Source organism: Paraburkholderia sp. BR14312, from assembly GCF_040948675.1.
Classification (GTDB): Bacteria; Pseudomonadota; Gammaproteobacteria; order Burkholderiales; family Burkholderiaceae; genus Paraburkholderia; species Paraburkholderia nodosa_A.
The window spans coordinates 1-229,466 of sequence record NZ_JBFPKI010000005.1; the positions used below are offsets into that span (position 1 = coordinate 1).

The window sequence follows — 229,466 nt, forward strand, 5'->3', positions numbered from 1 at the left end:
CAACCGCTATGACCTGTTTTTCCTGCATCATCATTTCGGAACCATCAACCTGGACCATCCCGAATGAGCGGATCATGTGTTACCCATGTCCCCGCACACCTGTTACCCATGTCTCCGGTCCATACACAGCCGCAAAGAAAAGTAGGCAAAAGAAAGCGGCTCAAACCGCTAATGCCTGCCACAGTTCACATCGCGCCGCTAACGGTGAATGGCTCCGGAGCGTCTGTCACCTCGCACCACCAAAGTGAGTGACAAGGCAGTCATTCATCCCGCTGCTCGCTACGCGCGCTGCGGTTGGGGCTGCATGGGAAACCAGGGGCGCTGTCAGCCTCGGCGAGGATGCACGCGCACCAATGGTTTCGGTTATGCCCTTCGGCGCGCGGAGCGCCGCCGGAAGGATGACTGCCTTGTCACCAACTTTGAAGGTGCGGAGTGACAGACGCTCCGGAGCCATTCACCGTTAGCGGCGCGATGTGAACCGTGGCAGGCATTAGCGGTTTGAGCGGCTTTCTTTGCCTACTTTCTTTGCCGCTGCAAAGAAAGTAGGTGCCGCCCCGCACAGGGGCAACGCATGCACACCGACGCGAAAACAAGGAAAGGCCAACCCGGCCAGGAACAACCACAAAAAATCAACCCTCACCGCGGCGTCAGCTGCGCATAAACATCATGCGCAAGCTGCAGCAACGCCTTACGATCGATCCCCCCGGAAAGCGCATACCCAAAGTCGCCATCCACCCAATAAAACACATTCACAGGCCCATCCTGATAAAGCTTGAACGCGGTGGTATTGGCGCTCGCCTTGCGGTGCGAGATACACAGCGTCACCCGCTCGCCACGCGCATTGTGATACATGAACTGCGCGACTTCACCGCCGTCGTCGGCCGGCAACAACCGCCCACCCGAAAGCTCGAACCCGCTCTTCGAGAGCATCGGCGCGCGCACGTTGGTGCCGAGCCGGTTCGCGAGCCACTTCACGAAGTCCTGCTCCTGACTGTCGTCCATCGTGTCGGGACGCGCCACCGTCGGCATGTAGACCACGTGCGCAAGCGCCGCTTGCTGCGCAAAGCGCATGGTGCCATCCGCGCTCACCGCGCGCAGTTCGCCGCCGCCAGCCGCGCCTGCGGGTCCGCCCGTGCCGCTCATGCCGTAATGCATGCCCCACCCGATGCCCACGCCCAGCACGAGCGCCGCCGCGAGGCCCGCGAAGCGCGGCCAGTTTGCCGCCGGGCGCGCATTTCGCACCGCTTGCTGCGCGGGCTCAGGGGCGGCCACGCGCAGGCGCGCAGGCAGCGGCTCGTTGAGCACGCGGTCGTAACGCTCGTGCAGCAGATTGTTCAGCGCGAAGAAGTCGCTCGCGCGCGCGGCAAGCTCGGGGTTGCGCTCGAGCTCGCGCTCCACGTCGGCGCGACGCGCCTCGGAAAGCGTGCCGTCCACGTAGGCGTGGATCTCGTCTTGCGTGACTGGATTTTGTTGCTCGCTCATCGCACCACCTTCAGATTCGCACGCGGGACGGAACCGGCCATGAGCGCCCGCAAGCGCTCACGTCCCCTCGACAGACGCGACATGACCGTGCCGATCGGTATGTCGAGCGCCAATGCGACATCGGCGTAACTCATCTCCTCCAGTCCTACCAGAAGCACCACCTCGCGCTGCTCCACGGGCAGACGCTGCAGCGCAAAGTCCAGATCCCGTACTTCGAGCGCACCCGTCTGCGCGGCGGGCACGGCGTAGTCGGTTTCGGGGACGCTGTCGTCGTCGACGGAAACGTGGGCCCCGCGTGCCGCCGACTTGCGCACCTGGTTCACGAACAGGTTGTGCATGATCGTGAAGAGCCAGGCGCGCAGATCGGTGCCCGAACGGAACAACTCCGTGCGGGCGATGGCGCGCTCGAGCGTGTCCTGCACGAGGTCGTCGGCAAGCTCGCGGTTGTTGATCAGCGCGCGCGCGTAGCGTCGCAGGCGCGGCACGTGTTCTATCAGCTCGTCACGGATGTCCATGTTTCATCCTGGATTGCCGCAAGGGTCATTGCGCGGTTTGCATCCTCGGGCGGGTTCACGATCCTTCGCCTTCGCGCGCCGGCTGCGCGGCGAGCGTCGCGAGGTCCGCCGCGCGCATCAAGCCGCGCGTTTGGGCGTTGCCCGCGAGCACCCAGCGCGTGCCGTGCTCGCGCCACATCAGGAGCCGCAGCGGCCCCGCGCGGTGTGCGCTCCACTGCGGGGCCGCGCCGGCCAGCCACGCCCGGCTCGCGAGCAGCACCACGCGCTCGCCCTGGTTGTTCTCGTACACATAGCGCTGCGCACTCGCAAACGGGCCAACCCGCACTTCGCCACCGCCGAGAAAATGCAGGCCCGCCGCGCCGAAATCGAACGGCGCACGCGCCGCGCCCGCTTCCAGCGCCTCCGGCTGCCCGTTTTCGGCTTCCATCAGCGCCATCACCGCAGCGTTGTTCAGCACTTGTTGCGACGGCTCCGTCACGCCGATCCACGCCACTGCGGCACCCGCCAACGCCAGCGCAGCCGCGAGAGCGATAGCGTAGCGCAACGCCCGCCTGCTCCGGGCTGGCGCGGCGCGCGAGTGCGGCGTCTGCGCGGGCCGGGCCGGGTAAGCATCGCGGATCTGGGCGTTCAGACGCCGGTAGAACAGGATGCGATGCCATTCGCCGGGCTTGCCGGCGAGGTAACGCCGCACGTGCGCCGCCTGCGCGCCGGCAAGCGTGCCGTCGCTATAGGCCTGGATATCGGCTTCGGAAACCGGCGGCTCATCGAGCGGCCCGCGAAACTTCATGATCGTGAATCGACGTTGATTAGGTGGCGATGCGGGGGCTAACGCGCGGCGAGACCGGATTATTCCAGCAGGCGGCGAAATTCCCCTTTTGCGTGGCGCTCGAGCGACTTTGCGCCCCGCGGGCGGGCCATTCATCGCATCCGCATAAAAAAACGCCACATTACCCGCATTGAATAATATTTGAATTATTTCCTTAAAAGCGCATGCGAGCATCACGCCCAACTGCCGCGCATCCTGCGGCATGTTCGTAATTGACGGGAATTCAAGTGAAAAATGCTGCTCGCCTCATTGCCTTGTCGGTAGCGCTGCAAGGTCTCGCCATTCAACCCAGCGTCGCGCAAAGCACGCTCAACTACACCACGTCCTGGATCGGCAACAGCTTCGGTTTCGGCGACGGCAAGTGGATGCAGCAGGACGTACAGGCCATCGCCGTCGCGCCCGACGGCACCGTCTACGCGAACGCGCCCTGGGACGAAAGCGGCAGCGAGATCGGCGTCTACCGCGGCGGCGACAAGCTCGCCGTGGCCGGCAACACGCATGGCTGGGGCAATGCGGGCGGCGACGCCATCGCGGCGAACAGCACCTATGTCTATGCCGCGATGTCGATCGGCAACCAGAGCAATGCTCTCGTGGGCGCGGACTATCCGCCCGCCAACCAGACCTGGTTCGGCGTGACGCGCCGGCTGCGCTCGAACGTGGCGCAGGGCGCGCCGTTCGCGAGCGGCATCGGCAACAGCGCGAACGCGACGAAAAACAGCTTCCTGCGCGTGCTCGCCGCCCCGAGCAGCAGCGACGGCGCCGTGCGCGGCCTCGCCGCCACCGACGCCGAACTGTACGTTGCCGATACCGCGGACAACCGCATCGTGGTCTACGACGCGCAAACCATGCGTCAGCTGCGTGCTTTCACCGTGCCGACGCCGGGCCGCATTGCGCTGGCCACGGACGGCACGCTCTGGGTGATCCAGGGCATGCAGGACGCGAACGGCCCGAGCATCGGTCACTACCGCAAGGACGGCACCGCGCTCAACGATGCACCCGTGCTGCCTGCGGGCACCGTGCCGACCGATCTCGCCTTCGCGCCTTCCGGCCAGCTCTCGATTGCCGACAACGGCCCTTCGCAGCAGATTCTGCTTTACGCCCGCTCGTCGAGCGGCCAGTTGGCGGCCGCGGGCACGCTGGGCACGCGCCAGGGCATCTTCCACGTCGTGGAGGGCGCGCCCGGCGACTGGCGCTTCAACGGCATCACCAGCATCGGTTACGACCAGGCGGGCAACCTGTACGTCGCGCAGAACGGCCAGGGGCCGCGACCGTACGGCACCGCGCTGGTCGGCCAGGGAGCGGTGCTCGAGAGCTACGCGATGGGCACGCGCACGCTGGGCTGGCGCCTCGACGGCCTGACCTTCGTCGATGCCGCCGCCTTCGACCCCGCCAACACCGCCAACGTCTTCACCGGCTCGAAGCGCTTCACGCTCGACTACAGCCAGGTGTCCGGCAAGCAATGGACCTATGCGGGCTTCACGCTCAACCGCTTCGCGTATCCCGACGATCCCGCGCTGCACTCCACGCGCGGCGTGCGCGGCTCGCCGATGGTGCGGCGCTTCAACGGCCAGCCATTCCTCTATACGCTCGACCAGTACGCGCACTACCTGAACATCTACCGCTTCTCGAGCGCGACCGATGGCGAAGTCGCGATTCCCTCGGGCCTGCTCGCCCAGAATCCGATGCCGGGCAACTGGCCCGCCGGCCAGCCGACCTACGGCGAGTGGATGTGGCGCGACGCGAACGGCGACGGCCACGTGGACGCGAGCGAGATCACCTCGAACCCCTCGACGGGCGCGACCGTCGGCAACGGCTACTGGTGGGTGGACACGCCCGGCAACGTGTGGCTCGCCACGCCGCTTTCGGGAATTCGCGAGATGCCGATGCAAGGGCTCGACGCACAGGGGAATCCGCAGTACAGCTATGCATCGTCGAAGATGTTCCCGATGCCGGCGCCGTTCAACCGCATCGCACGGATCGTCTACGTGGCCGAAACCGACACGATGTACATCACCGGCTTCACCGCGAACATTCCGTGGGATGCGTCGCACTGGAAGGAAGCCGGGCCCGTGCTCGCGCGTTACGACAACTGGTCGAGCGGTTCGCCCACGCTCACGTGGCAGGCGTCGTTGCCCTGGAACACGGGCAGCAGCCCGCAAGTGACAACGGTCGGAATCGCCGTGGCCGGCAACTATGTGTTCATCGCGGAGCTCTACACGCAGAAGGTCGACGTATACGACGCGCGCAGCGGCCAGATCGTCGGCTCGATGACGCCCGGTGCGAACGTGGGCAACACGAGCGGGTGGGTGGACATCTATATGGGCATGAGCGCCGCGCAGCGCGATAACGGCGATTACGTGGTGCTCGTGGAGGACGACGCGCGCGCCAAGATCCTGATGTACGACTGGACGCCGGGTTGAGGCGCTGCGCCTTTACGGCCGCCCCGACACGTGCGTGGAAAACGCCACGCGATTGCGGCCATCGCGCTTTGCGCGGTAAAGCGCGGCGTCGGCTTCCTCGATCAGCGCCGTCTCCGCGAGCCCCGGCGCGGGCGTGAGCGTCGCCACGCCAATGCTGATCGTGAGGTGCTCGCTCACGGCTGAACCCACGTGCGGCAACGCGAGTCCCACCACGTCGCGGCGCATTTTCTCGGCGAGCAGCCGCGCGCCCGCGCTGCCCGTGCCCGGCAGCACCACGGCGAACTCTTCGCCGCCGAAGCGCGCCACGAGGTCGCGCGGCTGACGTATCTCGCGGCGGATCGTCGTCGCCACCGAGCGCAGCACGTTGTCGCCCGCCACGTGGCCGTAGGTGTCGTTATAGGGTTTGAAGTAGTCCACGTCGATCATCAGCAGCGACACTTCGGTGCGCTCGCGCTCCGCCCGCTTCCACTCGGCGCTCAGGAATTCGTCCAGGTAGCGCCGGTTCGAGAGGCCGGTCAGGCCATCCGAATGCGTCAGGCGGCGCAGTTCGAGGTTCGCGCGGAGCAGTTCCTGCTGCGAGCGGCGCAGCGCGCGATAGGCCTCGTCGCGCTGGAGCATGTTTACGTAGGATCGCGAATGATATTTCACGCGTGCGATCAGCTCGACGCTGTCCGGCAGCTTGACGAGGTAATCGTTGGCCCCCGATGCGAACGCCGCGCTCTTGATGGCGGGTTCTTCCTTGGTGGAGAGCACGATGATCGGCACGTCGCGTGTCGCTTCGTTCGCGCGGTAGGCGCGCACGAGCGTGAGGCCGTCGGTGCCCGGCATCACGAGGTCCTGCAGGATCACGGTCGGGCGCACTTCCTCGGCCGTGCGCACGGCCTGGTCGGGATGCGCGCAATAGTGGAAGTCGATCTCGCGTTCGCTGGCGAGCGCCCGGCGCACCGCCTCCGCCACGATCGCCTGGTCGTCCACCAGCAGCACCATCATCGGCATGTCGGCGGTGGGCATCGTTTGCTCCAGCGCGCTGCGCACGGCCTCCAGCGCGACGGCGAGCGAAGCGTCGTCGGCGCTGCCGGGGTCGAGATCCGCGTCGATGCCGACGTCCGGCCCGATGCTGTCTGCAACGTTTGCGCTGGTTGGAAGATTGGACTTCTCGGTCATGATATCGGTCGCGTCTCGTGATGGCTGGCATCTAGCCGGCAGGTTGATGCGGGAGTTTCACCCGGCTCGCAAGCTCGGCGGCAATGGCGTCGAGCGGCAGGATCGCGCGCGCGGCGAAGAGCGCCGCCGCCGCTTTGGGCATGCCGTATACGGCGCTCGTCGCCTCGTCCTGGGCGATGGTGTGCCAGCCCTTGGCGCGCATCGCCTTCAGGCCGATCGCCCCGTCGCGTCCCATGCCCGTGAGCAGCACGCCAATCGCCTCGCCCGTCCAGCGCTCGACGAGGCTGTGAAAGAACGTGTCGACGGAGGGACGGTAGGGTGTGTCGGCCGGCTCGCGAGTGTAAGCCAGCTTGCCGCCCGCTGTCATGCGCAGATGATCGTTGGTCGCGGCGAGCAGTACGCAGCCGGGCTCAGGCTGCTCGCCCTCAAGCGCGATGCGCACCGTGAGCGGCGTCTGGCCGTCGAGCCAGGCGGCCATGCCCGCGGCGAACGACTGGTCCACGTGCTGCACGATCACGACGCTCGCGCCGAAACCGGCGGGCAGCGCAGCGAGCACGGTGGCGAGCGCGCTGGGGCCGCCCGCCGAGGCGCCGATCGCAATGAGCGGCGCTTTCGGCATGCCCGAAGCGGTGAACGCCGGCGCGCGTGCGGCGAGATCGAGCGCGCCCGACACGCGCCCGATCTGCTCGATTTTCGCGAGCAGCAGGTCCATGGTGCGGCGCGTGTCGGGCCCGGCGAGCGTGGGAGTATCGACAGCATCGAGCGCGCCCGCGCCCATTGCCTCGTACACGCGCCAGGCGTTCGCGCCCACGCTGCTCGTCACGATCAGGATTGGGCACGGCGAGCGCGCCATGATTTGCCGCGTGGCCTCTACGCCATCGACCTTCGGCATCACGAGATCCATGAGGATCACGTCGGGCACCTGTGCCGCGCAGAACTGCACCGCGTCCTCGCCGTTCGCGGCGACCCACACCACGCGATGGCCTGGCCGCGTCGCGATGGCCTGGCGCAGCGCCTCGACTGCTAGCGGCATGTCGTTGGCGATACCGATTTTCATCCCGTCGCCTCTCCGATCAGGTCGTTCACCGCGTCGAGCAGCGCTTCGTCGTGGAAGCTGCCCTTGGTCAGATAGTAGTCGGCGCCCGCGTCGAGGCCGCGCCGCCGGTCGTCTTCACGATCCTTGTACGAGACGATCATCACCGGCACGTTGCGATGCATCGCGTCGCCCTTGATCATCGTGACGAGTTCGATGCCGTCCATGCGCGGCATGTCGACGTCGGTGATGACGAGGTCGAAGTGCGCGTTGCGCAGGGTGCTCCAGCCGTCCATGCCGTCCACCGCCACCGTGACGTCGTAGCCGCGTTTTTCGAGCAGCTTGCGCTCCAGCTCCCGCACCGTCAAGGAGTCCTCGACAACGAGAATGCGCTTGCGTGCGCGCGCCCCGTCGTGTGCGCCGCCGCGCGCCACGCCCGCGAGCTGGCCATCGCGCACGAGACGCGCGACCGACGTCACGATGTCCTCCACGTCGACGATCAGCGCGACCTCGCCGTCGTCGAGCAGCGCCGCTGCCGAGACATTGCGCACCTTGCCCAGACGCACGTCGAGCGGCTGCACGGCGAGCGTGCGCTCGCCCGCGAAACGGTCCACGGCCACGCCATAGAGGCCCGCCTCGCTGCCCACCAGCACGACGTTGAGGTCTTCCGTGGTCGTGGCTTCGGCACCCGCGCCGAGCAGCTGGCGCGCGGTCACGAGCCCCACGGGCCGCCCTTCGAAGGCAATGTGCTGCTGGCCTTCGAGCATCTCGATCGTGCTGCGCGGCACGCTGAGCGCGCGGCGCACGTGCGCGAGCGGGAACGCATAGGCTTCGCCCGCGACCTCGACGATCAGGCTGCGCACCACCGAAAGCGTGAGCGGCAACTGCAGCACGAAGCGCGTGCCCTGCCCCGCCGCGCTCTCGATGCGCACCGTGCCGCGCACGGCCTTCGCGAAGTTCTGCACGGCGTCGAGGCCGACGCCGCGGCCCGACACGTCAGTGACGGTGTCGCGCAGCGAAAAGCCCGGCAGCAGCAGGAAGTCGAACAACTCGGCGTCGGACATCGCGGCCACGGCCTGGGGCTGCGCGAGCGAGCGCGCGGCGATGCTCGCGCGCAGTGCGTCGAGATCGATGCCCGCGCCGTCGTCGGCCACGGCGATCAGCAGCTTGCCGGCGCTATGGTGCGCTTCGAGCGTGAGGCTCGCCTCTTCCGGCTTGCCCGCGCGCTGTCTCGTTTCGGGGTCCTCGATACCGTGGTCGAGCGCGTTGCGCAGCAGGTGGCCGAGCGGCGCGTCGAGCATTTCGAGGATGTCGCGGTCTACTTGCGTCGACTCGCCGGCAATCGTGAAGCGCACGCGCTTGCCAAGCGAGCGCGCAAGATCGCGCACCACGCGCGGATAGGTGTGCGCCGTGTCGCCGAACGGCCGCATGCGACACTGCAGGGCCTCGTCGTAGAGGCGCTGCGCGAGTTGCGTGCCGCGCCGGTCGATGCGATCGACGTCGTCGAATCGTTCGGATAGCTGACGATCGAGCGACGCAACCGCATGGCGTATTTCCGCGAGTGCGTCGCGCGCGTCGACGTCGAGCGCATCCCCGTGGCGCTCCTGGAACTGGCCCAGCGCCGCGAGCACGTCGCCCTGCGCGCGGCGCGTGCGCAAGAGCCCTTCCGCGAACGGCCGCATGCGGCGCGACTCCACCAGCGATTCGCCCGCGAAGCCGAGCAAGCGGTCGAGCGTGCCGGCGCGCACGCGCAGCATGCGCTCGGCGTCGGCTGAGCGGGGTGGCAGGGGTTGCGCGAGTGGCGCGGGTTCGACGTCGGTGGACGCCACCGCCTCACGCTCCGGCTCGGGCAGACGCAGTGACGCCGCCAGCGCGGCAAGGTCGTCGGTTTCGGGCGCACTTTCGGCGGTGGTGTTGGACACGCTGGCCTGCGCCCCACCCTGAAGGCGCGCCGCGAACGCCACGACCGCCTCGTGCGAAAGCGGCGGCGCGTCGGCATCGCCTGCCGCGCTCAGCAAATCGATGCCGACGAGCAGTGCATCGATGCGCGCGGCGTCGATGCGCAACTCGCCGCGCTGCGCGGCCACGAAGCAATCCTCCATCGCGCTCGCCACCTCGACCGCCTCGGGCAGCCCGACGATGCGCGCGGCGCCCTTGAGCGAGTGCGTCGCGCGCATGCAGGCTTCCAGCGTGGCGGCATCTTCGGGTGCGGACTCCAGCGCGAGCAGGCCCGCGGAAAGCGTGCGCGTCTGCGCAGCGGCCTCCTCATGGAAGAGGTCGAGCAGCGAGCGGCGGCTCAGTTCGTCGTCGCTCATCGCAAACTCCTTGCAAGCGCATCGAATAGCACCTCGGCATCGAGCACGCCCACCGAACGCCCGCGCCAGTGCGTCACGCCGCGCACGTGCCGCCCGGCCGACTGCGCGAGCGTGGCGGGCGCGGGCAGGAGCGCGTCGGCGCCGAAGTTCACGACGCCCTCCACGGCATCGACGGGAAACGCCGTCGTTGCGCCCGCCCATTCGGTCACGAGCAGGCGCGGCGTGGCGGCGCGCGACGGTGCGCCATCGATACGCAGCAGCGCGGCCAGCGATACCGCGAGCGTGAGCACGCCGCGCACGTTCACGACGCCCAGCACGGCGGCGCTGCGCCGGTGCGGCAGCGTGTGGATGGCGCGCGCCTCGTGCACCTGGCGCAGCGCGGTAGCGGGCAGCGCGAGCCACTCGCCGCCCACGCGAAACACGAGCGAGCCCGCCTCGCGCGTGCGCGTGTCCACAGACTCGGGCGCGCGTTCGAGCACAAGCGCGGTTGGCGCAAGCGGCGCGGGACGGTCGAGCATGCGCGCCGCCGCTTCTTCGAATACCGGGCAATTCAGGCAGCGCACGCACGTTTCGAGGCGCGGGCACGAGTTGTCGCCCAGCGTGCCGATGACTTTCCAGCACTGCTCGGGCAGTTGCGACGTCGGCACGAGGTCCTGCGCGCGGTCTTGCTCCAGTTCGCGCTCAGGCATGGGAGCCTCCTGCGTCCGGTTCGGCACGCTGTGCGACTTCCTGTGCGGCGCGCTGTGCACGGCGCATCAGCCGGCGCGCGCCTTCGGCATCGCCCTGCACTTCGAGCAGCGCCGCCAGATGCGTGAGCGCTTCATAGTGCGAAGGCTCCAGATAGATGGCCTTGCGATAGTGCGCGAGCGCCGCGGCTGCGCGGCCCTGCGCATCGGCGATCAGGCCTAGCAGGTACCAGGTGCCCGCGTTCTGCGTCAACGCCTGCGCCGCTTGCGTGGCGAGACGTTCGGCCTCGTCGAGCGCGCCGGCATCCGCGAGACGACGCGCGTCGGCAAGCGCGGCTTCGGGCGCCCCAATGGACGGCCCGTCCGCCGCGTGGGCGTTCATCACGGCCGCCGCGCGCGGAGCCGGCGCGACGTGCAAGGGCCGCAGCGAGAGCCGCGACGGCGCGGACCCGCGCGCTGCCGCGGCCAGCGGCGCGTCCAATGGTGCAAACACCGGCGCGCTGCCGAATGCGGGCGCCGCTGCCGTGGCGGCAATTACCGGCAGCGGCGTGAGCGCAGGCGGCACGGCGGCCGCCGGGCTCGCCGGATGTTGATGATCCGCCGTCGCGCCGGGTTCCGGCGCGCGAAAACCGAACGCGAGCGGAATATAGGCGGACACCATCTCATGGCGCATCATCAGCCCCGTTTCCGCCGGTCCGACGAAGATCATGCCGCCCGCCGAGAGGCGCGCACGCAGCAGGTCGATGGCGCGGTCCTGCGAGGCGCGGTCGAAATAGATGAGCACGTTGCGGCAAAAAATGAAGTCGTAGCGCACCGGGTGCGGCGCGAGCCATTCGAACAGGTTCGCGCGCTCGAAGGTCACGGCGCGGCGCACCGTCGCGGCGATACGCCATCCGTCCGGCGCCGCCTCGAAATAGCGGTCGCGAAACGCGAGGCCGTCGCCCCGAAACGCGTTGCGGCCATACACGCCGCGCGCGGCCGCCGCAATCGACTGGCCGCTGATGTCGATCGCGTCGATGGCGAACTGCTCGTGCGCGAGGCCCGCGTCGAGCAGCGCCATGGCCGCCGAGTACGGCTCCTCGCCGCTCGAGCACGGCGCACTCAGCACGCGCAGCACGTCGCCGGGCTGCGCGGCCAGCCGCTTCGTGCCGAGGCGCGCGAGCGCGGCGAAGGCCTCGCGCTCGCGAAAGAACCAGGTCTCGGGCACCACGAGCGAATCGATCAGCGCCTGGCGCTCGGCAGGCGTGGTCGTGAGACGCTGCCAGTAGGCTTCGCGCGCCCAGTCGGGCAGCGCGGCGCCGCTCATCCACTCCTTGCGCGTGTCGGCCGGATGCAGGTCCGCGTGAACCTCGAGCGTCACTGCCGCCCGAGAGCCCACCGCGCGGGCGAGCGCGTTGGCGCCCAGCGATTCGGCGTCGATGCCGGTTTCCTCGAGCAGCCAGCCGGCAAAGCGCGGGTCGGCCTGTCTCATGGGGCGCCTTGCCGCGAAGGCGGATCGGGAAAGAGCAGCGCGCGCACGCGCGCATCGAGCAGCTGGGCGACTTTCACCCACTGCACGAAGCCGCGCTCGTCGCGCGCGACGGGCCCGAGCCAGCGCGCCTCGGGCGTGGCAATGCCGCCTTCGGCAAAGCGCTCGGGCGCAATCGACTGTGTGCGCGTCGCGCTTTCGAGCAGCAGCGCGAGGCGGCGCGGCGGCGCATGAGCGGCAGCGGCGCCGGTCGCGGCGCCACCGTCATACACGAGCACGAGCCGCGTGGACATGAGCGTGCGCGCAGGCCGCCCGAGCGCGAGCATCGGCAGATCGACCACGGGCACGGGCGCGCCCTCGTAGTCGATCACGCCGGCGATATACGCGGGCGTGCCCGGAAACGCGCGCACGGGCGCGAGCGGCAGCACGTGCGCAATCTCGCGGGCATCGAGCGCGTAACGCTCGCCGTCCAGTTCGAACACCAGGAAGAGCATCGCCGCTCCCGCGTCACGCCTCGATCCTGAACCGCGACACGCCGGTGCGCAGTTCGTTGGCGACGAGCGTGAGATTGTCGATGGCCTGCGAGGACTGGCGCAGCGACTCCGCCGTTTGCTGGGCGGCTTCGGAAAGCTGCGTGAGCGCCTGGGTGATCTGCTCGGCGCTCGTGGCCTGCGCCTGCATGCCGTCGTTCACCACCTGGAAGCGCGGCGCGAGCGTCTGCACCGCGCCGATAATCTGCGAAAGCTGCGCGCCCACGGCCTGCACGTCGTGCATGCCGCGCCGTACTTCCTCCGCGAACTTGTCCATGCCCATCACGCCCGCCGAAACCGCTGACTGGATCTCTTTCACGGTCTGCTCGATGTCGTAAGTCGCGACGGCAGTCTGGTCGGCGAGGCGGCGGATTTCAGTCGCGACCACGGAGAAGCCGCGCCCGTACTCGCCCGCCTTCTCCGCTTCGATCGCCGCGTTCAGCGAAAGCAGATTGGTCTGGTCGGCCACCTTCGTGATCGTCGCCACGACCTGATTGATGCTCACGGCCTTCTCGTTGAGGATGGCGAGCTTGGCGTTCACCGAGCCCGCCGCTTCCATCACGCTGCGCATGGTGTCTTCCATGTGGGTGAGGCCGCTCTGGCTCGTGCTGGCGAGCCCGGCCGACTGCTCGGCCACTGTCGCCACCTCGCTCATGGTGCGCACGAGGTCGCGCGCCGTGGCGAAAATCTCGCGCGAGGTCGCGCCGATCTCGGTCGTGGTGGCGGCCGTCTCGCTCGCGGTGGCCTGCTGCTCTTTCGACGTCGCGGCCACTTCGGCCACCGAGGTCGAGACCTGCAGCGACGACTTTTGCGCCTGGGCGACGAGGCTGGCCAGTTCGTCGCTCATTCGGTTGAAGCCGTCTTCGAGCACGCCGAATTCGTCGGTGCGGTTTAGCGCGAGGCGCTGCGAGAGGTTGCCGGTGCGCATGGAGTCGTGCACATCCACGAGGCGCGCCATCGGCACCGTAATCGCGCGATACAGCGCATAGCCCGTGGCGAGCGCCGCGAGCAGCACGACGCCCAGCGCCGCGGCAAGCGTGAACTCCGTGCCCGTGACCGAGTTGCGGATGGTCTGGGCGGACTCGTCGGCCTGCTGACGGTTTTCGTCGACGAGCGTGTTGGCCGTGGCGAGCACCTCCTGCCACGCCGGGCCGATCTGCGCAAACGCGGCCTGCGCGGCGGGGCGCGAGGCGGGCAGCTGGCTCGCTACCGCCTTCGCTAGCGGCAAATAGCGCGCGTAAGCGTCGCGAAAGCGCTGGAAGCGCTCGCGGTCGTCGCTGCGAAAAAGCGTGTGTTCATACTGCCGTGCGGTCTCCTCGACCCGCGCCAAGGCAGCGGGCAGGCCCGACAGGTCGCGGGCCACGCTTTCCGGGTCGGCATCGACGAAGGCCGCGCGTTCGACGAGGCTATAGGTCTGGTTGGCCGCCGCGCGCAGCGAGGTCGCGTAGAACAGGCCCGGCACCGAATCGCTCGTGAGGCTCATCGCCTCGCTGTCGATGGCGCGCAGGCGGTCCCACGAGATCGCGGCCATCGCGAGCATGAGCACGAACAGCAAGCCGAAGCTGAGGACGATGCGTGTGCCGAGGGTGAAGCGAGCCTGAGTCTGTCGAGGCAGGCCGGCTCGGCCGGAACGGGGCATGGCGGTGCTCATTGCGCTAAAGACTCTCCGGTGGCGTGGACCGGCGCGACCGCCCTGCCGGCGAGGCGGGGCGCGGCTGCGCAGGGCGAGGCCGCGCGCGGCGGCCTTGACCGCCGTAGTGTAATGGGTTTGCGCACTTTTATGGAACAAGCGATGCTAGCGGTCAGCCACGCAGGACGGGGCTTGCCGGGCTTTCGGAGATAAATCTGCAGAGTTCGCCGGGCCTTTTGGCGGCCCGGCGCAGCGCCGCGCGGGGACGCGGGCGCGCCGTGGGCGATGCGTCCCGCATCGGCGGGCGGGCGAGAAACAGCCAAAGCGGCCGGGGCGGCCGCCGCGCAGGGAGCGCTTTACTTCTTGACGAAGCGCAGCGTAGCGTCGACGACCATCTCGCGATGGCGCGCACGCAAGCGCGGATGCGAGGGGTCGCGCCCGAACGCCGCGCCGAACGTGTGGCGGTTACCTACGCGATGAAAGCACATCGAGCTGATGAGCAGGTGCAGGTCGATGGGATCGATGTCTTCGCGAAATGCGCCGCTCGCCACGCCGCGCGCGAGCAGGTCTTCGATCGTGCGGATCGCGCTGGCGTTGCGGCTGCGGAAGGTCTTCAGGCGCTCGATGTACTTCGCGCCGTGAATGTTCTCGATGGTCACGAGGCGCACGAAGTCGCGGTGGCGGTCGTGATAGTCGAAGGTGAATTCGACGAGCCGCCGCAGGCCTTCCATAGGGTCCAGTTCGTCGATGTGCAGGTCCAGTTCGAGCGCGCGGATGTCGCCGTAGACCTTGTCGAGCACCGCTTCGTACAGCCCTTCCTTGCTGCCGAAGTAGTAATACAGCATGCGCTTGGTGGTGTTGGTGCGTTCGGCGATCGCGTCTACACGCGCGCCTGCGAGACCCATGGCCGAGAATTCGGCCGTCGCCACTTCGAGGATATTGCGCCTGGTCTGCTCGGGATCGTACTTGCGCCGGCTTTCGGATTGAGCATCGTTGCGTTCGGCCGAAGCCGCCGGTCTTGCCATGTTTTTTTGGCCCGCAGCAGGGAAGGAATGCGGGCGATTTTAGCACGCGGGGCGCGGCCCTATAGAAGGTGCCGCGCCCCGCTGTCCCGCCGAAAGCCCGCGCGCAGGCGGCCTGCGAGCCTTACAGCTCGATGCGCTTGATATCGCCCACGATGAAGATATACGAGGCCGCGCCGATCAGCGCGATCACGCCGATGAATACGAGCGCCCAGACGAACGAGCCCGTCGCACCCACGATCAGCCCCACCACCAGCGGCGTGATGATGCCCGCGAGATTGGCCGCCAGGTTGAAGATGCCGCCGGTGAGACCGAGCATGCCGGCCGGCGCGATATCCGACACGAGCGTCCAGCCGAGCGCGGCCATCCCTTGGGCGAAGAACGCCACCGAGAGGATCGCGATCACGGCCACGTTGCTGTCCACGAAGTTCGCGAGAATGATCGTCGAGGCGAGCAGCAGACCGGCGATGATCGGCAGCTTGCGCGCCACGTTGGCCGAGATGCCGCGGCGCAGCATCCAGTCGGAGAAGGTGCCGCCGAACATCACGCCGATCGACGCGGCAATGAACGGCATGATCGCGAAGAAGCCGATCTTGAGCCAGCCCATATGGCGCTCGGTGGCGAGATAGGTGGGGAACCACGTGAGGAAGAACACGAGCGTGGAGTTGCCCGCGAACTGCCCGAGGCAGATGCCCGCGAGCTGACGGCGGCGCACCAGTTTGCCGGCCATGCGCCAGTCGAAACCCTGCTTTTTCGGTTCGCCGGCAGCGGCTTGCGCGTCGGCCTTGCGTTCGTGGCGAGCGAGACCGCCGCCCGCCTCGATGTAGTCGAGTTCGGCGCGGTTGGCCGCGGGGTGCTCGTGCGGCTCGCGATACAGGAACCACCACACGAGGCCGAACGCGATGCCCACGCCGCCCACCACGTAGAACAGCGAGCGCCAGCCATACGCCCCCATCAGCGCGAACAGGAACGGACTGAAGAACGCGAGACCGATGTATTCGCCGACCGTATAGGTGCCCGTGGCGAATGCGCGCTCGCTTTGCGGGAACCATGTGGCGACCACGCGGCTATTGGTCGGGAAGCACGGCGACTCCGCGGCGCCGAGACCCAGACGGCACGCGAACAGCGCGCCCACGCCGCTGATGAAGCCCTGAGCGAGCGTGCACATCGACCAGAGCGTCATCGAGAGCCAGTAGGTGAACTTGCTGCCGAAGCGGTCGAGGAACACGCCGCCCGGAATCTGCGCGACGACGTAGCTCCACGAGAACGCCGAGAACACGAGGCCCATGAGCGCCGCGTTGATGCCCAGTTCCCTGGTGAGCTGCGGCGCTGCGATGCCGAGCACGGTGCGATCGAGGTAATTGATCATCGTGCCGACGGCCAGCAAGCCCAGGATGCGATAGCGCGCTTTCGAGCGGCGCATCGCGCCCTCGACGGGGGCGGCTGCGGAAAGGTTCGGCGCGTCGCCGCGCCCCGTGGATACGGGTGGTGCCATGTCTTCGTCTCCGATATGTCGACGGGAGTTGGCGCTTCAGCGCTTACTCCCGTCCCATGCCCATGTGGCGGTCGACAGGAGTTGGCGCTTCAGCGTTTACTCCTGTCCCATGCCTATGTGGCGGTCGACGGGAGTTGGCGCTTTTGCGCTGACTCCCGCCGCGCGCTGTCGTTGTTATTCGCTGGCGCTTGCAGCATTCGCCGCCAGCATGGACTGCAGATGCGCATACATGCGTTCCGCGTCGGGCTCGACACCCGTGAACAGCCGGAACGCATCCACTGCCTGGTACACCGCCATGCCGCCGCCGCTCAGCGTGCGGCAGCCGCGCGCCTCGGCCGCTTCGAGCAGCGCGGTGCGGATCGGGAAATAGACGATGTCCGCCACCCACAACCGCTCGTGCAGATACTCCGCAGGCAACGGCATACCGGGCAGCTTCGCCATGCCGGTAGGCGTGGCGTGGATGAGGCCGGTGGCGTGCTTGAGCACTTCGCGCAGATCGCCGCCCGCGCTCACGCGAGCCGCCGGGAAGCTCGCCTGCAATTCGCTGGCGAGCGATTCGGCACGCGAAGCGTCCACGTCGAACAGCGTGAGCGCCTGGGCGCCCATCTGCAGCGCCGCGTGTGCGACCGCCGCGCCCGCGCCGCCCGCGCCCAGTTGCACCACCGCTTCGAGCGAGACATCGGGCAGGCCACGCTGGAACGCGCGCGCGAAACCCGACCAGTCGGTGTTGTGGCCGATGCGCTTGCCGTCGCGGAACAACACCGTGTTCACGGCGCCGAGCGCGCGGGCGTCATCGGAGAGTTCGTCGAGCAGTTCGATCACGGCCTGCTTGCACGGATAGGTGATGTTCAAACCGTCGAAACCCATGCGCTCGGCGGCCAGCAGCAACTCGGGCAGCGCGGCGGGCGTGAGCTTCAGCGCTTCGAGGTCGATGCGCCGATATACATAGTGGAAGCCGAGTTCGCGGCCTTCCTGCTCCTGCATCGCGGGCGTGAGCGAACCGCCGATGCCCGAGCCGATCAAACCGCAGAGAAACGAGTTGGCGGTTGCGCGCGCGCCCAGCGCATTCGTTTTCGCGTGGTTCTGGGCGCTCATTTCGTCACCTTTTTGGCGAGCAGCGTGGCCATGCGCTCCAGCGCGAGCACATACCCTTGCGTGCCGCAGCCGACGATGATGGCCTCTGCAATGGGCGAAACGAACGAATGGTGCCGGAACGCCTCGCGCTTGTGCACGTTCGAGATATGGACCTCGATCACGGGCTTCGCGATGGCGGAAAGCGCATCGGCGATCGCCACCGACGTATGCGTATAGGCCGCCGGATTGATGACGATGCCGTCCACGCGCGTGCGCGCTTCGTGCAGCCAGTCGATCAGCTGATGCTCGGCGTTCGACTGGCGAAAATCGATCTCGAGCCCAAGACGCGCCGCCGCCTCGCGGCACAGGTTGGCAACGTCATCTAACGTTTCAGCGCCGTAGATCGCAGGCTCCCGCGTTCCCAGCAGATTCAGGTTCGGTCCGTTCAGGACCAGCACCGAAGGCATTCCCATTACACACACTCCAGAACAGCTTGACGACCGGCACGGCGCATGCTCGAGAACCGTTGCATGTTTCACCGCATGGTCGCCAGTGTGCCGCGAAGCGGTACACCGGTCACCTGGGGTTTGCCAGAATTTGTACTAACTAGTTAGTTTGGCGTATCCTTCGGACACTCCAGCGGCAAGTGTTTCTGCGGTGCGCCAGTTAGTTAAATGCCCGCCCTACACCGCCGCGCCGGACCCTTGTTCAACACCGAAGTCGCCGTCAGCAAGCTCGCCATGCCCATGTCCAAGCCGCTCCACGCCCCCTCTCGCGCGCTGCGTCGCTCGATCGCCACGGTGTCGATCAGCGGCACGCTCGCCGACAAGCTCGCCGCGATCCGCGCCGCCGGCTTCGACGCCGTCGAGATCTTCGAGAACGATCTGCTCTATTTCGAAGGCTCGCCCGCCGACGTGCGCCACATGGCCGGCGATCTCGGCCTCGATATCGTGCTGTACCAGCCGTTCCGCGATTTCGAAGGCGTTGCGCCCGAACGCCTCGCGCGCAACATCGAACGCGTGAAGCGCAAGTTCGACGTCATGCATCAGTTGGGTACGGACCGTTTACTGGTGTGCAGCAATGTCTCGCCCGACACGATCTGCGACGACGGGCTCGCTGCGGAACAGCTTGGCGCGCTCGCGCAGGCCGCCGGGGAAGCGGGCGTGACGATCTGTTATGAGGCGCTTGCGTGGGGACGCCACGTGCGCACCTATGGCCACGCGTGGCGGCTCGTCAACACCGTCGATCACGCGAACCTGACGCTCGCGCTGGACAGTTTCCACACGCTCTCGCTCGATGACGCGCCCGACGGCATCGCTACGATCCCGGGCGCGCGCATCGGCTTCGTGCAGATCGCCGATGCACCGAGAATGCAAATGGACGTGCTCGAATGGAGCCGGCACTATCGCTGCTTCCCGGGCCAGGGCGACTTCGCGCTCGCGGATTTCACGGCCCAGGTGGTGAAAAGCGGCTACACGGGCCCGCTTTCGCTCGAAATCTTCAACGACGGCTTTCGCGGCGCGCCGCCCGCCGCCACGGCCGCCGACGGCCATCGTTCGCTCTTGCTGCTCGAATCGCTCACGCGCGAAACCCTGCAGGCGGAGCATGTCGAAGCGAGTGCGCTCTACCACCCGAGCGCCGCACCCGCGAACGCGCAGTGGCAATTCCTCGAGTTCGCCGTGGACGACACCGCCCGCGCGCATGTGGCGAACTGGCTTGAAAAGCTGCATTTCCGCCGCGCGGGCCAGCATCGTTCGAAGGACGTGACGCTCTATCAGCACGGCTCGGCCGCCATCGTCCTCAACGCCGAGCCCGACTCGTTCGCCGACGCGTTTTTCCAGCGCCACGGGCTCTCGCTTTGCGCCTCGGCGTTTCGCGTGGACGATGCGCGCCTCGCGCTCGAACGCGCGGCGGGATTTGGCTACCAGCCGTTCTCGGGCCGCGTGGGTCCGAACGAGCGCGTGGTGCCCGCCGTCCAGGGGCCGGACGGCAGTCTTAACTATTTCGTTAACGAGGAGCCGGGCCAGCCCACCCTCTTCGAGGCCGATTTCGCGCTCACGGATATCGACGGCCCGGTCGAAGTAGGACCGATCGCGGGCATCGATCACGTGAGCCTTTCGCTGCCTGCCGGCTCGTTCGATTCATGGGTGTTGTTCCTGAAGTCGGCGTTCGGGCTCGAAGCGACGCCCGCCGTGCTGCTGCCCGATCCGTACGGCCTCGTGCGCAGCCGGGCGCTCATGAGCCGCGACCGCGGGCTGCGCGTGGTGCTCAACGCCTCGGTGGACCAGCACACGGCCGCGGCAGAAACCGTGCGCGCCTACCACGGCACAGGCCTGAATCACGTGGCGTTCAGCACCGGCGACATCTTCCGCGCCGTGACCGAATTCGAGGCGGCCGGCGTGCCGCTCCTGCGCATACCCGCGAACTACTACGACGATCTCGACGCGCGCCACGCCCTCGACCCCGAGTTTCTCGACGCGCTGCGCAACCACAACCTGCTCTACGACCGCGACGAGCGCGGTGGCGAGTTCCTGCACGCCTATACGGAGACGCTCGACCAGCGCTTCTTCCTGGAGATCGTGGAGCGGCGCGGCGGCTACGACGGCTACGGCGCGCCCAACGCAGCCGTGCGCCTCGCGGCGCAGGCGCGCCAGCGCGCACTTGCCGCACAGAGCGCAGGCAAACCGCTGGATTGATTCAAACGCAGTCACCGTAGTCACTTCGCGCAGCAGTACGCACGCCGCATCGACCTGAAAGTCATGCGGCGTAGCAAAGAAAAATATAAGCAGTCCAAATCTCACCCGGAGACACACAACGATGAAGAAAGCAGGCCTTGGTATCGGCACGTTCCTCGCGACTAGCGCAGCCCTCGTGGCCAGCCCCGCGTTTGCGCAAAGCAGCGTTACGCTTTACGGCGCAGTAGACGACGCCATCACCTACGTCAACAACCAGAACGGTCACTCGAATGTCTATCTGCGCCAGGGCAACCTGTATGCGTCGAAGTTCGGCTTGCAAGGCAAGGAAGATCTCGGTGGCGGCACGTTCGCGATCTTCGACCTGCAGAATGGCTTCGACCTCAACTCGGGCGCGCTGTCGTCGAGCGGACTGATCTTCAATCGCCAGGCCTACGTGGGCCTGCAGAACCAGAACCTGGGCACGTTCACGGCCGGCCGTCAGTACACGCCGTATTACCTGTTCGTCGGTCCGCTCACGGGAAGCTCGTGGCTCACCGGCGCAACCGGCGCGCACCCTGGCGATATCGACGGTCTCGACACGACCGTGCGCATCAACAATTCGGCGACTTACACCTCGCCGATCTTTTACGGCGTGCAGGCGAGCGCCATGTACGCGCTCGGCGGCATTGCGGGGAGCACCGGCAAGGGTCAGACGTGGAGCGCCGCGCTGCGCTACTCCGCCGGCCCGGTGAGCCTCGCGGCGGCCATCCTGCGCATGGACAACGCGCAGTTGACGAGCGGATTCGACAGTTCGTCAACGGGCAGCTTCGGCAAGTCGTCGCTTAATACGGGCTATGTCTCGGCTAACGCGGTCCAGCACATCGCGGCGGGCGGCAACTACACGCTCGGCAACCTGGTCCTCGGCGCGTCGTATTCGAACGTTCAGTACATCGCGGGCGGCAAGTCGATCTTCCACGACACGGCCATCTTCAACACCTGGGCGGCGCTCGCCGTGTATCGCTTCACGCCGGCCTTCGACGTGGGCGGCGGCTTCGCCTATACGCTGGCTTCGAAGGCCAATGGCATCACGAGCGCGGCGCGCTACCAGCAGTACTCGCTCAAGGAGTCGTACCACCTCTCGAAGCGCACCACGCTCTATGCGCTGCAGGCCTACCAGCACGCCGGCGGCCAGACGCTCGGGGCGAACGGCGCGGGCAACATCGTCAACGCAAGCCCCGCCGTGGGCGACTCGCAAAACTCCACGCCTTCGTCCACGCGCTCGCAGTTCGTCGGCATGGCCGGTATCGCGCTGCTGTTCTGATCCGGTGTTCCGATGCACCGGCGGGGGCCGCCTGCACGGCCCCCCCTCGACGCAGCGGCACGGCGCTGAGTACACTCGCGGATATCGCCTAAACGAATCCACGCGAATCCGCGAACTCACCGTGCCGCCCCCCGTTCCCGCCATCAGCCCACGCCTGCGCAGCAGGCTTCGCACGCTCGCCAAAACCCAGCCCAGGGCTGTTCAGCGCACCTATGACACGCTGCTCTCGCTCGAAGGCTATAGCGCGCTCTCGGCGGCGGCGCGCAAGGACATCTTCACATCGATCGCGTTTTCCGCGAACCAGTGGTTCCAGTGCCTGCTCGACGGCACGCCGCCCACCGCCGAAGTCATGGATCAGACTGCGGCGTTCGCGCGCCGACGTGTCCACCAGAACGTGCCGCTGCGTTCGCTGCTGCGGGCCTTTCGCCTGGGCGCGCGTGAGTTGTGGCGCACCTGCACGGAGCTCGCCGAGGCCGACCCGGCGCTCGCGCATGAACTGCTATTCGATATTTCGCCTTATCTGCTCGATTACTTCGACGCGATGGCCGAGCACATCGCCGAAGCCTATCTCGACGAGCAGCACCAGCAAGCACGCTGGCGCGGCTCGCTGCTGCAGCAGCTCTACGACCTCGTGTTCCATGCTCCCGATGACGCCGCGCGCTTTCGCGAGACCGTCGAGGCGCTCGGCCTCGACGCCACGCTGCCGCGCATTGCGCTCGCTGTCGATCTGGATTTGCGCGACCACGCGCCTTCGGTGCGCGAGGATGCGCTCGACCGTTTCGCGCTCAGCGCCGCGCGGCACTTCGAGCTGAAGCCCGACGCGCTGGTGCGTGCGTGGCATCGCGAGCGGCTGGTGTTCTGGCTGCCGTGCGTGCGCGGCGATTCGATGACACGCAACGACCAGCGCGTGACCGAGCATGCGGCCGCGCTCGCGCGCGCCGAGCCGCGCGTGCGCAGCATCGGCATCGGGCTCATGAACGAAGGGGCGCGCGGCTGGGCGGCCTCGGTGGAAGAGGCGCTCAAGGCGGTGGACTTTGCGCCGCGGGGCAGCCACGTGGACGACAGCGAGGAGAATGGCGACTTCCTGCGCGTGCACCGCTTTTCCTCGATCGCAATCGAGGAGAGTGTGCGCAGCAGCGCCAACGTGCTGCGTTATCTCGTCTCGCTCGCCGAGCAGCTGGCGACGGAGGCCGACCTGCTCGCCACGCTCGAAGCGTGGTTTGCAAGCGGCCAGCGCCGGCGCCAGACGGCCGAAACGTTAGGTGTACATCCAAACACGCTCGACTACCGGCTCGAGCGCATCGAGACGCTGCTGGGCGCGAAGCTCGCTGATGCGCACTGGATTGCGCGGCTGGATATCGCGCTGAAGCTGCGCGGAGCGACGCAGGGTGCCCAGCGCGATGGCAAGAAGAAGGAGAGGAAGGGGCGCCTCGGGGTGAAGAAGGCGAAGAGCGCGGCGCGCTGAATGACGCGGCGCGCCCCTGTCGCGCGTCACCCCGCGTCGCGCAATTCCCGCCGCAAGATCTTGCCCACCGTCGACTTCGGCAGCGCTTGAACGAAGCTCACCACGCGCGGCACCTTGTACGCCGCGAGTTGCGCCCGGCAATGCGCGATCACGGCTTCCTCGCTCAGCGCCGCCTCACGCGCGGGCACCACGAACACACGCACGGCCTCGCCGCTGCGTTCGTCGGCCACACCCACGCACGCGCATTCGGCCACGCCTGGCAGCGCGGTCACGACCGCCTCGATTTCATTCGGATACACGTTGAAGCCCGAAACGAGGATCATGTCCTTCGAGCGATCGACGATGCGCAGGAAGCCGCGCTCGTCGAACACGCCCACGTCGCCGGTGCGAAAGTAGCCATCGTCCGTAAAGGCGGCGCGCGTGGCCTCGGGCTGGTTCCAGTAGCCCTGCATCACTTGCGGGCCCTTCGCGCAGATCTCGCCGGGCTCGCCTGGCGCTGCCTCGACGCCGTCGTTCATCAGCTTGACGTCGGTGGAGGGCACCGGCAGGCCCGTCGTGCCGGTGAAGCGATCGACGCTCCCCGGATTGAACGAAAGCACCGGGCTCGTCTCCGAAAGCCCGTAGCCTTCGCGGATGAACCCGCCCGTAATGGCCTGCCAGCGCTCGGACACCGTGGCAATGATCGCCGCGCCGCCGCCGCCCGCGAGCCGCAGCCGCGAAAAATCGACTTCGCCGATGCGCGGATGCGCGACGAGCCCCGCATAGAGCGTATTGACGCCCATGAAGCTCGTGGGCCGCGCGGCCTTGAATACGTCGATTACGCCGCCCAGATCGCGCGCATTCGCAACGAGCCAGTTCTCGGCGCCAATTGAGAAGTAGGTGATCAGATTCACCGTCAGCGCGAAGATGTGATAGAGCGGCAGCGCGGTGACGACGACTTCCTCGCCCGGGTTCATGAAGCCCGGCATGAAGGTCTTGAACTGCTCGACGTTGGCGACGAGATTGCGATGCGTGAGCAGCGCGCCCTTGGATAGGCCGGTCGTGCCGCCCGTGTATTGGAGGAATAGCGGATCGTCGCCGCACAACGCGGGGGCTTCGAACGGCAAGCCGGCGCCTTGCGCGAGCGCCGCCGCAAACGAGCCCGGCTGCGCATCGCGCTCGCCGCCCGTGCTTGCGCAATCGCTTGCGGCAACGCTCAGCACGGTCTTGACGGCCGTATTCGCCTTGATTGCTTCGAAAGTCGGCAGCGCGCCGTCGAACGCCACGAGCGTTTGCGCGCCCGAATCCATCAGCTGGTGCTGAAGCTCACGCGGCGTATAGAGCGGATTCACGTTTACCTGCACCGCCCCTGCCCGCACGACGCCGATCAGCGCGATGGGAAACGCGAGCAGGTTCGGCAACATCACGGCGACGCGGTCGCCCTTCTTCACGCCCACGTGCTGGAGATACGCCGCGAAGTCGCGCGAGAGACGATCGACGTCGGCGTAGCTGAGGGTGGTGCCGCCCGGCGTGGTGCCGCCCGGCGTGGTGCCGCCCGCGCGCAAAGCCGGCCGGTGCGCATGATCGCGCATCGCCTCAATGAGCATATGCGCGAGCGACGGATGCCGGTCGGGATCGATGGCAGCGGGAATCTCGCCGTAGCTGGCGAGCCAGGGGGCTTTTGACACGTTCGTCTCCATGAAATCATGCGCGGCTTGTCCGCGAGGTGCCGCGTTTCACGCCCATGCTACGGGCTCGCCCGGGTCGCGAGAACTGGGAAAGCGGATAAGGTGATTGTGAAAAGTCACAAAGAAGGAGCCCGCGCGCGGCCCCCATGCGGTGTCACGTCCGTGTCTGATTTCTGTCAATTGTGCGACACTGCGTCGTCTCGCCCGCATCGCTCTTTCAGCATGCCGACGCGGCACCGCGCCACGCACGTTTGCGAACTCGCAGACGCTGCGCCGAGGCGCTTCTCCAAGCGGAATGACCAGAGCCACTACGCTTTCATGCCGGACATACCCTTGTCCCCCTACCGCGCGCCGAGCGCACGCCGCCGCGGTATTGGCATCGCCCTATTTCTCGCCGTCATTACGGCCGGGGCGATTTATGTAATCGATCATCTCGTCGTTGATTTGCGCGCCGTGCGCGAAAGCTCTGCGCTGCCTTTCATCCTGCTCGGACTGGCGCTCCTTATCGCGCTCGGCTTCGAGTTCGTGAACGGCTTTCATGACACCGCCAACGCCGTCGCCACCGTCATCTACACGAACTCGCTCGATCCGCATCTCGCGGTGGCATGGTCGGGCGCGTGGAATTTCATCGGCGTGCTCGTCTCCAGCGGCGCGGTCGCGTTCGGCATCCTGCAACTGCTGCCGGTGGAACTCATTCTCCAGGTGGGCAGCGGCGCGGGCTTCGCCATGGTGTTCGCACTCCTGATCGCCGCGATCGTCTGGAATCTCGGCACCTGGTATTTCGGCTTGCCTTCATCCAGTTCGCATACGCTCGTGGGCTCGATCATCGGCGTGGGCATCATGAACCAGTTCATCAGCGGGCCTTCGGGCACGAGCGGCGTGGACTGGGACCAGGCGGCGGGCGTGGGCAAGGCGCTGCTGTTCTCGCCCGTGGTCGGCTTCGTCATGGCCGCCCTGCTGCTCCTCGTGCTCAAGCTGCTCGTGCGCGTGCCAGCGCTTTATGCCGAGCCCAAAGCCAACCAGGCGCCGCCGCTCTGGATCCGCATCCTGCTCATCCTCACCTGCACCGGCGTTTCGTTCGCCCACGGCTCGAACGACGGCCAGAAAGGCATGGGCCTCATCATGCTGATCCTGATCGGCGTCGTGCCGACCGCCTATGCGCTCAACAAGGCGGTCACGCCCGAGCAAACCACGGCGTTCGTGGTCGTGGCGCGCGAGGCGTCCGCAACGCTGGGCCGCTACGCGCACGGGGCGCCGCCCGAGAACGCGCGCGCCGAGGTCGAGGCGTTCGTGCGCACACGCCGGCTCACGCCCGCCACGCTGCCCGCGCTGCGCCAGCTCACCGACACCATCGCCGACCAGGTCGCGCTTTCCGGCTCGATGGCGACGGTGCCCGACGCGATCGTCGACAACGTGCGCAACAACATGTACGTGGCGAGCGAAGCGATCCGCCTGATGCAAAAAGCCAAAGCACCCGCTATGTCACCCGCGGACGCCAAAGTGCTCGACACCTTCCGCAAGCAGATGGACCACTCGACCAAGTTCATTCCCACCTGGGTGAAGGTGGCCGTGGCGCTCGCGCTCGGTCTCGGCACGATGGTGGGCTGGAAGCGCATTGTCGTGACGGTGGGCGAAAAGATCGGCAAGCAGCATCTCACCTATGGTCAGGGCGCTTCGGCCGAAACGGTGGCCATGATCACGATCGGCATGGCCGATGTCTACGGCCTGCCGGTGTCGACCACGCACGTGCTGGCTTCCGGCGTGGCCGGCACGATGGCCGCGAACGGCTCGGGCCTGCAGTGGGCAACCGTGCGCAACCTCGTGCTCGCGTGGGTGCTCACGTTGCCGGCTTCGATTGCGCTTGCTGCGGGTCTCTACTGGATGTTCCGGCAAGTTTTCTGACATCGGCTTCGCGCAGCATGTCGCGCAACCGGAACTTCTGCACCTTGCCTGCGGGCGTGGTCGGCATGGCGTCGAGCAGCCATAGCCGTTCGGGCAGGTACTGCACGGCAACCTTGTGCGACTTGAGAAAGCCAACGAGCGAAGGCAAATCGACCGCCTCGCCGGGCCTCGCCACCACCACGGCGCACGCGCGCTCGCCCAGCCGCTCGTCCGCATACGCGACGATCGCCACCTGCGCAACGGCGGGATGACGATAGAGCAGCGACTCGATCTCCACCACGGGAATGTTCTCGCCGCCGCGGATGATCACGTCCTTGCTGCGGCCGCTGATGCGGATGTAGCCGCGCTCGTCGACGATCGCGAGGTCGCCCGTGTCGAACCAGCCTTGCGCGTCCGTCGCATTGAGGTGCGCGCGCTTGAGATAGCCGCCGAATCCCGAGCACGCCCGCACGAATAGCCGCCCCGCCACGTTCGGCGGCAGCGCCTGGTCGTTCTCGCTCACCACCTTCACTTCCACACCCGGCAGCGGCGCGCCATCGGTCGTGGACGCGCGTTCGTCTTCGTCGTCCAGATGCGTGAGCGTCACGGCGCCCAGCTCCGTCATGCCCCACGCGGAGACGATCTTCGCCCCCAGCGCCGTGCGTGCGCGTTCTACCAGTGCGCCGGGAATCGGCGCGCCCGCGCACAGGAACGTACGCAGCGTCGGCACGCACGTGCCCGTCTCTATGGCCGCGTTGGCGAGATCGCCGAGAAACGCGGTGGATGCCATCGTGAACGTCGCACGCTCCTGCGCGATGAGCGCAAGCGCTGCCTCGGGCTGCCAAACGTCCTGCAAGACAGCGCTCGCTCGCAATGCGATCGGCATCATGAGGCCATACATGAAGCCGGTTTGATGCGCCATGGGCGAGGCCATCAGCACGACGTCGTCGCGCCGGAGACGCATGGCCTGCGCGTAAGGAAGAATGTTCGAAAACAGCGTGTTCGCCGTATGCATCACACCCTTGGGCTCGCCCGTCGTGCCGGAGGTGTAGAGCAGTTGCGTCACGTCGTCGGGGCCTGGGCGATCGTGGGCGAGGATGGCCTCGGCGTCACTCGCCTCTTCCCAGCGCGGGCCGCTCAGCAGCGCTTCGAAACTGTTGCGCGCCGGCTCGCCTGCGTCAATCGCGCCCACGACCACCACGTGCTGCAAGGCAGGTAGCTCAGTCCGCAACGCGCGCAGCATGGCCTCGTAGTCGAAGCCTCGATAGCGCTGCGGCACGATCATCACCTTGCTGCCGCCGTGGTTGAGCATGAACGACAACTCGCGCTCGCGAAAGATCGGCATGAGGGGATTGAGCACCGCACCGATGCGCGAGCACGCGAGATAAAGCAGCGTGAACTGCCAGCAGTTCGGCAGCTGCATCGAGACCACGTCGCCCCTCGCGACACCGAGCCTGGACAGGCCAACGGCGATGCGGTCCGCCATGCGCGCCATCTGCGCGTAAGTGAAGCGCGTGGTCTCTCCGTCTTCGATTCGTACCGCCGTGAGCGCGATCTTCGCCGGACATTCGGCCACGCAGGCGTCCAGTTCGTCGTTGATGGTGCGCCCGGGCCACCAGCGCCGTGCCTCCTCCCGCGCGCGGCGCGGGCCGATCAGTACCGCGTCGAACTCCATGTGCTGCCTCCCGTGGCGTTGCAGGAAAGGTCGCAGGCGGCGCGCATCATGCCGGCACCGCGTCGCGGCCCGCGTTCGAGCGCGCGATGATGGTCTTCATGATCTGCGCCGTGCCGTCGCCGATCTGGAAGCCGAGCACGTCGCGCAGGCGCTGTTCGAGCGGCCCGCGGTCGTAGCCGCCGTGCCCGAACGAAAGCAGGCATTGATGCACCACGTCGTAGGCGAGCTTCGGCCCCCACCATTTGCACATGGCGGCTTCGGCCGTATGCGGCAGCCCACGGTCCTTGAGCCACAGCGTTTGCAGACACAACAGCCGTGCGGCCTCCACCTGGGTTGCGTATTCGGCGAGCGGATGCGAAACGCCCTGGAATGCAGAGAGCGGCTTGCCGAAGGCCTCGCGCTGCGCGACGTACTCCCACGTTTCTTCGAGGCTCACGCTCGCCACGGCAAGCACCTGCAGGCCGATCAACGCGCGCGAAAAGTCGAAGCCCTGCATCACCTGAACGAAGCCCTTGCCCTCGTCGCCCAGCAGGTGGTCCACCGGCACGCGCACGTTCTCGAAGAAGATCGACCCGCGTCCGATGGCGCGCTGACCGTGGCAGTCGAAGCGGTTGCGCGTCACGCCCGGCAGATCCATCGGCACGAGAATGGCCGAGACGCCGCGCGCGCCGTCTGCCACGCTGCCGGTGCGCGCGAACACCACCGCGGCGTCGGCCTGATCGGCGGCGGAAATCGAGGTCTTCTCGCCGTTCAGGACGTAGTGATCGCCAACGCGCTCCATTTTCAACCGCAGGTTCGCGGCATCCGAGCCGCCGCGCGGCTCCGTGAGCGCGATTGCGAGCAGCGCGCGGCCCTGCGTGAGGCGTTCGAGCCACGGCCGTGCAATCTCGGGGGCGGCATGCTTGGCGAGAATCTGCCCGTTGAGAGAGGCGAGCAGGTTGATGTACGAGAGGCTCAGGTCCGCGCGCGCAATCTCCTCGTGGATCACCCCCGCCGCGAGGCAGCCCAGGCCCTGGCCGCCATACTGCTCGGGCAATTCCGGCGCGATGAATCCCATCTCGCCCATTTCGCGCATGAGGCCGCGATCGAGCACGCGTGTAGTGTCGCGCTCGATAAAGCCAGGCGCGACGCGCCCTTGTGCGAAGCGCCGCGCGTGCTCGCCGAGCGCGACGAGGTCTTCGTCGATATACGGATTCATGGTGTCTCCTTGAAGCGGCCTGCTCTATTCATTCGTCATCCTGATCGTCACGGAGACACCGTTATTTGGCGTACTTGCGGAACTCGGGTTTGCGCTTTTCCTGGAACGCGCGCACGCCCTCGCGGGACTCTTCCGTGTCGTAGTAGAGCTTGAGCGCGTACATGCCCATGCCCGCAATGCCGGCCTGATGCGCGGTGTCCATATTGAACGAGCGCTTGGCGATCGCAATGGCCGTGGGGCTCTTTTCCATGATCTCATCGCACCACTTCTGAACTTCCGCATCGAGCTGATCGTGCGGCACGACGGCGTTCACGAGGCCCATGGCCAGCGCTTCGGCAGCCGGATAGCGGCGGCACAGATACCAGATTTCACGCGCCTTCTTTTCGCCCACCACGCGCGCGAGAAACGCCGTGCCGTAACCCGGATCGACCGAGCCGACCTTCGGGCCCGCCTGCGCGAACACGGCCTTTTCCGAAGCTATGGTGAAATCGCAGATCGTGCACAGCACGTTGCCGCCGCCCACGGCGTAGCCCTGCACGCGTGCGATCACGGGTTTGGGCACGTCGCGAATCGCCGTGTGCAGCTCTTCCATCGGCAGGCCGATCGTGCCGCGCCCGTCGTACTGTCCCGCGTGTGCGGACTGGTCGCCGCCCGTGCAGAACGCCTTGTCGCCTGCACCGGCAAGGACGATTGCGCCGATCTCGCGGTCGTAGCCCGCCTTGTTGAGCGCGTGAATCAGTTCGTCACAGGTGCGGCCGCGAAACGCGTTCATCTTGTCGGGCCGGTTGATGGTGATCCATGCCGCGCCGTTGCGCACTTCATAGAGGATGTCTTCGTAGTTCATGATCGATGCCTTTAATGATTCGTAGTCGATAGAGCGCGCGTTCGCCGGCGTTAGCCCGCCATGGTCAGGCCGCCCGATACGCTCAGCACCTGGCCCGTGATGTAGTTCGCGTCGTCGCTCGCGAAGAACACGATCGCGCCGGGCAGATCGTCAGGCTGCCCGATGCGGCCGAGCGGAATGGAGCGCTGGAACGCTTCCAGCAGCTTTTCTGGGTTGCCAGCGCCTTCCTTGTACTCGGCGAAGAGCGCGGTGTCGGTCGGGCCCGGACACACCACGTTCACGGTGATGCCGTGGCGCGCATGCTCACGCGCAATGGTTTTCGAAAACGCCACGAGGCCGCCCTTGCACGCCGCATAGACCGCCTCGCCCGACGAGCCCACACGCGCGGCGTCCGAGGCGATGTTGATGATGCGTCCGCGCTTGCGCTCGACCATGCCGGGCAGCACCGCGTGATGCATGTGCAGCGCGCCCGTGAGATTGATGGCGATGAGCTTGTCCCACTGTGCCGGTTCGGTTTTCGTGAACGGGCGGAAAACGTCCCAGCCCGCATTGTTCACGAGCACATCCACGGGACCGAGCTGCGCTTGCACTTGCTCGAGCGCCGTTTCCACCTCGGCGCGGTTCGTGATATCGCAACGCAGCGCCAGCGCCTGGCCGCCCTTTTCGTGAATTTCGTCAGCCACCTTCAGCGCCGCTTCGAGCGACAGATCCAGCACCGCCACGCGCGCGCCCTCGGCCGCGAAGCGCCGGCAGGTCGCCCCGCCGATGCCGCCGCCACCACCCGTCACCACGACCGTCTTGCCTTCGAGTTTTCGCACCGCGATTCTCCATTCGGTTGAGCAGTACCATAGACGCCTTCGATGCTGCCCCACCTTTGGATCTCGCCTCGAATTACGTCAATATGTTGACGTATACTAGGTAACACTCGGATCGAAGACAAGCGTAGAAGCATCAGGAGAAACCCTTGCCTAAAGCATCAAAAATTCAGGATTCAAGCCGCTTCGATCTTGCCAACCGGCTGTTCTTCCGGCTCTACCAATGCGCAAACATGTTGCATAAAACCGGCACGCGCGCCGTGGAAGCCGAGGGTTTGACCACGCAGCAATGGGCCGTGCTCGGCGCGCTCTCGCGCCCGGAAGCCCAGCCGGGCATGAGCGTTGGCGATCTCGCGCGGTATCTGATGGTGAGCCGCCAGAACCTCTCGGGCTTGATCAGCCGGATGGAACGCGACGGCCACGTGAGCACCCAGGCGGATGCGCGCGATCGCCGCTCCCGCCTCGTCTGCATGACCGGGCCGGGCCGCAAGCTATGGGTAGCGCAGGCCACGCCGAAAATCGAGGCGTACTACGAAGCCGTGCTAGAGAATTTTTCGTCAGACGACATGACGCACACGCTGCACTATCTGCTGAAGCTGCTCGACAACATGAAGCGAGTGGACGACCGGGAACGCGTGGCGGACGATGACGAGGCGTGAGCGCGCTCCGCTACACTCTGACGTCACGCACAAGGAGAAAACCGCATGAAGATGGACGCATTTCGCTTCGGCACCACCGACTGGTCCAGCGTCGAACCCACCCAACACAACGGGGAAACGGGCGTGGCCACCTGGCGCACGCGTTTCTTCGGCGACGAAGCCAACCCGATCCGCGTGCGCATGGTCGAGTATTCGCCCGACTACCTCGCGGATCACTGGTGCAAGAAGGGGCACATTCTGTTCTGCCTCGAAGGCGAACTCGAAACTACGCTCGACGACGGGCGCAAGTTCGTCCTCACGCCCGGCATGAGCTATCAGGTGGGCGACAACGCCGAGGCGCACCAGTCGTACACGCGCACGGGTGCGAAGCTTTTCGTCGTCGATTGAAAGCGATGCCGCTTCAGCGCGGCGCGCCGAGATCGGCGTCGAGCCGCTTGCGCAGATCGCGCACCACGCGCGCGGCGGGAACCAGCCACCATGTGGGCGCCGCCACGGAGAAGTCGTATGCGAGCGCCGTCTGCGCGGCGCCGGTCGTGTGCGCCCGGCAGCGGAACGCCACCATGTGGCGCCGCGTGGCGGTTTGCGAACCAGGCGAGAAGCGCATGACCGCACGCAGCGCGAATTGCGTATCGTCGGGTGCGGCCTCGTACGATTCGATGCTCCACTCCGCGCCGTAGTGCGCCTCGTGACGCAGCGCCGCGCTCACGCGCAGGCGCGTTTCATCAGCGGGCAAGGCCACGGCGTGCTCGCGCCCCGCACGCCCGGCGCGATACAGCGTGCGCTGCGACCAGCCCCAGCCGAACGTGAGCACCACGCCGCCCGCCACGAGCGCCCACTGCAGAATATGCGTGAGCCAGCGGCCCACCTCGAAGCGCGCAATGGGCGCGAGCAGCAAGCCCGCGATCCAGTGCGCAGCAACGAAGATCACGATGCACGCGAACACGCTCGCGGAAAGCGTCAGCAGCCAGCCCCGCGACGGGTCGTCGAATTTCGCAAACAGGAAATCGCGCACGCCGCCTGAACGCGCGTGCACGTCATCGGTTTCGGGCGCGGTTACGCCCTGCGGCTCGCCTGGCTGCGCGGCATCCGCTTCGTCGCGCAGCCCCGTGAGTTCGCCGTGCAGCGAGTCGCGCTCGGTTCGCATGCGCTGGATCTCGTCGAGGGTGCGCGTGCGCTCGGCGCGCAGCCCGTCCAGCTCGGCGCGCACGCGTTCACGCTGCGCCAGCAGCGCCTGCATCTGCGCGTGCAGTTCGTCGGCCTGCGCGACGCTCAGCGCGGAGCGGCTCACCGGCGGCGCATGATGCACGGACCAGTACGCCTCGAGCAACTCGCGCGCCTCCTTGACGCGTTTGAACTGGTCGTCGGCCCAGCGCATCGAGGCGGCCGTGGGGTGCCGCCATTTGTCGGGATGCAGGATCTGCGCGAGATGGCGATAGTGATGCTTGATGTCCGCCTCGCTCGCCCCCGGCTCCAGATCGAGCCGGTAGTAGAGGCGGTCGTAATCCACGGGTCGGTAATCGCGGCCTGGCATGACCTGTATCTGTTCGTCAGTGGATGGGTTGGCAGGCGGCGCAACGCCTGCCCTGCTCAAGTTAGCGCAATGCGCCCAGTCCGGCAAGGAAAGCGCCACTGCGATTGCCCTCCCGGTTTCAGTACGGCCGCCCCGCGAGCAGGCGGCTCAACGTCGCGAACGCGGTGGCCGGCAGCTCGTGCAGCTTGCGCACGACCACGGCATGCGGATAGAACGCCTCGACTGCGTCGTCCAGGATGCCGATGCCGACTAGCTCGATGCCCTGCTCCTCGACCGCCTGCACGCGTGCGAGCAGGTCGCTGCGCAACACAGTCGGGTCGCCGTCGCTCGTCGAAGGATAGCCGTCCGAGAGGACGCACAGCAGCCGCCGGCGCGCCTTGCGCTGCGCGAGCCGGGACGCCGCCCAGGCGAGCGCTTCGCCATCGGGGTTCTCGTGGCCGCACTCGATGGCCGCGAGTCCGCTCAGGTCGCGCGAGTCGAAGCGCTTGAACACGCGCAGATCCAGCCGCTCGACGAAGCGGTTATAGGCCCGCAGATCGGCGCCGGCGGCGCGTTCGCGCTCGTAGCGCGCGCGCATTTCCGGCGCTTCGATCGAGCTGTAGCCGAGCACTTCCGAATCGAAGGCGAGTTGCGTGAGCGCGTCGGCGAGCGCCGCCGCGCACAGGCGCGCCAGCTCGATCTTGCGGCCCGCCATCGAGCCGCTCAGGTCGAGCAGCAGCGTGACGACCGTGTCGCGCCCGCTCGCATGACGCGCCACGCGAAACGGCGTGCGGTAGCCGCGCGAGGCGGCGAGACGCGCGAGCGCCGCGCGGTCGATCTCGCCGCGCTCCTGCTCGCGCTTCCAGTGCGTGAGTTCGTCGGCCTTGAGCACGCGCTCGAGCTGTGCCTTGAGCGCACCGGTCTCCGCGCGCGCCAGGGCGCGCAGCTTGCGCCACGCGGCGGGATCGCCACGGCCCGTGAGATCGGTGACGACGTCGTAGGCCGTGGTCAGCGGGATCGACAATCGTGGCCGCGTTGGCGCGGGGCTGCGATTCGTGGCGGCGGCGTGCGGCGCGTCCGCTTCGGAAAGCGTTGAGCCGGAGGCGGAATCGGACTCGGCGCTCGCACGTGCCGAAGCGCCGTCGTCGCCTTCGCGGGCGTTGTCGGGCTGGGCGGCGCCGCCCGGCGGTTCGACCTCGTCCGCCTCGCCGAATTCGTCCATTGCCTGAGCGAGCCGCGCCAATTCGTCGTCGAGCCCTTCGGACGGGGCCGCCGTCTGCATCATATTGTTCGCGCCGCGCGACGCGAGCGAGCGCACGCCCGCCACGATCGCCGCGGCAGCACTCAGGCTGGCGCGCGTCGACTGGCTCGCGCGGGCCGCGCCGAGCGGAGCGTCGATCGCGCGCAGCGCGGCGGCCAGCGCCGCGGCATCGCGCTCGAGCACACCGGGCGCTTCGTCCCACAGCGTACGCTCGATCGCCCACGCAAGGCGCTCGCGCCACGCCAGTTTCGACCAGCGCCGCGCGACCGCGTCGCCGCGCTGCGTACGCCAGCTTTGCGCGTAGCGTGGCGCACCAGGAAACGCCAGCGCGAGTTGTGCGAGCACGCGATGGTCCTCGATCGCCTGCGCAATGCGCCCCGTCACGCCGGCTTGCGGCGTATCCAGACGCGCCGCTTCGCTGTAGCGACGGCGCGCCGCCAGCAAATCGAGCGCGCCGAGCAGTGCGGCTTCATCCACGCCATCAGTCGCGAGACGCGCGGGCAGCACGAAACGTTCGCCTTCAATGCGCGGCTCGCCCGCACCGAACGTCACGCTCACGCGCGAGTCGCCGGTCAGCACCCGCGCGAGACGGCCGAGCGCGCCCGCGGGATCGGCGCTCGCCGTCAAACTATGTGTTGCGTCCTGCAAGCTGGCCACGGGCGCCTCCGCACTCACGCGTCGAAGATCACGTGATGCCGGATGACGCTGCGGATGAGCGCCGCATCGTCCGCGCTCACCTTCGCGTAGATCGCCGGCCCCGCCGCGCGCTCGACATCGCCGGTGCGCAGCATGAGTTCGGTCCAGTCGATCAGGCGACGCGTGGAGAACGCGCTCGCGAGATCCTCGCGGGCGAACGCGGCGCGGCAATCGGCGGCGATGGCGGCGAGTGTGTGCGCGAGCGGCCGCGTGAGCGCAGGCAGCGTGCGCAGCAATACTTCGGTTTCCTCTTCAAGTGAAAGATAGTCGAACAGGTAGACGCGCCAGCGGTCGAGAAACGCCTCGTTGAGCAGATTCGCGCCCTGGTACAGATGTCGGTACGCGCTCATCGCGCCCGCGGCGTTCGCGGTGGCGAAGAGACGGAACGACGGATGCGGCTCGACGATTTCGTTGCCGCGCTCCTTGAGCAGCAGGCGGCCGTTCGGTTCCAGCACGGCGGTGAGCACCGCCAGAATCGAAGGCTCGGCAAAGTCGAGTTCGTCGATGATGAGCCAGTAGCCCTCGCGCATCGCCACGGGCAGCACGCCGTCCACCCAGATCGTCTCGCCGCCCTTCACGGTCCAGAAGCCGACGAAGTCGCCTATGGTGGTCTGGCCGTTCATGTTCGCGCGCAGCACGCCATAGTCCGCGCGCGCCGCCACCTGCTCGATGAAGCTCGTCTTGCCCGAACCCGTATGGCCGATCAGCATGACGCGGCGATTTTCTACGATGTCCTGAACGATGTCGTCGCCGCGTTCGGTGAAGAGGTAGGCTGCGTTCACGCGCGGCACTAGCGCGTTCGGTTCCCCGCGCGGCAGGTCGACACTGCCGATGCGTACGGTGGGCGTGTGGATTTGCGGGCTGGCTTGGGTCGCTTTGGCCTCGCGCGCCACTTCGACGGCCCGCTGCAAGGCGGCGGCAAATGTGCTGCCCGCTTGTGTGGCTCGCACTTCATTGGCGCGCTGAGCTTCGGAAACGAAGCCCTCGCGACGCCACTTGAGCAGCTTCGCTTCGAGATTGTCGAGATCGATTTCGGTGTCGATGTCGATGTCGACTTCACCGTCCTCGCCCTGGCCGTGCTCGATGCGGTACATGTGTGCGCGTTCCGAAGGCGTGACGCGCCACCATTCGCGCGCTCGGCCGGCGCCGCGTGTGTAGAGCCCGAGCGGGGCTTCGTCTTGTACTGCAGGATCGGTTGCGTTCATGGGCGGATAATGCAGGGCGCGGTCGGTCAATCGTCACATATTACCGATGCGCATCGCAGGGCGGCAATGCCACCGCCGTGCTTCCGGCCCGCGCCCAACCATGCTAGCGTGGCGATCGCCATACGAGGCACGCACGCCACGCCCCACCTGTCACCCGGAGGCCCCCAATGCCCCAAGCCGCGCCGCCCGAACTCGACAACGAGCCCGGGCGCGGCCGTTCGCTAGCACGCCACTACCCGCGCGGCCTCCAGATCGAGCCGCACTCGCATACATGGGCGCAGGTGCTCTACGCCGTCTCCGGCGTGATGTGGGTCGAGGTGGAGCGCGAGGCGCTCGTCGTGCCGCCGCAGCGCGCCGTGTGGCTGCCTCCCGGCACGCAGCACGCCATCCACATGCTGAGCGCCGTCGAGATGCGCAATCTGTATCTGCACGAGCGCGACAGCCGGCACCTGAGCGAGCGGTGCGAAGTGTTCGAGGTCAACGGCCTGCTGCGCGAACTCATCACGAGCCTCGCGGAACGCGCGCGCGAAGACGACACCTGGCTCGACGCGGCCTATCGCCTAGCGTCGATCGAACTTGCCCACGCACCGCGCTCCACGCTGCGCATTCCGCTGCCCGACGCGTCCGACCGCCGCCTCGCCACGCTGTGCCGCGCGGTGATCGACAACCCATCGGCCGATATCGGCTTCGAACAACACTCGGCATGGGTGGGCGCGAGCGTACGCACGCTCTCGCGGCTCTTCACGCGCGAGCTTGGCATGGGGTTTGCGGAGTGGCGCCGCCAGGTGCAGCTCGCAGTCGCGGTATCGCGCCTGGCGCAAGGCGAGCCCGTGAGTGCCGTGGCGCGGACGCTGGGCTATCGACCCAGCAGCTTCAGCGACATGTTCCGCCGCGAACTGGGCGTGCCGCCCAGCGAGTTCCGGCCCGCCGGCACCCTTGGCGACACGGCGGGTTTCGCAGAGGAAAGCGCCGCGCAGTAATACGCGCACAGACGCGTGGCGCGGCTCAATGCGGCGGCAGATCGCCCACTAGCGGAAACATGTCGGGCGTATAGCCCATATTGAAGTAACCGGCCCGTGCATAAGTGGCGATTCGCTCGAGATGCTCGGTTTCGCGCGATGCGTCGCGCAGTTCTGGCTCATCGGCTTGCGGCGTGGGCGGCGCCCGGTTCGCACGGCCGCGCCGCGCGAACCACGCGGGCACGGACAGTATCGACAGCTTCGACATTGCGGACTCCTTGCGAGGCGTTGATCCCTTCCAATCTAGACAGTCGGAGACGCGCGCGCAAACAAGCATTTCTGCGATGCATTGCACACCGCGGCCCATGCACACCCCTCAACCGGTCCGCGCGCTGTAAACGACCGAAAACCTTACAAACAACTAACGTTTCGAAATTGGCGCACGAGTTGGTTAGACTGCGAGTCTCGGCCTTCGCTGCATGGCGGGGCGCGGCTTCGACGGCATAACAATCATGAGAATGCGTATGCAGCAACTCGACAGTCACCGGCAGCAATTCACGGCGGCCAAGCCGTTGAGCGCGCCGACTTCGTTTCTCCGCACCGGCTCGTGCGGTGGTCCGACCTCCTGGAGGCAGGCATGAGCGACGTCCCCCAGACGCAACCCGCGCCCCCGCCACCGCCGCCACCGCCGCCACCGCCCGCACCGCCCCCGCAGGCGCCGAAGCGCCGCCGGCCCGGCCCGCTCATTCTCGCCATTTTCGTGATCGTGCTGATCGTCCTCGTGCTCGTGATCGTGCACATCATGCGCAACAAGAAGACGGAGCACGGCGCCGCGCCGCAGGTCGTCACCGTGGCCGCCGCCACGCTCGGGCCCATGCCCGTGACGCTCAACGCGCTCGGCACCGTCACGCCGATCGCAACTGTCACGGTTCTGCCGCAAATCAGCGGCTACCTCACCGAGGTGGGCTACAAGGAAGGCCAGGACGTCGTGAAGGGGCAGTTCCTCGCCCAGATCGACCCGCGCCAGTACGAGATCAGCAAGGAGCAGGCGCTCGCGCAGCTCGCCAAGGACCAGGCCTTGCTGGCGCAGGCGCGCGCCGACCTCGCGCGTTATACGCAGTTGAACGCGAAACAGTCGATCGCCGCGCAGACCTACAGCGACCAGCAGTTCCTCGTCAAGCAGTATGAAGCCGCGGTGCAGGCCGACAAGGCCAACGTCAGGCTGTTCGAGCTCGATCTGATCTATTGCCGCATCACGGCGCCGGTGTCGGGACGCGTGGGTCTGCGGCTCGTCGATCCGGGCAACTATGTGACTTCGTCCAGCTCCACGGGCATTGCCGTCATCACGACCATCAAGCCCACCACTGTGCAGTTCGCCATCCCGCAAACCTCCCTGGGCAGCGTGCTCGAGCGCGTCAACGCCGGCGCGAAACTGCCGATTACCGTCTTCAGCAGCGACAACACCCGCCAGATCGCCACCGGCACGCTCTTCGCGCTCAGCAACCAGATGGCCACGGCCACCGGTACGGTCACGCTGCGCGCGAGCGTGCCCAATGACAACGAGGCGCTCTTTCCCAACGAGTTCGTCAACGTGAGGCTGCTCGTCGACACGCTGCAGAACGCTGTACTCGTGCCGACGCCCGCCGTGCAGACCGGCGCGCCCGGCGACTACGTCTATCTCGTGAACGCCGACAACACCGTGTCGGTCCATAAGGTCACGCTCGGCCCGAGCGACGGCCGCTACACGGTGATCTCCGCGGGCCTGCAGCAGGGTCAGCATGTCGTGACCGACGGACTCGACCGCCTCAACGACGGCGCGAAGATCCAGCCCGCTGGGCCGAGGGTCGCTACCCACGCGGGCGCGGCGAGCGCACCGCACCATGGCAGCGCCCCGGGCGCGGCCAGCGAACCCGGCGCCACGGCGCCGAACGCCTCCGACGCGAGCGCCGCGGCCTCGCAAGCGGGTTAAGCCCCGGACCCAGCGCCGATGAATATTTCGCGTCTCTTCATCCTGCGGCCGGTCGCGACTTCGCTCCTGATGATCGCGATGGTGCTGATCGGCCTCGTCGCAATGAAGTTCCTGCCGGTTTCCTCGCTGCCCGCGGTGGACTATCCCACCATCCAGGTGCAGACCTTCTATCCGGGCGCGAGCCCGAACGTGATGGCGACCACGGTCACGGCGCCGCTCGAAGTGCAGCTCGGCGAAATCCCGGGCCTGCAGCAGATGATCTCGTACAGCTCCGAGGGCGCCTCGGTCATCACGCTGCAGTTCGACCTCTCGCTGAGCCTCGACGTGGCCGAGCAGAACGTCCAGCAGGCCATCAACGCGGCCAACAGCTTCCTGCCGAGCGGCCTGCCCGCGCCGCCGACCTACGCCAAGGTGAACCCGGCCGACCAGCCGATCCTCACGCTCGCGATCACGTCGAAGTCGATGTCGCTCACGCAGTTGCAGGACGCGGCCAACAACCGTCTCGCCACGAAGATTTCCGAAGTGCCGGGCGTGGGCCTCGTCGCCACGGCGGGCGGCAACGTGCCGGCCGTGCGCGTCGAAGCCGACCCGCAGAAGCTCGCCGCCTATGGCCTGAATCTCGACGACCTGCGCACCCTGCTCGCCAACGTCAACGTGAGCAACCCGAAGGGCAACTTCGACGGCCCGGAACTGAACTACACGATCAATTCGAACGACCAGATCTCGGACCCGAAGGACTACGAAGACACGGTCATCGCCTATGAGAACGGCTCGCCCGTGTTCATGCGCGACGTGGCGCGCGTGTCCACGGCCGCGCAGGACGTAGAGCGCGGCGCCTGGTACAACAAGGCGCCCGCCATCGTGCTGAACGTGCAGCGCCAGCCTGGCGCGAACGTCATCGCCACCGTCAACCAGATCATGCGGCAGCTGCCGCAACTCGAAGCGGCGCTGCCCGCGGGCATGCAGGTCACGGTGGTGTCGAACAGCGTGGGCGTGATCCGCGCTTCGGTGAGCGACGCGGCCTTCGAACTCGTGCTCGCCGTGGCGCTCGTGGTGGCCGTGATCTTCGTGTTCCTGCGCAATCTGCCCGCGACCATCATTCCGAGCATCTCAGTGCCGGTCTCGCTGATCGGCACGCTCGCGATCATGTACGAGCTGGGCTATTCGATCGACAACCTCTCGCTCATGGCGCTCATCATCGCCACGGGCTTCGTGGTGGACGACTCGATCGTGATGATCGAAAACATCGTGCGCTACCTCGAGGAAGGCGACAAACCCTTGCAGGCGGCGTTAAAAGGCGCTGGCCAGATCGGTTTCACGATTCTTTCGCTGACGATCTCGCTCATCGCCGTGCTGATTCCACTGCTCTTCATGGGCGGCGTGATCGGACGCCTCTTCAGCGAATTCGCCGTCACGCTCGCGGTGACCATCGTGCTGTCGGCCGTCGTCTCGCTCACCGTCGTGCCGATGATGTGCGCGCGCATCTTGCGCGCCCAGGCCGAGCGCCACCCGAGCCGCTTCGAGCGCATCAGCGAAGGGCTTTTCAACAAGACGCTCAACGCCTACGAGCGCGGCCTGCGCTGGGTGCTCGACCATCAGACGCTCACGCTCGTCGTGTTCGTGGTGACGGTGGTGCTCACCGGGCTGCTTTACGTCGTGATTCCGAAGGGCCTGTTCCCGGTGCAGGACGTGGGCGTGCTGCAAGGCATCAGCGTGGCCGACAACTCCATCTCCTACCAGGCGATGGTGCGGCGCCAGTCCGCCCTGGCCGAGGAAATCCTCAAGGACCCCGATGTCGTTTCGCTCACCTCGTACGTGGGCATCGACGGCATCAACAACACGCTCAACAACGGGCGCTTCCTCATCAACCTGAAACCGCACGACGACCGCTCCGAAACCGCCGACGAAATCGGTCGGCGCATTCAGCAGTCGGTCGCGAAGGTCGCGGGCGTGCGCCTTTACATCCAGCCCGAGCAGGACCTCACGCTCGACACCACGGTCTCGCGCAACCAGTACAACTTCGTGCTGCGCGGGCCGAGCCAGGACGCGTTCGAGCAGTACGTGCCCGCGCTCATCGCACGCATGAAGCAGATCACGTCGATCCGCGACGTCACGAGCGACCTCAACACGGATGGCCTTTCCGTGAATGTCGAAGTGAACCGCCAGCTCGCGGCGCGCTACGGCATCACGGCGGCCACCATCGACAACGCGCTCTATGACGCGCTGGGCCAGCGCATCGTTTCGACCATCTTCCAGCAGTCGGACCAGTACCGCGTGATTCTCGTGGCGAAGCCCGAGGCGCTGCCCACGGTCGAATCGCTCGGCGACCTTTACCTGCCGAGCCAGACGAGCAGCGAAGGCCAGGTGCCGCTCAAGGGCATTGCGAAGATCAGCATCACGCGCTCGCCGCTCATGATCAGCCACCTCGCGCAGTTCCCTTCGGTCACGATCTCGTTCAATCTCGCCGATGGCGCGTCGCTCTCCGCCGCCGTGCGCGACGTGCGCAAAGCCGAGGCCGCCGTGAACCTGCCGCCCTCGATCACCTCGTCGTTCCAGGGCGCGGCGCAGGCGTTCGAGGATTCGCTTGCCAGCGAGGTGTATCTGCTGATCGCGGCGCTCGTGGCCGTGTATATCGTGCTGGGCGTGCTGTACGAGAGCTATGTGCACCCGGTCACGATTCTTTCTACGCTGCCTTCGGCCGGCATTGGCGCGCTGCTCGCGCTGATGATCGCAGGCAAGGACCTCGACGTGATCGGCATTATCGGCATCGTGCTGCTGATCGGCATCGTCAAGAAGAACGCCATCATGATGGTGGACTTCGCGCTCGAAGCCGAGCGCGTGCACGGCAAGCCGCCGCGCGAGGCGATTTTCGAAGCGTCGCTGCTGCGTTTCCGGCCGATTCTCATGACCACGCTCGCTGCCATGCTCGGCGCACTGCCCATGCTGCTCGGCAGCGGCACGGGCTCGGAACTGCGCCGCCCGCTGGGTCTTGCGATCATCGGCGGGCTCACGCTTTCGCAGATGCTCACGCTGTTCACGACGCCCGTGATCTATCTGCTCTTCGACCGGCTGGCCGAACGCTTCGGCCGCAAGCGCAGGCCTGAAAGCCACGCGGACGGCGACGCGGGCGGCAGTCCCGGCAACGGCGCGCCACCCGCGCCCGAGGGCACGCCGTGAACCTCTCGGCGCTCTTCATCCAGCGGCCGGTCGCGACATCTCTCCTCGCGATCGCCATCCTCATTTCGGGGATGCTCGCCTTTTTCCGGCTGCCGGTCGCGCCGCTGCCCAACATCGCCTACCCGGTGATCGTGGTGCAGGCCAACATGGCAGGCGCGAGCCCGGACATCATGGCGTCCACCGTGGCCGAGCCGCTGGAGCGCCGGCTCGGCACCATCGCGGATGTCAGCCAGCTCACGTCGATCAGCAACACGGGCACGGCGATCATCGTGGTGGTGTTCGGCCTGAACCGCGACATCAACGGTGCCGCGCGCGACGTCGAAGCCGCCATCCAGGCCGCGCGCGCCGACTTGCCTACCACGCTGCGCAGCAACCCCACGTATCGCCAGTACAACCCCGCGAGCGCGCCGATCATGGTGCTCGCGCTCACCTCGGACACGCTCACCAAGGCTCAGCTGTACGACTCCGCCGATTCGGTCATCCAGCAGCAGCTCTCGCAGGTGGACGGCGTGGGCCAGATCACACTGGGCGGCGGCGCGCTGCCCTCGGTGCGCGTGGAGCTGGAGCCGGGCAAGCTCAACAGCTACGGCATCGGCCTCGAAGACGTGCGCGCGTCGATCGGCGCGGCCAACGCGAACAGCGCGAAAGGCCATATCGACCAGGGCAACCAGCGCTACACGGTGACGTCGAACGACCAGATCAGCAAGGCCGCGCCGTTTCGCGACGTGGTGATCGCCTATCGCAACGGCTCGCCCGTGTTCCTGCGCGACGTGGCTTCCGTCGTCGACTCCAACGAAAACATCCGCAACGCGGGCCTCTACAACGGCAAGTCGGCCGTGCTCGTGATCGTCTACCCGATGCCGGGCAGCAACGTCGTGAAGACAGTGCAGCAGATCCGCGATCGCCTGCCCTCCATCGAGGCCGCGCTGCCCGCCACGATCAAGGTGGATGTGGCGATCGACCGCTCCGAGTCCGTGCGCGCCTCCGTGGCCGACACCGAACGCACGCTCTTCATCGCCGTGCTGCTCGTAATCGGCGTGGTGTTCGTGTTCCTGCTCTCGCCGCGAGCCACGCTCATCCCCGCCGTGGCGTTGCCGCTTTCCATCGTGGGCACGTTCGGGCCCATGTACCTGCTCGGCTACAGCATCGACAATCTGTCGCTTATGGCGCTCACCATCGGCACAGGCTTCGTGGTGGACGACGCCGTGGTCGTGCTGGAGAACATCGTGCGCCACATCGAGGCCGGCATGGACCCGAAGGAAGCCGCGCTCAAAGGCGCGGGCGAAGTGGGCTTCACGGTGCTTTCCATGAGCCTTTCGCTCATCGCCGTGTTCCTGCCCATTCTGCTCATGCCCGGCATCGTGGGGCTGCTCTTTCATGAGTTCGCGATGACGCTTTCGATCGCGATCCTCATCTCGCTCGTGATCTCGCTCACGGTCACGCCCACCATGTGCGCCTACGTGCTCAAGCGCGAGGCGCTGCACAAGAAGCCCTCGCGCGCGGCCGTGTGGATCGACGCGCAGTTCGAGCGCTTCAAGCAGTTCTACTCGCGCACGCTCGACGTCGCGCTCGATCACGCGCGGCTCACGATCTTCATCCTGTTCGCGCTGCTGGTCGGCAATGTGTTTCTCGCGCGGCTGCTTTCCGGCACGTTCTTCCCCGAGCAGGACACCGGCATCCTGATCGGGCAGATCATCGCGGACCAGAGCATTTCGTTTACGGCGATGGAAAGAAAGCTCGCGCAGCTGCAGGCCATCGTGAAGGCCGATCCGGCGGTGCAATCGGTGGCGGGCTTCACGGGCGGGCGCGCGCTCAATTCGGCCACCGTGTTCGTCGAGCTGAAACCGCTCAACGAACGTCGCCTGACGGCCACCGAGGTCGTGAACCGCCTGCGTCCCAAGCTCAATGGCGTTTCGGGCGCACGGCTTTTCATGCAGGCCCAGCAGGACCTGCAGATCGGCGGGCGGCAGTCGGCGGCCGAGTATCAGTACACGCTCACGAGCGACGACGCCGACGCGCTCTTCACCTGGGTGCCGCGCCTCGTGGACGAGCTGAACAAGCACCGCAGCCAGATGTCGGATGTGAACTCGGACCTGCAGCAAAATGGTCTGGAGGCCTACATGACGGTGCAGCGCACGACCGCCAAGCGCTACGGGTTCGACCCGAACCAGGTGGACAACGTGCTCTACGACGCCTTCGGCCAGCGCACCGTTTCGACCATCTACAACGCGATCAACCAGTACTTCGTCGTGATGGAAGTAGCGCCGCAGTACTGGCAGTTTCCACAGTCGTTCCAGGACATCTGGCTGAGCACGGCGGCGGGCAACGCGAGCGGCGCCGCGCAAACGCAGATGCCGTCGAGCGTCATCTCGGGCGTCACGCCCTTCACGGCCGTGACCACGGCCACCACGGCAAACGGCAACACCAACGAGCGCAACGCCAACGCGGTGGCCAATCAGCAGAACAATGCGATCGCCAACAGCAAGGGCGGCAGCTCCAGCGGCAGCGCGGACAGCACGGCCGCCGAAACCATGGTGCCGCTCATGGCGCTCATGGACTGGAAGACGCGCCATACGGCCACCCAGGTCAATCACCAGGGCACCGAAGTGGCGGGCACGATTTCGTTCAATCTGCCCAAGGGCGGCTCGCTTTCGGAGGCCGGCACGATCATCGAGCAGGCCGAGCGCAACATCGGCATGCCGGCCTCCATCCACGGCGCGTTCGCGGGTGCGGCGCAGGCCTACGCACAGTCCATGGGCGTCGTGCCGCTGCTCATTCTCGCCGCGCTCGCCGTGGTGTATATCGTGCTGGGCGTGCTGTACGAAAACACCATCCACCCGCTCACGATCCTCTCCACGCTGCCTTCGGCCGGCATTGGCGCGATTCTCGCCATGCTGATCTTCGGCACGCCGTTCTCGGTGATCGCGATGATCGGCATCATCCTGCTCATCGGCATCGTGAAGAAAAACGGCATCATGATGGTCGACGTCGCCATCCAGTTGCAGCGCAACGAGGGCATGGAGGCGCGGCGCGCGATTCACGAAGCCGCCGTGGTGCGCCTGCGACCGATCATGATGACGACCTTCGCGGCCGTGCTCGGCGCGCTGCCGCTCGCCATCGGCATTGGCCAGGGCGCTTCGCTGCGCCAGCCGCTCGGCGTGACGGTGATGGGCGGCCTGCTCCTGAGCCAGGTCTTTACCCTGTACACCACGCCGGTGATCTACCTGTTCCTCGACCGCGTGCGCGCACGCCTCGCGCGCTGGGCCGCGCGCCTGCCGTGGAATCGTCAGGCCGATGAGAGCGCATCATGATGAAAACCCGCCTTAATCCATCGCTCATGCGAATGCTGATCCCCGCCGCCGCAAGCGCTGCCACGCGCGCGCAGGCGCTCGCGCCCCTCACCGTAGCGCTGCTGCTCGCAGGCTGCATGGTCGGGCCGGATTACCACCGCCCGCAGGTCACCGTGCCCGCCACGTGGAAAGAACTGCCTGGCTGGACCCAGGCCGAGCCCGAAGCCGCCCAGGGACCCAAGGGCGAATGGTGGACCGCCTTCCAGGACCCGCTGCTCGACGAACTGGAACCGCTCGTCCAGGTCTCGAACCAGACCGTGCGGCAGAGCTACGCGAACTACCAGCAAGCGCTCGCCGAAGTGCGTGTCGCGCGTGCGAGCCTCTTCCCGACCATCGGCGTTACCGGCTCGCTCGCGCGCGAGCGCTCCTCCACCGGCACGCTCAGCAGCGTGAGCAGCATCACGTCCACGCCGAGCGGCGCGCGTATCGTCAACGGCGGCACGCTCGAAGCGAACGCGAGCTGGGACATCGACCTCTGGGGCCAGGTGCGCCGCCAGATCGAGGAACAGTCGGCCACGGCGCAGGCGAGCGAGGCGACGCTGGCGAACGCTACGCTCTCCGAACAAATTGCGCTGGCGAACGCCGTGATCGATCTGCGCATCACCGATGCCGATATCGACCTGCTCACGCATACCGTGCAGGCGTACTCGGACTTCCTGCGCGTGGTGACCAACCAGGACCAGGCGGGCACCGTGCCGCCGTCCGACCTGATCTCCGCGCGCACGCAGCTCGAATCCGCGCGTGCGAGCCTGATCGCCCTGGGCGTGGCGCGCGCGCAAAACGAGCACGCCATCGCGGTGCTCGTGGGCCGCAACCCCGAAGAGGTCGATATCCCGCACAGCACTCAGCTTCCCGCGCTGCCCGCCATTCCCGCCGGCGTGCCCTCCACGCTGCTGCAGCGGCGGCCCGACATTGCGACCGCCGAACGCCAGATGGCGTCGGCCAACGCGGCGATCGGCGTGGCGGTGGCTGCGTACTATCCGACGATCTCGCTCACTGCGCTCGACGGCTTCACGCAGTCGCCGCTTTCGGGCCTGCTGCACATGAGCAACTATGTGTGGTCGCTCGGCGCGAGCGCGACCCAGACGATCTTCGACGGCGGCCAGCGCAGCGGCCAGGTGGCGGCCGCGCGCGCGAGCTACGACGCGGCGGTGGCGAACTATCGCGGCACGGTGCTGACGGCGTTCCAGGGGGTGGAGAACGATCTCTCGGGGCTGCGCATCCTCGCGCAGCAGGCCGACGTGCTCGATACCGCCGTGCGCGACGCCATCCGCGGCGCGCAGATCGCGCAAAACGAATACGAGGCGGGCACCGTGGACTACACGACAGTGGCCACGGCCCTGGCTACACAGGTGACCAATCAGCAGAGCGCGCTCAACGTGCATCAGCAGCGGCTGCTCGATACGGCTTCGCTGATCGGCGACCTGGGCGGCGGCTGGTCCGGGCAGCTGCACGATGCGCAGCATCCGGCGCGTGCGGTGGCGCCGGCTTCCGACGCCGCGGCGGCGGGCGCGAGCGCAAGCGGTCCGGCAAACGTGGAAGCGAGCAGGACGCAGGGCGCCGCTGCGAGCCCCTGACCGGGCGACCCTGCGCTACGCGCGCGGCTCGCGTTCCGAAGCCGTCGTCACCGGCATGGCGGAGGCCGGCAGGCCGAACACGGCATCGAAAATCAGGTTATAGACGTAGTTGTAGACGAGAAAGAACATCGAGAGGCCGATATCCATCGCGAACGCCTCGATCAACGTCACGTGCAGCGTGAGCGCGATCATCGGCACGAGGAATACCACGAGGCCGCCCTCGAAGCCGACCGCATGCGCAATACGGCGCGCGACACTGCGGCCGCGTTTCGTCTGGCGCGCTTCCCAGCGCTCGAACAGCAGGTTGAAGACGAAGTTCCAGCCCACCGCGATCAGCGATGAAAACACCGCCGCCGCGCCCGCGCGGTCCATGCCGCTGCCCGAGAGCGAGGCGAAGCTCGTGCTGGTAATCAGGATCGCGATGCCTTCGAACAGCGTGACGTACACGATCCGGCGTTTGATACCCTGCATGGACCCATGCTCCTGATGCGGCTCCCGCGTGGCTTCGGGCCGCGTCATTCGCCGCACCTGCTGCGAGCGCGGCGAAACCCTGCGCGAATCAACCGAGATCGGTGAATACCGAAGCTGCGGACAAACGCGACTTCGGCAGCTTCGCGTTGAAGTCGTCGGCGCTGCGGTAGCCGAGGCCGACCACCACCAAAGCGGTGAGGCCCTGCTCGCGCAGGCCCAGTTCCTCGTCGAGCGCTTTCGCGTCGAAGCCTTCCATCGGGCAGGCGTCGATTTCGAGCGTCGACGCGCCGATCAGCAGCGTGCCGAGCGCGAGATACGCCTGCTTTTCCATCCAGGCCGGCAGGTCGTTGCGCTCGCGATGCAGGTTCACATAGAACGCGCGCGTCTTTTCCTGACCCGCCTTCGCCTCGGCATTGGCGAAGCGGCCGTCCGCTTCTTCCTGCGCGAGCACTTCGGCGAGGTGCGCTTCGTCCATGTCGGTGCGCACGCACAGCACTACCACGTGCGAGGCGCGCGTGACCTTCGGCTCGTTGTACGCGAAACCTTCCATGCCCTTGGCGATACGCGCACGCGCCGCGTCGCTTTCGGCCACCACGAAATGCCACGGCTGCGAATTGACCGACGAGGGACTGAAGCGGATCAGCTCCTTGAGTTCGTCGATGACGGCCGCGGGAATCTTGCGGACTGGGTCGAACGCCTTGGTGGCGTGGCGGGCTTTCGCGAAGCGGGTGAGATTCAAGCGGTTTTCTCCTTCGTATGCGGTCGGCCGGGGCAGTACCCGGCAAGGGCGACATCGTACCAGCATCGTGTGCCGGCCGCGGGGGCGGTCTGCGCGCCCGGCGCGCCTGCGCTATGCTTGAAGGCTGAAATCGCCGCGGCGGCGGCTCAGCAGCCATGCGCCGCCAGCAAGGAGAATACCGATCATGCGCCAGGCCATCCATCATCTGCCGGTGAGCACGCGCACGCGCGGGCTCGTCGAGATCAGCCAGGAGGTGCGCGCGTTCGTGCGCGAACAGCGCATCGCCACCGGCTTGCTCACCCTCTTTTGCCGCCACACTTCAGCGTCGCTCGTCATCCAGGAAAACGCCGATCCTTCGGTGCGCCGCGATATCGAACGCTACTTCGAGCAGCTCGCGCCCGAAGATCCCCAGCGCTACGAGCACGACACCGAAGGCCCCGACGACATGCCCGCGCATTTGCGCACGGCGCTCACGCACACGCAGCTCTGCATCCCGGTCGAGCACGGCAATCCCGTGCTGGGCACGTGGCAGGGCATCTATGTGTTCGAGCATCGGCGCGCGGCGCACACGCGCGATATCGTGCTGCATCTGATCGGCGAATGAGCAGATCAGGCGCAGACACGCAAATCCCGTACGCAAGCGCTATGCTTGCGTCTTTCGTTCAACCGATTCACCGAGGGTTGCCCCAAATGAAACAGTCCGCCGGATCCATGATTTCCTTCACCCGCCCTGACGGCCAGTCGCTCCAGGGTTATCTCGCCAAACCGGAGAAGACCGAAGGCGCGCCCGCCATCGTCGTGATCCAGGAATGGTGGGGCTTGAACGACCAGATCCGCGGCGTGGCCGACCGGCTCGCGCAGGCTGGCTACTTCGCGCTCGTGCCCGACCTCTATCGCGGCAAGAGCACGGTCGAACAGGAAGAGGCCCACCATCTGATGACGGGCCTCGACTTCGCGGATGCCGCCTCGCAGGACGTGTATGGCGCGGTCAACTATCTGAAGACGCTCACGGACCGTGTGAGCGTGACGGGCTACTGCATGGGCGGCGCGCTCACGCTGCTCGCGGCCACCATGGTGCCGGGCCTTGCGAGCGCGGTGGTGTGGTATGGCTTCCCGCCGCTCGAATACATCGACGTGAGCAAGATCACGGCGCCCATCCTCGGCCACTTTGCAACCCAGGACCAGGCGTTCAGCATCGAAACCGTCGCGGAACTCGAAACGAAGCTCAAGGGCGCCAACGTCGACGTCGAGTTCCATCGCTATCTCGCCCACCACGCGTTTGCGAACGAGACCGCCGTGGGCCCGAACCGCATCCCCATCACGCAGTACGATCCGGTCTGGGCGCAGCTCGCGTGGGACCGCTCGCTGACGTTCTGGGGCCGCACGATGTGGCCGCAGCGCACGGCGCGCTAAAGCACCGGCAGCGGCCCGCGCCGCCGCGCGGAACTGTCGTAGAATCGGCGTCGCCCCGCCTCGCGCGGGCGACGCCGATTTGCATTGCAGCGCCTTCGTCCCTCTCACGCTTTTCGCGGAGACTCCATGACGCCGCTCATCCTCCAGCGCCCCGCGCTGCTGTTCATCGTGCTGATCCTGGTGCTGCCGCTTGCCGCCGCACTCGGCGCAAACGTGCTGCACCGCTACTTCCCGCTCGCCGAGGAGGCGCGCGAGAACTACAAGATCGTGCAGGGCGCGACGCTCACGCTGCTCGCGCTCCTGATCGGCTTCACGCTCTCGATGGCCGTGAGCCGCTACGACCAGCGCAAGAACCTGGAGGAAGAGGAAGCCAACGCGATCGGCACGGAGTATCTGCGCGCCGAGCTGCTTGGCGGCGAGGCGACTGCCCAGACCAAGGCGCTGCTTGCGCGCTATCTTCAGGCGCGCATCCACTTCTACGTCGTGCACGAGCCCGGCGCACTCGATCAGATCAACCGCGACACCGGCGAGCTTCAGACGCAACTCTGGGCGAGCGTGCGCGATCCCGCGAAGTCGCAGCCGAATCCGGTGATGGCGCTGGTGGTCTCCGGCATGAACGACGTCATCAACACCCAGGGCTACACGCAGGCCGCGTGGATCAACCGCATTCCCGTCGCCGCGTGGGTGCTGATGATCAGCATCGCCATCTTCAGCAACCTGATGCAGGGCTACGGCGCGCACGGCCAGGTCGGCCGGCGGGTGCTGCTGCTCATCCTGCCCGTCACCGTGACGCTGTCGCTCACGCTCATCGCCGATATCGACAGCCCGCGCGGCGGCCTCATTCGCGTCGCGCCGCTCAATCTGATGAGTCTTGCGCAGTCCATGCCCGCCAATCCCTGAACTCCGCTCCAGGACGCCTCGCGATCACGTCCAGGCCCGTACAGCCATGAAAGTCATCCGCTCGAAAACCTTCACCGCCACCCGCCCGTGGGGCGCGCTCGACATCGCCAACATGAACGGCACCACCGTGCGCCTGCACTGGACCGACCAGCCGTACAAATGGCACGTCAACGACGGCGAGGAAGTGTTCGCCGTGCTCGACGGCGTGGTCGACATGCATTACCGCGAAGACGGCGCGGAGCGGGTCGCGGTGCTCGAAGCCGGCGACGTGTTCTTCGCGGGCGTGGGCTGCGAGCACGTCGCGCATCCGCGCGGCGAGGCGCGCATTCTCGTGGTCGAGCGCGAAGGCAGCGTGTAAGCCGCGTCTTGCGGCGAAAAGACGGTATGCGCCATTTCCACTAAACTTGGCGGCCTGACTCCACTCCCGCCTGTCGATCAGGCCGCGGCGCGCCTTGCACGGCAAGCGCCGCGCCGTTGAAGGCCTTCAAGGACGCCGCATGAACGACCTTTCCGCATTTCCCATCACCCGCAAGTGGCCAGCGCTTCACCCCGATCGCATCCAGCTCTATTCGCTGCCCACGCCCAATGGCGTCAAGGTCTCGATCATGCTGGAGGAAAGCGGCCTGCCTTATGAGCCGCATCTCGTGCGCTTCGACGCGAATGACCAGATGTCGCCGGAATTCCTCTCGCTGAACCCCAACAACAAGATTCCCGCGATCCTCGATCCCAACGGCCCGGGCGGCGAGCCGCTCGCGCTGTTCGAATCGGGCGCGATCCTCATCTATCTCGCCGACAAGAGCGGCCGCTTTCTCGCCCGTGAAGGCGCGGCGCGCTACGAAACGATCCAGTGGGTCATGTTCCAGATGGGCGGCATCGGGCCGATGTTCGGTCAGGTGGGCTTCTTCCACAAGTTCGCGGGCAAGGAGTACGAGGACAAGCGTCCGCGCGACCGCTACGTCGCCGAGTCGCGGCGTCTGCTCGCCGTGCTCGACCAGCGCCTCGAGGGGCGCAAGTGGATCATGGGCGACGAGTACACCATCGCCGACATCGCCACGTTTGGTTGGGTGCGCAACCTCGTTGGCTTCTACGAGGCCGGCGACCTCGTCGGTTACGCCGATTTCAGGAACGTCGCGCGCGCGCTCGGAGCATTCGTCGCGCGTCCGGCGGTCGAGCGCGGGCTCAACATTCCCCCGCGCGGCTAAGGCGCGCCCACGGCGTCATTGCGGCGCCGCTTTCACGCGCGCCGCAACCGAGTCGGCCACTTCGGCCGCCGCACGGTCCACGTTCTTGCGGTCATCGGCGCGCGCGAGCACGAATTTGGCCGCCGCCACGTACGGATTGAGCGCGATGGCCGCGCCGGCGCCCGGCTTCGCATGGCTCGACTGGCTGTCGATCACCTGATAAAGCGGCTGCGGCGCCTGGGTAGCCAGGTTGTCCACGGCCACCGCCAGCTCGATCTGGCTCGCGCCCGAGCCGAACCCCACCACCGCGCGCCGCATGCTGTTGCCTTCGTCCACGCTCAGGAAGACGCCGCGCACGAGCCAGCCCTGCGCGGGTAGCGGCGTGCCACTGGGCAGGCGGCGTGCGTCGAGGCCCTTCTCGCGCAGGTCGTTCACCAGCGCATCGGCCATTTTCGTGACGACCTGATCGGCCTGCTGCTGCGGGTCGCGGTGGCGCAACAGCGGTCGTGGCAGCAAGCCGCCCATGTGCTCGCGCGCATTCTCCACAGGATTCGAATCCTGCTTGACGTTGGCCGCGTCGAGTTCGAAGTCCGTCACGTAGACGAGCGGCGCGCCCGGTTGTTGAGCCGCGGCGAGCGGCGCGAATGCGCACAGGCAGACTGTCGCGAACAGCTTCCAGTTCCATTGCATCTTCATCGCAAGCTCCCGTACGTTCGCCAGCCATCCATTCATTCATTCACGCCGTGGGCGCCCGTGCGGCACGGCCATCAAGCGTCGATCAGCCCGAGCCGCGCCAGGTCGCTCGCGAGCGATTCGGTTTCGACGAAGTGGCACGCCTGCAACCCCGCGTCGAGCGCGCCCGTGACGTTCGCTTCGCTGTCGTCGATGAAGAGCGTTTCCTGGGGCTGCGCGCCGAGCTTTGCAACGCAGCCCAGGTAGGTCTGCGCGGCCGGCTTGACCGCGCCGAACGTCGCCGACGAATAGACCTGTGAACCGAAAAGCCGCGCAACGGGCGGATTCAGATAGTCGAGGTGATGCGTGACGAGCGAGCAGTTGTTGGTCAACACGGCGATGCGGCAACGCGCGGCTACACGCTGCGCCAGCGCGAGCGCCGCCTCGTTCGGCGTGATCGACGCGCGCCTCGCCGCGAGCCACACGTCGCGGCCCACCTCACAGCCGAGCATTGCGCCCAGTGCGCGCAGATAAGCGTCGGGGTCGATCTCGCCCGCGTCGGCGCGCGCTTCGAGACCCGAGCCCCAGATCGCGTGACGCACCGCTGCAGGCGGCGCGCCGGTCGCGGCCGCGAGGCTCGCCACGCGCGCGTCGCGATCGTAGTGGGACAGCACGCCTTCCATGTCGAACAGGACTACGCCGATCGCCGCCATCTGCCGCTCCCGCCACGATATTTCGCACTGCGGTCCCGCCACATCCGCAGCCGATCATACCGCCGGCCGGCGCCAGGCGGCGCACGAATGACACTCATGAGGCGCGCTGATCGCGCCCCTAAAACCACCCATCGATTTTGGGTAAACTGGGACGCATGGACACCTGCCGTTACTGCGGAAAACTGCGCGACGAATGGGATTGCCACGGGCCAGCGTGCCGCCAGGCGATCGCGCAGGCGCTGCACCGCCAGCGCAAGGGACTGCCGATGGTCGCGAACGTGATCCGCAACGAAATCCCCGCCGACGCCACCACCGGCCAGATCATCACCGTGCTTTCGCGCCAGCGCCAGCGTGCGAGGCGCGGCAACGAGGAACGACGCGAGCGCAAGGCGCTCGATCTCCCCGAGAGCGAGTAAGGCTCCCGCCGAACCCGGTCAGCGCCCGCTCTCGTCCTCGTTTGCCGGCGCCGCAATGCCGATGCGCGCGAACGTTTCCTCCAGATGATTGACGCACACGCGGACCTTCGCGGACTGCGCGAGGCGCGCCGGGTACACGGCCCAGACATTGGCCGGCTGCGTGACGCCGGGCAGCACGCGCTGCAGGCGCCCGCTCTCCAGCAGTGGCGCAACATCCCACATCGAGCGCAGCACGATGCCGCGGCCCGCCAGCGCCCACTGCACGGCCACCTCGCCGTGATTGGTCGAGAGCGGCCCAGCCACTTTCCTGAAACCGTCTCGCCATGCCTGGTCAGGCGCCAAACGCCGAACGGATGATCGCGCTCCTTGATCGCGAGACACGCGTGTTCGGCGAGATCGGCGACCTCCTGTGGCGCGCCGCGCCGCGCAAGATACGCGGGCGCTGCGCAAAGCACGCGATAGTTCGTGGCGAGACGGCGCGCGATCAGATGGCCGGCGATCTCGTCGCCGATACGCACGTCGAGATCGAAACCCTCGCCCGCCACGTCGACGAGCCGGTCGAACAGTTCGAGGCGCACGCTCAGTTGCGGATACCGCTCGGAAAGCCCGGCGAGCGCGGGCGCGACGAAGTTGCGGCCAAAGCCGAAGCTGCTCGACACGCGCAGCGTGCCGCGCGGAATGCGCCGCGTGGTGGAGACGTCGTCCACGAGGCGCTCGACGTCGTCGAGGATCTTGCCCGCCGACGCATAGACGCGCTCGCCCGCCTCGGTCATCGCGACGCGCCGCGTCGAGCGGTGCAACAGGCGCGTGCCGAGACGCGCCTCGAGCACGCCCACACGCTTGCTCACATAGGCCGGCGACGCCGCAAGCGCTTCGGCCGCCGCGGTGAAGCTCGCTTTGCGCGCGACCATGCAGAACACGCGCAGGTCGTCGAGCTCCGGCGACGCGACAGATTTCGGCGCTTTCGGTGCGTCCGGCATAGGCGTCACCGCGGCGTCATAGCGCGGCGGCTACCGCTTCGCCCAGCGCAGTCGTGTTCGCCGTGCCGCCCATGTCGGGCGTGCGCGGGCCTTCCACCAGCACCTTCTCGATGGCCTGCATGATCGCGTCGTGCGCGGCCTTGTATTGCGCGTCGCCGTTGCCGAGGAAGTCGAGCATCATCGCGCCCGACCAGATCATCGCGATCGGGTTGGCGATCTGCTTGCCGAAGATGTCGGGCGCCGAGCCGTGCACCGGCTCGAACAGCGAGGGGAACTTGCGCTCGGGATTCAGATTGGCCGAAGCCGCCAGACCGATCGTGCCCGTGCATGCGGGGCCGAGGTCCGAAAGGATGTCGCCGAAGAGGTTCGAGGCGACGACCACGTCGAAGCGGTCCGGCTGCAGCACGAAACGCGCGCACAGAATGTCGATGTGCTGCTTGTCCCACTTCACGTCGGGATACGCCTCGCCCATCGCCGCCACGCGCTCGTCCCAGTACGGCATGCTGATCGAGATGCCGTTCGATTTGGTGGCTGCCGTGAGTTTCTTGCGGCCGCGCTGGTTTGCGAGGTCGAACGCGTACTTGAGAATGCGGTCCACGCCGTGGCGCGTGAACACCGACTCCTGCAGCACGAACTCGCGCTCGGTGCCTTCGAACATCTTGCCGCCCACCGAGCTGTACTCGCCCTCGGTGTTCTCGCGCACCACGAGAAAGTCGATGTCGCCGGGCTTGCGGTTGGCGAGCGGGCACGGCACGCCGGGCAGCAGACGCACCGGGCGCAGGTTGACGTACTGGTCGAACTCGCGGCGGAACTTCAGCAGCGAGCCCCACAGCGAAATATGATCGGGCACCTTGTCGGGCCAGCCGACCGCGCCGAAATAGATCGCGTCGAAGCCCTCGAGCGTGGCGAACCAGTCGTCGGGCATCATCTTGCCGTGCTGCAGGTAGTAGTCGCAGCTTGCCCAGTCGAAATGCGTGATTTCGAGCTTCAGGCCGAACTTCGCGGCCGCCGCCTCGACGACGCGCACGCCCTCGGGCATTACTTCCTGGCCGATACCGTCGCCGGCGATGGCGGCGATTTTGAATGTCTTGCTCATGTCGCGTTCTCCGTTTCTGTGTTGATTCTGTGCTGATGCGCCAGCATGCCCGAAAAACCGCCGGCAACCAGCCCCGCAGGCGTGGATAGATTCAACACGAAACGTGAATAATCGCACGAGGGCGCGCCACAGTCCATGGATGCGCCATATTCAGCGCCCGCCGATTTCCTGCCGATAGCCGATCTCGCCTAAAATCTCGTTTGGCTCCACCGCGCCTTTCGCTGGAACGGCGCATATCCAGATCGACCGACTTATGTTCTCGCTTTCCGACACCCTTCCCTCCGACAAACCCGCCCTCTACGAATCGCTGGCTGCGCAGGCGCGCTCGCTGATCGAAGGCGAAACCGACGTCATCGCGAACGCCGCGAACTTCGCTTCGCTCGTGTTTCATTCGCTCGAGGGCCTGAACTGGGCGGGCTTTTACTCGTTCGACGGCACCGAGCTCGTGGTCGGTCCGTTCCAGGGCAAACCGGCGTGCGTGCGCATTCCCCTGGGCAAGGGCGTATGCGGCACGGCGGCGGCCACGCGGCAAACGCAAGTGGTGCCCGATGTGCACGCGTTCGCGGGCCACATTGCGTGCGATTCGGCTTCGCAGTCGGAAATCGTCGTGCCCCTCGTCACGCCGGACGGCGAGCTGATCGGCGTATGGGACGTGGACAGTCCGCATCTCGCGCGCTTCGACGAAGAGGACGCGAAAGGCATGGAGTTGCTGTGCCGCACGTTCATCGAATACGGCATGAAGCGTCGCTGAGCGCTGTTGTTACGCGCCCTTATACTGGGCGCTCGACGCGTGCTCAGGATGCCGAATCGTCTGACGCATTCTCCTTGACGAAGTCGACGAATGCGCGCAGCGGCGCCGGCAGGTGCCGCCGCCCAGGGTAGTAGAGAAACGGCCCCGGAAACGACACATCCCAGTCGTCGAGCAGGCGCACGAGCGCGCCGCTGCGGATATGCGGCAGCAACATCTCTTCGAACAGATACACGATGCCGACGCCGTCGAGCGCCATGTTGATCAGCAGGTCGAGCGCGGCGCCAGGACGCACGACGAGCACCGTGGGCGGGTCGAGGCGCAGCACTTCGCCGTCCCGCTCGAAATGCCAGAGCGGCATCGCGCCGCCCGCAAACTGCACGCGCAGGCAAGCGTGGTCGAGCAGTTCACGTGGATGTTCAGGCCGCCCCCGCGCCGCGAGATACGCGGGAGATGCGACCGCCGCGAAGCGCTCTACGCGCGGACCGATGGGAATCGCGATCATGTCCTGCTCCAGCCGCTCGTCGTAGCGAATACCGGCGTCGCAGCCGATCTGCAGCACGTCGACGAAGCCGTCCTCCACCACCACCTCGACGCGGATCTCGGGATAGGCGCGTTGGAACGGCGCGAGCACGCCCGGCAGGATGGTGCGCGCCGCACTCGCGGGCACGTTGAGCTTGAGCGTGCCCGCCGGCTTTTCGCGGTAGCCGTTGAGCACGTCGAGCGCCGCTTCCATCTCGCTGAAAAGCGGCGTGATCGATTCGAGCAGACGCTTCCCCGCCTCGGTCGGCGCGACGCTGCGCGTGGTGCGGTTCAACAGGCGCAGCCCGAGCTTCGCCTCCAGCCTGCGCACCGCGGCACTCAGGCTCGACGCCGAAACGCCGCCCACGCGCGCCGCGTCGCGAAAGCCGCCCGCACGCGCCACCGAAACGAAAGCGGCCAGATCGTTCATTTCCATCGGCATGGTTCACCCCGCACTGTTCGATTTCCCGCACAGCCTATTCTAATCAGATGGGATTATCGGACAATTCGAACGCGCCCATACATACAACGTTCCCGGCTACAGGCCACGCCGTAGACATTCTCCTGTGCGCCTGCGGCGATCGATTCATGCGATTGTCTTCTGCCCTTTACCAATCGCGTCCAGTTGCGCCAGTACCTCACCGGAGAGCTCAAGCGTCTGCGCTGTCATGTTCTCGCGTAGATGCGCCAGCGACGATGTCCCCGGAATCAAAAGAATATTTGGCGACCGGTGCAGAAGCCACGCTAGCGCAACGGCCATCGGCGTGGCCTCGAGCATTCTTGCTATGTCTGACAGCGCTGAGGACTGAATCGGCGTGAAACCGCCCAGCGGGAAGAACGGCACATAGGCGACACCGCGTGCCGCCAGCGCATCGATCAACCCATCGTCGTCGCGGTGCACCAGGTTGTAGTGGTTCTGGACACAGACTATCGGTGCGATCTTTTCTGCATCGTCGATCTGCTTCGCTGTCGCGTTGGAGATGCCGATGTGGCGCACGAGCCCACGCTCGCGCAGTGCGGCGAGCGCTTCCATTTCCCGTTCGACGGAGCCTTCGGCGGGCTTGTGGACGTCGCCCATGATGCGCAGATTGACCACGTCGAGCGTGTCGAGTCCCAGATTGCGCAGATTGTCGTGCACGGCGCGCTCGATGTCGGAGGGCTCCAGCGCGGGCAGCCAGGCGCCCGTGCCGTCGCGCACCGCGCCCACCTTGGTGACGATCGTGAGATCGTCGGCATAGGGATGGAGCGCCTCGCGGATGATCTGGTTCGTCACGTGCGGGCCATAGAAGTCGCTCGTGTCGAGATGGTTTACGCCGAGTGCGAGCGCCTCGCGCAGCACAGCCACGGCAGCCGCGCGGTCCTTCGGCGGGCCGAATACGCCGGGGCCGGCAAGTTGCATGGCCCCGTAGCCCACACGGTTGACGGTGCGGCCGGCGAATGGGAACGTGCGCGCGGGTTGTGCGCGTTGTTTGGTCTGGGCGGGGGAATGGTTGGACGGCTGCGGCATGTCGTGCTCCTCGTAAACGGATGGCGCCAGTATGGGCGCTGCCGCGCCGTTCGATAATTCCCTCAGGTTCGCACGGGGTGTTCGAAATTTTGCACAATAAGATGACGGGCTATGGGAATTGAACGACACCCGAGCCGGGTACTTCCGCGTTTCCACACCATCGCTTGGGCACATATCAGCCAGTCAAAGCCTGTCTCGCGCGCCCGGAGCGGCGCGCAATGTAATCGACGGCTGCGCCGCCAAGGTATGCGTCGTGCAGCACGTCGAGGCGCGCGAGCTCGGCTGCCGCGCCGTGTGCAACCACGCGACCGCCTTCGAGTACATAGCCATGCTTTGCATAACGCAGTGCCATCGTCGCGTTCTGCTCCGCGAGCAGAAAACTGACCCCCTCGTCGCGGTTGAGCGCCGCGACAATCTCGAAAATTTCCTCGACGACCATCGGCGCAAGCCCCATTGAAGGCTCGTCGAGCAGCACGAGCGAAGGACGCGCCATCAGCGCACGGCCGATCGCCACCATCTGCTGCTCGCCACCCGACGTCAATCCCGCCAGCGACTGGCGCTTGACCTTCAGACGCGGAAAGATCCCGTAGATCCGCTCGAGATGGGCCTCGATCTCAGCCCGTCGCGGCCGCCTGGCGAACGATCCGATCCGCAGGTTTTCCTCGACGGACAGATGCGCAAAGCAGCGCCGCCCTTCAAGCACCTGGACAAGTCCGCGCTCGACCAGTGTCCACGGCTCGACGCGCGCGACATCGTCGCCGCGATAGACGATGCGACCGCCCGTCAGTTCGCCGCGCTCCGCGCGTACGAGGTTCGAGATCGCCCTGAGCGTGGTCGTCTTGCCCGCGCCGTTGCCGCCGAGCAGCGCGACGATCTCGCCCTCGGGCACCGCCAGCGACACCCCGCGCAAGGCGGGGACGATCTGGCTATAGGTCACGGCGATCTCGTCGACCTGCAGGATCGGAGTGCTCGTCATGTTAGAGGTCCTTGCCGCAATCGCGTGGCGTAATGCCCTTTTCCTTCGCGTACGACAGCGCAGACTTCTCGATGATCGGACGTAGCAGCTCGCGGTCCGCCTGCACCCAGTTGCTGATCACGTTCCATTTCCGGCCGTCCCATTGCTGGAAGCGCACGGCACCGCCGCCTTCGTGGTCCGCGCAGGTCAATTTGAGCGGCTGCACGAGGCCGAGTGCGCCGAGTTGCTTGAGGCGCGCATCGTCCAGATCCAGATGCTCGAAGCCCCAGCGCACCTGCTCGCCCGTGAGAGGCTTGTTGCCGAACTTGCGCTGCGCAACGCGCACCGCCTCGACGTTGAGAATACCGTTCACCACGCCCAGGTTGTAGTAGACGGTGCCAAAGCGTGCCGGGTCCTTGAGGTTGCCGTTGCCGGGCTTCACCACGTACTGGTTGATCGCCTGCAGCACCGGGTAGTCCGTGCCCGAGGGGTGCGTCGTGATCGAGATGAAGCCCTTTGCCGCATCACCTGCGGGCCGGACGTCTTCCTCGGAATTGCTCCAGATGTTGCCGATGATGTGATCGACCGGATAGCCGACCTTCTGCGCGGTCTTGATCGCTACTGGATTCATCACACCCCAGCCGCGCAAGATCACCCAGTCGGGATTGATCTGGTGAATCTTCAGCCACTGCGAACCCTGTTCGTTGCCAGGATGCGGCACTTCGATCTGGGTCACGTCGAAGCCATATTTCTTCGCGAGCAGATCGACCACAGGAATCGTTTCGCGGCCGTACGGCGAACCGTGATATAGCACGACAATCTTCTTGCCCTTGAGCGCGGCGAGACCGCCCGAGCGCTGGCCGATATAGTTGACGATCGCGGAGACCTCGCTGTACGGATTCAGCTGCAGCGGGAACACATAAGGGAACACTGCACCGTCGGTCGAATCGGTGCGGCCGTGGTTGATCGTGATGAGCGGGATCTTGTCGGCCGTCGAACGGTCGAGCGTCGCGTAAGCGATACCGACCGACAACGGGTTCGTAGCCGCGGTCGGCGCACCGTCGGGGCCGCCGCTCTTCAGGCGCTCATAGCATTCGACGCCCTTCTCCACCACGTACTCGGTCTCGCACTCCTTCCATACGAGCTTGACGCCGTTCACGCCGCCGTCACGCGCGTTGATCAACTGCAGATAGTCGATGAAGCCGCCGAAGAAGCCGCTGCCACCGGCTGCGTAGGGGCCGACCCGGTAGCTTTGCAGCGGAAAATACTCCTCACCCGCCGCATACACCTGAGGCAACGCGCCAACGGTGAGCGCAAGCGCGGCCACGAAAGCCGAGGACCACTGTCGCCACTTGGCGCGTGAGGGACGAATATCATTATTTCGCATAACAAAATATTCCTTGAACGATAAAAGAAACAATAAGGCGGGGAGATTAACGGCTCAGGATTGCTTCGGCCGACGTTGACGGACGATCTGCACGAGTCTCGCGAGGCCTTCCGGTTCCTTGATCAGAAAGACGATGATCAGCGTGCCGAAGACGATCTTCTGCAGGTTCTGCACCTGGTCTGCGCCGATGCCCGCGTGGGCCAGCGCGCCAGCCGCGTTCGAAAGCAGGATCGGCAGTAAAACGATGAAGGCGGCGCCAAGAAAGTTGCCCGAGATGCTGCCCATGCCGCCGATGATGATGATGAACAGCACCTGGAACGAAAGATTCAGGTTGAAGCCGTCCGGCTCGATCGTGCCGAGATACGCGAAGGCCCACAGCGCGCCGGCGATGCCGAGCACGAAGGAACTCAGCGCGAAGGCCAGCAGCTTGCTGCGCCCCACCGGGATGCCGATCACGCGCGCGGCGGCTTCCATGTCGCGTACAGCCATCCAGCGCCGGCCAAGTTCGCTGCGCACGAGGCTCGCGCCGAATGCGAACAGCAAGGTCGCGACGCCGAGCACGAACAGGTAGCGCGACACCGGCGTGTCGATGCGCCAGCGACCGATCGCGAGCTGCGGCGCGCTCAACACGCCGGACGTGTCGTAGTTCGAGAACCACCCCACGCGCGTGAACAGCCAGACCACGAAGAACTGGGCGGCCAGCGTCGAGACGATCAGGTAGAAGCCCTTGATACGCAGGCTCGGCAGTCCGAACAGCACGCCGGCCGCGGCGCTGACCAGGCCGCCGAGCAGCAGGGCGACCGGCAGCGGCAGCGCAGGCACACGTACGAGCAGGTTGTAGGTCGCATAGGCGCCGATCGACATGAACGCGGCCGAACCGAGCGACAACTGCCCCGCATAGCCGGTCAGGAAGTTCAGTCCGAGTCCGGCCACGGACAGGATCAGAAACGGCACGAAGATCGCGTTCAGCCAGTAGTCGTTCGCCGCGAGCGGCACGCCGGCAAACGCGACGAGCGCGCCCGCAAGCGGCACCGCCAGCCGGCGCAGGTTCAGCCGGCGCGGTTCGGCGAGGGGACGGGTCAATTCCATCAAGGTTTCCTCAAATGCGCTCGACGGCCGCCTCGCCGAACAGGCCGGACGGGCGCGCGAGCAGGAACAGCATTGCAAGCAGATAGGGGAACCAGTTCTCGATGCCGTCGCCGATCACGCTCCCGACATAAACCTCGGCCAGCTTCTCCGTTGCGCCGACCAGCAGCCCGCCGACGATCGCGCCGCCGATCGACGAGAAGCCGCCGATGATCAGCACCGGCAGAGCCTTGAGCACGACGAGCGAGAGCGAGAACTGCACGCCGAGCCGCGCGCCCCAGAGCAGACCCGCAACGAGGCTGACGAAGCCAGCCAGTGCCCAGACGATGGCCCAGACGCGCGGCAGCCGCACGCCGACCGCGAAGGCGGCGAGCGGATCGTCGGCCACGGCCCGCAGCGACAGGCCAAAACGCGAGCGCTTCGCGAGCTGCGACAGCGCAAGCACCAGCACGCCCGCCGTGGCGGCCGCGAACAGGTCGAAGCGGCTCACCATTACGCCGGCCAGATGCAGCGGCCTGTCGTCGATGCCGAGATCGAGCCCGTGCACCTGCGCGCCCCAGAACAGCTGCGCCGCGCCTTCGAGAATCAGGCTCAGACCGAGGGTGGCCATGAACAGCACGATCGGCGCGCGGTTGACGAGCGGGCGCAGCACGAAGCGGCCGGTTGCGATCGCGATCAGTACGAGCGCGGCGAGCGTCGCCCCGAACGACAGCCACGGGTTCCAGCCGCGCTCGACGAGGCTCACGTAAGTCAGCGCACCGAACAGCACGAGCGAGCCCTGCGCGAAGTTGAAGATGCCCGACGCCTTGTAGATCAGCACGAAGCCGATCGCGACCAGCGAATACATCACGCCGGCGAGCAGTCCGCCTGCCAGCACCTCGAAAAAGAATTGCATTGCGCACCCTCTCAATGACGTGTGCCGAGATAGGCCGCCAGCACATCCGGGTTCGTGCGGACTTCGTTGGGCCTGCCGTCGGCAATCTTTTTTCCGTAGTCGAGCACGACCACGTGATCGGACAAGCCCATCACCACGCCGATGTCGTGCTCGATCAGCACGACCGTGACGCCCAGATGCTCGTTGGCATCGAGCACGTACCCGGCCATCGCGTGCTTCTCCTCGGTATTCATGCCGGCCATGGGCTCGTCGAGCAGCAGCAGGCGTGGTTCGGCAGCGAGCGCACGCGCCAGCTCGACCCGCTTCTGTAACCCGTAGGACAGGGTGCCCACCACGCTGTCGCGCCACGGCTGCAGATCCAGTGCTTCGATCACGCGCTCAGCGCGCTCGCGCTGCAAGGCTTCATCCCGTGCGGCACGGCCAACGTGCAGTGTCTGCTCGAGCCATGTACTACGGCGATGCAGGTTGCGCCCGGCCAGCACGTTGTCGAACACGCTCATGCGCCGGAACAGCGCGAGGTTCTGGAACGTGCGCGCAATGCCGCGATGCGCGGCGTCGTGCGCGTCCATGCGCCGGTAAGCATGGCCGTCGAAGCGCAGCGTGCCATGCAGCGGACGATAGACGCCGTTGATCACGTTCAGCAGCGAACTCTTGCCCGCGCCGTTCGGGCCGATCAACGCACAGATCTCGCCTGCCGCCACTTCGAAACTGATATCGGTAATGGCCTTGACGCCCCCGAACGACACGGAAATGCCGTCGAGCGCGAGCAGGGCCGTCGAGGCTTGCGTCATGCTGATTCACCCCTTGGGGTGCCGTTTCCCAGTTGTGTTCTTCTGTTTCGTGCGGGCGGGTCTGCTCGCGCGCCCGGCCCCGCCCCGCCCCCGCTTGCGTCAGGCGGCCTGCTTTTCGCGCTGCGCCTCGAGCTCGCGCACGAGCGGCAGCACCTTCTGGCCGAAATACTCGACTTCCTCGATGAAATGCAGGAAGCCGGTCAGCACCAGGTCGACCCCGATCGACTTCAGTTCGACGATACGTTCGGCGATCTGCTGCGGCGTGCCGATCAGGTTCGTGCGGAAGCCGTCGTTGTACTGAACGAGATCCTCGAAGGTCGACTTGGCCCAGTTGCCCTCGCCTTCCGGCGACGCCTTGCCCGCCTCCTTGACCGCATCGCCGAACGCGTGCACCGCCTCGACGTGCGCATGCCTGATGATGTCGTCGAGCACGGCCTTCGCTTCCTCTTCGGTATCGCGCGCGATCACGAAGGCATTGACGCCGATACGCACCTGGTGATTGTTCTGCGCCGCCTTCGCACGGATATCGTCGATCTGGGCCTTGAGATTCTCGGGCGTGTTGCCGTTCGTGAAATACCAGTCCGATACGCTCGCCGCGTTGTCGCGCGCCGCGCGCGAGCTGCCGCCCTGGAAAATCTCGGGATGGGGCTTCTGCACCGGCTTCGGACTCAACGTGTAGTTGTTGAAGCGGTAGAAGTCGCCCTTGAACGTGAAGTTGTCCTCGGTCCAGATGCCCTTGAGCGCGCGGATGAACTCGTTCGAGCGGCGGTAACGCTCGTCGTGCTCGAGCCACGGTTCACCGATCGCGGTGAACTCGCCCTTGAACCAGCCGCTCACGACGTTGATCGCGATGCGGCCGTTCGAGATGTGGTCGATGGTGGCGATCTGCTTGGCGACCACTGCCGGATGCCACGGACCAGGCAGGATCGCTGCGAGCACCTTGAGCTTGGTGGTCGACTGCAGCAGCGCCTGGCTAAACGAGACCGACTCGTGCTGATACTCCGCGCCGTAGCCGGCCGTGAAGCGAATCTGGCTCAGAGCATATTCAAAGCCCGCACGCTCGGCGGTCTGCGCAAGACGCTGGTTGTACTCGAGGCTCCAGTCGGTGCGCTGCTCGATCGTGCTGACGACAAGGCCGCCGCTCACGTTGGGCACCCAGTAGGCGAACTTGACGGCATCTCTGGTTTGGGAAGTCTGGCTCATTGAAGATTCCTTGAATGACTTTGGATTCAAACGGCGAGCGCCGCAGTAACGTTTTCCGCACGCGCACCGACGTACGGTGCCGCACGCTCTACAGCGAGTGCGATACGAGCGCGCAACGCGTCGCTTGCGACCTCGTAGCGATCGAAATCGCTTTCGGAGGCGTAGACGCCGATCGGCAGCGTGTGCGCCTGGAAGAAGCTGAAGAGCGGCCGCAACTGGTGATCGATCACGAGCGCATGACGCTCGCTGCCGCCCGTGGCGGCCAGCAGCACCGGAACATCGATCAGCGCCTCGTGGTGCACGAGATCGAACAGATGCTTGAAGAGGCCGGTATAGGAGGCGCGATACACCGGACTTGCCGCAATCACGAGGTCGGCTGTCTCGATCGCCCGGATGTGTTCTTCGATATCCGCCGGCACCTGCGCACGCGTGAGCGCACCGGAGAGCCGTCCGGCGATCTCGCCGAGATCGATCACGCGGATTTCGACAGGCAGCGCGGCTTCCAGCGCGGACAGCAGCGACTGCACCAGCGCCAGCGTGCGCGACGGCCGCTGCAAGCTGCCCGACACGGCCACGATCTTGTGTTTCTTGCTCATGAGGATTCCTTCGTGAATCGGGACGTGCCTGATCGGTCCCGTCATGAGCTAAAGGCAAGGACTGTGCCAAATCGCGCGAACTAGCTACTTACAACTGAACGGCTGACATAGCAGCAGTTTTCGTCATCGAGCGGCTTACCAGAAGGGCAAATGCACCTGATAAGCACATCCCGGCAGCACTCGGATCGATATGCCGACATGTGATGACGCACCGGCAACAGCGCTGCTTCTTCGTTGCTTCCCACGCAGCAGCGCTGGTTCGTCACATGAATGGAAGTACTTAAGACGCATGGATTCGCGTCTCGATGCTGCTAGCGCAGCAGCCTGATTAGGTTATGAGAAATCCTTGCTTCTCTCGAGTGCCAAAACCTTGAACACTGTGCTGATCCTGCAGCACGCATGCGCGTGCAGTGCTGCTTCACCCGATCACACTGCAATGGCATCCACTTCCCTATCGTTGCCGCTGGCCGACGCGCCGGAGGACATCCGGCCCATCCCGCAGGTCGAATCGCCATTGAGCGTCGCCCGGCGTCTTGCTGAACGCTTTGCGCGGACCGCAGCTGAGCGCGACGCGCGCGGCGGCACACCGAAGGCGGAACGCGACGCGCTGCGTGCGAGCGGCCTGCTCGCACTGAGCATCCCTGCGGTACATGGCGGCCTCGGTGCGGACTGGCGCACGACTCTCGACGTCGTGCGCGTGCTCGCGTGCGCCGACAGTTCACTCGCGCACGTGTTCGGATTCCATCACCTGATGCTGGCCACGGCCCGCCTGTTCGGCTCGCGGGAGCAATGGCAGGCGCTGTTCGAACAGACCTCGCGGCACCGGTGGTTCTGGGGCAATGCGCTCAATCCGCTCGACGAACGCACACTTGCGCATCCGCGCGGAGCGTGGCTCGAATTCAGCGGGCAAAAGAGCTTCTGCTCGGGCGCGCTCGACTCGGAAATGCTGATCGTCTCCGCGCGCCACGCCGAAACGCGTGCGTTTCTCGTAGCCGCCGTGCCAACCCAGCGAAGCGGCATCGCGATCGCAGACGACTGGAATAATTTCGGCCAACGCCAGACCGACAGCGGTTCGGTGACGTTCGAACGGGTCCGTGTCGAGCATCACGAGATCCTTTCGGACCCAGGACCGTTCTCGTCGCCGTTTGCATGTCTGAGGCCACTCATTGCGCAACTGATCCTGACGAACATCTATCTCGGCATTGGCGAGGCCGCGTTCGAGGACGCCCGTCACTACACCCTGAACGAAGCACGGCCCTGGCCCGCCGCGAAGGTCGCGAGCACCGGCGAGGACCCGTACATCCTGAGCCATTACGGCGAGTTCTGGCTCGGACTGGAATCCGCCCGCGCGCTCGCGGACCGGGCCGCTGCAGGACTGGACAAGGCATGGTCGCGCGACACCGGCCTCACGGCGACCGAACGCGGCGAGGTGGCGCTGGCCATTGCCAGCGCGAAGGTCGCCGCCGCACAAACAGGCCTCGACATCTGTACGCGCATGTTCGATGTCGCCGGCGCCCGCGCGACCCATGGAGAGCTTCGGCTCGACCGCCACTGGCGCAACCTGCGCACCCATACGCTACACGATCCGCTCGCCTACAAGATCCGCGAGATCGGCGAATGGGCGCTCAACCGAACCTATCCTACGCCGAGCTTCTACTCATGAACCAACCGCTCTCCCACGCATGGCCCGATGATGCCGAAGCCAACGGCGATGTTTCTGTCCTCACGCTGCCGCACAGGCATTCGCTGACCACCTCGATCCGTGCACGCGCGCAGGTCTTCGTCGATCCCCGCTCGATCGAACTGCTTGAGCGGATCCAGCTGGTCGCGCCCAGCGACGCAAATATCCTGATCATCGGCGAGACCGGCACGGGCAAGGAACTGATCGCGCGCCACGTCCACAGCCTGAGCGGGCGGCGCGACAAGCCGTTTGTCGCGGTCAACTGCGGCGCGTTTTCTGAAACGCTGGTCGAAAGCGAGCTGTTCGGGCACGAGAAAGGCGCCTTCACCGGCGCGTTCAACGCCAAGCCGGGCTGGTTCGAGGCGGCCAACGGCGGCACGCTCTTCCTCGACGAGATCGGCGACCTGCCGCTGTCGATGCAGGTCAAGCTGCTGCGTGTGCTGCAGGAGCGCGAGGTCGTGCGGCTTGGTTCCCGGCGCGGTATTCCGATCGACGTGCGCGTGGTGGCGGCGACGAATGTTCACCTGCAGCACGCGGTGGCGGCCGGGCATTTCCGCAGCGACCTGTTCTACCGACTCAACGTCGTACAGCTCGCCATTCCGACGCTGCGCGAGCGCACCGGCGACATCCTTCCGCTCGCCCGCTACTTCATCGAGGACTACCGCGGCCGGCTCGGTTACGGGCCACGCACGATCTCGCCGCGCGCCGAACAGAAGCTGCTCGCGTACAGCTGGCCGGGCAACATTCGCGAGCTTGAGAACGTGATTCATCACGCCCTGCTCGTGAGCCGCCACGACACCCTTCAGGACGGTGACCTGCACCTGTTCTCGTCCGGCATCACGGCCCCGGCTGGTGCGAGCGTGAGTGCGCCGAGCGGCCCGCACTACGCACTCGAATCGGCGTTGCTCGAACTGTTCAACGGCGAGCACGAGAATCTTTTCGAGCAGATCGAGGATATGGTCATGCGCACGGCGTTCGAGTACAGCCACCGCAACCAGATTCAGGCGGCGAAACTTCTCGGCATCAGCCGCAACGTGCTGCGCGCGCGGCTGATCAGGACGAAGGAAATCGCGGCCATCAAATAGCGGCGCCGTCCGCGAGACGGCACCGCACGTTCGTACTCAGGCCGCCTTCTGCCCCTTCGCGGGACCGGCTCCGATCGCCCAAACGTACGGCGGCTCGGTGCCGTTGATTTCGCGATCTCCCACGATGCGCTCCTTGAAGACGATCGGATTGTGCGAGGCCGCCGTGCGGGCGTTGCGCCAGTGGCGGTCGAGCCGCTTCTGCTCGCTCGTGCCCGATGCGCCAAGCGCGTTGAACAGCAGCGTGGTCGCGCGCAGCACGAGATCGGCAATCGCGCTCTGGCCGCGTGCGGAATCTAGTTCGGCGTCGACGTTCGCCTCGTGCTCGGCGTGCGCATCGCCCCCGAAACGCGCCTCATACGCGCGTTGCGAAGCCTGTGCCGCGCGCACGGCTGTGGCCTCGGCCGCGAACACGAGCGACGAGACCTGGCCCACGACCTGCTGGACCTGCGGATCTTGCGCGAACGAAGGCGCATTGCCATGACTAAAGATGCGCCGGCGCGAACGCACCTCCTGCGAGATGTCGCGCAGCGCGGCGCGGCCCGTGCCCGCGAGCACGGCGAGCAGCACCAGCTGGTAGAACGCGGTCTGGTATTTGAAGCGCGTCGAAAAATCGATGATGTCGATCTCGTCCACCTCCGCGGCGACAAACGTGGTCGTGCCGCTGCCCGTCGTGCGCTGGCCAAAGCCATCCCAGTCGTCGTGATGTGTCACGCCGGGCTGCCTCGCGCGCACGGCCGCGATCACGTCTTCGCCCGTGTCGTCGCGGCGCGCAAACACGTCGATCCAGTCAGCGAAGATGCTGCCCGTGCTGTAGTACTTCTCTCCGTTCACCACCCAGCGTGCGCCATCACGTGACACGCGCGTGATCACGTCGCCGATCGCCACGCTGCCGACTTCGGTCCAGGCGTTTCCCACCAGTTCGCCGTCGACAAATCGCCTGAACCAGACGTCGCGCGCCGGGCCTGGCTCCGCGTTGAGCCGGTCCTCGACGAACGCGAAGTGGCCGCGCAGTGCCTGCGGCAAATTCGAATCCGCCTCGGCCAGTTCGATCAGCAACTGAATCAATTGAGGCAGCGAAGCCCCCGCACCGCCGTGCTCGACCGGCACGCGAACGGCGCCGAATCCGGCGGCCTTGAGCCATTCGATCTGCTCATAGGGCAGGCTGCGATCGCGCTCACGCTCGAGCACGCCCTCTGCGATGCGGGCGAAAACGGGTCGAAAACATGAAGCGAGACGCTCGTAATCCGTACCGGGAGAAAGAACGGGAGCAAGTGCCACCGTGCTGGCGAGATTCAATGCGGTCATAGGGGCTCCAGGTACCGGCTTGATGGGTGGCCCATGTTCGGGCCTCGTTCCCTACCGATAAAGCAGAAGCCATGCCAATCGTTGGCCGGGGATCAGGTGTGCGCAGGTCGGGAAAACCGCATGCTGTTGCTGGTTCAGCAACAGCATGCTGCTGATTCACTGCTGGATTTGCAGCGATGCCTGAGCGATCTCGTGATGCCCGGACTGGTCACTGGCGTCATCGCTGCCCGCCTGTTTCGCGACAGTGCGCTGCCGTGCGATCGGCCATCACACATTTCTCCAGTCGAGAGTGGCGTGGCGTTCAGGTCAGCCGTATCTTCGGCTGCACGAGGCCGTTGATCTGCTCGGCGGTCCACAGCATCATGGCCTTGCCAAAACCGTGCAAAGCCTGCTGATGTTGCCGGTAGAGCATGGCATGACTGAGCTGCGCGAATCGGCCCTTGATGAACCCGCCACGGAAGAACCCGAACTGCCCGAGCGTCCCAAAGGCGTTGTAGTCGCTCAGCGATACCAGCGCGCCGAAGTCGTGAAATGCAAAGTCGGGCAACGAGCCGCCGCCGAGCCAGCCCGGCAAGTGCCTGGCGAGATGTTGTGCCTGCTGCGTGGCGACTTGCGCCGTGGGTGCGAGAGGACGTTCATTGCCGGCGAGCGTCAACGTCGAGCAATCGCCGAGCGCGAATAGTGTGTCGTCGTCCTGCGCCTGCAGGGTTGGCCTGACGGCGATCTGATTGGAACGATTGATCTCGATCCCATCCAGTTTGCCTGGAAAATCAGGGGCCTTCACGCCCGCCGCCCACACCATCAAATCCGCCGGTTGGTGGCTGCCATCGCCCAACCGGAGTCCATCGGGTTCGGCGGCGGTCACTCGCGTGCCCGTTCGCACCTTGAAACCAATATGCCGTAACTGTGCCTCACTGGACTCCGACACCGCCGGCGGAAACGCCGCCAGTACCCGCGGTGCGCTTTCATAAAGGGTGAGGTTCAGACGTGAGCGGATGCCGGGGTCGCCGTAACTCGACGCCACTTCGAGCAAGCGGCTCAATTCTGCTGCCAGTTCGACGCCAGTCGCTCCAGCGCCGACGATCGACACGCGCAACGCGCTATTCGTCACAACACTCTGGAATATGCGGATTCGCAATGCTTCGTTGAAGATTTCAGCCTGAGCCTGGCTGTCAATGAAATGACAATGATCGAGGACGCCTGGGGTGCCGAAGTCGTTGGCGCGACTGCCCAGCGCAAGAATCAGTACGTCGTATTCGACGGTGCGCGGGCCGATCACTATTTCACCCGACTTCGAACGCAGCGCAGCCAGCTTTATGATGCGCGCATTGCGGTCCAGGCCTTCCATCTCGCCTGGCTGATAGTTGAAGCCGTGGTCGCGAGCGTGGGCGAGATAGATGACCTGCTGTTGCTGGACATCGCGCGTGCCCGCCGCGATCGTGTGCAGCATGGGCTTCCAGATGTGGGTTGCGCTTTTGTCGATCAACGTGACCTGAGCGCGGCCGCTGCGGCCAAGCGTGTTGCCCAGCCTGGTCGCAAGCAGAAGTCCAGCGATACCGCCGCCGACGATGACGATCCGGGTGGTCTGGCGCATGATTAAATATTCTACGAGTGATGAATTAATGCGATACTAAGATTTCGAAGGGTTCATGTCAAACCGGTGCCGCTGCTATTCGCGGTGCGGCACCCGCTAAAATTCTGTGCTTTCCTTGAACACGACCTGTCGTCGCCGATGAAACACGCTCACGATCAAACCCCGTCCGCCACGACGACTTCCACGCCCCGTCGGTCGCGCGGCCGTCCAGCGTGCAGCGACGCGGGCGGCGCCGACGCATTGCTTCGCAGCGCCCGAGGGGCATTCGCGAGGAGCGGCTATGAGGCGACTAGCGTGCGGGAAATCGCCAGGGCATCGGGTGTCGACCCCGCGCTGGTCGCGCATCACTACGGCTCGAAGGAAGCGCTTTGGATTGCCGTGGTGGACCAGATTGCCGACGAAGTGGCTCCCATGGTCGCGAAGACCGCCGCATTGCGGGAGATAACAGGTCCAGGACCGCGAGCGCGCGTCGAGGGTGCCGTGTCGATCCTGATCGATCAGGTGTTTCTGACGCCAGACGTTGGCATGTTTTTTTCGACTGCCGCAACTGAAACTGGAGAGCGCCTTAACCTGCTGATCGAACGGGTGGTGCGGCCGTTTCATGACGTGTTCGTGCCGTTGCTCATCGATGCGATCGACGCAGGTGAGATTTCGCGGCAAGATCCCGACATCCTGTTTACGATGCTCGCCAATGGCATCAGCAAGACTGTCGCCTATAGCCATGTACTGAGTCCGTTCTCTTCCTTACCGCGGCGTCCTAAGGCATTCAAACGCGCCGTTCTGACGACGGCTTTAGCCATGCTCGGCTGAACCGCTGCGCCCGTGACGCTCCGCTCGCAAATCTGCCGCAAAGCGATCCTTCAGATATTGTGGGTGAGCGCCCGGGTTGGGACGGCGAATTTGCGAAAAGCCAACGGGGTCGAGATTTGCCCTAAGTGCGATTATGCGTATGTCGTTCTAATATTACAATATCGCAAATCCGCTCAAACCAGGTGCAGAATGGCCGGGTCGCTTAACCGGTTACATCATTGCGGGTGGAATATGAGTACCGTCTTTGGAATTCATTCAGATCGACTTGTCGGAGGTTGTTGCCCACGGCCAATTGCCAACGGAGCAAGCCGATTTACTTCCCGCTCCTTTTACAAGACTGATAACTTGTGGCAATGACCAAGAGTCGAGGGCGTTCCGGAACAGCGACTGGCTATGTATGCGGCAATGAAACGCGATCCCGAATCATTGCCGCAGCACTCACGCTTTTCGGTTTGCGCGGATTTGAAGGAGCCTCGACGCGAGACATAGCGGAGCTAGCAGGTGTCAATCCACCCGCATTGCGCTACTACTTTTCGAACAAGGAAGGCGTGTATCTGGCGTGTGTCGATCACATCGCCACAACGATTTCTGATCACCTCGCCAGCCCCGTCGACGCGGCGCGGGCCGTACTTGATAAAGACGGGGACGACGATCAATTAATCCACGCGTTCCGTGAAATCCAGAAACATCTTGCTCAATACCTGTTCACCTCGGCTGAGCCCGATAGCTGGAGGCTCTTCATGGCGCGGGAACAGGCGGGCCTGGGACCCCAGTTTCCCGAGGCTCAATTGCGCGATCGTCTTCAGACGCGCCTGATACCTGTGTGCAGCGAAATAGTTGCCCGCCTGATGGGCACAGATGCCGGCGACGAGGAGGCTTTATTGCGCGCCCTAACCATTACCGGCCAACTCATAGCAATTCACCTCACACGGCGATCGATGATGCTTTCTCTAGGGTGGGAATCCATCGATACACATCGGCTCGGCTGGATCACATCGATCGTTGACCGGCAAACGGCTCTGCTGCTCGAAGAAGTAGTGAGAGAACGGCCCGCCAGGATTGTCAGAGCAGGGGCGAAAGCGCCCTTCCCACAACAGCCGACGCAAGGGCTTGCTCCGCGCCCTGATGCGATGACATAAGCAAACTCAGGTGAAAGCAACCCGTCAATAGTGAGTGAATGTATATCGCTTCCACAGCGTAGTCGACATGATCAGTCGCCACACGATTTGCCGCTGCGAGCCTTAGCGCAGACTCGATAGATGACTGCGCGATTCGCGCAGCTTCCCCCAGCGTCGATGTGGAAACAACGGTATCTCCTTCGGATTTTGCTGTGGAGAATGCGATGGAGTACAGGCGCCGTTGTGTGCCGGAGTGAAGGACGTCGGCCAATCTCCTCTCAAGTTTTGAACGCAAGGCGCCAAGCGTTGCCCCATTAGACTTCTCGGGCGGAATTGTGAACGGGTCCAGAGGCAAAGCTGATCGCTCGAACAAAGCCGTCACGAGGGCCCATTTGTTTGAGAAGTGACCATAGATTGCGCCTCTGGTCATACCAGCCGCGTGAGCGATGTCTTCAAGAGACGTAGCACTGACGCCACGTTCAAAAAATAAAATCTCCGCGCTGTCGAGGATCTTTTCCCGCGTTACGAGTCCCTGTACTTTTCGCTTCATCATGTCCCCTCGGCCTTCCACGCGTTCTCTTGTCGCGCTGCACCTGATCCGCCCTGTTCGCCGCGAGATGTGAGGTCTTGTCCCGCGCGCCTACCCAATATTCGCGAACATCACGTCGCGCTGGCTGGATACAAGATGTTGACCTCCGTCGACGACCAAGGTCGTCCCGGTCACTCCACGTGCCTCGGCAAGATAGACGGCTGCATCGACGATGTCTTCAAGCCGCGACCCGCGCCGAAGCGGGGTCATTCGGTGAGCCGCCTCAAACTGCTCTTGCGTTTGATCGCCGGAGACAAGCGTAAGCCCGGGAGCCAGGCCGACCACTCTGACCTTTGGCGCTAGCGCCTGCGCAAGCGCTATCGTTGCATTCGCCAACGCTGCTTTCGTTAAGGTATAGGAGATGTAGTCTGGATTCATGTTGTAAAGCTTCTGGTCCAGAACGTTGACGACAACGCCTCGCTGCGCCTCGTCGGCAACTGCACAGTCCGGTATCGCGTCGTAGAGTCCGCGCGCCAACGCCAGCGGCGCAGCGACGTTGATCTTCATGAGCGCCAGCAGAAGATCGTAGGTAAAAGTCTGTGCCGTATCTTCCTCGAACCGCGACGCGCAATTCAGGACGCAATCGAGACGTCCGAATGCTTGCACACACGCGGGTACAAGCTGCCTCACCTGTTCCTCTTTCGAAAGATCCGCGCAAAGGGAAATTGCCCTTCCGCCTCGCACCGCGATCTCATCGACAACCTCTTGCGCTTCGCGCTTCGACTCGTGATAGTGCAAGGCAACGTCCCATCCTCGCGCGGCAAAGCCAAGGGCGAGCGCGCGACCGATTCGCCGGCCCGCTCCGGTCACAAGCACCGATTGCCTACGAGAGCCGCCGTCGTGAATTGCTGGTTCAGTCATAACGAAACGCCAATGTCAGGCAGGCGCAGTGTGCGCCTTTGAGTTGCGCTCTCGCCCTACTCTCCAGTCACCGTGGCAAGGCATAGCATCAAGGGTTCAAATCTCAAGATTGTCAATCAAGCGTGTACTGCCGAGGCGCGCTGCCGCCAGCACGACGAGCTTTCGACCGACGACATCCTGCTCCATTGGAGAGCGCAAGTCCGCCTGCTTTCGAACCGAGATGTAGTCGGGTTTCCAGCCGCGATCGACCAGCGTTGAGAACACGCGCCGTTCGATTCGCTGGATATCCTGTCGACCGCTCAAAATGTCCTCGCGCACGCCGTTGAGGAGCCGATATAGCGTGGGGGCCTCCACGCGTTGCTCCGGCGTCAGGAAGCGATTGCGAGAGGACAGCGCAAGTCCGTCGATGTCGCGGATGGTGTCGCCGGCCACGACCTCCGTGGGCATTGCGAACTGTTTGCACATTTCCCGAACTATCATCAATTGTTGATAGTCCTTTTTTCCAAACACTGTTATGCGCGGCTGCGCGCATAACAGCAACTTCATTACGACCGTGCAAACGCCTTGAAAGAAGCCCGGCCGGAACTCCCCCTCTAGCATGTCGCCAAGCCCACCTGGAGGCTGCACGCGATACTCTTGCGGCTGCGGATAGAGGTCCCGTTCCGTAGGGGCGAAGACGACGTAGACACTCTCCTTCTGAAGCTTCTCCAGGTCCGCCTCAAGCGTTCTCGGATAACGCTCGAAATCCTCACCCGGTCCAAACTGCAGCGGATTCACGAAAATGCTGGTAATGACGGGATCTCCATGCTGTCGTGCGAGACGAATCAGCGACAGATGTCCTTCGTGCAGATTGCCCATTGTCGGCACGAATGCCGTGCGGTTTTGCCCGCGCAATTGAGCTCGCAGTTCCTCGACAGACCGAATCAGTTTCATGCTGGATCTTGCCTCTGAGACTTAACCACGTACTGCTTACATGTTCGGATAGTTCGGGCCGCCGCCGCCTTCGGGCGTGACCCACACGATGTTCTGCGTCGGGTCCTTGATGTCGCAGGTCTTGCAGTGCACGCAATTCTGCGCGTTGATCTGCAGACGATCTTCTTCCTGATCGTCTTTTACGAACTCGTACACGCCTGCGGGACAGAAGCGCGCCTCTGGGCCTGCATACGTCGCGAGGTTGATGCCGACCGGCACCGTCATGTCCTTGAGCGTGAGGTGCGCGGGCTGGTTCTCTTCGTGATTCGTGTTCGAGATGAACACTGAAGACAGACGATCGAACGTGAGCTTGCCGTCGGGCTTCGGATACTCGATCGGCTTGCACTGCGAAGCGGGCTTGAGCATCTCGTGGTCGCGATGCTGGTGATGCAGCGTCCACGGCACGTTGCCGCCCAGCAGCTTCTGCTCGATGCCCACCATCAGCGTGCCCAGGTACAGGCCCTTGCTCATCCACTGCTTGAAGTTGCGCGCCCTGTACAGCTCCGTGTGGAGCCACGACTGCTTGAACGCTTCCGGATAGGCCGCGAGTTCATCGCTCTGGCGGCCTGCCTGCACGGCTTCGAACGCCGCATCGGCGGCCAGCATGCCGGTCTTGATCGCCGCGTGGCTGCCCTTGATGCGCGAGGCGTTCAGGAAGCCCGCGTCGTCGCCCACGAGCGCGCCGCCCGGGAACACGAGCGTGGGCAGCGACATCAGGCCGCCCGCCGTGATCGCGCGTGCGCCATACGACACGCGCTTGCCGCCTTCGAGGTACTTGCGGATTTCCGGATGCGTCTTGTAGCGCTGGAACTCCTCGAACGGCGAGAGATACGGGTTCTGGTACGCAAGACCCACGACAAAGCCCACCATCACCTGGTTGTTGTCGATGTGGTACAGGAACGAGCCGCCGTAGGTGTCCGACTCGAGCGGCCAGCCGGCGGTGTGGATCACGAGGCCGGGCTGGTGCTTCGAAGGATCGATCTCCCACAGTTCCTTGATGCCGATGCCGTAGACCTGCGGGTCCGAATCCTTGCCCAGCTTGAACTTCTCGTTCAGTTGACGGCCCAGATGCCCGCGGCAGCCTTCGCAGAACAGCGTGTACTTGGCGTGCAGCTCCATGCCGAGCTGGAAGTTTTCGGTGGGCTCGCCGTCCTTGCCCACACCCACGTTGCCGGTGGCGACGCCCTTGACCGAGCCGTCGTCGTTGTAGAGCACCTCGGCAGCCGGAAAGCCGGGGAAGATTTCGACGCCCAGGGCTTCGGCCTGCTGGCCCAGCCAGCGCGTGACGTTGGCGAGGCTGATGACGTAGTTGCCGTGGTTCTTGAAGTTGTCGGGCAGCGCCCAGTTCGGCACAGCCGTAGCCCCCGTTTCGGAAAGAAAAAGGAACTTGTCCTCGGTCACGGGCACGTTCAGCGGTGCGCCTTGCTCTTTCCAGTCCGGCATCAGCTCGTTCAGGGCGCGCGGGTCCATGACCGCGCCCGAGAGGATATGCGCCCCGATTTCCGAGCCTTTCTCCAGCACGCAGACGCCGATCTCAGCGCCTTTCTCCGCGGCCAGCTGCTTCAGGCGGATCGCGGCAGACAGCCCGGCGGGACCGCCACCGACGATCACCACGTCGTATTCCATCGACTCGCGTGGGCCATGCACTTGCTGATTCCCTTCCGCCATCCCCGCTCTCTCCCTGGCCTCGTAACGTCGCCATGCTCGTTGGACTCTCGCCCGTCGAGGGCGCCATCAACACGGGAATCGCTTCCAGCATCCTCCGTAGGTGACAGCGAGGAGTATATATAAATGAATGTCGTATAACAATATGAACGATGGACGGTGGTGAAGGCGCCACATGAACAAGCGCCTCCACGCGCACACACCGCCGCCGGCTCAGAGTGGGGCACCTCGAAATACGTCGAGGAAGCCCACCGTCTGGAGTTTGTCGAAGATCGCTTCCACGGCCGCTTCAGGAGACGATTTCGTGGTGTCTATGCGCATTTCCGGATTCTGGGGACGCTCGTAGGGCGAATCGATGCCGGTAAAGTTCTTCAGTTCGCCGCGGCGGGCCTTCTGGTAGAGGCCCTTCGGGTCGCGCTGTTCAGCCACCTCGAGGGGAGTATCGATGAAAACTTCAATAAATTCGCCATCTTCCATGAGATCGCGCGCCAAGCCTCGTTCGGAACGGAACGGCGAAATGAAGGCAGTGATCACGATTACGCCCGCATCGGCCATCAATTTCGCCACCTCTGCGACGCGCCTGATATTCTCCACGCGATCCTCGGCCGTGAATCCCAGATCCTTGTTCAACCCATGCCTGACGTTGTCGCCATCGAGTAGATAGGTGCGCTTTCCCATTGCATGCAGGCGCTTCTCCAGCAGATTGGCAATGGTCGATTTGCCCGCCCCCGATAGTCCGGTAAGCCAGACAACGCCACTCTGATGCCCGTTCAGCACCCGCCGCGCGCGCTTGTCGACCTCAAGCGCCTGCCAATGGATGTTGCTTGCGCGGCGCAACGCGAACCGCAACATGCCCGCGCCAACCGTATTGTTGGTCATGCGATCGATCACGATGAAACCGCCCGTTTCGCGGTTATTCTCGTACGGATCGAAGGCAATCGTGCGGTCAAGCTCAATTTCCGCGACACCAATTTCGTTCAAGGTAAGCGTCTCGCCAGCCACGTGTTCGAGCGTATTGACATTCACTTTGTACTTGAGCGGCATTACGGTTGCCGTAACGGTCCGCGTGGCGAGTTTGAGCAAATAGCTGCGCCCGCGCAGCATAGGCTCGTCGCTCATCCACACGAGTGTCGCTTCAAACTGGTCGGCGACCTGTGCGGGTGAATCGACTGTCGAAATCAGGTCGCCGCGAGAAACGTCCACTTCGTCAGCAAGCACGAGCGTGACGGACTGTTCAGCGTAGGCCACGTCGAGCTCGCCATCTGCCGTCACGATTCGGGCGACGGTGCTCTCCCGTCCCGAGGGCTGTATCTGCACGCGATCCCCCTTACGCACCGCGCCGGATGCGATCGTTCCAGCGAAACCACGAAAATCGAGGTTGGGACGGTTGACCCACTGGACTGGCAACCGGAAGGGCTGAGCTTGCAAGCGCGCCTCGTCGATCTCGACAGTCTCGAGGTGATGCATCAATGAAGGCCCGTCGTACCACGCAGTCTTTCCGCTTTTCCCGATGATGTTGTCGCCGTTCACGCCGGAGATTGGGATGGCCGTTACCCCTCGAATACCGATCTTCTCCGCAAAGTCACAGTATTCGCACGATATTTCATCGAATCGTTTGCGCGAGTAGTCGACGAGGTCCATCTTGTTGACCGCAAGCACCACGTTGCGGATACCGATCTGCGACACAAGATAGCTGTGTCTGCGAGTTTGCTGCAGCATGCCCTTGCGGGCATCGACCAGGATAATGGCCAGGTCGGCCGTCGACGCACCCGTGATCATGTTGCGGGTGTACTGCTCGTGGCCTGGCGTATCGGCAACGATGAATTTGCGGCGATCCGTCGAGAAGAACCGGTAGGCGACATCGATGGTAATGCCCTGCTCGCGTTCGGCCGCCAGGCCATCCAGCAGCAACGCGTAGTCTATCGCGCCGCCACGCGTACCTACTTTCCTGGAATCGGCTTCGAGTGCCGCGAGCTGGTCCTCAAACAGCATCTTCGACTCGTACAGTAAACGGCCTATCAGTGTGCTCTTGCCGTCATCCACGCTCCCGCATGTGATGAATCGAAGCAGGCTCTTCGTTTCGTGCTGTTTCAAGTACCGCTCGATGTCGGTTCCAATGAGCTCGGAGACGTGTGCCATCAGAAGTACCCCTCTTGCTTCTTTCGTTCCATCGAAGCCGCCCCATCATGATCGATGACGCGGCCCTGCCGTTCCGAGGTTGTCGTCAAGAGCATCTCTTGAATGATTTGCGGCAAAGTCGTGGCGCACGACTCCACCGCACCGGTTAGCGGATAACAGCCGAGCGTGCGAAAGCGCACCATCTTCTCCTCAGGCCTTTCACCCGGCTTGAGTGGCATACGGTCGTCGTCGACCATTACGAGCACACGGTCCCGCTGCACTACCGGACGTTTCGCCGCGAAATACAATGGCACGATCGGGATGTTCTCAAGGTAGATGTACTGCCAGATGTCAAGCTCAGTCCAGTTCGAGATCGGAAACACACGAATCGACTCGCCCTTGTTCTTGCGCACGCTATACAGGCGCCATAGCTCGGGCCGCTGGTTCTTCGGGTCCCATTGATGTGTTGCAGTGCGAAACGAAAAGACGCGTTCCTTCGCGCGCGACTTTTCTTCGTCTCTGCGTGCTCCGCCAAAGGCCACATCGAAACCGTGATAGTCGAGGGCCTGCTTGAGACCCTGGGTCTTCCACATATCCGTGTGGACTTGCGATCCGTGATCGAACGGATTGATTCCTAGTGCCTTTGCTTCCGGGTTCTGGTGAACGATCATTTGCATTCCCGTCTCACGCGCCATGCGATCGCGCATCGCGTACATGTCGCGAAACTTCCACGTGGTATCCACGTGCAACAGCGGAAACGGTGGCGGTGCGGGATGAAAAGCCTTTTTCGCGAGATGGAGCATGCAGGCGCTGTCCTTTCCGATCGAATAAAGCATCACCGGTCGCTCTGCTTCTGCAACGACTTCTCGCATGATATGGATGCTTTCGGCTTCGAGCCGTCGCAGGTGGGTCAAAGTAGGCATGACAGGTCCTTCTGGAGGAACGATTCATTGCGAGGCCGCGATAACGCCCAGTATCGATTCGGCGACCTCGCGACGACAGATGAGCAGATCCGGCATCGCGGCGTCTGCGCCGTTGTAAACGCACGGGCTGCCGTCAATGCGGCTTGCGTGAAGTCCAGCTGCGAGCGCCACCCCCACCGGTGCACACGAATCCCACTCGTATTGGCCACCGGCGTGGAGATAGGCGTGAGCCTCCCCTCGCACGACCGCCATCGCCTTGGCGCCTGCCGAGCCCATCGGCACGAGTTCGGCGTCCAGGCGTTCCGCCACCTTCCGCGCCAGCTCAGGTGCCCGGGTGCGGCTAACGAGAATTTTCAGGCGCCCTCGTGGCGCTGCGGGTAAGGTTGCGGGCGATCCGGTTGCGAACGTCATCCCCAGGGCCGGTAGCGCGACCGCGCATGCGTCCGGCATGCCGCCGACAGTCAAAGCAACGTGAACCGCCCAGTCGCTACGCCCTTCGATGCGCTCGCCATACTCGCGGGTGCCATCGAGGGGATCGATGATCCACACGCGATCGCAAGTAAGGCGTTTCGGGTCCGGCGCGAATTCCTCCGAGAGAAAACCATCGTCAGGGCGCGCGTGGCCGATGATTCGCGCGATAAGCTCATTCGCCGTAGCGTCGCCGACTGCACCCAGCGGTTTGCCGGCAAGCACCGCCGATGCGCGTATCGCGTTCAACGCATCCCCGGCCGCCGTCGCGATGCGAGCAGCAAGACGATGGTCGTCATGCAGCGCGAGCGCCTCTTCGAGTACGTTCATCGCACCTCCCCGTTGCGCGGCAATTGCTTCATTCCTGCGAGGCCCGCGGGCGTGTACCAGATGTGCTCGATATAGTGCCCCAGCGTCGCGCGGTGATCCGTGTAGAAGTAGCGGGCCGCGCCTGGCGACTGGCCGTCGACAACGATGGACACGCCGCTCGCGGCCATTTGCTCACGTTGCGTATCGAATGCGGCTTCGCTTTCGATTAACTGCGCGAAGTGATGGTGGCGAATTGCAAAGCCTGTTTGAGGCAGCGCCTCGCGGTAAATACGATCGTCGCCGGAAAGCGGTTCGATCAACTCCAGTTGCGTCGGTCCTACGAACGCGAGCGCGATATTCAGCTTGCAGTGGCGCCCGCCCATCGACTCGATTTCAATTCCCGGCAACCGCGCCCATGCCGGGACATTGTGTTCAGCAGCGAAGCGAGCAATCGCCTCGTCCACATCAGTCGTGACATAGGCAATCTGGAGGAAACCGGAAAACGGTGAAAGGGAAGGAATGCTCATCTGTCCAGTCCGTAGGTAGTCATGTAGCGGGAGAAGCGCTCCCTGATCGCTCCCGCTGCAAGACCGAATTCGTCAGGTGTGTAGCCGTGGGTGCCGTGAGCATGCTCCGGATTCCGCTTGACACGCTCGCGCATCGCTTGCTCCGTTTCCGCGCTCAGTCTGAAACCGAAGTGACTATAGATCCGCCTCACCGTGCCGATCGGGTCGACCTGAAAGTCCTTCTGCCGGATATCAATGAACTGCTTCTTTGGTAAATGCGCACGCGCTTCGATTGCCGCTTCGCTCGCTCTCGCCCAGTTCTCCACTTCCCGCCGGCCGATCTCGTGCTTGTCGACCCGATTGCCCTCGGAGACGCGGCGCGCCATCGTCAGCACACTTGCGAGCGAAGGGAGTGCCTGCATCGGGTCGCGGTGCGTCTGTACGACACAAGCATCAGGAAAGACCTCGAAGAGCGCCGGCAACTGCATGATGTGACCGGGATTCTTCAACAGCCACGTCCTCTCGCTATCGCGCGCTCCAATCAAGCCAATGGCCCTCGCGAAGTAGCGATATGCGGGCAACTCACTTTGCTCGCGCCACCAGCTATCGTATTGGGGCGCGCGGAACGACGACCCCCAGAGGTTGCTGCAGAATCCCTGCTTGAGGATCTCGAGACATTCGTCCACCTCATCGGCCACGATGTTGTGCGCTGCGCGCATTTCAGGCGCGGCGTTGAAGAAGGCCTCGAGCCCGGCCGCGGTTGCCAGGAACTGTGCATGGCCGCTCCACGTCTCCCGCGGGGGGCGAGGCTGCGGAAAGACCGTCAACCATTTTTCCAGCCCCTGGAACTGAGGATCCACCGAGAGCAGCTTATGCAACGCGGTTGTGCCTGTTCTGGGTATTCCCGTTATGACGAGCGGGCGCCGCGGAATTTTCTGCACGGCGCCGGCCTGTTTGCGTAAGCCCTCTACCAGCACCAGGCGCGAAATCAGCGCGCCGACCAGCGCATTCCAGACGAACTCGCGCCCTCCGGGTGCGAAGCGCGGACCATCGTCGTCGAGCGCAATCAAAAGCTGCGTCAGACCCGGCATGTACTCCGCGCCGACTCCGAAATCGTTCAAGCCGGCTGCGCCGCTAGCGGCGGCATGCAGCGCATCCTCCGCGCCTGTGAATCGTCCAGGCAATGACATATGGCATCTCCTTAAAACATTTGTTGTACTTACCAACGCCGCCTCAACTGCGCGCCGATGCGTCGTTCCCGCAAGCGCCTCTCACGCTCGCTCCCATCAACGACAGGGGTTTTCGCTGGCAGGTAATTGCGAACGTCGGCCAATGACACACGCTTGAGCGTCGGGACAGGCTCCGAACTGCATGCATACCATCTGCCTATCGCCGTGCCGCGATTGATGCCGCAGGTATCGAGCCAGTTCGGCACACCCGGATCACGATGAGCAATCACAGCGCGAAAATGCCCGTCTTCGTCGACGTGAGCCTGATATCCATTGAGACTGCTTTGATGATCGATAAAGTCGAGCGTGTTGAAAAGCGCGTCATTCAACTGCACGTTCCAGTAGCGTTGTGTCTGCGGCAATGCCGTTTCAAGGATCAGCGCCTCGTCGGGACCGAAGTCGAAAATCGCTTGCCAGTAAGCCTGTTTCGCGAGACCGCCGCCGAAGGCAAAGAACTCGAATTCGTTCACCTTGCTACGTGTACGCAGTTGCTGCATATGTGTGAGCCAACGGCGTGACAACCGGCCCGCATAGTTCATCAGTTCGCCGGTTCGCTGCGCGATGTCCTCGTACCCCATCAGTGGCTTCGTGAACGGGGCGTCAAGACACTCGATGGCCACACGCGCGTCGCGCTCCGTACCCCACGCATAGGAACGCTGGCGCAGCATCGCAAAGTCGGCGTCGCCATGTAGCGGTAGCCAGTTACCCTCGTAACCGGCCGGCCGCTCCGCACTCAACAGCACCTCGAAGTTCCCGTCGTCGTCGATCTCCAGATCGTCGAGATCGAATTGACCGAGCGGAGGATGGATTTCGTCGGTGGTTCCCATGATGCCGCGGCCGATATCGAGCGTCAGCAGATGCACGCTTCCACGCTCTCCCACAAGCCGGTATCGCAGGTCGCCGCGTAGTGGGGCGATGAAGTACGTGTCGTCCGGATTTGGCTGCAGCATGAACACCGAGTTCAGGAAGGGCAGCCAGTCGGGATGAAGCGGATCGGACTGGAAATAGATGAAGTATGCAAGCGAGAGGTTCATCTGAAACTGACGATACAAATCCGCCCGCGTTTGAGGGTCGTCAGGCGTTTCGGTCAGCTCGAGCAAGCTCTCGGCCTCGCCGAGCCTGGCAAGATAGTCCCTCCACGATTTCAGCTGAGCCATGGATTCACCATCACCTTGCATTGCGTCGAGCGATTGCGCAGTGCTTCAAAGACTTCAGGCAGTGCCTCGAGCGAAATGCGATCCGTGATCATCATGCGCGGTTCGACATGGCCCGCGTCGAACACGTTCGCGACATGCGTGAATTCCCGCATGCTGTACGTAACAGCAAACAGGATCCGCACTTCCTTCCACACAGCCGCGGCTGGAACGAATTGATCGGGGACCGTGCAAAAACCGAGCACGATCACGTCACCCTGCGGCTTGACACACTGAATCGCCTGCGCGATCAGGTTCTTCTGTCCCGCGCATTCGAATACGACGTCCGGTGCACCTTCAAGCACATCGGCGGCCAATGTCGAGAGATCTTGCCCCGCGTCGGGTACAACGAACGCATCGGCGCCCATATGCCGCGCGAGCGCCTCGCGGCGTAGTGAGGAAGCGGTCGCAACGATGCGCCCCGCGCCGAGCCGCCGCGCCCAGAAAGTCGCTGCGAGCCCCACGGGGCCTGCGCCAATCACCAGCACCTTCGCTCCCGGCGTCAGTTTCGCGAGCGAGACGCCGTGCAAGCCGACCGCCATTGGTTCGATGAGTGCACCGTCGTCCATGCTCAGCGTCTTGGGAAGCTTCGTCGCGACACGCTCCGCGACGACGGCATACTGCGCAAACCCAGCCGCGGCGCCCTTGAACTCCGCACAAAAGTTAGGCTTTCCCGCAAGACAGGTAACGCAATGCCCGCATCCCGTGAACGGCAGCGCCGTAACAGGATCTCCGACGCTCAGCTTCTCCACTCCCTTTCCAACCGCAATCACTTCTCCGGAAAATTCATGACCCAGTGTCGAATTTTCCGGAAGCGTGAAGTGCGGTGCGTGCCCGTTCGTCATGTGAAGATCCGATCCGCAAATCCCGCAGCGGTGAATTTTCAACACAACTTCGCCTACACCCGGGGTTGGATCTGCAAGACTCCTAACTTCTAGCGGCGAACCTACGCCCGTGAAATATGCGGCTCTCATCGATCGCATCTCCGTTTTGCGTGAGTGATTTGCTCATGTCGAGCACCTGGAATTTACTTTACTGGGAAAGTAATTAGATTCCACCAGGTGTTTTTACGGAGAATGCGCAGGAAATTCGCCTCGGCGACTGTTGCTGACGAGCGATCGCGCTGCAAAAGACATGCGGCGCAGGCCCGGTCAGCTCAACGTGGCAGGAGGAAGATGAGGGAGATGGCCGGCAAAGGGTGCCGGCGTGAGTGCTGCGTAGCGAACCGCTGCGCAGCGCAACGAGATATTGGCGCGACCGCGATCGACGAGAAGATATCAGCGGCGCTCGCGGCTTCGACGCGCAGCCTCCGCGTCGGCGAAAAGCTGAAGTTCGCGCAATAGAATCGAGAGCGCCGCCCGCCGTGCCGGCGCCATATGGCTGGACGCCACCCAGTCGGTTCCGTAAGCCCCTTCGCGGAGAATGTTCTCCAGGACTTTACGCGCTCGCGGCTTCATTCGCACGAGAATTCCGCGTCCATCCGCCGGGTCCGGCGTTCGCTCCACCAAGCCCATCTGCTCCAAGCGGCTCACGCACTTCGTGATGCCGCCAAGCGTCATCGCCAGCGGCTTCTGAAGCTGCGTCGGCGACTGAGTATAAGGTGGCCCCGAAACCAGCAGCGCGTCCAGCAGCAACAACTCGGCGGCCAGGATGCCCTGGCTCGCGGCGGCCTCTTTGAGCGCCTGGTCGATGTGTGTCGACAACCGAAGCAGCCGTTGCCCGATAAGATAGACGTTCGCGTCTTCGGCCGGCCACTCGCGCGCCCACGCCGCGGCTTGAGCGTCGAGGGCGTCGCCTGCTTCGGGCCTTGCCGGTGTCTGCAACGCGACGCACTCCGCGAGGAATTGCGCTTCGGCGTGCGCGCGCTTCGAATAGAGCGCCTCGCCGCTATCGTCCTGAGCCACATCGACCCAGCCCGCCTCGTCGAGTGCACGCAGATGATCGAGCACACTCGCGCGCGATATGTTCAGTCCGCGCGCCAGCGCGGGCGCGCTTTGCGCGCCTGCGCCCAGCAACGACAACAGTTGTCGCCGGGTAGCGTCCGCGAGTGCGGCAAAAAGTGAATCGGCGGTCTTGCAGGCACCCATACCATCATCGATCGGTCGAGACCCGCGTGCCAGATGGCAAATGCTCGTAACGAGCCATGGGCGACATGACGTGATCGGTAGCTCTACGGCTCGCGTCAACGCCATACAGGTGCCGTTTCCTGTAGCGGGGTCATTTCGGCAACGCTAAGTTACCAGAAAAATCCGCCCGCAGAACGACACAACAAATCGGCGTGCACGCCCAGCGCGCACGGCCCAACTACTGTCCAACGAGATCGTAAGCAGCAAGTGCCGCAATCTCCGTCACTCCGCCGTCCACCGGCAGGCATGTGCCGGTAATAAACCGCGACTCGTCGCTGGCGAGAAACAGCGCGGCAGACGCAACATCCCACGCGTCTCCTTCCAGCGGAAGTGGTGCGATCTTGCGGCGCCGCTCGCGCGCCTTCTCATTGAGCATGCTCTGCACCATGGGTGTAAAGATGTGCCCCGGCGCGATGGCGTTGGCACGCACATGTTCACGGCCGTACATCACCGCTAATTCGCGCGTGAACGCAACCATGCCTGCCTTCGATGAACCGTACGCGGCTGACCGGTGACTGCGTATGCCGGCAACCGAACTGATATTGACGATTGCCCCGCCTCCGCGCGCCACGATCTTTGGCACTGCACTGCGACTCATCAGGAATGCGCTCTTCAGGTTCACGTCCATCACGCGGTCCCACGACGCCTCGTCGATATCCTGCAACCGTCCCGGTGCGCCTGAAATTCCGACGTTGTTCACGAGTATGTCCAGGCCACCATATCGCTCAACGGTCTCTTCGACGATTCGCGCGCACACGGCTGCGTCCGTGATGTCACCCGTACAGACGAACCCCTGACCGCCGGATTCGGTAATCAATGCGAGTGTCTCGGCAGCCCTTTCGTATTGCTGATCGACGAGGCATACGGATGCGCCCTCAGCCGCAAAAAGACAGGCAATAGCCTTGCCCGTGCCGTAACCTTGCCCGAGCGACCCCGCGCCAGTGACGATCGCGATCTTGCCGCTCAAACGCTGATAAAAAACTTTTGGAGGAGGCATGCTGTAGTCGAATGATGTAGTTGCTCGCCACTCAAAGTATTCGCGCGCTCCTGTTCCCTGTGCGGCTGTCCGTACGCGCGCTGGCGTCGGCATTTTCGACCAAGCTTAGTCTCACGAGGCCAATAATGCAACACATAGTTGCATTATTGGCCTTTGCGATCACCCGACCCTACTCTTGCGTGATCCACCAATGCCGCGCCAAAGCGCGCCGCGTAGGCTGTGTTCACCGCCTCCGTCTGGAAGCGAGTCTCGTTGATGGCGAAGATGAAATAGCCGTATGCGAGATCGCGTCGATAGTCTTCCCAAGCTTCGTCGAACGAGGGTGCCTCGACTCCGCCAGTTGCCAATTGCGACAAGTAGTGCTCGAGCAGCGGCCGCTCCCACGCGCGACGGTCTTCGATATCGAGCGCGCAGCCTATGTGGTAGGCAACCTCCAGGCTCCACGGCGCCCGGCTTACCTGAGCATCGAAAAAGCCTGGTGTTCCGTCTGGCTCGACGAACAGGTTGCCCAGATGCGTGTCGCCATGAATGAGACACACGGGCTTTCCTTTGTGCTGGCTCGCAATGTCTGCGAGCGCTGCCACCATCCATTCACGATCGTGCAGGTACCGGCTCACGGCGGCCCCTCGCGGAAGCGAGACGTAGTGGGCCCACACATCCGGTTCCAGATAGCGATTCTGATATTCCAGCGACCAGTCGGAAAAACGCTCACCCACCCAATCAAAGCGGCCGCCCATTTCAAATTCGGCGCTGTTCCAGGTTTGCGCGTGATAGCGCGCCATGGCGCTCAACCGCCGCTCCACCTCTTCGTAGCGTTGCGATCGCTGCGCCCTGCAAAAGCGAGCCTCGCGCTGCTCCAGGTCTTCCATCACGACGACAGATTGCCATCGATCGGGATCCGCGCCCGCATAAAAGCAGTTCGGCGCGTTCATATTTATGAATGGCAAAACGTCACGATAGAACCGCATTTCATTGCGGTACATGTCCTGCATTAACTCGCTGTGATCCTGAAAGCCACCTTTTACGATCATGCGCGAAGGCAGCGCCATCTCCCTGCCCACATCGTTGTACTCGAGCGCCACGCGCACTTTCGTCGACGTTCCAGGCAGCACGGCCAGGTGGTTGCACGAAGTCACTTCCACGCCCGCGAAGCGAAACGCGAGTGCCGACGTGAGCCACTCTGCGGTCACGCCTTCCACCGTGACCGGCAACGACATGTCACTCACCACAGCTAATGCAGACAAGATTTCCCCCTGGCGATTGAGATAGGCAAGCCGCGTGCGCATCGTCGCGCACAGAGTCGTTCGACCGCAACATGGGGAAAACCACACCTGGTCGAGCGTTGCATATTTTGAATGCCGTGCATATAGTTGCCTCCAGATGCAGATACTTTTTTGGCAGGCACCTGATGAATCTCCTTGACTCACCCACACTGGCCGATGACTTCGCCGGTGCCGCACCAGCAAGAATGCTCGCCCCGGAGGAATACCGAACCGAAGAGAGCGTGGCGTTCAAGATGAATCTGGTTCACCTTCTGCTGGGCAACGAAATCGACCGGAAGCTTGCCTCCAGCGGACTTTCCGCTCTCCAGTGGGGCATCCTGAAAGCGCTCTACGACGAGCGCGCACGCACGCCCACCGCTCTCTGCCGCATCCTTCTCGCGGACAGCAGCGCAATGACCCGGAAGCTCGATTCACTCGAAAAGCGCGGATTGATCGAGCGAATCCGAAGCATTTCCGATAGACGCAGCGTCGAACTCGCATTGACGGCAGACGGCCGTGGATTGCTGCGCGAGACCCTGCCGCACATCGTGGAAACGAGCAACCGCCAGCTTCACGGCTTCACGATGGACGAAGTCGCAACCGTCAAACGTCTTCTCGAGCGAATGATCGTCAACCTGAGCTGAACGGCTAGGTCCATGCCCGAATCGAGCGACGAATCCGCAAAAGCTCAGTGTTTGACTCAATTGAAAAAGGAGCAGTTCATGGAGCACACCGAAACAACCACACGACCGGCCGAGACATCGACGCAAGCGTCGGATTTTGCGCCGCTGCCGGTTGCGCATGTCTATCGCGGCCGTATGATCACCGGAAACGCGATCAAGCACGTATCGCGAGATCTCGGTCAGGGTTTCTGCACGCCCAAAATCGAACTCGATGATCTCGTCTGGCCGCGTGCGGAGTCGGGTCCTGCGTTCGATGTGCCTGTCGCGCAGATTATTGATTTTCTCGTCGAGCTCGGTCCCCGCCTGCATCTCGACGTCAATCCGCTCATGCAGGCCGCACTCGAATCGATGATCAAGGTTAGTCCCCTGGGACGCCGGATCCTCGAAAACTGCTATCGGGACATACCTAACCTGTTTTTGCGCGAGGTAATCGACGACGAGTTGCGTGTGAGCCTTGGCGACGCGAGGCTCGTCGACGGCTGGGTAGAACGCACGCTGCGCGGCCGCCCTAGCCGTCTGCGCGCCTTCCCGCCGAGGCTCGTTCATATTCTGGCGGGCAACTCACCGATGGTCGCGGCTATGACCGTCATGCGCGCCGCGCTGACGAAAGGTGTGCATCTGCTCAAGCTGCCGTCGAACGACCTGTTTACGGCCACCGCGATTCTGCGCACGATGGCCGAAATCGATCCGAACCATCCCGTCACGCAGTCCTTTTCCGCTGCCTACTGGCGCGGAGGCGACGAGAACGTCGAGTCCATTCTTTATCGCCCGCAGTACTTCGACAAGATCGTCGTTTGGGGCGGCGAGAGCGCGGTACGCCACGTCATGCGCTACGCCGGGCCGGGTCTGGAACTGGTTGCTTTTGATCCCAAGGTGTCGATCTCCCTGATCGGCCGCGAGGCCTTCAGCTCCAACGAGGTTCTGCGCGAGGTCGCGCGTGCGGGCGCCGCCGATGTGCTGTCGTTCAACCAGGATGCGTGCAACGCAAGCCGCTATCAGTTCATCGAAGGCGACGAAGACGATGCCGACCGCTACTGCGAGCAACTCGCGCTCGCACTCGGCGAGGACTACCGTTATGGCGATGGCCAGGGTCCGCTGGTGCCGAGCGACATTCGCGAAGCCGTCGACGTGCTGCGTGAAATGGAGCCGCTTTATCGCGTGTTCGGTGGCTACGACGGCAAGGGTCTCGTCGTGCGCTCGGACGAAATGGTTGACTTCCATCCGATCTGCAAGACAGTCAACGTCATTCCCGTGGGCAGCTTGCGCGACGGAGCGCGCTACGCGACTGTCGCGACGCAGACCGTCGGTATCTATCCGCCGCATCGGGTAATCGAGGTGCGCGACGCCCTTGCGTGCGCAGGCGTGCAGCGCATGGTCGCTTTGGGCGAATCGATTTCGGATGGCGTTGGCGGCTACCCCCATGACGGCATGTTTCCGATCCACCGATTCATGAAATGGATCTCGGAGGAATCGGGTCCGAACCAGCAGGAGACGCGATAATGCATGCCCTTTCCTCCCTCCTGCAATTCACGGATCTGCAGGACCCCTTTCGCAACGCGCCCGAGAACCTCCATACCGTGCAGCTGCAAGCCGTACGGGAGCGCTTCGCGCAGCGCCGTCAACAAATTCGCATTCTCGACAAACGGGCCAGCGAAGCCGGCGTCACGGAACTTCGCACGCTGGACGACGCTGTTCCGCTGTTATTCGCGGACGCCGTCTACAAGAGCTATCCCGATTCGTTCATCGAAAACGGCAAATGGCGTCACCTCACAGCATGGCTTCAGACCCTTACGACGAACAGGATCGATGGGCTCGACTACAGTAAGGTCGCCAATCTCGACGACTGGATCAACGAGTTGCGCCGCAACGGCCACTATGTGATGAGTTCGAGCGGCACCTCGGGGAAGCAGTCATTCATCTACCAGAGTGAAACCGACCGTGAGCTCGGCTGGCGCCTGCTCGACCAGGGTATTCGCTGGGCGGCAAGCGCCATGCGCGATCGGTCGCGCCGTTATCCCGCGTACCTTTTGACGCCCTCTTCCGGGTCCTACACCGGCACCGAGCGCATGGCGAAGTTCGCCGAGTCGATTGCGCTGCCTGGCGACATTCACTACATGTCGGACGTGCCACAAAGCGCCGCCCAGACCACACGCATGGCGCGCATGCGTCGAGCGATTGCGGACGGCACCGCGTTGCCCAGCGAAATCGAAGCCTTCCAGAACGAAAATCGTGAACGCACCGAGCGTGTGCAAGCCGACTTCCGGCACTTCATCGACGAGTTGCTCGAGCGGCGCCACGAACCGATGTTCATCATGGGCATGATGGGCATGCTCTACCAGATCGTAGCCACGGCGCGCGAACGAGGCATTCCCGACGGCGACTTCCACCCCGACACGATCATCAGTATCGGCGGCGGCAAGAAGGGTGCAAATTTGCCGGGAGATTTCCAGCAGCAGTGCGAACGCTTCTTCAATTTCAACGCGACCAATTTCAACGATGGATACGGCATGGGCGAAGTATCGGGGTTCTGCCCGTGGTTCCATGAAGCGAAGGCGTGGACGGTACCGCCGTGGCTCGTTCCTCTAGTGCTCGATTCCACCGGCGAGCAGTTGCTGAATCCGCGTGACGGAAAAGGTGTCGTCGAAGGACGGCTTGCGATGATCGATCTGCTCGCCGACGGCCGCTGGGGCGGTGTCATCAGCGGGGACAAGGTCACCGTGGAGTTCGGCCATGGCATCGACGGCGTGCGAACGCCCATCATACGCGACGTGGTGCGCTACAAGGATCTGCCCGCCGGCGACGACAAGCTTTCGTGTGCCGGAACGATCGACGCCTATGTCCGCGGAGAAATTGCGGATATGACCGAAGCCCGTATTGCCAATTGAGGCAATTCTTTTCAATATCACGTAGACCTACTCCACAATGACTGAGCAAACGACAAATCCGCCCGTGTGGTTCATCACGGGAGTCTCGTCCGGCTTCGGCCGGTCCCTGGCGGAAGCGGTCCTCGCACGCGGTGACAAGGTGGTGGGCACCGTGCGTAACGACACGCAGATAGCGCCGTTCGAGAATCTCGCGCCCGGGCGCGCCTACGGCGTGTTGCTCGACGTCACCGACGCCGCTTCGGTGCCCCGCGCCGTCGAGCAGGCCATTGGCCGGGCGGGCGCCATCGACGTTCTCGTGAACAATGCCGGCTACGGTCTGTTCGGCGCATTCGAAGAGGTTTCCGACAAGGAAGCGCGTCAGCTCTTCGATACCAACGTGTTCGGCACGGTCAACGTGATCCGCGCCGCACTGCCCCATTTTCGCGAGCGAAAGCGCGGGCATATCGTGAACTTTTCCTCGGTGGCCGGAGTGATCGGCATCGCGGGTTGCAGTTTCTATTGCGCGTCGAAACACGCGATCGAAGGGCTGTCCGAATCGCTCGCGCGAGAACTGAAGCCGTTTGGAATTCACGTGACCATCGTCGAACCCGGCGGTTTTCGCACGAATTTCGCGGGTGGCTCGCTGAAATGGAGCGAGATCGAATCGCCTGCCTACGCTGAAACGGTGGGCAAGATGCGCCAGATGATGGGTGGCTACCACGGCACGCAGGCGGGAGATCCAGCCAAGGCCGCCGCCGCCGTCGTGCGCGCGGTGTCTGCGGAGAACCCGCCGTTGCGGTTGCCGCTCGGCCCGGATGCCGTCGACGTCGTCCGAAAGAAGCTCGCGTCCGTACAGGACAATCTTGAAGCGTGGCTCGACGTGTCGAGTTCCACTGACTTTGATCGCTAACGCTGCAGAAGCTCGTTGCCTGGGAGACGACATGTCCGCACTGGACTCATTTTATGCAATGCTTCGCGATAACGCCGATCCGTTCCGCAATCACCCTGAAAACCTTCGCGAGCTTCAACTCGCCGCCATGAAGGAGCGTTTCGCCGGGCGCCGCAACCAGATCAGGCTGCTGCGCCGCCGCGCGGACGATCTGGGCGTTGAAACCATCAACCGCCATGAGGACATGGTTCCTCTCCTGTTCGCGCATCAGATTTACAAGAGCTACCCCGAGCAATTCATCGACAACGGCCGCTGGAAGCATCTGGCGGCCTGGCTGCAGACGCTTTCCAGCACCCCGGTGAGCGAAGTGGATATGACGGGCGTGGAAGACGTCGACGCGTGGATGGGCCGGTTGCGCGAAGCGGGACACTACGTGTTCAGCTCGAGCGGCACATCAGGGAAATGCAGCTTCATCAACCAGACGCAAGCCGATCTCGAGAACGTCACCGAGTCGTGTGTGAAACTCGGCATTCACGGTAACGAACTGATCCGCCGAGATTTCGGCAAGCGCCCGGTATTCCTGATGATGCCGCCTGCCGGCGCGCATCGTCACATTGAACCGGTACTCGGCGCTGCGAAACGACTTGGCGCCGAAAGCACGCTGATGTTCGACGAACCGGTGCTTGCTTCCGCCACGATCTCGATGGGCCGCATGCGTCGTGCAATCGCCGACGGCTCCGCCAAACCCAGTGAAGTCGCGGCTTTTCAGGAACATGCGGTGGCGCGCCAGCGCCATACTGGCGCGATGATCGACAGATTTCTCGACAAGCTGGTCACACAGCGCGACGTCCCCGTTCTCGTACAGGGCAACTGGTCGCTACACTGGACGCTCGTTGAGCGCGCCCGCCAGCGCGGCATCGCCGATGGAATCTGCCACCCCGACACGGTGATCACGACCGGCGGCGGATTGAAGGGCACCTCGGCACCCACCGACTATCGGGAGCAGATCATACGCTTCTATGGCATTCGCCCGGAGAACGTCCAGAACAGCTATGGCATGTCCGAAATGATCGGGACCGGCCCCTGGTCGGAGGTGGCACAGGGCTACGCAATCTGCCCCTGGATCGTTCCGTTCGTGCTCGACAAAGCCGGTGAGCAACTACTGAATCCGTCGGATGGGCGCGGCATTGCCGAGGGCCGTTTCGCGTTTTTCGACCTGCTTGCCGAGGGATACTGGGGCGGCTTCATCACTGGCGACAAAGTCACGGTGGACTTCTCGCCGGCGGGGAACACCGACGGCCTCCAGGGACCACTGGTCAGGCGGGTCGGACGCTATGCCGACCTCGAAGAAGGCGAAGACAAGCTCTCTTGCGCGGGCACGATGGAGTCGTATGTGCGTGGGATGATCAACGTTTGATTTCGGCCGCGAGCAACTGCGGGGCCCAGGGGGCCAGTATTGGCACCCTCTGGCGCTCGTGAGTATACTGATGCCCTAATTCCGTCATCAAAAGCTCAACGATGTCCAAACCTATGGCAGTCCAGGCTCCCGACGGAGCCTCGCGGCTCGCTGCGGCGGGCAAACCTCGAACGGCCGGCCGGCCCACCCACGACGACGCGGTCCAGCTGCGCGAGCGCCTGCTCGACGCCGCCAAAACGGTCTTCATGAGGGAAGGTTTCGGTGCCGCCAGGGTCGATGAAATCGCGTCACTGGCCGGCGTCAGCAAAACTACCGTTTACCGCCAGTTCGGCACGAAGGAAGAGCTTTTTCGCTCTATCGTCTGGCGCGGTATGTCCGACTTGCGCGGCAAGATCGATCAGCACCTGGTGCCCGGCCGCGATTTTTCGACCAGCCTGGCATCCCTGATCGATGCGCTCGTCGAACACATGGCGATACCGGACAGCATTCACACTTCACGCATGGTCATTGGCGAGGCGATACGTTTTCCGGATGTCGCAAGGCAGTTTCTGCAGTTCGTGGTGACGATGCTGGAGCCGCTTACGGCCGTTCTGGAAGCGGCAGCGGCCAATGGAATGATCGACATCGACGATCCTGCGAACGCGGCACGTGATCTCCTCACGCTGGTCACTGGGGCCCCCGAAGTGCACCTTGCGATCCAGACTACGCGCGCTGAACGCAAGCGTAGGGCCGAGAGGATTCATCGGATCCTGTTGACCGCCTGGAAGTATCGCGCAACGCTCGATAAGGCTCGGGCGAGAGCAATGCAGTAACGTTCGCCGCGCGCCTGCCTCACCCGCAGACTAGCCGCCGACTTCCCCCATCACCTGAAACTGCCCGGATGCCTGGGCAATGCACTTCGCATTGGCCCAGATCCGGCAGTCCGAGAAAATCACCCGTTTCCCAGAACGCAGAACGTCGACATGGGCTTCCACCCAGTCGCCCGGTTCAGCGTTGCCCATGAAGTTGACCGTCAGGCCCGTCGTCAACACCCGTACGGCCGGTTGACGCGAATACTTGCTCGCCCACGTAATGGCCGTATCCGCCAGCATGCAAACGGCGCCGCCGTGCATCATCTGGCCGAGATTCCGATGCGCTTCGCGCACATACATACCGACGACGTGTCCACGCTCGCTCTTGCGAAAATAAGTAGGACCGAACATCTGATGGAAGGGGCCAAACTCCGGCATCAATGCAAAGCCCTCCGGAATGGGCTTTTCTTCGCTCTCTTCAAGCGCCTCTACCGCCAATGCGTGTGCGTGTTCCAATGCCACTCTCCTCTTCGCGCCGTAGGTGACCGGCACCAATAAATGCTTTTTCATGGGCGAGACATAGCGTATCATTATTCGCACGCAAGTCAATTATATGAATGAATATGGACATCGGATCGCTCTTTACGCCGCTCGTTGTTCGAGGCGTCACGCTTGCCAACCGCATCGTCATGTCACCCATGACTCGCGGCTTTTCGCCCAATGGACTGCCCGGCAGTGACGTTGCCGCCTACTACAAGCGGCGCGCGCAGGGCGAGACTGGCCTTATCATCACGGAAGGTGTCGGTGTCGATCATCCGGCGGCCCTGGGCGAAGCCGGACTCGGCGAGAATTCGATTCCCGTACTCGCCGGAGCAGAATCGGTTGCCGCGTGGCGGCGAGTGACGAATGAAGTTCATGCGAGCGGCGGCGTCATCTTTCCGCAACTGTGGCACATGGGACCGATGAAAGAGGCGAACACAGGGCCCTTCCCCGCCGCCGCGCCACTACGGCCATCGGGGCTCTGGGGGCCGTCCGGACGCACGACTTCTCTCAACGCGGGCTACATGGAGCGGGTGAGGCTACCAACGCACCCAATGACCGACACCGAGATCGCGGACGTCATCGCCGCCTACGGTCGAAGCGCGTCGTTTGCGAAGACCGCCGGATTCGACGGCATCGCCATCCACGGAGGGCACGGCTATCTGATCGATGCGTTCCTTTGGGCCGAGACCAATCAACGCACGGACAAATGGGGTAAGGATCTCGTGGCGCGCAGCCGCTTTGCCGCAGAAGTCGTGCGCGCGATACGCGAAGCGATCGGCGATACGATGCCGATTACATTCCGCTTTTCACAGTGGAAACAGCAGGATTTCCGTGCGCGCCTCGCCAACGATCCGCACGAGCTCGAACAGATCCTCGCACCGCTCTCAGATGCTGGCGTCGACATCTTCGAGGCGAGCACGCGTTATTTCAATCGCGCGGAATTCCCGGGCTCGGAGATGAATCTCGCAGGCTGGGTAAAGAAAGTGACCGGCCGGTATGCTATGGCGGTGGGCGGAATCGGCATTAATAAGGGTTACTACGATTCCATGGCCGGAGCCGAAACATCGGTGCAACCCGACCTGACACCACTGCTGGATCGTTTCTCGCGCAACGAGTTTGACCTTGTTGGCGTAGGACGTTCGCTTCTGCACGACCCGAACTGGGCCCGGCGTGCCCGCCTTGGCGAGCCGTTTCTCGGATTCAGCAACGATTCGCTCGCGCGCCTCACCTGAAATGCAGTTTTGCAGTTGACGCCCCTGTATCAGGCGTCAACTGCTGTTGGTGGCCTGTTAATCTTCAGGTGCGCCCAGTAACCGGAATCAATGCACCGGTTACCCCCGACGCCGCTTCGGAAGCGAGAAAAAGGATCACGTTCGCGATTTCCTCGGGCCGTACCCAACGTGAAAAGTCTGCATCGGGCATGTCGTTGCGGTTTTGCGGCGTGTCGATAATACCCGGCAGGATCGCGTTCACGGTAATTGACCGATCCTTGAGCTCTTCGGCTAGCGCCTCCGTCAAACGCATCACTCCCGACTTCGACGCCGTGTACGCACCCATTCCCATACCTGCCTTCAGTGCGGCACCAGCGCCGATGTTGACAATGCGACCGCCGTGCGCGCCGACAGCAAGATAGTCCAACGCCGCTTTCGATGCCGTAGCGGCCGTCCGCACGTTCATCTGATACATCAAATCCCACGTCTCGAGGGAGCCGTCCGCCAGTGTTTCCCAGCGAAATCCGCCCGCTATGTTGACGAGGGCATCGAGCTTGCCAAGCTGCTCGACAGTCGCCGAAAACGCCGCGCGCGCCGCGTCCAGGTCAGTGAGTTCCACGCCGCCTCGCCACCAGGAGGCGTGTAGCTGCTCCGCGCTCGCGCCGTCCGGCGCAGGCGCCTTGTCGATCAGCGCGACCTTCCAGCCATTGTCGGCAAATACCCGGCCCACCGCGCGTCCCAATGTGCCGAAGCCACCGGTTACCATTACTACCCGTTGCATGTCCGATCACTCCCTCGCCGCTTCGGCGTGAAAAATCAACGTCCCTTGAAAACCGGCTCGCGTTTCTCGCGAAACGCGTTGACCGCTTCCTGGTGGTCTTCAGTCAAATTCGACAGCGCCTCGTAGGCGATCGACGCATCGAGAATCGAATGCGCGAGTTGCTTGAGTCCGATGTTGATTGAAGCCTTGGTCCATTGAATCGCACGCGCGGCTCCGTTTGCCAGCCGCTTCGCCATGGCATCGACAACGGCATCGAGTTCGTCAGCCGGCACGGCGTGATTGATGAGCCCCAGACGCGCCGCCTCTTCCGCGGTGAGGAGGTCACCCGTCAGGAGGTATTCCTTGGCCTTCGCGTAGCCGACGAGCTGCGGCCAGATCACCGCGCCGCCATCGCCCGCTACGAAGCCGACTTTCACGTGCGGATCGCCAATCTTCGCGTGATTGGCCGCGTAGCTCAGATCCGAGAACAACGCGATCGTCGCGCCCAGACCAATTGCATGACCATTGATCTTCGCGATGACCGGCTTCGGACAATCGAGCATCGAGAAGACGATTTTTTTGGCGCGCTGCATGCCTTCCAGAAACAACGCCGGGTTGTCGATGACCTGCTGCATGTGCTCGATATCACCGCCCGCGCTGAATGCGCGCCCAGCGCCCGTCAACACGACAACACGGGTCTCGCCGTCCTCCGCGACATCGAGAAAGAGCCGCGACATCTCAATGTCCATTTGCTCGTCAAACGCATTCAGCGTTTCGGGGCGGTTGAGCGTGACGGTCAGGACGCCGCCGTCGCGTTCGAGCAATAACGCCTTATAGTCCGAAATATTCATGGCTTACCTGTTCACAAGAAGAGACAGCGCGGGACGACGGGTCGCGCCGCCGCGCAAACGCCGGATGCGATTCCCGCTGCACCGGCGCCCCGCGCGACTTCGATTACACCTGCAGCGGAATGAACCTGCGACCGTTGTCGTACATGATCTTGCGCGTGTCTTCTTCGGCAAGCCCATTGAGCGCTTCCGCAGCGAAGTCTTTCGGCTCCGGCACGCCTTCCGCGTGCGGATAGTCGGAGCCCATCAACAGAAAGTCCGACGATCCGGTTTGCGCGATGATCTGGCCGATGTCGTCCTCGGGATACGCGACCACAAACACGTTTTCCTTGAAGATCTGGCTCGGGCGCTTCTTCAGTTGACCGCACGGCCAGTAACCATTCTTCGCCATGCCCCGGCACTTGTCCATTTTCACGAGCAGCGACGGCACCCATTCGGCACCGTTTTCCGCGCTGCACAGCTTGACGCGCGGGAAACGCTCGAAGAAATTGTAGAAGATGAATGACGACAGCGTTTCCATCACCGGACGCTCGCCGTAACCGTGCATCCAGACAAAGGCGGTTTGACGCTGGCGCGACTGCTGCACCGGCTCGCCCCACACCGCCATGTGATCCTTCATGTAGATCGCTTCCGACACGTGGAACGTGACACGCACGCCCGCTTCGTTGAGGATCGACCAGAACGGATCGAAATACGGGTCCGCCGGCGCACGGCCATTGAACGGCCCCATCGGCATCAGGATTACGCGGACGCCGTTCGCGACCAGCCATTTTGCCTCGGCGACGGCGGCGTCGAGATCGTCGAGCGTGACGACCGGCGTCGTGTAGATCCGGTCCTTGTAGTTGAAGCCCCAGTCGTCGAGCATCCACTGGTTATACGCATGCAACACGGCATTTGCGGCGGCAGGCTCGTTGAGGTACGAAATGCACGCGACCATTTCGCCGATGTACATCGTGCAGGCTTCCACGCCGAATTCGTCCATCTTCTTCAGGCGGGCGTCGCGATTGAACATGTCCGGCGTCGGGGCGACGCGCATGTCGACGTTGTCCTTGCCGTCCTTCATCGCGCGCAGCCATTCATGCAGCTTGCCCGGCGGCGGCACGTGCCCCTCGGCCGAGGTGTAGCCTTCGCTGATTTCCACCTTGCGGTCGCCGACATACATGCAGCGGTTGCCGTCGGCCGTGACACGGCTGGTGAACGACCAGTCCTTCTTGAACTTTTCGGGCAAGTGGCGGCTGTATGCGTCCTCGACTTCGTAGAAGTGCGTGTCCGCGTCGTAGATCTTCCCTTGGTACGCTTGCATGAACTCTCTCCTGATTGTGGGGGAGCGCTGCTCAACGTGCGCCCTTGAGAGAAGTATCGGCTCAAGCCATCAGCCCAAAAACTCTCATATCGAACCCAGAAACGTCGATATCGAATTGATATCGATCGGCGCCCTCGCGATTTCCGAAGCTCGCACATGGCACCCTCCGGAAAACATCAATACGAACATCGTTCGCATATGAGTATACTCGAAACGATACATACAACCGGAGACGCTCATGCAAGTTGAAGTCCTCTCGCAGCAGGCACACCGAGCACAACCCGTAGCCGGTCCGCCGCGCGGGTTCACGATGGCGATCCTGCTGGCCGCAGTGGCCGCCTCGTCGGGAATCACCGTTATCTATACGGTGCTGGTCACACTCTACAAAGCCTTTCCCGCTTCGAACTCCGTGAGCTGGACGGTTACCGCATACTGGCTCGGCTCGGCCGTCTTTGCCGCGGTGAGCGGGCGGCTTGGTGACCTGCTGGGCTACCGTCGCATCCTGCTCGTGGTGATGTCGGTCGCTGCCGCCGGCGCGGTCGTCGCCGCCTGTGCAACCCATGTCGGCATGCTCGTCGCCGGGTGCGCGATGCAATCGATCGCGGCAGGCATTACACCGCTCTCCATCGGCCTGGTCCGCGAGAACCTGCCGCCAGCGAGGCTGCCTGGCGCGGTGGGCCTGATCAGTGCTGCAGGCATGGTATCCGCGGGACTGGTCTACATTTGTGCGGGCGTCGTCGTGGATCACTATTCCTGGCAAGGCGGCTTTTGGTTCAAAGTCGCGCTTTGCATCGTGGCAGTCGCTGCCGTACGCGCATGGACGCCGCCGTCGCCACAGCATCCCAGCGTCCGGATCGACTACCTTCGAGGCCTTGCGTTCACTCCAGCACTTTGCGCGATCCTCTTCGCGGTGCAACAGATCCGCGCGTGGGGGCTCGGCGATGCGCGGCTTTGGGGTTTGATCGGCGGCGGCATGGTCGTGCTGGGACTATGGGCGCGGCATCAGCTCAAGGCGCGTCATCCGCTCATCAACGTGCGTCTGCTGAAGACGCGCGAAGTCATCCTGGCGAATGCCTGCATGGCATTCCTCGCGGCAGGCGCCATGCAACTGGGACAGGTTTTCTCGCTGCTCGCCCAGCAGCCTGCCGGCACGCACGCTGGATTCGGACTGAGTGCAACAGCAGCCGGATTACTGATGTTCAGCGTCAACATCGTCGCGATGGTCGCGAGCCCGTGGAGCGGCCGCGTTGCGGCCCGCTACAAGGCGCGTCGCGCCGCCTTGATCGGCATGGTCATCCTGGCCTTTGCCTGGGCCTCACTAATCGCGCTTCATCGCAGCCTGCTGCTCTTCGTTCCAGGCGCGGTCCTGTGCTCGTTCGGGCTCGCCTTCGCGAGCACGGCGCTGTACAACCAGATCGTGGAAACGACGCCTGCGCATCAGACAGGCGAGGCAACGGGCATGCTCTACGTCTTCTTCTCGTGCTTCTTCGCGGTAGGCGCCCAGGTGGTATTCGTGCTGTTACGCGGCGCGACGGGGGGACATGACGGTGCGTCGTTTCCCGCCGACAGTGGCTATGTTTCGGTGTTCGTCTACATCGCCTGCAGTTCGATTGCCGGACTGCTGATCGCTTGCATGCTGCCGAAGCGTCACGCCCGTTGATCGTCGTTGCGAACGACCTGTTACACGCCGGTCCGACGCTTCTTCAAATTCGCCATGCGTGCCGAACATTGAAGCATGTGCTTCAATGCTCGGCACGCTGGCCGGTCACTCATCTTCGGCTTGACCCAATGCAGACGCACGCTGCGCCACCCTGATCATGTTCTGCTCGAGTTGCGGGCGTTCGCGATCGAAACGCTCGAGCGGCGCACCAATCGCCATCGCCGCAATCACGTTACCGTTCGGCCCGAAGATCGGTGACGACACACCCGCGGAGTCCGGCAGCAATTCCCCGCGGCTCACCGACAAACCGGTTTCGAGGATGTGATCGAGTTCGTCACGCAGCGCCTTCTTCGTCGCGACCGTTTGCGGCGTACGACGCTCGAACTTGACCGTCTTCATGTAGTCGGTGACGAAAGCTTCCGGCGCATGAGCCAGCAGCACGCGCCCCGCAGCCGTACAGTAGAGCGGACGGCGCAATCCGATGTGCATCGAATAGCGCACGGATTGTTCGCTCTCGATCACATCGACATAGGTGATCTCTTTGTGCTCGTGATCAAGGACGCCGATATAAACGGTTTCATTGGTGCTCTTCGAGAGATCCACCAGGAACGGGCGCAGCATCTTCGAGAAGTTCCACGCGGCCATCACGCCGGCGGACAAGCGGAAGATCGAAGGCCCCAGGCGATAGCGGCCTGCGTCGTGCATCAAAAACCCTTCTGCCACGAGAGGCCTCAGCAGATTGAGCAGGCTGCTCTTCGGCGACTCGAGGGCAACATTCAGTTCTGCCAGCGACATCCCTTCCGGAGACTTCGCCAGCACATCGAAAATTCCGAGGAGTCGGGTCAGCGAGCGCGGCCCGCTGACATCCCGGTCCGCCGGCGCTGAGGTCTCTTTCAACATGATTTTCCCCATGAATTGACTGTATCGATTATACGGGAACTATTCACATAGTTTTACAACGATCACAATTTGGCACACTTTTGCACCGCCTGAATTCGGGAATACGCCAGGGCGCCTCCGCATTCAGGTTGAGATATAGTTGAACGGCGTTCATAAAATTGCAATGCAGGAGCAACGCTTTCCGGACCATCCACGCGGCACGTTCGCGCGTCGAACTGCAGCATCAAACTTCACTTCTGGATCACACATGCACACGAAAAAACTGGCAGAAAAGGTCGTCATCGTGACCGGAGGCGGGCAAGGCGTTGGACTCGGCATTGCCCGCGCGCTTGCCACCCAGGGCGCGAGTCTGGTGCTGACTGGCCGCACGGAGAGCAAACTCAAGCACGCTGCTGACGAATTGAGTGCCCTCGGCTCGCAAGTGCTCGTCGTGCCTGGTAACACGCGCAATCGAGCCGACGCCGTGCGCACGGTCGAACTTGCCATTGAGCGTTTCGGACGCGTGGACGCGCTTATTGACAACGCACAAAGCAGCAGCCCGGGTGTGCCGCTCGAGTCCGTTACCGACGACGACTGGAGCGACACACTCGAGTCTGGCTTGTACGGCACGCTGTATTTCATGCAGGCCGTATTGCCGCACATGAAGGCACAGGGCCGCGGCACCATCGTCAACTTCGGCTCGCGCACAGGCATCGAAGGGCTCAAGGGATTCGGCGCGTACGCCGCAACCAAGGAGGGCATTCGTGGACTTTCACGTGTTGCCGCGCGCGAATGGGGTGCCTATGGCATCACCGTCAACGTCATTTGCCCGGCAGCGCTCACGCCAGCCGCTGAAGCCTACCTCGAGGCCAATCCCCAGGAACGCACGCGCTATCTCGGTGAAATCGCTCTTGGCCGCTTCGGCGATCCTGAGCTCGATATTGGACGAACAGTTGCATTTCTGTGTAGTGACGACGCTAATTTCATAACCGGGCAGACTATCAGTGTGGACGGCGGACAGTCAATGCTTTAGTGCGTCTTTTTGAACACAGTTGCAATATATGAAACGAGAAGTTGCATTTCTCAGCGGCGCAGAGAATTTAATTGAACTAATAGTTGCATTAACTGAGATGCCTCGATCCGACGGCGAGTTCGCACGAGACGCCTACCAAAACGATCGAAAGTGGTCACATATTTCTCCTCCGGCACACTTCGCGAGAGCGTGTGGAGTTTGACCTTGGCTGCGGGACACCGAGCCAAGGTTTTTTTTGCGCCGTTGTGTCAGGCGATTTTCAACGGGGGCACCGCGACGTCGAGACGCACCCGAAGCCGTAAAGCGATGAACGGATTTGGGCGACGGCGAAGAGGACGCTCACCACGACAGACCGAATCGGCCTGCGGAAATTGCGATCTCGATGCCGCTTTTCAAGAAAGCAATCAGTACCATTCCGATGTGAAGAACGGCAAGTGCACGTCCATCCAGTCTTATTCGCTGCGGCAGACCGCCCATGCCCACTGGGGTGATTTTCGACGGCCGTGGGCAGCGTCCGATCGTTGATGCAGGCGTGAATGATTTGAAGCATCGCCGCCCGCTTCGAGATACCCGACTTCTACCTCGGTTGTGTCTGCGATACCGCTATTGCTATTCTCAGTCGTCATGATTCGTCCTTTAGCTACCGCTTACTGCACCGCCTTCACCATCTCCTCGATCACCTTCTTCGCGTCGCCGAACACCATCATGGTTTTATCCATGTAGAAGAGTTCGTTGTCGAGGCCCGCGTAGCCGGCCGCCATCGAGCGCTTGTTCACGATGATCGTGCGCGCCTTGTACGCCTCGATGATCGGCATGCCCGCGATCGGCGACTTCGGATCGTTCTTCGCCGCCGGGTTCACCACGTCATTCGCGCCGAGCACCAGCACCACGTCGGTCTGGCCGAACTCGTTGTTGATGTCCTCCATTTCGAACACCATGTCGTACGGCACCTCGGCTTCCGCGAGCAGCACGTTCACGGCTTCTCGCTGAACAACGCCATGCTGATCATCGCGGGGTCGCTGGTGGGCTCTTCCGGCGCGATCCTCTCGTACATCATGTGCCACGCGATGAACCGCTCGTGTCTCCGGCGTCGCGGCCACGCGGGTTTCGTTCGCCCGAGTTTCTGCGGGTATTGCAATGTGCATCAAAGAACCCCTGATTGCAAAAGCGTGATGCGAAACAAGCCAGTTGGCCGCCGAGGGTTCGCGCAACCCCGCAACCATCCTCGAATGTCTCGCAACGACAGTGACATTCGTTGTCCTGATTGATATGGATAGTCCGCAATAGAGCGCAGCCCCGAAGGGCTGCGCTTCGCAAGATCGTGCTTTCTAAATTACCTTCTTTTCGCGCAAGGTATCGATATCGGACTGCGACATACCCAGCACATCGTGCAGCACGGCGTCCGTGTGCTGCCCGAGCATCGGCGGCGCGCCGTACGAATCGATCGGCGTGCCCGACATCTTCACCGGATTGGCAACCATACGGACCGCCTCGTCGGTGAGCGGATGCGCGACTTCAACACACATCGCACGCGCCTGCACGTGGGGATCGGCGAACACTTGTTCCAGATTGTTGATCGGCCCCGCCGGCACCCCAGCCGCGTCGAGAGCCGCCAGCAGTTCATCGCTTTGCCATTCGGCGATCAGCGGTTCGAACACTTCGCCGAGCGCGCGGCGATTCTTCACTCGCAGTGCAATCTCGCTGAATCGCGGGTCGCTGGCGAGTTCGGGATGCCCGAGGACCTGGCACATCCGCGCGTATTGTTCGTTGTTGCCCGCAACGATCATGATGTCGCGATCGGCACAGCGGAACATGCGCGACGGCATGCCGCCGTTTCCCTCCGTACCGCGCCGGACCGGAACCTGCCCCGAAACGAGGTACTGGCTCGCATAGTGCGAGGTGGCGGCGATCATCGCGTCCAGCAGCGCCAGGTCGATGTACTGCCCCTCCCCACTGCCGCCTTGTGCCGCGTCGCGATGATAGAGCGCGGCGATGATCGCGGACGCCGCGTACTGTCCACAAAGGATGTCCGCGAGACTGGGCCCGGTTTTCATCGGTCCGCCGCCCGGCACGTCGTCGCCGTTGCCCGTGACGCTCATCAGACCGCCCATCGCCTGGAAAATCGAGTCATATCCGGGGCGGGGACTGTACGGCCCGGTTTGTCCGAACCCCGTTATCGAGCAGTAGATCAAGCGAGGATTGACGAGTTTGAGGCTCTCGTAGTCGAGCCCGTAGCGTTTCAGGTCGCCAACCTTATAGTTCTCGAGCAGCACGTCGCAATGCGCAGCCAGCGAGCGGATCAGCGTCTGGCCGTCGGGCGTCGAAATATCGCACGTGATCGACTTCTTGCCACGGTTCGCGCTGATAAAGAACGTCGATTCGCGCGTAACCTTGCCCTCCCGATCCATGAGAAACGGCGGGCCGAACTGCCGCGAATCGTCCCCTTTGCCCGGACGCTCGACCTTGATGACCTCCGCGCCGAGATCCGCCAGCATCTGCGCCCCCCAGGGCCCCGCGAGAATACGGCTCAGGTCGAGTACGCGAACCCCCGTCAACGCGCCTTTTGTCATATCAAACTGTCCCCTTGAATTCATACCGGCCGCGCCGCAAGCCATGCATCAGCGTCCGACGAACTTCGCCGTACGTTTTTCGATGAAGGACTGAACGCCTTCCTTTGCATCTTCCGTGTTGTAGAGAAACTGCTGCGTCGACTGAATCGTCGCGTAGGCATCCTGCCAGCCTTGCCCCAGTGAAACACGCGCGTTCTGCATCGTGGCCTGCACGGCGAGCGGCGCCTGCGCGGCGATTCGCTCTGCGATAGCCAGCGCGCGGTCGAATTCCTGGCCCGCCGGCACGACGTCCTGAACGAAGTTCATGCGGCGCGCCTCCTCGGCAGTGAACTCGTCGCCGGTGAGCAGCACCTTCATCGCGTTGCCCCAGCCGGCACGCTGGACCATGCGGAACGTCGCACCACAACCTGCCATGATCCCCCGCTTCACTTCAAGTTGGGAGAAACGGCAGTTATCGGCGGCCACGGCCACTTCCGATGCGAGCATCAATTCGACCGCGACCGTAAAGCAGATTCCCTTGAGAGCGATGACGACCGGCTTGGTGCGCAGCGGCGCGCGCAAATTGAACGGATCGACCTCGCCCTCCGGAAGCAAGGGTTTGCCCTCACGGCGCAGCGGCGCGATCTTCGGCATGTCGAGCCCCGCCGTAAAGTGGTCGCCTTCGGCATAGACCAGACCGCAGAACAGATCGCTGCTGTTCTCCAGCCGCGTGTAAGCGGCGGCCAGTTCCCTGAACATCTTCGGGGTAAAGCCGTTGCGCTTTTCCGGCCGGTCGATGCCTATCAAAAGCAGGTTCCCGCGTTGTTCAACGCGAATCTGTCCGTCCTCGTGACGAGTCGTCATGCACTGTCTCCTCGCGGTGTTTTCCATTAGCGAATCTGACCATTGGCTCAATTGACAAAGCTGGGTCACACATTCAGAATCATAAACGTCGTTCACAAATTTGGCAACGCGCGGCACGACCTGACGCAGTCTGCACGGGGTGCCACAGCCAATACAAGCAAGGCCGGGCAGATACCGATGCTGGCTTAAGTGTTCACCCTGATTCCCGCAAGGAAAGACCATGGCCTACGAGACGATCATCGTCGAAATTCACGGCAAGACCGGCTTGATCAAGCTGAACCGTCCGCATGCCTATAACGCGCTGAACAACCAGTTGATGGACGAGCTGACGGCCGCACTCGACGGCCTCGAGGCCGATCCTGCCATCGGCGCGATCGTGCTCACCGGCAGTGAAAAAGCATTCGCCGCCGGAGCCGACATCAAGATGATGGGCGAATGGACGTACATGGACGTCTACAAGAATCAGTTCATCACTTCGAACTGGGAGCGCACCTCGCGTTGCCGTAAACCGGTCATCGCCGCCGTCGCCGGTCTCGCGTTGGGCGGAGGCTGCGAGCTGGCCATGATGTGCGACTTCATTCTGGCCGCCGACAACGCGCGTTTCGCCCTGCCCGAAATCACGCTCGCAACCATTCCCGGCGCCGGCGGCACGCAGCGCCTCACGCGGGTGCTCGGCAAATCGAAGGCGATGGAGATGATTCTCACCGGCCGCAAGATGGACGCTGTCGAAGCCGAACGATGCGGGCTCGTGAGCCGTATCGTTCCTGTCGATACGCTCGTCGGCGAAGCGCTGAAAACAGCCGACGAAATCGCTCGATTCTCGCAACCGGTCGTGGCGATGGCGAAAGAGTGCGTCAACCGTGCTTACGAATCGAGCCTCGCCGAAGGCATCCTGTTCGAGCGGCGCATGGCCTATTCGACCTTCGCCACCCAAGACCGCAAGGAAGGCATGGCGGCCTTCGCCGAAAAACGCAAGCCGCAGTTCCGCGATTGTTGAATCGCTGAAAAAGCCACTTCTGCCGTGGCTAACCGAGCACGCCAGGCCGCGCGCATCCAGCGCCCTCCTCGCACCCACACTCCCTCCCCAGACTACAGGCACGTGATGAAACCCTACGTCAACCGCATTACTGAATTACTCGGCATCCAATACCCCATCATTCAAGGCGGCATGCGCTGGGTGGCGCGCGCCGAACTGGCAGCGGCCGTAGGTAACGCGGGCGGTCTTGGGTTCATCTCCGCGCATACACATGCAAGCGCCGACGCGCTCGCGCGTGAAATCGACAAAGTGCGTTCGCTCACGAACAAGCCGTTCGGTGTGAATCTGACCGTACTCGGCGCGAATGCCGGTCTCGACTATGACGCATATGTGCGCACCATCGTTTCGCAGGGTGTCAAGGTCGTGGAAACGGCAGGTAGCAATCCCGCGAAATACATCGCCGAATTCAAGGCGCAGGGCGTCAAGGTCGTCCACAAGTGCGTCACGGTCCGCCACGCGGTGAAGGCCGAATCGCTCGGCGCAGACGCCATCAGCATCGACGGGTTCGAATGCGCGGGGCACCCCGGTGAAGACGATATCCCGGGACTGATCCTGATTCCCGCCGCCGCCGACAAGCTGAAGGTGCCGATTCTCGCCTCCGGTGGTTTCGCCGATGGGCGCGGTCTGATGGCGGCTCTGGCGCTCGGTGCGGACGGCATCAATATGGGCACGCGCTTCATGCTCACGCAAGAATCGCAGGTCCACCCGGCGATCAAGCAACGTCTGCTGGAAGCGACGGAGCGCGATACGGTGGTGGTCGGCCGCTCGCTCGGCGATTCAAGCCGTGTGATCAAGAATAGCGTGAGCCTCGCCGCGCTCGAACTCGAGCGCAGCGGGCACGTGACGCATGCCGACCTCTACGCGCTGACCGGAGCCAAGCGTTGGATGGACGCATTCGGCACGGGAGAAGTCGAAGGCGGCGCGTTCCCCGCCGGGATCGTGACCGGTCTCATCCACGACCTGCCGACTTGTGCGGAACTGATCGAACGCATCGTGAAGGAGGCTGCCGCGATCGCGCAACGCCAGCTCGGCTTCGGAGCCGCTCTCGCATGAAACTCACCGGTCTTCGCGTCGTGGACCTGTCACAGTTCATGCCGGGTCCGTTCCTCGCCGCCAATCTCGCGGAACACGGGGCGCAGGTCATCAAGATCGAACCGGTCACCGGCGACCCCACACGCGGTGCACCGGGCACGGATGGCGCGTTCTTCGCCGCAATCAACCGCGGCAAGCGCAGCATCGCCCTCGACCTGAAGCATCCCGACGGACGCGAGGTGGCGCTCAAGCTGATGAACGAGGCCGACGTGGTGATCGAATCGTCACGGCCGGGAGTGGCCGCCCGCCTTGGGATCGACTACGACACGGTGAGCCGGACGAACCCGCGACTCGTTTATTGCGCGATGACCGCATTTGGACAGAATGGCCCGCTCTCTCAACTGCCCGCCCATGATCCGGTGATTCAAGCGCTCGCGGGCACGCTGCCGCGCGATAGCCGCGGGATGCCCGTTACCACGGGGCCCTCGCTCGCGGCGCTCGCCGGTTCGTTGACGGCGTTGTCCGCTGTGTTGATGGCACTCCTGCGCGCACGGGAAACCGGGCGCGGCGACTATATCGACGTCTCGCTCTTCGATGCGGCGCTCACGGCGCAGCCGTATCTGAGTGGCCGCTTGCTCAACACGCCGGACGTTTCATCTCAGGAAACGCCAGACGACGACAGCGGTCTCGCACTGCTCAGCAGCTATGAGACCGCCGATTCGAAATGGCTCTGCCTCGGCGGCCGGGAGCGCAGTTTTGCCACTAACCTGCTTACGCCACTCGGCCGCCCGGATCTGGTCGGCGACGCCATCGGTCCGGCCGGCGACGGTCAGACGCGGGTGCGCGCATTCCTGACGCGTACCTTCCTGACCCGCACTCTCGATGAATGGCTCGACTGGTTCGAGGGCCGAAACATCAGCGTCGCGCCGGTGCTCTCGCTCGCCGAAGCGCTCGACCATCCGCATGCGCATGAGCGCGCGATGATTCAAAGCGATCCGTCCGGACGCAAACACGTTGCAAGCCCGATTCATTTCCGCATGGAGCCTGCAGCGCCGCCGCTCGCCGTTGCGCGCCTTGGCCAGCATACGGAAGACGTGCTGCGCAGCATCGGATACAGCGAAGAGCGGATCGCGGAAGTCATCGCGTCGGGCGCCGTGCGTGGGCAGCACGACGACACCTATACCGTTGCGCCAATGACTCAAACTACGCACTGACGCGAACAACATCATGCCTTTACTGCTAGAGGCGGACTCCGTCGACTTCGCATCCATCGTTCGTCCCGGAGATACCGTCGCGTGGGGTCAATCGAACGCGGAGCCCCTCCCGCTCACGAGAAAGTTGCTAGAGCAACGGCACGGCATCGGCGCGTTTCGAATTTTTCTGGGCGCTAGTCGTTTCGACACGTGCCGGCCAGAGCACGCTGACTGCATCGATTTCGTTTCGTACTGCGGCACAGGCGCCAACCGCGCTTTGGCCAAGGCTGGCGCACTCGATTTTCTTCCGTGCCACTACTCGCAGTTTCCGCAGATGATGGAGTCGGGCCAGTTTCCCATCGACGTCTTGCTGCTGCAGCTGGCGCCGCCCGATTCACTGGGTCGCTACAGCCTCTCCATTGCGCACGAGTATCTGATTCCGGCACTGAAGCACGCGCGAGTCGTCGTCGCAGAGGTGAATGAGCAGGCCCCCTGGACATACGGCGAGCGCTACCTTCGCGACGATGAGATCGACTTCATCCTGCCGACGTCGCGCGCTCTACCCGAAAGTTCGCCCAGCGCAGCAAGCGCAACGGATCTGGCGATCGCGCGGTACACGGCAAGTTTGATCGAAGACGGCGCCACGATTCAACTCGGTCTCGGCGCGATTCCAGAGGCGATCCTTGCGTGCCTCTCCGATCGTCGAAACCTCGGCATTCATTCCGGCACGATCGGAGACAAAGTCGCCGACCTCATGCAAACCGGCGTGATCAACAATGCGCGCAAATCCATCGACATGGGCAAGACCATCGCCGGCGTGATGATGGGCGGCCGCCGCATTCACGAGTTCGCGCATCGCAACGACGCCATCGAGTTTCGTTCGACCCGCTACACGCACGACCCGCATGTGCTCGCGAGCATCGATCGCTTCGTCGCCATCAACTCCGCGGTCGAGGTCGATCTGAGTGGACAGATCAACGCCGAGATTGCGGGGGGCGTGTACGTGGGCGCGGTGGGCGGCGCGCTGGACTTCCTGCGCGGCGCGCGACGCTCTCGTGGCGGCGTTCCCGTCATCGCACTGCCCTCCACGGCTGGCAAGGGCGCCACCCGCATTGTCGCGTCGTTGACCGGGCCGGTCAGCACGCCGCGCAGCGACGCCGGGATCGTGGTGACGGAATATGGCGTAGCCGATCTGCGCGGACTGACGCTGCGGCAACGGCGCGAGCGCATGCTTGCGATTGCCCATCCGGACCATCGTGGCGCTCTCGACCAGATGGCCGGCGCCCCGCCTTCCAATCGGTCCGGAAGTGCGACGCTCGTCGCCTGATTGCCATCGGGCCCGAATCAGAAACTCGAAACCCTGCAAGGAACTGTCCCATGAAACGCGCAGCAATTGTGTCCCCCGTACGAACGCCCGTCGGCACCTTTGGCGGTAGCCTGCGCGGTGTCTCCGTCGAAGAACTCGGCGCACTCGTTGCGAACGAAACGATCCGGCGAGCGAGACTCGATCCCGCTCGCATCGACGACGTCGTGTTCGCACATTCGTACGCGAGCAGCGAAACGCCCTGCGTGGGCCGCTGGATCGCGCTGCAGGCGGGCCTGCCCGTCGAAGTGCCGGGCATGCAACTGGACCGCCGCTGCGGCGGCGGCCTGCAGGCGCTCGCCACCGCAGCGATGATGGTGCAGACTGGCGCCGCCGACGTGGTGCTGGCCGGCGGCGTGGAAAGCATGAGCAACATCGAGTACTACAGCACGGACATGCGCTGGGGCGCCCGTTCGGGCTCCGTTCAGTTTCACGACCGTCTCGCACGCGGCCGCGAGCGCTCGCAGCCCGAATCTCGCTTCGGCTATATCTCCGGCATGATCGAGACGGCGGAAAATCTCGCCACCGACTATGGCATCAGCCGCGAGGCCGCCGACGAATTCGCGTTACGCAGCCACCAGCGCGCGGCGGCGGCGTGGGAGTCGGGCCGCATGGCCGAGGAAGTCGTTGCGGTCAGCGTGCCCCAGAAGAAGGGCGAGCCGCTCCTTTTCTCCAGGGACGAAGGATTCCGGGAGGACGCCAGCATGGAAAGTCTCGGCAAGCTTCGCGCTTTGATGCCGGGCGGCACGGTGACCGCCGGCAATTCCAGCCAGCAGAATGACGCCGCGGCCGCCTGCCTCGTCGTCGCGGAAGACCGTCTCGAAGCGCTCGGGCTCGAACCCATCGCCTGGCTGACCGGCTGGGCCGCCGCCGGCTGCGAGCCTTCGCGTATGGGGATCGGACCCGTGCCTGCGGTCCAGAAGCTCATGGCGCGCACGGGCCTCTCGCTCGATCGGATGGATCTCGTCGAAGTGAACGAAGCGTTCGCATGCCAGGTGCTGGCAGTCCTCAAAGGCTGGAACTGGCACGATACCGACCGGCTCAACGTGAACGGCTCCGGCATATCGCTCGGCCACCCGATTGGCGCAACGGGCGTGCGGATCATGACGACGCTCCTGCACGAACTGACGCGTCGAAAGGGGCGTTATGCGCTCGAGACCATGTGCATCGGCGGCGGCCAGGGTATCGCCGCCGTCTTCGAGCGCGTTTGACACTGGGCGACGCAGCGCACGGCCTGGTGCCGTGCGCGTGCCCTCAGGCCTCCACCTCGACCATCACGAAGTCGGCCCTGGTCGCGCCGCACTCGGGGCATGCCCAGTCATCCGGGATGTCTTCCCAGCGGGTGCCGGGCGCGATGCCCTCCGCCGGAAGTCCCACTGCTTCGTCGTAGTAAAACCCGCAAAAAATGCATTGCCACTTTTTCATGATCGTCTATGAGTCGTTGAGGTGGGGTTGTGTCAGGGCGCTACGTCCCAGGCGAGCGGCAGATAAAGCATGCCGTTGACCGAGCCTGAACCGCATCGTGGCTTGTCGCCCTCGCGAATGCGGAAATCGGGAATGCGTTTGAGCCATTCCTGCAGGAACACCTTGATCTCCGTGCGCGCGAGAAACGAGCCCGGACAGCGATGCGGTCCGTTGCCGAAAGCCGCGTGCATCACCGGCTTGCGCGTGAGGTCGACGGCAAGCGGGTTGCTGAACTTGCGGTCGTCGAGGCCGAACAGAGAGTTCGGCAACTGGATCTGGTCACCCTTTTTGAACTGGACGCCTTTGTATTCCATGTCCTGAGTGATGAGTCGCGCGGTATTCGCCACGCCAAAGCGCCGGATCAATTCGTCGACCGACGACACCATCAGTTCCGGATTCTCGATGAGCTGCCGCCGGTGCGCCGGATTCTCGGCGAGGAAACGCGCGATGAAACCCATCAACGAGGCGACGGTATCCAGACCGCCGAACAGCACGACGATAAACATCCCGAACATGCGCTCGGGGCTGATCGGCTTGCCATCGATCTGCGCGTTGACGATCAGGCTGACCAGATCGCCACCCGCCTGGGCCTTGCGCTTTTCCACCCAGGTGGCGATATAGCCGCCAAGACGGTGCTGGGATTCGATGCGTTCGTCGAGATTGCCGCGTACGGCCCACTCCGCCCATTCGAGCAGTTGCTCGCGATCGCTCAACGGAAGGTCTGCGAGACGCAGGAAAATCACGATCGGCAGGATCTTCGAAAACTCCGAGACGAACTCGCATTCGCCTCGCGGAGCGAGCTTTTCGATCAACTCGATTGCGAGGCTGCGCACGTCGCTCTCGAGCGACGCGATTGCCTGCGGAAGAAAAGCGGGCGTGATCAGGTTGCGGTACGCAGTGTGCTCAGGCGGGTCGAGTTCGAGCGGCACCAGCCGCGACTCGTTGAGCGGCGGAATGTTGACGCTTTGATGCGAGAAGCGCGTATGGTCCTTCTGCATCGCCTCGATATCTTCGCCTCGCGTGGCGATCCAGTGGCCGCCATAGTAAGGGGACCATACGATGTCGGGCCCCGCGTGCAGCGACTTCCATGCCAGATGAACATCGTCTTGCGCGCCAGGCGGGTTCATATAGTCGAAATCGACCACGAGTTCCCGCGGAACATGGTCCGGTACGGTCCAGTCTTTCGTATGATTCATCTTGCGTCTCCTTTCATTTCGTCGTCTTCGAATGGATGAATCGCCACACTCCGCGTCAATGGGTCAGCGTTCATATTATGCAACGTCGTTCAGTTTTGCTATTATACCGAGGCGAGCTTTTCTACATCAACGCCTGTATCGAACGGAGACAAGAGTGAGCGATTTCGTCAAGGACAAGGTGGTAGTGGTAACGGGTGCGGGTGCCGGCATCGGGCGCGACTTCGCGCTGCAATTCGCGGCGAACGGCGCCAAGGTCGTCGTCAACGACCTCGGTCGTAACGCCGAAACCGGCGAATTCGCCGCACAGCGCGTTGTCGCGGAAATCAAGGAGGCCGGCGGACAAGCGGTTGCCTCGATGGACAGCGTCGCCGAATGGGATTCGGCGCAGAAGATCGTGCAGGCCGCGCTGGACACGTTCGGCCGCATCGACTGTGTGGTCAACAACGCCGGCATCGTGCGCGACCGCATGTTCTTCAACATGAGCCTCGACGAGTGGAAGGCCGTGGTCGACGTCCACCTGAACGGGTCGTTTTTCGTGGCGCGTGCTGCGGCTCCGCACTTCAAGGCCCAAAACGGCGGCAGCTTCGTTCATATGACCTCCACGTCGGGTCTGATCGGCAATATCGGGCAAGCCAACTACTCGGCCGCCAAGATGGGTGTCGTCGGTCTGTCGAAGTCGATCGCGCTCGACATGGCCAAATTCAACGTGCGCTCTAACTGCATCGCGCCGTGGGCATGGACTGCGATGACTGCCTCGATTCCCTCGGAAACGCCCGAGCAAAAGGCACGCGTCGAGATTCTCAAGCGCATGGAATCGCGCAAGATTGCGCCGCTCGCCGTGTACCTTGCCTCCGACCAGGCCACCAAGGTTTCGGGGCAGATCTTCGGTGTGCGCGCCAACGAAATCTACTTCTTCAACCAGATCCGCATGATCCGCTCGCTGCATCGCGACGGCGGCTGGACGCCCGAAGCGATTGCCGAGCAGGTCATGCCGGCGTTCGAATCGAGCTTCTTCCCGAACGTGCCCTCCATGGCGCTGACGCCGTGGGATCCGGTGTAAATTCAATCGGACCATGCCCGCGCCACATCATGCGGTGGCGGCGCGGGCGCCCCGCAGTTCTCCTTACGCTTCTGCCGAACCGCGCACGCTTTCGGTCTTTTCGGACAAACCGACTATGCGTCTTGCCTTGAGCAAGACCGGCAAGTCCACCATCCGTCCATCCATGGACACTGCCCCGCCTTCAGCGCGCTCGTACGCCTCGACGATTCGCCGCGCCTTGGCAATTTCATCTGCGCTCGGGCTGAACGCGGCATTGACCGCTTCAACCTGGCGTGGATGAATGCACAGCTTGCCGCCGAAACCCAGCGATCTTGCCTTCGACGAGTCCTCCGCAAGTTGCCGTTCGTCATCGATCGCCACGGTTACGCCGTCCACCGGAGACTGAATTCCGGCTACACGCGAGGCCAGCACGATGCGCGAACGCGCGTGCAGCAACGCGTCCCATGAACCATCGCAATCGAGATCGAGTTCGAAGTCCACCGAGCCGAAAATGAGCCGCTCGACACCGGGCATGCGCGCCACTTCCAACGCGTTCCAGACGCCCCCGGCGGATTCGATGATCGGCCATATCGGCTTCTGCGTTGCCGTGGCGACAGCGGACAGCGCTGCCGAATTCTCCACCTTGGGCAGCACGATGCCATCGATACCGTCGAGCGCTGCAAGCGAGAGGTCATCCTCGAACCACTGAGTGCCTGCGCCGTTGATGCGCAGCAGCACGCGAACAGGCGCAGCCACAAATGTTCGCGCGGCATCGGCAACATGTGCGCGTGCTGACGCCTTATCCGCGTCAGCGACGGCGTCTTCGAGGTCCACGATCACTGCATCGGCGCCTGCCGCGAGCGCCTTGGCGAATCGCTCGGGTTTGCTCCCAGGCACAAAAAGAAACGAACGCATAAAACTCCAGTTCAGAGACCGGGCCGCGGAAGTTAAAACACGTTGGCGGACCGGATTCAACACATCAGGCGAGCTCGGCCGATGCTTCCATGCGCAACGACCCATCGCTACCCGAAATCCACAACATCACCTTGCCGGGGTCCGATTCGTCCCGCTTCCCGCAGACGTAGAAAGGTGACGTGTCCACCACCGGCTTGATCGCGCGGAACGAAAACGATCGTACGCGCGCGCCCGGCAGCTCCGATCTCAGCGAGTCCATAAGTAGCGTGGCGAGCAGAGGGCCGTGCACGACGAGCCCCTCATATCCCTCTTCGCCGGTCGCGTATGGCCGATCGTAGTGAATACGATGACCATTCAAGGTGAGCGCCGAATAGCGAAACAGCAACACGGGGTCGGGAACGACCTCGCGTGCCCACTGAGCGCTCGCGGGCGCGGCCTGTGGCGCAGCCGGCTTTTCACTCCCAGCCGGATGATCGCGATAAACGATATCCTGGCGTTCGACGATCGCGAGTCCGGCAACGTCGCTGACCTCGTGCTTGACGTTGACGAACACCAGGTCGCCGGTGCGTCCCTGCTTGTGCGCAACGCTTTCGATGCGCGAAAGACGCGTAATCGCGCTGCCCGCCTTCAGCGGCCGCAGAAACTCGAGTTGACTGCCCGCCCACATACGCCGCGGCAAGTCGACAGGCGGCAGGAAACCTCCACGCTTTGGATGACCGTCCGACCCGACCATCGACTGACGATGAACCGGCAGAAAATAAAGCCAGTGCCACAACGGCGGCAAGTCATCGCCCGCCGCTGCTGGCGGGTCGTCGCGGTCGAGCATGGCGCCGAGCGCCGCCATCGGCGTGAGAGTGACCTGGTCCCGCACTTCCTCGGTGCGTCCGGTCCATTGCTGCAAATACGTGATATCCATGACCATTGCGGTGATCACTCCAGATCGAGTGCTTCACGAATCGCAACAGCAATCGGGAGCAGTGGATCTTCTTCCGGCGTGGTCGGATTGAACAGCTTGTTGTGGCAGATTGCCACCGCGAGTCCCGTGTCCGGGTCCGCCCAGCCGATCGAATTGCCCTGCCCCGGATGACACAATGCGCGCGGCGAACGCGCCGCCGTCACCGGCGGATGATTGCCGCCGAACCAGAAGCCGCCGATCGTGATCGGAATCGGAAAGCCGAACATCACGGGGTCCGGCTCTTCGCTGTTGGCGCGAGGCGTATTCAGCGTGGCCACGCGTTCCTTCGAAAGGATCCTCACGCCGTCCAGCTCACCACCGCACGCAAGCATCGCCCAGAAACGCGCTTCACTACGCGCATTGAAGATCCCGCCCACGCCCGCCACCTCGGCGCGCCGTACGTCCGGGCGCTCGAACACATGCGGCGTCAGTGCGACCTGCTGCGGCATCGAGCGCAAGAACAGCGGCGGCAGGTATTCCGCGGGAACCGGCACCATTGCATCGGTAAGACGAGCAATGCGTGGCTCGACTTCATCAGGAATGCCAATCCAGAGATCGTGTATACCGAGCGGCTTCGCAATCTCCTCCTGAACGAAGCGGCCCAGCGAGCGCTTCTTCGGGTCGGCGCGTCGGACCAGTTCCCCAACGATCCAGCCGAAGGTCATCGAAAGATAAAGCGTCTTCGTGCCCGGCTCGGCGAGCGGCTCCAGGTTCGCGATGGCGCGCGTCATCCATTGCCAATCGCACATCAGTTCCGGCGTCACGCCGTCCGGCATCTGCGGCACGCAGGCGCGGTGAGTCAGCACATCGCGTACCGTCGTCTTGTCTTTCCCGTGCGCACCGTACTCCGGCCAATAGCGCGCGACCGGCGCGTCGTATTCGATGAGCCCGCGGTCCGCCAGAATGTGTAGCGCGGTTGCCGCGACTGCCTTCGTCACCGAATAGACGTTGAAGAGCGTATCGCCGTCAACGAGGCGGCCGGTGGCCGGATCGGCCACGCCGCTCCATGCGTCGATCACGAGTTTGCCATTGAGATAGGCCGCCACCTGCACGCCGATCTCGCCACCCTCCCGCGTCGCACGGTCGAGCGCCTTTTGAACGATCGCGTTTCGCTCGGTTAATGTATGCACTGCCAGGTCCATATCGTGTCTCCCATTCGTGAACATGTCGCTTTGACGGCTAGGTCTTGCCAGACTGCGCGGCAATACCGGCGAGCCCTTCGAGCGCGAGTCCGTAGCCCAGTTCGTCGGCCATGCGCCGCTTGAACGGCTGAGCAAAGACCGCGCGGGTATAGCGCAGGGTTTCGATCGGCTTCGCCGCGAGGCTGCGGGCGATCTCCCAGGCGCGATCGAGCAGCGCTTCCTGCGTCACGACTTCGCCGACCACGCCAAGCTCCCACGCGCGTTGCGCCGTCATGCGCTCGCCGGTGAGCAGAAAGTGGCGTGCGCGGTTATGGCCGACCAACATCGGCCAGACGATCTGCACACCATCCGCCGGCACGACGCCGTGAACGAAGTGCGCCTGATCCGAGATTTCAGCGTGACTGGACGCGAGCACGATATCGGACAGCACGAGCAACTCGGCGTGAATGAGCGCCGGGCCGTTGATCGCGCCGATAACGGGAACCGGAATGTCCAGCAGTTCCATGAGCAAGTCCTGCCCCTCGCGCTGAAGGCGCGGCCAGATTTGCGCAAGCGGTTCCGCCGGCAGCTCGGCGTAGTTCATGGCGTCACAGAACGCATCGCCGGTGCCCGTCAGGATCACTACGCGATTTTCGAGGTCGCGTGCAATCTGATAGAACGCCTCGCCCAGCTGACTGTGAATGCTGCCGTCGAGTGCGCCCCACTTGAGCGGGCCGCCGTTCGTGTGCAGGCGTACCTGTAGTACGCCATCGCGCCGCTCGAATTCGATGTTCGCAAAGCGCCTGCCGTAGTCCTCGAGGTGGCTCATCGCGCATCCTCGAGGATCAGGCCGGCGGCACGCCATGCCATCGCCATCATGGGGCCATTGGTGTTGCCGGAGATCATCGTGGGCGTCACGGAAAGATCCATCACGCGCAGGCCTTCAACGCCCCGCACCCGCAAGCGCGAATCGAGCACGGCAAGCGGACCGGAGCCCATCTTGCAGGTGCCGCAAGCGTGATAGCCGGACTGCCCCTCGCGCCGGTAGAGGTCGAGGATCTCGGCGTCGGTCTGAACAGCGGAACCTGGACGCGTTTCTCCTTCCAGCAGGCTGGCTAGCGGCTCGGCGGCCAGCACGTTGCGCATGAGCCGGAATGCGCTGACGGCCATCCGCTGGTCGTACGAATCGGCAAGGTAGTTCGCAACGACCTCGGGCGGCACATGGGGGTCCGCCGACTGAATTCTCACATGTCCTTCACTGCGCGGACGCAGTGGATAGCTGAAGAGCTGCATGCCAGGGAACCTCTCGAACGCATAGCCGGCCGCGCCGAAATCCATCGAGTACGGCGCCATCATCAGTTGAACGTCGGGGCGCTTCGCGTCGGGAGCAGTCTTGACGAAGCCGCCCACCTGATACGAGCCGAGCGACATCACGCCACGGCGGAACAGGAAATACTGCATCGCGTTGCGCCACAAGCGCAGGCCGCTGAACTGCCGGTTCTGCGAGTCGCGCCAATGCCGCAAACGCACCTGCACCATATACAGATAGTGCTCGCGCATGTTCAGCCCGACACCCGGGATCGCTGCCACGATCGGGATGCCAAGCGACTGCAGATGACCGGGATCGCCAATGCCCGACAACTGCAAAAGCCGCGGCGACTCGATCGCTCCGGCCGACAGAATCAGTTCGCGGCGTGCACGATAGACGATCTGCTGCCCCGCGCTTTCGCATTGCACGCCTGTTGCGCGCGTGCCGTCAAAAACGATTCGCACAGCCTGCGTCGCAGTAACGACCGTGAGATTCTTGCGCGAACGAACGGGCTTCAGAAACGCTTCGGCCGAGCTTTGGCGCCGCCCGTTGCGTATCGTGTAGATCAGATAAGCGACGCCCTCGTGATCGAGCCGGTTGATATCCTCCACGCGCCGAATGCCAAGCGACCGGCACGCCTCGAGAACAGCGTCGCCAATGCGGTTGCGCTGCGCATACGGCGAGACTTTCAGTGGGCCGCCCGATCCCCGCAGTTCGTCGGCGCCCAGCGCGTGATCTTCGATCTGCCTGAAGCACGGCGCCAGGTTTTGCCAGCTCCAGCCCTCCACGCCCAGTTCGCTCCATCCGTCGTAGTCCTCGGGATGTCCGCGCATGTACACCATGCCGTTGATGCTGCTCGAACCTCCGAGCATCTTGCCGCGCAGCCAGATTTCATTGCGGTGCCCGTTGCCGTCGTCGGGCTGCACGGGGATGAACCAGGCGTGAGCCGGATCGCCCAGCAGCTTTCCGAATCCCTTTGGCATCCGGATCAAGGGACTGCGGTCCTCGGGCCCTGCTTCAATGAGCAGCACCGTATGGCGCCCGCTTTGCGAAAGACGGTTGGCGAGCACGCAACCTGCGGCGCCCGCGCCAACCACGACATAGTCAAACTCCGTCATCAATGCGTTCTCCACCGTCGGTGCGCGCCGGGCAACTCAATATGCGAGCTGGCCAGCGGCACCTGTCTTGTCGGTCGGCCTCGTAAAAAGCCCATGAGGCCGGCTTTGTTCTGATTAGCCGAAGACGACGGGAATCGAATGCGGAACGCGCATCATGATGCCGTTGATCTGCGGTGCCTGCGCGGCCGGATCGAGACGAAGATTGGGCAGTCGGTCGAGGATCGCGTTGAGCGCGCGCGTCATCTCCACACGCGCGAGATGTTGACCAATGCACACGTGCGGTCCATACGCAAACGCGAAATGGCGGTGAGCCGGTTTGCGATAGATGTCGAACTTGTCCGGATCGGGGAAGCGGTTGGGATCGCGATTGGCGCTGCCCGCCAGCACGTCCAGAAATGCGCCCGCGGGAATCTCGACGCCACCGAGCGTGACGTCACGCGTCGCCATGCGCGACTGCATCAACACCGGACCGTCCCAGCGCAGGGCCTCTTCGATCGCCTGGGCGACCAGCGTACGATCCTGGCGCACCGCTTCGAGCTGTGCCGGATCGCGCAGCAGTGCGAGCAGCAGCACGCTGGTTGCGCGATAAGTGGTGTCGCCGCCCGCATTCACGAGTTGGCGCAGGAACGAAATGACGACCTCGTCCGGCAGCAATTCGCCATCGACTTCCGCGGTGGCGAGCGCGCTGACGAGATCGTCGCCTGGATTGCTGCGGCGCGCCTCGACGAGTTGCGCGAAATATGCGCCCAGCTTCGTCGATGCCTCCACGCCGTGCGCCACGTCAATCGAAACCAGCGTTTGCGCGATCGCCAGCTTGTGGAAGATCTTCACGTCCTCCGGCGGCAATGCGAGCTGGCGGTAGATGATATTGAACGGATAGTGAAGCGTGAACTCGTTGACGAGATCCGCATGCCCGCGATCCACGAACTTCGACATCAGTTCGTTTACCACAGGATCGACCAATGTGTCGCCCCATGCCGCCACCGTGTGCGGCAAGAACGCTTTCTGGAAAATGCGGCGGTAGCGCGGGTGCTCTGGCGCATCCATCGTCGAAATGCTGCGTCCGAAGCTGATGCCGATATTGCGCTCGTAAGACTTGTTCGAGAACGTCGCCGGATCACCCAGCACCTGCGATACCTCGTCGTATCCGAATACGCAGTAGTGCGCGACATCGGACATCGTCAGGTCCGCGGCACCGCCCATCAGCACACGATAGTCCCCTTCCTGAACCATGCCTTTTTCGCGCAGCTCGGCAATGCGCGGATACGGGTTGGCATCGGCTCCGTAAGCGAGCGAATCCTCGAAAAAGGGGTTGAACGTCGGATCGTCGAAGTCTTCAAGTCGCAGCGCGCCAGCCATGGTTCCAGTCTCCATTAGTCGTTCGATTGCAGGTGCACGGCCTTGCCGTTTGTACCTATATTTGAACTATGTTCGATTTTGCACGATTGTGCAAGAACGTTTTATTATTCGGTTGAAGGGCCTCCGGCGCTTGACCGGTTTGCGCCTGTAATGAAAGGGAAACTATGTCGTCGAGCAATACCCAGGCCGCAAACAGCCCGGCAGTCGATAACAGGGAGCCGCGCGCTTCGGCTCGCAGCACAACGCCCGAGCGCATTCTCGATACGGCCGAAAGGCTGTTCGCGATGCATGGTTACTTTGGTACATCGATTCGCGACATCATGCAGAGCTGCGGCATGGAGCTGAGCCTCGCGCGCTACCACTTCGGCAGCAAGGACGCCCTGTTCCAGCAGGCGATAGGCCGCCGCGCAACCGTGATCAGCCAGCAGGTGATCGGATCGCTGGAAGCGGCGCTCGCGCCGCAACATGGCGAGCGCCCCGATGTGGAAGCCATCGTGACCGCGCTTTCCGCGCCGGCCTTCGCGCATCTGAAAAGCGGCGACCCGGGGTGGCGAAACTACCTGCGCCTGCTGACCCAGATCGGCTGCCTGCTGGAGCGCCCCGACCTCACGGCGCCGTTCTACGACCAATACGCGCCGGCCGCGGCGCGCTACCGCGACGCCTTCGCGAAGGCACTGCCCGGCACGACGCGGGAAACCGTCGAACTCGTGCAGCATTTCGTCGAGTCCGTGTTTCACCTGGTGCTCAACGAGCTGTACGCGAAAGAAGCCCGATCCGGAACGCGCGCACTGACGTCACCACATATCGAGCGCATGCGCACCTATTTGATCCGCTTTGCGGTTGGCGGCATCGAGGCGATGGTCGACTCCGCGCGGGACCAACGGGGTGCGTGAGCGGGGTTGATGAGCATTGACAGCCGCGGCGACCGTCGTTCACAATTTAGAACAATATTCAAAATTACTGAGGCCGCAGCGAGCGCGGCCGTGCGAGACGGAGTTCGCCTTATGACAGCTGTAGACGCAGAAAACACCGCGCTGATCGTTGGAGCGGGTCACGCTGCGGGAGAATGCGCGACCGCGATCCGCGAACAGGGTTGGACGGGACGCATCGTGATGGTGGGAGAAGAACCGCATTTGCCGTACCAGCGGCCACCGCTTTCGAAAGCATTCCTGTCGGGCGAATCGACCGCCGAGCAGCTCTACCTGAAACCGCTTTCGACTTACGACAAGGCACGCGTCGAGTTCATTCCGAATACGCGCGCGGAGCGCATCGACCGTGAGGCGAAACGGGTCACACTCTCCGATGGCAGCGAGATCAGCTACGCGAAGCTCGTTCTGGCCACCGGCGGCCGCGCGCGGCGACTCGCGTTGCCGGGTATCGAAGCCATCGAGAAGCTGCAGAACTTTCACTACCTTCGCACGCTCGATCACGTCGCGCGCATTCGTAACCAGTTTCATGCGGGCTCGCGCCTCGTGATCATCGGCGGCGGATATGTCGGCCTCGAAGTGGCTGCCGTGGCCGTGAAGCGCGGCTTGCACGTCACCGTGCTCGAGGCATTGCCGCGTGTGCTCGCGCGCGTCACCGCGCCCGAGCTTTCCGCGTTCTACGAGAAAGTGCACCGCGAGGCCGGGGTCGACATCCGCACGAAAGCGATCGTGAGCGGATTCGAACTCGACGCGTCCCGCGACGCCGTCGCCGCAATCTGCTGCGCGGACGGCACGCGTGTCGCGGCGGATCTCGTCATCGTCGGCGTGGGACTGGAGCCCGCCACCGAACTCGCGCAGGCCGCGGGTCTCGCCGTCGACAACGGCATTGTGGTGGACGAGCATACGCGCACCTCCGATCCGAATATTTTCGCGGTCGGCGATTGCACCAATCATCCCAATCCCGCGCTCGGCCGGCGGCTGCGCCTGGAGTCGGTGCCGAACGCACTCGAGCAGGCCCGCACCGCCGCGGCGTCGCTGTGCGGCAAGGAGCGCGTCTATAACAGCGTGCCGTGGTTCTGGTCCGATCAGTACGATCTGAAGCTCAAGATGGTCGGGCTGTCCCAGGACTACGACGAACTCGTCTTGCGCGGCAGTCCCGAGAGCCGCTCGTTTTCGGCGTTTTATCTCAAGGACGGCGTGATGCTCGCAGCCGACACGGTGAGCCGCGCGCCCGATTTCATGCTGGCAAAGCGGTTCGTTGCCGAGAAAACTCCGGTTCGTGCGGCCGATCTCGCCGACGAGTCGATCCCGTTGAAAAATCTGCTTCCCCAGTCCAACTAAATTTTCCGAGGTCCAGAAGCCATGCCGCTCATTCGATTCATCCAGCCGGACGGCAGCGAAGCCAGTGTAAGCGCCAACGTTGGCGACTCGGTCATGCAAACTGCCGTGAACAACCAGGTCCCGGGCATTCTCGGAGATTGTGGCGGCAGTTGCAGTTGCGCGACCTGTCACGCCTACGTCGATGAAGCCTGGCGCGGCCACATGCCAGCGGCCGAGTCCTACGAAGTCGACATGCTCACCTGCGCGATGGACGTGCGCGAAAACAGCCGTCTGACGTGCCAGATCTTCATGACACCGGAACTGGACGGCCTGGTGGTGCGTCTGCCCGGCTCGGCGGCTTGAGCGTCATGACCACGACTGCCCCCCCACGCACGACGCTAATCACCGGCGCGGCTTCCGGCATGGGCGCGGCCCTCGCCCGGCATTTGTCCGCACTCGGCGAACGGGTGATTGGCGTCGATCTGAACAACGCCGAAGTGTGTTCGGACCTCTCCGACCCGGCGGAACGTGCAGCGCTCGTCGCGCGCGTGCAGGAGATTGCGCCATCGATCGACGCGGTGGTCGCGTGCGCCGGCGCATCTCCCCCCGTGGCCGGCGATACGCTCGTGTCGGTCAACTACTTCGGCGTTGCGGACCTGCTGCCGCGCCTGTTGCCGCTCCTGCAGCGTGGAAAGCAGCCCCGCGTTGTGGTGATCTCTTCACTGGCCTCGCTTCATCCCGTCGATACGCGGCTCGTCGAGTTATGCCTCCACGGCGACGAAACCGCCGCGCGGGAACAGGCCGCGAAAATCGGCGCGCAATGCTATGCGTCGTCCAAACGCGCGCTGACTCAATGGATACGGCGCACGGCCGTGCTGCCTGGCTGGGCCGACCAAGGGGTGCTGCTGAACGGCATCGCGCCGGGCATTGTGAAAACGCCGATGGTCGCGCCGCTGCTGGAAACCGCCGAGGGCCGCGAGGCGCTTGCAGCGGGTGTACCCACCGCCGTGCGGGACTATGCGAGCGCGGAGCAGATCGTTCCGCTCCTTGCGTTCCTCGCCGGTCCGGCCAACGCCTACATGGTGGGCCAGGTACCCTTCGCGGACGGTGGCGCGGACGTGCTCCTGCGCGGGGAAGCGGCGCTTTGATGCACTCGCCCACGCGCTAGCGCCAAAAGCGCAACCGCGCTTACGGCGCCTTCGTCAATGCGTCGATGGCGTGTTGTTCGCTCCTGCTCCAGAACGCCGCCCACGTCGGAAAGCCCTGAGGAAGACGCGGCTGGTACCGGTCACCCTCATATTTGCCGGGCCAGTTCTGGAAGCGCGGCGCGCCGGGACGTGCGAGCCAGTCCGTCGAATACCAGTGCTGCTCTTCGCGCCGCTCGAAATACCACTGCCCGTCGCGCCGCACATAGTGATCGAAGTAACAGATCGCCATCACCACCCACGAGCCGTTGTCCTCGTGCTCCGCGCGGCAATATACGCTACCCGTCGCATGGTCGGCGTCGATGAAATCCACTGCGTGGCCGCAAATCTGGTGGATACTGCGATAAAACCCGCGCAGGATATGTTCGGACCCGTAGAACGTTTTCAGCGCAGCGCGCCCCACGCCCCAGCGGCCGCAATCGACGTCCTCGGCGAACAGTTGCACGAGGCTGTCCAGATCGCGCGAATCGACCGCGAGCGCGTATCGCACCGGCAACTGCTGAATGGCGAGCTGCGCCTCGATGCGTTCGACACGCGCAAGAAGGCTGAGGTCCGTCGTCATGCCGCCCCCTTGGCCGCGATGGCCGCGTTGGCCGAGCGTGCGCGGATTTCATCGGCATAGTACGGCTGGTGCGAAAGCAGTCCACCGTCAACGTTGATTACCTGGCCCGTGACGAACGCGGCTTCGTCCGAAGCGAGATACACGACCGCGTGCGCAATGTCTTCGGGCTGCCCAAGGCGAGGCGTGAGATGGTGGCTCAGCATCATTTCCCCGAGTTCGCCCACGTAGTAAGCCTCAGTCACCGGCGTGACGATCAGCCCGGGAGCAATCGCGTTGCACCGTATGCCCTCCTTGCCGTGCTGCGCGGCTAGGTAGCGCGTCAAATTCTCGATGCCTGCCTTGCAGACGCCATAGGCGCTGTACCCGAGCGCACCTGCCTGAGCCGAGCCCGAAGAGGTATTGATGATCGAACCGCCGCCGCGCGAGCGCATGAGCGGCAGCGCGCGCCGCGAAGCCAGCATCGTGCCGCGAAGATTGATGCGCATCGTGTCGTCCCACACCGCGACGTCGACCGCCTCGACCGCCGCATCGACCGTACTGGAGAGCGACGTGGCCGCGGCGTTGTTGTGCAGGATATCGAGGCCGCCCCACGTCTCGAGCGTGAGATCGAACAACGCCGCGATCGAGCTTTCGTCGCCGATATCGACACGCGCCGCAATCGCCTGGCCGCCCGACTCCTTGATACGGCGAACCTGCTCCTGCGCGCCTTCGAGATTCAGATCCGCCACCACCAGCAACGCGCCTTCCTGCGCGAGCCTCGCGGCACAGGCGGCGCCGATACCCGATGCCGCCCCGGTCACAATCGCAATCTTGTCTTTCACGCGTTGCACGATCTGCTCCTCCGGGCTCACACCGTTACCGGTGTGCGGTTGCTTGCCGCAACGCGGTCGAGATGAAAGTCGATATCGCCGAACATCTTTTCCATCATCGCCATCTTGCGGAAGTAATGGCCGATCGGATATTCCTCGGTCAGTCCCATGCCGCCGTGCAACTGGATACCCTGCGCGCAAACGAAGCGATTGGCACGCGCGGCAACGGCCTTGGCCGCCGAGATGGCCCGGCTGCGTTCGGCCGCGGGACGGTCCAGGTGCGCGATCCCGCAGTACAACATCGAGCGCGCTTCCTGCGTGGCGACGAACATCTCCGCCATGCGGTGCTGCAATGCCTGGAACTTGCCGAGGGGCTGGCCGAACTGCGATCGCCCCTTGATGTACTCCGAAGTGATGGCCATCACCGCCTCCATCATGCCGAGGCTCTCGGCCACGCTCGCCAGGGCGGCGAGTTCCGTTGCCTGCGTGAGCACCTCCAGCGCGCGCTCCGGTCCGACGATCAGCGCATCGTCGCCGACCTCGACGTCGTGCAAGTCGAGATCCGCCGCACGGGAGCCGTCGAGCAGGCGATACGACCGGCACGTGACGCCCGCAGCACGACGGTCGACAAGAAACACGGCCACGCCTTGCGATGCGGTTTCCACTCGCGCGGTCACGAGCAGTTGGTCTGCCGACTCACCGGCCACCACCAGCGTCTTCGCACCGCTGATCAGGTAACCCGAGGAGGTTTTACGAGCATGGGTTCGCCCATGGCAACCCACCTTGTAGCGGCTGCCCGCTTCACTATCCGCGAGCGAAAGCAGCAGCTTGCCTTCGATGACGGCGGGCAGCAGCGTTTCGCGCTGTGACTGCGCGTCGCCCCGCTCGATGATCGTGGCGCACAGCAGTGCCGTTTGCACGACCGGCTCGAGCGCCATGCCGCGGCCGAGCGCCTCCATCAGGATCGCCATTTCGACAAACGAACAACCCAGGCCGCCAACATCTTCCGGCATGGTCAGCCCAAGCCAGCCAAGCTCCGCGTATGCGCGCCAATGCTCGCGGCTGAAGCCCTCCTGCTGCGCCGCGATGTGCGTGCGCGCCTCGAATCCGTACTCCTGATGGACGTAGCGCTCGGCGCCATCCTTCAGCATCAATTGTTCTTCGGAGAAGTTGAAGTCCATGGCTACAGTCCGAATGCGAGTTTCGCAATGATGTTCTTCTGCACTTCGCGCGCACCGCCGTAAATGGTGGATGCGCGCGCGATGAGATAGCCCGACGTGCGGCCGCCCACGTAATCTGGCCAGTTTTCGTCGACCGCGGGATCGGCGTGCGCGACGCTGTGGTCGTCGAAGCGCATCACGCGAGGACCCAGCGCGTCCATCTGGAGTTGCGTCACGCGCTGCTGCATTTCCGACCCGCTGATCTTCAGCGCGGACACCACGGCGTCGAGGTTGCGCTCGCTCTTCTCTTCGGCGAGGATGCGTAGCACCGACCACTCGAGCGCCATGAGATCCGTTTCGATCTCCGCAACCTTGCGCGCGAACCCGGGCGTATCGATCAGCCGCACGCCGTCGACCATCTCCTGAGCGGCGATGTCCTTCGCGCGTTGCAACTCACGTTTGTTGAAGTACAGGAACGCGCTCGTCGTGCGCTCCTTCTCCAGCAGGTACTTCGCATAGGTCCAACCCATGCCCGCCTCACCCACGAGATGCGCCTTCGGCACACGGACGTTCTCGAGGAACACCTCGTTCAGTCCCCTGCCGCCTTCGATCGACACGATCGGACGCACGGTAATGCCCGGCGTGTCCATCTTGACGAGCAGGAACGAGATGCCACGCTGCGGCTTGACCGTCGTATCGGTCTTGACGAGAAAGAATCCCCAGTCGGCAATCGTGGCGTCGCTCGTCCAGATCTTCTGGCCGTTGATGACGTACTCGTCGCCATCGAGTACCGCCGTGGTTCTCAGTCCGGCGAGGTCGGAGCCCGCGTTCGGTTCCGAGAATCCCTGGCACCAAAATTCGTCGCCACGCAGGAGCGGCTTCAGGAAGCGCTCCTTTTGCCAGGCCGAGCCGAACGCGATGATGACGGGCGCGACCATATGCGTGGACTGCCAGCTGTAGTCCATGGCATCGGCGTTGTACAGCTCTTCCATGAAGATATGCTTGCGAAACCCGCTCCAGTCGGTGCCGCCATGCTCGACCGGCAAATGGGGCGCGCCCCAGCCACGCTCGTACAGAATGCCCTGCCACTTGCGAATGTCGTCGCGCGCAGGCGGATGCACGCCAACGCGCCACCGGCGTGAAATATCGGCGGGTGCATGCTCCTTGAAGAACTGCATCACTTCCTGGCGAAACGCTTCGTCTTCCTTGCTATAAGCGAAATTCATGTTTCCCGACTCCTGAATCCTTTACGCACCCGTATATCAGACCGGCCGGGCTCGCCCTGCTCGTGGAGGAGCCCCATTTAGCGGCCACGGAAGGCAGGCGCTCGTTTTTCTCTCGCGGCCAGCCGGCCCTCCGCTGCGTCTTCTGAATTCACCGCGAGCGCTACAGCATTCAGCTCCTGGGCCAGAAACTCTTCCATGCTTGCGGCGTTCAACCGGAACAATTGCTTCGTCAGGCCAAGCGAAAAGGTCGGGCCGGCCGCCAGTTCGCCGGCCAGCTTCGCGGCTGCCGCTTCGAGTTCGCCGTCCTCGACGAAGTGGCTGGAAAGGCCCATATCGAGCGCTTCCTGGCCTGTCAGCCGGCGATTCAGATACATGATTTCCTTGGCGCGAAACTCGCCGCAATGACGCGCAAGCAGATGCACCATGCCGCCTTCGGGCAGCGTGGCGCGCATCAGGAACGCGGGAATGAACTGCGCTGTGTCGGAAACGACCAGCTGGTCCGCGCAGAGCGCGAAGCTCCACGCGATACCCACCGCAACGCCCCGCACAGCCGCGACCATCGGCTTGTTCAGGTTGTACAGCCTGAGCGCGATCTTCTGATAGACGGCCATCGAAGCACGAGCATGGGCAACGCTCATCTGCGGCGGCGCGGCGCCGCTGCCTTTGATATCGGCGCCCGCGCAGAAAGCGCGGCCTGCGCCGGTGAGAATGACCGCGCGAATCTCCGGGTCCTGCTCGATGCGATCGAGGTGGCCGAGAATCAGTTGCAGCATTTCCGGCGTCAGCGCATTGAGCTTCTCGGGGCGGTTCAGGCACAGCGTCGCAACCGCGCCGTTCAATGTGAGTTCAACGTCCATGATGTTCGGATCTTCGTTCGAGTTCGGTTCGTCAACTGCCACGAGCGTGCAGGCGGATCATTCCGTCGCCGAATGGCTCGTCGCGGCGCTTGAGCGCTTCCTTCAGCCCAACCGCTTCCATATCTGCCTTGAACTGCGCGCGGCGCGGTCCCTGGCTCTGGTGAGCCCGCGAGTCGTTCTCCACGGCGAGCCGCTGAAGCGTGCGCGAACCGGCCAGTTCCAAGCCGATGTTGACGATGCGCTTGTTGGCCGCCAGCAGATCGGCGTCGACGAAAGACAGACGGCGCGCCAGTTCGCCCACCTCCGCCTCGAGTTGCTCCGCCGGCACCGCGTCCATGACGAGGCCGATTTTCGCCGCGTCTCTTCCTGACAGCGAATCTCCGGAAAGCAGCAGACGTTTCGCCCACTGAGGGCCGACGTGATAGAACCACATATGCGCGGGGGGGGAGCCGTTGGCGCGCGTGGCGGGAAAACCGATTCTCGCGTTGTCGGCGGCGATCACCATGTCGCATGCAAGCGCGAGATCCGTTCCGCCTGCAAGACAGTTGCCGTGAACCTGCGCGATGATCGGCTTGTGGATCTCAGCCATCAGATTGACCGTCTCTGCCTGCCGCTCCATCGACCAGCAGTCGTCGTCGAAACTGCGGATCGTGCCACGATACTCACCCGGATCGATGGCTTCCGCCGCCCGGTCCGTATACGTCGTCACGAGGTCGTATCCCGCGCAGAAGTCACGGCCCGCCCCCGAAAGCACGATCACGTTGACCGACTTCAAATCGTCGGCTTCGAGCAGCGCCGCCTTGAGTTCATGCAACAGCGGATTGTTGATGGCATTGCGCTTGTCCGGGCGATTCAGCGTGATGCGTGCAACGCGCTCCGAGACTTCGAACTGTACGCACTCCGTACTTTTTAGCCATTTTGCCATGATCGGTTCTCTCTGAATGAAGCGATTGCCGGTTCAACTACGCAAACTGCTTGCGCAGAATCACCTTGCTGATCTTGCCTGTCGGCAACCTCGGTAGCTCGTCGACGAACGCAATGGCTTTCGGGCACTTGTAGCTCGCGATCAGGTCGCGACAAAATTCGATCAGCTCGGCTTCGCTGGCTTGTTCGCCCCGACGCAGAACGACGATCGCCTTGACGCATTCGCCCCACTTCTCATGCGGAACCCCGATCACGGCCACGTCGACGACGGCGGGATGCTGCACCAGTGCGTCCTCGACTTCACGGCTGTAAATGTTCTCCCCGCCCGAAATGATCATGTCCTTCTTGCGGTCGACGAGGAAGATGTAGCCGTCCTTGTCCTGATAGCCCATGTCGCCGGATCGATACCAGCCGTCTCGCAGCGCTTCCACCGTCGCGACGCTGTTATTCCAGTAGCCGCTCAATTGCGTCTGCGAGCGCAGCCATACCTCGCCCGTCCGGCCTTGCGGCAAGTCGTTGCCGTGGTCGTCGACGATGCGTAGTTCGATGCCGGGACACGGGCGCCCGACCGATGCGAGGCGCCGAACCTGTTCCGGCGAGCCGTGCGGCTTGACCTCGTGAGAAGGCAACCAGCATGCGTTGCTCTCGGTCATGCCGTATTGGACCGAAAACACGGGGCCGAGCACCCGAATGCCACGCGAAAGCAGCGGCGCAGGCACGGGTGCCGCCGCGGTGACGATGTTCTCGATGCTCGATACGTCGTAGCTCGACAGTTCCGGCACGTCGAGCACTGCCTGAAGCATGGCTGCCACCATGAACGTGAAGGTGATACGCTCCTCGGCGATCGTTTCCAGCATCTGCTTCGGCTCGAAGCCGCGATGCACGACCGTCGTGCCGCCCATCCAGGCCACAGAATTGACGAAGCCAATGCCGCCGACATGGAACGCCGGCGTGGTTTGCAGCACGCGCGTGTTGCCGGAAAACTCCGTGACGAGCGCGCAACTTTCCGCGGTGACGCACATGGCGTGGTGCGTGCGAACGACGCCCTTGGGACGCCCCGTGGTGCCGCTGGTGTACATCAGGTAAGCGTAGTCTTCCGGATTCGATCGGATCGGCGGCCCTTCCAGCGGGCCCTCGTCCATCACCGCTTCGAATGAAACGGCCCACTGCGGCGTGTCGCCGATGCAGATGTACTGCTCGATTTCCGGCAATTGCGAACGCAGCTCATCCACGACATCCGCGTACTGCGCCTCGAAGACAAGCGCCTTGGGGGCCGCATCCTTGAGGATATAAAGAATCTCCGCTGGCGCCAGCCGGAAGTTGACGGTTGCCAGAATGAAGCCTGCCCACTCGCATGCGCGGTAACTCTCGTAGTACTCCGCACAATTCATCGCGAGGATCGCAACCCGATCCTGACGCCGCAGGCCGCGCTCATAGAGCGCCCCAGAGAAGCGGCGCGCGCGCTCGGCCAACTGAGCGTGCGTCAAACGGCGCTCAGCGTACACGAGCGCCGTGTGGTCGGCATGCAAGCGAGCGTTTCGCTCAATCATCTCGCCAAGGGTTCTCATTTCAGTCCCGTCGTTGTTTGTCACTTCGTTCTTTTAGCCTGCGAGCGCCTGCGGATCGGCCAGCACGGTCCCGATGAATGCGGCGAAGCGCGCCGCATCGGCTCCGTTGATGACGCGATGGTCGTAGCTCAGCGAAAGGGGCAACATCTTGCGCCAGCTAATTCCGCCACCGCCGTCTTCTGCGGGTGCGGCCGCCAGCCGTGTTTTGGTCACGCCGAGAATCGCCACCTCCGGCGCATTGACGATAGGCGTGAAGCCGGTGCCCCCAAAGCCGCCGAGCGAGCTGATCGAAAAGCAACCGCCAGACATCTCCGCCATCGAAAGGCCCTTTTCGCGCGCCTTCAGGGAAATCGCCGCGAGTTCGGTTGCGAGTTCCTCGACGCTCTTCTTGTCGCAATCACGCAGCACCGGCACGAGCAGTCCAAAGCGGGTGTCGACCGCGACCCCAATGTGGAAATACTTCTTGAGGACGATGTTCTTGCCATCCCCGTCGAGCGAAGCGTTGAATTGCGGAAACTCCTGCAAAGCGCGCACCACCGCCTTGATGAGAAACACGAGCGGTGTGAGCTTCACTGCCGCATTCGCCTCGTTGCGCGCCTTGCGCCAGGTTTCGAGCGATGTGATATCCGCGTCGTCGTGGTGCGTCACATGCGGAATCGTGAGCCAGTTGCGCGACAGGAAGGCGCCTGTGAGTTTCTGGATGCGCGAGACCGGCTTGATCTCCACCTCGCCGAATTCGGCGAAGTCGACCTGCGGCCAGGGCGGCAAATTGGCACCCAATGCAGGCGTTACGGGTTCGCCGGGTCCGGCATTCGCATTGGCCTGCGACCGGTTAGCAACGGATTCGACACTCATCGCGGATGCCTCTTCAAACGACCTTTGGGTACTTGACGGCGTGAAGCCGATCAGACGATTTCCGCCAGCAGCGTGCCGACGGGATACACCTCGCCAACCTGTGCGACGATGCGCAGCTTGCCCGACGCCGGCGACTCGACTTCCTGAATCGACTTGTCGCTCTCCAGCGCGTAGAGAATCTGGCCTTCGTTGACGGTCGCGCCGTCTTCGGCCAGCCATTCGGCCAGCGTGCCTTCGTTCATCGAAAAGCCCAGTTTGGGAAGCAGAACTTGTGTGGTCATGACATTGCTCTATTGATGATGAAAATCCTTGGGGTGCGCCGCTCTTATTTCAACGTGGCGCGAACCGCCGCTTCGATATCGGCCACGCCCGGAACGAAGGCGTCCTCAAGCGGCTTGGAGAACGGCACAGGGCAGAATTGCGCGCCCACGCGCTGCACCGGCGCCTTGAGTTCGCGGAAAAGGGCTTCGTAAATGCGCGAAGCGATTTCCGCGCCCACGCCGAACGGCCTGACCGCCTCGTGTACGACGACGGCACGTCCCGTTTTGGCAACCGAAGTCAATATCGTTTCGGTATCCAACGGAGAGACAGTGCGCAAATCGATCACTTCACACGCGATGCCATCTTTCGCGAGCGCCTCCGCGGCAACCATGACCTCTTGCATGCGGCGGCTGTAGCTGATCACCGTCACGTCGGTGCCTGCGCGCACCACGTTTGCCTTGCCAAGCGCAATCGCCACGCCGCGCTCCGGCGCATTGCCCGGATTCCAGTAGGACGGCATGTTCTCGATGAACAGGCAGGGGTCGTCGTCGCGGATGCAGGACAGCATCAGGCCATAGGCATCGGCCGGGTTGGAAGGCGCGACGACCTTGATGCCCGCAACGTGCGCGAACCATGCCTCCAGGTAATCGGCATGCTGTCCGCCCGTGCCGAACCCCGCGCCCGTCATGGTGCGAATGACGAGCGGCACGTTGGTCTGTCCGCCCGACATGAAGCGCAACTTCGCGGCGTGATTGACGATCATGTCCATCGCGACCGTCGTGAAGTTCATCAGCATGATTTCCGCAACGGGACGCATGCCGACCATCGACGCGCCGATCGCGGCGCCGATGATGGCCTGCTCCGAGATCGGCGTCGAACGCACGCGCGACGTGCCGTATTTCGAAGACAGTCCCTTCGTTACGCCGACAATGCCGCCCTCCTGGCCATCGGCCACGTCTTCACCCAGCACGATCACATTGGCGTCGGCCGCCATTGCGTCGTCGAGCGCGTAGTTGACGGCCTGGATAGTGTTGATGTTCGTGGGTGCCTGGCTCATGCGATCACCTCGTCCTTGAAGATGTCACGGCGAAGCTCCGCAACGTCGGGATATTCGCTCGACAACGTGAATTCGACAGCAGCATCGATCTGCGTCTCGTGATCGGATTCCATCGCGGCCAGTTGCTCTTCGGTTGCGTGCTTCGCTTCGATGAGCCACTGCCGGAAGAGCGGCACGGGATCCCTGGCCACCCAGGCGGCCTTTTCGTGCTTGTCCATGTACGCGTCCGGGTCGCCGAACACGTGCCCCTGAAAGCGGAAGGTATTCGCTTCGATGAGGGTCGGGCCGCCGCCGTTGCGAGCGCGTTCGACCGCCTCGTGTGCCGCCCTGTGCATCGCGATCGGATCGTTGCCGTTGACCGTGACGCCGGGCATCTGATACGCGACGGCACGCTGCGCGATATTCGCCACAGACGTGCCGTAAGCGTATTTCGTGTGCTCGGCGTAGCCGTTGTTCTGGCACACGAAGATCACCGGCAACTTCCAGACGGAAGCCATATTCAGCGACTCATGGAAAGCACCGATATTCGACGCGCCGTCGCCGAAATAAGCCACGGCCACCCGCGGCTCGCCACGAATCTGCGCGGCCAGCGCGAGGCCGTTTGCAATGGGCATGGAACTGCCCACGATGCCCGTCGTCACCATGACGCCGGATGCGGGATGGGTAACGTGCATCGGGCCGCCCTTGCCCTTGCAGGTGCCGGTCACGCGGCCGCCGAGCTCGGCCCACAATTCCTTGAGCGGCACACCCTTGGCGATCATGTCGTGAACGCCACGGTAGATCGTGCAGATGTAGTCGTCGTCGGTGAGGCACACCGACATCGCGGAGGGAATCACCTCCTGGCCGCGCGGCGAGTAGTACGGCATGACCAGCTTGCCGGACTTGATGACGGCACGAAAGCGCTCATCGTTCTGCTTGATGAGTGCCATGCGCCGGTAAATGTCGACCAGGACTTCACTGCTGGGCGGCTGATAGGCGTTCATTCGTATCTCTCCTGTCTCACCAGATTTTTGGCGCGCCGCTTGCATGGAGCGCCGCGATATAACCAAATACGAACGACGCGCCGATACTGCTGCCGGCGCCCGGATAGCAGCGGCCGACCACGGATGCCGTGCAGTTGCCGGTGGCGTACAGGCCGGGAATCTGCGTGCCGTCATCCCTGAGCACGCGAGCGTATTCGTCGGTCACGAGGCCGCCCGCCGTACCTACGTCGCCGGGGTACATGCGCACGGCGTAGAACGGGCCCTCTTCGATCGGCCCGAGGTTCGGGTTCGGCTTGATAGTCGGGTCGCCATGACAGCGATCGAATGCGCGCGAACCACGCCCGTAGTCTTCGTCGACGCCCGTTTCGCAGAAGCCGTTGAAGCGCTCGATCGTTTTGAGCAGACCAGCGCGGTCGATATGGCATTTCGCGGCCAGTTCTTCGAGCGTATCGGCCTTGATCATGTAGCCGCTGTCGAGCCACTTCTCAGGAATCTGCCCCGGCATGGCGGTGCCCCACGGGTAATACTTGCGCTGCCGGCTGTCCATGACGACCCACGCGGGCACGGCCTTGCCGGTCTCCTTGTGGCGCTGGTACATGCGCTGGCCGATTTCCATGTAGGCGCCCGCTTCGTCGCAGAAGCGTTCGCCATCCTGATCAACCATGATGGAAAACGGCAGCGAGAGGTCGAGGTGATGCATGAACGGCAGCGGTGAACCGTCCGGCGCGCGCGCGCCCTCGGGCAGTTCTTCGTTGGGGCCGAGCGACGTCACGACCCACCACGCCTCCTCCATGCAGTCCACGGCGCCGCCCAGCGCGATGGCGGCTTGCAGGATTTCGCCGGTATCGCCCGGATTCGCGTTCGTCCAAGCCGCCGATGAAGGCTGCGGCTGGTATTTGCGGCGCATTTCCGCGTTGTGCGAAAAGCCGCCGGTGTTGAGCAGCACGCCTTCGCGAGCCTGGATGCGCATTTCGCGGCCGCTGCGGACCGCAACGATGCCGGTCACGCGCCCGTCCTCGACAATGAGTTCGCGCACTGGCGTGTCGGTCCAGATCGGCACGTTCGCACGCAACGCCATCTGCAGCATGCGCCCCTGAATTGCCGCGCCGTTGGCAACCAGCTCTTTGCCCGTGATCTTCTGATACAGCATGCGGCCGCCAAGCTGCATCGCCTTGCGCTTGCCGCCCCACGTGCGCTTCATCAGAAAGAGTTGCGGATACTCGTCCGAATTGGCCGGCATCGAAGGGCCCTTGTAGCGCGACAGACGCGGCGCCCATTCGCCCAGCTCCTTCACGTCGAACAGCTTTGCCAGCAGCGAACGGCCACGCGGCTCGCCACCGGGCAGCGTGTCGTAGTAGTCGGACCAGCCGTCCGCGTACACGAACTGCATACCCTGCTGTTCGAGGAACTCGGCCATCTTCGGTCCGGTGCGCAGATACGCCTCGCGCCGCGCCTCCGATGTGCCCGGGCCTTGATAGGTCACCGCCGCGTCGAAGTACTGGCGCGCGCGTTCATACGAATCGCTCACGCCGTGACGCTTCATCACGTGATTGTTAGGCAACCACCACACCCCGCCCGAATAACCGGTCGAGCCGCCGACCTTCGGCAGCTTCTCGATGATGAGCGCATCCTTGCCCACCGACTTGCAGGCAAGCGCAGCGCACATCGAACCGCCACCGCTGCCGACCACCACGAAATCGTAGCTAGCGTCCCAGGTCCCCGACATCACTCCTCCTGCGCGATGAATTCGCGCAGCGCGCGATGGAAGTTCGACACCGACGTTTCCTGCAGCGGATTCGTGCGCGAACCCTTGAACCCGCGCGACTTCATGCCCTGCTGCACGTTGGTCATGTTCTGGAAGTCCTGCCACAGGATCAGGCCGAAGTTTTCCTGCGCGTTCTCTTTCCAGTCGTCCACGCCGTAATAGAACTCACGCTTCAACGGCGGCTCCGCACCCGGCGCGAAGCGCTGAAGCGACCAGATGTCGTAGATGCACGAATCGGGGTTGTCGCCGTCCGGCCGCGCACGATAGAACAGCGCGCCATCGGGGTACGGGAGAAACACGAGATTCGGAAACACGTGCCAGTCCGCACCCGCGCGACCGAGCTGCTCGAACGTAATCTCGGGCCAGCCCGCACCTTCTGCGATGGCCGCTTCGCGCTGGAACTCCATCGCCTTCCCCAAGACTTCGAACTGGTTGCCCGACGGCGACATTTCGTGCATCAAACGCTTCGCGGCTTCATAGTCGCGAGCCGTGTTGATCGCCTTGAGCGTTTCTTCCATGACGCGGAAGAAGTTCACGAGACCCTGCCGCACATCCTCAGGCATGGGCTTGCCAGTGCGCGGCGACGGCGCGCCGATCATGCGCGTGGCCGTCGAGTACCCGAACATGCCGTGGCGGCCGTAGGCGAAGCTGCGCGTCACGTCGTCGCCGGCAACGTCGAGCAACTGCGGGTGCGTTGCTGCAACGTGATAGCCTTCGTTGAACGCTTCGAGTGCGACCTTCCAGTTGCACGGCAGGCGAATCGACTTGTACCAGCGGTAGCGCATCTTCTCGAACTCGAAGCAGTTCGTGATCTCCGGCACCGGATCGAGGAATCTTGCGAGCGGTTCGGCGTTCGGATCCATGTTGATGAAAACGAAACCGCCCCACGTGTCCACCAGAACGTCGGTGAGACGCAGATCGCCATCGGCCATTTCCGGGCAGCCTTCCCAGTCTTGCCGGTCGAGCACGCGCGCCACGCTGCCGTCCAGATTCCACTGCCAGCCGTGATAGGCGCAGTGAAACTTCGCGGCCTTGCCGCAACCGTTGGTCAAGCGGCGCCCGCGATGCTGGCAGACGTTGAAAAAGGCCTTGATTTCTTCAGCCGACTTGCGCACGACGATGATCGACTCGCCCGCCACATCGAAAGTCACGTAGTCGCCGACGTTGGGAATCTCCTCCAGGCGGCAGGCGACCTGCCACACGCGCGGCCACAGGCGCTCGTTCTCCCGCTCGAGAAACTGCTTCGACAGGTAACTGTCCTTCGGGACGAAATCGAGTCTGACCGTGTGCGCACCCGAATCGGGACCTCTGTTACCCATGGATATCTCCTTGATGTGGCCGGCGTAGGCGCCGGTTCCGGCTTTTTATGTCGCGGCCGCTCGTTTTGCAGCCCGGTCGGTAACCAATATGCAACTATTAGTGCAATTTTCGTGAACGGCGTTCAGATGCTAGGCCTGCGCCCGGATTGCTGTCAATCCGGACGAACGTCAATCGAACTCAATCGAGCGCCGCGGTCAGCGCGGGTACCGCTTCGAACAGATCGGCGGTGAGACCGTAATCGGCCACCTGAAAAATCGGGGCCTCGCTGTCCTTGTTGATTGCGACGATGACTTTCGAGTCCTTCATGCCCGCAAGGTGCTGAATAGCGCCGGAGATGCCGACGGCGATATACAACTGGGGCGCGACGATCTTGCCGGTCTGCCCGACTTGATAGTCGTTCGGCACGAAACCGGCATCGACGGCCGCGCGCGAAGCGCCGACGGCCGCACCAAGCTTGTCCGCGAGCGCATCGAGCAGCTTGAAGTTATCGCCGTTCTGCATGCCGCGACCGCCCGACACGACGATGTTCGCCGCGGAAAGCTCCGGGCGGCTCGACTTCGTGAGTTCCTGACCGACAAAACGGGCCCTATCGAAGGCCGGTGCCGTGGCAATCGCGCGCGCGGGCGCGGTGCCCGAACCGGTGGCCGCCGCATCGAAAGCGGTCGGGCGGATCGTGATGACCTTGATGGCATCGGACGATTGCACCGTTGCGAGTGCATTGCCCGCGTAGATCGGACGCACGAATACATCGGGCGCCCTGATGGCGACGACATCGGAAATCTGCGCGCTGTCGAGCAACGCCGCCACGCGGGGCATGAAGTTCTTGCCCACGGCCGTCGAAGCGGCAATCACATGCGTATAGCCGCTGGCAAGTGAAACAACGAGAAAGGCGAGATTTTCCGGCAGCGCGTGCGCGTACTCGGGTGCGTCCGCCACCAGCACCTCGCCGACGCCGGCAATGCTGGCCGCTTGCTCCACCACGGCCGCGGCGCCGTGGCCCGCCACCAGCACATGAATGTCGCCGCCCGCTGCGCCCGCCGCCGTGACGGCGTTGAGCGTGGCCCGCTGCAGGGTTGCGTTGTCGTGTTCGGCGATTACGAGAATAGTCATGATCAGATCACCTTCGCTTCGTTGCGAAGCTTTTCAATCAGCGCTGCAACATCCGGAACCATTACGCCGCCTTTACGCGCCGGCGGCTCAGTCACTTCGAGAACCTTCAAACGAGGCGCGACGTCAACGTTCAGCGCCTCGGGACTCAGCGTCTCCAGAGGCTTCTTCTTCGCCTTCATGATGTTGGGGAGCGTCACATAGCGCGGGCTATTCAGGCGCAGATCGGTCGTGACCACCGCTGGCAGATCGAGCGCGACACGTTCAAGACCACCGTCGATCTCACGTGTAACGAGCAGTTGCCGCTCGTCTACTTCCGTCTTGAACGCGAATGTCGCTTGCGGCCAGCCGAGCAATGCGGCGAGCTTTTGACCGGTTTGACCAGCGTCGTTGTCGATGGCCTGCTTGCCGAGCAATACCAGCTGCGGGTTTTCCCGCGACGCAACGGCGCTCAGCAGTTTGGCGACTGCGAGAGGCTGCAGGTCGGCATCGCTTTCGACGAGCACTGCGCGATCCGCCCCCATGGCGAGCGCCGTGCGCAACACCTCCTGCGATTGCGCAGTTCCCGCCGATACCACGACGACTTCACTCGCAATACCCGCTTCCTTGAGGCGCACCGCCTCCTCCACCGCGATCTCGTCGAACGGGTTCATGGCCATTTTCACGTTGGCCAGATCGACGCCCGAACCATCGGCTTTCACCCGCGGTTTCACGTTGTAGTCGATCACGCGCTTCACCGCGACCAGTATCTTCAATTTGACGCTCCGAACGCTTTGTTGAACAATGTTCTATATTCTGAACTCATCTTTTTGCGGCTGTCAACGAGAAGAATGAACAAGGCGTCATTCGGCAACGAATATGGCGCTCTCGTTCACCACCATGGAGACAACGAATGAAGCTCTATCGATGCGAACGTTTTGAGGGAATCTCAGGCTTGGCGCTACACGAGGAACCCGATCCATCGCAGCCTGGCGCGCATGAGGTGCTGGTGCAGGTCAACGCAAGTTCACTGAATTTTCGCGAGCTGTTGCTGATGAACGGCGCATTTCGCGACTGGATGGCGCCCAACTTCATTCCCGCCTCGGACGGCGCCGGCGTCGTGCTTGCAGTCGGTTCTGGCGTTCGGCGTTTCAAGCCCGGCGACCGGGTGATGGCGAATTTCGCGGAAAACTGGCATGGTGGCGCCCGCCCGCAACACGCGGATATGCTGGGCCGCGGCGCAATAGTCGAAGGCATGCTGCGCGACAAGGCGGTGCTGAACGAGGAGGAACTGGTTAGCGTTCCGGATCATCTCTCCGACGAGGAGGCTGCAACGCTGCCTTGCGCCGCCGTCACCGCATGGAACGCGTTGTGCGGGCATGCGCCCCTTCTGCCGGGCCAGAGCGTCCTCGTGCAAGGGACCGGCGGCGTATCGATTTTCGCGCTGCAGCTTGCGCGTCTGTTCGGCGCTCGCGTGATTGCCACGTCGTCCAGCGATGCGAAGCTCAAACGCCTCGCGCAATTAGGCGCCGACGCCACCATCAATTACCGCGAAACGCCGCAATGGGACGACGCCGTGCTGCGCTTGACCGATGGACTGGGCGTCGATGTCGTCGTCGAGGTGGGAGGCGCGCAAACCTTCGGCAAGTCCGTTGCCGCCACACGGGATGGCGGCCGGATCAGCGTCGTGGGACTGCTAACCGGCGCCCCCTCTCCGGGCGAGGGATTCTTCACGCGCGGCCTGTCGATCGCGCCGATCCGCGTCGGTTCCCGTCAGGATTTCGAGGCGATGAATCGCGCGATCGGGCTGCACAAACTGCGGCCCGTAATCGACTCGGTTTATGACTTTGCACATGTACCGGATGCGCTGCGGCACCTCGAAAGCCAGCAGCATTTCGGCAAGATCGTCATTCGCCACCAGCAAGCAGCCACTGCATGATCGATGGGAGTCAGACTATGAAACTGTTTTCACTGGAAGGGCAGATTGCGCTCGTCACCGGAGCGTCACGCGGCCTCGGCTTCGCCATGGCAAGTGCGTTGGCGTCGGCGGGTGCGACCGTCATTCTTTGCGCGCGATCGCGCGAGAGTCTGGAAACTGCCGCGGAATCGATCAGGAAGACGGGCGGCAGCGTCGACGTGGAACCGTTCGATCTCACGGATCAAGACGCGATCAGAAGCGGCGTACGCAACGTCCTTGCGCGTCATGGACGCATCGACGTCCTGCTCAACAATGCCGGCATTTGCGAATGGAGCGATTTTCTTCAGTCGAACGTTGAAATGTGGCAAAGGACGATGGATACCAACGTCACGGCCGCGTATCTGCTCGCGCAGGAAGTCGCTCGTCCCATGATCGAACGCGGGCACGGACGCATCATCAACGTGGGTTCCTACGTTTCGGTGCTCGGCCGGGAGAAGCTCCAGGCATACGTGGCCAGCAAGCACGCGGTCGCCGGGCTCACGAAATCGCTCGGCGCGGAGTTGGGCCGCCACGGCATTCGTTGCAACGGTATCTGTCCCGGCTATTTCCTCACCGATATGGCCGAGCCCGTTACATCGAATCCGCAAATGAAGGAGATCGTCCGCTCGCATATCTCGGTTGGACGCTGGGGGAACCCGGAAGAACTCGGCGGCGTAGCCGTGTTTCTCGCCTCCGAGGCCAGCTCCTACATGAATGGCCAGATGCTGATGGTGGACGGCGGCGTCTCGGAGATCCTGAGCTTCTCGATGTCCGTGGTGTAGGCCTGCCCAGCACCGTCCGCCCCGACGTTTCCTGACTTGCACGCAATTCGGCCGCCATCTTCGCAGATGGCGGCCCGCCACATTCGTTCTGCGGGGAGTGCCGCGTAACGCGGCACATGCGACACGGTCACGACCGCAGGGTCACCTCGGCACTGCGGGCTTCGACCTGCGACGAACCCTTCGCCGCGGCTTTCGCCACTGCCTTGCGGGTGATCCCTTGCAACAGGAAATGCGACAGCGCCGGGATCAGGATCAGCGCACCGATCATGTTCCACAGGAACATGAACGTAAGCAGGATGCCCATATCGGCCTGAAACTTGATCGGCGAGAACGCCCACGTCACCACCCCCGCGGCCAGTGTCACACCGACCAGCGCCACCACCTTGCCCGTGAACTGCACCGCGTGGCGGTAGGCCACCTTCAGCGGCTGCCCTGTGCGCTGGTACGCGAGCTGCACGCTCAGCAGGTACAGCGCGTAGTCCACGCCGATCCCCACCCCCAGCGCAATCACCGGCAGCGTCGCCACCTTCACGCCAATACCCAGCTTGACCATGAGCGCCTCGCACAGCACCGACGTAATGCCGAGCGGAACGACCGCCACCACCACCGCGCGCCAGCTGCGGAACGTGATGAAGCACAGCAGGATCACCGCCGCGTACACCATGAACAGCATCGTGCGGTTCGCCTTCGCAACGACCACGTTCGTTACCGCGTCAATACCCGCCGAGCCCGCCGCCATCAGGAACTGGTGGTCCGCGTCACTGTGCGCCTTCGCGAACTCCTCGGCCACCTCCATCACACGCGAGAGCGTTGCCGCCTTGTGATCCGTCAGATACGCAATGACCGGCGCCGTACCGCACGTCTGGCTGATCAGGTCCGGATGGTCCAGCAGGATCTGCCAGACCGTCTTGTTGATGATCGACGGCACACGATCGATCGTGTACCACTTCGGATAGCCCTCGTAGAAACCCGAGGTCATCCAGCGCGTCAGGCCACCCACCGAGGTCGTCGTCTGCACGCCCGGAACGCCGCGCAGTGCGGTCTCGAGGCGGTCCGCCTCCAGCACGAGCGGGAAGTTGTTCGCGTCGCAGGTGCCGTGCGACGACTTGCCGACCACTACGAACAGATCGCTCGACAGCCCGAAGTGCGCATTGATGTACGCGTTGTCGAGGTTGTAGCGCGAGTTCGGGCGCAGCTCCGGTGCGCCGCTATCCAGGTCGCCGATCTGCAGGTGCTGGCTGATCGACCAGCCGACTGCGGTGAGCGCCGCCGCGCACACGATCGCGCCCACCGCCCAGCGGCGCTCGGTGAACCGATCCAGCAGATTCCAGAGCGCACCCGCGGACGAGGTGCCGCGTTCGTCGTTCTGCTCGCCACGCACGCTGCGACGTGCCGCCGACGGACTCACACCCACATACGAGAGCAGCACCGGCAGCAGCAGCAGATTCGTGAAGACAAGCACGCCCACGCCCACGCTCGCCGTGAAGGCCAGGTCCTTGATCACCGGAATGTCGATCACCATCAGCACGGCGAAGCCGACGACGTCCGCGAGCAGCGCCGTGAGTCCGGCCAGGAAGAGCCGCCGGAACGTATAGCGCGCGGCGACGTAGCGGTGTGTGCCGCGCCCGATGTCCTGCGTGATGCCGTTCATCTTCTGCGCGCCATGCGACACGCCGATCGCGAACACGAGGAACGGCACCAGCACCGAATACGGATCAAGCACGTAGCCGAGCGTGCTGATGATGCCCAGCTGCCAGACCACGGCGATGAGCGAGCAGGCCACCACCAGCAGCGTGCTGCGATAGCAGCGGGTGTACAGAAAGATCACGGTGAGCGCAATCGCCGCGGCGATACCAAAGTACATCGCCACCTGCTTCAGACCCGCGATCAGGTCTCCGATCAGCCTGGCGAAGCCCACCACGTGCACGCGCACCTCGCCCCGGCCTTCGGTCTTGATGACCTCGTCGATCTGGCGCGAGAGCTTTGCGTAGTCAAGCGCCTTGCCCGTATCGGCGTAGTGGTCCAGCAGCGGCAATTGGATCATGCTCGAATGCAGGTCGTTGGATACGAGGCTGCCAACGATATTGGCGCGCGCCACGTTCGTACGCAGCTGTGTAATCGCCTGAGTCGAACTGTCGAAGCCGTCCGGCATGACGGGACCGCCCGCGAAGCCCTTCTCGGTCACCACGTTCCAGCGCACGATCGGCATCCACAGCGATTTCACACCCGGGCGATCAACGCCTGGAATCAGGAACAGGGCATCGTTGATGCGACGCAGTGCCGCCAGGTACTTCGGATCGTAGATGTCGCCGGAAGGATTCTCGACGACGATACGCAGCGAGTTGCCGAGTCCCTTCAGGTCCGCCTTGTTGGCAAGATAGTTCTTGATGTACGGATGCGAGAGCGGAATCATCTTCTCGAAACTCGCATTGACATCGAGCCGCGTCGCCTGAAACCCGAGCACCGCGGTGATGATCGCGCAGATGATCATCAGCCAGGGACGCCGGTTGAAGATCAGCCGCTCGAGCGCATTGCCAGAACGCGAATCGAACTGGGCAAGATCCGCCACGACGGGCATCTTGTCGAATTGGGCATTGTTGCCGCCAGCCATGTCTGCTCCCCCTTATTGCGACTTCGCCAATGTGACACGCGTCAGGCCTGCTGCGCCGGCCAGCACCGCGGTGTCGTCGCGCAGCGCCATGGCGAAGACCCCGCCCGGCTGGCTCGCGCCCAGTGTGTGGAACGTTGCGCCCTGATCGGTGCTCTCGAGCAGTTCGCCGGCCTGCGTGGCCAGCAGCAGACGACCATTCGGGAGCTCGGCTGAGGCGAGGATGCTCGCGCCGGTTGGCAGCGTGATCTTGCTCCAGGTGGCGCCGCCATCGGTGGAGCGGTAAGCGTTGCCGAGCAGGCCGTACACGACCATCGCGTTGCCAGCCGCGGCGAGTCCGAAGAGGCTGCCCTTCGACGGCGAGGACATCGCAACGAAGCGCTGCCTGTCGGGGTCGAGTTTGAGCAGCAGCCCCTGCTCGCCCACGATATAGAGCGTCCCGTTAATACGCCGCATCGCATGCAGGTTCAGGGCGTCCGGGTTGTCGACGCGGTCAAACCATGGAACCCAGTTCTTGCCGCCGTCTTCGGTATGGAAAATGATGTTGAACGAACCGATGACCCAGCCCGAGCGCTCGTCGTCGAACCAGACGTCGAGGAAAGGACGTCCGCCCTGGTCGGCCACGAAGCGCTGGGCCTCCTCGCGCGAGGCCTTCAAGTCCGGCGAATCGCCCCGCTGCTGCGCGTAATAGTCGGTCATCAGCTTCGCGGCCTGCTCGCCGTCAAGCTGGCGCGTCCAGGTATTGCCGCCATCGGCCGTGTGGAGCACTTCCCCATCGTGTCCGACCGCCCAGCCCAGCGTCGAGGACTTGAAGGTCACCGCAACAAGATCGGCGCTCACTGGCACGTTCACCTGGCGCCAGTGCGCCGCGTCGTCGTCCGAGACGAGAATGACGCCGCGTGGCCCCACCGCGACCAGTCGCTGGCCGGCCTGGGCAACGGCCATCACGGGTTCGTGTGCAGCGCGTGGGTTGGTGATTGCCGGCGAGTGCATCGGGTCGGCAAACCCCGCATAAACCGCACTGCTCGCGAGGCCTGCTGCCGCCACCAGGGCGAGCCAACGAAACATGGTATTGCGCATTGCGTCTCCTTCACAGTTACTGCCGATCGACTCCGCGAACTGTCCTGGGCTTTATGTAATTTTGGCGTGCAGTGCCGGGTCGAACCGGCACTGCAAGTTTGCTGCGCTTACTGCTTTACCGCCTGCTACCGGATACCGCTTGACTGCATGTGCTCCGGCGTAAAGAAGTCATGCGAAAAGCTGCTATTGAAGAAGACGCCCGGCGATTCGGCCGGATGGCTTCCGAAGATATACACACCGCTATTGAAGTCGTAGAACCAGTTGCCCAGCGAATACGGCACTTTGTAATCGTAGGCAGGCACCGTGGTCTGGAAGCCCCCACGATAGAGCTTGCCCGACTGGTCGTACGCGTCCATCATTCCGCCGCCGCCGTCCTCGTCGAAGTACATCGTCTTCTTGCTGTAGATGTGGCGCGAGCCCGGCTTGAGCGTCAATTCCACAACCCACACCCGGTGCAGTTCCCAACGCACATCGTCGGGATTCACGAAATGCGGCGTCAGGATCTTGCTCGCAGGCGTCTCGTACTGTTGCTTGTAGTCGTTGTACGGGATGTACATCTCCTTCTTGCCGATCAGCTTCGCATTCCACCGATCGATCTTCCCGTAGAACAACTGAATGTCGTCCATCGTGATCGCGCCCGAGTAGCCGGGGTTCGGAGTATCATAGGCCAGGTCTGGCGCGACTCGTACGCGACGCTGACCGGGGTTGTACTCCCACGATTGCTGGTCGTGATCCGCAGTGTCCGTGAAGAACCAGTAAAGCGTGGTATCACCAATCATTCGCGCCGGCGCTACGAAATCATTGTTGATGTACTGCCAGACGGCAGTGCCACCCTTCTTCTTGAATGCATCTTCCTGCTTGAGGTCGAAATACGGGTAGTAAATCGAACTCTTGAATTGCGCCGCGAGGATCGGCGTGCCGCTGGTGTCGACGAGCCACGTCTTTACGTTGTTGCGCTGCGCCGTACCGACGTAGCGCAGTTCCCAGTCCCACATCGCTTCCTGCCCATTGCTGGGCACAGGAAACGGTTTTCCGCCGAATGCATCTGCCACGAACAGACCGTTCTTTTCGAGCTTCGCACTCTGCGCATTCTTTTCCGAGTTCGCCAGATACCAGTCAGGGTACGAGACGGAACGGTGCGTCGGGTAAACATCCATGCGGTACGTCGGGTAGCGCTTGAACAGCTCGAGCGAACTGGCACTCAATTTGTCGGCGTATTGCTGATAGTTTTGCGCCGTTATCTGCATCGTCGGCTTCTCACCGGCAAACGGATCCGCCCACTTTCCCGAGTCGGGCTTAAAACCCGCCGGCGCCTGCGTAATTCCGCCCGTGTACGCAGGAATCGTCCCGTCCTTGCTGCCGGCAATTTGCGCGCCGAATGGCGTCATCCCGTTCTCGAGCGCGCCAGCCATCGGCGCCATGCAAACAGCCGCCGCAAATGCGAGCGCCTTCATCAACATCAGGTGCTTCTTCAAAGCCTTCACCATCCCTTTCCTGATTAACTCAGAACCAAAAGCAACAACGCTACTTTCGATACCCAACACCCATGTAGAACTTCGTTGCCGAAGCGTCCTGCCCGGCGGGGCCACGCAGGACGCTACTAATTACCTCACTCCGACATCGGCAGGCAATTAGCGCACACCCGCAGACTGCATGCGTTCCGGTGTGTAATAGTCGGACGGGAAGCTCACGTTAAAGAGAATCCCCGGCGTCTCGGCAGGGTGACTGCCGAAGATGTAAATGCCGCTATTGAAGTCGTAAAACCAGTTGCCGAGCGAATACGGAACCTTGTAGTCGTAGGCGGGCACCGTCGTCTCGAATCCACCGCGATAGAGCTTGCCCGACTGGTCGTAGGCGTCCATCATCCCGCCACCGCCATCTTCATCCAGGTAGAGCATCTTGCGGCCGTAGACGTGGCGCGCACCCGACTTGAGCTTCAGGTCAACGACCCACACACGGTGAAGCTCCCAGCGTACGTGATCCGGATTGACGAAATGTGGTGTGAGGATCTTGCTCGCCGGCGTTTCATACTGCTGCTTGTAGTCGTTGTACGGGATGTACATCTCCTTCTTGCCCACGAGCTTGGCGTCCCAGCGATCGATCCGTCCATAGAACAACTGGATGTCATCCATCGTGATTGCCCCCGAATACCCGGGGTTCGGCGTATCGTAGGCCAGGTCCGGCGCCACCCGCACACGACGCTGCCCCGGGTTGTATTCCCAGGACTGCTGATCATGATCCGCCGTATCCATGAAGTACCAGAAGAGGGTCGTATCGCCAATCAGGCGCGCCGGTGCCGCGTAGTCGTTGTACACGTAATACCAGTTTGCGAGGCCCGCTTTTTTCCGGAATTCATCCTCCTTCTTGATATCGAAGTACGGGTAATAGAGCGAGCTCTTGAATTGCGCCGCAAGGATCGGCGTACCACTCGAGTCCACCAACCACGTTTTCACGTTATTGCGTTGGAGCGTACCGACGTAACGCAACTCCCAGTCCCACAACGCTTCCTGCCCATTCTTCGGCACCGGAAACGGTTTTCCGCCAAATGCTCCAGATAGGTAAAGGCCGTTCTTTTCAAGCTTCGCGGTTTGAGCGTTCTTGGTGGAGTTCTCCAAATACCAGTCGGGATACGAAACGCTGCGGTGAGTCGGATAGACATCCATCCTGTAAGTCGGATAGCGCTTGAATAATTCGATTTCCGACGCACTTAATTTGTCCGCGTATTGCTCGTAGTTTTGTGCCGTGATCTGGAGAATGGGTTTTTCACCGGGAAACGGATCCGCCCATTTTCCTGAGTCCGGTTTGAATGCGGCCGGAGCCTGCGTGATGCCCCCGGTATAGGCAGGAATTGTCCCGTCCTTGTTTCCTGCGATCTCGGCGCCAAACGGCGTCAATCCGCTATCGGCGGCTAGCGTGTATGGCGAAGCCCAGATTGCCGCAAGAACCGCAAGCGCCTTAAGAAGCTTTGGGAATCTTTTCACAGCTGTCTCCATTATCAAAACGTCGTCTGATACGTGATGCCGAGCCACGACTTGTCGCTGTACGGCGCGCCGAGAGCGGTTGCGGCGCCCGCCGTCGAGTACCCCTTCTTGTTCATGTAATAGGTGTAGGTGATGTCCACCTCGTGCTTGTTGTAGATTGTGAAGTCGAGCCCGACCACGAACGTATTCTGGCCTTGTGCCTCGGCGGCCGGCGAGATAACGGACGAGTAGCCCTTCAGGTTCAGATTGACGAACAGCGGCATCGTCAGGTCGACCCCAGGGAATACCTGATACCACTGCGGGCTCGCACCGATCCCGAGACCGGCCCAGAAGCGCGTCGAGCAGTTATTGAATGCAGAATTGCCCGATGCCGAACACTGGCCGGTGGTGTCATAGCTGGAATTCGCAAAATTTCCCGCATTCGACTGCACGCTCAACAACTGATTGAACGAGAATTCCGCCTGCAGGAACATGTTGTCCCACAACGGCGACTTGCCGAACGACTGCGTAACGTTCAAAAGACCATGCAGCGTACGGCCGGTTGGCGCGTCGTTGACCGTCGTCGTGTTGACTGCATTGAGCGGCATGTTCCAGCGGTATGAGACTTCCCCAGCCACGGCGGCATTGCCGATAGCACTATTGAAGCCCAGACCGATCAGGTTGACGTCGTTGCCGTATTTCGCCGTGACGCCCGGCAGATTGGTGCCCGGGAAGAGTTGCGGCCCAGCGCCCGGCACGAGCACGGCCGCCCAAGGCATCTTCATGGCGAAGTGGCGATACGTCAGTTCGTAGGTGGTTGCCAGCGAATCAACACGCCACTTGCCGTCAAGACCGATATCACCGATCTGACCTTTGGTCGGCGGTACACGCGGAATCGCGAACGTGCCCAGTCCGGGAATCGTCGTGTAACTGGCCACCGGCGGCCCATAGAGAATCGGATCCGCACCGCCGAAATAGGTGCCGCCTTCTGGCAGGCGATCGTGGTTCCACTCGAAGGTGTATTGCGCCCCGAGGGTGATCGTATCCGTAATGTTCGTCGTCACGTCAGCCTGAGCCGTCGGCAACACGATTTCCTTCAGCGATGCGCTCGGGCTCTGCGTCAGCTTCATCAGATCGAGCGGCGCCTGGCCAATCGCCACCGAGTTGGCGCCGCCCAGCGTAGCAAACGCCGACTGCCCCCAGGTTACCGCCGTACGGCCCAGCTTGACGTTGACAGAATGCCCGCCGAGGTCAAAGGTGTTGAACACGAAGGCATCACGCAACTCGGCGCTCGGTCCCTGGTAATACTTCTTGATGTAGCTTGTGTACTCGTTGTTGGGATAGTTCGGCGGAAATGCAGGATTGCTCGTGTTGTGATTCTTGAACGTCGGGTCGTACCACGCATCCATACTGATGCGGAAGCCCGACGTCTCCTTGTACTTGAAATCGAACTCGCTATAGAGGTTCAGCATCGCCTGGATCGTGCTGAACCTCGGCGTCGACAGATCACCTTCGTCGTAGGTCGGACTGTTCGTGTAGAAGTGATCCGGGTTCTGAAGCCGAATGTCGTAATCCGCACGCACCGTGTTATCCCATTCCATGTCGATGTCCGGGTTCGGCACATCGAAGTGAAATGCATTGGCGTTCGCGCTCCACAACCCGCAAGCCGCCGCGATACAGGTTGCATGCACGCCAAGGCTGATCGCACTTGGCTTCAGGCTCTTCATTTTCATGCGTCTCCTCTTTTCTTTGTCGAACTGCCGCAGAAAAGGCCAAGGCCGTTGGACTGCCGCAGACTTTTAGCTATGAAGCGAAACCGGCCTCCCTACCTCATCAGCATCGCGTCTCGGGGTCCCCCAAGCGCATCACCAGAATGCGAATGCTGTTCGCAAAGATAAACGCTCAAAACCTGACTGTCAACGCTCGCTCACCCCTATGCGGTACATTTTCTCGAACGCCGTTCACAAACCTGGGTAAACGAGGGTTCGATTTTTGTCATCGGCTTAACTCGGTACATGCATGCCTCGGCCAAGTGGCGCCGACTGCATACGGCGCGCGCGCGTTGTGCCCACGCGTGTTGGCGGCGCTCGCATTTGCGGGGCATTCGCCTCGCCTGTGCGGGTTGGCGATGCGATCTATGGGAGCTTTCGCTGCAACAACCCGGCGGCGGTTCATCAATCGACATGCAGGCCGGACGCGGCCAGGTACCGCCGACCCAAAGCAGTACGCGGTACCGGTCATGGAAGACGCGGCGTTTAGTCTGTCGATTCAATGGTGAACGGAGGAAGAATTGCACGAGCGACCGAAGCGCTTACGGGACCAGGCCGTCTTCCTTGGCAGTCCTTCCATATATGCCGGCTGTCGGCCGCGACTTTCGTGATCCGCTACCCCGTTCCTGCGCGAGAGTGCATTGCTGGTTTTCGGGGAGCAGGAGGGAACACGCGCCAGGCCCCATCGTCATGCCGAAAGAAGAATATCGAAAGCCCACCCTCCGAGGCGGATGACCGTGCGAGCACACACCTCGTCTGGCTCGAATTCGCGAAGTTATATCGGGTCACGTGCACCGGGGTGGTCGCAGAGGGCGCGAACCATTTTTCGATGAGCGCACGCAAAGAACTTTCTCCAAGTTTCATGCCCTGCTCCTTCAACCGCTCTGTGCGCGCCTCTGACGATCACACTCACGAGTGCAAATGGAGGCACTCACCAGTCAGCCCAGACACCCGGATTCCTCGTGCTCCGGTTGCCGTCGCGAAAGGATCCGTGTGATTGGACGCAAATGTGTCTACTGACTAAATATTAGTAGTCAGCAGACCCATTATCAAGATTCAACCGTACCAGGGGAAATGCCGGTATGGACAAGTCCACCCTATTTTCTAGTAGCATGGGTGATGCTACGGGGCGAGAGCCGCATGTGATCTGGAATCAATTAGTCGTCGGACTACCGTTTATTCGTCGCCTGACTAGCAGTATCATCAGATCAAACTTGCCGCCGTCCGAGCCGAATCGGAAGACGTACCTATCGGGGGCGGGAACAGTTGCCAGTCTTGTTCGTCTCGCCCTTACAACGCGCGCGAGAGGGACAGGAAACGCCAAGGAGAGCACAACAGATGAAAGACCTGACCATCTCATCGGCAGACCTCGACAAGCCGGCAGCAGACGCGCCTCGGCGGCGAGGGAACAGATCTACACGTGTGCCAGCCATCATTGAAGTGGCGATCGAAGTCTTCGCATCGGAAGGCAACGCTGGATTCACGCAACGCCGCATCGCCAGCGACGCAGGCATCCGGCTGAGGACCCTGCAGCACTATTTCAGCACCCGCGAAGAACTATTGCGGGCCACGATAGAGGCATTCACGAATCGCTATTTCGAACACTATCAGGCGATCACGCAGGACAAACACCGGCCACCGGAGGCCCGGCTGGACATGATCGTCGAAGAGGCATTCTCTGTGCTGACGGCACCCGGCGGCAATCGCGTTAGCGCCTTTGTGCTGGAAACCTGGAGCCTGGCTGAACACGAACCGTATCTCCATGCCCTGATGGCCAAATCCACTGCGGATTTCCAGGTTCTTCTCGCGGAACTGATCGCGGAAATCAACCCAACCTTGGCGTCCGCGGAATGTACGCTGCGTGGCGCCCTGCTTCTTTCCCATCTGCAAGGTCTGGTCGTCTTTCTTCGCCGGTCGGGGTCGAATACACCCGAGCGGGATTCATTCCGTCACGCCATGAAGGTCGTCTGGCGTGCGCTGAGCAAAGCGTCTCCATGAATCTGAAGTTCAGGTGCGCGCAGCACGGGTAGCGGTCTGCGCGCACCGCCTTCTGCAGATGTGGACGCTCAGCCGGCGACTTTCCACACAAGAGGCAAGTGGTACAGCGTGCCGTTCACCCCTCCGTGGACACCCGCCTTCTCACCTGGCTTGATCTGGAAGTCAGGAATACGCTTAAGCCATTCCTGGAGGAAAACCTTCAGTTCCACGCGCGCAAGGAACGAGCCGGGACAACGATGAGCACCATTGCCGAACGTCGAATGAATCGGCGTGGGCCTGGTAAAATCGACGGTAAGCGGATCGTCGAATTTTCTCTCGTCGAGGCCATGCAGCGTGGTCGGCATGATGATCATGTCTCCCTCTTTGAGCCGCACGCCCTTATATTCGAAATCGTGAGTGATCCGCCGACCCTGGTTGACCACCGGGAAACGCCGTAATAGCTCGTCAACGGCCTTTTGGGTCAGTTCGGGATTGTCGATGAGCTGCTTGCGGTGCGCGGGACTGCCGGCCAGAAAACTGGCGATGAATCCCATTGCGGACGCAACGGTATCGAGGCCGCCGATCAGCACGAGTCCGCAAAGACCGCGAACCTCTTCGTCGGTCAAGGCACGCCCGTCGATTTTCGAATTCACGATCTTGCTGATGAGATCGTCGCCCGGATTCGCGCGCCGTTCGGCGATCTTCACGCCCAGGTACTTGAAGATTGCGCCTAGCGCGCCGAGCTTCTCCCTGGCGTCCACCGGGCGCACCATCTTGTCGGCGAGACTCAGGAGGTACTCGCGATCCTCAGCGGGCAGCGCCACCATGTTCATGAAAATGCCGATCGGCAGATGCTGCGCGAACCCAGAGACGAATTCCACTTCGCCCTTCGGGTAAAAGTCTTCGATCAACTCGATCGCCATTTCGCGCGCTTTTTCTTCGAGCTTGCTGATCGCCTGCGGCATGAACGCGGGCGCGATCAACGCACGATACGCCGTATGCTGCGGAGGATCGAAGAAGATCGGCGGCAACGGCTGATGCTCGACCAGGGGAACGGTGAGCTGCTTCGACGAGAAGTTCTCGTAGTCCTTCAGGATGTGATAGATGTCGTCGCCGCGCGTGGCGATCCAGTGCCCGCCGTTGCGAGGCGTCCAGAAAATGTCGGGAATCCCTTCGGCGTGCAGCTTCTTGAGCGAGAGATGGTAGTCCTCTTCTGCGCCGGGCGGGTGATAGATATCGATATCGAATACCCGTTCCGGCGAAACGTGCGCGGGTACCTGCGCCAGTTCCGGAGTCACGCCATGGCCAGTTGCTGACATAAGGTTGTCTCCTTTCCTCGAATTGACCGCTCTACGCGGTCGGATGAATCGTTCTTGTTGCCGTCGAGCCGCGGTTACAGGAACGCGCCGTATAGCTCGATATGGTGCTCGGTGTTTCCCCACGTCATGTCGATGCAGGTGAGGCGCTTTACATACCAACCCACCGCCAGCTCGTCCGTCATGCCCATCCCACCGTGAAGCTGCACTGCCTGCTGCGCGACGAAGCGCGCGCTGCGCCCGATCAGCGCTTTCGCGGCGGTCACAGCGCGATGAGCGGCAACGTCATCGTCTTCGCCGAGCCTGGCGGCCGCAAAATAGACGATCGATTTCGCCTGCTCCACCGCGGTCAAAATATCGGCGGCGCGGTGCTGCAGCGCCTGGAACTTGCCGATGGGCGAGCCAAACTGCTTGCGTGTGCGCAGATACTCGAAAGTCAGTTCGCTCAGCCGCGACATCGCGCCCACGGCTTCGGCGCACAGCGCGAATATGCCTTGATCGACAGCCCATTCGAGCAACGGGTAACCTTGATCGATCGTGCCGATCACCGCCTGTTGGTCGACTCGCACCCCGTTCAGCACCACTTCCGCGACACGCTGGCCATCCAGTGCGGGAAACCCCTTGACGCTCACACCTTGCACGCGCGCATCGACAGCGAAGAGCGTGATGCCGTGCTTGTCCGCCTGCTCGCCTACCGTGCGCGCCGAAACCAGCAGAATGTCCGCGCAGTCGCCGTGCAGCACGACGCCCTTGCGGCCATCGAGGACGAACCCGTCGCGCGTTGCCTCGGCCCTCGTCGCGACGTTCCACAAATCGAAACGCGCGCCAGGTTCTAGCGTTGCAAGCGCCGTCTTCAGGCTTCCGTCTGCGATACCGGCCAGCAGTTCCGCCTTGCGCGCCTCGTGTCCCGCGCGCCCGATGAGCTTCGCACCGATCACAGCCGACGAAACGAACGGCTCCAGCACGAGTCCCCGGCCGAAGGCTTCCATCACGAGCATAGTCTCGACCGGGCCCGTGCCAAGCCCGCCGTGGTCCTGCGGCACGTTCAGCGCGAGCACGCCCATTTCGGCGAGCGTGGACCAGTGCGCATCCGACCAGCCCTGCGGCGTGGCGGCGAGACGACGCCTCGCCTCGAAGTCGTATTCCTTTTCGACGAAACGACCGACCACGTCGGCCAGCATCTGTTCCTCCTCAACCAGCGTGAAGTCCATGGCGTGTCCTCAGATGCCGAGCGCCTGCTTGGCGATGATGTTTTTCTGCACTTCGGTCGAACCGCCGTAGATCGAAATCTTGCGCCAGTCCAGGTAGTGCGCGGCCAGCGCGTTGAGCAATTCGCCGTTCGCGGTTTCGCCGCGCCAGTCCGCCTCCAGCGCTTCGCTTACGAAGGGCACTGCATACGGGCCTGCGCATTCCATGATCAGCTCGGTGAGCTCCTGCTGAATCTCCGACCCGCGGATCTTCAGCACCGAGGCTTCCGGCCCGATGGGACGCCCTGCGGTTTCAGCGGAGACCACGCGCAGAAGCGACCATTCGTGAGCGATCAAATCGATTTCCACCTTGGCGATGCGATCGCGAAAGCGCACGTCCTCGATGAGCGGTTTGCCGTGCTTGCGCTCGGTGCTCGCAATCTCCTTGAGACGCCGCATGAAGCGCTTGCAGTTGCCAAGTCCGGCGATATTCGTGCGCTCGTGTCCGAGCAGATACTTCGCGATCGACCAGCCGCGATGCTCCTCTCCGACGAGATTGCTCACCGGCACTTCCACGTTGTCGAAGAACACTTCGTTGACGTCGTGACCGCCGTCCAGCGTGCGAATCGGTCTGACCGTGATACCCGGCGTCGACATATCGATCAGCAGGAACGAGATGCCTTCCTGCGGGCGGCCGCTTCCGTCCGTGCGAACCAGACAGAAAATCCAGTTCGCCCATTGCGCGAACGAGGTCCAGATCTTCTGGCCGTTGACCACATAGAACGATTGACCGTCACGCTCGATACGCTCTGCACGCGTTTTGAGCGAGGCCAGATCGGAACCCGCGCCCGGCTCGGAATAACCCTGGCACCACCAGTCCTCCATCGAGACGATGCGCGGCAGGAAGCGCTCGCGCTGCGCCGCAGTGCCGAACTTCTGGATCACGGGTCCGACCATCGAAAGGCCGAACGGCATCTGGCGCGGCGCGCCAGCGGTAAAGCATTCCTCGTCGAAGATATTGCGCTGCGCGGCATTCCAGGCGGCGCCGCCGAATTGCGTGGGCCATGCGGGGGCGCCCCAACCCTTTCCAGCCAGAATTCGTTGCCAGCGCACGTAGTCTTCGCGCGGCACATGGCGGAAGTTCAGCACGCGATCACGAATGTCGTCAGGCAAATGCGTCGCTACGAATTCCCGCACCGTGGCGCGAAACGCCTTCTCGGCGGGGCTTTCTCTCAGGTCCATCGTCAGGCTCCAGTCGCTGCCCGGCAAGTCGCGTTGTCGCTGCCAGGCGCGGTTTCAGGCAATTTCCACGATGCCGTTGTTCAGCACCACCACATCGCGCGCGTCAACACGCGCGCGCAAATGCAGGCGGGTGTCGCTATCCCTCCAGAACTGGAAACGCACTTCTTCGCCCGGATAAACCGGCGAAGTCAGACGCAGGGCGAGCCGCTTCAGACGGGTGGCATCGTTGCCGGCGAAGGTGCGAATCGCGGCGTAGCCCGCCATGCCATAGGTCGCGAGGCCGTGCAGAATGGGGCGGCTGAAACCCGCCTTCGAAGCCACTTCAGGATCCGCGTGCAGCGGGTTGGCATCGCCCGAAAGGCGATAGATCAACGCGGCATGAGCGCCGGTGGAGAAGACGTATTCCGCATCCGGCGCGCGCTCCGGCACCGGTGGAAGCGCTTCGGGCGGCACATCGCTCACGCCCGACTCCGCGCTAAACCCGCCGTCGCCACGCAGAAACGACACCTGGCGGACTTCGGCGAGTTGTTCGCCGCTCGAAACGTCGATGATGTCACGCATGAGCTCGACGATCGCGCCCTTTCCCGCGCCTTTATCGGAGATGCGGCTCACGCGCGTCTTGCTGACGATGGTCGCGGCAACCGGCATCGGCCGCACGAAACGGACGTCCTGCTCACCGTGCACGAGCTTCAGGTAGTCGATGCCCGTACGCGGATCGCGCATCCACGATTTCGGCCACGCGAACGCGGCCGCGCAAGTCGGCATTGCCTGCAGGTCCCTTTCATAGACGTAGCGCAGCTGGTCTGCGTCCAATGGGTCTCCGCCGAGGCCAAGGCCCAGCGAATACAGCATGACGTCGCGTTCGCTGTACGTCTGCGTAACATCTTCGATAGGCCAGTTCTTGACGACTTCGTAGTTCAGCATGAGGGTGTCCTGTAGGTGCTCAGTAGTCCGTGAAGTTGGGCTTGCGCTTCTCGAGGAAGCTCGCCATGCCTTCCTTGTAGTCGTCGCACTGGTTGGCGATCGGCATATCCAGACCGGCCGACATGATCGCCTCGTGGGGCGTCTGGAAAGGCACCTCCCAGACCTGTTCCTTCATGATGCGCATGGAGCGCGGCGAGCAGTAATCCGCCATTTCGCGCGCGTAGGCATAAGTCTCTTCGACCAGTTTCTCCGCTGGGATCGCACGATTCACGAGTCCCATGCGCTCGGCTTCGCGCCCTTTGATCTTGCGGCCCGACAGCAGCAGGTCGAGCGCATGCGCCTGGCCCACGTGGCGCGCGAGGATCCACGCCATGCCGTATTCGGCGGTCAGACCGCGCCGCGCGAATGCCGTGGTGATGGTGGCGTCTTCCGAAGCAAACCGGATGTCGCAAAAGAGCGCGTGAATCAGGCCAATACCGACGGTCGCGCCATTGAGCATGGCGATCACCGGCTTCGGAATGGCCGGGTAATACGAACAACGCGTCTGCCAGTCCGCGCGCTTGCGCATGTCGAACGGACGCGGCAGCTTGGTCATGAGTGCGGCGGGGTCACCACCGAAGCTGTGAATATCGCCGCCCGCGCAAAACGCCTTCCCCGCGCCGGTGAATACGATGACACGCACACCGCGGTCCGCGCCCGCGGCCTGCATTGCCTCGTACACGTCAGTCGCCACCTGGTCGTTCCAGGTGTTCATGTGTTCAGGACGGTTGAGCGTGATCGTCGCGATACGGTCCTTGACGTCGTACAGAATGGTCTCGAAGCGCATGAGATCCCCTCTCGATGATCAGAATGAACGCGGCAGGTCGAGCACATGCTCGGCGACGTAGGACAGAATCAGATTCGTCGAAATCGGCGCCACCTGATAAAGCCGCGTTTCGCGGAACTTACGTTCGACGTCGTATTCGCAGGCGAAACCGAAGCCGCCATGCGTCTGCAAGCAGGCATTCGCCGCTTTCCACGAAGCCGTGGCCGCCAGATGCTTCGCCATGTTCGCTTCCGCGCCGCATGCCTGATGGTTGTCGAATAGTTCACAGGCTCTGTAGCGCATGAGATCCGCCGCGCGCACGTCGATATACGCCTCGGCGATCGGAAATTGGATACCCTGGTTCATGCCGATCGGCCGGTCGAAGACGATACGCTCGCTGGCATATTTCGATGCGCGCTCAACGAACCAGTAGCCGTCGCCGATACACTCGGCCGCGATCAGCGCACGCTCGGCATTGAGCCCGTCGAGGATGTACTTGAAGCCCTTGCCTTCCTCGCCAATCAGGTTCTCTTCGGGAATCTCCAGATTGTCGAAGAACAGTTCATTGGTCTCGTGATTGACCATGTTGGGAATCGGCCTCACGGTCAGACCGTTGCCGATCGCCTGGTGCAGGTCCACGAGAAAGCACGACAGCCCATCCGACTTCTTCTTCACGTCAGACAAGGGCGTGGTGCGCGCGAGCAGGATCATCATGTCCGAATGCTGCACGCGCGAAATCCAAACCTTCTGGCCGTTGACCACATAGCGGCCGTCTTTCTTCACGGCGGTGGTCTTCAGCTTCGTGGTGTCCGTTCCCGTGGTCGGCTCGGTCACGCCCATCGACTGCAGGCGCAATTCGCCGCTCGCGATCTTCGGCAGATATTTGCGCTTTTGCGTTTCCGAGCCGTTGCGCAGCAGCGTATTCATGTTGTACATCTGGCCGTGGCAGAACCCCGAGTTGCCGCCGTTGCGGTTGATCTCCTCCATGATCACGGACGCCTCGGTCAACCCGAGGCCGGAACCACCGTACTCCTGAGGAATCAGCGCCGCCATCCAGCCGGCCTTCGTCAACGCGTCGACAAACGCCTCCGGGTACACGCGTTCGTGATCGATGCGGCGCCAGTACTCATCGGGATATTCCTTCGAAAGGTCACGCAGCGCGTCGCGCAGTTCCTGATATTGGTCGGGAGAGGTAATTCGGCTCATGAATGTTTCCGTATACTTGGCTGGACGCGGCTCACGCTGCTGCATCGATCAGCCCGCCGGCATTGGCGAGCTGGGTCAGATGATGTTCGGTCGAGCCGAACTGGATATCGATCACGCTCAGGCGTCGCATGTAGTGGCCGATCTTGCACTCCTCGGTCATCCCGATGCCTCCGTGCAGTTGCACGCCTTGCTGGCCGACGAAGCGGCCCGAGCGTCCGATCTGCACTTTCGCGGCGGACAGGCTGCGATCGCGCTCCCCCGCATCCGGCTCCTCGCTCATCATGGTCGCGAAAAGCGCCATGCTGCGCGCTTGCTCCACCATGACCAGCATATCGACCGCCCGATGCTGGAGCGCCTGAAATGACCCGATGGGTACGCCGAACTGCTTGCGGACCTTGAGATACTCGACGGTTTCTTCGTGCGCGGCGGTCATCGCGCCTACAGCTTCCGCGCTCACCGCGGCGATTGCGTGCGCAACGACTGTTTCAATGAGCGGGAACGCGGCACCCGCGACACCCAGCACGTCGCTATCCGGAACTCGCACGCCGGAAAATTCGATATCTGCCGCGCTCAGCCGGTCCTGTGTCGGATACACGCGGCGTGTCACGCCCGCCGCGTCGCCCCTCACCACGAACAGGCCGATGCCGTCACGCTCGCGCCTGCCGCCCGACACCCGCGCCGACACCACGAGGAGATCGGCATTGCCGCCATGCAGCACGACGCGCTTGGCGCCGTCGATCACCCATGCGTCGCCTTCGCGCCGCGCAGTGGTCGCCACGTCCGCCAGGTCGTAGCGCGACTGCGCTTCGCTGTGCGCAAAGGCCATCAGCAATTCGCCCTGCGCGATCTGCGGCAGAATCGCCGTGCGTTGCGCCGCGTTGCCGCCAAGGCGCACGAAGCCGCCGCCCAGCACGACCGTTGCGAGGTACGGCTCGACCGCGAGGCCGCGGCCCAACGCCTCCATGACGATCATCGTCTCGACAGGACCGCAGTTGCTGCCGCCGTATTCCTCATCGAATGAAAGACCCAGCAGCCCCATCTCCGCATAGCGCGCCCATTGCGCGCGGCTGAAGCCGTCCGGCTCCACGAGGTACTTCGCACGCTGCTCGAAACCGTACTCGTCCTTGACGAGACGCTCGACGCTATCCTTGAGCATGCGTTGCTCATCGGTGAAATCAAAGTCCATAGCCCATGCTTCTCCGCTGTTCGACCGTCGCTCAAAGTCCCAATACCGACTTGGCGAGAATGTTCTTCTGAATCTCGTTGGAGCCGCCCACAATCGAAACGTGACGCGCAAAGTAGTGGTTCGGCGCGATCGTCAGCGCCCATTCGGGCTCGCGAACTGCGTCGCCAAGACCGCGCAGGAAGTCGATATCGAGCGGCAACGCATCCGGCCCCGCCACTTCCAGCAGCAGTTCGGCGGAAAGTTGCTGGAGTTCCGAACCCTTGATCTTCAGGATCGAAGTCTTGGGGTCCGGCACATGGCTCTCTTGCGCACGGCTTTCGGCGATCACGCGCATCTGCGTCATTTCCAGCGCCTTCAACTCCACTTCCACGGCCGCGACCCGCTCCCGAAAGCGCGGGTCGTCCCACAGCACGCCGTCCCCGCAGGGCACGCGCTTCGCGAGGTCCTTTGCGTGCCGCACGCGCATCTTCGAAACGCCCACGCGTGCAATGCCGCTGCGCTCGTTGCCGAGTAGATACTTGGCGTAGTCCCAGCCCTTGTTTTCCTCGCCGATGCGATTCGCAACCGGCACGCGCACGTTGTCGAAGAACACCTCGTTGGTTTCGTGGTGGCCGTCGATCGTGATGATCGGGCGCACCGTCAAGCCCGGCGTCTTCATGTCGATCAGCAGGTAGGTAATACCCTGTTGCTTCTTCCCGCTCGAATCCGTGCGCACGAGACAGAACATCCAGTCGGCGTGATGCGCCGTAGAGGTCCAGAGCTTCTGCCCGTTGATGACGTAGTGGTCGCCTTCTCGAATCGCCTGGGTGCGCAGTGCGGCCAGATCCGAACCCGCGCCCGGCTCGGAAAAGCCTTGGCAGAACCAGTATTCGAGGCTCGCGATGCGGGGCAGGAAGTGGCGCTTCTGCTCTTCGCTGCCAAACGCGATCAGCACCGGGCCGATCATGTTCACGTTGAACGACAATGTTTCGGGCGCCGGGGCCATGTGCAGCTCTTCCTTGAAGATGTATTGCTGCACGGCGCTCCAGCCGGTCCCGCCCCACGCCTTGTCCCACGCGGGCGTCGCCCAGCCGCGCTCGTAGAGAATGCGTTGCCAGCGGCGCAGGTCGGCCGCCGAATAGCGCTGCCCCAGGGTGGCCTTGCGTCGAATGTCGGCGGGCAGCGCTTCCTTGAAGAAGGCTCTCACCTCATTGCGGAACGCCAGTTCTTCGTCGGTATATCGCAGATCCATGAGTGTCTCGTTTCGTTTTCTTTGGCTCGCCTGGCGTGTGCCACTCAGGCCAGCGTTCCCGCTTCTTTCAGCTCGCCAATGCGGCCCGGTTCGAGCCACGCAGCCAGCGCGGCGTCGACCGTTGCCGCGTCGGGCGCTTCAGGCGCGGTCGGTTTCGCGGGCACCGTGGTGGAAAAGCGCGGCGCCGGAGCGGGCTGCACGATGCCGTCGACTTCGATGAACGTGCCGCGCGCCTTCAGATGCGCATGCTCGGGTGCCTCGGTCCACGACAGCACCGGTGCGAAGCATGCGTCCGAATGCTCGAGCAGCGTGGTCCATTGCTCGCGTGTGCGGCTCTTGAACTTCAGCGCAAACAGGGCGCGCGCGGCAGGCCAATTGCTTTCGTCAAGCTGAGCGCCGAGGGTTCGCGTGTCGATGTCGAGCAAGCGCAGCAGTTCGAGATAGAACTTGTCCTCGATCGGGCCGATGGTAATCCACTTGCCGTCCGCACATTCGTATACGTCGTAGAAGTGTGATCCGGAGTCCGTGATATTCGTCCCGCGCCCGTCACGCCAGATACCGGCTGCCTGCATGCCGAAGAACGTGGTGGCAAGGTTGGCCGTACCGTCGACGATCGCGGCATCCACGACCTGGCCTGAGCCGCCGTTACGCGCGTGCAGAATTGCCGAGAGCAGCCCCATCGCGAGGTACAGCGAACCGCCCGCATAGTCGCCGATCAGGTTCAACGGTATCGACGGCGGCTGATCGCGGCGCCCGATCGCGTTGAGCACACCGGTGATCGCAATGTAGTTCAGGTCATGCCCCGCGTACTGCGCGAGCGGTCCGTCTTGCCCCCATCCCGTGATGCGCCCATAGGCGAGTTTCGGGTTGCGACCGAGGCAAACCTGCGGACCGAGCCCCAGGCGCTCGGTCACACCAGGGCGGAAGCCTTCGATCAAGGCGTCGGCGCGCTCCGCCAGAGAAAGCACGAGTTCGACAGCCTCCGGGTCTTTCAGGTCGAGCGCGATCGTCTTCCGGTTGCGCAGCAACAGGTTGTAGCGCAACGGGCGCTCGATACCGAGCTTGACCGGCTGGCGACGCTCGATGCGCAACACCGTCGCGCCCAGGTCGGCGAGCAACATCGCGGCCATGGGGCCCGGCCCGATGCCGGCAAGCTCAATGATTCGGACTCCCGCGAGCGGACCCATCGTTCAACCCTTGCGCGCATGGGCGCGCATGGCGTCCCATTGTTCGTCGGTCCAGTCCTGCATGGCACGGAAGGTCGGGCCGCCAACGCCCTGCATCCAGCGGCCGCCGTCGATCACGATCATGTCGCCGGTGATGTAGCCGGACCCATCCGATGCCAGATACGCGTAAAGATCGGCGAGTTCCGTGTGATCGCCGAAGCGGCGCAGCGGAACGGAGCGCTCCTGCGGTTCGACCTGCGAGCCCGGCGGATACAGTTGCTCCCAGGCGCCGGGCGTAGGGAAAAGTCCGGGCGCCACCGCGTTCAGACGGATGCCCTTCGGGCCCCACTCGACCGCAAGGCTACGGGTCATCGCGAGAACGCCCGCCTTCGCCGCGGCGGAGGGCACCGTAAAGGCCGAGCCGGTCATCGTGGGCGTAGACACCGTGCTAATCACGTTGCCCGCGTGGCCCGCGTCGATCCAGCGCTTGCCCGCCGCGATCGTGCAATAGAAGCTACCGTGCAGCACGATGCCGAGCACCGCGTCCACCGCGCGCGGCGAAAGGCTCTCCGTGCGCGCGATGAAATTCGCCGCAGCGTTGTTCAGCAGCACATCGAGCGGGCCGTCCTGCCAGATCGTGTCCATCATTGCCTCGACGGATTCCGCGCTGCGCACGTCCGCCTGCACCGTCGTGACGCGTGCGCCGGGCACCGCGCCGCGAAACTCGTCGGCGGTCGCGCCGAGCACTTCCTTGCGGCGGCCGCAGATGACAAGATCGGCACCCAGTTCGAGATAACGTCGGCCGATACTCTTGCCGAGCCCCGTGCCACCACCGGTGATCAGGATTCGTTTGTTCTTCAGCAGGTCAGGCGTAAACATTGGCATTGAACTTCCTGTAGAGACAGCAATGAAGAACGTCGGCTTCAGGCGCCCGTGAAAACCGGCTTGCGCTTTTCCATGAAGGCCTTCACGGCTTCCGTGTGATCGCTCGTTTGACGCGCCAGCGGATTGAGATCGGTCTCCAGACGGCATGCGTCCTCGATCGAGTTGCCCGCGTTGACGAGGCTCGCCTTCAGGAGCGCCAGCGTCACCGGCGGATAGCTCGCAAAGCGAGCCGCGGCCTCGATCGCCGCATCGAGCGCGTGTCCGCTCACCGTCAGCTCGCTGACGAGGCCGATGCGGCGCGCCGTGGTTGCATCGATGACATCGCCCTTCAGCATCAGTTCGCGCGCCTTGCCGCCACCCACCTTTTGCGGGAGCGTCCAGAGAATCCCGGTGTCGGGCAGCAGGCCTACCTTGCCGAAGGCACACGAGTATTTCGCCGTCTCGGCGCTGACCACGACATCACAGGCAGCAGCCAGCGAGACGCCCGCTCCGTAGCACGTGCCTTCCACTGCCGCGACGACGGGCTTCGTGCCCGTATAAATCAGCTTGAACAGACGCACGCCCACCGCAATGCGTTCACGCAGCGCGAGCAATGGCGGCGTGGCCGCGTGCATTTCCGAGAGGTCGCCGCCCGCGCAAAAATGACCGCCCGCTCCCGTCAGCACGATGGCGCGCGTATCGGGGTCGTCGTTCATGAGTCGCTGAAACACCTCCGTCAGCGCGAGCCGCATCTTCATGGAGAACGCGTTGCGGCGCTCGGGATAGTTCATCGTGACAACGCTCACGTCGCCTTCACGGCGCACCTGCACGACCTCGTCGGCGCCCGCAGTCATTTCCTTCTGCTCGATACTCATCGCATGGGTCCCCGCGCTCACTCGCCGGTGAAGACCGGTGTGGTCTTTTCCATAAATGCCTTGCAGGCAGCCTGATGGTCTTTCGACTGACGCAGGATGGGCTGATAGTCGATCTCGGCGCGCAGCGCGCCTTCCATGGTCGTCGCGGCGTTTGTGAGCGACTCCTTCAACAGCGCCACGCCGAGCGGTGGCAAGGCCGCGAGGCCGAGTGCAACTTCAATCGCCCTGGCGCGCGCCGCGCCCGACTCGACCACTTCGTTTGCGAGGTCGATTGCCGCGGCCTTGTTACCGTCGATCTCCGTAGCGAGCGAAAGCATCTCGCGCGCGCGGGCCATGCCAATGCGCTTCGGAAGCGTCCACAGAATGCCGGTATCTGGAATCAGCCCCACGCGCAGAAACGCAGCGCAAAAACGCGCGCTCGACGCTGCGACGACGTAATCGGCCGCCACCGCGAGCGAGAGTCCGGCGCCGAAGGCCACGCCTTCCACCGCCGCCACAACGGGCTTCGGACCCGCTTGCATTTCGCGCACCACCATGCACGATTCCGCCAGAATTTCGCGGCTTTGGAGGATCGTGCGCTTCGTCATCTCGGAGATGTCCGCACCCGCGCAGAAATGCTCGTCGGCGCCTGTGAGTACAATTGCGCGCGACTCTGGGTCGTCGACCATGAGACGATGCACCGTGTCACGCAGCAACTGGCGCATCTGGCGCCCCATCGCATTGCGGCGTCGCGGATTGTTCAACGTCACGATCGCGACCGGCCCCTCGCGGGTCACCTCGATCAGCGCCGCCGTTTCGGTTGCTGCCGTTTGTTTTTCGCTCATGTTGGCTCCCTTCAGTCGGCCACGAACACCGGCTTGCGCTTTTCCATGAAGGCGCTCACGGCTTCCTGGTGTTCGCGGCTGCGGCGCAGGATGGGCTGCAGGTTGACTTCGGCTTCGATCGCCTCGTCGAGCGTGCGGATGCCCGTCGCGAGCGCGGCCTTCAGGTGCGCGGTGGCGACCGAGGGCAATTCCGCGTACTGTTGTGCCACCTTCAAGGCCGCGTTCAGCGCCTCGCCGGGCTCGACGACCTGATTCGCAAACCCGGTCTCGCCCGCTTCTACTCCGTTGAACTCGCGCGCGCTCAGCATGAGTTCACGTGCGAGGCCACCGCCCACGCGTTGCGTGAGCGACCAGTAGAGCCCCGTATCGGGCAAAAGCCCGACTTTCACGAACGCGCTCGCATAGCGCGCCGCCGACGATGTGACGACGTAGTCGCAAGCCGCTGCGAGCGAGAGGCCTGCACCAAACGCAAACCCTTCGACCGCGGCAACAACCGCTTTCGGGCCTTCGACCATCAGTCTGAAGATATCGAGTGGCAGTTCATTGCGTTGCCGGTACTCGAGCACCTTGCGCGTCTGCATCTCCGAGATGTCGCCGCCCGCACAAAACGTATTGCCGGCGCCGGTCAGGACAATTGCGCGGCAACTTTCCTCCTGATGCATCAGACGATAAAGTTGCGCATACAACGTCTGACGCATCTTCAATGAAAATGCGTTGCGGCGTTGGGGATAATTCAATGTGACGATCGCGATTGCACCGTCTTGCTGGACCTGGACGATCTCTGTCGCGTCGCCGCCGATCTCTACGCTCATCTGTCCGTCTCCCATGCAAAACTGTTGACCGTGGCCTGTGCGGCCGCCGTGTCTTACAGCGTTTCCTCAGTTCCGAGAATCACCGTGGCCTGGCTCGAGAGCACGCCGCCGTTGCCGTGTGCGATGGCCAGCTTCGCGCCGGGAATCTGGCGTTCGCCGGCGCGCCCCGTCAGCTGCCGCATCGACTCTTCGATCAGGAAAAGCCCATACATGCCGGGGTGAACGCAGGACAACCCGCCGCCGTTGGTATTCACCGCGAGCCGGCCGCCCGGCGCGATGGCCCCGTCCGCGACGAAGCGGCCGCCTTCGCCCTTGGGGCAGAAGCCGAGGTCTTCCAGGAACAGAATGGTGTTGATCGTGAATGCGTCGTACAGCATCGCGACGTCGATATCGCTTGCCTTCACGCCCGCCATTTCATACGCGCGCCGGCCCGATTGCGCGGCCGCCGTCACCGTGAGATCGGGCATGCTCGCAATTTCGCGGTGTGACGTGGCCGAAGCCGCGCCGAGCAGATAGACGGGCTTGTCGGTCAGATCGCGTGCGCGGTCGGCGCGCACCATGACGACGGCCGCCGCGCCATCCGTCACGAGGCAGCAATCGCGCACGGAAAGCGGGTCGGATACGAGACGCGCGCCCATCACGTCATCGATCGACAAGGGCGTGCGCATGTACGCATCCGGATTGAGCTGCGCCCATTTGCGCGCGGCGACGGCCACCTCGGCCAGATGTTCGCGCTTCGTGCCGAACTGGTGCATATGCCGCGCCGCCGCGAGCGCATAAGACGAGACCGGATTCATCGGCTTGTACGGGCTCTCCCACGGCGAGGGACGCGACGACTGCACGAGCTTGCCCGCCGCGCTGCGCTGGTTGCTCCCATATGCGATCAGCGCGACGTCGATCTGGCCCGTAGACAAGGCCATCGCCGCAGTGTGTGCGTAAATCTCGAACGCCGAGCCGCCGCTTCGGTTGTTATCGGTGAACTTCGGGTTAATACCGAGGTACTCGGCAAACGTGAGACCCGAGAGCATGTCGTCGGGCGTGCACACGAACAGGCCATCCACATCGCCGGGCGTGAGCCCTACCTGGGCCAGCGCGTCGACGCAAGCGCGCGCAGCAAGGTCCATCGACGACAACCCAGGTGCTTCCCCCATCCCATAGGTGGCGCCTGCCACCAGTGCGGTACGCCCGCGCAAGTTGAATTCCATTCGATCTACCTTTCATCAGGTGCGACCGGCTCTTGACGGCCGGTTGCGGGTTAGCGGGCGTCAGGCTGGTTCGAATACGAGCAGTGCCGCATCCCCCCGGTAGACGATCTTCGCCTGCACGGGCATGCCAATGCGCACGGCCTCCGGCTCGATGCCCTCAACGCAGCTGAGCATGCGCACACCTTCCTCCAGATCGATCACTGCGACGTTGTAGCTCGGCGTGGGCGACTTCTGGCGCACGACCGTGGTGGAATAAACCGTGCCTTTCCCGCACGCGTCGACCCATTCCAGATCGCGCGCCCCGGTGACCGGCTCGGCCACGCGCGGATAGAACACATAGCGGCCGCTGCTGCGGCTGCGCTGGATCATCAAGCGGCCCTCGGCCAGAAACTTCTGATAGTCGACTTCAGGACAAAGAGAGTCCATTCCCCGCTCCTCCAAATCGTTTTTGCCTTAGGGCTCCCGCGAATCGAGCCGCTATGTCGGGCCAAAATGGAACAAATAACCGAACACTGTTCCAAATATTAAACGCATCGGAAGCGTGCTGTCAACGGTGGGAAAGCCCTGTCGTGCCCCGCCCCACAAGGCTGACACTACATCCCGGCGAAATTCAGGACGCACCTCGGACAAACCCGCGCCAGCCGGTTTCTGCGCTTGACGGCCACCTGATCCATCGTTTACTTTATCGAACATTGTTCAACATTTTGAAGAGACCGGGGTGATTCGGGAGTGGTCAGCGGGGCAACCTGGCCCGCTCCGAAAGACGAATCCTGGCCCGATCCGGAAAACCGCCAGTAAGAGAGCTCGAAGTGACATACGAACTAACAGACGACCAGGTTCAGATCCGCGATCTCATCCGTCGCGTCGCAAGGGAGCGTGTGGCACCGCGCGCCGACGAGATCGACCGTACGGCCGAGTATCCGCATGACATGTATGCACTGCTTAAGGAACTGGGCCTCTTCACGTTGCCGTTTCCGGAAGCGTATGGCGGCGCCGGCAGTGTGATGTCGGCCTGTATCGCCGTCGAGGAGTTTGGGCGAGTTTGCTACAACACCGGCTATTTGCTGGTCGTGCAATGGACGCCCTTTGGCGCCATTCTCGAAGGAGGCACGGACGAACAGAAGGCACGCCTTCTGCCCGGACTCGCATCCGGCGAATTGCGCGGCGCGCTCTCGATTACCGAATCTCAAAGCGGCTCCGACGTATCCGGCATTCGCACCACAGCGCGCCGCAAGAACGGCGGCTATGTGCTCAACGGCTCAAAAATCTGGTGCACGAACTCGCATATTGCCGACTTCATTCTCGTCGCGGCAAAGACGCTCGATGAGGAAGGGCAGCCGCTGGGGATCAATCTTTTTATCGTCGATCGCAACACGCACGGGCTCACCATCGGTAATGAAGAAGACAAGATGGGCGCGCGAGGCGTAGCGTCTTGCCCCCTCTATTTCGACGACGCCTTCATTCGCGTGGAAGACCGTCTCGGGCCGGAAGGTGGCCAGGGATTCAAGGTGGCCATGGAAGCGCTCAACACGAGCCGCCCCATCGTTGCCGCGCGCGCGGTCGGCATTGCGCAGGGGGCGATCGACCATGCCGTCAAATTCATTCAGGATCGCGTAGCGTTCGGCCAGACCATCAGCAACTTCCAGGGTGTGCGCTGGATGATTGCCGACATGGTCACGCAGACCGAAGCCGCGCGCCAACTTGTCTACCGCACCGCGTCGCTCGTCGACGCGGGCGTAAGCGGACGCGAACTCGCTCCAATGGCTGCGATGGCGAAGATGTTCGCATCGGATGTCGCCATGAAGGTCGCGACTGACGCCGTACAGCTTTTTGGCGCTGCCGGCATCTCCAACGAGTACCCGATAAACCGGTATTTCCGCGACGCAAAAGTTGTGCAGATCATTGAGGGCACGAATCAAATCCAGCGCAACATTGTCGCGGACAACGTGCTGGGCCGCATCAAGAAGAACTGAAAAAGACAGTTGAGCTAACAAGCGAGCGACAACAACAGAGGACAGGCAATGGAAGAAGTCGAAACGGTTGGTTTGGGTATCCACTGGGAGGACCTGCCCGTTGGACGCAAGTTCAAGACCGTGGGCCGCACAGTCACCGAAACGGACGTCGTGAATTTCGTATCCGTGACCGGCATGCTGGAAGTGCTGTTTACCAACACAGAGTTTCTAAGGGAGCAGTCCGCGATCAAGGGACGCGTCGCGCCGGGAGCACTCGTGTTTACGCTCATGGAGGGGCTGCTCACGCAGGCCACCATGCAGGGCGTCGGCTTCGCGTTCCTCAACATGGAGCTGGATATCAAGGGTCCCACCTACGTGGGCGACACGATTCATGTGGAATGCGAAGTCATCGAATGCCGGCCCAGCAACGGGCGTCCAGGACTGGGTCTCGTACGCACGCGTAATCGCGTGATCAAGCAGGACGGCACGGAAGTGATGGTGTACACGCCGCTCAGACTCGTGAAGGGCAAAGAATACAAGGCCTGAGCATGGAAAATCCACAACAACCCCTCGAACGGGCCACGGGCCCGTTAGCCGGTGTGCGCGTGATCGACCTGACCATCAACGTGCTCGGTCCGGTCGCCACACAGCTGCTCGGCGACATGGGTGCGGACGTCATCAAGATCGAACCGCCCGAAGGCGACCAGAACCGCAAGAACGGCCCCGGCCGCAATCCCGACATGGCCGTGTTCTATACGATCATGAACCGCAACAAGCGGAGCGTGATCCTGAACCTCAAACAGGCCGAGTGCCGCGAAGCGCTGCTCAAGCTTGTCGAATCGGCCGACGTCATCGTGCACAGCATGCGTCCGAGCGCCGCCGAACGGCTCGGCATCGGCTACGAAGCCGTACGGGCGCGCAACCCGCGCATCGTCTACGCGTCGGGCGCCGGCTACCGCATCGACGGCCCCTACAAGGATCGCCCCGCCTTCGACGACGTGATCCAGGGCGAAACCGGCATTGCCGCGATGAACCGTGACGCTGACGGCTCGCCGCGCTACTTCCCCACCGTGATCGTCGACAAGTTCTGCGGTTACGTGCTGGCCTCCTCAATTGGCATGGCGCTCTATCACCGCGAGCGTACCGGCCTCGGTCAGCTCGTCCATGTGCCGATGTTCGAAACGATGCTGCAGTTCAATCTTTTCGAGCATCTCTGGGAAGGCGCGCTGGGTTCCAATGACGGCACGGGCCTTGGCTATCCGCGCATGTTCTCGCCGTATCGCCGCCCTTATGCGACGAAGGACGGCCATATCTGCCTGCTTGCGGTGAACAACGAGCAATGGCGCCGCGTGCTGTGCGCGATCGATGCGGCGCATCTGCTGGATGACCCGCGCTTTTGCCACATGACCGAGCGCATGCGCAACATCAACGAGTTGTACCGCATCGTTGGCGACGCCATCCGCAATAAGACCACGGCTGAATGGAACGCCATTTTTGCCTTGGCGGACGTTCCGCACGGTCCCGTGCGCGACCTGAAAGACCTGATGCACGACGCGTACGTCAAGGAAACCGGCTTCTTCCAGCGCTTCGATCACCCGACCGAAGGCGACATGGTCATGACCTCGATCCCGGTGCATTTCTCCGAGTCGCCCGGCAACGTTCGCTATCTGCCGCCGAATCTCGGCGAGCACAGCATCGAAGTCCTGATCGAAGCGGGCTATAGCGCAAGCGAAGCCAGCGCGCTCGTCGCCCGTGCCACGGGAAAAGGCCAAGCCGTTACGGAAGCGTTGAGCAAAGACTAACTGGCGCGAACGCGCCTCGCACATCACGGAGGGGAACCAATGAAGGGGCTCAAGGAGAAGGTCGTCATCGTAACCGGCGCCGCGGGCGGGATCGGAACCGCCATCAGCAAGCGATTCGGCGAGGAAGGCTCGACCGTCGCGCTGTTCGATCTGAACGAAGAAGGCGCAGCACGTGTCGCGGCAGAAATCGAGGCGGCGGGTGGCAAGGCGCGTGCGTACCGTGTCGACATCACGGATCACGAAGGCGTGCATGCCGCGGTGGCCAAAGTCGAGGAAGACCTCGGTCCGATCGAGGTTCTGGTCAACAACGCGGGCTGGGACATGGGTTCGTTCTTCCTGCAAACGGAGAAGCCGTTCTGGGACAAGGTCGTCGCGATCAACCTGTACGGCCCGCTGAATATGCACCACGCCGTGTTGCGCCGCATGGCTGAGCGCGGCCGTGGCCGCGTCGTGAACATCTCGTCCGATGCGGGACGCGTGGGCTCCTCGATGGAAGCCGTCTATTCGTTCTGCAAAGGCGGTCTCATCGCGTTCACGAAAACCATGGCGCGCGAAATGGCGCGCCAGCATATTCCCGTCAACGTCGTGTGCCCCGGCCCCACCGCGACCCCGCTGCTCGACAACCTCGCGCAAGGTGAGAAAGGCGAGCGCATCAAGGCGGCGCTCGTGAAGGCCGTGCCTTTCGGCCGCATGGGCGAACCGGGCGATATCCCCGGCACGGTTGCCTTCCTCGCGAGCGACGACGCCGCTTTCATCAGCGGCCAGGTCATCAGCGTGTCCGGCGGCCTGACGATGGCCGGCTAACCGGCGTCTCGAACCTGCTCAATAAACAACATCGGAATACGACATGGAATTCAGGGACATTATCTACAAGGAAGCGGATGGCGTCGCGACGATCACCATCAATCGCCCCAACGTCTATAACGCGTTCAACGCCAACACCTGTGAAGAACTGATCAAGGCCTTCGGTCTCGCGGGATGGAACAAGGACATCGGCGTCGTGGTGCTCACCGGCGCCGGCGAAAAGGCGTTCTGCACCGGCGGCGACCAGTCCGGCGACGGCTACAACGGCCGCGGCACCGTGGGCCTGCCGATCGAGGAACTGCAAAGCATTATCCGCGACATTCCGAAGCCGGTGATCGCACGCGTGAACGGCTACGCGATCGGCGGCGGCAACGTGCTCGTGACGATCTGCGACCTCGCGATCGCTTCCGAAACCGCGATCTTCGGCCAGGTCGGCCCGAAGGTCGGTTCGGTCGATCCGGGTTTCGGCACCGCGTACCTCGCGCGCATCATCGGCGAGAAGCGCGCACGGGAAATCTGGTACATGTGCCGCAAATACAGTGCAAAACAGGCGCTCGACTGGGGCCTCATCAACGCAGTCGTGCCCCCCGAGCAACTCGATGCCGAAACGAAAAAGTGGTGCGACGAGATTCTGCAGATGAGCCCCACGGCCATCGCGCTGGCGAAGCGATCGTTCAATATCGATACCGAGAATATTCGCGGCATCGGTGCGTTCGCAATGCAAGCGCTCGCAATGTATTACGAAACCGACGAGTCCAAGGAAGGCGGCAATGCGTTCCGCGAAAAGCGCAAGCCGGAGTTCCGCAAGTACGTGAAGTAAGACGAAGCAAAAAATGCGGCGACGCGCCTGCCTGCCGTCGCCAGCCCACCTCATTTCAATTTTCGCGCGTGTACGTCGATAGTGAGGCACCCGTAAACGCTCATTGCCTCGGCCAAGACTCATGGTAAATGGAGGTCGGTGTCTGCCCGTCATTTTCCACTGCACGGCGGGCAAAGACCGGACTGGATTTCGGATAGCCATCATGCTCCATGCGCTGGGCGTCTCGCGCGATACGATCTATCGTGATTATCTGAGGAGCACACGCAATGGACTCTTGCACGAATCCGCTGCGCAAGCGATGGCCATCCATTTCGGTGCAGCACTCGATGCGTCGGTGATCGATGTTGTAGCCGGCGTCGATGCGCTCTATCTCGATGAGGTTTCTCGGCGATGGCCGCCAGCCACGGCTCGGTCGAGCGTAACCTCGAAGCGCTGCCCGACTCGACCCGTCTCAACTACATCGGTTGCGCGACGCCCTGCTGGAGTGAAGGAGAAGGTGGCTGGAACAGCGACCGCGCTGTCCCCGCGAACCTCAACGACCGCCGATCTCGATCCACTTCCCGCTACGGCCGGATTCGATCACCGCCTCCACCACCCGGTGCGCGTGCGTGGCTTCCTCGAAGCTGGGTGACGGTGCCCGTTTTTGCTCGATGGCCTGGAGCATGTCGTGAAACATCCATCCCATCGAGACCATATACGAAGGCGCGTTCTCCTTCGAGAACCCCGTTCCAGGCACCTCGAAATAGCGTGCGGGCGTTTCGAGCCACTCGCCTGCCGCAGTACCGAATTCGAATGGCTCCGGCTTTCCCGCGTAAAGACGCGACGAAACCCCATCGCCAAACGTGGGATCGACATAGAGCAGGCGTCCTTTCGTTCCCCAAAGTTCTGCGCGAATGCCCGGACCGTCGGCCACGGCCCAACTCGTCTGGACCGTGCCTAGCGCGCCGTTTTCCATGCGCAGCACGCTACAGCCGAGATCGGCGGTGTCCGGCGTGAATACGCTGCCGTCCGGCAGGCGCCATTGCTTGATGCCCGTCGTGTCCGAACCGGCGGCCGCCTTCACCCGCCCGAGCAGCGGCACGAGCAGCAGCACCATGTGGCTGCCGAAATTGCGCCATGCGCTGCCACCGCTTTGCGCGTCGGCAAGCCACTTGTAGGGCGAGACGCCGCCGCCGGGATAGGACGCGTGGGGATAGATGAAACCATCGTGGTTGCGCAGCGGCTGAAGCAGCTGAAAATTGAATCCGAGCGGTTCGCCGAGGAACCCTTCTGCGATCAGCGCCTGCATGTGCATCGCTGCGGGCACCCAACGAAACTGTGCATCGACGACCCCAACCAATCCTTTCTTCGCCGCGAGTTCGCTCTGCGCAACGGCATGCTCCGTATCGACCGCAAAGGGCAGCGCGTCATACACGTGTTTGCCGGCGTTGAGCGCAGCCATGACCATGTCGTAGCGATATGCAGGCCTGCTGCCGACATCGATGATGTCGAGCGTCGGATCGGCGACGAGATCGGCGACGTTCCAATACGCGCGCGGCACGCCGAATGCCTGCGCCGCCGCTTCGGCGGTCTCGCGGTGCGCGGTGCAGACCGCCGCCACCTCCACATCCCGCAGCAGCCGCCAGGCGCTGCCGTGCACTTTCAGGCTCCAGTTGGCGCCGATGATGCCGATTCTGCGTGTCACGATCGCTTCTCCATGTCTTGCATCCGATGGGTTTATTGCACTCACGTCTGCACTCCGACATCGACGCGCAGTCGCTGCAGTTTCATGCTCTTGATAAGCCACTGGCCGTCGATCTTCTCGTAGGTCTCGACATAGTGGCCGTAGCCATGCAGTGTGCGATTCGGATACGCCGACTTCGCCCCCCAGCGCAACATGTCTTCCATTGCCCAGGTGCCGTTGGCCGTGGTGCTCGATGTGATATCGATCTCGGGGCAATGGCCGTGATGAACACTTACGCATCCGGCAAGCGGGACACTGACCGCGCGCACGATGTTCTCCCTGCCCGCAAGAATGCATCCCGGGACATCGTCGCTGATGTCGAGTTGGCCATCAGGCGCGAACACTGCGCCGAATGCTTCCCAGTGCTTCGTATCGACACAGCGCAGATAACGCGCTTTGAGCTGCTTGATTTCCTCGATTGCAAGGAGTCGTTCGATGTCGGTCACGCAGGATCCTCCATGGATCGACGTCTTCGGCACATTGCTTTGATACCCTTGAGAAACAATAGCACCGTCGGTACCATTATTCAATACGCGGATTCTGCCGTGTTCTCGCTCACTCACATCCCAATGAAAGGAGAAGCCGATGGAATTTCTGGATCGCAGGGGCGCACTCGAAGGGCGCAGAGCCGTGTTGATTGGTGGTGCGGCAGGAATTGGCAAAGCGGTCGCGCTTGCGCTCGGCGAGGCCGGCGTTGACATCGCGTTTTGCGACATCGATGACGAAAGCATTGCAAGCACATCGGCGGCGCTAAGGGAGATGGGACGCCGCGTGTTCGACATGCATGCGGACGCCACACGAAGTGACCAACTCGCGCAGTTCTATAGCGAGACCGCGCGCTTCTTCGACGGTATCGATGTGCTTGTCAACGTGGTTGGCGGCACGTGCATGCAGCCATTCATGGAACGCGCGGAGCGCGATTGCGCCGACGACGTTCAGCGCAATTTCGGCTACGTAGTCGAATCGATGCGTCACGCGGTGCCGCTATTACAGCGCAGCGGGCGCGGCGGATCGATCGTGAATTTCACGACCATCGAAGCACATCGCGGTGCCGGCGGTTTTGCCGTTTACGCAGGCGCGAAAGCGGCAACGACGAACTTCTCGAAAGCGATGGCATGGGAACTCGGCCCGCACGGAATACGCGTGAACCTGATCGCGCCCGATACGACGCCCAGCGCGGGCAACGCCGCAGCCATTCCCGAACCATGGCGCTCGCTCAACGCCGACGCCCCGGCCGAATGGTGGGCGAAGGCCTTTCAGATGTACATCCCGCTGCAAACGCCTCCTGCCGCGGACGACCTCGCCAATGCCGTGCTGTTCCTCGCATCCGACCTCGCGAGGTCGATCACAGGTCAGGTACTGCACGTGGACGGCGGTGCCGCAGCCGCCCTCGGCATGTTGCGCTGGCCTTACGACGAAGGCGCGACGCTCCCCGTTCCCATGGGCGGCACGTTGCGCAAACTGTTTGGTTAGCGCCGCAGCGCAAGCTCTCACTTATTTCCGTGCAGACGCACGCGGCAGTATGCCGTCTAGAAACAGCGTGAGCGCAAACTCCAGCGCGCCTCGCCGCTCGTTCTCGCGAGGCGGCTCGCCGAGGAAGCTGGCGAGACCGCCGCTCGTCAACGCGCCGAAACACGCAGCGGCCGCACGCGGCTCGGCAACAGCGATCTTTCCGTTGCGTGCCAGCGTAGCGAGATAGTCGGCGATGGGAGCCAGCGCCCTATCCTGCTGTTCTACGACGTGCCCCAGCATGTCGCCCAGTTCTTCCCTCGCCTCACTTACCGCCCGCCACATCGCGCGTATGCTCGGATCGGCGTGATAAGACTGAATGATTTCGCCGTAATCGCGCAGAACCGAGCGCGGCGAGCGGCGAGCATCGGTGGAGACCTGGGCAAGCGGATCGAGTAGCAGCGGAACGCCGCGCTCCATCGCCGCGCTCAGCAGACCGGCCTTGCTTCCATAGCGCCGGTAGATCGTGGACTTGCTCGCGCCAAACGAGGCCGCAATGCCGTCCATGGTCGCGGCTCGATAGCCCACGGCCATGAACTGCTCCAGTGTGTGATCGAGCAGTTCGTCCTGGCGCTTCGCCGCGTCGGCCTTGAATGGGCGCCCCCGCTTCGCACCTGGCAAAGCCTCGTCCTCAAGCGTGGCCTGCGGCCTTTTCACTGCGTTCATGGCGTGCCGATAGAGATTGCGTATGCATTACAGGTATTGAAACCAGTACGCCTGAGATTGTAGCCCAGGGGCCACGTGTGCCGGACCTGCCAGACCCCTGCACGCTCTATCGTCGCCATGACAACTTTCTACGTCATCAGTTTGCCCAGCCGGTCCGACGCAGCTACCGCGTCGTCGATCATCTCGTCGAAGATGGCTTCGACGTTCCTCACCGCATCGGCAAAGACCGCCGCGTGGCCGTAGTCGATCATGCCCTTGCGGGTGTCGCCAGTCACGTAGGCATCGTGTGCGAGCGCGCCCATCACGTGAGGACGGAATTGCTCGAATTCGGTCACCTGCGCGCGATCCAGCTCCAGGACCGCCTCAGCGCTCTCGTTGCGCAGCACGCGGTGGTGATCACGGATCGCAGACTTGACCACGACGCTCTCGCTGCCGTCGCCCGCCACCACCTTCGCCTTGACCTCGGGATGAATCCACAGCTCCTCTGCAACCATCATGCGCGTGCCCATGATGACGGCGTCGGCCCCCATCGCCAGCACGCCTGCAAGCTGGCGCCCCGTACCGATGCCGCCGCCAATCACGACAGGCAAGCCAACTTCCCGCGGCGCCTGCGCGGCCTGCACGATACTGCCGATCTGATAGATGCCGGGGTGGCCGCCGCATTCGTTGCCGACGACGATCACACCGTCGACGCCCATCCGCACGGCCGTATGTGCATAGCGCACAGCGGGCACCTTGTGCAAAACCTTGATGCCCGCCTCCTTGAGGATGGGCACGACCGCTTCCGGACTCGCACCCGCCGTTTCTACGCAAGCGACTTTCTCTTCGATCAGAATGCGGATCTGTTGCTTGACGCGCTCCACGCCACCCGCTTGCCGTGATATGTAGAGATTGACGCCGAAGTTCTTCGCACCGCTGAGTTCACGGCAGGTCCGCAACTCGTTGCGAAATTCGTCGGCATCGGGAAAGCCGGCGCCGACGATGAACCCCATGCCGCCTGCATTGACGACGGCGGCGACATATCGAGCGTCGGACACGCGTGGCCCGAGACCGCCGCAAAGAATGGGGTGGCGAATGCCGAGCAGATCGGTGATTCGCGTCTTGAACATCTGTGGGCGCACGATGCGGTTTCCTCGCGCAAATCAGCGAAACGAAATCGTGTGGCCACCGTCCACCGCGATCGTCTGGCCGTTGATATAGCCACCCGAGGGCGACGCCAGAAGCACGGCGAGCCCGGCAATCTCCTCGACTTCGCCGAAGCGTTGCGACGGATTGCGGCCACGGTACCATTCGACCATCGCCTCGTCTTCCCACTGCGATCGCGCCATCTCGGTCTTGAATGTGCCCGGCGCAATGCAGTTGGCAGTGACCCCCTTCGCTGCGAATTCCATCGCGAGGTTTCGCACCAGTTGCATGTCGGCGGCCTTGGTGAGCCCGTAGGTTCCCGTCACGGCGTCGCCGAACAGACCGACCACCGATGCCACCGAAATGAAGCGCCCATAGCCGCGTTCGATCATGCCCGGCATGGTCATCTGCACGAGCCAGATATTGCTCTGCACGTTGACTTGCATGAACTTGTTGAACGTTTCGTCCTGCAGATCGAGGGCAGATCCAATCCAGGGATGAATTGCTGCATTGGCCATCACGATATCGACTCTGCCCCACTTGCCGTTCGCAGCGTCCACGAGATTTTGCAGTTCGGCCTTGCGCCCGATGTTGCAGGCAAACGGCATGGCCACGCGGCTGCCGATCTTTTCGTTGATGGCTTGCGCGGCGGTTTCGCAGGCGTCGGCGTTACGGCCGGAAATGACGACCTTTGCACCATGTTCCGCCATGCCGAGCGCGCTGGCGTACCCAATGCCGCGACTCGAACCCGTGATGATGGCGACCTTATCGGTCAAGTCGAAAAGCGAAGAGCCCATGCGTACTCCACATAAGAATGGGGTGCCGATGAAGGAGAATCACCGTGCCAATTAGCCCTGTTTGCGTTTCTGCTGAGCGATGAACGCTGAAGCAATCTCGTGATGCTCATCGCTGAGCGTTGCCGCAAGCTGCCGCGCAAGCGTCGTGTCGAGCATCTGCGCGGCACTGCGATGGAGGTGGAGATTCATCAGCTTCTTGGTTTCGCGCAGCGCGTGACGCGGTTGCTTGAGGAGCTTTTCGGCAAGCGCCAACGCTTCGTCCATCAGCTTGCCCGGCTCCACGACGCGGTTGGCGAGTCCGTATTCAACCGCCTGCTGCGCAGTGATGCGATCGCCCGTAAAGATCAGTTCCTTCGCCCGCAGCAGGCTCGTGTAGAGCGGCCACGCTACGGAAATACCATCGCCCACGACTAGACCGATGTTGATATGCGGTTCGGCCAGAAACGATTTCTCGGACATCAGAACGATGTCGCACAACGTGGCCATCGTCGCGCCCCACCCCACCGCAGGGCCGTTGACCGCTGCGATGATCGGAATCGGTACGTCGATGAAACCGTGTATGGTCTGGCGTGCGTTCTCTTGAACCCGCCGGGCGAACTCGGGGTCGTCGAGCGTCTTGACGAAATGGTTCATGTCTCCGCCTGCGCTGAATGCCCGCCCCGCACCCGTGAGAATGGCCACGCGCGCCTCGGGATCGTCAGCGAGCGCCGCGAATAGCTTTGGATAGCTAAACAACATCTCCGTAGTCGACGCGTTCAGATCGTCGGGCCGGTTGAGCGTGATGATGCGCAGGCCGCCATCTGCCGTGACTTGAATATCGTCTGGAAGGCCGTATAGATTTGTCATGTTTGGCGCCGTGGGGCCAGAGTTGCTGGATGAGCCGGCGCTACCGCGCCCGGGTTACGCGCCTTGTTCGGCGGATCGATTATTTCTGCACTTGCCACGCCATGCCGCCGCGTTGCTTTTGTTCCGCCAGCGCGGCCTTCTCGATGCGCAAGGCATCCTGGAGTGTTGCCAGCGCGCCCTGATCGATCACCTGCTTGACGGTTGCGACGAGGTCGGGACGACGGCTCGCAATCGTCTTCGCAACCGCCTTTGCCCGCTCCATCAACTGATCGTGACCCACCACCTCGTTCACAAGACCAATGCGCAACGCGGTTGCCGCGTCGATCGGCTCGCTCGTCAGGCTGATCTGCTTGGCCCACCTCGGGCCCACGATATAGGGCAGCCGCGCTGTCATGCCGCCGCCTGCGAGCGCGCCGATTTTCGTATGCGTGTCGGCAAAGCGCGCTCGCTCGGACGCAAGGATGAAATCGCATCCCATTGCAAGCTCGAACCCGCCGGTAACGGCGGCGCCGTTCACCGCCGCGATCACCGGCTTGGTGATGTGCGGCCACATGTCGATCATTTCTGCGACTCGCGCGCGCGGCGCATCGGGCGCGGAGAAGTCATTGAGGTCGAGCCCCGAGCAAAAGGCCGGATCGGCGCCCGTCACGATCAGCACGCGCAGGCTTTCGTCGGCTTCGAAGCGGCGCAGTGCTTCGACCAGCGCTTCGGTCAACGCAAGGTTCAGCGCATTGCGCGCCTCGGGCCGGTTCAGTGTAAGCGTGAGAACAGCGTCCTCACGCGTCGTGCCGAGCAGATCGGTTCTTGTTGCGTCCATGGCAGTGCCTCGATAAGGTTCAAGCCGTCGCCGCCAATGCCTCGTGTTGAATCTGGCACGCGTAGCGATTCAGGTGATAGTCCATGTTGCCGAACAACGCGTCGAGCACGAGATGGCGGCGATAGTGATGACCTACCTTGTATTCGTTCGTGATGCCATAACCGCCGTGCAACTGAATGCCTTGCTGCGTGACGAACTTCGCACTGCGCGTGGTCTGCGCCTTGCAGCCTGAGATCTCCACGCTTCGCTTCGTGCTGTCCTCGCTGAGCGCAAGCAATGCACGGTGCAGTGTTGCGCGCGCCTGCATGGCATCGATCGCCATGTCGGCCATACGGTGTTGCAGCGCCTGGAAGCTGCCAATTGGAACGCCGAACTGCTTGCGTGTTTTCAGGTAGTCCGAAGCGAGTTCAATGGCGTCTTCCATATCGCCCACCAGTTCCGCGCAAATCGCAACGATGGCTTCGTCAACTGCGGCCTGTAGTCCTTCGTAAGCGCGCCCTGGCTCGCCGACGACATCGGCATCTGCCACGATCACGCCATCGAGCAGCAGATCGGCCGACGGCGTGCCGTCGAGCAGTGCGCACGTCTTGAGCGTCACGCCCGCCTGCTTCGGATCGACGAGAAAAATACCGATGCCGTCCTTGTCACCGGCCGCACCCGCGGTGCGAGCGACGACAAGCAGCCGGTCGGCAACGGGTGCACCTACCACGAGCGTTTTGTAGCCGTCCAGGCGCCAGGCGCCGTCTGCCGTCTTCTGCGCCGTGGCCGTGACGTAGTGCACCTGGCCTCGCGCCTCGCGCTCGCTGTGCGCGACCGCATAAACGGCTTCGCCGGAGACGATTTCCCCGAGCATGGTTTCGCGCTGTCCTTCGCGCCCGCAGCGCGTGACGAGCGAGGCCGGAAACACGCCACACATCACGTAGGGTTCGAGCACCAGTGCGCGCCCGATCTGCTCGGCCACGATGGCGCTCTCCACCGGCGAGAAACCGAGCCCGCCCATTTCCTCCGGCACCGCGATGCCAAGCCAGCCCATTTCTGCGAGCACGCGCCATGTCTCACGCGAGAAACCGCCGCGTTGCGAAGCCAGATTGCTGCGATGTTCGAACGTATAGCTCTTTTGCACGAAGCGCTGCGCGCTTTCCTGCAGCATCCGCTGTTCGTCGCTCAACTCGAAGTCCATGCTGCACCCTCTATCTACCGGCAATTGATGCGATCACCCGTAACGGGGATCGACGGCTGTTCCTGGATCGACGCAGGCGTCACAGATCGAACATCGCCTTCGCGATGATGTTGCGCTGGATTTCGGCCGTGCCGCCGTAGATCGTGCACGCGCGCCGGTAGAAAACCTCGGCGGCGAGGCCCGGCGCGTATTCGGGCCCGATAAACGACGCGTCGCGCAGTGCACGTTCCTCGTTCGGATCGGGGTAGAACACGGCGCCGTAGTCGCCAATCACCTCCAGCAACATCTCCGTGAGCTTCTGGTGAAGTTCCGAGCCTCGCACCTTGAGCATGGACCCGATTGCCATGCCGCCGCTACGCTCGTCGATCCCTTGATGCAGAATCTTCTGCACCGCCATATCGATCGCCCGAACCTCCAGTTCATGCTGCGCGAGACGCGAGGCAAACGTGGGGTCCTGGATCAATGGCCTGCCCGCCGCGCGCTCGCGCGACGCGTAGTGCCGGATCTTGCGCAGATAACGCTTGAGCGCCGGTGCTTCGGCGCCGAGGAACGCACGTTCGTTAAAGAGCAGAAACTTCGTATATCCCCAGCCTTTATTCACTTCGCCGATCAGGTTTTCGGCGGGCACGCGCACGTTGTCGTAAAACACTTCGGCCAGGTGATGACAACCGTCGAGCGACCCGATGGGCCGCACTGTGACACCCGGCGTCGCCATGTCGAGCAGCAGGAATGAAATGCCCTTCTGCGGCTTCGCTTCGCTGTCCGTTCGTACCAGCACGAAGTTCCATTGGCCATAGGCGCCAAAGCTCGTCCAGATCTTTTGTCCGTTGACGATGTAGTGGTCTCCATCGCGAACCGCCGTCGTGCGCAGCGACGCGAGATCGGAGCCCGAACCCGGCTCCGAAAAGCCCTGCACCCAGAACACTTCGCCGCGCTGAATCGGTGGAAGAAAGCGGCGCTTCTGCTCTTCGTTTCCGAACTCGCAAATCACGGGTCCGACGAGCGATACACCCGCCTGATTCTGCGTTGGAGCGCCCGCCAGATAGCACTCTTCCTCGAAGATGTAGCGCTGCATCGCGGTCCAGCCCGTGCCGCCATCGGCGATGGGCCAATGCGGCACCGACCATCCGCGTGTTTCATGCAGAATGCGGGTCCAGCGCTGCGAATCGTCGTCGCCTGCGAGGAAGCCCTGCTGGCCGCGAAATGCCATATCCGCCGGCAGGTGCGCTTTGAGAAAAGCCCGCACTTCTTCGCGGAACGCAATGTCGGCGGGGTCTACGCGAAAGTCCATATTCTTTAGCTTCCAGCGTTTTCGATACGTTGAACAGGATCTGCTTCGGCAGCGCCGGCATTGCCGATCAGCGTGCGCGGCGTGGGCGGCATGCGATAAAGCTCCTCCACGACGCCGCGACGCCGCTCGAGCACGTTGCGCTGGCTAATCGCGCTCTTCGCGCTCAATTCACCGCTGTCGAGCGTTGGCTGCTCGCTTTCGAGCACAATGCGCGTGATACGGGCAGAACTGCCGCCGGGTCGCGCAGCGAGTTTGTCGATGCCCTTCTGGAAGAACGCCAGCACACCACGGCTGTTGACGATCTGATCGACGCTCGGCGTGAGCTCGTGAAGGTCGTCGCACAGCGCACGGCATGCTTCGACGTCGGGGAATACGAGTGCAGTCAGGTAATCGCGGTCGTGCCCCGCAATGACAATGTCGCGCGCATACGGGCCGAAAATGTTCAACGCGTGCAGACGCAACTCGGCGACGTTGACCCACGTGCCGGTGGACAGTTTGAAATTCTCCGCAATGCGGCCATCGAAGCGCAGGCCGAGTTCGATACGCTGCGGGTCGATGAAGGTTGCGGCGTCACCGGAGCGGAAATAGCCCTCCTCGTCGAACGAGGCGGCGGTGCGCTCGGGATCTTTCCAGTACCCGGGCGTGACACAGTCGCCAAGGAAGCGGATTTCCAGCTTTGCGCCAACCGGCGCCACCTTCACTTTGACGCCGGGCACGGGCAATCCCGCGATCGCCTCGCGCCGCGGATCCCAGGCTGCCGACATCGGCGTGGGGCCCGCTTCCGTGCCACCGATGCCCGACATGATGAGCACGCGCTGGCCTATCGTGCGTACGGCGAGTTCGTCGAGTTCGGCCCAGATGTACTCCGGCAGACTTGCGCCGCCGTAGTAGATCAGCGCGAGCTTGCTGAAGAATTTCTCGCGCAATGCCTTGTCGGCCTGAAGATGCGGAATGAGCGAGGCCAACCCTTGGGGCGTATTGAGGTAGACCACCGGCGCGATTTCACGCAACGCCTGCACAGTCGGGCCGATTTCCTCCGGCGTTGGCTTGCCGGGGTCCAGGTAGTACGTGCCCCCTCCGTACAGCACCATGCCGAAGTTATGCGTGCCGCCGAAGGTGTGATGCCACGGCAGCCAGTCAACGAGATCCGGCGGGCCGTCCTGAAGAAACGCGAACACCTGCGCGACCTGCTGGCGATTGCTGCACAACATGCGCTGCGGGTAGATCACACCCTTCGGTGCGCCCGTCGTACCCGAGGTGAACATGATCTTGCCCACCGTGTCCGGGCCCACTGCGTTGAACGCCTTTTCGACATCGGCGGTAACCGGCGTCTTCAGCCACTCCGCGACACGCGAACCGGCCCGGCCCTCCGGCAACGGGCCGACGACGACGCACTCCACGTCACCGAATACCTCGCGCAATGCGCGGCCATACTGCGCGCCGTCGTCCGCGAACACGAGCCCAGGTGTGCACACGGCCGCCAGTTGCTTGAGCTTCGAAAAGTCCTGCGATAAAAGCGAGTACGCGGGCGTGACCGGAATATAGGGAATGCCGACGTGCAATGCGGCAAGCGCAAAGAGCGCATGCTCGAAGCTTCGATCCGAAAGAATCATCAACGGACGCGACTGGGACAAACCGCGATCGAGCAGCGCCTGCCCCAGCGCACGCGCACCGTCGAACGCCTGCTTATAGGTGAGGGACTCCCACGACTTGCCGTCCGGCGTGCGGCGCGCGAGCAGCGCGCGCTCGGGCGTAACACTCGCCCAGTGTTCGAGCCGCTCCGTCAAGCGGACGGGATACGGTTCGAGCGGTTCCTTCAGTGCGTACACCACGCTGCCATCGGGTCTGCGCTCGACAATCGCTTCCATGCTGCCAAGGCGAATCGGGCGAAACGGTACATCCATGAGGGCATCGTGCGAAGCCGTACCTGCATCCATCTGAATCGTCCTGTTGTTATCTGGCAGGCCATGTCCTGAGAGCGTTCGCATCATCTTCCAGCAGACGCAATTCTTGCAGCTCCATAGCAACCAATAATTGAACGTTGATCATCATGTTGAACCAGCATAACGCGAAATCGAACGGACGTCTATCCGGTTGTCACCCGCAAGGAAACTCAGATGCGCAACTCGCATCTGACGCGAATACGCGTCGAAATGCGCGGCTCGATCGCATCCTTGCGCACTGCACAATAACGTGGACATAAAACAAGAAATGCGCTAATTTATGAATGTCATTCATATTGTCAAACGAGACGCGCAGGTCGTAGCCGAGCGCCGGATCAAGGAGCCATCATGTCGGATGAGGTTGTCGTCACCGCTGCCGTTCGCACGGCGATTGGAGATTTTGGTGGTGCCCTGGCGAGCGTTCCGCCTACGCAACTTGGCGCGACGGTCGTTCGCGCGCTGCTCGACCGCACGAATCTGCCGGGCGACGATGTCGGCCACGTGGTGTTCGGCAATGTGATCCATACGGAGCCTCGCGACATGTACCTCGCGCGCGTGGCGGCGCTAGAGGGCGGCGTGAGTGCGGGCGCCCCGGCGCTGACACTCAACAGGCTGTGCGGCTCCGGCCTCCAGGCCATCATTTCCGCCGCCCAGGCCATCGCGCTCGGCGAGACCGAAATCGCCATCGGCGCAGGCGCGGAAAGCATGTCGCGCGCAGCGTACGTTGCCACTAGCGCGCGTTGGGGCTCACGCATGGGCGACATCCGCCTGATCGACATGATGGCCGGCGCGTTGACGGACCCGTTCAGCGCTTGCCATATGGGCGTGACGGCGGAGAACGTCGCGAAGAAGTACGGCGTTTCGCGCGACGACCAGGACCAGCTCGCCGTCGAGTCGCACCGGCGCGCCGCACGAGCCATACATGATGGCCACTTCCGCGAGCAAATCGTGCCTGTAGCACTCCGCACGAAAAAGGGCGACAGCGTGTTCGATACGGATGAGCATGTACGGCCCGGCACGACCGCCGCGGATCTCGCCAAGTTGCGTCCCGCATTCCAGAAGGACGGGACCGTGACGCCCGGCAACGCGTCCGGCCTCAACGACGGCGCTGCGGCAGTCCTGCTGATGGCGCGCCGCGCTGCCGAGCAACGCGGCCTTCGCCCACTCGCGCGGCTCGTGTCCTGGGCTCACGCAGGCGTCGATCCTCAATACATGGGCATTGGCCCGGTGCCTGCAACACGCAAGGCATTGCAACGCGCGGGCTTGACCGTGGCGGATCTCGACGTGATCGAAGCGAACGAAGCATTCGCCGCGCAGGCTTGCGCCGTCGCGAAGGAGCTGGAATTCGACAGCGCCCGGGTCAATCCAAACGGCTCGGGCATCTCGCTCGGCCATCCGATCGGCGCGACCGGCGCCGTCATTGCGGTGAAAGCGATTCACGAGCTGCACCGTTGCGGCGGCCGCTATGCGCTCGTCACGATGTGCATCGGCGGCGGCCAGGGCATCGCAGCAGTCTTCGAACGCATTTAGCGCTACACGCAAGCGGCCATTCATTGAATCAGAGGGAGTGACGTGGTACGCCCCGAACAGTTGCTCCACGCGCAGCGCCAACCCGTTTCACCGCGCCCGGCGGCAACGATGCTGTTGCTGCGCGACGCTCAATACAAAGGTGCGCCGGCCATTGAAGTGCTGATGACGCGGCGCTCGGCGCAAGCGAGCTTCGCACCGGGCGCCTTTGTCTTCCCTGGTGGCGCGATCGATCCGTCCGATGCACGCATCGCCGCGTGCGCGTCGCGACGCGGCACGCAAGACGAAGCGCAGGCAGTTCAGGCTGTGGCCGCCATACGCGAGACATTCGAGGAGCTAGGCGTGTTGCTCGCGCGGCGAAGCGATGGCGCGTTCGTCGACGACAGCGATATGGCGACGCTCGACCGAAGCGCGGCGATCGGGGAACATTGCGCGCAGCGAAGCCTCACGCTCGCCGCCGACTGCATTTATCCGCTTGCGCATTGGATCACCGACCGCGACCTGCCTCGGCGCTTCGACGTGCAGTTTTTCGTGGCGCGCATGCCTGCCGGACAAACCGCTGTCGCGGATGGCGCCGAGCAATTCGAACCGGTGTGGGTCAATCCCTCCGACGCCCTCGCGCGCCACGCTGCGGGCGACTTCGCCATGATCTTCCCAACCGTGCGCACGCTCGAACGCCTTCGTTCGTTCGACTCGGTCGAAGCGTTGCTTGCTGCATGCGCCGGTGAAAGACCGCTGTGGAGCAGTTGTCCGCGCGGTGGCCTGAAAGCCGGCAACGTCGTGCGTTGCATGGAAGGCGACGCGCCGTACGGGGAGCTTCGCCTCGTGTGCCCTGATGGCCAGGTACTTCACGCGCTCGACTGGCGATCAACCGAGGCCGTCCCGCTGCTGAAAAACGTGATGCGGCTGACCGTCGCGAACGGCGGCATGATGACGGGACCCGGCACGAATAGCTATATCGTCGGCACAGCGGCAACCGGCTTCATCGTGATCGATCCGGGGCCTGACGATCAGGCGCACCTCCAGCGCATTCTCGCCGCAACGGGTGGCGACATACGCATGATCGTCTGCACGCACTCGCACGCGGACCACGCGCCCGGCGCGCGGCCACTGCAAGCCATGTGCGCGAACAAGCCAGCGATCCTCGGCCTGCCGTCCGGGTCCTTTGCGAGGGCGAGTAGCCATTTCGTCCCGGACCGCGAACTGCGCGACGGTGAATGGCTCGCGCTTGCCTGTGACGGCGAGACACATCGATTGCTTGTCGTTCCGACACCGGGGCACGCGAGCAACCACGTGTGCCTCGTCCTCGTCGAGGACGGATTGCTGTTCAGCGGAGACCACATCCTCAATGGAAGCACGACCATCATCGATCCGCCCGACGGCAACATGACTGCGTACCTCGCGTCGCTGGACCGGCTGGACGCGATCTGCGCCGAACATGAGATCGACTTCATTCTGCCTGCACACGGCTACGTGCTCGACCGCGCGCGTGAGCAGATCGCGCGCCTCAAGGCGCACCGCATGGCGCGGGAAGCAAAGATCGCGCAGGCAGTGAAGACACTGCCGAACGGCTCGATCGATGACTGGCTACGCCATGCTTACGACGACGTACCGGCAAAGCTCTGGCCAGCCGCGGCCCGCTCGCTGCTTGCTCATCTCGAACGGTTAGACGAACAAGCCCCGCGTTGCTGAATGCAAACTGCCTGCGCGCGCCCGTTTTCAATCCGGGCACGGGCAGACGATTCGAAAAGCGCCTTAGCGCACGCTCAGTTATCTTCTGCAAATGCGGCCAGCCGGCCGTGAATGAGTGCGCGCGCCTCAGCAACCATCCGGCTCACGAGTTCCGCGCAGGTGGGAATATCCTCGATCAGCCCGATCGCAAGACCGGCAGGGAACGTCCCATCTTCCGTATCCCCCGTTTCGTACATACGCTTTCCGCGCTCGCCACTCACGAGTGGTTTGAGATCCGCGAACGTCGCGCCTTCCTTGTATTCGAGTTCCAGCACCTTCTCCGCAACTGAATTTCTGAAAATGCGCGAGGTGTTCTTCAGCGTGCGGAAAATCAGCGCCGTGTTGCGCTCGTCGTTCTCGACCAGCCTGCGCTTGACGTTCTCATGAATCGGCGCTTCCTGCGTGGCCATGAATCGCGTGCCCATGTTGATGCCGTCCGCACCGAGCGCGAGTGCGGCGACCATGCCGCGCGCGTCGGCAATACCGCCCGATGCCAGCATCGGAATACGCAGCTTCGCGGCGGCCGCGGGCAACAGAATGAGGTTGGGCACGTCGTCTTCGCCTGGGTGGCCGGCACATTCGAAGCCGTCCACGCTCACGGCGTCACACCCCAATGCCTCTGCTTTCAGCGCGTGCCGCACGGAGGTGCATTTGTGGATGACCTTGATTCCCGCAGCCTTGAACGCCGGCATGTGCGGCTCGGGATTACGCCCCGCCGTCTCGACCACCTTCACGCCGTTCTCCACGATCGCTTGCACGTACTCATCGTACGGAACCGGTTTGATCGTCGGCAGAATCGTCAGGTTCACCGCGAACGGCTGGTCCGTCAACGATCGAACGCGGCCAATCTCGTTGCTCAGCGCCTCCGGCGTGGGTTGCGTGAGCGCGGTGATGGTGCCGAGCGCACCGGCGTTCGAGACGGCAGCGGCCAGTTCCGCGCGGCCCACCCACATCATGCCGCCTTGAACGATGGGATATCGAATCCCAAGCAACTCTGTAATGCGCGTTTTCATGTACTGATCCTGTGAATGTAAGTGCAACCTGCTTCTGCAGCGCGCGGCACGTCGAGCGAGGTACACGCGTTTGTATTTACGAACACCGTGCAATTATATACACTTTATTCACGTTGCCGATACGGGTGCGCAGCACACGCGCACGCGCGTCGGATTGCACGAGGCATGAATGATCAGGAGAGTTGATGAACACGCGAGACAAAGAAATTGGCACTGAAGTAGCGTCGGCTCGCCCGACGCGCGATCAGGCGGAAGAAGCCGTGCGAACGCTTATCCGATGGGCGGGCGACGACCCCCAAAGAGAAGGTCTCACTCAAACACCCGCACGCGTCGCGCGCGCGTATCGCGAGTTCTTCTCCGGATACGAATCCGATCCGATGCAGATTCTTGCTACGACGTTCTCCGAAGTGGATGGCTACGACGAGATGGTGGTGCTAAAAGACATCCGCTTCGAAAGCTATTGCGAGCACCATATGGTGCCCATTATCGGGCGCGCACACGTTGCTTACCTGCCCGAGCATCGTGTGGTCGGCATCTCCAAGCTTGCTCGCCTCGTCGACGTGTATGCCAAGCGTCTGCAGATTCAGGAGAAGATGACCGTTCAAATCGCCGATGCGTTGAACACGGTGTTACAGCCCAAGGGAGTTGCCGTGATCCTCGAAGCCGCGCATCAGTGCATGAGCACGCGCGGCGTGCATAAACCCGGCGCTTCGCTGGTGACGAGCCGGATGCTGGGTGCGTTTCGCGACGATCCCTCAACGCGCCGTGAGTTTCTGTCGATCGTAGGCCACAGCACGATCATGCCGCTGCCCAATAGCTAAAAAGCCAACGTCGGCTCCACGCCGACGTTGGCTTGCATGAGATGCTGGTTATTCGTGACGAGCTTCGCGCGACGCTTACGCAAGCCCCTAAACCTCGCTGGGCTGACGTGTCGTGAGAGGCCGCTCGTAAGAAACGTCTTCGCGATTTCTCGAACTCACGCCATTGCTCATCAAGACTTCGCGCCAGGCAGCAGGCACTACGGCAGGCGTGAGCTCGTTGATCGCCTCCGAGATGCAGACGCGGGCGGCAATCGCCCACACGCCATTGCGCTTTTCGAAGCGGTCGACATAGCGCCCCACCGCAAGCGTGTCCGGCTTGACGCGATTCTCGCCGAAGAAAAGCCAGTACGTTTCCCCGTGCGCCTCGTCGCCCTGCAGTTCGACACTGTGATTGAAGACCATGTGGTGGTGCGAGAGCTGATGCTCGGCATGGTACGCAAAGGCCCAATCTACGAATTCCTTTGCATTACCAACGAATGCGCCGTGGTCATCGATCCCATCCGGATGGTACGCTGACAGCGTCAACTCACGGTCCATGCGGTCGACCCCGCGGCAATAGCGGTGCACGCATTCGAGTATGGCCTGTTTGTCCAACAGCGCTTCCAAGCGTGCGCTCAGCACTTCGTTCATGGTTTCTACCGTTAGTAAGTCATAGCGACGAAAAAGACCACCGCGCCGATCACCGCGCCAATGAAGCAATACCCTTCACCTGTCGACAAATCGGTTTCCTCTTCCTGCGCGCGACTCGCAATCGCACACCCAACGAGGCCCGCGAATGCCGTTGCACCGAGCACGGCAATCGTCATCACAACGTCGAACAGCGCCGAACGGCCCAACTCTTCCATGCGCAAGTTGCGTTGCAGCAGCCAGATCGCCGCCGCCGAAATCGACAAGAGGATAAGCGGGAGCCATACCTTGCGCGCTTCTCGAGCGCGCTCGCCAGCCATCGTTTTCATCGTGCCGCCCCCTCCATGCGCAGCTTGCCGAAGATACGGTGCGCCATCGCACCCAGCGCACGCGCCGCCCGATTCGATTGTTTTGCGCGATCCGATTCGTCCGACGAGGGAGGATGGCTGCCAGCAGGCTGGCGCCGATGGTGGAACGTGTAGTCCGCGAGAGGGCCACGTAAATCGCTGTCGAGCAGGTACATCGCATGTCTCCGATCAGGCTTGTGCCACGCGGGCGCATTCGTGGCGCCTCTATGTCGACATCGTAGGTGACGAAGTTCCGTTATGCAACAACTCGTTCAATTAACTGTGTCGGTGTTTTCACCAGCCGCCAGGGCGTAGCGTGCAGCGTATGCGCGAGCGCAAGCTACGCACACGGTCAATTGTGCGCAACGGATCGTATGCAATTTGGGCAAAGCAAAAGGCAGCCCAGGCCGCATCGCCGATGCGGCTTCGCAACGCGAAAAACGGGCCGCCGAGGGGCGATCAGGAAACCTGGAAACCGCCGTCGACAGCCAGGAGCTGGCCGGTGACATAGTCCGATGCCGGCGACGCAAAGAACAGCACGGCGCGCGCGATATCGGAGGCGACGCCAATGCGGCCCAGGGGCATACGGCCGGGCTGCGTAATCGGGCCGCTTGCCTGATGGACCTTGGTCGATGCAGCTGCGCCCTCGGTCGCCACGCCGCCGGGCAACACTGCGTTCACACGAATTGCGTCTGCTGCAAATTCGAGAGCAGCCACTTTGGTGAGATTGTTGACACCCGCCTTCGATGCGCCGTAATCGCCGTTGTCGAAGATTACGGGCTGCAGCGAAGCCACCGACGAGATATTGATGATGGAACCGCCGCGCTTGGCCGCTTGCATGCGCTTGATCGCTTCGCGCATGCATAGGAAGGTGCCGCGCAGGTTCACGCCGAGTACCTTGTCCCACTTCTCGGCCGACGTTTCGACGAATTGCGTCTTCGGATAGATACCCGCATTGTTGACGAGAATGTCGAGACGCCCGAGCTTTGCCTGAACGGTTTCGTACATCGCAAGAATCGAAGATTCATTGCCGATGTCCACCTTGACGGCGATCGCCTTACCTGAAGCGCTTTCGATTTGTTTGACCGTTTCCTGCGCCGCTTCCTCGTTCAGGTCCGCCGCGACCACAGCGGCGCCGGCCGACGCCAGCAACAGCGCCGTCTCGCGGCCGATACCCGAACCTGCCCCTGTCACCACCGCCACTTTCTGATCGAGACTGAAAAGACTCGCCACATTCGTGCTCACTGCTCCTCCTTTGGCTCGCCATGCGAGCGGGTTGTTTTGTGAACGTCATTCGCAAAGATAAACACCCCATCGTGGGGTGTCAAGGTGAACGCAGAAACGAATGGCGCGAGGAGCAGCGAGAACGAATCGGTGCAACGGTGCTGTTGTGAGTGTCAAGCCAGGGGCGGCGACGCGATTTCGCGCATGATGTCGAGCATCGAGCGGTGCCAGGGCTTGTGGGGTCTATCCGCCCACACCAGTGATACTTCCGTTTCGCCGGAAGCCGGAACATCCTCAATGTCAACGTAAGCAACGCCTTCCACAGGCAAGTATCGCGCCGAGTCCAGCATCAAACCGACACCCAGCTCGTGAGCGACGAGGTTGAGCATCGTATAGGGGTGGCGAGCCTGCTGGGTCACTCGCGGCGACAAGCCCTCCTCGCGCCGTGCTGCTTCGAACGCGGCGAACAGCGGTTGCGACATCTGCTGAGGGAACATGATGAGGGGATATCGAGCGAGATCCGCGATGCGAATCGAACGCTGCGTCGCGACCGGCCATTTCGCGGGAACCGCAGCCACCACGCGCAGGCGCTCGATCACCACGCTTTCCAGACCCGAGACGTCCGCCGCGCTGGTTACGACCACGCCCAGGTCGATGCTGCCGTTTTTCACGCTCGCGACAGTCAGGGCACTACCACGCTCGATCAACCGGACATCGACGCCCGGCCATTGCTTGCGCAGCCCCTGAATGGCGAGCGGCATGATGCGTAGGGCGCACATCGGCACGAACGCCACGCTCAAGCTCGCCAGTTCATCGGCTGCCTGACGCACCCGCCGCTCGGCCAATTCCGCCTGCGCGATGAGCGGCTTGGCTTCCGCGAGCAAGGCGGATCCCGCGGGCGTGAGGGTCACACCGCGCGGCGTGCGTTCGAGCAGCTTGATGCCAAGCTGTTCCTCCAGCCGCATGATCGACTGGCTGAGCGGCGGCTGAGCCATGCCAAGGCGTGCAGCCGCACGCCCGAAGTGCTGGGTCTCCGCAACCGCTACAAAGTGCCTGAGATGCCGCAATTCCATGGCTTGATATGACTTCGATATTTAGGGTGCCGCCAGCATATCGCCTTTGTCCTATTGCGGTGCACTGCGGATGAACCCTGGTCACATTGTTGAACGCAGGTGGTATCGGGTGCATGCGGACTTGACGTAGACCTGCGTTAAACATACATTTTTGAATATCGTTCCGAAATATGAATAAAACGGGCCGCCCGGATGATCTGGAAGAGGCATGGGGCAAGAGAACATTTCGAAGCGTGAATACGAACTGCAAGACGGTTCACTCATCCCGCAATTATCGTTTCCGCGGCTTTCTCGGCCAGGGCGATCGTTGCAGCATTCGTATTGCCCGAAATGATGTTCGGCATGACGGAGGCGTCGACCACACGCAGCCTCTCGACACCGCGAACCCGCAATTGCGGATCGACGACGGCGGCTTCGTCCGTTCCCATCCGGCAACTGCCTACCGGGTGGTAGCCAATGCCCACACGTTGGCGCACGTACGCCTCCCATGCGCTATCGCTTTCAGGCAGCGATGCGGGCTCGTGATCGCCGATGACGTGTTTCGCCAGCGGCGGCGCGGCAAACACCCTGGTCACGAGACGACTGCCCGTGATGGTCAGTTCGAGATCGCGAGAATCTCCGAGCAGCGCGTGCTCGATGGCCGGCTTCGTAAGCGGATCGCGATCCTTCAGACTGATGCGCCCGCGTCCGTGCGGCCGCAAAACCTGCGATCCAATCGTGACGCCCGCTTGCTTCGCCAACGCGGGATGTCCACCAACGAAGCCAATCGCCAGCGGCAAAAAGCTCATGGCGATGTCCGGCTCGTTCAGTTCGGGTGCACTGCGCGCGTAGGCCATCGCATGCACAGCGATCGACGTCAGAATCCCCTTCTTGACTGTCGCATACTGCAGCAGGTGTCCCGCGAGACGCAGCGGCCCGACCATGGTGTTGTAGGTCGGCACGTCGATCAGGCGGCTCTGCGAAACCCCACAGTGCTCCTGCACATTGCGGCCGACGCCGGGCAGATCGGCAACGACTTCGATACCCATCGCGGACAGATCCGCACCTGCCCCGATGCCGGATCGCAACAACACGCCGGGCGATGCAATCGTTCCGCCACTTAGGACAACCTCCCCGCGCGCAAGAAACGTCTGCCGCGCGCCGTCGACGATGGCATTGACGCCAATCGCCCGCTGTCCCTCGAACAGCACGTTGTCGACGAGCGCATCGGTCGCGACGGTGAGGTTGGGCCGCTTGAGCGCAGGTTCGAGATAAGCCTTGCGTGCGCTACAGCGCTTGCCATTTCGCGTCGTACCATAGACGATGAACGAACCATGCACGTCGCCCGCACAATACTCTTCGCGCGCCGGCATGCCGCAATGCCCGGCGGCGGCGAGAAAGGTATGCGCCAATGGATGCAGTACGCGCGGCGGCGAGACCGTCAGCGGGCCATCCGAGCCATGCACTGAGGATGCCGGACCAACGAACGTTTCGGATTTCCGGAAGTACGGGAGCAGGTCGTCGAAGCCCCAGCCGGGACAACCGCTGTCACGCCACGCCTCGTAATCTCCGCGCTGGCCGCGGATGTAGACCATCCCGTTGATGCTGCTGCTACCGCCTAACGCCTTACCCGCGGCCCATGTCGTCACGCGCGCACCGGCCGAGGGATCCGGTTCGCTCGGATAGATCCAGTCCGCCTTGGGATTGCCCATCAGCGCGAAACTGCCGGCTGGCATGTCGAAGAGAAACCCCTTTCCTTCCTTGCCCGCTTCCAGCAGCAACACGCGCGTCAAAGCGTTCTCGCTCAGCCGAGCCGCGATCACGCACCCCGCCGATCCGCCGCCGATCACGATATAGTCGAAAACGCCTGCGCTCATCGCTTGCCTTCCCTGCGCGCGACGAAAACATTCTTGAGCTGCAGATACTCTTCCATCCCCGCCCAGCCGCCCACCCTGCTGAAACCGCTTTGCCGATAGCCGCCGAACGGCGCGCCGGGTGCCATTGAGGCGAAACCGTTGATGTTCACGTAGCCTGCATCGAGGCGCTCGGCGAAGGCATGCGCACGGTCGAGATCGTTGGTGTGCAGATAGGCGCCGAGGCCGTAACGCGTGCCGTTGGCGATCGCCAGCGCTTCCGCGTCGTCGTCGAACGGGGTGATAGACAGCACGGGACCGAACACCTCGTTCTGTTCCAGCGCACTTCCTGGCCGGACATCGGCGAACACGGTCGGCTGGATGAAGAAGCCGTCGGCCAGTTCGCCTCCCAAGCGCTCGCCGCCCGCAACGAGCCTCGCATCGCGCCGCGCTTGCGCGATCATGCCGAGGATACGGTCGCAAGCTGACTGGCCGATCACCGGGCCCGCGACCGTGCCAGGGTCGAAGGGGTCGCCCACCGTCATGCTCGCAGCCACTGCCGCGGCGCGCGCCACCATTTCGTCGTAGCGCGATCGGTGCACGAGCAGCCGCGTCGGGTTCACGCAGCCCTGCCCGCTGAGACCCAACGCGCCATAGACGGCCTGTACCGCTGCTGCGTCGAGATCGGCGTCTTCGAAGACAAGGTTGGCCGACTTGCCGCCCAGTTCCAGCGCCACCGGCTTGAGACACGCCGCCGCCGTCGCCATCACGCGCCGCGCGACGCCTTCGCCGCCCGTGAACGTGACCTTGGCTACGTCGGGGTGACCCACGAGCGCTTCGCCAGCCTCAGCCTCGCCGGGCACGACGTTGAATAGCCCGGCTGGCAAACCAGCGTCATGCGCGAGTTCGGCGATTCGCAGTGCGACGAACGGCGCGAGCACTGGCGGCTTCAGAACGACGCCATTGCCAGCGGCGATTGCCGGAAGCGCCATCATGCAGGTCGCCATGAGCGGACCGTTCCACGGGATGATGACGCCCACTACGCCATAGGGCTCCCGGCGCGTATAGTTGAATCCCGGCGCCGGATAAGACTCTCCGTACGAACCCTCGATCTTGTCGATCCAGCCCGTATAGTGATCGACCCAGCCGAGCGCCATCTCCATCATCGGCAGCGCTACCGGAATACCCGACTCTCGGGCACCGAGAAATGCCAGTTGCGCCTGGTTCGCTTCGAGCAACTCGCCGAGGCGCCGAAAGCTTCGCGCCCGCGCGCGTGGCCCCATCTCCATCCACACGCGTTGCGCCACCCTGGCAGCCCTCACGGCGCGGTCGATATCGCTCACGCTGCCGAGGGGCACGACGGCTTGAGGCCGCCCTGTTGAAGGGTTGACATGTTCGACGCTGGCTGCGCCGTCAGCTTCGACGAATGCACCGCCGATATAGAGGCGCCCGGGGACGTCGAGCGGGCGCCGGTGCGATTGGGAAAGTGCCATGTGCCGTTCCATTGTGCGTTTGACTGCTACAGGCAGGAGACGCGTGCAGGAACCGGCGCCGGTCACGCGCCGTCGATGTCAGTCGTGTCGTCTCCTGAGCATTTTCGTGGTCGGCTTGGCGCGCGCAGCGCGGGCCGCCTCTGATAAATTCGATTCTAGCGCCGGCTCATGCTCTACACTGCTTACTAAACGGAACATTTAGAGTGACTTTTTTTCATTAATCGACGATGCCAGAAATCCGGAATCTGCAGCCTTTCGTTCAGGCCGTCCGTTGCGGCAGCTTCATCGCGGCGGCAACCCGCCTACAGGTCACGCCGCCTGCCATCAGCAAGAGTATCGCGGCGCTGGAGCGTGAACTCGGCGTGCGCCTTTTCAACCGGACCACACGCAAGTTGAGCCTCACGAGCGAGGGGCGGCAGTTCTATCAACGGGTGGCGCCGTTGTTGAATCAGCTCGACGAAGCCGTCGCCGATGTGCGGCGCAGTCCGGAGCATCCGGAGGGCATGATCAAGGTATCCGTCACGCCGACGTTCGGGAGGCATTGCCTGACTCCGGTGATCGCGGAATTTCTGCAACGCTATCCGCTCGTCGAAATCGATATCAGCTATGACGAAATTGCGCCAAGCCTCGTCAACGACGGCGTCGACGTCAGTATTCAGCACGCGCGGGGACGCGGAACCAATCATGTCTCCCGTCCGCTGTGCGACTACCCCATCGTACTGGTCGCGAGCCCGGGCTATCTCGAACGCAAGAGCGTTCCCCAAACACCGGAGGAACTGGCGGAACACGAATTCGTCGGCATCCGTATGCCGTTCGGACTCGCCGCGCTTCATCTCGAACGCATGCCAGGAAGTACGCGAAAGCGCGGCGCCCGGAAGGACAGGACATTCGTCCACCATCCCCGCGGGCGTCTAACCGTGGCAGGCCAGCCGGACACCAGCCTCGTCGCGGCGCTCAGCGGCGCAGGGATCACGCCGTCTTCCGTGCCCGTGGTGCTACCGTATCTGCGTAGCGGGGCACTCAAGATCGTGCTTCCCGAATACCGGGTGCGCGGCGACGAGGCTGATGGCACGGGGCCGCGCATTTACGTGCACTACCCCCACCGCCAGTATCTGCCCGCGAAAGTCAGGGTTTTTGTGGATTACCTGCTCGAACGGTTTCGTTCGACCGATACCGGCAAAGCGGAACTCGACGCCTTTGCCGCCTGAATGCCGGGCAGCTTCATTCTTCATTCGTGGCCAGCACCGCGCCGTCGATACGCGGAAGGACTCATCGCAACGTATTTGTGGAAGATGTTGCGAAACGCGCGCACATCTGAATAGCCCACCATGACGGCGATCTGCTCGATTGAGACCTGAGTGTTGCGCAGCATGCGCTTTGCTGCCTCGATTCGCAATGAGCTTGCATAAGCCCGCGGCGTCATGCCGAGGCTTCGTGTGAAGCGGCGCAGCAACGTAGCGTGACTGACGGCCAGCACGTCCGCCAGTTCGCTGATCCTGAAGTCCTGGGCGAAACGCTGTGCGAGCCAGAACTGCGCGCTGCTTACGAGCGGATCGTCGCTCGACAGGCGGCCTTCCTCGCGCTCGCCATCCGTGCCTGTCGTCGAGGCGAGCCATTGAGCGGTATGCGATGAAATCGCACGATCGACGAGGCGCGCCACGAGTTGCCATTCGCTTGCCGGCACGCTGCAGGTGTGCGCACCTGCGTGCTCCGCGATCGTGGCGCCTGTGTCCACGCGCACCTTGGGATAGCGCGAGCGCAGCACGCCCCTGAGCAAGCGCGGGACAGCCGCAGGGCCACCGTCGAGAAGGCCTGCCTGAGCGAGCAGCAATACCCCTGTGCCGCTTGCGGCCAGTACCGCGCCCCGGGAACGTTGCCAACGCAGCCACTCCGTCACCGGCTGTGCGTGGTCGAGCAGCGTAACGAGCGCCTCCTCGCTGGCCACCGCAAAGGCCGGGACGTAGACGATGCTGTACTCGGCGTCGCCCAGCAAGTCGCCGTCACCATCCATCTTCCGGCCGCCGGCGAACTCCAGACCGCCCGCCGTGGCGCTCAACAGTCGCACCTGCGTCTTCATCGTGTGGCGGTATGGCGGCGCGAACTGCGTGAATACATGTCGCGCAATAAGCGCGAACCCATCCACCAGCGGGCCTACGCTCGACAGATAGGTGCCCGGCAGCACGAGCGCGGCAACGTCTTTCACTGGCTCAGTCGGCGTGGCGGGCCTGCGAATTTCGATCCCCTTATATGCAGAATTTGATCCTCTTTCGCGGCGATCTTAGCACGCATCATCGTCACCATTGTCAGCAAAAAGAATGGCGGGAAGAGCGGAGCCGCTACCCGCCACCCATAGCCGCGCCGCTGCGGTAAAACAGGAGACGCAAATGAAGAGCCTGGAAGAGAAACACGCCTATGGTTTAAAGGTATTCGGCGAAATCATGGGTGAGGAAAAGGCAGCCGGCCTGCGGGCCGCAAGCGAGTCCAACGGCTTCGGCGCCGATATTTCACGCCTTGCCGTCAATTACGCATTCGCGGACGTATGGGGCGACGACAAGCTCGAGCGCAAACAGCGCAGCCTCGTGACGCTCGGCATCCTGATTGCCAACCGCCAGACGCTCGAACTGAAAAACCACGTCCGCATTGCAGTACGCAACGGTCTGAGCGCACGCGAACTGGAAGGCGTGCTTATCCAGGCGCTGCCGTATGCAGGCTTCCCGGCTGTCGCCTCCGCCACCACGGCCGTACTCGAGACGCTGCGGGAACTGGGTATCGACACTACCACCCGCACTTCGGAAGAACGCGGATTGCTGTGAGACGTCGGCAAAGCGCCCCTGCGACCAGAGGAGACAATTTGTGAGCACACCAATCGTGGATATCGTGCCGACGATGCGCGAGTTCAACGTTTCGAACGATCTGCTAGGCGATCACGCCGCGCTGCAAAAACGCTGGGACGAAGACGGCTACCTGTTCTTCCGCGACGTACTGGACCACGAGCCGCTCGAACGCATGCGCGCGCTGCTCGTTGACCACCTCGATCGCAACGGTTTCGTAGACCGTAACGATCGGGATGTGCGATGGACCGGCAAGGAGCGCGAAAATTTCAGCTTCTTTCCCGTGAAGGAAATGAATGAGCAGCGCGCCGCGCGAACCGTGATGGAAGATCCCGCAACGCGCGCATTCTTCCAGCGGCTCTTCGACGTACCGCTTTATTGGGTGCCGTTTACCGAATACCGCACTTCGCCGCCCGCCATCGACAAAAGCCGCACACGCTTCGATTTTATTCACGAAGATGCGATCTACAGCGACCGCCTCGACTTCATCATTTGCTGGATTCCACTCAGCGATATCGATGCGCAAGTCGGTGGGCTGGCCGTTGCGGAAGGGCTGCACAAGCTTCCGTGCCTCCATAAGAAGGACGGCGACAAGATCATTCCCATCGATCTCGCGAGCGTGCCCGAGGACGCATGGCGCCGCACGAACTACCGCCTGGGCGACGTGCTGTTGATGAGCCGGCGCACGCCGCATTCCGGGCTCAGCAATCATTCCGACCGCTTCCGCCTATCGCTCGACACGCGGATCCTGCCGCAAGGCGGCAGTTTCCCGTTCGCACCGCGGCTGCCCTATGTGGGCACGCTGACGTCTATCGCGCCTGACCAGATCGTTGTGCGCGACGCGGATGGCGAGCATGTCTTGCGGCTCGACGAAACGAGCTATTTGCGCGGTTTCCAGGGCAACCGCGTGCGCGGCGACGAGATTGCCGACGTTTATCAGCCGGGCTGCGAAGTGATCGTCGCCCATGAAGGCGGCCTCGTTCAAACGCTGCGGCCGCAGCATTGATCGTCCATCACAGCGGAAAGACGACGCTTCGTCTTTCCGCTTCGCGTCCTTCAGCGCCCGGGCATTCACCCAACGTATTTTTCTGAACGTCGTGCTAATATTAGAATAACGGCACAATTCCAGGCCATTCTGGGATGACCTGTCGCCTGGCTAGTGACTTCGCGCGCTATGCGCCCGGCCACGACACGGCTGGCATTTCTCTGTAGTTCGACCACCGGAAAAATCATGGCCGATTCATCCGACGTGATACTCGTCATCGGCGCTACTGGCGCGCAAGGGGGGGCCACCGCTCGTCGCCTCCTTGCGGCTGGACGTACAGTGCGCTTCCTGACGCGAGATCCAGACTCGCCGACTGCCCGGGCACTCATCGAAATGAATGCGCAGGGCCTAAGGGGGGATCTGGACGACCGCGAGTCGCTCGACAAAGCAATGGAGGGCGTCCGCTCCGTCTTTTCCGTTCTCCTCCCCGATTTCGATCGCAGCGACAGGGAGCGCCGCCAGGGTTTCGCGCTCATCAACGCAGCGCGCAACGCGGGCGTCCCGCAATTCGTTCATACCTCCGTGGCGCAGGCAGGCAATCATTTGACGTTTCCGGGCTGGAACGAGCAGCGCTGGAATCAAAAATACTGGACGGACAAGTGGGACGTCGAAGAGGCCGTTCGCTCTGCGGGCTTCGAATCATGGACGGTCTTGCAACCGGCATTCATGATGGACAATCTCGCTGAGCCGAAAGCGGGCACGATGTTCCCGCACCTGCGCGAGGGCTTGCTGCTCAGCGCGTTGCTGCCCGACTCCCGGCTCGACTGGGTCGCCGCCGACGACGTGGGTGCGCTCGCAGCCAGCGCGCTCAACGACGCGCAACGCTGGCATGGCGAGACTGTGCCGCTGGCTTCGGAGAAGCTCACGATGTCTGAAGTGGGAACTCGCCTCGGTCAGGTCCTTGGCACACAGATTCGCGTTTCGCACGTCTCGCCGGACGAAGCGCGAGCAAAGGGCCTCGCACCGGGGTGGGTGAACGCGCAGGAATGGATCAACGCGGTCGGGTATCGCGTCGACATCGATTCGCTCTCCGAACGTGGCATCCAGCTGACCTCGATGACAGACTGGATCGACGCAAATCGACAGCACATCCCGCTTGCGTGACAGGTGTGCGAAACAATCCTTGAGCAATGGAAAAGCCGCAATGAATGTCTGTGCCCCCTCCTGGTTCGATCTCGCCATGAGCCAGCCACGCCGCTCTCACTTCACCGAAGCCGGCGGAGCCGCAGTGCACTATGTCTCCTGGAACGCCGCAGACACAGGCAAACCTCCGCTCGTCTTCGCGCATGGATTTCTAGGGCACACGCACTGGTGGGACTTCATTGCGCCGTTCTTCACCGACCGCTTTCGTGTGTTCGCTCTGGATTTCAGCGGCATGGGTGAGAGCGGCTACAGGCAGGAATACAGCGCAGACATTTTCGTGCGCGACCTCGTAGCCGTCGTGGATGCAATCGGCTCCGGTCCGTGCGTCGCGGTCGGCCACAGCTTCGGCGGATCGCGTCTCCTGCAGGCGTGCGCGACTTTTCCCGATCGTCTCTCGCATGCCATCGTGCTCGATTCGTATTTCATGCTACGCGGTGACAGCTTGCCTGCCGTGGAACGACGCCCGCCTCCACGCCCCTATCCGGACTGGCAAACCGCCGTCAGCCGGTTTCGCCTCATCCCCGAGCAGGATTGCGGGCCGTGGCTTCTCGAACATCTCGCGCAGACATCGCTTCGCCAAACCGCCGACGGCTGGGTGTGGCGCTTCGACCCGAAGCTTCGGGATCTCCAGCCGGTCGAAGGCGAGGAAGACCTGCTGACCCGCATCACGGTTCCCGTCAGCTACGTTCACGCCGAGTGCAGCAGCGTGGTCAGCGCGGATCGCGCGCGCCACATCGTAGCGGCAATTCCCGCCGCGAAGGGACCCATCACGATGCCGCGCGCAGGCCATCACATGATGCTAGACCAGCCGCTTGCGCTGGTCAGCCTCTTACGGGCGTTGCTGGCATGAAACCCGACACAACTGCAACCTGGTCGAGCGAGTTGCCCCTCTCGGCGCTGATAGCGCGCGCCGTCGAACGGCACGGCGCTACGCCGCTTCATTTTCATACCCAGGGCGGCGCCTATACGTGCACCACGCAGTCCCTACTGCACGACGCGAGAGAAATCGGCAAGGCGCTGCGAGCGATCGGCCTGCGTCGAGGCGATGTGATCGCGATACAGCTCCCCACGCAACGCGAGACTGCGCTTCTGTATCTGGCTGCACTCGAAATCGGCGCCGTGCTCGTACCGATCGTCCACATCTACGGTCCAGCCGAAGTCGGCTTCATCCTCCGGCAGTCGCGCGCCCGATTTCTTTGCGTACCCGACGTCTGGTGCGGCACGGACTACCTGGAGCGTGTCGCCGCGCTGGGCGACCCACCCGATCTGGAGCGCGTTATCGTCGTTGGCGATCGGGCGCCCGCGAATGGCATCACGTTCGATGCGCTGCAACGACTCGCGGCGACAACGCACGATCGGCATTCTGTGGATGCGCCCATGTCGGAAGACATCTGCCTGCTGCTGTACACCTCGGGAACGACGGCTTCTCCCAAAGGCGTACAGCACTCGCATCGAACCGTTGGCGCAGAGTGGCAGATTCCGTTCATCGACGGGCCAGGGCCATACCTCACGCCCTTCCCTGCCGGGCATATCGCAGGCTTCAATTTTCTGTTGCGCCCGTTCGTCACCGGCACGGAGATGGTGTTCATGGATCGATGGGACGCCTCACTCGCCGCGCGACTCATTGAACAGCACCGGGTACGCCTTTCGGGCGGCACGCCGTTCCATCTTCAAGGACTCCTTGATGCCGCTCGTCGTGACGACCGCAGCCTGGCGTCGCTCGTGTCTTACGGTCTGGGCGGCACGGGCGTCACGCCCGAGCACGTCGCCCTCGTCGATCGTGCCGGATTTAAGGGAACACGCGCTTATGGGTTGACCGAACACTCGACGGTGAGCGTTGGCTGGGCCGATTCGCCTTTTGAAATTCGAGCCAACACGGACGGGCGCGTTCAGCCCGGCTCTCAGGTGCGCGTTGTCGACGAGTTGGACCGCGACCTGCCTGCGGGACACGACGGCGAGATTCTCATCAAGGGACCGGAGTTGTTCGTCGGCTACACCGACCCGGCACTCAATGCGGCGGCATTCACTCTCGACGGATGGTTCCGGACTGGCGATATTGGCCATCTCGACGAAAGCGGCTGCCTGACCATTACTGACCGAAAGAAGGACATCGTGATTCGCGGTGGAGAAAACATTTCGTCGCTCGAAGTGGAGCGTGTGCTTGCCGCTCATCCAGCAGTGCGCGATGTCGCCGTCGTGGCCCAACCCGACGCCCGGTACGGCGAAAGAGTCTGTGCCGTAGTCGTCCTGCACGAACACACGGCACTCGACCTGAACGCAGTTCAGACCCACTTCGCCGTCGCGGGTGTGGCGAAGCAAAAGACCCCCGAGCATCTTTGCATCGTTGCAGAACTGCCCCGCACGCCATCGGGAAAAGTGCGTAAAGGCGACCTGCGCAAGCAGCTTTCCACGTAACAGCAGTTCAGTCGGCACTTATCGCGCGTGCTTGTCCTGGCGGGACTTGAAAAAGCGATCTCGCTGCCGCGACACCTCTTCGGACGCGGCGAGTCGATCGTAAATCGCACGCGCGGCGGCCAGGCCCGCCTCGAAATCAGTCGACTCGGCGGCTGCAGCGATGGCATCCAGGCACTTGCTCTCTATCGCATCGCCACAGGCAAGACGTGCACGCGCCTGAGCGATAACGGGAACCGGATCGTGATCCGGCAATGGCAGCCGACTTATCAATGGCAACGCAGCTCTGCCGATCTTCTCTCGCGCCAGTTCGATCGCCAGACGCAACACGTGCTGCTCATCGCCCTCGACGATTCGGTCGAATAGTGCTGTTCCGGCGAACGTACTCGCGGTCACGATCTGCGCGCCAAGAATGAATTCGATCGATTCTGCGAGGCCCAGCAGACGCGGCAAACGCTGCGTCCCAGACAAAGGGATCACACCAAGCCTGCACTCCGGCAGTCCGATCTGCGCATTGCCCGCGACAAGCCGGTAATGGCAGACCAGCGCCGTTTCCAGCCCACCGCCAATGGCGAATCCGTGAATAGCGGCGACAACCGGCTTCTCGCTGGCCTCGATCACCGGATGAACGTGCAGCGATAACGCGGGGGCTGCCGCCGCAGCGGCCGTGCCCAATTCGCGGATGTCGCCGCCTGCCGAGAAGCCACGACCGCAGCCTTTGAGCACGATCGCTCGAACTTCCGGATCGTGCCGCGCCGCTTCGAACGCAGCGACGAGCCCGCGACGAACTCCGAGGCCCAGCCCGTTGACCGGCGGGTGGCCCATCGCGACGACGGCCACGTCGTCTTCTACGTAATACTCGACGTTCTCGAAGCGCTGAGCGTTCCGGTTGTTCATCGATCGTTCGCCAGCCAACTCGGCATATCCGTCGGCCACGGATCCGCATATACCGCGTGCACACCCATTGCGGTCGTGTAGGCAAGATTCAGTACATTGCAAAACGCGACGAAGGCCAGCACGCGCAGCGCCGTGCGAACCGCAGAATGGCACTCGAGACGATCGACGCCTCGTTCGATCGCCGTGTAACCGTTGTTGTCGACGCTCATCAGTAGGAACGCAGAAGCCACGAAGGCGGACGGAAACAGCAGGAACTCGTAAACCGGAAACTGGTAGTAGTGACCGCCCCAGAAGGAAACACGCTGAAACGCGCCCGGCCATGCGTCGAATCCCATGAAGCGGCTGGCGGCGATATCGAGCAAACCCATCGTCATCCAGATGGCCGCAAAGCCCGCGAGCGTGAGTCCAACGTTACCTGCACGGGGCCAACGCTTGCGGACCGCACGCATCGCCCATAGCGCGACCACTGCGGTACCCGTGAAAGTGTAGAAATAGCTCGGTGCGTCTATCAGGATGGGCTCAGCAATGCGCGCATGTGGCGATTGCCAGAACGGAATGAAACGGCACCAACAGCCATAATTCAATGCATAGGCGTTATAGGTGAACATCGGACGAAGAAAGTCCAGCCACGGATCAAGCCAGTAGGCAGAGAGCCAGCCGATCATCATGAGACGCACCGCGTCGATGCGGCGGCTTTTGACGATTCCGTAGACGAACCATATTGCCACCGGAATCAACAGCAACACGCTGACCCATTGGTAATGGTCGATCGTCGCCTTCACTGATTCCGGAATCGTGTCCGTGCCCACATCGACGGGGCGAAAGTCCTCCGAACGAATCCATGCCACGTAGGCATAGATTTGCGCAAACGCGAAAAGCGCACCGAGCGCAGCCCACGCATACACCCTGTGCCAGGTCGTACTGCGTCGAGCGACCATCTCCGACATGCTTGCCTCCTCATCATCACACCATTCACATTTGTGAATAATGGTCTAAAAAATGTACCCTGCTGAGGAGGCAACGTCAAGCGCAATACGCAATGCCGGCTTCGATAGCGGCACGCCTGGCCGTGTCATTCAACGCCCCGAAGGTTGTTATCGGCCGATAAGGTCATGAATCTCGTGATCGAGCGCAGCCATTGCGAATCGCGTGGCAACTGCGCAATTGTTGACTTCCACCTGCCATTCCACCGGGTTCACGAGCCAGAAGAACAGCCCGTAGACGATGTGCCGCCGATACGCCTCGAGCGCGGTTTCAAATGACGGCGGCTCCTTCACCCCGTAAAACGCAAGCCGCTCGAGATAGTGCTCCAGCAACGCACGTTCCCATCGCGGTCGATCCGCAATGTCCAATGCTGAGATCAGGAAATACGTGACATCATGCGCCCACGGTCCGCGTCGATACGACTGCCAGTCGAGAAAACCGGGCGTGCCGTCGCGGTCGAAATACAGATTTCCGAGATGAACGTCGCCGTGGAGAAGCGTCATCGGCCCGATTCGGTCGAAAGCGCGCAGATCGAGCAACGCGCGCTCCATCCAGTCCCGATCATGAAACCGCTTTGGCACGGCAGCCCCGCGCGGCAACTGCGTATAGCTTGCGAAAACATCGGGTTTCAACTGGCCCCAGTGATACGTGCCTGACTCGCCGTCGGGCAGCGGGTCCTGCGGCGCCAGCCAGGCCAGTTCACCACCACTATCGAGTTCCGGCGATTGCCAGAACTGGGCGTGCCAACGTGCCTGCGCGTCCAGATTCGCCGCGGCCTGCGCAAATGTGAGCGGCTTTTGCACGCGGCAGAATTCAACGTTCCGCGAGCGTAGATCTTCGAGGATCACGATAGACTGCCCGCTTCGAGCGTCCGTCTCTGCGTAAAAGCAGGCCGGTACGTTCGCGTGCATGTGAGGATGGACTTCCTTGAAGAACCTCGCCTCGTATTCGTATATATAGGCGTTCAGATTCCGATATTCCGGAACGAAACCGCCCTTCACGATCAACGACTCCGGCAGGCCTAGCTCGCGCCCCCTTGCGTTGTAGCCAGGATGCACCCTGACTTTGGTAGCGGTTCCGTACATCACATCGCTCACTGCGAGTGATTCGACCGTCACGCCCTCATGACCGCGCGCGAGCGCCGACGTCAGCCACGACGTCGTGATTTCCTCGACGTGTAAGGGGAGCCTTTCGGGAGCCGGGTTCGATATGTTCGCAACAAGCATGTTGACGCGCTCCTGAGCAGTGCATGTGAGTTCGCGCATGTTGCGCGGCACCTCCAGACGCTCGCAACAGGGGAAATCCCGGCTGGCGTCATTGTTTTAAATATAGAACACCGTACACGTTTGCGTACATACTTTCACTCCGGTACCGGCCTGGCAATCGCCTCGCCGCCCTGAAGTCTCGCCGTCTCGCGCGCTCAGATTTGATGAAAATTATTCACTCTAATTGTTCCATACGGTAACCATTGTGCGTCGTGGGTTGTCGCTAGAATGCAGAAAAATCGACAAACCTTCAGGAGACAACCCGATGACCACGACCGTGCTTGAACGGCTATTCGGCATCAGCGGAAAAGTCGCTGTCGTGACCGACAAGGGACGCAATTCCAGTATCGATATTGCCCCTGTGCTGGCCGAAGCCGGCGCGAAGGTCGTGATCGCGGATCGCAGCGCGGCACACATGCAGCCTGTCGTCGACAGAATCCTTTTGGCAGGCGGGGATGCTGTCGCGATCGAGACGGACGTGGAGCGCGAAGCCTCTGTGATCGCGTTGTTCGAACAGGTGAAGGCCACTTGGGGCAGCCCCGACATCGTGGTCAATTGCGCCGCGATGACCAATAACGGACCGCTCACGGATTTCACCGAAGCGGCCTGGGACGAAGTCATGTCGATCGACCTGAAGTCCGTTTTCTTTTGCATGCGAGAAGCGATCAAGCACATGCTCGCCGCGGGCAGGGGTGGCCGCATCGTGAACGTGACCACTATGGGAGCGATGCATGCCGTCCTCAACGGCAATGGCGCTTATGGCGCCGCGCGAGCCGGCGTAACGGGCTTGGCTCGCTCCGCGGCGCTCGACTATGCCTCCGAGCAGATCCTCGTCAACTGCGTGCTTCCAGGCGCCGTGCCCGGCAAGGTTCAGTTTCATCCCGACATGCAGGCTCGCCTGAAGAAAGGAAAGCTCACGGGCCCCGGCACAGATGCAGAGCGACGCTTGCCGCTTGGATGGGGAGATCCCGCCGACATCGCGGCGGCGGTCTTGTACCTTGTGGGTCCATCGGGCCGCTATATGACGGGCCAGTCGATTACGCTCGACGGCGGATTTCTGATTAGCTGAAGGCCCGCCAGGAAGCACAACTCTGAGCGACTACTCACACGGAGCATTCCATGTTTAGCGAAAACCAGATCGGCGCGCGCCTCGCGCAGATTTTCAATCTCACGGGAAAGACTGCCGTCGTTACCGGCTCTGCGCAAGGTCTAGGCCGCGAAACAGCGCGACTGCTTGCTGAGGCGGGCGCCAACGTCGTGATCGCCGACCTGAACCCGGATGTCGCGTCCGCAACTGCGGCGGATATCGAGGCAAACGGTGGCATTGTATTGCCCTGCAAGGTGGACGTTGCGGACGAAGCTTCCGTCAAGGCGCTCTTTGCAGCCATCGATGCAAAATTCGGTGCCGTCGACATTCTCGTCAACAACGCTGCCCACCGTTCGAAGGCTGAGTTTTTCGAAATGTCTGTGGAGCAGTGGGACCAGATGCAGGACGTCACGCTACGTGGCACTTTCCTGTGTTGCCGCGAGGCGATTACGCGCATGAAGGAAAAGGGCGAAGGTGGCTCGATCGTCAACATCTCCTCCGTCGGTGCGCTTCGGCCGACGTTGTGGGGCGTCAACGCCCACTACGACGCCGCGAAGGCCGGCGTGGACAGCATTACGCGAACACTGGCCAGCGAATTTGCGGTCGATGGAATTCGCGTCAATTCGATCCTGCCTGGCGGTATGGCCAGCGAGGGCGGCAAAAACATCAGCACCACGTTCAGGATACGCGGGCCGATCGTGGGCGCTGGCCGCGTTCCTATGGGGCGGATGGCCGCTCCAATCGAAGTCGCCCAGAGTGTGTTCTTTCTCGCAAGCCCCGCAGCGAGCTACGTCACCGGCCAGATCATCGCTGTGGACGGCGGCTTCACGGTCAGCTAGGCAACAGCCGCAACGATGTGCGCGCAGCAGTAAAAACTTAGGATACTGAAATGCCGAGGATTACTTTCATCGAGCATGACGACACGGAGCATACCGTCGAGGCGAATGCCGGCCAGTCGTTGATGCAGGCAGCCATCGAAAACTCGGTGCCTGGCATCCTCGCCGATTGCGGGGGCTACTGCAATTGCGCGACATGTCACTGCTATGTCGACGACATGTGGGCCGCAAGGATTCCACCCGCGAAGCACGCCGAACTGGATATGCTGAGCGGCGCCATCGATGCGAATAGCAACAGCCGGCTCGGTTGCCAGATTCGGGTGACCCATGAACTCGACGGATTAGTCGTGCGGTTACCCGCTTCGCAAACCTGATCAAAGCAACCGGTGAACACTCGATCGCGGAGAACTCACATGTCCCATATCGCTGTCCCTCTCGTACCGGTTCCCGATCATGTACCTCAAGAACTCGTCGTAGACTGGGATTTCAGCAAGCCTCCCGGCGGCGAAGCCGACATTGTCGGCGCGTGGAAGCGCCTTCACGATGGTCCGGACATTGTCTGGACGCCGTACAACGGCGGTCACTGGATCCTCACACGAGCGGCGGATATCGAATTTGCGCAGCGCAATCACGACCCGTTCTCGATGCACGAGATCACGCTTCCCGCCAGCACGACGATGCAGATCTTGCCTCTGTCGGCCGACCCTCCCGAGCACGCAGATTATCGTGCGCTGATCAACCGCTTCTTCGCGCCGAAGGTTATTCGTGACATGGAGGGCGAAATCCGGGAACTGGCGGTCTTGCTTATCGAAGGTTTCAAGAAGAAAGGCCGTTGCGAATTCATGTCCGATTTTGCAATGAAGTTCCCGATCACCATCTTCATGCGACTCGTGAATCTCCCGCTCACCGATCTGGACGACCTGCTTGCGTGGACCGAGGCAAGCGTTCGAGCGAATGACCCAGAGCGTCGTGAGTGGTCGCAGCGCATGCTGTTCGGCTACCTTGAGAATATCATTCGCGATCGCCAAAAGGAGCCGGGAGCGGATCTGATCAGTGCAATCGTGAATGGAACGGTATTCGGACGACCTCTCACTGAGCAGGAAATACGCGGCATGATGGTCAACGTCATCTTTGGCGGACTCGACACTGTCGCGTCGACCATGGGTTTTGCCGTGCTCTATCTCGCGCGCAACCCAGCACATCGTCGCCAACTGGCGGAGCACCCGGAACTGGTGGGCAACGCCGTCGAGGAACTGCTGCGCATGTTTGCACCATCCAGCACAGGCCGTGTGATGACTCGCGACTTCGAATATAAGGGTGTCCGCTTCAAGGCGGGAGACCGGGTGTACGTCCGCCCACTGTTGCATGGCATGGATGAACGCAAGTTCCAGTGCCCAATGCACGCCGATTTCGCGCGCGCGAATGCATCCCAACATGCAGCCTTTGGCAACGGCCCCCATCGCTGTGCAGGGGCGCTGCTGGCCCGAAACGAGATTCGCGTTTTCCTTGAGGAATGGTTCCGGCGCATTCCCGATTTCGAACTTGATCCCGCAGGGCAGATTGGCTTTGAAGGGGGAATGGTGAATTGTGTGACACGCGTGCCGCTCGTTTGGAACTCCGATGTCCACCGGCTCAGCGCATAACGTTCGGAGTAGCCAAATGGCGCTACGCCGTCATGCCACCTCGGCCATCTCCAGCCTGTTCGCCAGCGCGTCGCGGATCAGCGCGACCGGCCGCACGAGACGCCCCGGCAGCGCCCCGTGCACGAGCCAGACATTCAGGCCCGAGCGGAAGTCGGTCGCGTCGATGATCTGCAACTGGTCGCGCAGCGGGCTGCGCGCGAGCGCCTGCGGCGCGGCGAGCCCGACGCCCATGCCGCGCGCGACCAGCGAAAGCTGCAGTTCCGAACCGAAGGCCTCGACCGCGACGTTGAACGGCAGACCCGCCATGCCCATGGCCCGGCTCAGCGCCGAGCGCATCCCGCAGCCGTCCTGATTCAGTACCCACGGATGGTGCGCGAGCGCCGCGAGCGTGGTGGGCTCGTCGGGCAAACCAAACGAGCGCGCCGCGACCACGAGGGTCGGCGTGTAGCCGAGCTGGGTCGCGACCACGCCCTCCGGCGGCATCACCGCGGCGGGCAGCAGAATCACGGCCGCATCGAGCCGTGCGCGCTCGACCTCGTCGAGCAGGCCTGGCGACCAGCCCGCCCTCACGCGCAGCGTCAGCTTGGGAAACTCGCCGCGCAATTGATCGACGGGCTGTTCGAGCGCCAGTTCCGAGAGAAACGGCGGCACACCGAGCTTGAGCTCGCCGACGGGCTCGCTCTCCGGCGAGGCGACCGACATCAGGTCGTCGACCGCACGCAGGACCGAGCGCGCGAGGCCGTATACCTCGTTACCCGCGGCCGTGGGCTTGAGGGGCTTGCTCTGGCGATCCAGAAGCTCGATGCCGAGCGTCGTCTCAAGGTTTTGCACGCGGCGCGTGAGGCCCGGCTGCGTCAGGAACAGCCGCTCCGACGCCCGCACGAGCGAGCCGCTTTCGACCACCGCCACGAAGGCTTCCAGATCTCGAGTGTTCACAACGACTCCGCATAAAGATTATCGCGATAATTCAATTGTCGCATCACGTAACGCTCCCTACCATAGCTGGACCTGCCACGTTGCGGAGCCAATCGATGGAGCACCCTGCTGAAACCTGTACGCGTCCGATGGCGCGCGAGGCCGCCCCCACGAGCCACGCCAATCAGGCGACGCACACCACCCTCACACTACCGATGACGCTGTTCTTCGCCGCCGCAGTCGGCGTAATCGTCGTCAATCTGTCTGCGGCCCAGCCACTCGCCGGGCTCGTGAGCCATTCGCTGCGTTTGCGCCCGGAATTCGTCGGCGCGGTCGCCATGCTGCCGCAGCTCGGCTACGCCGCCGGTCTGCTGCTGCTCGTTCCGCTCTGCGATCTGCTGGAAAACCGGCGCCTGATTTTCCGCACGCTGCTTGCGTGCTCGGTCTTTCTGGCCCTCGCGGCACTGGCGCGCTCGGGCCCGCTCTTTCTCGCCGCGGCATTCCTTGCGGGCGCGACCTCCAGCGTGATCCAGATGCTCGTGCCGATGGCCGCCTCGATGGCGCCCGAAAGCCAGCGCGGGCGGGCCGTCGGCAACGTGATGAGCGGCCTGATGCTGGGCATCCTGCTCTCACGGCCGCTCGCGAGCCTGATTGCGGGAACGCTGGGCTGGCGTGCGTTCTACGGCATCGAGGCGGTGGCGGATGCCCTGCTCGCCGTGGTCCTCTTTCTGCGCACGCCGCGCCGCATGCCGAGCGTGACGGCGCGCTACGCCGATCTGCTTTATTCGCTCTGGACGTTGCTGCGCACCGAGCGGGTTCTGCGGCGCAGCGCCTTCCTCGCGGCACTTGCACTAGGTGCCTTCTCGGCGTTCTGGACCGCCGTCGCGCTGCTGTTGTCGCAGCCGCCGTTTTCGCTCGGCATGAACGGCATTGCGGCGTTCGCGCTGGCGGGCGCGAGCGGCGCGATCGTCACGCCGCTCGCGGGCCGGCTGGGCGATCACGGCGTGGGGCGCGCGGTTCAATACGCCGCGCACGCGACGATGCTCGGCGCAGTCCTGCTGTTAGGCGTGGCGGGCGCGGGCTGGGGCGGTTTTGCACCCGCCGCGCATCCCGCGCTGGCGCTCGGCCTGCTCGTCGTGGGCGCGGCTGCGCTCGATGCCGGCGTCATCGCCGACCAGACGCTCGGGCGGCGCGCGATCAACCTGCTCAATCCCGCCGCGCGCGGCCGGCTCAATGCGATTTTCGTGGGGATGTTCTTCATCGGCGGCGCCGCGGGCGCGCTCATGGCCGGCGCGGCGTGGGCCACGGCGCGCTGGAGCGGCGTGTGCCTCGTTGCCCTCGGCTTCACGGTTGCGGTCATCGCGCTGGGCTTCGTTTATCGCGCGTCGCCGGCTTCTGCCCGCTAGCGGCCTGCCTGGCAGGTGGTCCAACGAAAAAGCCGCGGCTGATCCGGCCGCGGCTTTCCTGTGCCTGTGTCAAACCGTCATGCGCGCAGCGATACGCTCACGTCTGCTGATCCGACCCATCCGCGGGTTGCGCGGTGTTGTCGTCGGCGGGCTTTTCGTCTTCCTTCTTCTCGACTAGCTGCTCGACTTCCTTGGCGCCCTCGAAACCGGCAACCGCGGCGGCGGCCTTGGTCAGAAAGCCTGCGTTCGGATCGAGCTTCTCGGCGCCTTCCACAGCGGCAACCGCACCGGCAATTTCACCCACCTTGTCCAGAATGCCCATTTCATCCCTCCAGTTGAAACCCGCTCCGGGCTGACGAGGCGATGTCTCGCCTCCCGTGCGCCGCACCTTCCATCCAGCGAGCGCGCCGCTTCATTGTGTGCCTGCTCGATGGCCGCATCAATCACTAACTCATTAATCTGACAATAATTAACGATGTGATACACGAACATATATTGCGATGCGTCAATTGTTTGACTATAGTGAGGTTGTCTCCTCCATGTCTCCATTGGCATGGTTCAAGCCCGCATTCGCTGCGGGCTTTTCTTTTTCCCGCCCCGCATTCTCATCACACGCCGGATCACCTCTGGCCTGCTGGCCGCGGCCAGGCTCGCGCCTTCCGCTGGCATAATCGTCCCTTCGCCGTTTTCCAGCCCTCTTTGATCTCGCCGCTGCAATGAATCTGCATACCTGGTGGCTGTTCCTCGTCACCGTCTTCGTCGTCTGCGCCATCCCCGGTCCCAACATGTTGCTCATCATGTCGCACGGCGCGCAGTACGGACTGCGCCGCACGAGCGCGACCATGGCTGGCTGCCTTTCCGCACTGGTTCTGATGCTCGCCGTTTCGGCGGCCGGGCTCGGCGTGTTCCTGCAAGCGTGGCCGACCATGTTCAACGCGCTGCGCTTCATAGGCGCCGCGTACCTCGTCTACCTGGGCGTCAAGGCGTGGGGCGCACCCGTGCCCGAGGCCGCCGCCGATGTTGCAGAACGTGTGGCCGCGCGCCCCGTGCGCTCGCCGCTCGCGCTCTATCGCAACGGCTTTCTCGTCGGCGGCAGCAACCCGAAGGCGATCCTCTTCGCGGCGGCGCTCCTGCCGCAGTTCATCGACGCGACCCGGCCGGTGCTGCCGCAGTTCGGCGTGCTCGTTGCAACCTTCGCCGTGTGCGAAGTGAGCTGGTATCTCGTCTACGCGAGTTTCGGCACGCGCATCGGCGCGACGCTCAAGAGCCGCCGTGTGGCAAAGGCGTTCAACCGCGTGACGGGCGGGGTGTTCGTCGGGTTTGGCGCGATGATGGCATTGATTCGGCAGTAGGGCTCGCGGGGCGGCGCGATGGTCTTGGCGCGCTTTCCCGAATGCAGGCACCAGGTCGACCGGCCAGTAGTCGCTGGTCCGACCTGTGGAGATGAGTAACGCTTCCACTCACGCGCAAATTAATCTGGACTACTACGGATAGGTGACTACCTGCTGCAGACCGAAGAGATTCGCACCGCACGTCGGCGAGGCCAGGGTTTTCCCACGTTATGCGAGTCTCGCATAGGGACATGTCACCTCCGCATCGTCCTTTTTTTGACCGCTTCTACCATCCGGTCTGACTCTGGTGTGACGCGTGGTCCATCCCGCTACCAATCGAATTCGGAGTCGTGGGATCGCCCGCTTTGTTCAGTTGAACCGCAACGTCGAAGTCGACGATGGCAAGAGCGGATTTGTCGCGTCGCTCGATCTCAATCCTGAGAAGGCCCGTTTGCTGACCCAACTGCTGATCGCCAATGGGATCACGTCGCCCGACCAGGTACAGGCAGCGTTTTCTGCGACTTACTGATCGCAACCGATGAGGATTGCGTCTGCATTGGGTCAGTGCGGGCGCAATTCGCGTCGACACCATCGCGGACCCTCGCCAGGTCAGACGCAGTCCTCGACGCGACCTGGTGCAACGGTACCGGCGTAAGATCGGAACTTCCCGAAAACGCCATTTCACGTCCCAGAAGGCGGGCCATACGTATGGAAATCAAGTGGGTCGAGGACTTCATCGCCCTTGCTCAATACCAGAGCTTTTCACGCGCAGCGGAGTTCCGCAATGTGACCCAGTCCGGGTTCAGCCGGCGCATTCAATCGCTGGAGCAATGGGTCGGGGCGGAACTGATCGATCGCAGCAGCTTCCCTCCCGTGCTGACGCCCGCAGGTCAACTCTTCCGCGAAGTCGCTGAAGATATCCTGAACAAACTCTTCGATACACGCGCCATCATCCGGACTGAAAAACGGATCGGCGGCAAGAGCCTCCAGATTGCCGCCGGCCACACCATCGCGCTGAATTTTCTGCCTGCGTGGCTCAAGGCGCTTTCCGCCCACTTCGGGGACGTGCGCGCGCGCGTGGTACCGGCCAATGTGCACGACTCGATCCTGTCGCTCGTGAATGGCAACTGCGAACTGATGTTCGCCTACCACCACCCTGAACTGCCCTTGCATCTCGATCCCGCGAGGTATCAGCATCTCACTGTGGGTATCGACACGCTCATGCCTGCCAGCAGGCCAAACCTGCGTTCCGCGCCGACGTATCGACTGCCCGGAACAGCAAAACAGCCATTGCCTCACATTTCATACACGGAAACGAGTTATTTCGGCCGCTGCCTTGCGGTGCTGCTCGCTCGAGCGCCCTCTGCGCCTTCCTTGTTGCTTCACTATGAATCGGACATGGCCGAGGTGCTCAAAAAAATGGTCATGGAAGGCGAAGGGATGGCATGGCTGCCAAAGAGCGCGATAGCCGCGGAACTGGAGGCGGGTGAACTGGTCCCCGCAGGCCCGACGCACTGGAATCTGGATATCGAGTTGCGCGTCTACCGCGACGCTTCGAATCGCAGCGAGTTTCTCGATACGCTCTGGCAGCATCTTCGGGCGGTTCTACAGACCGGCGTCTAGGGTTTTCCCGCGTTATGCAAAATTCGCATATGCACATGCAACAACAGCATCATCGCTTCCTTTGGCACCCCTAATATGCCTCCCAACGCTTGACCGAGGTCGCAGTCGATCTCGCTCCAGGCGTCTCTCAACGTACACCGGTCATGTCTCGACCACCTTGTGTCACTCAAGGACAGACGGAAATGAAAAATCGCCTCACCGTTTATATTGCCGTTGGCATGATACTGGGCGTCATTGCGGGCTACGCGTGCCACGCCAGCACATCTGACCCGGCGACACTCAAAGCCATTGCAGGATACTTCTCGATCATCACGGACATCTTCCTGCGTCTCATCAAGATGATCATCGCGCCACTGGTGTTCGTCACGCTGGTGTCGGGCCTCGCCGGCATGGACAGCGGCCAGGACGTCGGCCGCATCGGTTTGCGTTCGGTGGGCTGGTTCGTTTGCGCATCGCTGATTTCGCTTACGGTAGGCCTCGTCTTCGCCAATCTCCTGCAGCCGGGGGCCGGCCTGCACATGGTGGCGGGTACAGGTGAAGTCGATACCGGCCTGAATACCTCGGCGCTGAACTTCAGGGACGTCCTGACCCACGCCTTTCCGACCAGCCTGCTCGACGCCATGGCGCGTAACGATATCCTGCAGATCCTGGTCTTCTCTGTCTTCCTCGGCCTGGGTCTGAGCGCAACAAAGCGGGACGCGCGCGTCAAGGTCGTGATCGAGATCATTGAAGGCATGGTGCCCGTCATGCTGCGCGTGACGAACTACGTCATGCGTGCGGCGCCGTTCGGCGTGTTCGGTGCGATCGCTTCGGCGGTGACGCTGCGCGGCCTCGACGTCATCTACACGTATGGCAAGCTGATTGGCTCCTTCTATCTGGGGCTGGTCGTGCTGTGGGCGATCCTGGTTTTCGTCGGCTATCTGTTCCTCGGCCGTCGTGTCGGCGCGTTGCTCAAGGCAGTGCGTGAACCCGCGATGATCGCGTTTGCGACGGCGAGCAGCGAGGCGGCCTATCCGCGGCTGACCGAGCAGCTGGAGCGCTTTGGCGTCGACAAGAAAGTCGTCGGCTTCACGCTGCCGTTGGGCTATGCGTTCAATCTGGACGGCTCGATGATGTATCAGGCGTTTGCGGCCATCTTTATCGCCCAGGCGTTCGGGGTCGACATGCCGATCTCGCAGCAATTCTTCATGCTGCTCGTACTGATGCTCAGCAGCAAGGGCATGGCCAGCGTTCCGCGGGGCTCGGTGGTGGTGGTTGCGGCAGTGGCGCCGATGTTCCATTTGCCGGTCGAAGGGGTCGCCATGGTGCTTGCGATCGACCAGATCCTCGACATGGGCCGCACGATGACCAATGTGATCGGCAACAGCGTGGCGACCGCCGTGATCGCGAAATGGGAAGGTGCGCGCGAGAGCAAGGCTTCCGACTTCGTTGAGGATGGCGAACAGATTTTCGGTCCGGCGCAAGGTGGAGCGAAATGACTTCCGATGTCGCCGGTCACAAGCACAAGTTCGGTATTGTCGGCGGCCTGGGGCCGCTGGCAAGCGCAGATGTCTTCTTCAAACTGGTGAAGGCAACGCCCGCATCGACTGATGCCGAGCACTTCGACGCAATCTTTCAGCAGTCGCCTTTTCCCAACTCGGGCTCCGGAAGCACCGCGACGACGGAACGCAAGCTCTATATCTTCGAGATGATCCGGGACTTCGAGAAGCGCGGCGTAACAACGGTCGTGCTGCCGTGCTTTCTCAGTCACACCTTCATCGACGAACTGCGCGCGAACACGCGCTTGCAGATCGTGGACATGATCGAGGCGGTTCGCAGCCATGTTCGGCGCAAGTTCCCGGGCGCAAGCCGTATCGGCATACTCGCCTCCGACTACACGCGGGAAAAGCGCTTGTTTGAACGGTACTTTGCGCCCCCCGAGTTCGAAGTCATCCACCCCCGATGCCACGAAGAATTCGATCCGGTCACGGAAGCGGTATATGGATCGGACGGCATCAAGAGTGGCAACCTGCGCGGGCGTCCGGTCGAACTGCTGCGCGAGGCTTGCCGCGATCTGATCGCGCAAGGCGCCCAGGTGATCGTGCCCGGCATGACGGAAATCGCCCTGGTCGCGGACGAAATCGGCCCGCTGGGCGTGCCGCTCGTCGATGCCAACCTCGCGTATGCGCAGTACGTCGTCTCTGGTGGTTACGGTTCGCCGTCGCACGCCTTCAAGGTTGGGGTCGTGGGCGGCGTGGGCCCCGCGGCGACGGTCGATTTTCTGCAGAAGATTGTCCGCAATACACGCGCCACGCGCGACCAGGACCACATCAAGCTGCTGGTCGAACAAAACCCGCAGATTCCGGATCGCACCGATAATCTGATTGGTGACGGCGCGGACCCGACGGTCTCGCTGTACGCGACGTGCAAGCGGCTCGAAGACGGCGGCGCGGACATCATCGCGATTCCGTGCAACACCGCGCATGCATTCGTCGAGCGGATCCAGCCGTACCTCAACATTCCGATTGTGAACATGTTGACGGTCACGGTTGGCTATCTGCGCACGACGTATCCGGCGCTTCGTGATGTCGGTGTGCTAGCGACATCGGGCACGATCGAGAGCGGGGTCAATCGAAAGGCGCTGGAATCGCAGGATCTTCGTCAGGTCGTGCCCTCCCCTGCGCTACAGGAGCGCGTGATGGAAGCCATCTACGGCAAACATGGCGTCAAGGCGGGATTGACGACGGGGCAGTGTCAGCAGGACATCGCCGCCGCGATGGAAGGACTGATTGCCGAAGGCGTTGAAGTCGTCGTCCTTGGGTGCACCGAACTCCCGCTCCTTTTGACCGGGAGTGAATTCGTGGGCAGCGGCGGCGCGCGCGTCAGGCTGGTTGATCCCACCGACGTTCTCGCGCGACGATGCATCGCGTACGCATTGTCGGCCGACGCGACCCTCGCTTGACCCGAATACACTCCAACGGAGCAAAGCAATGTCCAATCGTTCTGAACGCATCGAACACGATCTTCTCGGCGACCTCGCCGTGCCCAATGAAGTCTATTACGGAGTCCATACGCTTCGTGCGCTCGCCAATTTCCCGATTACCGGCATTCCAATCTCGACTTATCCGAATCTGGTCAACGCCCTGGCGTTTGTGAAAGAAGCCGCGGCGATTGCGAACTGCGAATTACGGCTGCTCCCCGAGCACAAGATGAAGGCCATCGTTCACGCGTGCCAGCAGATTCGTGAGGGGGTTGCGCACGACCAATTCGTCGTCGACGTGATTCAGGGCGGCGCCGGCACCTCGACCAACATGAACGCGAACGAGGTGATCGCCAATCTCGCGCTCGAACATCTTGGCCACGAACGAGGAGACTACGCGGTACTGCACCCAAACGAAGATGTGAATCTGGGGCAAAGCACCAACGACGTTTACCCGACTGCACTGAAAATCGCCACGTATATGGGCATCGCGCAACTGGTCGATGCGATGGGTGTCCTGCGCGCGTCGTTCGAACGGAAGGCAGTGGAGTTTCACGACGATCTGAAGATGGGGCGAACCCAGTTGCAGGACGCGGTCCCCATGACCCTGGGACAAGAGTTCAGCACCTTTGCGGTCATGCTCGAAGAAGATCAGGAACGTCTGCGGGAAGCGTCGAAACTGATTTGCGAAATCAACCTGGGCGCCACGGCGATCGGCACGGGCATCAATACGTCGCCCGACTATGCGCCGCTCGTCTGCCGCCATTTGGCCAGTGTCACCGGTATCCCTGTGACGACGTCGCCCAATCTCGTGGAGGCGACGCAGGACGTCGGCTCGTTCGTGCAACTGTCGGGCGTGCTCAAGCGCGTGGCGGTCAAGCTCTCGAAGACCTGCAATGACCTTCGCCTGCTTTCGAGCGGCCCGCGCGCAGGCCTTGGTGAAATCAACCTGCCGCCGGTTCAGGCGGGCTCCAGCATCATGCCGGGCAAGGTCAATCCGGTCATTCCGGAGGTCGTGAACCAGATCGCTTTCGAAGTCATCGGCAATGACGTGACGGTCAGCTTTGCTGCGGAGGCCGGTCAATTGCAGTTGAATGCGTTCGAGCCGGTCATTGCGCACAGCCTGTTCAAGAGCGTTGCGCACCTGCGTGCGGGATGTCTGACCCTGGCATCGAGGTGTGTCGACGGGATCACGGCCAATCGCGAGCGGCTTCGTTCGCTCGTTGAAAATTCCATCGGCATCGTGACTGCGCTGAATCCGTACATCGGCTATACGAATGCGACCCAGGTAGCCCAGGAAGCGCTCGTATCGGGAAGGAGCGTCGCCGATATTGTCATCGAGAGAGGCTTGCTCACGCGGGCGCAACTCGAAGACATTCTCAAGCCCACGATGCTGACGCAGCCGAGGCATCACCTGCCGCTTGCGTAGTTAGCGTACGCCGCCAGGCGAACACCGCCAGCGTATTCTAGTTGCGGCCTTGCGTACGGTAGAGTTCGTTGGCGCGCGTCAGATGGGCGCGCATCGCCGCCTCGGCGGCGTCGCCGTCACGGGCCGCGATCGCATCGACGATGCGTTGATGTTCGGTGAGCGTGAGTTCCTCGACGCCCGGCGCGCGCACGAGCGGCTGGTAGTATTCGCCCGCCCAGCGGAACAGCGACTCCACGATCGAGGGAAAAATCGGGTTGCCGCTGATCTTCGCAATTTCGCGGTGGAACGCCATGTCCCTCTCGATGAATTCCGCGAGATTGACCATGGACGCGCGATGCTGCGCCACGCTCAACTGAAGCCGCGCAACATCTTCTTCCGTGGCGCGCTCGGCCGCCATGCGTGCGGTGCCGGTTTCGAGAAAAAGCCGCGCGTGCTTGAGGTGCTCGAGCATGTCCGGTTGGGTGCGCAGCAGATGCAGCGCGCCGCCAGCGATCTGGGCAATCAGGCGGTCTGCGGTCGGCACGACCACGCGGGCGCGCTCCCCATGCACGATCTCGACGATGCCGGAACGCTCCAGCGCCTGCAGTGCTTCGCGCACCGCCGGCCGCCCGACGCCGTATATCTCCATCAGCTCGCGCTCGGACGGTAACTGCGCGCCGGGCGCGATCTCGCCCGCACGAATGCGTTCCATGAGTCGATCGACGACTTCCTGATATAGCTTGCGACGTGGAATGATCTCGCCCATTGCAGTGGTACTGTAAACGTCTGGTGTAATGACAATACCACACCACGCCGCCGGCCACCACGTCACCGCTGGATCACTCCTGCCCTTCGCGCACGGCGCCAAAGAAGTCGGCCTGGCCGATCTGTCCGCCCTTGAGCACGATTTCGAGGCCGTCGCGCGCAGCAGCGCTCGACCACGCTCTGCACAGCGGCGCACCGGGCGCCACGCCCGCCGTCACGCTGAGCGCGTCGATGCCCAGCGCGCCGGCGACCTCGCCCGAACTGTCACCACCCGCAACGACCACGCGCGTGACGCCGGTGCGATCGAGCATGCGCCGCATCACCGCCGCGAGCGCGCGGCCTACTTCGCGGGCGGCGTCCTGACGCGTGCGTCCGCAGCGCCGCGCGATCTCGTCGAAGCCGCGCACGACCGGGTCGTCCGGGCCCTCCGCGCTGTGGACGACGGCGCTGCTTCCGCTGATGATGGCTTGCGTAGCGGCCCCTGCGGCCCGTTCGATTTCAGCGGGGCCCGCTTGCGGATCGAGGGCACGCGCGAGGTCGAGCCGATCCACGTGAAAACCGTGCTGACGTGCCCAGCCAATCTGCGCCGCGGTGACCGGCGAACAACTGCCGCTCACCACGCCAATCGCATCGACCGGGCTCGCCGCGGGCAACGACGGCGCAGCGGGCAGCCAGCCTCGCGAGCGCCAGTACGCGGCAAGCGCGTACTGGAGGCCCGATGACGAAGCCGTGAACACCCCTTCGCCGCGCGCTTCCCAAACGAGGCGGCCCGCTTCTGCCAACGTTTCGTCGTCGAGCACATCGATCAGCACGACGGGGGTATCCTCCGCCGATAGCATGCCCACGCGTGAGGCACCGTCCCCGGCGCGCAACTGAAGCATGTCGATGAGTTCGATGCGGCGCGACGTCTGCCGCGCGAGATGGCGGCGTAGATCCGCTTCGTCCATCGGCGTCACGGGGTGGCGCGACATCGTCGGATGACGGTCGAGGCGATAGCCGACGCCATCGACGGCTGCGAAGAGGTTGCCGAACACTTGATAGCGTTTCAGGCGCGGAGCGCCGATCACCATCGGCGACCAGTTTCCCGGCATGTACTGCGTGCCGATGTCGACCGCGGCGCCAATCGAACCCACCTCGGGCGACGAATCGAACGTGGAACACACCTTGTACTGCAGCACCGGCGCGCCGAGCGCGGCGAGGCTCGCGAACGCTTGCGGCAGCGCTTCGCGCATCCACGCGGCACTGCGCCCGCGCGACGATCCCGCGATACCCACGCAGCGCGCCTCGGGAAAGCGCGCGAGCGCCTCGGGCGTTGGCGTGTCGAGAAACAGGATGGTGGGGATGCCCGCGGCCGTCATGGCCTCCATCGCATCGGTCGACCCCGTGAAGTCGTCGCCGTAATACGCGAGTAGCAGGCCCTCGGGCAGGGACGCGTTGTTTGTTTCAGCCATCCCGTTGCTCACTTCCAGAAGCCGAGCGCCGCACGCAATGACGGATGCCTCTGCGCATGCTGCTCCAGCGGCACGCCTTCGATGGCGGCGCACCAGGATTCGCGCAACGCATCGACGCCCGCCGCGACGCCCTGGGGATGTCCGAAGATGCCGCCGCCCGCCGTATGGATGAGATCGGCGCAGCCGAGTGCAGCGTAGGTATCGGCGGCCTGCAGGCCGGTCTGCCCCGAGCTGAAAACAGGCATGGCCGGCATGGGGGCGCTCGCCATCACCGGTGCGAGCACGGCGCGCGCCGCAGCGATCACGCTGTCGTCGGGTTCGCTGAACTTGTTGCGCAGGCCGTTCACGTGCATGTGGTCCGCTCCGGCGAGACGCCAGATCATCTGCCACGGCGCGTAGTCCCAGCCGAGCGCCGGACTGCGCGAGAGGTAGCCCCAGCCCGCCCGATGCGCGTGGATGGGCAACTGCGAATGCCGCCGCAATTCATGCAGGCCCACGATACCCACGGAATTGAGCACGGCCATCACGCACGTTCCGCCATGCGCGAGCACGAGATCGTGACGCCGGCGCATCTGGTCGAGGTCGCCCGTGAGATTGAACGCCACCATCGCCTTCTTGCCGGTGCGATCGGCATGGTCGTTCACGACGCGCATTACGGCCTTCACGCGTTCGTCGAAGGGACAATGGGAGCCGTCGGCCTGTAGTTCGTCATCCTTGATAAAGTCGATGCCGCCCTCCACGAGCTCGCGCACCTGCTGCGCGGTTTCCTCGGGCGAAAGCCCCACGCTCGGCTTGATGATCGTGCCGATCAGCGGACCGTGCGCCACGCCCGTGAGCCGCCGCGTGCCTTCGATGCCGAACGCCGGCCCTGGATAGGCCGCCGCGAACGACTCAGGCAGTCGCAGCCCGGTGAGCCTCAGGCCCGACACCTGGCGCAGCTCGAACAGGTTGCCTGCAACGGTCGACATCAGGTTCGGCAGCGACGCGCCGAAATTCTCCATCGGCCACGAGAGTTCGAGCGTACAGCGGGTGTATGCGTCTGAGCGCATGCCGCCGGGCAGGCTCGGCGCGTCCACGGTTTCCAGCACGTCGAGGCGCTCGACCCGCGCGCCCGAGCGCGCCTTCAGCTCCGGTGTTTCGTTTGGCAGTGCGACGAAAGTGCCGCTCGACTGCTCTCCAGCGATGACGTCGGCGGCACGCCGCGGATCATCGCCGGTTTCCAGCCAGTAAGTCGCGTGAATACGTTCGGTCACGGTGCGATTCCTGTTTCGGGTCAGGTGATGCGGCGAATGCTCTCGGCGATCTCGGCGCGGTCGAATACGCCCTTCCAGTCGTCGCGCATGAGGCGCGGCTTGCCGAATTCGATCGCCTTGTTGCAGGCGTCGGAGAACGCGCCGGGTATCTCGTTGAAGATCACCGCGCTCAGGATGTTCATGTGGCCGAGCAGGAAGTCGCGCGCGGCTTCCCTGGGCACACCGCGCTGGATGGTCTCGTCCATCGCTTCACGCATCACGTACAGCAGCGTCGCGCAGACCGTTTCGGAGAGACCCGGCTCGAGCATGGCCATCTGATCCACGCTCAGGCGATACGAGCGCAGAATCGGCGCGTAGATCGTTTTCGCCACATCCTCGCCGAGATCGAACGCCGAGTCCGGTCCCTGCATCAGCGCGCTCGTGATCGACTGCTTTGCGTATGCGCCACCGAAATGATCGTGAAGCGACTTTTCATCGACATCGTAGTTAAAGATGATCGGATGGCACGGATGCGCAACGAAGTACGTGAGATCGGGCCGCTCCGGCAGATGACCCGCGAACGGCGCGGCGGCGTCGAGCGTCATCACCATCGTGCCGGCCTTCAGCATGGGCGAGATTTCGTGGCTCAACTTGCCGATCAGCGTATCGGGCACGGCGAGGATGACGACCTGCGCGCCATCGAGCGCCGCTTCGACCGACACGCACTCTATGTTCAGTTCATCCTTGAGGCGCTTGCGCCCCGCTTCGCCGACTTCCACGTGCGCCACGCGATAGTCCGACTTCTGCAAGTTGCCCGAAAGGCGAAAGCCCATCTTTCCGCCGGCGCCAAAGAGCGCAATTTTCTCTTTCATGTTCATCCTCCTTGCCAGGTCCGTGAGTCCAGCTTCGATCAATTCGCGGCGAGCGCGTGCTCGCGCTCACGCGATGCGCGCGGCTCGCGGGCAAAGGCCAGCGCGAGCACGGCGCTCAGCAGCATCAAGGCGCCGACGACGAACATCGGCGCGTGGTAAGAGCCGGTTGCATCGTGCATGGCGCCTGTCACGTAAGGCGCGACGAAGCCCGCCACGTTGCCGACCGTGTTGATGAGCGCGATTCCCGCGGCCGCGCCCGCGCCCGAGAGCGAGCGGGCCGGCAGCGTCCAGAAGCACGGCAGCGCGGCGAACACGGCGCAGGCCGTCACCGTGATGACGGCAATGCTTGCTGCCGGCGACTTCATGTAGAGCGCGACCGGAATGCTCAGCGCGCCAACAAGCGCGGGAATCCCGACGTGCCAGCCGCGCACGCCGCGGCGCGTGGCGTCGCGGCTCCAGACGAAGAGCGCGATGGCGGCGGGCAAATACGGAATGGCCGTAATGAGCCCCTTCTGGAATACGTTGAAGTGCGTGCCGAACTGCCCTTCGAATCCGCCGATGATGGTCGGCAGGAAAAACGCGAGCGCATAGAGGCCGTAGACGAGCCCGAAGTACATCAGCGAAAACATCCACACGCGCGGGCTCAGCAGGGCCGCTCCCGCATGCGCGCCGTGACGCATCGCGCCCGCTTCTCTCGTGCGCGCCTCCGCTTCGAGTTCCGCGTTGAGCCACGCCTGTTCGTCGCGTGTGAGCCAGCGCGCCTGCGAGGGACGGTCGCTCAGATAGAACCATGCGATCACGCCCACCACGATGGCCGGCAAGGCCACGCCGATGAACATCACGCGCCACCCCGCGAGCCCGAACCACCCATGCGCCCCGATGAGCAGCGCGGCGAACGGCGCACCGATCACGATGGTGAGCGGCTGCGCGAGATAGAACAGCGCGAGGATATGGCTGCGATGGCGCTGCGGCACCCAGTTGCTGAGAAAGAGGATCGCGCCGGGGAAAAACCCCGCTTCCGCCACGCCCAGCAGGAACCGCAGCACATAGAGCGAGGTCGCGCTGTTGATCCACGCAAGCAGGAGCGCGACCACGCCCCACGTCACCATGATGCGCGCGAGCCAGCGGCGCGCGCCGTAGCGATGCAGCGCCAGGTTGCTCGGCACTTCGAGAAAGATGTAGCCGATGAAGAACACGCCCGCCGCGAATCCGAACTGCGCCGCGTCGAGACCGAGGTCGTGCGCCATGCCGTTCGGGCCGGCAAACGAGATCGCGGTGCGGTCAAGGAAGTTGATGAAGAACATCAAGGCGACGAACGGCACGAGGCGCAGCGAGACCTTGCGGATCGTCGGACGTTCGAAAGCGGATTCGGCTTTTCCTGAAACGGCTTGCATGCGTTTGCTCCCGCGATTGATCCGATGCCGATTAACAGATCATATGTGCTGGTATGATGAGTAGACCATCTTGACGGAACGACTACACCTGGTATTTCCACCGACATGCCTGTACGCCGCGGCGCTTATGCGCCGCGGACGCTACGTCAACACCGCGCGCGAAGAGGCGAACACACAGGCAAACGGCCGCAGCGTCACCGCAACACCGGGCGACAGCGTCCATGGCCCGGGTGCGTCGGGGCCCCCGCCCAACGTGCATTCGTCGAGGCTCGTCGCCTGCAGCGATGTGGGTATCGCCTCGTCGAATTCGAGCTGAACCTCGCGTGGCTCGCTCGTCAGATTGGCCAGCACGAGTTCGATCGCGCCGTCGGCGTGGCGTCCTGCGAGGCACGCGATACGGGCGGCATGGCCGTTTCGCGTGACGTGCAGGCGCGACGCTCCCGCCATACGAGCCAATGCCTTCGCGACATCGAGAACCGGATAGCGCGCGGGCGTGTGGCCTTCCACATCGGCAAGCCCGCGCGGCCCTGTCAAGGCACCGAGCGTGAGCGTTTCGATTCCCGCGCCTTCGAGCGCGGCCGCATATCCGGCGAGCCAGGCGGCACCGAATAACGCGCGCTGGCGCGGATCGTTGGCGGCCATGGCCACGCGTTCGCCTCCGGGATTCGGCAGCACGCGCGAACCGTATGGGTTCTGTCGCATGCCGATCGAGACCGGCCCGATCGCGTAGGGCTGCCCACCGATCAGCGCGCGGCAAGAGCGTGTGATGTGGGGAATGGCCTCGAGCGTCTGCATCACGCTGCGGTCGTCGGCGGCGTGCACGATGGGACACGTCGCGTGGGTAACCCAGTCGACCAGGTCGAGCGGCGGCCGCCTGCGGTTCAGCTCCGTGAAGTAACTCAGCATGCCGCCGCCAAGGCGTAGCCTAGGGAACGCACGGCGCGCCTCGCGATAGACTTCGTCGAGCGCGGGGCACGGCGGGCTCACGCTGCCCGGCGGGTTCGACCGCCGATGCGCGGCCGGGCTCACTACGATGCCCGTCAAGGCGAGGCCCGCCTGGTCGATCTGGGCGGCGAGGCACGAGAGTTCCACATGCGGCGCCTCGATACCGGGCAAGGCAAACTCCAGCACGGCTGCCACGCCGCTTTCGCGCTGCAACTGTGCAAAGCGTTCAAGCTCGGCCACGCCATCGCCCGCAAGCGGGTCGTAGCTCAGCGTCAATTGCTGCGGCCCGAGCTCTGCAAGCAACACGAGATTCGCGAGCGCCGCTGCGGCATCGTGTGTGGCAATCGCTACGCCGATCGCCGGCATGGTGTCGTGCTGCCCGAGATTGCCAGAAGCGATTTCGATCTTGTCGGCACGCGCCTCTCGTGTGGCTTCTGCTTTCCCCGTCGCCTGACGCGTACCGGCCACGCTTAGCGTCACCGTCTGCGCGAACGCTGCGCCCTTTTCCAGCGTATAGGGCCACGGCAGTTCAAGCGGGCGTGAATAGGTCTTGAACGAAGCATCGGACCAGTTGCGCTGGTCTTCCATTTCGAACACATCGCCCGTGAAGGTGCAACGCACCGTCAAGCCGTTCGACAGATCATGTTCGATTGCCGCGATGTCCTTGAAGGGCTGCCACGGATCGATCAGTGCCGGGAAGGCCGCGCTTTCACGACTGCCGTCGCCGTGCTCCACGCGCGCGGGCGCACCGGCTACGCCCTCGATGGGATGGAGCACGCAAAATCCGCAGCGGGCCGCCAGAAAATCGGCATGCGCGGTGACGTCACAACGAAACGTGAGGGCGCCGTTGGCTGAACACGCCATGGCAAGCGCATAGCTGAGTGCGTGTCCTTCCGGATTCGCACAGCGCGCGTCGTACGCAAGGTGAAAGCTGCCCGCCGTCTCTTCGACATCGATGCGTTCGATGTCGGGGCGGCACGTGCCCCAGTCCTTGTCCCGCACGAGAAATGACACGGCGCGTATGACTTCGGTGCCTTGATAGCGGATGTCATGCAATGCGCCGTCGATCAGCCACGCCGACCACGGTCCCGCTTCGAGGCGGCGCCCCGGGGTCACCGGCTGCTGCGTGCCGTAGTAGATCGCGTTGCTCATCCCATTGCTCATGACGCCGCCTCTCCCGGCACGACGCTGCGCCGCTCGCGCGCCGAAAGATACGTGGCCTCCACAAGCTCCAGCGTGCGCAGATTGTCGCGACCGCTCGTGGCCGGCTCGACGCCGCGCCGCAGGCAATCCACCCAGTGCGACTGGATGCTGAACACGCTGCCCTGGATCGCCACCCAGGGCTCGCTCGTCCACGAGAGCGCACGCGGTGCGACGTTGCGCAGCTCGGAGCCTGCTCGCGTGTGGATCTGCAGCTGGTAGTCGGCAAAGAGCCGCAGAGAACCCTCGGCGCCGTCGACTTCGATGAGCGTCTGCGGAAAGAGCTCGCGCGGCAACTGCGTCGCGTAGCTGCAATCCACCACGCTGCTCATGCCGTTTTCATGCGCGAGCAGGATCGTCGCGACGTCCTCGCCGCGAATCGAGGGATTCACGCGCGCGGTCGTGGCGCTCACGCGCGCCACGTCGCCGAACAGGAAGCGCGCGACGTCGAGAATGTGGATGCCGAGATCTTCGACGATAAAGCGCTCGCCCTGTGCCAGATAGGGCTGGCCGCTAAACACATCGTATGCCGAACGAAACGACACGCGCCCCCAGAACGGCTGCCCGATCGCCCCCTCGCGCAACACCCTTCCCACGGCCTGGATCGCGCTCTGCCAGCGAAAGTTTTCGTGAACCATCAGTGGCACGCCGGCCTCGTGGCACGTTTGAACCATAGCGCGCGCATCGGTGAGCGAGGAAGCGAACGGCTTCTGGCAAATCGTCGCCACGCCGGCCGCCGCCGCAAGCTCCACGAGCGCGCGGTGACTCGGCACGGTGGTCGCGATATCGACGAAATCGAGCCGCTCTTCACGCAGCATCGTGGCCGCGTCCGTGTAACGCCGTTCGATGCCAAACCTGTCGCCGACTTCGTCGAGGCGCGTACGGTTCGCGTCACACAGCGCGACGATCCGTGCGCCGTCGATGTCCTGCCACGCATGCAGATGATTGAGCGAGAAGAA

Annotated in this window: 206 protein-coding genes and 3 pseudogenes (1 of these 209 running past the window's edge); 73 read left to right on the plus strand and 136 right to left on the minus strand. The window is 63.3% G+C overall.

All coding sequences use genetic code 11. The features are described from left to right. Window positions 1–636 precede the first annotated feature (636 nt). Genes AB3X98_RS14930 through AB3X98_RS14940 form a run of 3 tightly spaced genes read right to left on the minus strand, consistent with a single transcriptional unit; the run spans window position 637 to window position 2,784 of the window. Window positions 637–1,482, minus strand: a complete 846-nt coding sequence (locus AB3X98_RS14930) for an anti-sigma factor (protein WP_069268593.1) — start codon at window positions 1,480–1,482, stop codon at window positions 637–639. After that, window positions 1,479–1,997, minus strand: a complete 519-nt coding sequence (locus AB3X98_RS14935; protein WP_069268594.1) for a sigma-70 family RNA polymerase sigma factor — start codon at window positions 1,995–1,997, stop codon at window positions 1,479–1,481. The genes AB3X98_RS14930 and AB3X98_RS14935 overlap by 4 nt, the downstream gene beginning before the upstream one ends. A 55-nt stretch (window positions 1,998–2,052) precedes the next feature. Beyond that, window positions 2,053–2,784 carry a transcriptional regulator gene (locus AB3X98_RS14940; RefSeq protein ID WP_368606023.1) on the minus strand — a complete coding sequence of 244 codons (732 nt, stop codon included), beginning with the start codon at window positions 2,782–2,784 and terminating at the stop codon, window positions 2,053–2,055. Window positions 2,785–3,188: 404 nt separating this feature from the next. Here AB3X98_RS14940 and AB3X98_RS14945 point away from each other — a divergent pair, with 404 nt between their 5' ends. After that, a complete protein-coding gene (locus AB3X98_RS14945) occupies window positions 3,189–5,243 on the plus strand; it encodes a hypothetical protein (protein ID WP_368606029.1) in 2,055 nt (684 codons plus the stop codon). Between the two features lie 12 nt (window positions 5,244–5,255). Here AB3X98_RS14945 and AB3X98_RS14950 read toward each other — a convergent pair whose 3' ends face one another. The 11 genes from AB3X98_RS14950 to aroQ all read right to left on the minus strand — a co-directional run bounded on the left by AB3X98_RS14950 (window position 5,256) and on the right by aroQ (window position 18,133). Beyond that, window positions 5,256–6,254: a diguanylate cyclase gene (locus AB3X98_RS14950; RefSeq protein ID WP_368606028.1), complete on the minus strand. Its 999-nt coding sequence runs from the start codon at window positions 6,252–6,254 to the stop codon at window positions 5,256–5,258. 184 nt (window positions 6,255–6,438) lie between these two features. Beyond that, window positions 6,439–7,464: a chemotaxis response regulator protein-glutamate methylesterase gene (locus tag AB3X98_RS14955; protein ID WP_069268596.1), complete on the minus strand. Its 1,026-nt coding sequence runs from the start codon at window positions 7,462–7,464 to the stop codon at window positions 6,439–6,441. After that, window positions 7,461–9,755, minus strand: a complete 2,295-nt coding sequence (locus AB3X98_RS14960) for a hybrid sensor histidine kinase/response regulator (RefSeq protein ID WP_368606022.1) — start codon at window positions 9,753–9,755, stop codon at window positions 7,461–7,463. The genes AB3X98_RS14955 and AB3X98_RS14960 overlap by 4 nt, the downstream gene beginning before the upstream one ends. Beyond that, window positions 9,752–10,444, minus strand: coding sequence for a chemotaxis protein CheW (locus tag AB3X98_RS14965; protein WP_368606021.1), 693 nt, complete (start codon window positions 10,442–10,444; stop codon window positions 9,752–9,754). The genes AB3X98_RS14960 and AB3X98_RS14965 overlap by 4 nt, the downstream gene beginning before the upstream one ends. Continuing rightward, a complete protein-coding gene (locus tag AB3X98_RS14970) occupies window positions 10,437–11,912 on the minus strand; it encodes a CheR family methyltransferase (RefSeq protein WP_368606020.1) in 1,476 nt (491 codons plus the stop codon). Before AB3X98_RS14970 ends, AB3X98_RS14965 begins: the two co-directional genes overlap by 8 nt. Further along, the gene (locus AB3X98_RS14975; protein WP_368606019.1) at window positions 11,909–12,403 is read right to left on the minus strand and encodes a chemotaxis protein CheW; all 495 of its coding nucleotides are present in this window, start codon (window positions 12,401–12,403) and stop codon (window positions 11,909–11,911) included. The genes AB3X98_RS14970 and AB3X98_RS14975 overlap by 4 nt, the downstream gene beginning before the upstream one ends. Window positions 12,404–12,416: 13 nt before the next feature. Continuing rightward, window positions 12,417–14,090: a methyl-accepting chemotaxis protein gene (locus AB3X98_RS14980; RefSeq protein WP_368606018.1), complete on the minus strand. Its 1,674-nt coding sequence runs from the start codon at window positions 14,088–14,090 to the stop codon at window positions 12,417–12,419. A 335-nt stretch (window positions 14,091–14,425) separates the two neighbouring features. After that, the gene (locus AB3X98_RS14985; protein ID WP_069268602.1) at window positions 14,426–15,094 is read right to left on the minus strand and encodes a TetR/AcrR family transcriptional regulator; all 669 of its coding nucleotides are present in this window, start codon (window positions 15,092–15,094) and stop codon (window positions 14,426–14,428) included. A gap of 121 nt (window positions 15,095–15,215) precedes the next feature. Beyond that, a complete protein-coding gene (locus AB3X98_RS14990; protein WP_368606027.1) occupies window positions 15,216–16,514 on the minus strand; it encodes an MFS transporter in 1,299 nt (432 codons plus the stop codon). Window positions 16,515–16,760: 246 nt separating this feature from the next. Then, window positions 16,761–17,681 carry a shikimate dehydrogenase gene (locus AB3X98_RS14995; protein ID WP_368606017.1) on the minus strand — a complete coding sequence of 307 codons (921 nt, stop codon included), beginning with the start codon at window positions 17,679–17,681 and terminating at the stop codon, window positions 16,761–16,763. Next, window positions 17,678–18,133, minus strand: coding sequence for a type II 3-dehydroquinate dehydratase (aroQ, locus tag AB3X98_RS15000; protein ID WP_069268605.1), 456 nt, complete (start codon window positions 18,131–18,133; stop codon window positions 17,678–17,680). The genes AB3X98_RS14995 and aroQ overlap by 4 nt, the downstream gene beginning before the upstream one ends. A gap of 306 nt (window positions 18,134–18,439) precedes the next feature. Here aroQ and AB3X98_RS15005 point away from each other — a divergent pair, with 306 nt between their 5' ends. From AB3X98_RS15005 to AB3X98_RS15015, 3 genes are all read left to right on the plus strand, one after another. Continuing rightward, window positions 18,440–20,356, plus strand: a complete 1,917-nt coding sequence (locus tag AB3X98_RS15005) for a bifunctional sugar phosphate isomerase/epimerase/4-hydroxyphenylpyruvate dioxygenase family protein (protein ID WP_368606026.1) — start codon at window positions 18,440–18,442, stop codon at window positions 20,354–20,356. 121 nt (window positions 20,357–20,477) lie between these two features. Further along, window positions 20,478–21,656 (plus strand): porin, encoded by a 1,179-nt coding sequence (locus tag AB3X98_RS15010; protein WP_342947443.1) that lies wholly within the window; start codon window positions 20,478–20,480, stop codon window positions 21,654–21,656. Window positions 21,657–21,777: 121 nt separating this feature from the next. Next, the gene (locus tag AB3X98_RS15015) at window positions 21,778–23,121 is read left to right on the plus strand and encodes a PucR family transcriptional regulator (RefSeq protein ID WP_368606016.1); all 1,344 of its coding nucleotides are present in this window, start codon (window positions 21,778–21,780) and stop codon (window positions 23,119–23,121) included. Between the two features lie 26 nt (window positions 23,122–23,147). On the opposite strand, the gene AB3X98_RS15020 is transcribed toward AB3X98_RS15015, so the two are convergent. Beyond that, the gene (locus AB3X98_RS15020; RefSeq protein WP_368606015.1) at window positions 23,148–24,788 is read right to left on the minus strand and encodes an AMP-binding protein; all 1,641 of its coding nucleotides are present in this window, start codon (window positions 24,786–24,788) and stop codon (window positions 23,148–23,150) included. A gap of 318 nt (window positions 24,789–25,106) precedes the next feature. Between AB3X98_RS15020 and AB3X98_RS15025 the strand changes: the two genes are divergently transcribed. After that, entirely contained in the window at window positions 25,107–26,690 is a 1,584-nt protein-coding gene (locus AB3X98_RS15025) for an inorganic phosphate transporter (RefSeq protein WP_368606014.1), read from the plus strand. Here AB3X98_RS15025 and aliA read toward each other — a convergent pair. From aliA to badH, 4 genes are all read right to left on the minus strand, one after another. After that, complete coding sequence (gene aliA / locus AB3X98_RS15030) at window positions 26,626–28,344, minus strand: cyclohexanecarboxylate-CoA ligase (RefSeq protein ID WP_368606013.1); 1,719 nt, start codon at window positions 28,342–28,344, stop codon at window positions 26,626–26,628. The genes AB3X98_RS15025 and aliA overlap by 65 nt on opposite strands. Before the next feature lie 46 nt (window positions 28,345–28,390). Next, window positions 28,391–29,542 carry a cyclohexanecarboxyl-CoA dehydrogenase gene (gene aliB, locus AB3X98_RS15035; RefSeq protein WP_368606012.1) on the minus strand — a complete coding sequence of 384 codons (1,152 nt, stop codon included), beginning with the start codon at window positions 29,540–29,542 and terminating at the stop codon, window positions 28,391–28,393. A gap of 61 nt (window positions 29,543–29,603) precedes the next feature. Then, on the minus strand, window positions 29,604–30,386 hold the full coding sequence (gene badI / locus AB3X98_RS15040) for a 2-ketocyclohexanecarboxyl-CoA hydrolase (protein WP_069268610.1): 783 nt from the start codon (window positions 30,384–30,386) through the stop codon (window positions 29,604–29,606). 50 nt (window positions 30,387–30,436) lie between these two features. Then, entirely contained in the window at window positions 30,437–31,204 is a 768-nt protein-coding gene (gene badH / locus AB3X98_RS15045; RefSeq protein WP_342947438.1) for a 2-hydroxycyclohexanecarboxyl-CoA dehydrogenase, read from the minus strand. A gap of 230 nt (window positions 31,205–31,434) precedes the next feature. On the opposite strand from badH, the gene AB3X98_RS15050 reads away from it, so the two are divergent. Both AB3X98_RS15050 and AB3X98_RS15055 read left to right on the plus strand, forming a co-directional pair. Then, window positions 31,435–31,860 carry a MarR family transcriptional regulator gene (locus tag AB3X98_RS15050; RefSeq protein WP_368606025.1) on the plus strand — a complete coding sequence of 142 codons (426 nt, stop codon included), beginning with the start codon at window positions 31,435–31,437 and terminating at the stop codon, window positions 31,858–31,860. A 45-nt stretch (window positions 31,861–31,905) separates the two neighbouring features. After that, the gene (locus AB3X98_RS15055; protein ID WP_368606011.1) at window positions 31,906–32,247 is read left to right on the plus strand and encodes a DHCW motif cupin fold protein; all 342 of its coding nucleotides are present in this window, start codon (window positions 31,906–31,908) and stop codon (window positions 32,245–32,247) included. A 13-nt stretch (window positions 32,248–32,260) separates the two neighbouring features. On the opposite strand, the gene AB3X98_RS15060 is transcribed toward AB3X98_RS15055, so the two are convergent. The 3 genes from AB3X98_RS15060 to AB3X98_RS15070 all read right to left on the minus strand — a co-directional run bounded on the left by AB3X98_RS15060 (window position 32,261) and on the right by AB3X98_RS15070 (window position 36,532). Continuing rightward, window positions 32,261–33,391, minus strand: a complete 1,131-nt coding sequence (locus AB3X98_RS15060) for a DnaJ domain-containing protein (protein WP_368606010.1) — start codon at window positions 33,389–33,391, stop codon at window positions 32,261–32,263. Window positions 33,392–33,509: 118 nt separating this feature from the next. Further along, window positions 33,510–35,288 (minus strand): cobalamin biosynthesis protein CobT, encoded by a 1,779-nt coding sequence (locus AB3X98_RS15065; protein ID WP_368606009.1) that lies wholly within the window; start codon window positions 35,286–35,288, stop codon window positions 33,510–33,512. A 14-nt stretch (window positions 35,289–35,302) separates the two neighbouring features. Then, window positions 35,303–36,532 (minus strand): AAA family ATPase, encoded by a 1,230-nt coding sequence (locus AB3X98_RS15070; RefSeq protein WP_368606008.1) that lies wholly within the window; start codon window positions 36,530–36,532, stop codon window positions 35,303–35,305. Window positions 36,533–36,699: 167 nt separating this feature from the next. Between AB3X98_RS15070 and AB3X98_RS15075 the strand changes: the two genes are divergently transcribed. Beyond that, window positions 36,700–37,512, plus strand: coding sequence for a helix-turn-helix transcriptional regulator (locus tag AB3X98_RS15075; protein ID WP_368606007.1), 813 nt, complete (start codon window positions 36,700–36,702; stop codon window positions 37,510–37,512). A gap of 25 nt (window positions 37,513–37,537) precedes the next feature. On the opposite strand, the gene AB3X98_RS15080 is transcribed toward AB3X98_RS15075, so the two are convergent. After that, the gene (locus AB3X98_RS15080; protein ID WP_254320304.1) at window positions 37,538–37,759 is read right to left on the minus strand and encodes a hypothetical protein; all 222 of its coding nucleotides are present in this window, start codon (window positions 37,757–37,759) and stop codon (window positions 37,538–37,540) included. Window positions 37,760–38,128: 369 nt separating this feature from the next. Between AB3X98_RS15080 and AB3X98_RS15085 the strand changes: the two genes are divergently transcribed. From AB3X98_RS15085 to AB3X98_RS15100, 4 genes are read left to right on the plus strand one after another with little or no spacing between them, the layout of a single operon-like run. After that, window positions 38,129–39,460 (plus strand): efflux RND transporter periplasmic adaptor subunit, encoded by a 1,332-nt coding sequence (locus AB3X98_RS15085; protein WP_368606006.1) that lies wholly within the window; start codon window positions 38,129–38,131, stop codon window positions 39,458–39,460. A gap of 18 nt (window positions 39,461–39,478) precedes the next feature. After that, on the plus strand, window positions 39,479–42,637 hold the full coding sequence (locus AB3X98_RS15090; protein WP_368610272.1) for an efflux RND transporter permease subunit: 3,159 nt from the start codon (window positions 39,479–39,481) through the stop codon (window positions 42,635–42,637). Continuing rightward, window positions 42,634–45,948 carry an efflux RND transporter permease subunit gene (locus tag AB3X98_RS15095; RefSeq protein ID WP_368606004.1) on the plus strand — a complete coding sequence of 1,105 codons (3,315 nt, stop codon included), beginning with the start codon at window positions 42,634–42,636 and terminating at the stop codon, window positions 45,946–45,948. The genes AB3X98_RS15090 and AB3X98_RS15095 overlap by 4 nt, the downstream gene beginning before the upstream one ends. A 32-nt stretch (window positions 45,949–45,980) precedes the next feature. Next, window positions 45,981–47,564, plus strand: a complete 1,584-nt coding sequence (locus AB3X98_RS15100) for an efflux transporter outer membrane subunit (RefSeq protein WP_368606024.1) — start codon at window positions 45,981–45,983, stop codon at window positions 47,562–47,564. A 15-nt stretch (window positions 47,565–47,579) separates the two neighbouring features. Here the strand turns inward: AB3X98_RS15100 and AB3X98_RS15105 are convergent, their stop codons facing one another. Together AB3X98_RS15105 and nfsB are read right to left on the minus strand one after the other, a co-directional pair. Continuing rightward, window positions 47,580–48,035 (minus strand): PACE efflux transporter, encoded by a 456-nt coding sequence (locus tag AB3X98_RS15105; RefSeq protein ID WP_342947430.1) that lies wholly within the window; start codon window positions 48,033–48,035, stop codon window positions 47,580–47,582. An 88-nt stretch (window positions 48,036–48,123) separates the two neighbouring features. Further along, window positions 48,124–48,774 carry an oxygen-insensitive NAD(P)H nitroreductase gene (nfsB, locus tag AB3X98_RS15110; RefSeq protein WP_368606003.1) on the minus strand — a complete coding sequence of 217 codons (651 nt, stop codon included), beginning with the start codon at window positions 48,772–48,774 and terminating at the stop codon, window positions 48,124–48,126. Between the two features lie 184 nt (window positions 48,775–48,958). On the opposite strand from nfsB, the gene AB3X98_RS15115 reads away from it, so the two are divergent. The 5 genes from AB3X98_RS15115 (at window position 48,959) to AB3X98_RS15135 (ending at window position 52,289) form a co-directional block, all read left to right on the plus strand. Next, entirely contained in the window at window positions 48,959–49,378 is a 420-nt protein-coding gene (locus AB3X98_RS15115) for a secondary thiamine-phosphate synthase enzyme YjbQ (protein WP_069268621.1), read from the plus strand. Between the two features lie 86 nt (window positions 49,379–49,464). Further along, window positions 49,465–50,187, plus strand: a complete 723-nt coding sequence (locus AB3X98_RS15120; RefSeq protein WP_368606002.1) for a dienelactone hydrolase family protein — start codon at window positions 49,465–49,467, stop codon at window positions 50,185–50,187. Window positions 50,188–50,313: 126 nt separating this feature from the next. Further along, window positions 50,314–51,087 (plus strand): hypothetical protein, encoded by a 774-nt coding sequence (locus AB3X98_RS15125; RefSeq protein WP_342947429.1) that lies wholly within the window; start codon window positions 50,314–50,316, stop codon window positions 51,085–51,087. Window positions 51,088–51,133: 46 nt separating this feature from the next. After that, window positions 51,134–51,445 carry a cupin gene (locus AB3X98_RS15130; RefSeq protein WP_368606001.1) on the plus strand — a complete coding sequence of 104 codons (312 nt, stop codon included), beginning with the start codon at window positions 51,134–51,136 and terminating at the stop codon, window positions 51,443–51,445. Between the two features lie 139 nt (window positions 51,446–51,584). Further along, window positions 51,585–52,289, plus strand: coding sequence for a glutathione S-transferase N-terminal domain-containing protein (locus AB3X98_RS15135; protein WP_342947428.1), 705 nt, complete (start codon window positions 51,585–51,587; stop codon window positions 52,287–52,289). 15 nt (window positions 52,290–52,304) lie between these two features. Here the strand turns inward: AB3X98_RS15135 and AB3X98_RS15140 are convergent, their stop codons facing one another. Further along, window positions 52,305–53,000: a DUF4410 domain-containing protein gene (locus AB3X98_RS15140; protein WP_368606000.1), complete on the minus strand. Its 696-nt coding sequence runs from the start codon at window positions 52,998–53,000 to the stop codon at window positions 52,305–52,307. A gap of 35 nt (window positions 53,001–53,035) precedes the next feature. Further along, a complete protein-coding gene (locus AB3X98_RS15145) occupies window positions 53,036–53,653 on the minus strand; it encodes an HAD family hydrolase (RefSeq protein ID WP_368605999.1) in 618 nt (205 codons plus the stop codon). 155 nt (window positions 53,654–53,808) lie between these two features. On the opposite strand from AB3X98_RS15145, the gene AB3X98_RS15150 reads away from it, so the two are divergent. Next, on the plus strand, window positions 53,809–54,069 hold the full coding sequence (locus AB3X98_RS15150) for a hypothetical protein (RefSeq protein WP_069268628.1): 261 nt from the start codon (window positions 53,809–53,811) through the stop codon (window positions 54,067–54,069). A gap of 18 nt (window positions 54,070–54,087) precedes the next feature. On the opposite strand, the pseudogene AB3X98_RS15155 reads toward AB3X98_RS15150, so the two are convergent. Further along, window positions 54,088–55,049 (minus strand): annotated as a pseudogene (locus AB3X98_RS15155) (LysR substrate-binding domain-containing protein). A 16-nt stretch (window positions 55,050–55,065) separates the two neighbouring features. Next, window positions 55,066–56,145: a tartrate dehydrogenase gene (locus AB3X98_RS15160; protein WP_368610273.1), complete on the minus strand. Its 1,080-nt coding sequence runs from the start codon at window positions 56,143–56,145 to the stop codon at window positions 55,066–55,068. A 253-nt stretch (window positions 56,146–56,398) separates the two neighbouring features. Here AB3X98_RS15160 and AB3X98_RS15165 point away from each other — a divergent pair, with 253 nt between their 5' ends. Next, window positions 56,399–56,896, plus strand: coding sequence for a GAF domain-containing protein (locus AB3X98_RS15165; RefSeq protein WP_069268631.1), 498 nt, complete (start codon window positions 56,399–56,401; stop codon window positions 56,894–56,896). A gap of 43 nt (window positions 56,897–56,939) precedes the next feature. Here AB3X98_RS15165 and AB3X98_RS15170 read toward each other — a convergent pair whose 3' ends face one another. From AB3X98_RS15170 to msuE, 9 genes are all read right to left on the minus strand, one after another. Then, complete coding sequence (locus tag AB3X98_RS15170) at window positions 56,940–57,851, minus strand: LysR substrate-binding domain-containing protein (RefSeq protein ID WP_368605997.1); 912 nt, start codon at window positions 57,849–57,851, stop codon at window positions 56,940–56,942. A 150-nt stretch (window positions 57,852–58,001) separates the two neighbouring features. Then, a complete protein-coding gene (locus AB3X98_RS15175) occupies window positions 58,002–58,922 on the minus strand; it encodes an aldo/keto reductase family oxidoreductase (protein ID WP_368605996.1) in 921 nt (306 codons plus the stop codon). Window positions 58,923–59,097: 175 nt separating this feature from the next. Continuing rightward, complete coding sequence (locus AB3X98_RS15180) at window positions 59,098–59,898, minus strand: ABC transporter ATP-binding protein (protein WP_368605995.1); 801 nt, start codon at window positions 59,896–59,898, stop codon at window positions 59,098–59,100. 1 nt (window position 59,899) lies between these two features. After that, complete coding sequence (locus tag AB3X98_RS15185) at window positions 59,900–61,264, minus strand: ABC transporter substrate-binding protein (protein WP_368605994.1); 1,365 nt, start codon at window positions 61,262–61,264, stop codon at window positions 59,900–59,902. A gap of 54 nt (window positions 61,265–61,318) precedes the next feature. Further along, window positions 61,319–62,353, minus strand: coding sequence for a branched-chain amino acid ABC transporter permease (locus tag AB3X98_RS15190; RefSeq protein WP_368605993.1), 1,035 nt, complete (start codon window positions 62,351–62,353; stop codon window positions 61,319–61,321). A 10-nt stretch (window positions 62,354–62,363) separates the two neighbouring features. Further along, window positions 62,364–63,245 carry a branched-chain amino acid ABC transporter permease gene (locus tag AB3X98_RS15195; protein ID WP_368605992.1) on the minus strand — a complete coding sequence of 294 codons (882 nt, stop codon included), beginning with the start codon at window positions 63,243–63,245 and terminating at the stop codon, window positions 62,364–62,366. An 11-nt stretch (window positions 63,246–63,256) separates the two neighbouring features. Further along, a complete protein-coding gene (locus tag AB3X98_RS15200) occupies window positions 63,257–64,036 on the minus strand; it encodes an ABC transporter ATP-binding protein (protein ID WP_368605991.1) in 780 nt (259 codons plus the stop codon). 99 nt (window positions 64,037–64,135) lie between these two features. After that, window positions 64,136–65,239 carry a dimethylsulfone monooxygenase SfnG gene (sfnG, locus tag AB3X98_RS15205; protein WP_342947419.1) on the minus strand — a complete coding sequence of 368 codons (1,104 nt, stop codon included), beginning with the start codon at window positions 65,237–65,239 and terminating at the stop codon, window positions 64,136–64,138. 26 nt (window positions 65,240–65,265) lie between these two features. Then, on the minus strand, window positions 65,266–65,835 hold the full coding sequence (msuE, locus tag AB3X98_RS15210) for an FMN reductase (protein WP_368605990.1): 570 nt from the start codon (window positions 65,833–65,835) through the stop codon (window positions 65,266–65,268). Window positions 65,836–66,271: 436 nt separating this feature from the next. Here msuE and AB3X98_RS15215 point away from each other — a divergent pair, with 436 nt between their 5' ends. Both AB3X98_RS15215 and AB3X98_RS15220 read left to right on the plus strand, forming a co-directional pair. Next, complete coding sequence (locus tag AB3X98_RS15215; protein ID WP_368605989.1) at window positions 66,272–67,498, plus strand: acyl-CoA dehydrogenase family protein; 1,227 nt, start codon at window positions 66,272–66,274, stop codon at window positions 67,496–67,498. Beyond that, window positions 67,495–68,601, plus strand: coding sequence for a sigma-54 interaction domain-containing protein (locus AB3X98_RS15220; RefSeq protein ID WP_368605988.1), 1,107 nt, complete (start codon window positions 67,495–67,497; stop codon window positions 68,599–68,601). Before AB3X98_RS15215 ends, AB3X98_RS15220 begins: the two co-directional genes overlap by 4 nt. 36 nt (window positions 68,602–68,637) lie before the next feature. On the opposite strand, the gene AB3X98_RS15225 is transcribed toward AB3X98_RS15220, so the two are convergent. Then, on the minus strand, window positions 68,638–69,906 hold the full coding sequence (locus AB3X98_RS15225; protein ID WP_368605987.1) for an acyl-CoA dehydrogenase family protein: 1,269 nt from the start codon (window positions 69,904–69,906) through the stop codon (window positions 68,638–68,640). 301 nt (window positions 69,907–70,207) lie between these two features. After that, window positions 70,208–71,500 (minus strand): NAD(P)/FAD-dependent oxidoreductase, encoded by a 1,293-nt coding sequence (locus tag AB3X98_RS15230; RefSeq protein WP_342947415.1) that lies wholly within the window; start codon window positions 71,498–71,500, stop codon window positions 70,208–70,210. 138 nt (window positions 71,501–71,638) lie between these two features. Here AB3X98_RS15230 and AB3X98_RS15235 point away from each other — a divergent pair, with 138 nt between their 5' ends. Further along, the gene (locus AB3X98_RS15235) at window positions 71,639–72,310 is read left to right on the plus strand and encodes a TetR/AcrR family transcriptional regulator (protein WP_069268758.1); all 672 of its coding nucleotides are present in this window, start codon (window positions 71,639–71,641) and stop codon (window positions 72,308–72,310) included. Between the two features lie 353 nt (window positions 72,311–72,663). Beyond that, complete coding sequence (locus tag AB3X98_RS15240) at window positions 72,664–73,449, plus strand: CerR family C-terminal domain-containing protein (RefSeq protein WP_368605986.1); 786 nt, start codon at window positions 72,664–72,666, stop codon at window positions 73,447–73,449. Here AB3X98_RS15240 and AB3X98_RS15245 read toward each other — a convergent pair. From AB3X98_RS15245 to AB3X98_RS15310, 14 genes are all read right to left on the minus strand, one after another. Then, entirely contained in the window at window positions 73,373–73,981 is a 609-nt protein-coding gene (locus AB3X98_RS15245) for a TetR family transcriptional regulator (RefSeq protein WP_083245638.1), read from the minus strand. The two genes, AB3X98_RS15240 and AB3X98_RS15245, sit on opposite strands and share 77 nt — an antisense overlap. Window positions 73,982–74,068: 87 nt before the next feature. Beyond that, window positions 74,069–74,878 carry an SDR family oxidoreductase gene (locus AB3X98_RS15250; RefSeq protein WP_368605985.1) on the minus strand — a complete coding sequence of 270 codons (810 nt, stop codon included), beginning with the start codon at window positions 74,876–74,878 and terminating at the stop codon, window positions 74,069–74,071. Between the two features lie 96 nt (window positions 74,879–74,974). Continuing rightward, window positions 74,975–75,811: a pantoate--beta-alanine ligase gene (gene panC, locus AB3X98_RS15255; protein WP_368605984.1), complete on the minus strand. Its 837-nt coding sequence runs from the start codon at window positions 75,809–75,811 to the stop codon at window positions 74,975–74,977. Window positions 75,812–75,847: 36 nt separating this feature from the next. Further along, complete coding sequence (locus AB3X98_RS15260; protein ID WP_368610274.1) at window positions 75,848–77,518, minus strand: electron transfer flavoprotein-ubiquinone oxidoreductase; 1,671 nt, start codon at window positions 77,516–77,518, stop codon at window positions 75,848–75,850. Window positions 77,519–77,728: 210 nt separating this feature from the next. Then, window positions 77,729–79,654: a sulfate adenylyltransferase subunit CysN gene (cysN, locus tag AB3X98_RS15265; RefSeq protein ID WP_368602323.1), complete on the minus strand. Its 1,926-nt coding sequence runs from the start codon at window positions 79,652–79,654 to the stop codon at window positions 77,729–77,731. Continuing rightward, window positions 79,654–80,556 carry a sulfate adenylyltransferase subunit CysD gene (gene cysD, locus AB3X98_RS15270; RefSeq protein WP_368602322.1) on the minus strand — a complete coding sequence of 301 codons (903 nt, stop codon included), beginning with the start codon at window positions 80,554–80,556 and terminating at the stop codon, window positions 79,654–79,656. The genes cysN and cysD overlap by 1 nt, the downstream gene beginning before the upstream one ends. Before the next feature lie 24 nt (window positions 80,557–80,580). Continuing rightward, window positions 80,581–81,354, minus strand: coding sequence for a 3'(2'),5'-bisphosphate nucleotidase CysQ (locus AB3X98_RS15275; protein WP_368602321.1), 774 nt, complete (start codon window positions 81,352–81,354; stop codon window positions 80,581–80,583). Then, complete coding sequence (locus tag AB3X98_RS15280) at window positions 81,351–81,860, minus strand: VOC family protein (RefSeq protein ID WP_368602320.1); 510 nt, start codon at window positions 81,858–81,860, stop codon at window positions 81,351–81,353. Before AB3X98_RS15280 ends, AB3X98_RS15275 begins: the two co-directional genes overlap by 4 nt. After that, window positions 81,857–83,029: a sulfotransferase gene (locus AB3X98_RS15285; RefSeq protein ID WP_368602319.1), complete on the minus strand. Its 1,173-nt coding sequence runs from the start codon at window positions 83,027–83,029 to the stop codon at window positions 81,857–81,859. Before AB3X98_RS15285 ends, AB3X98_RS15280 begins: the two co-directional genes overlap by 4 nt. Before the next feature lie 29 nt (window positions 83,030–83,058). After that, the gene (locus tag AB3X98_RS15290) at window positions 83,059–84,246 is read right to left on the minus strand and encodes a DUF1214 domain-containing protein (protein ID WP_368602318.1); all 1,188 of its coding nucleotides are present in this window, start codon (window positions 84,244–84,246) and stop codon (window positions 83,059–83,061) included. Then, complete coding sequence (locus tag AB3X98_RS15295) at window positions 84,213–85,244, minus strand: alcohol dehydrogenase catalytic domain-containing protein (protein WP_368610275.1); 1,032 nt, start codon at window positions 85,242–85,244, stop codon at window positions 84,213–84,215. Before AB3X98_RS15295 ends, AB3X98_RS15290 begins: the two co-directional genes overlap by 34 nt. 294 nt (window positions 85,245–85,538) lie before the next feature. Continuing rightward, entirely contained in the window at window positions 85,539–86,453 is a 915-nt protein-coding gene (locus tag AB3X98_RS15300) for a MarR family transcriptional regulator (RefSeq protein WP_368610276.1), read from the minus strand. Between the two features lie 112 nt (window positions 86,454–86,565). Further along, window positions 86,566–87,384: an SDR family NAD(P)-dependent oxidoreductase gene (locus AB3X98_RS15305; RefSeq protein ID WP_368602316.1), complete on the minus strand. Its 819-nt coding sequence runs from the start codon at window positions 87,382–87,384 to the stop codon at window positions 86,566–86,568. Window positions 87,385–87,527: 143 nt separating this feature from the next. Continuing rightward, on the minus strand, window positions 87,528–88,601 hold the full coding sequence (locus AB3X98_RS15310) for a phosphotransferase (RefSeq protein ID WP_069268765.1): 1,074 nt from the start codon (window positions 88,599–88,601) through the stop codon (window positions 87,528–87,530). Window positions 88,602–88,792: 191 nt separating this feature from the next. Between AB3X98_RS15310 and AB3X98_RS15315 the strand changes: the two genes are divergently transcribed. The 6 genes from AB3X98_RS15315 to AB3X98_RS15340 all read left to right on the plus strand — a co-directional run bounded on the left by AB3X98_RS15315 (window position 88,793) and on the right by AB3X98_RS15340 (window position 95,311). Continuing rightward, window positions 88,793–89,290, plus strand: coding sequence for a MarR family winged helix-turn-helix transcriptional regulator (locus tag AB3X98_RS15315; RefSeq protein WP_368610277.1), 498 nt, complete (start codon window positions 88,793–88,795; stop codon window positions 89,288–89,290). A gap of 78 nt (window positions 89,291–89,368) precedes the next feature. Then, window positions 89,369–90,829: an acyl-CoA reductase gene (locus tag AB3X98_RS15320; protein ID WP_368602314.1), complete on the plus strand. Its 1,461-nt coding sequence runs from the start codon at window positions 89,369–89,371 to the stop codon at window positions 90,827–90,829. Continuing rightward, window positions 90,829–92,214 (plus strand): hypothetical protein, encoded by a 1,386-nt coding sequence (locus AB3X98_RS15325; RefSeq protein WP_368602313.1) that lies wholly within the window; start codon window positions 90,829–90,831, stop codon window positions 92,212–92,214. Before AB3X98_RS15320 ends, AB3X98_RS15325 begins: the two co-directional genes overlap by 1 nt. A 37-nt stretch (window positions 92,215–92,251) precedes the next feature. Then, window positions 92,252–93,103, plus strand: a complete 852-nt coding sequence (locus AB3X98_RS15330) for an oxidoreductase (RefSeq protein WP_342947404.1) — start codon at window positions 92,252–92,254, stop codon at window positions 93,101–93,103. Then, window positions 93,057–94,499: a hypothetical protein gene (locus AB3X98_RS15335; protein WP_368602312.1), complete on the plus strand. Its 1,443-nt coding sequence runs from the start codon at window positions 93,057–93,059 to the stop codon at window positions 94,497–94,499. Before AB3X98_RS15330 ends, AB3X98_RS15335 begins: the two co-directional genes overlap by 47 nt. 113 nt (window positions 94,500–94,612) lie before the next feature. Continuing rightward, window positions 94,613–95,311 (plus strand): TetR/AcrR family transcriptional regulator, encoded by a 699-nt coding sequence (locus tag AB3X98_RS15340; RefSeq protein WP_256095044.1) that lies wholly within the window; start codon window positions 94,613–94,615, stop codon window positions 95,309–95,311. 30 nt (window positions 95,312–95,341) lie between these two features. Here the strand turns inward: AB3X98_RS15340 and AB3X98_RS15345 are convergent, their stop codons facing one another. Continuing rightward, window positions 95,342–95,860, minus strand: a complete 519-nt coding sequence (locus AB3X98_RS15345) for a PaaI family thioesterase (protein WP_256095045.1) — start codon at window positions 95,858–95,860, stop codon at window positions 95,342–95,344. 53 nt (window positions 95,861–95,913) lie between these two features. Between AB3X98_RS15345 and AB3X98_RS15350 the strand changes: the two genes are divergently transcribed. Next, window positions 95,914–97,065, plus strand: coding sequence for an NADH:flavin oxidoreductase (locus AB3X98_RS15350; protein WP_368602348.1), 1,152 nt, complete (start codon window positions 95,914–95,916; stop codon window positions 97,063–97,065). A gap of 64 nt (window positions 97,066–97,129) precedes the next feature. Here AB3X98_RS15350 and AB3X98_RS15355 read toward each other — a convergent pair whose 3' ends face one another. From AB3X98_RS15355 to AB3X98_RS15365, 3 genes are all read right to left on the minus strand, one after another. Next, window positions 97,130–97,825 carry an SDR family NAD(P)-dependent oxidoreductase gene (locus AB3X98_RS15355; protein ID WP_368602311.1) on the minus strand — a complete coding sequence of 232 codons (696 nt, stop codon included), beginning with the start codon at window positions 97,823–97,825 and terminating at the stop codon, window positions 97,130–97,132. Between the two features lie 35 nt (window positions 97,826–97,860). Continuing rightward, the gene (locus AB3X98_RS15360) at window positions 97,861–98,655 is read right to left on the minus strand and encodes an enoyl-CoA hydratase/isomerase family protein (RefSeq protein WP_069268774.1); all 795 of its coding nucleotides are present in this window, start codon (window positions 98,653–98,655) and stop codon (window positions 97,861–97,863) included. A gap of 103 nt (window positions 98,656–98,758) precedes the next feature. After that, window positions 98,759–99,955: an amidohydrolase family protein gene (locus AB3X98_RS15365; protein ID WP_069268775.1), complete on the minus strand. Its 1,197-nt coding sequence runs from the start codon at window positions 99,953–99,955 to the stop codon at window positions 98,759–98,761. A 238-nt stretch (window positions 99,956–100,193) separates the two neighbouring features. On the opposite strand from AB3X98_RS15365, the gene AB3X98_RS15370 reads away from it, so the two are divergent. Beyond that, window positions 100,194–101,615: an MFS transporter gene (locus AB3X98_RS15370; protein ID WP_368602310.1), complete on the plus strand. Its 1,422-nt coding sequence runs from the start codon at window positions 100,194–100,196 to the stop codon at window positions 101,613–101,615. Window positions 101,616–101,720: 105 nt separating this feature from the next. Here the strand turns inward: AB3X98_RS15370 and AB3X98_RS15375 are convergent, their stop codons facing one another. Then, on the minus strand, window positions 101,721–102,527 hold the full coding sequence (locus tag AB3X98_RS15375; protein WP_368602309.1) for an IclR family transcriptional regulator: 807 nt from the start codon (window positions 102,525–102,527) through the stop codon (window positions 101,721–101,723). 127 nt (window positions 102,528–102,654) lie between these two features. Between AB3X98_RS15375 and AB3X98_RS15380 the strand changes: the two genes are divergently transcribed. Further along, a complete protein-coding gene (locus AB3X98_RS15380) occupies window positions 102,655–103,527 on the plus strand; it encodes an SDR family NAD(P)-dependent oxidoreductase (RefSeq protein WP_368602308.1) in 873 nt (290 codons plus the stop codon). A gap of 647 nt (window positions 103,528–104,174) precedes the next feature. Here AB3X98_RS15380 and AB3X98_RS15385 read toward each other — a convergent pair. Next, a complete protein-coding gene (locus tag AB3X98_RS15385; protein ID WP_368610291.1) occupies window positions 104,175–104,465 on the minus strand; it encodes an NAD(P)(+) transhydrogenase (Re/Si-specific) subunit beta in 291 nt (96 codons plus the stop codon). Between AB3X98_RS15385 and AB3X98_RS15390 the strand changes: the two are divergent. Next, window positions 104,418–104,606, plus strand: a pseudogene (locus AB3X98_RS15390) (NAD(P)(+) transhydrogenase (Re/Si-specific) subunit beta); the annotation flags it as partial. The gene AB3X98_RS15385 and the pseudogene AB3X98_RS15390 overlap by 48 nt on opposite strands. Window positions 104,607–104,855: 249 nt before the next feature. On the opposite strand, the gene AB3X98_RS15395 reads toward AB3X98_RS15390, so the two are convergent. Both AB3X98_RS15395 and AB3X98_RS15400 read right to left on the minus strand, forming a co-directional pair. Further along, window positions 104,856–106,097, minus strand: coding sequence for a CaiB/BaiF CoA-transferase family protein (locus AB3X98_RS15395; RefSeq protein WP_069268778.1), 1,242 nt, complete (start codon window positions 106,095–106,097; stop codon window positions 104,856–104,858). Window positions 106,098–106,145: 48 nt separating this feature from the next. Further along, complete coding sequence (locus AB3X98_RS15400) at window positions 106,146–106,940, minus strand: crotonase/enoyl-CoA hydratase family protein (protein ID WP_069268779.1); 795 nt, start codon at window positions 106,938–106,940, stop codon at window positions 106,146–106,148. Between the two features lie 220 nt (window positions 106,941–107,160). Here AB3X98_RS15400 and AB3X98_RS15405 point away from each other — a divergent pair, with 220 nt between their 5' ends. The 5 genes from AB3X98_RS15405 to AB3X98_RS15425 all read left to right on the plus strand — a co-directional run bounded on the left by AB3X98_RS15405 (window position 107,161) and on the right by AB3X98_RS15425 (window position 112,775). Further along, complete coding sequence (locus tag AB3X98_RS15405; RefSeq protein ID WP_069268780.1) at window positions 107,161–107,937, plus strand: enoyl-CoA hydratase; 777 nt, start codon at window positions 107,161–107,163, stop codon at window positions 107,935–107,937. Between the two features lie 105 nt (window positions 107,938–108,042). Continuing rightward, the gene (locus tag AB3X98_RS15410; RefSeq protein ID WP_368602307.1) at window positions 108,043–109,029 is read left to right on the plus strand and encodes an NAD(P)H-dependent flavin oxidoreductase; all 987 of its coding nucleotides are present in this window, start codon (window positions 108,043–108,045) and stop codon (window positions 109,027–109,029) included. Next, the gene (locus AB3X98_RS15415) at window positions 109,026–110,222 is read left to right on the plus strand and encodes a CaiB/BaiF CoA transferase family protein (protein WP_368602306.1); all 1,197 of its coding nucleotides are present in this window, start codon (window positions 109,026–109,028) and stop codon (window positions 110,220–110,222) included. The genes AB3X98_RS15410 and AB3X98_RS15415 overlap by 4 nt, the downstream gene beginning before the upstream one ends. Before the next feature lie 13 nt (window positions 110,223–110,235). Continuing rightward, window positions 110,236–111,528, plus strand: a complete 1,293-nt coding sequence (locus tag AB3X98_RS15420; RefSeq protein WP_368602305.1) for an acetyl-CoA hydrolase/transferase family protein — start codon at window positions 110,236–110,238, stop codon at window positions 111,526–111,528. A 50-nt stretch (window positions 111,529–111,578) separates the two neighbouring features. After that, window positions 111,579–112,775: an acetyl-CoA C-acetyltransferase gene (locus AB3X98_RS15425; protein WP_368602304.1), complete on the plus strand. Its 1,197-nt coding sequence runs from the start codon at window positions 111,579–111,581 to the stop codon at window positions 112,773–112,775. Window positions 112,776–112,818: 43 nt separating this feature from the next. Here the strand turns inward: AB3X98_RS15425 and AB3X98_RS15430 are convergent, their stop codons facing one another. Further along, the gene (locus AB3X98_RS15430) at window positions 112,819–112,989 is read right to left on the minus strand and encodes a rubredoxin (RefSeq protein WP_069268785.1); all 171 of its coding nucleotides are present in this window, start codon (window positions 112,987–112,989) and stop codon (window positions 112,819–112,821) included. Between the two features lie 32 nt (window positions 112,990–113,021). Further along, the gene (locus tag AB3X98_RS15435) at window positions 113,022–114,224 is read right to left on the minus strand and encodes a cytochrome P450 (protein WP_368602303.1); all 1,203 of its coding nucleotides are present in this window, start codon (window positions 114,222–114,224) and stop codon (window positions 113,022–113,024) included. 154 nt (window positions 114,225–114,378) lie between these two features. Between AB3X98_RS15435 and AB3X98_RS15440 the strand changes: the two genes are divergently transcribed. Beyond that, the gene (locus AB3X98_RS15440) at window positions 114,379–115,284 is read left to right on the plus strand and encodes an SDR family NAD(P)-dependent oxidoreductase (protein WP_069268787.1); all 906 of its coding nucleotides are present in this window, start codon (window positions 114,379–114,381) and stop codon (window positions 115,282–115,284) included. A gap of 63 nt (window positions 115,285–115,347) precedes the next feature. Here AB3X98_RS15440 and AB3X98_RS15445 read toward each other — a convergent pair whose 3' ends face one another. The 6 genes from AB3X98_RS15445 to AB3X98_RS15470 all read right to left on the minus strand — a co-directional run bounded on the left by AB3X98_RS15445 (window position 115,348) and on the right by AB3X98_RS15470 (window position 122,040). After that, on the minus strand, window positions 115,348–116,178 hold the full coding sequence (locus AB3X98_RS15445) for a CoA ester lyase (RefSeq protein ID WP_368602302.1): 831 nt from the start codon (window positions 116,176–116,178) through the stop codon (window positions 115,348–115,350). Between the two features lie 64 nt (window positions 116,179–116,242). Next, window positions 116,243–117,100 (minus strand): MaoC family dehydratase N-terminal domain-containing protein, encoded by an 858-nt coding sequence (locus AB3X98_RS15450; protein ID WP_368602301.1) that lies wholly within the window; start codon window positions 117,098–117,100, stop codon window positions 116,243–116,245. Between the two features lie 8 nt (window positions 117,101–117,108). Continuing rightward, window positions 117,109–118,263 (minus strand): serine hydrolase domain-containing protein, encoded by a 1,155-nt coding sequence (locus AB3X98_RS15455; protein WP_368602300.1) that lies wholly within the window; start codon window positions 118,261–118,263, stop codon window positions 117,109–117,111. A gap of 49 nt (window positions 118,264–118,312) precedes the next feature. Then, window positions 118,313–119,083, minus strand: a complete 771-nt coding sequence (locus AB3X98_RS15460) for an enoyl-CoA hydratase/isomerase family protein (protein WP_368602299.1) — start codon at window positions 119,081–119,083, stop codon at window positions 118,313–118,315. Next, the gene (locus tag AB3X98_RS15465) at window positions 119,080–120,681 is read right to left on the minus strand and encodes a GMC family oxidoreductase (RefSeq protein ID WP_368602298.1); all 1,602 of its coding nucleotides are present in this window, start codon (window positions 120,679–120,681) and stop codon (window positions 119,080–119,082) included. The genes AB3X98_RS15460 and AB3X98_RS15465 overlap by 4 nt, the downstream gene beginning before the upstream one ends. A 114-nt stretch (window positions 120,682–120,795) precedes the next feature. Continuing rightward, window positions 120,796–122,040, minus strand: a complete 1,245-nt coding sequence (locus AB3X98_RS15470; protein ID WP_368602346.1) for a cytochrome P450 — start codon at window positions 122,038–122,040, stop codon at window positions 120,796–120,798. 164 nt (window positions 122,041–122,204) lie between these two features. On the opposite strand from AB3X98_RS15470, the gene AB3X98_RS15475 reads away from it, so the two are divergent. The 4 genes from AB3X98_RS15475 to AB3X98_RS15490 all read left to right on the plus strand — a co-directional run bounded on the left by AB3X98_RS15475 (window position 122,205) and on the right by AB3X98_RS15490 (window position 125,434). Further along, a complete protein-coding gene (locus AB3X98_RS15475) occupies window positions 122,205–122,933 on the plus strand; it encodes a TetR/AcrR family transcriptional regulator (RefSeq protein WP_368602297.1) in 729 nt (242 codons plus the stop codon). Window positions 122,934–123,044: 111 nt separating this feature from the next. Continuing rightward, entirely contained in the window at window positions 123,045–124,307 is a 1,263-nt protein-coding gene (locus tag AB3X98_RS15480) for an NAD(P)/FAD-dependent oxidoreductase (RefSeq protein ID WP_368602296.1), read from the plus strand. Window positions 124,308–124,328: 21 nt separating this feature from the next. Beyond that, window positions 124,329–124,649: a 2Fe-2S iron-sulfur cluster-binding protein gene (locus AB3X98_RS15485; RefSeq protein WP_069268796.1), complete on the plus strand. Its 321-nt coding sequence runs from the start codon at window positions 124,329–124,331 to the stop codon at window positions 124,647–124,649. 5 nt (window positions 124,650–124,654) lie between these two features. Next, window positions 124,655–125,434 carry an SDR family NAD(P)-dependent oxidoreductase gene (locus AB3X98_RS15490; protein ID WP_368602295.1) on the plus strand — a complete coding sequence of 260 codons (780 nt, stop codon included), beginning with the start codon at window positions 124,655–124,657 and terminating at the stop codon, window positions 125,432–125,434. Between the two features lie 40 nt (window positions 125,435–125,474). Here the strand turns inward: AB3X98_RS15490 and AB3X98_RS15495 are convergent, their stop codons facing one another. The 15 genes from AB3X98_RS15495 to AB3X98_RS15565 all read right to left on the minus strand — a co-directional run bounded on the left by AB3X98_RS15495 (window position 125,475) and on the right by AB3X98_RS15565 (window position 140,700). Continuing rightward, on the minus strand, window positions 125,475–126,053 hold the full coding sequence (locus AB3X98_RS15495; protein WP_069268798.1) for a nuclear transport factor 2 family protein: 579 nt from the start codon (window positions 126,051–126,053) through the stop codon (window positions 125,475–125,477). Continuing rightward, complete coding sequence (locus AB3X98_RS15500; RefSeq protein WP_368602294.1) at window positions 126,050–126,883, minus strand: SDR family oxidoreductase; 834 nt, start codon at window positions 126,881–126,883, stop codon at window positions 126,050–126,052. Before AB3X98_RS15500 ends, AB3X98_RS15495 begins: the two co-directional genes overlap by 4 nt. Window positions 126,884–126,900: 17 nt before the next feature. Next, entirely contained in the window at window positions 126,901–128,043 is a 1,143-nt protein-coding gene (locus tag AB3X98_RS15505) for an acyl-CoA dehydrogenase family protein (RefSeq protein WP_368602293.1), read from the minus strand. Between the two features lie 2 nt (window positions 128,044–128,045). Then, window positions 128,046–129,248, minus strand: a complete 1,203-nt coding sequence (locus AB3X98_RS15510) for an acyl-CoA dehydrogenase family protein (protein WP_069268800.1) — start codon at window positions 129,246–129,248, stop codon at window positions 128,046–128,048. Between the two features lie 77 nt (window positions 129,249–129,325). Next, on the minus strand, window positions 129,326–130,105 hold the full coding sequence (locus AB3X98_RS15515; protein WP_368602292.1) for an enoyl-CoA hydratase/isomerase family protein: 780 nt from the start codon (window positions 130,103–130,105) through the stop codon (window positions 129,326–129,328). 31 nt (window positions 130,106–130,136) lie between these two features. Then, complete coding sequence (locus tag AB3X98_RS15520) at window positions 130,137–131,030, minus strand: crotonase/enoyl-CoA hydratase family protein (RefSeq protein WP_368602291.1); 894 nt, start codon at window positions 131,028–131,030, stop codon at window positions 130,137–130,139. A 37-nt stretch (window positions 131,031–131,067) separates the two neighbouring features. Further along, window positions 131,068–132,597: a class I adenylate-forming enzyme family protein gene (locus AB3X98_RS15525; protein WP_069268802.1), complete on the minus strand. Its 1,530-nt coding sequence runs from the start codon at window positions 132,595–132,597 to the stop codon at window positions 131,068–131,070. Window positions 132,598–132,630: 33 nt separating this feature from the next. Then, window positions 132,631–133,452, minus strand: coding sequence for a 2-oxo acid dehydrogenase subunit E2 (locus tag AB3X98_RS15530; RefSeq protein ID WP_083245640.1), 822 nt, complete (start codon window positions 133,450–133,452; stop codon window positions 132,631–132,633). Window positions 133,453–133,502: 50 nt separating this feature from the next. Further along, entirely contained in the window at window positions 133,503–133,733 is a 231-nt protein-coding gene (locus AB3X98_RS15535) for a biotin/lipoyl-containing protein (protein ID WP_069268804.1), read from the minus strand. A 44-nt stretch (window positions 133,734–133,777) separates the two neighbouring features. After that, window positions 133,778–134,770: an alpha-ketoacid dehydrogenase subunit beta gene (locus AB3X98_RS15540; RefSeq protein WP_342947379.1), complete on the minus strand. Its 993-nt coding sequence runs from the start codon at window positions 134,768–134,770 to the stop codon at window positions 133,778–133,780. Then, the gene (locus AB3X98_RS15545; RefSeq protein WP_368602290.1) at window positions 134,767–135,753 is read right to left on the minus strand and encodes a thiamine pyrophosphate-dependent dehydrogenase E1 component subunit alpha; all 987 of its coding nucleotides are present in this window, start codon (window positions 135,751–135,753) and stop codon (window positions 134,767–134,769) included. Before AB3X98_RS15545 ends, AB3X98_RS15540 begins: the two co-directional genes overlap by 4 nt. Before the next feature lie 16 nt (window positions 135,754–135,769). Next, on the minus strand, window positions 135,770–137,479 hold the full coding sequence (locus tag AB3X98_RS15550) for an FAD-binding protein (RefSeq protein WP_069268807.1): 1,710 nt from the start codon (window positions 137,477–137,479) through the stop codon (window positions 135,770–135,772). Continuing rightward, complete coding sequence (locus AB3X98_RS15555) at window positions 137,479–138,837, minus strand: SRPBCC family protein (RefSeq protein WP_069268808.1); 1,359 nt, start codon at window positions 138,835–138,837, stop codon at window positions 137,479–137,481. The genes AB3X98_RS15550 and AB3X98_RS15555 overlap by 1 nt, the downstream gene beginning before the upstream one ends. Before the next feature lie 178 nt (window positions 138,838–139,015). Next, the gene (locus AB3X98_RS15560; RefSeq protein ID WP_368602289.1) at window positions 139,016–139,948 is read right to left on the minus strand and encodes an electron transfer flavoprotein subunit alpha/FixB family protein; all 933 of its coding nucleotides are present in this window, start codon (window positions 139,946–139,948) and stop codon (window positions 139,016–139,018) included. A 2-nt stretch (window positions 139,949–139,950) separates the two neighbouring features. Further along, the gene (locus AB3X98_RS15565; protein WP_069268810.1) at window positions 139,951–140,700 is read right to left on the minus strand and encodes an electron transfer flavoprotein subunit beta/FixA family protein; all 750 of its coding nucleotides are present in this window, start codon (window positions 140,698–140,700) and stop codon (window positions 139,951–139,953) included. A 137-nt stretch (window positions 140,701–140,837) separates the two neighbouring features. Between AB3X98_RS15565 and AB3X98_RS15570 the strand changes: the two genes are divergently transcribed. Continuing rightward, on the plus strand, window positions 140,838–141,863 hold the full coding sequence (locus tag AB3X98_RS15570; protein ID WP_368602288.1) for an NAD(P)-dependent alcohol dehydrogenase: 1,026 nt from the start codon (window positions 140,838–140,840) through the stop codon (window positions 141,861–141,863). A 17-nt stretch (window positions 141,864–141,880) separates the two neighbouring features. Beyond that, complete coding sequence (locus AB3X98_RS15575; protein WP_342947375.1) at window positions 141,881–142,663, plus strand: SDR family oxidoreductase; 783 nt, start codon at window positions 141,881–141,883, stop codon at window positions 142,661–142,663. 127 nt (window positions 142,664–142,790) lie between these two features. On the opposite strand, the gene AB3X98_RS15580 is transcribed toward AB3X98_RS15575, so the two are convergent. From AB3X98_RS15580 to AB3X98_RS15600, 5 genes are all read right to left on the minus strand, one after another. Then, window positions 142,791–145,274: an RND family transporter gene (locus AB3X98_RS15580; protein ID WP_368602287.1), complete on the minus strand. Its 2,484-nt coding sequence runs from the start codon at window positions 145,272–145,274 to the stop codon at window positions 142,791–142,793. Between the two features lie 12 nt (window positions 145,275–145,286). Then, window positions 145,287–146,351, minus strand: a complete 1,065-nt coding sequence (locus tag AB3X98_RS15585; protein WP_342947373.1) for a YCF48-related protein — start codon at window positions 146,349–146,351, stop codon at window positions 145,287–145,289. A 125-nt stretch (window positions 146,352–146,476) separates the two neighbouring features. Next, complete coding sequence (locus tag AB3X98_RS15590) at window positions 146,477–147,838, minus strand: DUF1329 domain-containing protein (protein WP_176732938.1); 1,362 nt, start codon at window positions 147,836–147,838, stop codon at window positions 146,477–146,479. A gap of 144 nt (window positions 147,839–147,982) precedes the next feature. Beyond that, window positions 147,983–149,332 (minus strand): DUF1329 domain-containing protein, encoded by a 1,350-nt coding sequence (locus AB3X98_RS15595; RefSeq protein WP_069266532.1) that lies wholly within the window; start codon window positions 149,330–149,332, stop codon window positions 147,983–147,985. Between the two features lie 14 nt (window positions 149,333–149,346). Beyond that, the gene (locus tag AB3X98_RS15600) at window positions 149,347–151,038 is read right to left on the minus strand and encodes a DUF1302 domain-containing protein (RefSeq protein ID WP_368610278.1); all 1,692 of its coding nucleotides are present in this window, start codon (window positions 151,036–151,038) and stop codon (window positions 149,347–149,349) included. Window positions 151,039–152,418: 1,380 nt separating this feature from the next. Between AB3X98_RS15600 and AB3X98_RS15605 the strand changes: the two genes are divergently transcribed. Continuing rightward, window positions 152,419–153,078, plus strand: coding sequence for a TetR/AcrR family transcriptional regulator (locus AB3X98_RS15605; RefSeq protein ID WP_368602286.1), 660 nt, complete (start codon window positions 152,419–152,421; stop codon window positions 153,076–153,078). A 68-nt stretch (window positions 153,079–153,146) separates the two neighbouring features. Here the strand turns inward: AB3X98_RS15605 and AB3X98_RS15610 are convergent, their stop codons facing one another. From AB3X98_RS15610 to AB3X98_RS15680, 15 genes are all read right to left on the minus strand, one after another. Beyond that, on the minus strand, window positions 153,147–154,376 hold the full coding sequence (locus tag AB3X98_RS15610; protein ID WP_368602285.1) for a cytochrome P450: 1,230 nt from the start codon (window positions 154,374–154,376) through the stop codon (window positions 153,147–153,149). Between the two features lie 74 nt (window positions 154,377–154,450). Then, window positions 154,451–155,584, minus strand: coding sequence for an acyl-CoA dehydrogenase family protein (locus tag AB3X98_RS15615; RefSeq protein WP_368602284.1), 1,134 nt, complete (start codon window positions 155,582–155,584; stop codon window positions 154,451–154,453). 9 nt (window positions 155,585–155,593) lie between these two features. Beyond that, a complete protein-coding gene (locus tag AB3X98_RS15620; protein WP_368602283.1) occupies window positions 155,594–156,802 on the minus strand; it encodes an acyl-CoA dehydrogenase family protein in 1,209 nt (402 codons plus the stop codon). A gap of 54 nt (window positions 156,803–156,856) precedes the next feature. Then, a complete protein-coding gene (locus AB3X98_RS15625; RefSeq protein ID WP_368602282.1) occupies window positions 156,857–157,726 on the minus strand; it encodes a MaoC/PaaZ C-terminal domain-containing protein in 870 nt (289 codons plus the stop codon). 19 nt (window positions 157,727–157,745) lie between these two features. After that, the gene (locus tag AB3X98_RS15630; RefSeq protein ID WP_368602281.1) at window positions 157,746–158,552 is read right to left on the minus strand and encodes an enoyl-CoA hydratase; all 807 of its coding nucleotides are present in this window, start codon (window positions 158,550–158,552) and stop codon (window positions 157,746–157,748) included. An 18-nt stretch (window positions 158,553–158,570) separates the two neighbouring features. Next, entirely contained in the window at window positions 158,571–159,737 is a 1,167-nt protein-coding gene (locus AB3X98_RS15635; protein ID WP_069266547.1) for an acyl-CoA dehydrogenase family protein, read from the minus strand. A 31-nt stretch (window positions 159,738–159,768) separates the two neighbouring features. After that, the gene (locus AB3X98_RS15640; RefSeq protein WP_368602280.1) at window positions 159,769–160,923 is read right to left on the minus strand and encodes an acyl-CoA dehydrogenase family protein; all 1,155 of its coding nucleotides are present in this window, start codon (window positions 160,921–160,923) and stop codon (window positions 159,769–159,771) included. A 31-nt stretch (window positions 160,924–160,954) separates the two neighbouring features. After that, on the minus strand, window positions 160,955–162,154 hold the full coding sequence (locus AB3X98_RS15645; RefSeq protein ID WP_069266524.1) for an acyl-CoA dehydrogenase family protein: 1,200 nt from the start codon (window positions 162,152–162,154) through the stop codon (window positions 160,955–160,957). Window positions 162,155–162,198: 44 nt separating this feature from the next. Then, window positions 162,199–163,341 carry a CaiB/BaiF CoA transferase family protein gene (locus tag AB3X98_RS15650; RefSeq protein ID WP_368602279.1) on the minus strand — a complete coding sequence of 381 codons (1,143 nt, stop codon included), beginning with the start codon at window positions 163,339–163,341 and terminating at the stop codon, window positions 162,199–162,201. Window positions 163,342–163,344: 3 nt separating this feature from the next. Then, window positions 163,345–164,199, minus strand: coding sequence for an SDR family oxidoreductase (locus AB3X98_RS15655; protein WP_368610279.1), 855 nt, complete (start codon window positions 164,197–164,199; stop codon window positions 163,345–163,347). 44 nt (window positions 164,200–164,243) lie between these two features. Then, window positions 164,244–165,059, minus strand: a complete 816-nt coding sequence (locus AB3X98_RS15660; RefSeq protein WP_256094871.1) for an enoyl-CoA hydratase/isomerase family protein — start codon at window positions 165,057–165,059, stop codon at window positions 164,244–164,246. Window positions 165,060–165,076: 17 nt separating this feature from the next. Then, window positions 165,077–165,883 carry an enoyl-CoA hydratase/isomerase family protein gene (locus tag AB3X98_RS15665; RefSeq protein WP_368602277.1) on the minus strand — a complete coding sequence of 269 codons (807 nt, stop codon included), beginning with the start codon at window positions 165,881–165,883 and terminating at the stop codon, window positions 165,077–165,079. An 11-nt stretch (window positions 165,884–165,894) separates the two neighbouring features. Beyond that, on the minus strand, window positions 165,895–166,695 hold the full coding sequence (locus tag AB3X98_RS15670) for an enoyl-CoA hydratase/isomerase family protein (RefSeq protein ID WP_368602276.1): 801 nt from the start codon (window positions 166,693–166,695) through the stop codon (window positions 165,895–165,897). Between the two features lie 53 nt (window positions 166,696–166,748). Then, entirely contained in the window at window positions 166,749–167,900 is a 1,152-nt protein-coding gene (locus AB3X98_RS15675) for a thiolase (protein ID WP_342947360.1), read from the minus strand. A 60-nt stretch (window positions 167,901–167,960) separates the two neighbouring features. After that, entirely contained in the window at window positions 167,961–168,326 is a 366-nt protein-coding gene (locus AB3X98_RS15680; RefSeq protein WP_069266517.1) for a Zn-ribbon domain-containing OB-fold protein, read from the minus strand. A gap of 383 nt (window positions 168,327–168,709) precedes the next feature. On the opposite strand from AB3X98_RS15680, the gene AB3X98_RS15685 reads away from it, so the two are divergent. The 6 genes from AB3X98_RS15685 to AB3X98_RS15710 all read left to right on the plus strand — a co-directional run bounded on the left by AB3X98_RS15685 (window position 168,710) and on the right by AB3X98_RS15710 (window position 173,909). After that, window positions 168,710–169,873, plus strand: a complete 1,164-nt coding sequence (locus AB3X98_RS15685; RefSeq protein ID WP_342947358.1) for an acyl-CoA dehydrogenase family protein — start codon at window positions 168,710–168,712, stop codon at window positions 169,871–169,873. 48 nt (window positions 169,874–169,921) lie between these two features. After that, on the plus strand, window positions 169,922–170,398 hold the full coding sequence (locus AB3X98_RS15690; protein WP_069266515.1) for a MaoC/PaaZ C-terminal domain-containing protein: 477 nt from the start codon (window positions 169,922–169,924) through the stop codon (window positions 170,396–170,398). Between the two features lie 2 nt (window positions 170,399–170,400). Next, entirely contained in the window at window positions 170,401–171,654 is a 1,254-nt protein-coding gene (locus AB3X98_RS15695) for a CaiB/BaiF CoA-transferase family protein (protein ID WP_069266514.1), read from the plus strand. Window positions 171,655–171,693: 39 nt separating this feature from the next. Next, on the plus strand, window positions 171,694–172,458 hold the full coding sequence (locus AB3X98_RS15700; protein WP_069266513.1) for a glucose 1-dehydrogenase: 765 nt from the start codon (window positions 171,694–171,696) through the stop codon (window positions 172,456–172,458). Between the two features lie 43 nt (window positions 172,459–172,501). Next, window positions 172,502–173,278, plus strand: a complete 777-nt coding sequence (locus AB3X98_RS15705; protein ID WP_266228802.1) for an enoyl-CoA hydratase-related protein — start codon at window positions 172,502–172,504, stop codon at window positions 173,276–173,278. A 121-nt stretch (window positions 173,279–173,399) separates the two neighbouring features. Next, the gene (locus AB3X98_RS15710; RefSeq protein WP_368602275.1) at window positions 173,400–173,909 is read left to right on the plus strand and encodes a tyrosine-protein phosphatase; all 510 of its coding nucleotides are present in this window, start codon (window positions 173,400–173,402) and stop codon (window positions 173,907–173,909) included. Here the strand turns inward: AB3X98_RS15710 and AB3X98_RS15715 are convergent. Both AB3X98_RS15715 and AB3X98_RS15720 read right to left on the minus strand, forming a co-directional pair. Beyond that, the gene (locus tag AB3X98_RS15715) at window positions 173,811–174,962 is read right to left on the minus strand and encodes a Gfo/Idh/MocA family protein (RefSeq protein WP_368602274.1); all 1,152 of its coding nucleotides are present in this window, start codon (window positions 174,960–174,962) and stop codon (window positions 173,811–173,813) included. The genes AB3X98_RS15710 and AB3X98_RS15715 overlap by 99 nt on opposite strands. Before the next feature lie 41 nt (window positions 174,963–175,003). After that, entirely contained in the window at window positions 175,004–175,531 is a 528-nt protein-coding gene (locus AB3X98_RS15720; RefSeq protein WP_368602273.1) for a nuclear transport factor 2 family protein, read from the minus strand. A gap of 55 nt (window positions 175,532–175,586) precedes the next feature. Here AB3X98_RS15720 and AB3X98_RS15725 point away from each other — a divergent pair, with 55 nt between their 5' ends. Further along, window positions 175,587–176,474: an SDR family NAD(P)-dependent oxidoreductase gene (locus AB3X98_RS15725; protein WP_368602272.1), complete on the plus strand. Its 888-nt coding sequence runs from the start codon at window positions 175,587–175,589 to the stop codon at window positions 176,472–176,474. A 21-nt stretch (window positions 176,475–176,495) separates the two neighbouring features. Here the strand turns inward: AB3X98_RS15725 and AB3X98_RS15730 are convergent, their stop codons facing one another. The 8 genes from AB3X98_RS15730 to AB3X98_RS15765 form a co-directional block, all read right to left on the minus strand. Beyond that, window positions 176,496–177,176 (minus strand): TetR/AcrR family transcriptional regulator, encoded by a 681-nt coding sequence (locus AB3X98_RS15730; RefSeq protein WP_083245401.1) that lies wholly within the window; start codon window positions 177,174–177,176, stop codon window positions 176,496–176,498. A 128-nt stretch (window positions 177,177–177,304) separates the two neighbouring features. Next, window positions 177,305–178,297 carry an NAD(P)H-dependent flavin oxidoreductase gene (locus tag AB3X98_RS15735; protein WP_368610280.1) on the minus strand — a complete coding sequence of 331 codons (993 nt, stop codon included), beginning with the start codon at window positions 178,295–178,297 and terminating at the stop codon, window positions 177,305–177,307. A 21-nt stretch (window positions 178,298–178,318) separates the two neighbouring features. Beyond that, window positions 178,319–179,098, minus strand: coding sequence for an SDR family NAD(P)-dependent oxidoreductase (locus tag AB3X98_RS15740; RefSeq protein WP_368602270.1), 780 nt, complete (start codon window positions 179,096–179,098; stop codon window positions 178,319–178,321). 51 nt (window positions 179,099–179,149) lie between these two features. Continuing rightward, a complete protein-coding gene (locus tag AB3X98_RS15745; protein WP_368602269.1) occupies window positions 179,150–179,944 on the minus strand; it encodes an enoyl-CoA hydratase/isomerase family protein in 795 nt (264 codons plus the stop codon). A 79-nt stretch (window positions 179,945–180,023) separates the two neighbouring features. Continuing rightward, window positions 180,024–180,761, minus strand: coding sequence for an enoyl-CoA hydratase (locus tag AB3X98_RS15750; RefSeq protein WP_368602268.1), 738 nt, complete (start codon window positions 180,759–180,761; stop codon window positions 180,024–180,026). A 19-nt stretch (window positions 180,762–180,780) separates the two neighbouring features. Beyond that, window positions 180,781–181,941 (minus strand): acyl-CoA dehydrogenase family protein, encoded by a 1,161-nt coding sequence (locus AB3X98_RS15755; RefSeq protein WP_069266505.1) that lies wholly within the window; start codon window positions 181,939–181,941, stop codon window positions 180,781–180,783. A gap of 79 nt (window positions 181,942–182,020) precedes the next feature. Further along, complete coding sequence (locus tag AB3X98_RS15760) at window positions 182,021–183,232, minus strand: acyl-CoA dehydrogenase family protein (RefSeq protein ID WP_368602267.1); 1,212 nt, start codon at window positions 183,230–183,232, stop codon at window positions 182,021–182,023. Between the two features lie 5 nt (window positions 183,233–183,237). Then, complete coding sequence (locus tag AB3X98_RS15765; RefSeq protein WP_368602266.1) at window positions 183,238–185,169, minus strand: AMP-binding protein; 1,932 nt, start codon at window positions 185,167–185,169, stop codon at window positions 183,238–183,240. A 354-nt stretch (window positions 185,170–185,523) separates the two neighbouring features. Here AB3X98_RS15765 and bktB point away from each other — a divergent pair, with 354 nt between their 5' ends. Both bktB and AB3X98_RS15775 read left to right on the plus strand, forming a co-directional pair. Then, on the plus strand, window positions 185,524–186,705 hold the full coding sequence (bktB, locus tag AB3X98_RS15770; RefSeq protein WP_368602265.1) for a beta-ketothiolase BktB: 1,182 nt from the start codon (window positions 185,524–185,526) through the stop codon (window positions 186,703–186,705). A 42-nt stretch (window positions 186,706–186,747) separates the two neighbouring features. Beyond that, window positions 186,748–188,394, plus strand: a complete 1,647-nt coding sequence (locus AB3X98_RS15775) for an MBL fold metallo-hydrolase (RefSeq protein WP_368602264.1) — start codon at window positions 186,748–186,750, stop codon at window positions 188,392–188,394. 74 nt (window positions 188,395–188,468) lie between these two features. On the opposite strand, the gene AB3X98_RS15780 is transcribed toward AB3X98_RS15775, so the two are convergent. Beyond that, window positions 188,469–189,446 (minus strand): NAD(P)H-dependent flavin oxidoreductase, encoded by a 978-nt coding sequence (locus tag AB3X98_RS15780; protein WP_368602263.1) that lies wholly within the window; start codon window positions 189,444–189,446, stop codon window positions 188,469–188,471. Window positions 189,447–189,631: 185 nt separating this feature from the next. On the opposite strand from AB3X98_RS15780, the gene folE reads away from it, so the two are divergent. After that, on the plus strand, window positions 189,632–190,267 hold the full coding sequence (gene folE, locus AB3X98_RS15785; protein ID WP_368602262.1) for a GTP cyclohydrolase I FolE: 636 nt from the start codon (window positions 189,632–189,634) through the stop codon (window positions 190,265–190,267). Window positions 190,268–190,354: 87 nt separating this feature from the next. Here folE and AB3X98_RS15790 read toward each other — a convergent pair whose 3' ends face one another. From AB3X98_RS15790 to AB3X98_RS15820, 7 genes are all read right to left on the minus strand, one after another. Beyond that, window positions 190,355–190,897, minus strand: coding sequence for a nuclear transport factor 2 family protein (locus AB3X98_RS15790; RefSeq protein WP_368602261.1), 543 nt, complete (start codon window positions 190,895–190,897; stop codon window positions 190,355–190,357). An 11-nt stretch (window positions 190,898–190,908) separates the two neighbouring features. Then, window positions 190,909–191,223 carry a hypothetical protein gene (locus AB3X98_RS15795; protein ID WP_368602260.1) on the minus strand — a complete coding sequence of 105 codons (315 nt, stop codon included), beginning with the start codon at window positions 191,221–191,223 and terminating at the stop codon, window positions 190,909–190,911. Then, the gene (locus AB3X98_RS15800; protein ID WP_368602259.1) at window positions 191,220–191,417 is read right to left on the minus strand and encodes a hypothetical protein; all 198 of its coding nucleotides are present in this window, start codon (window positions 191,415–191,417) and stop codon (window positions 191,220–191,222) included. Before AB3X98_RS15800 ends, AB3X98_RS15795 begins: the two co-directional genes overlap by 4 nt. 283 nt (window positions 191,418–191,700) lie before the next feature. Next, on the minus strand, window positions 191,701–192,486 hold the full coding sequence (locus AB3X98_RS15805) for a glucose 1-dehydrogenase (protein WP_254353343.1): 786 nt from the start codon (window positions 192,484–192,486) through the stop codon (window positions 191,701–191,703). A 152-nt stretch (window positions 192,487–192,638) separates the two neighbouring features. Next, a complete protein-coding gene (locus AB3X98_RS15810) occupies window positions 192,639–193,538 on the minus strand; it encodes a LysR family transcriptional regulator (RefSeq protein WP_368602258.1) in 900 nt (299 codons plus the stop codon). A 260-nt stretch (window positions 193,539–193,798) separates the two neighbouring features. Beyond that, the gene (locus AB3X98_RS15815; RefSeq protein WP_368602257.1) at window positions 193,799–195,394 is read right to left on the minus strand and encodes a GMC family oxidoreductase; all 1,596 of its coding nucleotides are present in this window, start codon (window positions 195,392–195,394) and stop codon (window positions 193,799–193,801) included. Further along, the gene (locus AB3X98_RS15820) at window positions 195,391–196,863 is read right to left on the minus strand and encodes an aldehyde dehydrogenase (protein ID WP_368602256.1); all 1,473 of its coding nucleotides are present in this window, start codon (window positions 196,861–196,863) and stop codon (window positions 195,391–195,393) included. Before AB3X98_RS15820 ends, AB3X98_RS15815 begins: the two co-directional genes overlap by 4 nt. Window positions 196,864–197,090: 227 nt before the next feature. Between AB3X98_RS15820 and AB3X98_RS15825 the strand changes: the two genes are divergently transcribed. Then, window positions 197,091–198,071 carry a LysR family transcriptional regulator gene (locus AB3X98_RS15825; protein ID WP_368602255.1) on the plus strand — a complete coding sequence of 327 codons (981 nt, stop codon included), beginning with the start codon at window positions 197,091–197,093 and terminating at the stop codon, window positions 198,069–198,071. A 20-nt stretch (window positions 198,072–198,091) separates the two neighbouring features. On the opposite strand, the gene AB3X98_RS15830 is transcribed toward AB3X98_RS15825, so the two are convergent. Next, on the minus strand, window positions 198,092–199,066 hold the full coding sequence (locus AB3X98_RS15830) for a GlxA family transcriptional regulator (protein ID WP_368602254.1): 975 nt from the start codon (window positions 199,064–199,066) through the stop codon (window positions 198,092–198,094). Between the two features lie 181 nt (window positions 199,067–199,247). Here AB3X98_RS15830 and AB3X98_RS15835 point away from each other — a divergent pair, with 181 nt between their 5' ends. The 5 genes from AB3X98_RS15835 to AB3X98_RS15855 all read left to right on the plus strand — a co-directional run bounded on the left by AB3X98_RS15835 (window position 199,248) and on the right by AB3X98_RS15855 (window position 204,297). Then, window positions 199,248–199,676, plus strand: a complete 429-nt coding sequence (locus AB3X98_RS15835) for a carboxymuconolactone decarboxylase family protein (protein ID WP_069266493.1) — start codon at window positions 199,248–199,250, stop codon at window positions 199,674–199,676. 40 nt (window positions 199,677–199,716) lie between these two features. Continuing rightward, window positions 199,717–200,700 carry a phytanoyl-CoA dioxygenase family protein gene (locus AB3X98_RS15840; protein WP_368602253.1) on the plus strand — a complete coding sequence of 328 codons (984 nt, stop codon included), beginning with the start codon at window positions 199,717–199,719 and terminating at the stop codon, window positions 200,698–200,700. 225 nt (window positions 200,701–200,925) lie between these two features. After that, entirely contained in the window at window positions 200,926–201,843 is a 918-nt protein-coding gene (locus AB3X98_RS15845; RefSeq protein WP_368602252.1) for an NmrA/HSCARG family protein, read from the plus strand. A gap of 40 nt (window positions 201,844–201,883) precedes the next feature. Beyond that, window positions 201,884–202,732: an alpha/beta fold hydrolase gene (locus AB3X98_RS15850; RefSeq protein ID WP_368602251.1), complete on the plus strand. Its 849-nt coding sequence runs from the start codon at window positions 201,884–201,886 to the stop codon at window positions 202,730–202,732. Next, complete coding sequence (locus AB3X98_RS15855) at window positions 202,729–204,297, plus strand: AMP-binding protein (protein ID WP_368602345.1); 1,569 nt, start codon at window positions 202,729–202,731, stop codon at window positions 204,295–204,297. Before AB3X98_RS15850 ends, AB3X98_RS15855 begins: the two co-directional genes overlap by 4 nt. Before the next feature lie 18 nt (window positions 204,298–204,315). Here AB3X98_RS15855 and AB3X98_RS15860 read toward each other — a convergent pair whose 3' ends face one another. From AB3X98_RS15860 to AB3X98_RS15870, 3 genes are all read right to left on the minus strand, one after another. Continuing rightward, the gene (locus AB3X98_RS15860) at window positions 204,316–205,191 is read right to left on the minus strand and encodes an enoyl-CoA hydratase-related protein (protein WP_368602250.1); all 876 of its coding nucleotides are present in this window, start codon (window positions 205,189–205,191) and stop codon (window positions 204,316–204,318) included. Continuing rightward, window positions 205,188–206,138 carry a spirocyclase AveC family protein gene (locus AB3X98_RS15865; RefSeq protein WP_069266487.1) on the minus strand — a complete coding sequence of 317 codons (951 nt, stop codon included), beginning with the start codon at window positions 206,136–206,138 and terminating at the stop codon, window positions 205,188–205,190. Before AB3X98_RS15865 ends, AB3X98_RS15860 begins: the two co-directional genes overlap by 4 nt. Before the next feature lie 147 nt (window positions 206,139–206,285). Further along, entirely contained in the window at window positions 206,286–207,401 is a 1,116-nt protein-coding gene (locus AB3X98_RS15870; protein WP_368610281.1) for a phosphotransferase, read from the minus strand. 304 nt (window positions 207,402–207,705) lie between these two features. Here AB3X98_RS15870 and AB3X98_RS15875 point away from each other — a divergent pair, with 304 nt between their 5' ends. From AB3X98_RS15875 to AB3X98_RS15890, 4 genes are read left to right on the plus strand one after another with little or no spacing between them, the layout of a single operon-like run. After that, window positions 207,706–208,509, plus strand: a complete 804-nt coding sequence (locus tag AB3X98_RS15875; RefSeq protein WP_069266485.1) for an SDR family oxidoreductase — start codon at window positions 207,706–207,708, stop codon at window positions 208,507–208,509. Between the two features lie 50 nt (window positions 208,510–208,559). Next, window positions 208,560–209,366: an SDR family NAD(P)-dependent oxidoreductase gene (locus AB3X98_RS15880; RefSeq protein WP_342947329.1), complete on the plus strand. Its 807-nt coding sequence runs from the start codon at window positions 208,560–208,562 to the stop codon at window positions 209,364–209,366. Window positions 209,367–209,416: 50 nt separating this feature from the next. Continuing rightward, window positions 209,417–209,737 carry a 2Fe-2S iron-sulfur cluster-binding protein gene (locus tag AB3X98_RS15885; RefSeq protein WP_368602248.1) on the plus strand — a complete coding sequence of 107 codons (321 nt, stop codon included), beginning with the start codon at window positions 209,417–209,419 and terminating at the stop codon, window positions 209,735–209,737. Between the two features lie 39 nt (window positions 209,738–209,776). Continuing rightward, window positions 209,777–211,006 (plus strand): cytochrome P450, encoded by a 1,230-nt coding sequence (locus AB3X98_RS15890; protein WP_368602247.1) that lies wholly within the window; start codon window positions 209,777–209,779, stop codon window positions 211,004–211,006. Window positions 211,007–211,036: 30 nt separating this feature from the next. Here the strand turns inward: AB3X98_RS15890 and AB3X98_RS15895 are convergent, their stop codons facing one another. Beyond that, window positions 211,037–211,942, minus strand: coding sequence for a LysR family transcriptional regulator (locus AB3X98_RS15895; RefSeq protein ID WP_069266481.1), 906 nt, complete (start codon window positions 211,940–211,942; stop codon window positions 211,037–211,039). A 128-nt stretch (window positions 211,943–212,070) separates the two neighbouring features. Between AB3X98_RS15895 and AB3X98_RS15900 the strand changes: the two genes are divergently transcribed. Next, window positions 212,071–213,327 (plus strand): MFS transporter, encoded by a 1,257-nt coding sequence (locus AB3X98_RS15900; RefSeq protein WP_368602344.1) that lies wholly within the window; start codon window positions 212,071–212,073, stop codon window positions 213,325–213,327. Window positions 213,328–213,424: 97 nt separating this feature from the next. Here the strand turns inward: AB3X98_RS15900 and AB3X98_RS15905 are convergent, their stop codons facing one another. Continuing rightward, a complete protein-coding gene (locus AB3X98_RS15905) occupies window positions 213,425–213,649 on the minus strand; it encodes a hypothetical protein (RefSeq protein WP_028205419.1) in 225 nt (74 codons plus the stop codon). 394 nt (window positions 213,650–214,043) lie between these two features. On the opposite strand from AB3X98_RS15905, the gene AB3X98_RS15910 reads away from it, so the two are divergent. The 6 genes and pseudogenes from AB3X98_RS15910 to aspA all read left to right on the plus strand — a co-directional run bounded on the left by AB3X98_RS15910 (window position 214,044) and on the right by aspA (window position 220,669). Then, on the plus strand, window positions 214,044–214,679 hold the full coding sequence (locus tag AB3X98_RS15910) for a LysE family translocator (RefSeq protein ID WP_368602246.1): 636 nt from the start codon (window positions 214,044–214,046) through the stop codon (window positions 214,677–214,679). A gap of 343 nt (window positions 214,680–215,022) precedes the next feature. Further along, window positions 215,023–215,187: pseudogene (ansB, locus tag AB3X98_RS15915) on the plus strand (L-asparaginase 2); the annotation flags it as partial. A gap of 179 nt (window positions 215,188–215,366) precedes the next feature. Then, on the plus strand, window positions 215,367–216,281 hold the full coding sequence (locus AB3X98_RS15920; protein ID WP_368602245.1) for a LysR substrate-binding domain-containing protein: 915 nt from the start codon (window positions 215,367–215,369) through the stop codon (window positions 216,279–216,281). 182 nt (window positions 216,282–216,463) lie between these two features. Further along, the gene (locus tag AB3X98_RS15925; protein WP_368602244.1) at window positions 216,464–217,759 is read left to right on the plus strand and encodes a dicarboxylate/amino acid:cation symporter; all 1,296 of its coding nucleotides are present in this window, start codon (window positions 216,464–216,466) and stop codon (window positions 217,757–217,759) included. Then, entirely contained in the window at window positions 217,756–219,222 is a 1,467-nt protein-coding gene (locus AB3X98_RS15930; protein WP_368602243.1) for an aspartate/glutamate racemase family protein, read from the plus strand. Before AB3X98_RS15925 ends, AB3X98_RS15930 begins: the two co-directional genes overlap by 4 nt. Before the next feature lie 28 nt (window positions 219,223–219,250). Beyond that, window positions 219,251–220,669, plus strand: a complete 1,419-nt coding sequence (gene aspA / locus AB3X98_RS15935) for an aspartate ammonia-lyase (protein ID WP_321931448.1) — start codon at window positions 219,251–219,253, stop codon at window positions 220,667–220,669. A gap of 37 nt (window positions 220,670–220,706) precedes the next feature. Here aspA and AB3X98_RS15940 read toward each other — a convergent pair whose 3' ends face one another. The 7 genes from AB3X98_RS15940 to AB3X98_RS15970 form a co-directional block, all read right to left on the minus strand. Continuing rightward, on the minus strand, window positions 220,707–221,414 hold the full coding sequence (locus AB3X98_RS15940) for a transcriptional regulator NanR (RefSeq protein ID WP_069266474.1): 708 nt from the start codon (window positions 221,412–221,414) through the stop codon (window positions 220,707–220,709). Window positions 221,415–221,487: 73 nt separating this feature from the next. Next, entirely contained in the window at window positions 221,488–222,864 is a 1,377-nt protein-coding gene (gene oiaK / locus AB3X98_RS15945) for a 3-oxo-isoapionate kinase OiaK (protein WP_368602242.1), read from the minus strand. 8 nt (window positions 222,865–222,872) lie between these two features. Continuing rightward, on the minus strand, window positions 222,873–224,117 hold the full coding sequence (locus AB3X98_RS15950) for a ribulose-bisphosphate carboxylase large subunit family protein (RefSeq protein WP_368602241.1): 1,245 nt from the start codon (window positions 224,115–224,117) through the stop codon (window positions 222,873–222,875). A gap of 20 nt (window positions 224,118–224,137) precedes the next feature. Beyond that, entirely contained in the window at window positions 224,138–224,968 is an 831-nt protein-coding gene (locus AB3X98_RS15955) for a phosphogluconate dehydrogenase C-terminal domain-containing protein (protein WP_069266471.1), read from the minus strand. Between the two features lie 38 nt (window positions 224,969–225,006). Further along, entirely contained in the window at window positions 225,007–226,362 is a 1,356-nt protein-coding gene (locus tag AB3X98_RS15960) for an MFS transporter (RefSeq protein ID WP_368602240.1), read from the minus strand. 141 nt (window positions 226,363–226,503) lie between these two features. Then, entirely contained in the window at window positions 226,504–228,471 is a 1,968-nt protein-coding gene (locus AB3X98_RS15965; RefSeq protein WP_368610282.1) for a hypothetical protein, read from the minus strand. Further along, window positions 228,468–229,466, minus strand: partial view of a Gfo/Idh/MocA family protein gene (locus AB3X98_RS15970; protein WP_368602238.1) — the 3' portion only. It continues 60 nt past the right edge of the window; only the last 999 of its 1,059 coding nucleotides appear in the window; its start codon lies beyond the right edge, outside the window; its stop codon occupies window positions 228,468–228,470. The genes AB3X98_RS15965 and AB3X98_RS15970 overlap by 4 nt, the downstream gene beginning before the upstream one ends.

Bases quoted from the DNA above. Each gene is read 5' to 3' on its own strand.
- AB3X98_RS14930 (WP_069268593.1), bottom strand. From the start codon at position 1,482: ATGAGCGAGCAACAAAATCCAGTCACGCAAGACGAGATCCACGCCTAC.
- AB3X98_RS14935 (WP_069268594.1), bottom strand. From the start codon at position 1,997: ATGGACATCCGTGACGAGCTGATAGAACACGTGCCGCGCCTGCGACGC.
- AB3X98_RS14940 (WP_368606023.1), bottom strand. From the start codon at position 2,784: ATGAAGTTTCGCGGGCCGCTCGATGAGCCGCCGGTTTCCGAAGCCGAT.
- AB3X98_RS14945 (WP_368606029.1), top strand. From the start codon at position 3,189: ATGCAGCAGGACGTACAGGCCATCGCCGTCGCGCCCGACGGCACCGTC.
- AB3X98_RS14950 (WP_368606028.1), bottom strand. From the start codon at position 6,254: ATGCCCACCGCCGACATGCCGATGATGGTGCTGCTGGTGGACGACCAG.
- AB3X98_RS14955 (WP_069268596.1), bottom strand. From the start codon at position 7,464: ATGAAAATCGGTATCGCCAACGACATGCCGCTAGCAGTCGAGGCGCTG.
- AB3X98_RS14960 (WP_368606022.1), bottom strand. From the start codon at position 9,755: ATGAGCGACGACGAACTGAGCCGCCGCTCGCTGCTCGACCTCTTCCAT.
- AB3X98_RS14965 (WP_368606021.1), bottom strand. From the start codon at position 10,444: ATGCCTGAGCGCGAACTGGAGCAAGACCGCGCGCAGGACCTCGTGCCG.
- AB3X98_RS14970 (WP_368606020.1), bottom strand. From the start codon at position 11,912: ATGAGACAGGCCGACCCGCGCTTTGCCGGCTGGCTGCTCGAGGAAACC.
- AB3X98_RS14975 (WP_368606019.1), bottom strand. From the start codon at position 12,403: ATGCTCTTCCTGGTGTTCGAACTGGACGGCGAGCGTTACGCGCTCGAT.
- AB3X98_RS14980 (WP_368606018.1), bottom strand. From the start codon at position 14,090: ATGAGCACCGCCATGCCCCGTTCCGGCCGAGCCGGCCTGCCTCGACAG.
- AB3X98_RS14985 (WP_069268602.1), bottom strand. From the start codon at position 15,094: ATGGCAAGACCGGCGGCTTCGGCCGAACGCAACGATGCTCAATCCGAA.
- AB3X98_RS14990 (WP_368606027.1), bottom strand. From the start codon at position 16,514: ATGCGCCGCTCGAAAGCGCGCTATCGCATCCTGGGCTTGCTGGCCGTC.
- AB3X98_RS14995 (WP_368606017.1), bottom strand. From the start codon at position 17,681: ATGAGCGCCCAGAACCACGCGAAAACGAATGCGCTGGGCGCGCGCGCA.
- aroQ (WP_069268605.1), bottom strand. From the start codon at position 18,133: ATGGGAATGCCTTCGGTGCTGGTCCTGAACGGACCGAACCTGAATCTG.
- AB3X98_RS15010 (WP_342947443.1), top strand. From the start codon at position 20,478: ATGAAGAAAGCAGGCCTTGGTATCGGCACGTTCCTCGCGACTAGCGCA.
- AB3X98_RS15025 (WP_368606014.1), top strand. From the start codon at position 25,107: ATGCCGGACATACCCTTGTCCCCCTACCGCGCGCCGAGCGCACGCCGC.
- aliA (WP_368606013.1), bottom strand. From the start codon at position 28,344: ATGGAGTTCGACGCGGTACTGATCGGCCCGCGCCGCGCGCGGGAGGAG.
- aliB (WP_368606012.1), bottom strand. From the start codon at position 29,542: ATGAATCCGTATATCGACGAAGACCTCGTCGCGCTCGGCGAGCACGCG.
- badI (WP_069268610.1), bottom strand. From the start codon at position 30,386: ATGAACTACGAAGACATCCTCTATGAAGTGCGCAACGGCGCGGCATGG.
- AB3X98_RS15050 (WP_368606025.1), top strand. From the start codon at position 31,435: ATGTTGCATAAAACCGGCACGCGCGCCGTGGAAGCCGAGGGTTTGACC.
- AB3X98_RS15055 (WP_368606011.1), top strand. From the start codon at position 31,906: ATGAAGATGGACGCATTTCGCTTCGGCACCACCGACTGGTCCAGCGTC.
- AB3X98_RS15060 (WP_368606010.1), bottom strand. From the start codon at position 33,391: ATGCCAGGCCGCGATTACCGACCCGTGGATTACGACCGCCTCTACTAC.
- AB3X98_RS15070 (WP_368606008.1), bottom strand. From the start codon at position 36,532: ATGAACGCAACCGATCCTGCAGTACAAGACGAAGCCCCGCTCGGGCTC.
- AB3X98_RS15075 (WP_368606007.1), top strand. From the start codon at position 36,700: ATGCCCCAAGCCGCGCCGCCCGAACTCGACAACGAGCCCGGGCGCGGC.
- AB3X98_RS15080 (WP_254320304.1), bottom strand. From the start codon at position 37,759: ATGTCGAAGCTGTCGATACTGTCCGTGCCCGCGTGGTTCGCGCGGCGC.
- AB3X98_RS15085 (WP_368606006.1), top strand. From the start codon at position 38,129: ATGAGCGACGTCCCCCAGACGCAACCCGCGCCCCCGCCACCGCCGCCA.
- AB3X98_RS15090 (WP_368610272.1), top strand. From the start codon at position 39,479: ATGAATATTTCGCGTCTCTTCATCCTGCGGCCGGTCGCGACTTCGCTC.
- AB3X98_RS15100 (WP_368606024.1), top strand. From the start codon at position 45,981: ATGCTGATCCCCGCCGCCGCAAGCGCTGCCACGCGCGCGCAGGCGCTC.
- AB3X98_RS15105 (WP_342947430.1), bottom strand. From the start codon at position 48,035: ATGCAGGGTATCAAACGCCGGATCGTGTACGTCACGCTGTTCGAAGGC.
- AB3X98_RS15115 (WP_069268621.1), top strand. From the start codon at position 48,959: ATGCGCCAGGCCATCCATCATCTGCCGGTGAGCACGCGCACGCGCGGG.
- AB3X98_RS15120 (WP_368606002.1), top strand. From the start codon at position 49,465: ATGAAACAGTCCGCCGGATCCATGATTTCCTTCACCCGCCCTGACGGC.
- AB3X98_RS15125 (WP_342947429.1), top strand. From the start codon at position 50,314: ATGACGCCGCTCATCCTCCAGCGCCCCGCGCTGCTGTTCATCGTGCTG.
- AB3X98_RS15130 (WP_368606001.1), top strand. From the start codon at position 51,134: ATGAAAGTCATCCGCTCGAAAACCTTCACCGCCACCCGCCCGTGGGGC.
- AB3X98_RS15135 (WP_342947428.1), top strand. From the start codon at position 51,585: ATGAACGACCTTTCCGCATTTCCCATCACCCGCAAGTGGCCAGCGCTT.
- AB3X98_RS15140 (WP_368606000.1), bottom strand. From the start codon at position 53,000: ATGAATGGATGGCTGGCGAACGTACGGGAGCTTGCGATGAAGATGCAA.
- AB3X98_RS15145 (WP_368605999.1), bottom strand. From the start codon at position 53,653: ATGGCGGCGATCGGCGTAGTCCTGTTCGACATGGAAGGCGTGCTGTCC.
- AB3X98_RS15150 (WP_069268628.1), top strand. From the start codon at position 53,809: ATGGACACCTGCCGTTACTGCGGAAAACTGCGCGACGAATGGGATTGC.
- AB3X98_RS15160 (WP_368610273.1), bottom strand. From the start codon at position 56,145: ATGAGCAAGACATTCAAAATCGCCGCCATCGCCGGCGACGGTATCGGC.
- AB3X98_RS15165 (WP_069268631.1), top strand. From the start codon at position 56,399: ATGTTCTCGCTTTCCGACACCCTTCCCTCCGACAAACCCGCCCTCTAC.
- AB3X98_RS15170 (WP_368605997.1), bottom strand. From the start codon at position 57,851: ATGGAAATGAACGATCTGGCCGCTTTCGTTTCGGTGGCGCGTGCGGGC.
- AB3X98_RS15175 (WP_368605996.1), bottom strand. From the start codon at position 58,922: ATGCCGCAGCCGTCCAACCATTCCCCCGCCCAGACCAAACAACGCGCA.
- AB3X98_RS15180 (WP_368605995.1), bottom strand. From the start codon at position 59,898: ATGACGAGCACTCCGATCCTGCAGGTCGACGAGATCGCCGTGACCTAT.
- AB3X98_RS15185 (WP_368605994.1), bottom strand. From the start codon at position 61,264: ATGCGAAATAATGATATTCGTCCCTCACGCGCCAAGTGGCGACAGTGG.
- AB3X98_RS15190 (WP_368605993.1), bottom strand. From the start codon at position 62,353: ATGGAATTGACCCGTCCCCTCGCCGAACCGCGCCGGCTGAACCTGCGC.
- AB3X98_RS15195 (WP_368605992.1), bottom strand. From the start codon at position 63,245: ATGCAATTCTTTTTCGAGGTGCTGGCAGGCGGACTGCTCGCCGGCGTG.
- AB3X98_RS15200 (WP_368605991.1), bottom strand. From the start codon at position 64,036: ATGACGCAAGCCTCGACGGCCCTGCTCGCGCTCGACGGCATTTCCGTG.
- sfnG (WP_342947419.1), bottom strand. From the start codon at position 65,239: ATGAGCCAGACTTCCCAAACCAGAGATGCCGTCAAGTTCGCCTACTGG.
- msuE (WP_368605990.1), bottom strand. From the start codon at position 65,835: ATGAGCAAGAAACACAAGATCGTGGCCGTGTCGGGCAGCTTGCAGCGG.
- AB3X98_RS15215 (WP_368605989.1), top strand. From the start codon at position 66,272: ATGGCATCCACTTCCCTATCGTTGCCGCTGGCCGACGCGCCGGAGGAC.
- AB3X98_RS15220 (WP_368605988.1), top strand. From the start codon at position 67,495: ATGAACCAACCGCTCTCCCACGCATGGCCCGATGATGCCGAAGCCAAC.
- AB3X98_RS15225 (WP_368605987.1), bottom strand. From the start codon at position 69,906: ATGACCGCATTGAATCTCGCCAGCACGGTGGCACTTGCTCCCGTTCTT.
- AB3X98_RS15230 (WP_342947415.1), bottom strand. From the start codon at position 71,500: ATGCGCCAGACCACCCGGATCGTCATCGTCGGCGGCGGTATCGCTGGA.
- AB3X98_RS15235 (WP_069268758.1), top strand. From the start codon at position 71,639: ATGAAACACGCTCACGATCAAACCCCGTCCGCCACGACGACTTCCACG.
- AB3X98_RS15240 (WP_368605986.1), top strand. From the start codon at position 72,664: ATGACCAAGAGTCGAGGGCGTTCCGGAACAGCGACTGGCTATGTATGC.
- AB3X98_RS15245 (WP_083245638.1), bottom strand. From the start codon at position 73,981: ATGATGAAGCGAAAAGTACAGGGACTCGTAACGCGGGAAAAGATCCTC.
- AB3X98_RS15250 (WP_368605985.1), bottom strand. From the start codon at position 74,878: ATGACTGAACCAGCAATTCACGACGGCGGCTCTCGTAGGCAATCGGTG.
- panC (WP_368605984.1), bottom strand. From the start codon at position 75,811: ATGAAACTGATTCGGTCTGTCGAGGAACTGCGAGCTCAATTGCGCGGG.
- AB3X98_RS15260 (WP_368610274.1), bottom strand. From the start codon at position 77,518: ATGGCGGAAGGGAATCAGCAAGTGCATGGCCCACGCGAGTCGATGGAA.
- cysN (WP_368602323.1), bottom strand. From the start codon at position 79,654: ATGGCACACGTCTCCGAGCTCATTGGAACCGACATCGAGCGGTACTTG.
- cysD (WP_368602322.1), bottom strand. From the start codon at position 80,556: ATGCCTACTTTGACCCACCTGCGACGGCTCGAAGCCGAAAGCATCCAT.
- AB3X98_RS15275 (WP_368602321.1), bottom strand. From the start codon at position 81,354: ATGAACGTACTCGAAGAGGCGCTCGCGCTGCATGACGACCATCGTCTT.
- AB3X98_RS15280 (WP_368602320.1), bottom strand. From the start codon at position 81,860: ATGAGCATTCCTTCCCTTTCACCGTTTTCCGGTTTCCTCCAGATTGCC.
- AB3X98_RS15285 (WP_368602319.1), bottom strand. From the start codon at position 83,029: ATGTCATTGCCTGGACGATTCACAGGCGCGGAGGATGCGCTGCATGCC.
- AB3X98_RS15290 (WP_368602318.1), bottom strand. From the start codon at position 84,246: ATGCAAGGTGATGGTGAATCCATGGCTCAGCTGAAATCGTGGAGGGAC.
- AB3X98_RS15295 (WP_368610275.1), bottom strand. From the start codon at position 85,244: ATGCGATCGATGAGAGCCGCATATTTCACGGGCGTAGGTTCGCCGCTA.
- AB3X98_RS15300 (WP_368610276.1), bottom strand. From the start codon at position 86,453: ATGGCGTTGACGCGAGCCGTAGAGCTACCGATCACGTCATGTCGCCCA.
- AB3X98_RS15305 (WP_368602316.1), bottom strand. From the start codon at position 87,384: ATGCCTCCTCCAAAAGTTTTTTATCAGCGTTTGAGCGGCAAGATCGCG.
- AB3X98_RS15310 (WP_069268765.1), bottom strand. From the start codon at position 88,601: ATGTCGTTGCCGGTCACGGTGGAAGGCGTGACCGCAGAGTGGCTCACG.
- AB3X98_RS15315 (WP_368610277.1), top strand. From the start codon at position 88,793: ATGAATCTCCTTGACTCACCCACACTGGCCGATGACTTCGCCGGTGCC.
- AB3X98_RS15320 (WP_368602314.1), top strand. From the start codon at position 89,369: ATGGAGCACACCGAAACAACCACACGACCGGCCGAGACATCGACGCAA.
- AB3X98_RS15325 (WP_368602313.1), top strand. From the start codon at position 90,829: ATGCATGCCCTTTCCTCCCTCCTGCAATTCACGGATCTGCAGGACCCC.
- AB3X98_RS15330 (WP_342947404.1), top strand. From the start codon at position 92,252: ATGACTGAGCAAACGACAAATCCGCCCGTGTGGTTCATCACGGGAGTC.
- AB3X98_RS15340 (WP_256095044.1), top strand. From the start codon at position 94,613: ATGGCAGTCCAGGCTCCCGACGGAGCCTCGCGGCTCGCTGCGGCGGGC.
- AB3X98_RS15345 (WP_256095045.1), bottom strand. From the start codon at position 95,860: ATGAAAAAGCATTTATTGGTGCCGGTCACCTACGGCGCGAAGAGGAGA.
- AB3X98_RS15350 (WP_368602348.1), top strand. From the start codon at position 95,914: ATGGACATCGGATCGCTCTTTACGCCGCTCGTTGTTCGAGGCGTCACG.
- AB3X98_RS15355 (WP_368602311.1), bottom strand. From the start codon at position 97,825: ATGCAACGGGTAGTAATGGTAACCGGTGGCTTCGGCACATTGGGACGC.
- AB3X98_RS15360 (WP_069268774.1), bottom strand. From the start codon at position 98,655: ATGAATATTTCGGACTATAAGGCGTTATTGCTCGAACGCGACGGCGGC.
- AB3X98_RS15365 (WP_069268775.1), bottom strand. From the start codon at position 99,955: ATGCAAGCGTACCAAGGGAAGATCTACGACGCGGACACGCACTTCTAC.
- AB3X98_RS15370 (WP_368602310.1), top strand. From the start codon at position 100,194: ATGCAAGTTGAAGTCCTCTCGCAGCAGGCACACCGAGCACAACCCGTA.
- AB3X98_RS15375 (WP_368602309.1), bottom strand. From the start codon at position 102,527: ATGGGGAAAATCATGTTGAAAGAGACCTCAGCGCCGGCGGACCGGGAT.
- AB3X98_RS15385 (WP_368610291.1), bottom strand. From the start codon at position 104,465: ATGGTGTTCGAAATGGAGGACATCAACAACGAGTTCGGCCAGACCGAC.
- AB3X98_RS15395 (WP_069268778.1), bottom strand. From the start codon at position 106,097: ATGACAAAAGGCGCGTTGACGGGGGTTCGCGTACTCGACCTGAGCCGT.
- AB3X98_RS15400 (WP_069268779.1), bottom strand. From the start codon at position 106,940: ATGACGACTCGTCACGAGGACGGACAGATTCGCGTTGAACAACGCGGG.
- AB3X98_RS15405 (WP_069268780.1), top strand. From the start codon at position 107,161: ATGGCCTACGAGACGATCATCGTCGAAATTCACGGCAAGACCGGCTTG.
- AB3X98_RS15410 (WP_368602307.1), top strand. From the start codon at position 108,043: ATGAAACCCTACGTCAACCGCATTACTGAATTACTCGGCATCCAATAC.
- AB3X98_RS15415 (WP_368602306.1), top strand. From the start codon at position 109,026: ATGAAACTCACCGGTCTTCGCGTCGTGGACCTGTCACAGTTCATGCCG.
- AB3X98_RS15420 (WP_368602305.1), top strand. From the start codon at position 110,236: ATGCCTTTACTGCTAGAGGCGGACTCCGTCGACTTCGCATCCATCGTT.
- AB3X98_RS15425 (WP_368602304.1), top strand. From the start codon at position 111,579: ATGAAACGCGCAGCAATTGTGTCCCCCGTACGAACGCCCGTCGGCACC.
- AB3X98_RS15430 (WP_069268785.1), bottom strand. From the start codon at position 112,989: ATGAAAAAGTGGCAATGCATTTTTTGCGGGTTTTACTACGACGAAGCA.
- AB3X98_RS15435 (WP_368602303.1), bottom strand. From the start codon at position 114,224: ATGAATCATACGAAAGACTGGACCGTACCGGACCATGTTCCGCGGGAA.
- AB3X98_RS15445 (WP_368602302.1), bottom strand. From the start codon at position 116,178: ATGCGTTCGTTTCTTTTTGTGCCTGGGAGCAAACCCGAGCGATTCGCC.
- AB3X98_RS15450 (WP_368602301.1), bottom strand. From the start codon at position 117,100: ATGGTCATGGATATCACGTATTTGCAGCAATGGACCGGACGCACCGAG.
- AB3X98_RS15460 (WP_368602299.1), bottom strand. From the start codon at position 119,083: ATGAGCCACCTCGAGGACTACGGCAGGCGCTTTGCGAACATCGAATTC.
- AB3X98_RS15465 (WP_368602298.1), bottom strand. From the start codon at position 120,681: ATGACGGAGTTTGACTATGTCGTGGTTGGCGCGGGCGCCGCAGGTTGC.
- AB3X98_RS15470 (WP_368602346.1), bottom strand. From the start codon at position 122,040: ATGGCTGGCGCGCTGCGACTTGAAGACTTCGACGATCCGACGTTCAAC.
- AB3X98_RS15475 (WP_368602297.1), top strand. From the start codon at position 122,205: ATGTCGTCGAGCAATACCCAGGCCGCAAACAGCCCGGCAGTCGATAAC.
- AB3X98_RS15480 (WP_368602296.1), top strand. From the start codon at position 123,045: ATGACAGCTGTAGACGCAGAAAACACCGCGCTGATCGTTGGAGCGGGT.
- AB3X98_RS15485 (WP_069268796.1), top strand. From the start codon at position 124,329: ATGCCGCTCATTCGATTCATCCAGCCGGACGGCAGCGAAGCCAGTGTA.
- AB3X98_RS15490 (WP_368602295.1), top strand. From the start codon at position 124,655: ATGACCACGACTGCCCCCCCACGCACGACGCTAATCACCGGCGCGGCT.
- AB3X98_RS15495 (WP_069268798.1), bottom strand. From the start codon at position 126,053: ATGACGACGGACCTCAGCCTTCTTGCGCGTGTCGAACGCATCGAGGCG.
- AB3X98_RS15505 (WP_368602293.1), bottom strand. From the start codon at position 128,043: ATGGACTTCAACTTCTCCGAAGAACAATTGATGCTGAAGGATGGCGCC.
- AB3X98_RS15510 (WP_069268800.1), bottom strand. From the start codon at position 129,248: ATGAATTTCGCTTATAGCAAGGAAGACGAAGCGTTTCGCCAGGAAGTG.
- AB3X98_RS15515 (WP_368602292.1), bottom strand. From the start codon at position 130,105: ATGGACGTTGAACTCACATTGAACGGCGCGGTTGCGACGCTGTGCCTG.
- AB3X98_RS15520 (WP_368602291.1), bottom strand. From the start codon at position 131,030: ATGGCAAAATGGCTAAAAAGTACGGAGTGCGTACAGTTCGAAGTCTCG.
- AB3X98_RS15525 (WP_069268802.1), bottom strand. From the start codon at position 132,597: ATGAGAACCCTTGGCGAGATGATTGAGCGAAACGCTCGCTTGCATGCC.
- AB3X98_RS15530 (WP_083245640.1), bottom strand. From the start codon at position 133,452: ATGAGTGTCGAATCCGTTGCTAACCGGTCGCAGGCCAATGCGAATGCC.
- AB3X98_RS15535 (WP_069268804.1), bottom strand. From the start codon at position 133,733: ATGACCACACAAGTTCTGCTTCCCAAACTGGGCTTTTCGATGAACGAA.
- AB3X98_RS15540 (WP_342947379.1), bottom strand. From the start codon at position 134,770: ATGAGCCAGGCACCCACGAACATCAACACTATCCAGGCCGTCAACTAC.
- AB3X98_RS15545 (WP_368602290.1), bottom strand. From the start codon at position 135,753: ATGAACGCCTATCAGCCGCCCAGCAGTGAAGTCCTGGTCGACATTTAC.
- AB3X98_RS15550 (WP_069268807.1), bottom strand. From the start codon at position 137,479: ATGTCGGGGACCTGGGACGCTAGCTACGATTTCGTGGTGGTCGGCAGC.
- AB3X98_RS15555 (WP_069268808.1), bottom strand. From the start codon at position 138,837: ATGGGTAACAGAGGTCCCGATTCGGGTGCGCACACGGTCAGACTCGAT.
- AB3X98_RS15560 (WP_368602289.1), bottom strand. From the start codon at position 139,948: ATGACTATTCTCGTAATCGCCGAACACGACAACGCAACCCTGCAGCGG.
- AB3X98_RS15570 (WP_368602288.1), top strand. From the start codon at position 140,838: ATGAAGCTCTATCGATGCGAACGTTTTGAGGGAATCTCAGGCTTGGCG.
- AB3X98_RS15575 (WP_342947375.1), top strand. From the start codon at position 141,881: ATGAAACTGTTTTCACTGGAAGGGCAGATTGCGCTCGTCACCGGAGCG.
- AB3X98_RS15580 (WP_368602287.1), bottom strand. From the start codon at position 145,274: ATGGCTGGCGGCAACAATGCCCAATTCGACAAGATGCCCGTCGTGGCG.
- AB3X98_RS15585 (WP_342947373.1), bottom strand. From the start codon at position 146,351: ATGCGCAATACCATGTTTCGTTGGCTCGCCCTGGTGGCGGCAGCAGGC.
- AB3X98_RS15590 (WP_176732938.1), bottom strand. From the start codon at position 147,838: ATGGTGAAGGCTTTGAAGAAGCACCTGATGTTGATGAAGGCGCTCGCA.
- AB3X98_RS15600 (WP_368610278.1), bottom strand. From the start codon at position 151,038: ATGAAGAGCCTGAAGCCAAGTGCGATCAGCCTTGGCGTGCATGCAACC.
- AB3X98_RS15605 (WP_368602286.1), top strand. From the start codon at position 152,419: ATGAAAGACCTGACCATCTCATCGGCAGACCTCGACAAGCCGGCAGCA.
- AB3X98_RS15610 (WP_368602285.1), bottom strand. From the start codon at position 154,376: ATGTCAGCAACTGGCCATGGCGTGACTCCGGAACTGGCGCAGGTACCC.
- AB3X98_RS15615 (WP_368602284.1), bottom strand. From the start codon at position 155,584: ATGGACTTCACGCTGGTTGAGGAGGAACAGATGCTGGCCGACGTGGTC.
- AB3X98_RS15620 (WP_368602283.1), bottom strand. From the start codon at position 156,802: ATGGACCTGAGAGAAAGCCCCGCCGAGAAGGCGTTTCGCGCCACGGTG.
- AB3X98_RS15625 (WP_368602282.1), bottom strand. From the start codon at position 157,726: ATGCTGAACTACGAAGTCGTCAAGAACTGGCCTATCGAAGATGTTACG.
- AB3X98_RS15630 (WP_368602281.1), bottom strand. From the start codon at position 158,552: ATGCGCTTCGAGACCATTCTGTACGACGTCAAGGACCGTATCGCGACG.
- AB3X98_RS15635 (WP_069266547.1), bottom strand. From the start codon at position 159,737: ATGAGCCGAATTACCTCTCCCGACCAATATCAGGAACTGCGCGACGCG.
- AB3X98_RS15640 (WP_368602280.1), bottom strand. From the start codon at position 160,923: ATGGACTTTGATTTCACCGATGAGCAACGCATGCTCAAGGATAGCGTC.
- AB3X98_RS15645 (WP_069266524.1), bottom strand. From the start codon at position 162,154: ATGGATCTGCGATATACCGACGAAGAACTGGCGTTCCGCAATGAGGTG.
- AB3X98_RS15650 (WP_368602279.1), bottom strand. From the start codon at position 163,341: ATGGGTCCGCTCGCGGGAGTCCGAATCATTGAGCTTGCCGGCATCGGG.
- AB3X98_RS15655 (WP_368610279.1), bottom strand. From the start codon at position 164,199: ATGTTTACGCCTGACCTGCTGAAGAACAAACGAATCCTGATCACCGGT.
- AB3X98_RS15660 (WP_256094871.1), bottom strand. From the start codon at position 165,059: ATGAGTATCGAGCAGAAGGAAATGACTGCGGGCGCCGACGAGGTCGTG.
- AB3X98_RS15665 (WP_368602277.1), bottom strand. From the start codon at position 165,883: ATGAGCGAAAAACAAACGGCAGCAACCGAAACGGCGGCGCTGATCGAG.
- AB3X98_RS15670 (WP_368602276.1), bottom strand. From the start codon at position 166,695: ATGAGCGTAGAGATCGGCGGCGACGCGACAGAGATCGTCCAGGTCCAG.
- AB3X98_RS15675 (WP_342947360.1), bottom strand. From the start codon at position 167,900: ATGGAATTCAACTTGCGCGGGCGTACCGCACTGGTGGCAGGCGCCACC.
- AB3X98_RS15680 (WP_069266517.1), bottom strand. From the start codon at position 168,326: ATGGACTCTCTTTGTCCTGAAGTCGACTATCAGAAGTTTCTGGCCGAG.
- AB3X98_RS15690 (WP_069266515.1), top strand. From the start codon at position 169,922: ATGGAAGAAGTCGAAACGGTTGGTTTGGGTATCCACTGGGAGGACCTG.
- AB3X98_RS15695 (WP_069266514.1), top strand. From the start codon at position 170,401: ATGGAAAATCCACAACAACCCCTCGAACGGGCCACGGGCCCGTTAGCC.
- AB3X98_RS15700 (WP_069266513.1), top strand. From the start codon at position 171,694: ATGAAGGGGCTCAAGGAGAAGGTCGTCATCGTAACCGGCGCCGCGGGC.
- AB3X98_RS15705 (WP_266228802.1), top strand. From the start codon at position 172,502: ATGGAATTCAGGGACATTATCTACAAGGAAGCGGATGGCGTCGCGACG.
- AB3X98_RS15710 (WP_368602275.1), top strand. From the start codon at position 173,400: ATGGTAAATGGAGGTCGGTGTCTGCCCGTCATTTTCCACTGCACGGCG.
- AB3X98_RS15725 (WP_368602272.1), top strand. From the start codon at position 175,587: ATGGAATTTCTGGATCGCAGGGGCGCACTCGAAGGGCGCAGAGCCGTG.
- AB3X98_RS15730 (WP_083245401.1), bottom strand. From the start codon at position 177,176: ATGAACGCAGTGAAAAGGCCGCAGGCCACGCTTGAGGACGAGGCTTTG.
- AB3X98_RS15740 (WP_368602270.1), bottom strand. From the start codon at position 179,098: ATGGGCTCTTCGCTTTTCGACTTGACCGATAAGGTCGCCATCATCACG.
- AB3X98_RS15745 (WP_368602269.1), bottom strand. From the start codon at position 179,944: ATGACAAATCTATACGGCCTTCCAGACGATATTCAAGTCACGGCAGAT.
- AB3X98_RS15750 (WP_368602268.1), bottom strand. From the start codon at position 180,761: ATGGACGCAACAAGAACCGATCTGCTCGGCACGACGCGTGAGGACGCT.
- AB3X98_RS15755 (WP_069266505.1), bottom strand. From the start codon at position 181,941: ATGGACTTCGAGTTGAGCGACGAACAGCGGATGCTGCAGGAAAGCGCG.
- AB3X98_RS15760 (WP_368602267.1), bottom strand. From the start codon at position 183,232: ATGGACTTTCGCGTAGACCCCGCCGACATTGCGTTCCGCGAAGAAGTG.
- AB3X98_RS15765 (WP_368602266.1), bottom strand. From the start codon at position 185,169: ATGGATGCAGGTACGGCTTCGCACGATGCCCTCATGGATGTACCGTTT.
- bktB (WP_368602265.1), top strand. From the start codon at position 185,524: ATGTCGGATGAGGTTGTCGTCACCGCTGCCGTTCGCACGGCGATTGGA.
- AB3X98_RS15780 (WP_368602263.1), bottom strand. From the start codon at position 189,446: ATGAAAACGCGCATTACAGAGTTGCTTGGGATTCGATATCCCATCGTT.
- folE (WP_368602262.1), top strand. From the start codon at position 189,632: ATGAACACGCGAGACAAAGAAATTGGCACTGAAGTAGCGTCGGCTCGC.
- AB3X98_RS15790 (WP_368602261.1), bottom strand. From the start codon at position 190,897: ATGAACGAAGTGCTGAGCGCACGCTTGGAAGCGCTGTTGGACAAACAG.
- AB3X98_RS15795 (WP_368602260.1), bottom strand. From the start codon at position 191,223: ATGAAAACGATGGCTGGCGAGCGCGCTCGAGAAGCGCGCAAGGTATGG.
- AB3X98_RS15800 (WP_368602259.1), bottom strand. From the start codon at position 191,417: ATGTACCTGCTCGACAGCGATTTACGTGGCCCTCTCGCGGACTACACG.
- AB3X98_RS15810 (WP_368602258.1), bottom strand. From the start codon at position 193,538: ATGGAATTGCGGCATCTCAGGCACTTTGTAGCGGTTGCGGAGACCCAG.
- AB3X98_RS15815 (WP_368602257.1), bottom strand. From the start codon at position 195,394: ATGAGCGCAGGCGTTTTCGACTATATCGTGATCGGCGGCGGATCGGCG.
- AB3X98_RS15820 (WP_368602256.1), bottom strand. From the start codon at position 196,863: ATGGCACTTTCCCAATCGCACCGGCGCCCGCTCGACGTCCCCGGGCGC.
- AB3X98_RS15825 (WP_368602255.1), top strand. From the start codon at position 197,091: ATGCCAGAAATCCGGAATCTGCAGCCTTTCGTTCAGGCCGTCCGTTGC.
- AB3X98_RS15835 (WP_069266493.1), top strand. From the start codon at position 199,248: ATGAAGAGCCTGGAAGAGAAACACGCCTATGGTTTAAAGGTATTCGGC.
- AB3X98_RS15845 (WP_368602252.1), top strand. From the start codon at position 200,926: ATGGCCGATTCATCCGACGTGATACTCGTCATCGGCGCTACTGGCGCG.
- AB3X98_RS15850 (WP_368602251.1), top strand. From the start codon at position 201,884: ATGAATGTCTGTGCCCCCTCCTGGTTCGATCTCGCCATGAGCCAGCCA.
- AB3X98_RS15855 (WP_368602345.1), top strand. From the start codon at position 202,729: ATGAAACCCGACACAACTGCAACCTGGTCGAGCGAGTTGCCCCTCTCG.
- AB3X98_RS15860 (WP_368602250.1), bottom strand. From the start codon at position 205,191: ATGAACAACCGGAACGCTCAGCGCTTCGAGAACGTCGAGTATTACGTA.
- AB3X98_RS15865 (WP_069266487.1), bottom strand. From the start codon at position 206,138: ATGTCGGAGATGGTCGCTCGACGCAGTACGACCTGGCACAGGGTGTAT.
- AB3X98_RS15870 (WP_368610281.1), bottom strand. From the start codon at position 207,401: ATGCTTGTTGCGAACATATCGAACCCGGCTCCCGAAAGGCTCCCCTTA.
- AB3X98_RS15875 (WP_069266485.1), top strand. From the start codon at position 207,706: ATGACCACGACCGTGCTTGAACGGCTATTCGGCATCAGCGGAAAAGTC.
- AB3X98_RS15880 (WP_342947329.1), top strand. From the start codon at position 208,560: ATGTTTAGCGAAAACCAGATCGGCGCGCGCCTCGCGCAGATTTTCAAT.
- AB3X98_RS15885 (WP_368602248.1), top strand. From the start codon at position 209,417: ATGCCGAGGATTACTTTCATCGAGCATGACGACACGGAGCATACCGTC.
- AB3X98_RS15890 (WP_368602247.1), top strand. From the start codon at position 209,777: ATGTCCCATATCGCTGTCCCTCTCGTACCGGTTCCCGATCATGTACCT.
- AB3X98_RS15900 (WP_368602344.1), top strand. From the start codon at position 212,071: ATGGCGCGCGAGGCCGCCCCCACGAGCCACGCCAATCAGGCGACGCAC.
- AB3X98_RS15905 (WP_028205419.1), bottom strand. From the start codon at position 213,649: ATGGGCATTCTGGACAAGGTGGGTGAAATTGCCGGTGCGGTTGCCGCT.
- AB3X98_RS15910 (WP_368602246.1), top strand. From the start codon at position 214,044: ATGAATCTGCATACCTGGTGGCTGTTCCTCGTCACCGTCTTCGTCGTC.
- AB3X98_RS15920 (WP_368602245.1), top strand. From the start codon at position 215,367: ATGGAAATCAAGTGGGTCGAGGACTTCATCGCCCTTGCTCAATACCAG.
- AB3X98_RS15925 (WP_368602244.1), top strand. From the start codon at position 216,464: ATGAAAAATCGCCTCACCGTTTATATTGCCGTTGGCATGATACTGGGC.
- AB3X98_RS15930 (WP_368602243.1), top strand. From the start codon at position 217,756: ATGACTTCCGATGTCGCCGGTCACAAGCACAAGTTCGGTATTGTCGGC.
- aspA (WP_321931448.1), top strand. From the start codon at position 219,251: ATGTCCAATCGTTCTGAACGCATCGAACACGATCTTCTCGGCGACCTC.
- AB3X98_RS15940 (WP_069266474.1), bottom strand. From the start codon at position 221,414: ATGGGCGAGATCATTCCACGTCGCAAGCTATATCAGGAAGTCGTCGAT.
- oiaK (WP_368602242.1), bottom strand. From the start codon at position 222,864: ATGGCTGAAACAAACAACGCGTCCCTGCCCGAGGGCCTGCTACTCGCG.
- AB3X98_RS15955 (WP_069266471.1), bottom strand. From the start codon at position 224,968: ATGAAAGAGAAAATTGCGCTCTTTGGCGCCGGCGGAAAGATGGGCTTT.
- AB3X98_RS15960 (WP_368602240.1), bottom strand. From the start codon at position 226,362: ATGCAAGCCGTTTCAGGAAAAGCCGAATCCGCTTTCGAACGTCCGACG.
- AB3X98_RS15965 (WP_368610282.1), bottom strand. From the start codon at position 228,471: ATGAGCAATGGGATGAGCAACGCGATCTACTACGGCACGCAGCAGCCG.